Below are 184414 nucleotides of genomic sequence, written 5' to 3' on the forward strand. Positions count from 1 at the left end.
ATCAACGTCACCCGTGCGCCGGCACGCACCAGCGCTGCGGCGGTGGCTGCGCCAATTCCGCTGCCGCCGCCCGTGACGACGGCATGTTTTCCGGCCAGCGTGGAGGTCTCGGTATTCACACGGTTCCTTCTGCGCGTTGCGCGCGTTCTTGCGGCGACAGCCCCGCGTTTGCCGCGACCTGTGCGCGTTCGCGTTCCAGGTTGCGTTCCAGTTGCGATTTCGCCGCGGCGTATTGCTTTGGCCACATCACGTCGAAGTAGCCGATCTTCGCGGCTTCGTTAAGGGTCCATGAAGGATTGGCCAGATGTGGCCGCGCCACCGCGCAGAGATCCGCGCGGCCGGCGGCGATAATGCTGTTCACGTGATCGGCTTCGGAAATCGCGCCGACGGCAATTGTCGCGATACCAGCTTCGTTGCGGATGCGATCGGCGAACGGCGTCTGGAACATGCGGCCATACACCGGTTTTTCGGCCTTGATGACCTGGCCCGACGAGACGTCGATCATGTCGGCGCCGGCAGCTTTGAACGCCCGTGCAATTTCCACTGCGTCGTCCGGCGTGGTGCCGCCGTCTACCCAGTCGTGCGCGGAGATCCGCACCGAGATGGGCTTATCTTGCGGCCAGACCTTGCGGATCGCGGCGAAGACTTGCAGCGGATAGCGCAGCCGGTTTTGCAGCGAGCCGCCGTATTCGTCGCTGCGCTGATTGGTGAGCGGCGAGAGGAAGCTGGAGAGGAAATAGCCGTGGGCGCAGTGCAGTTCAAGCCAGTCGAAGCCGGCCTCGGCCGCCATCTCGGTTGAACGGACGAATTGCGCTTCGATTTCACGCAGATCGTCGAGGCTCGCCTCGCGCGACCATTGGCTGACGCCATGCAGATACTGCTGCGGCGAGGCCGATACGAGCGGCCAGTTGCCGTCAGGCAACGGCTGATCGATACCTTCCCAACTCACGCGCGTGGAGGCTTTGGCGCCTGCATGTCCGAGTTGCATGCCGATCTTCGCGTCCGATTGCGCGTGCACCAAATGGACGATGCGCTTCCATGCGGCGAGATGTGCCGGCGTGTACATGCCGGGGCAGCCCGGCGTGATACGGGCATCCGGCGACACGCAGGTCATCTCCGTCATCACCAGCCCGGCACCACCCATGGCGCGCGCGCCGAGATGCATCAGGTGGTAGTCGCCCGCGACACCGTCGACGGCGGAGTATTGCGCCATCGGCGAGACCACCACGCGATTCTTGAGCGTCACGCCGCGCAGACGGAACGGCGTGAACATCGGCGGCACGGAATGCTTTGCCGGCGCGCGTTCAATGCCGGAGCGTGTCGCGAGCCAGTCTTCGAATCCGGACAGGTACTGCGCGTCGCGCTCACGCAGGTTTTCGTGCGAGATGCGCTGCGAGCGTGTCAGCAGCGAATAGGCGAACTGTTCCGGCTCGAACGACGTATAGCGGTCGACATGCTCGAACCACTCCGTCGAATTGCGTGCCGCGTTTTGAATGCGCAACACGCCGACGCTGCGCACTTCGGTGTAATGCTTGAGCGCGGCGGCCAGATCGCCGGGATGTTCGCCGATACTGTTGGCGAGTTCGATCGAATCTTCAAGTGCGAGCTTGGTGCCCGAGCCGATCGAGAAGTGGGCCGTGTGTGCGGCGTCGCCCATCAGCACGATGGGTGTGGGCTGCGCGCCGTTGGCGTTGGTGCGCCAGTGCACCCATTCCTGGTTGACCACGCGCGGAAAGCGAATCCATTGCGACGAGCCGCGTAAATGCGCGGCGTTCGACAGCAAGGGGTTGCCGTCCAGATACTTCGCAAACAGCTTCTCGCAGAAGGCGATGCTGTCTTCCTTGCTCATTTCGTCGAGACCGGCCGCGCGCCACACGCGCTCCGGCGTTTCAACGATGAAGGTGGAGGTCTGATCGTCGAACCGGTAGGCGTGGGCCTGGAACCAGCCCCATTCGGTCTCTTCGAAGGCGAAGGTGAATGCGTCGAAGAGCTTTTTTGTACCGAGCCAGACGAAGCGGCAATCGCGCATGTCGATATCCGGCTGGTAAGTCGCCGCATACTTCTGACGAATCGCGCTATTGGCACCGTCGCAGGCGATGATCAGGTCGGCTTCGTAGGCGGCGTCGTCCGTCACCTGGGTTTCGAAGACCAGCTTGACGCCGAGATCTTCGCAACGCGCCTGCAGGATGTTCAGGAGGCGTTTGCGGCCGATGCCGCAGAAGCCGTGACCCGACGAGCGGACCTGCTGGCCACGGAAATTGATCTCGATGTCGTCCCAGTGGTTGAAGGCGTCGAGAATCGCGTCGGCACTTGGTGCGTCGGCCGCGCGCAGGTTGCCGAGCGTCTGGTCCGAGAACACCACGCCCCAGCCGAAGGTGTCGTAAGGCCGGTTGCGTTCGATGACCGTGACCTCGTTCTCCGGATTGCGGCCCTTCATCAACAGCCCAAAGTACAGGCCGGCGGGGCCTCCCCCGATACAGACGATACGCATGCTGGCACTCCGGTTGGAATCTTGAAAGTAATTTAGCCCTCGATAGTTTAGATGTCAAGTAAATGATGGAGTGTGCGGCGTCGCCCCGTCGCCGTCCTGATCCTGGAAATAAAAAGTGTCACTTGCGAATAAAAAGTGTTACGTCTCTCCACAATGTGAAATATCGAAGTGGTGAGAGCGTAGATCGCTCTGCAACCGACGGACGGTCCAATCACCATCGCACCGCTAAGGGGGGGCTCTCAGCCTCGGCTGGATGAGCTATCGAAATACTGATCCGAGAGAATAAAGTCCGTCATGAAAGAATAGAGTCCGTCATGGATTTTTCACCATGTGGACTCCGCCTGAGTTTGCCTCGTGGATTTTCTAATCGGAAATTGGGGTTGGAAGGAAGGCGGTATTGGCGGGCGTGGAGATTCCGCGGAATGTAGCGAAGTCTGTGAGGGTGGAATTGGAGTGCGCGGATCGGTGCGCCGTTGTTGTGAGACGTAAAAATATCGGCTTAGTCACCTCCGTCATATCGGCTTAGTGCACGTGGTTGAATGCGCTCAAAACCCGTGTGGGGTGGGCGCCTAAGCCGAATTAACTGCCATGCCAGGTCCGAGGCCTTAGACTGCCATGTTTAGTCTCAAAAAACAGTCTGTTTAGCTGCATCGTGGCAACGATTGAAACGTGCTTGTCGAGCGGTATTTGGCGAAGTCTGTGACGGTGGGGTAGCGAAGGTCAAATTGTTCGCACCAAATGAAAGCGTTCCGTGACCTCACATAAATGCGTTCCGTGGAGAGGGTCAAAATCGCCTCAAACCGTTGCTGGATGTGGCGCGGAACGCTTTCGCGGTGCTCTGTGTAATCGGCAAAAAATCTGTGCCCTCGACCTCCGGCTTTGAGAGCAATCGTGGGGCTGGAGCCTCCACGGAACGCTTCTTCTTCCCGGTATAAGCGTGCGTCAACTGCTGCAGCTGTTTTGCCCGAAAAAGCCGGGCGGCGAACCGGTAGACTGGAACCTCCACAACCTTCCCAGAACCTCGGCATGGCGCGCTTTCGGTTAGTCAGGGGCCTGATTCCGTGGCAACAACCAGGTGGGTATCGTCAGCGGTGCGACGGGCGTCGCTTTGCAGTTAATCAATTGCTGTCGCTCGCGAACCACCAATTCTTGTCGCGACGCGAGCGATGCCTACCCTTTTCTCCGCCCCAAACGACCTTCGTACCAGCCGTTAGTGCCGCGAAAGTATGCAGGCGCATAACTACAAAAATATGCCCCCATATATCTGTATATCTTCGAGGACAGGTATAGCGAAGAACCGCAGGTGCTCAGAGTGGAGTGCCGCGTTTCAGGGCGAATCTCATCGTCGGTGTAGGCAGTGAGGTGTCAACGTCTTCGACCGCTTCGTGGTAGACGAAGGCACAGAGGTCGGCGAACTCCTGACTCCGGACCGGGTGACTATCGAACGGTTTCTCTAGTTGCCCGGTACCATCGATTTTGGTCCGACTCGTGTGGCACTTGAGTTCAGTGCGAAAAACTGTCCCCTTCTAGTCGCCACAATTTCCGACAATGCGTTCAGCAAGGTCGTTGTGGCCTCGCACACTCAGGAGCAAAAACATGCTGAAATCAGTCAACATCGTCTGGGCCGCCGGGAACGAGGGCTATCACATCGACAGAGCGCTACGCGATTTCCCCGAGCCCGACGTGCTTGGGGCGGTGGCCGCGCAAGTGCTTCACGCCGGCATGGCCTCGACATACACCGATGCAATGAGACGCGCGGTGGAGATTGTGGAATACCATCGCCATGTGGCAAACGGCGCAACGATTTGTCGACAGGCCCATGTGCAGTTGCAGCAAGCTGCCATGAAAACTCCTATGAAATTGGCCTAAAAAACGGGGAGAAAGATATGGCCGGCGAGACGACTTCCGAGTATGGCGGGACTGTGCTGCCTCGAAAAATACGTTCCTCCTTGCGCGGTATTTTAGGCTGGGACGCTTACAAGCAATACTCCCGCGGCTTGCCTGGCTTGGAGCGCCGGTTACTATTCAATCAGTACAGTGGCGTGTGCGCTCATATGGCGCGCTGGTCCACTCAGTGGTCGACTCAACTAATGATTGAGTGGGACGGCACATGGGAAAAGAGCAACTATCTTGCAGCTTATGAACGGACGCAGGCTCCCGAGAAGGTTCGGGAATTGGCGGATTACCGGCTGCAGTATCTGGAACTGCTCTACAACCTTCTGCCAAAGCACGAGAGCGACGTATATGGCGAACTGCTGTCGCCTTGTTTTCTATCTGACGGCTGCATGCCCGACGTCAAGGCGGTATCTGTAATCTACAAGCTGCAGGACTTCTTGATGCTTTCATTTGCGGTTGGTGGGAGCAAGGAGGTCACGTCTGTAAGCCGAATTTTGGACGAAGCGCTAGGTACTGTCATGGACGCTCCTTCGTCGAACAAGGACTCCCTGTTCGCGCGGCTAATGCTCAACGCGGCGGTGAACCGTTGTCACTTGGAGCTGTCGGAGCAGTCCCGTCTCGATAGACAGGCAAAAGACGGGATGGTGCCGCTCGTGCTTCACTTACAGCGCCTGTTTTGGGGAGGCGTCTTACCCGAAGTAACAAGCATCGAAGAAGTGCGCGAGAAGGTCATCTCTGTTATGAACCTGCCGGCAGAGGGGTACGCCAACTGGCGAAGGTTTAAGGGCAATTCCCTTGATAAGGTGCTGGAGCGGGCGCATGCCTTGGCCGACACCGACCGTATGATTGCACAGTCCCCCGAATCCGAGCGGTACCGCTGGCGGTACGTGCTACTTACGTGCTTGGCTGTGGCGTGGAGTTACTGCACCGAAGAAGAGTTCGACACGCGTCTTGTGGGGGCCAACCGTCGTGACCGGCAGGTTATCGGCGGCCGGTCCAAAGAGGACGCACACACGTATCCTCCGAATTTGACGCTCTACCATCGTCGACAGTTCAAGCTCTTGTGGATATTCGCTCATATGCCGCGCCTAGACCCGGGGCGGGTCGTGAAGCGACACGCGGACGTACAAGCGGAAAGGGACTTGCATCAGGCGTATCTCGGCAGGTTCAAGCATTTGACACTGTGGCAATGGGGGAAGCTCGACGAGTCACTATCCTCGTTATTGCGAGGTACCCGGTGGGACGAACTCGCACCGCTGGTCGACAGCAATCATCTGGCGACGTTGCGCTGAGGCGGTCCGCGCGTTGCGCCAGTTGGCATCCCGAGACGGGCTCAGCGACGCACCATGTACGGCTCTCGTTGTACTAGAAATTTCCTTGGATTTAGTGCAACGGGAAACCAGAATGGAAAACGCGCCGTGCTAGAAGTTTCACGTGGGGCGTATCCCTTTATTTACTACACTCGGTCGCGTTAGGCGGATAATCAATCCCGGCGTCGGACGGCACGAAGTTACTTTTGTCTTCTACCGCGCCGCAAGCACAATATGGCGCTTTGCCCGTAAGAAGCGAAGTGAAATTGTTTATTACAATATTCCGGGGGCAGACTTGTTGGGGTGTGGCGAAACCATCGGGGATGGCGAAAGAACGCAAACTCGGTGCGCGAAATCTCGCGGGCCAGTCCCGTCGATGACGCGTGCGTTTATTGCGACGGTTACCGTGGACGAAGCGCCACAATCCTTTGTTGAAAGCAAGCCGCCAGCGGTTTCGGCTTCGCATATCCAACTCGTACTCCAAACTGGCGTTTTTCCAATCCGCCGTGCCGCACTAAAACTTTACTTTAGTATTTTTTTCAATGGACCGGATAAATGAGCCTAAAGCCGGCAAGTAAGGCCTTTACAGTCGAGGCGCGCATTAAGCGGCGCCTGCGTTCGCACCTATCAAAACTTGGGTTCAATCGAGCCGAGGATGGGTCGCTTGTGCTTCCAGACGCTGGTAAGGACACTGTCAGAACGCTACATCGACAGCAGCGGCTTGACCTACTCGCTGAGAATACGGGATTTATTGACGCGAATTTGCCGCGGATGCAAGATTACTTTGCTTCAGGTGGCGAGGTCGATGTAGGCAGAATTAAGCCAGTTCTTCAGAGAGTAAGCGGGGGTACTTGGGAGTCGAATCTCTTCCGACTCGCATCGCTCACATGGTCAGTGCCCGTTTCGGCAGGCTTTGGTCGGCGTATCCGATATCTTGTGTGGGATGAGTCCAATGGCAAGCTCATCGGAATAGTGGCAATCGGCGACCCTGTCTACAATCTAGCTGTCCGCGATGACTTGATTGGTTGGACTGTAGCGGACAGAGCCAACCGGCTCGTGTGCGTAATGGACGCATATGTGTTGGGTTCGGTCCCGCCGTACAACGCACTGCTTGGTGGAAAGTTGGTAGCGTCTCTTCTTCGGACGCGGGACGTCTACAACGATTTCACGCGAACGTACGGCGGAACGACGGGCATCATTTCTGGAGAGGAAAAACACGCTCGGCTGTTGGCGATAACTACATCGTCATCTATGGGGCGCTCATCGGTGTATAACCGGCTGAAGCTCAACGGGACGACGTATTTTCGGTCAATTGGATACACAGGCGGCTGGGGGCATTTCCATATCCCGGACGACTTATTCGAAGAAATGCGTGACTACCTGCGAGGTATCCAGCACGGCTATGCGGATTTGCATGCATTTGGTCAAGGTCCGAACTGGAGACTTCGTACCGTGAGAGCTGCACTCAATTCGCTGGGCTTCAAGCAGGATATGTTGAAACATGGGATACAGCGGGAAGTATTCCTGTGCGAAACAGCGGCAAATAGTTTGCGTATCCTTGCCGGTAAAGAAAAGCGACCGAACATAAAGTCTCTACTGACTGCCGAGGAAGTCGGAAGATTGGGCGTTGAGCGATGGATGGTGGGTCGGGCCGAACGCATGCCGGATTTTAGACAGTGGAATAAAGAGGGCTTGCTGGGACTGATTCAAGGAACTGGTCATAGGGGCCGGACAGGGGGAACGGCAGTCGAGACCACGAGCCGCGTGGGTTAAAAGGTACTTTCGTGGACCCAATCCTTGATAACTATCAGCGCGAGCTTGAGACTCACTTTAAGTCAGTTGCCGCGCAGCGTGACGCAGAAGGACTACCAGTCTTTGCCATAGAGCACGGCCTCGATGCTCAGGCGGTTTCAGCGCTGGGAGACCGGCTGAGGCAAAGCTTGGTGCGAGACGACCGACTGTCACCCCATTGGTTGCTTTGGGTCATCTACGCGACCGAACTCGGCTATGACTACGACGGCCAAGAGTATTGGCCTTCCTTTGAGCAACGGACACCACGGTGGCGATTACAAATTGACCGTCGCCAGTCGCTTAGGCAGTGGTTTCTTCGCTTCCATAAGTCATATCGTGGTGCTCGGCCCGCTGGTCCTTGGGCCACCCAGTTTTCAATCATTTCGTGGCCAATCACGCATGCAATCCTTCCAAAGGACCTACAAGGACAGTTGGCCAAAATTCTGTACGAGGAGCGCTATTCGATAGCGCAGTTCGCGAACGAGTCGCCGGAAGAAGTCGGGAATCTCATCGCTGCGTCCGCCTACGACGCCTCAGCCCGCCTTCGGAATTTCCTCGAGCAGCCTGAACTAGCCGGAAGAATCATTCTGGGTCTGCTTGCTCCGTCGGGCGAAACGTCGAATCGCTGGCTACAGGATGGAACTATCCGTAGAATCCTCGCAGACCTTGAGAAGCAACGCCAAGCAAAAGTGTGGTTGCAGGAGACGAGGTCGACGATAGACTCGGTCAAATTGAAGCTTGCTTCCCAAGCCAGATTTCCAGTCGATTCGCAGGCTATCAATCGATTCCAAGAGACGAAGAGCGACCGCGTTGCCGTGAAGAGCGTGACACCTCAGCTCTTGCTGTTTCGAGAAAGGCAAGATGATTGGGTACCCTTCGTCGAGATTCCATCCTTCGATTCAATAGCTAAACTAAACCCGCGCCTGGCGACCCTTTTACGCTCGAGTCGCGCGAAGGTCTTGGGGACAGCGGGGGCATGGAGCGCGCCGGGGTGGCTGCTGTACGGCCCATACCGAAAACGCCTGACGTCATGGCCTGAGCCGTCAAAATCTCTTATTCAGATTGACAAAGCCGACACCGGCCTACAGTACATCTTGGACGGCGAATGTCATATAACCGCTGGTCCTAGTTGGCTTTTCAGATTACGACCCGATGGAACCGCTGTACAAGTGCCGAACCGGGTCGTGCAACTTGATACCGAATATATTCTTCTGCGCAGTAACGCAAGCGAGACAGGCGAGTTTTTCCGAACATTGCGGACAGACTCCGCAGGAATTTCGCTAACTGAAATCAAGGTTACCTCTAGTACGCCCCCAGAAGCACTGCGTATTCTGGCCACCCTCGACGTGGGGATTGAAAGGTTCCTGAGAATCTGGCCTGTTGGTACGCCTCCTAGACGATGGGCAGTTGACGGTTCAGTTGAATGGTTGTCGCACGAGTCGCCAATCATAGGCGTATCACATGATGGCTCGTGTCAATCCTTGTCGATGCGCGTTGGTCAACAGGCAGCGATTCCTATTACCCCAAGGACTGATGGTCAGCCCGTTTTCGCAAGCATCGGACAATTGCCCATCGGCGTCCATTCTCTCAGTGTGACCGCGCAACACAAGATTGATGAACAAGGAGCGGTCGGCCGTATAGTTACAAGTCATGCGAAACTGAGCATACTCATTAGACGACCGCACGCATGGGTCCCGGGTAGTGTCTCTCATCGCGGCTTCATCGTTTCTTGCGAGCGTCTCGAACCGACCCTCGACGGGCTTCTTGCTGGGCAAGTGGCGATATCAGTTGCAGGTCCCACTGGGCGTAATGTCGATTGCAGACTTGAACTATTAGACGGGTCCGGTAAGGTTTTATCGTCCGACCACATCGGTTCCGTTCGTCTGCCAGCTAACCGTGCAACTTGCGCGGCATTGCTAACGCGACATCTTGAAAACCTCAAAGACCCTTACCACTATTCGACCGCAAGCGGCAGTCGCTTGGTAATTGACGGAGACGAGTTAGGAACCTTCAGGGTCGTCTTAAAACACACACTCTCTCCTCTCCGATGGTACGCGAGAGGAAGTAAGACGCTTGAAATTCAACTTATTGACGACGGTGACCGTGAAACACCGGCGACAGTCAGCTTTAGTTCATTTGAATGCGCGGGAGTCGCTCGTAAAGCAGAATTTGCTGCAGAAAGCAATTCGCTGGTGCCTGATGGACAGGGTGGGTTGTACGTTGCCGAATGTGGCGGCCTCCGCGCATGTATCGTAGCCAGCGCATGGATAAAGGCCGGACTCGATGGGCTGGCTGTTCATCCGTCATTGCAAATGGACCTCGGACAGAATGGTGCCCTCGCACGACTACTTGAGTCCATCAAAGATTGGTCCCGAGCCCGCGCATTCGGGCCGCTTGCCAATCAACGAAGGGAAATTGTCGTAGCCGATTTGCAAGCCTATCTTTTTGCCTATATGTGTGGCCGGCGTTGGGCCTCATACGAAAAGCGACTGCGTGCCGACGGCGTAAGCTCTGACCTGCAACGGTGCTTAGAAGAAGCCGTGTATAAAAACGTGTCGTTTGGCATCGCCCTGTCAAACAACAAAAATCAAATCGTCACCGATTCGTTCGTCGAAAGCTGCGAACGGTTTCATCGACAGGCTGCACGTTTTCAAGTGTGCGGTGACCCGGAGCTATCATCAACTGCCTTAGGGCTAGCCGCTCGACCTGCAACTATTGCGGAACTGCTGGGGCCGACCTCATCAGAGAAGATAACCGCTCTGCAAACGATGCCAGAACTAGTCAGGGCGGCAAGATTGCTCGTCGTCTTAAGTGATGGCATGAGTAAAGAAAAAATTGAAAAGTGGGCACCATGATTGTCCAATTGACCGCGTTGGAGGCTACGCTCGCAGCGAGAGAAAACCTAGGCATCGCGCCCAAGTCGGCGACGGACCTTCCTTTGGATGATGAGTTCATCGCTGCATCTTTGCGTCGAATAGCTGGATTTCATTGCCCTTGCTCTCCAGCGACGTTGCGGACGGTATTGCTTGAGAGCTTGGACAGCCTCGTTCCAGACCGCGTCGCGTTGCAGGGGCGAGTCGAGCACGTCCTGGAAGCTATGCACGTCGTCGGTGATTTACTTGAACTCTCTCAGGTAACCGTAGCCGACGATAGCACGCCCCGAACGTGGGCCTTTGCAGCGCCGCCGTCATTCGTAGCACGCACGGACACGATTTTCAACATCCTCGGATTGGCGGCCGAGGACTCATTGCCCCTACCGCAATCGCTGAAATCTCGAGTGCGCCTCAAAGGCGCAAGCCGTGTGCTGCAAGCTGAGGTGGACGAAGACATTCGGTCCCAACTTCTTGCTGCAGGATTTCAAGAGCAATCGTTGGAAACGTGGCTCCGGTTGCCTCGACTAACGACTCCGACTGAATATGTGCGACAAATCGAAGCTCAACTGGCCACTAAACAGCCTTCCGGCGAGATAGACGAACTTCGAATCATCGATACCAACCAGCACACGCTCTCGTACCGAAAGAGATGGACTGCTCCCACTCTGCAAAGTGGTCGTTACGTATGTCGACGCGCACAGGCTTATGGTGCCGACATCTGGGGTTACGTCGAACTAGCTGCTGGAAGACCAGAAAAGCTGCTGGACTTCCCGCTCGCGGGAAGCACTTATAGGGGTTGTGACGAAGCATGGCGGTTGCAGATGGCGTTGGACCAAGCTTCAGGTCATCCCCAAGACTTTCAAGCTAGCCAGCACGCAGACGGCATCTTGCTCACTTTTGACTCACCACTCCCGCTGTGGATGGTTCGACGGCTTGAGACCGTGGGGGACCAAGTGAGCTTTACCGGTGCCTTGCTAGCATTTTTGATTTCTAGACATCTTGTGGCTCCAGAAATCGAGTATCTGACGAGTAGATTGGGACTAAATCTAACAACTTAAAATTCCGAGGAAGAGAGACCGTGGCCGAATCCATCCAGCAAACAATAGAGCAACTTCACGCCTCGCTTCGAGACTACATCGAGGCGACATATCACATCAGTCATCCAGCGCTAATCGCTCAGCGACGTGATTTGCTGGAACGGCCGGGGGTCATTCATCAGATTCCGTACTTGGAATCTACACCTCGCTATCAAAGTGGAAAGCGGTTCGAGTCAATTCCCGGATTGTCGAAGGGCGCGGTGGAGGTGTTGACAGCGCTATCTGAAAATCAAGGCAGTCATCCACAAGTACTTCACAATCCCCCGTACATCCACCAGAGCGAAGCTTTGCGGCTGTCACAGGTAGAAGGCAAGAATCTCGTGATTATGACTGGCACGGGGTCGGGAAAGACAGAGTCGTTTCTCATGCCAATATTGGGTAAGTTTGCAAAGGAGGCAACGGAACGACCAGGCTCTTTTGGTGGCCAACCAGCCATGCGCGCGATGATTCTTTATCCGATGAACGCGCTGGTTAACGACCAATTGGGACGCTTACGGTCAATTTTCGGCGATGCTCGAGTCGTCAGCAGATTTAACGAATGGTGTGGACGCCCCCCAAGGTTTGCGCGCTACACGAGCAGGACTCCATACGCCGGCGTACGCACCGCAAAGAGAGACCAAACCAAGTTCAAATCCTTCGAAGCATTCTTCGTTGAAACTGAACGGCTGGCGAATGAAGAACCATCGCATGAGCAGGCGAGGGCCGCACAACTGCGTGCGGAGCTCAAGGCAAAGGGTAAGTGGCCGGCAAAGCCGGACCTGACGGAATGGTTCGGAGATAAGGGCTCGCGCTGGGCGGGGAAGGACGGGGAATTTAAGAGGGCTGTCACGTTGCCTGCGGATTCCGAGTTAATTACGCGACACGAAGTCCAAGCGGCGCCACCCGACCTGCTCGTAACAAACTACTCGATGCTCGAGTACATGTTGATGCGGCCGATTGAGCGGACCATCTTTGACAGAACTAGCGACTGGCTCAAAGCTAACCCGACAGAGAAGTTCCTCGTTGTCCTCGACGAAGCTCACTTATACAGAGGCGCCGCTGGCGCTGAAGTTGGCCTTCTCCTTAGGCGTTTGCGGGACCGATTCGATATCGACGCGGACCGATTCCAAGTAATCTGCGCGACCGCGAGCTTTTCCGATGAGAAATATGCGCCGAGTTTCGGTGCGCAGCTTTCCGGTGTTTCGGAAGAGACGTTTGTTCCTATCACCGGACACCTGAAGCTTGCCGAGGCATCAGAGGTTGGCACTAAAGCGGACGCTGCGGCCCTCGCAACGGTCAGCCTCGCCGACTACTATTCAAGTGATAGTGTGACCCGCATAAATTCGGTCAAGGAGTTTCTCTCGTATCGTGAAGTCGAGCCAACGGAGGACTTGGATTCTGACTTATACAGGGCGCTGAAGGATTTCAATCCGCTAGGTCGACTTATCAATACCACGATGCGTGAGGCGCATGCCGTTGCGGAGCTTGGAGAGCTGCTGTTCCCTGGCGTTCAGACTCAGCACACCGAGTCAGCGTTAACGGCATTGATGAGTTTGGGTAGCGTTGCCCGTGAGCATCATGACGGCAACGCGCTGCTGCCATGTCGAATACATAATTTTTACCGAGGTCTGCCAGGGTTGTGGGCCTGCATAAACCCGGCGTGTACCGAACTTACAAGCGAAACGCACCGCAGCGCGGTTTGTGGTCGGATTTATAGTCAACCGCGTCAACGTTGCGGATGTGGCTCTCAGGTATTGGAACTCTTCACGTGCCGAAATTGTGGCTCAGCGTACGGACGCGCATATTCCGACAGCGTAGAAGAGCCTGACGCGCTTTGGAATGACCCGGGTAAGCGGCTGCGCATGGAGAGCAGCGAAGTCTCGCCGCTAAATCCGCTTGATTTGCTGCTAGAAGAGCCTAAACAGTTCGACAAGGTCGAGCCTGCATCCTACGACCTGGACACGGGCAGGCTGAACTCGCACGTGCAGTCCGACCGTGTGCGTCAGGTATTTATAAGGAAGGACAGGCTTCAGCCTGCGTCGAATGAGGAAGGTGAGCAAGACGCCCGGCTTGAGGCACGAGGCCTTTTCGTTCCATGTGGTGTATGTGGAACAAGCGCTGCGTTCGCTCGTACAAGCGTTCAAGACCATCAAACAAAGGGTGACCAGCCGTTTCAATCGCTCGTATCGAAGCAGATTCAGATTCAGCCTCCGAGCACAAAACCAGCAACCTCTTTCGCACCTCTTCGTGGACGGAAGGTGCTGGTTTTCTCCGATTCGCGTCAAGTCGCCGCAAGGCTGGCGCCGAACCTGCAGATGTACTCAACGCGTGATTCGTTGCGCCCACTACTGATTTGGGGGTTTAGAAAGCTTCAGTCGTTCCCCGCAGTCCGAGCAAAGTTGAGCCTCGAAGACGCCTACCTTTCGGTCCTATTGGCAGCCAATGTTATGGGAGTCAGGCTCAGGCCCGAGTTGTCGGCCGGCGAATCGATGGCTGTACAAAGCCAAGTCGATAAGGCCATTCGCGAGCACGATGCCCTAAACGACGTAGTTGCTATGCAATCACTTTGGATTGACGTCAGAGTTGAGAGCCCACCGGTTGCGTTGCTTGACGACATCTACAAGTCAATCACTGATAGACACTTGGGCCTTGCGGCACTTGCACTCGCTTCAATCGCCGTTCGAGAGGACAGACGTACCGTAGCGAATTCGCTGCCTACGATTCCGGGTGTCGCCGAGAACGCTGAAGACAAGATAACGCTCATCGAGGCCTGGCTTCGGTGTTGGCATCGGCGTGGGTTTTGGCTAAATGCAATGCCAGCGGCGTGGTGGCTTCGCTCCCGCTCCAGCGGGACAAGTGTGCTCTCGCAGAAGTCGAAATTCAAGGCAATGGATAAAGTCTTGCCAGAACCGGCAAGCCGCAAATTATTTGAGACTAAATGGCTGCCTGTGCTTCAAAGCGAATTCACGTCTGACCAGGGGGGTGGCGCGAGGAGACTGGAAGGAAAGACTCTTACTTTGCGGCTCGACGGTGCGTGGGTGCGCTGCAACGCATGCAAGTCTGTACATCGACCAGTGACGACGCTTCACCATTGCCTCGATTGCGGAAGTACCGATGTCTTGCCGCTTCTCCCGGACAGCGACTTGGTATTCAATGCGCGCAAGGGATATTACCGCTCGCCCGTGCAGGCGGCGTTCGCTCAGCCGCCCGTTTATCCAACAGCCCTAATTGCGGCAGAGCACACGGCACAGCTTAACGCGCCACAAAGCGAGGACGTCTTCTCGAAGGCAGAAGAGAACGAATTGCTTTTCCAGGATGTTCAGTTGTCGCTTCCCGGTCAGGAAACAAGCAATACCGCAATTGACGTGCTTTCGAGTACAACGACGATGGAGGTCGGTATCGATATTGGTGCTCTATCGGGAGTTGCTCTCAGGAATATGCCTCCCGCCCGTTCGAACTATCAACAGCGCGCCGGCCGTGCCGGACGTCGAGGAAACGCGGTAGCGACTGTGATTGCCTTTGGCAGTGCCGACAGTCACGATGAGCATTATTTTTCGAATGCGAAGGAGATGATTCGTGGTCCGGTGATTGACCCGGTATTGACGCTGGACAATCCGGAACTAACGAGGCGTCATCTCCGCGCGTATCTGCTGCAAGCGTACCATCGCGACCGAATCCCTCAGTTCGACGACCAGAGTCCTTCGAACCTATTTTCGGTACTTGGTTCAGTGGCTGGGTTCAGGTCTGAGAACGGACGACTCAACCGGACCGACTTCGAAACATGGTTGGTGACGAACCAAGATGCTCTGAGAGCGCGGATAAAGAAATGGTTGCCGACCGAGTTAGCGCCGGACGATGCCGACAGTCTGCTGGACGGTATGATTAGCGACTGCCTCAGCGCGGTCGATGAAGCTTTAAGCACTGATGGGGACGAGAGCGTGCGGGCCGCAGACGTCGGTGGCGAGGAGGATGACCCAGCAACCGAGCCGGAAGTGGCACCTGAGGTGGATGAGGACTCGCCCCCTCGTATCGATGCTTCAGATAAGCTTCTCGACAGGCTCTTGTACTGTGGTGTTCTTCCAAGGTATGCGTTTCCTACCGACGTAGCCACATTCTCAGTGTTCGACCGCTCCAGGTCAACCAGCTTCAGGCATGTTATGAAGTTTGCACCCTCTCAGAGTCTGCCAATTGCGCTCTCTCAGTATGCACCCGACAAGCAGGTTTGGATTTCGGGAAAGTGCTACACGTCGGGAGCAATTTACTCTCCGATAATTTCGGAGCGCTTTGATGCGTTTCGGAAGCGAAAGCTTTATCGTGAGTGCAACCGGTGTGGTTTCGCGGACACCAAGCCAATCGGGGCAGGCGTAGAGCTAAAAGCAGTTGCTGACTGCCCTGCATGCGGGGGACACGACACATTTGGGCCAGCGCGATATTGGTTGAGACCTCCTGGTTTTGCGCACCCCAACTACGAACAGGAAGTTACTTCACCAGACGACATGCCGCAGACAAGCTACGCCACGCGAGCGAAGCTCACGATGGTGACGCCTGCGGATGGTGACGCCTGGGGGCGTGTGAACGGTCGAATAAGGGTGATGGCTTCTCGGCAGCACCTGCTCGTCTCCAATACTGGTCCCGAAAAGCAGGGTTACACACATTGCGTCGCCTGCGGATGCATTGAAGCGACAACAACACCCGAACCCAAGCTTTTCATGCCACATGTGAAGCCGTATCCCGACGACGACTCAACATGTCCGGGCGACTACGCATACAGAAATTTAGTGTTGGGGACAGATTTCATCTCGGACGTAGCATTATTTTCGCTGCGTGTGGACCATCCACTGATTCTGAAACCTGGAACATACCCAACCGGAGTTGCTCTGAGGACCGTCAGCGAAGCTCTTGCGAAAGCGGCATGCCAGCTACTGGACATCGAACCTGGTGAAGTCATGGCCGAGTTCCGGCCGGCGTTGACCATGGATTCCGCTGGTCGAGATGGTTTACAAGCGGAAATCTTCCTTTACGACACCTTGCCAGGAGGTGCTGGTTTCTCGACGCAAGCTGCACGGCTTGGAGACGCCTTGTTCAGGAAGGCTCTTTTGCTACTGAAAAGCTGTCCCGAGCAGTGCGATGCTTCGTGTTACCGCTGCTTGCGTAGCTTTAAGAATAAGGTGGAGCACCACCTGCTCGACCGGCACGTGGGCGTTGAGCTGATTGAGTATTTGCTGACTGGAATCTTGCCGGCGTTTGACGTTACGCGCGCCACTAGAGCGCAGGGTCTGCTGATATCTGACTTGGAACGACAATCGGCGGACGGGCAATCAATCGAGAGAGATGTCTGTATTCACTTGTCGGACGGTCGAGCGGTAGTCGTCCCGATTGTGTTGACTGTTTCTGAGGGTGCTGCGCTTGCCGTCTGCATTTCGGCGCCTTTGATGGACGACAATCTTAGCGACGAAAATGTGCAAGAGGAGCTCCAAGAGCAGTTCGATTACGGAGTCGTGGTCGTAAACGAGCTACTCATTCGCGAGAATCTTCCCGCGGCCTCTGCGATTGTTTGGTCGGCCGCGCAGCGATAGTCCGACGCGTTGCTCGTCGAGGTCATAAAGCAAGGTCGGGGCAATGTATGAGGAAGGGACTCCGACTCGTTTAGTCGGACTCTCCAGCCGAATTGACGAGAAGACTCCGATGTGGCTGTTGCGAGCGACCTTTGAGAATCGGCAGTATGCGTCATTTGCCGATGGGAGCTTTCGGAACCGATTGAAATCGGGTTGTTAGTGTACCGAGCGTGTTAAATACCGTTGGGGAAAACGAATGGAGAGGAAATGTTGAGCGATGACCTGCGAACGATAATCAATGATTCGTGGACCGCAGCAAAAGCCGTGAATGAAGCTGAGGAATCTAAACTTGCAGCTTGTTCTTTTAGGGTTTTGCTGTCACAGACGACCGTAGACTCTATTGCACAGTCACCTGCACAGGAACGAGCAAATAATGGACCAACCTAAATCCCCATCCGACTTCCCTGAATGGCATGCGCTCCGACGCGAATCCGCCCTCGTCTGTCACCTACTCGGGTCAGGTGCAACGGCGCTAGGACGGGCGAACTACGCAGACAAGACAGGCGAATACTATACGGCGTTCTTCGCCCTCTCTGTCGGTTTGGAGCGCCTAGCAAAGCTGGTGCTAGTTGCTGACTACGCGTTGTCGAACAGTGGAAACCTGCCGCGACAGAACGTCGTCAGTAAGTTCGGACATAAACTCGCTGACCTAATGGATGCAGCGAATGCAGTCCAAGTTAGACATAACATCGTCCTCAAGCATTCACGACCGCAAATCGACATCACAACAAAAATCGTCGACTGCCTAGATGCTTTCGCAGATGCTCGTCGAGGCCGATACGCCAATTTTGCAGCTCTTGGTGACCCAAATCTCGGACAGGAATTTGAGCCGATTTCGAAATGGTGGACGGAGGTCGCCGAACTGATTCTAGGAAAACACTATTATGGAAAGCCCCCCGAAAAACTGGTCAATCATCGCGCAACGATGCTTAGTGATAGATTGTCCAACCATACCTTTTCGTGGTTCGTGAATGAAAACGAAGAAACGATGGATGACCTGCTATCAACGTCAACTCGAATGGGCCAAACACATCTAGTCCAAACCTTCGGGCGGTATTACACGTTGACCATCGTACGCTGGCTGTCATACCTCTTTTCTGAGCTTTGTGACATGGTATGTCCAGGAAACAGCGTCGGTGTTTTTTCGGGACATGGTGAGCACCTGAATACGTGCATGGTTGATGATAGCTTCCTGAAGACCCGGAAGGTCTGGCCCCTAGGTTCATAGTTTGCATACTATCCTGATAAGTCAAAAATGGCTGGGATGACGCGAGCCATGTTCCGCGAACGACTGTTAGCATGTGCGACCTGAACTGCTGATTCTCTAAGCCCAAGATGCGAAACAACGCGCTTTATTTTCCATATATCTCGGTTCCCAACGAGCGTTGGACAATCAAGACCCTACTCTATTGGGACAAGTTGTCTTCTATCGTGCCAATGGAGTACATCGACCGCCCCGAAGCGTTGGACGACTTCATGCGCCGATTGGTGGAGGCAGGCATGGTCGAGCAGCTATTTCCGGCACAGTATCTGCAGCACATCAACGAGTTTGAAAAGCTCTTTGTGGAGCTTGTAGACCGGCAGATGGGGAGAACACATGTGTCACCTACGAAGCATGAGGTGCGACGCATACGCATACATGTCGAAAAGCTCGGGAACATCCCGGAGTATCTACTCGACCGAGGTCTAGCCACGCGAGTGAGTTACGCGTGGTACGACGTCGATGAACCTGTCGCCAATCTTTTTATGGCATACCTCGCATCGTGCCTGGGCAGCATCCCCGAAATTGATGCTGCGCCCGTGACAAATAAATTGGCGTTTGCGAATTTATTCGGCGGGGGCAGTCGACTACGAGTCGGGGAACGTATGCTGCACCAGCAGAAGGCTCGGGAGGTCGTACTGACTGCGCTTCTACCGTTTCCCGACGAATCAGTGACCTTGGACCAGTTGGTCGCGTTTAAGGAGCGTCATGGTCACTTGCTCCCGGCACTGCGTCAACTCGTGGAGGCACGATGCGCATTAATTGCGGAATTGGACGATGTGGAGCATCGACTCATTGCGACTCAGCAGCTAATCGACGAGTCACGACAACAGGTAGACGAGCTAGTCGATGCCATGAGGCCGAACTGGGCGAAGATAGCGTTTGGGTCATTAGTGCCGTTGCTTGCGACTGGTCTGGCAATTAAATCAGGAGATTTTGCGAGCGCTTCAGCGGCCACAACTGCGGGCCTGCAATACGCCGCGACGGCGTACCAGTCGCTGACCGCCGTCCACGGGTTGAGTGGCAGCCAACAACTACAGCCCTTGGCATTTATCGCACACGCTCGGACGGAACTGCATCTGCCGTCGCGGCAACAAAGCATTGAGTAATGCCCAGTCGTACCTACCGCTATCCGATAGCACTGCCGCAAGGCGCGATGCGGTCTGTGACGTCTAACGTCTAGCGAATGGCGAAGGCGGGTGCTCGCGACACGTCGACTTTCAATGCCGAGCCCTGCAAGATTTGCGGAGGTTATTGGCTCCGCCGCGGTTTAACAGGTCACCACTGAAATGGGATACGACGTTCACATCACGCGCAAAGAGAACTGGTTCGACGACGGACCGGAAATCGGTGTTTACGAGTGGAAGACCTTTATAGATACGGATGACGAAATGCGGCTCGATGGCTATGCCGAGGCAAAGCTGCCCGATGGACATGCGTTGCGTGTGGACAGTGACGGCCTGGTCATCTGGACGGCATATCGCGGCAGTACGGCCGGAGGAAACATGGCGTGGTTCGATTTCCGGTCCGGCAATGTTGTCGTCAAGAATCCCGATGTCAGCATTCTCAGCAAGATGTGGCAAATCGCTCAGAAGCTCGGCGCTCGCGTGCAAAGCGACGATTGCGAAATTTACGGTTCTGACGGAAGCATCGTCGCGTCATGAGCCTGTTTCTGCCGTGAGCATTACGAAACGTCTGCCGGTATTCCACGATAGGCGACTGTGGGCTGATACCTGTTTTATAGACACCGAGTAGAGGAAAGCAGTCACGCTCAGAAAGCAAAACGCCTTCCAAATAGTCGGGAAGGCGTCGTGAGAGATAGAGCAAAAAATCAGTTATCCCAGGTTTCTTACTCGATACTCCATCGTCTGACGGCTTACCTTGAACTGCTTCGCGAGCTCGCCCAATGGATTCTCGTCATCAATATCAAAGGTATGGTCAGCGATTGCTTTCAGAACAAGCGGCTCTGGCATCAGGAGCGCGGCAGCGAACTGATTCGCCTCCACCTCAACCCGCTGCGTACCAGTGCCTGCGTTACTGTCTCGCATCAAAACCTTGAATTGCTTGTCGACATGCACAGAGTTGGTAATCAGCTCTCTGTGAAGCATGTAGTGACCCAGTTCATGAGCGATTGTGAATCGCTGCCTGTTGGGATGATGCAGAGCGTTGACACCAATGATTGGTCGACCATCCTTGACGAATATCATTCCAGACAGCTCATCATCGAGTCGTGCGTACCTAATCTCCACTCCCAAGTATTTCGCAATTGAATCTACTGGGACGGGCGCACTGGTTATGTCACATTGCCGAAGTAGTTCTTTTGCTTTTGCGGCAGGACTTGGCCTTTTCATCAATTATCTCGTCTGGTCAATAGCGGCCAACTCTTCGGCCTGACTGCCTGAATCGGAAAAGACTCTCAACACCTGAAGTTTCTGTCGGTCATCCAAACCTGGAGGTAAAGGCACGTCTTGCTCCGTTGGAGCGGACACTTTTGGCATCTCGACAAGCAAGTCTTTGACGTCAAGTTGGAGTGCGTCTGCGATGTCATAGAGATGGTGAACCAAGACCTTCTGCCTACCGGCCTCTATGTTGGCCAGAGATGCCCTGGAGATTTGCAATGCAGCGGCCAGCTTGTCCTGAGTTAGGGACAAGTGCTTCCGGCGGCTCTTTATGGCTTCCCCAATCAGGGGATAGATATCTGCGGTTCCCATATGCGCGAGTGTAGCGCCGCGCGACGCGGGTGTCAATATTGCAAACATTTATGCTTGTGTAGCAAACAATTGAATTGTTTGCGTGGTTGTCGTAAGTGTGGGAAGATTGCTCCAACGCTGGCAGGGTGCCGGCAAGGAGAATCGATAATGGCTATGGAGATTCTGGTCGACGGAGAGGGCTTCGCGGACGTGGAGTTCATCCAAATCGAGGAAGATGCGCCGATGTTGCGCATCGTGGAAATCGTCGCAGCCCGCAAAGGCGGGGATGCGGCGCTGCTCGCCTTGTTCGTGGAGGATATGGAGGAGCCGTGCGACCCGACCCAGCCGGTGCCGCACCACCACCGCAAGCGTGTGCACCATGTGCACCGCCAAAAGCGCATCGCGGTCACGGTCGACTATGGCGGCGACACGATTGAGCACGCGTACCCGCCGTCGGCAACGGTTATGTCGGTGCTGAGATGGGCCGTCGGCCCGGAGGGCTTCAACATCGCCCCGACGTTCGCTGCGGAGATGCAACTCGCTCTCGTTGGTTCGCTCACGGAGCTTTCGGACGCGGCGCACATTGGTCGCTACGTACACGGGCACGAACACAAGCTTGAGCTCACCCTCATCCGCGGGGTGATTCCGAATGGCTGATGATGGCCGCTCCCCGGTAATGGTCGCCATCGACACTGACCTTGACTCTACCGAGTTCAAGGTTGGTGTCGCCAGAGGCTTTTGGCGTCTCGTGGAAGCGAGGTTTCCGTTCTACATTTTTGCGGTCACGCAGCAAGCGTCCAGCGGACCGGGCAAGGAATATTTCTTTCGCTTCGAGCTCAACGGTTATCCCGCAGTGGGGCCAAAAGCGTTGATTTGGGACCTCGAAAAGGCACAACCGCTTGAGACCCCGTTACGCCCAAACCACAACCAGGTGCAGCGCGAGGCGTTCAAGGATTGGGGCGACCATACGGTCTATCGTCCGTGGGAACGTTGCTCTGGCGCGCACAACAACTGGAACACGACATATTCCAAGCTCGCGTGGAACCCGACTCGCAACCTAACTTATCCACTCAATGACCTTTATCAAATCCTTAATCGCGGCGGCGGTTGATTGGTTTTGTGGCAGTTCACCTAAAGTCCTGTGCGGCGCACACGTCTGGCGCGAAGGTGTTGCCGAACTGAGGCGGCGTGCGAATGGAAGGCGGGAGAGCGGGGCATTCCTGCTCGGCAACATCGAAAAGGACGTTCGCGTTATCCGAAAATTCCTCTTCTATGACGACATCGACCCTCATTGCTTCGACAACGGCATCGTCGAGTTTAACGGCCGTCTCCTGCATGTGGTGCACACCGAATGCCGGAAGCTGGGTTTGCGCCTAGTCGCAGACGTGCACGTGCATCCCGGTGGGTATGGGCAAAGCAGCAGCGACCGCGAAAATCCAATGGACCCACGTAGCGGCCACATCGCGATGATTCTCCCGAATTTCGCGAAGGGCGAGTTTGTTCCCGGCGAGTTCGGCATCTATGAGTTCCAGGGGCGTGATAACTGGATTAACCATAGTCAAGAAGGCAAACGGTTCTTCAAGCTGACGAGGTGACGTATGGGTTTCACGAAGAGAAAGTCGCGCATCCAGTTGGCGCTCGTCGGGTCCGGCAAGTTCGACCTCAACCAGACGCAACATCAATTGGAGGACGTACATCTGCGCGTCCATCTGTCAGTCGCCGACCCCGAGTCTGCGACCGGTCAAACTGCGTTTTTGACCGCTGTCGCGCTCGGATGTCGTTGCTTCGGCCGCGTGTCCGTCGCTGGCGCCTCCGGCGTTCCGTACCGCGCAACACTTCCGCTCGACGCTGACACTCTTGATGAAGCCGCGGCGCTCGTCGGCGCCACTTCATCGGACACGCCGCCTACGCACTCGATTCTGGTTGGTCACTGCGCCGCTGCGGATGTCGCGTCGATGGCCGTCAGGGCGACCTGGAAGCATTGGATTGCGGCTACGGCTCCTGCCGGCGATGCCGCTGAACCCTGTGAAGGGTCGTTTTCGCTCGCTGCTGTAGCCGCCGTCGCGCTCGCCGTCGGCGAGGTGTTCCAGCAACGCCTTAGCAACCCTCGCGCGGGGCGTCGAGGCCAGCAAATCTCGCTTTGGAGCCCAGGCGCGACCGAGGTAGGACCCGTAAACCCAAATGCAGTGCGGCTCCCGCGAGATATCTGGCTCATCGGGCTTGGGAATCTCGGGCAGGCATATCTTTGGACGCTTGCATCCTTGAACTTCCAGTATCCAAAGGAAGTCTCGTTCGTGCTTCAAGACTTTGACCGCATCGACGACGAAAACTTTGCGACGTCGATTTTGACCGGCACCGATGACGAAGGTACGCTGAAGACCCTCATCGCGGAACAGTGGTGCCTTGAGCGCCAATTCCGGGTGAATCGTATCGACCGCGCCCTTGATGAGCGCACTGTCGTCGGTCCTCAGGAACCACGTCTCGCCTTTTCAGGGTTGGACAAAATCAGCGTGCGCAAGCTTCTTGGTGGCTGTGGTTTTCAGTACATTGTCGACGCAGGCCTCGGAGCTAATGCTGGCGACTTTGACCGCTTCCGCATCAACACGTTTGACGAGACCTTTCTGCCCAGTGCGCACTTCGAGGGCCAAGACGACGCTGACGAAAGTGAGCGAGCAAATGCATTTGTGGAAGCCTCGACCGCGTACAAGGAGGCAGTCGAGTCGGCTAGCCCTGAAGAAGCTTGCGGTCTGCTTGCAATTGCTGGCAAGAGCGTTGCGGTCCCTTACGTCAGTTCACTTGCAGCATGCCTCGTGGTCGCGCAGGCGATTCGCCTCGTCAGCGGCTACGCACCGTATAAGAGCATTGTGGGGCAAGTCAGAAATCTCGAGGGCGTCGGGGCTCATCTTGGAGTGCAGGCCGACCGGCTAACTGTTGGCGCCACGCCTCACGGCGGCGAACAGGGCTGAGGCAGCTAGCAACGCTCTCCACGGGGCTCATCGTCTCAGCTTGAGTTCGGTTCGCAAAAAATGATGCGCCCAAGGAACGCATCGGCACCAGAGTGAAAAGCGCATCCAACGGAAGCGCAGCGAGAAGGCATCGCGCTGGTGACGCTTCGAAACAAACGCCAGAAACATCAATTGACCCAGATGGGAATGTAGTCAATGCCGGTGGAGCGGAAGTGCCCAACTGGCATCGGGACTAGCTTCTCGGTTAAGAAAAGACCTGCTAGCGGTTAGAAGCGATACAACATCGAGAAGGGACGAACGTGCAGACGCTAGAAGAGCTGAGCGGCGAATTTCTTAAGAATGCCGACCAGATTGCGACCGAACTCATCGCTGGATTCGGCCTAAAACACACGCGGTCGGTGGAGGGCTTACACGCGCCGCTCTTGCGGTGGCTGGATTACCGCTTGCGAATAATCGACCCTCGCCCACGTCAAATCTACTGTTCTGACCGGTTTCCGAAGTCGCTTGACGAGTCGACCGCCCGAGCGCTTCGGACAATCGAGCGGGCCATCTTGAACGGCGACGACGTAAATCCCTTCCAAAGCAAGGGGTTGATGCGTACCGATTCCAGTGGAAAAAACCGGAATGAAAGGACCGACCTGCTTTGGGCGGACTGGGGAATTCACCATCTGCACATCGCTGAAAAACAGGAGGGTGGACAGGCCTATTTTTCCGGCCGTGGCGATTTTCTACTGTTCGCGATGTTTGGCCAAGATTTCGCATTGTTCGTCGATGTACAACCTCATTCTACCGACCCGAAGCACGGCGACCCCTTACGCTTCGTTCGAGACGACCTAATTCGTGTGGTGGCGCGAAATTGGCCCTCTGTCGTAGAGCCCTTCCAACTAAAAGGCGTATTTATTCCCGAGCGCCAGATTGGCGATGCGGACCGCAAGTTACTTCGAAAATCGGGCATCGACGCGCCGTTGGTAATAGACGGGAAGGCCTATTTCTCGCCCGGCCATGGCGTGACGTCCGCATCAACTCCAGGAAGGGTGACAGATGCGATAACGAAGTTGCGGCGCAATTTGCGCGCACTCGCGCACCTCGTGTTAGAGCCAAGTGGTCAGTTCCAGGCGGTCTTACCAGAGTCCTGTCGGGTTGCCAGCCATTTTTCGCTACTACTTCTCCCAGAGGGAGTTTTCGTCTATGAAAAGTCCGTTGACCGTGGCTGGGCGTTTCCCGACGCGAAATTCGACGGAACCGATAGCTTCTTCGGCGAAATATCGGATGCCCTTTCGCCGCCGTGGGTGAAGGACGCGATGCAGGCAGGGAAGAATTCAGCGGGTGGCGCCGACATCAAATGACTACGGCTGAACTGCCGACGGTACGCCACCGTGCGACACGCCGTAGGCTTCACTTGCCTCGTTTGCGATTTATGCTTCGGGACGCTTTAGCCGCCTTGGCGCGATTCCTTTTCGTCTGTTCTCGACGCTTCCGAGCGTGGCCAGCCCCGGCATCCTGTAAGTCATCATGACTCGGTGTCGCAAACGAGGGATATTCAGCCGCCCGCATGCGCCTCAATTCTGAGCTATCCGCAAGAATTCCGAGCTCTGCGCGGAAGTGCTCTAGCTCCGTACGGGTCTCATCATCGAGGTCGATGCACTCGTAGACAAACAGGTCTTCTGATGCACCGGGATAGTCTTTGTTCGGATGGTCAAACGCAATGCCGATGAAGAGTTTGCCGTCAGGGCACTTCAGTTTGGCGCACCTGCAGTAGGCGTGTAATACCGCCATGCGGTAGCGTCGATACTCCTCGTAGGTTTCGTGGCCTCGCTTGGGCACCGACAGAAATACATAGACACGGTCGGGGTTTTGCTCCGTCGTGAAAAGACGTGCGGCGCGCCCATCTGCTGCTCGCGCCTTGAGGAGTAGTCCTCGAAGGACGTCTATGAGGATGCGTCTCTGGAAACGGGACTCGCTCGCGATGACACGAAGGGCTTCTTCCGTTTCGTGATTTTCCTGTGCGTATCCCGGCGGCGCGACAAGCGCCGGGTCCCCGAGCTGAATGAACTGCTCGATTAATCTATCCCATTCGTAGCTGGGTCGGTCGAGTCGCTTCTTTGCGATGTACTCAGGTAGTCGAATGAGCCCGTCGAAGTGAGACTCATCGAAGATAGCTATATCCAGCGATTTGTCCTTCGCTGAGGGAGGTAGAAAGCTCCGCCCGAGTTCGTTTCCATTTCGCAGATATGAGGCGACCAGCTGCTCCTCTCCAGCAGCGACGACGCTGATATTCGAGGTAAGAAAGCTTTCTCGGTCGCAGAGGTATGAGATGAAATCAGATGCTGTATCCATCTCACGAAGTACGACCTCGAGCGCGAACTCGTCAAGTACATGAACGAATGCTTTCCCGGGTGCCACCAAGCCAACTGTGAATGGGTTATCGCCGTGCCCCTGACCATGAACATCCGTTCGAATTTGCAGCGTACCGCCACTTCCCTGGAAATATCGGCTGCAGGCATCGAAGCTACCACGGGTAACCGCTATTAGATGGAATCTTGCGTTTTCGATGCTGGGTATTGAGACCGGGAGCGGACGTTGACACTTGCTGTCGAGAAAAATTCTTTGTGGATAGCGCTTCAGCCAGTTCATTGCACCATAGAGCTGTCGAACAGACCCGTCCACCGCACGTCTATACCAGCGCTTCCAGGCGACATCGAGAGGCTTGTCGTCCTGAAATGCGACATGCTTATCGGAGAAGATAATGACATCGTTGCCGAATACCACCAGGACATCAGCGAATTCCTTCGCGCTGCCACGGCCGTCACGCATGTCCTCGTCGGTATGCAGATTGGCGAATGACCAAAGGCTGAGGAATGACCGTCGACAAAGCCGCATCAAGACGCGTTCGGAGGCATTCACTCCGTCCGCATCAGAGATGTCGAAAATGCCTGCGTTTGTAACTGCAGGCGCCGGTTCCGCAGCGGTGCCCGCCGTTGATGCTGCATCGCTTGCTTGGTTCATGACACACGGTCCCCCGTCGCTAGCCGCTCTTCAGGCCGCCTGCGCAATACATGTTGTTTCCGCCCAAATAGATGCAGCCTCGCAAGGAACGCTAACCTTCGGAATGACACTAATGGGCGTGCCGCCTTAAAGCATACCGCAGCCACTACTCTTTTACCGCCGACCCCTTACTGTTCCTCGCCTGGGCGAGTAATGGAATGCAAAACCTCACTGTAATCTAGGCTTCCGATGCTCACCTGTACGGCGACGGGACCGCTGGCAATCTGGAATATCATGTTCCGAGGAGGATGACACACATGTGCACAAGCTACGAGTCGAACAATCCGGCGGAACGCTTTGACGCCTTCAGCATTTTCCCCGTACCGAACTTTGCCTACAAGGGTGAGATATACAAAGACTACGGGGCTCCAATTTTCAGGGGCGGTGAAGATGGTTGGTCGACCGACGTAGCGTCGTTCGGCATGGTGCCACGGAAACGAATCGCGCCGCACGTGAAGCCCTACGACACAATGAACGCTCGCGTCGAGACAATCGGCGACAAGCGAAGCTTCAGCGCGGCATGGAAGCGACTACAGCTTTGCCTCATCCCATGCCGAACATTTTTCGAACCTAATTACGAAACAGGGAAGGCTGTGCGCTGGCGCATCCGGCTCGCCGGCAACGAGCCAACTGCGATAGCTGGGTTATGGCGTGCGTGGGAAGAGCCCGACGGCGGCGCTTCGCTATCCTTCACCATGCTCACGCTGAACGCGGACGAACACCCGCTCATGCGGCGCTTTCATAAGCCCGGCGACGAGAAGCGGTCTGTGGTCATTATCCGGCCGGACGCGTATGAGGACTGGCTGTCGTGCCGCAGCACCGACGAGGCGAGGTCATTTCTCCAACTGTACCCAGCGGACGAGATGTACGCAGAACTGTTTCCCTTGCCGCCGCGGGCGTCGAAGACGAAGCCCACAGATGAGGGGCAAGAGTCACTACTCGACTGACTCGCAACAAAGGGCCTTGGCGCCCCCGACGTTTAACTCGCGCGAGAGGTTTGGTCCTCTCGCCCGTGCCTCAAACCCTTTCTCATCGCCGTTTGCGTGGGCGCGCCCCTCTTCGGAGGGGTACAGGTCGTCGCTTTTGCGTCATCTCGGCGCAAAACCCCTTGTTTCAGGGCCTCGACCGTTGCAGTTTTAAATCCGAATTGCTACGCTAGCGCCAACCTGAGGATTTGGACCTTTGCGTATTGTCGATGACTACGCAAAGGCAAAGGTCTTGGGCAAACCTTTGGCCAATAACGAGGAATCTATGGCAACCACGAGTGCAACGAAAGCTGCAGCAAAGCCGGCTCCGAAGAAAGCTGTAACGCCGGTCGAGAAAAAGGCGAAGGCGCCGGCAGTGAAGAAGGCGGCGACTCCTGCCACGAAGAAGGCGGTCGCTGCCACGCCGCTGAAGCCTATCAAGGATTCGTTCACGAAGGCTTCGCTCGCCATCCACCTTGCCGGGCGCACAGGTCTCGAGCCGAAAGCCGCGAAGGCTTTGATGGCCGCGCTGGAAGAAACGGTGCTCGCGTCGGTCCACAAGAAAGGCGCGAAGGAGTTCACGCTGCCAGGTCTGCTGAAGGTTGTTGCTCAGGACGTGCCGGCAAAGAAGAAGCGCTTCGGCAAGGACCCGTTCACGGGTGAAGACAAGTGGTTTGCCGCGAAGCCTGCTTCGGTGCGTCTGAAAGTACGCCCGCTGAAGAAACTGAAGGACGCCGCTCTCTAAGCCGGACGGCTGGAAAGGAAGCCCCTCGCGACTGAAGTCTGAGGGGCTTTTTTGCTTCTATGCGTGAGGCACACGGGCCTTCATTTAATCTGGCTACCCAAGGTGCCGGGCGATACAGCCGGGCATTCAGCGTGCACTGCGATGAGCAACGCACGCGCGGACTATGTCACTTCAGCAACGATGGGAAATCGGGTGCATGTACTACCTTTGCAATCAGGTCCTGTACGGCCGGCATCAACGCCTGGGCAGTCTGGTTGCACGCAGTCTCACCGAAGTAGCTGGATGTGTACGAATACTTTTCCGCAACGCTCAGGCTACGACCGTTCGAGGACGACACCGTCAGGTCGAGATTCCACGCGCCACTAACCGACGAAAAGTCGATACTATCCAAACGGCCGGTGAGCTGAACTGGGGCGCCGGGTGCGTACACGCCGGCGATTTTGAGTTCTGACACAAGCCCGTGCTTTCCATCACGCGACGGTTCTGCGTGTGCTCACGCCGAACAGAACGGCAACTCGTATTACGGCATGTGGGAACAAGACTTAAGGGTATGTCGGTGCGGGAGAGGTGTCGAGTGTGTGCATGGGGTCGGTCTGCGCACGTGGCTTTCTTTCACCTGAATCTATCGCGGCCATTGCGAATGGTCTGCTCAAGCTCGTTGCCCGGCGCGCCTTACCTCGGCCGGCGACTGATTGAACGAGTGTGCCGTGACCGGCACAGCGTTCGCGGATGAGCGGCTCTTCTGGAAATCGGAGGCGCCGCCCGGCCGGCCAGTTTTGCTACTGATGCCCGCCGACTTCAGCGAGTCGGGTCTGCCACGGGATGGTTTTCGTTGTCCACCGTGTGCTGGGTGCGAGGTAAGTAGCCCGTGAGGGCTCATTGCCTGGAGAAGAAAAAGCCCGCCGTCAGGGGGCAAATCCACATCGTGGAGACGTGGATGAGACGTATTCGGTCCAGAAACCCTTGTCCAGCTACGGATTCGTATTGCAAAGGAACAACATCAATTTCTGACCACCTGAGCGTCGCAATTGCTGGGTCGCCGCGTCAACGTTCGCCGCATTGCGAACTCGACAGAAAGCATCGGCGAGCCCATCGTGAACCTTGATTCGGGCCCGCTCAGCACGTTGCATCACTCAAGATTTGCGTGCCGCTGAGCCATTTCTTCCTCACCTATGCCCTTCTTCATTTTCAGCCAACATATGATTGCCTCACATAGAAGGAAGAAGGCCTGTTCAAACAGAGTTCGCATCGGTTGAAGGTTCTGCGGATGTCCGTTATTCACCAAGCCGGTAGGCGCCGGAACTATCACAACTACGTCTGCCGCCATGGAGCGGACACCTGAGCGCCGCGCAGTGAAAAGCGCGACTCTAGCTCCCGCGGAGCGTCCCTGTTCAAGCACTGCGGAAACGCTGCGCGTTTCTCCTGAGCCGGAAGCCACGATGATTAGGTCGTCAGCCCCGACAGGGGGGCAGGGTAAGCCGCCCGCCATGTACGCTTCGAATCCCAAGTGATTCAACCTCATGCAGAACGCCTGGAGAAGGATTCCTGACCTGCCGGCGCCCAGGCAGAACACCCTCGGTGCACGCTCAATTTCTGCAACGAGTGCAGCAAGCTCAGCGGAACTCACCCCCTGCAGGGAGGCTTGGATTTGACCGAGGATGTCGCTCATCAGGCTCGGTATCTCCAGCTGTGTCAAATCGGTCATGGTCGCTCGCGTCAAGTTGATGGTGTCCGGCGGCCGGAAATCTGGTCCCCTCGTTTTGCCGCTTCACCTGTCGGACGGGAAAACGTCAAACTGTTGAGCTAACTATAACACCATCCTGAGCTTATGGTGAAGTTACACCATTTCATTTAGGACATACCCTAGTGTGGTGGACGCGAAATTTTCGAATCAATGCGCACGAAAACTCCCGTTCTGTCCGACGTTTCGTTCGCAAAGCGACATCACTCGCCCAGTCGTGGACGCCCAAAGGAACATTCACGTGAAATGGTAAAGATAGACCATAAATGTTGCATATCAAACTTTCTGAGTGTAGAGTGTGTTCATGGTTGAGCAAAGTCGCGATGCCAGCTGCGCCTGGCCCGACTTTCTGCCCAAATGCTCCTTGCCGAGTGGGCTTTTCAACCTTTCCTTGTACGCAGATATAAGGCGATGAAGATGGGAGACATACCAATTCTGGAGTTGCGCGGAATCGAGAAGCGATTTCCGGGCGTAATCGCGCTGAAAGACATGAGCTTCGCGGTTCGGAGGGGTTCGGTACACGTGATTTGCGGCGAAAACGGAGCCGGCAAGTCGACCCTGATGAAAATCGTCAGCGGCATTTACCAGCCGGACGGTGGGGAGATATTCGTCAATGGCGAGAAGGTCGTGGTTGACAGCCCGTCGACCGCGCGGCGACTGAAAATTTCGATGGTCACGCAGGAGCTCAACTACATCCCCGAAATCACCGTCGCGCAATCGCTGTTTCTTGGCGACGAGCCAAGAACGCGTTTCGGTTCGATTGATTGGAAAAAAATCTATGCGGATGCGAAGGCGCTGCTCGAGCGAGAGGGGCTGCACTACCGTCCCGACACGAAGCTCAAGGACCTGAGCGTGTCTGACCTCCAGATGCTCGAGATTATGAAGGCGGTTTCGCGCGAGGCGAACATCATCATTTTCGATGAGCCGACGTCCGCAATCACGTCGAAAGAGGTCGATGTCCTCTTCAAGAAAATCGATGAACTGAGAGCAAAGGGCGCGGGGATTGTTTATATCTCCCATCGCTTCGAGGAACTCTATCGTATTGCCGACGAAATCTCCGTCATCCGGGATGGCAGTCACGTCGCAACGCGACGCGCCAGCGAGATTGACATCGAAACAATCATTCAGATGATGGTCGGCCGGAAGCTCGATAACGTCTATCCACAAAAGCCGGAGCGCACGGTGGGCGCCACGGCGCTCGAAGTCAAGGGGCTTGGTGACGACGAACGGTTCTCGAACGTCAGCTTCAATGTCCGCAAGGGTGAAATCATCGGCCTCGCCGGCTTGATGGGCGCGGGACGCACTGAAGTGGTTCGTACGATATTCGGCCTTGACCCGTACACGACGGGAGAAATTCATGTGAACGGGGAGCAGGTTCGCATCCGGTCGGTTCAGGATGCGATTCGACTCAAAATCGCGATGCTATCCGAAGACCGGAAGCGCTACGGCATTGTGCCGATGCGGAGCATCACCGAGAACACCGGCCTCGTCTCGCTTGAGAAGTTTTTCAAGCGAGGCTATCGGGACGCGAAAACCGAGAAGCGGTTAATTGATGGAGCCAGCGAGCGGATGAAGGTCAAGGCACCGAGTTTCAATACGCAAATCGGGCTGCTCAGCGGCGGGAACCAGCAAAAGGTGATGCTCGCGAAGTGGATAATTTGCGAGCCGGATATCCTCATTCTCGACGAACCGACGCGCGGCATCGACGTCGGCGCGAAATTCGAAATCTACAAGATTATCTTTGAATTGGCCCAGGAAGGAAGGGCGGTCATTGTCATCTCGTCCGAACTGTCGGAATTGATTGCAATCTGCGACCGCATTTATGTGATGGCCAACGGACGAATCAGTGGAGAGCTGAAAGAACCTGAATTTAGTCAGGAAGGAGTCATGCGCCTCGCGACAATTGCTGGAGACGAAAATTGAGTACAACTACGCGTAATATGTCTGGTCGCTGGACGCTGCTGGCGAACGGCAGGTACAGCATCTACCTGATTCTGGTCGCGATGATTGTGGTGAGCTCGATTATCAGCCCCGTATTCCTTTCCACAACCAATTTCCTGAATATTTCTCGGCAGATTTCGATTACGACGATTCTGGCCTTCGGGCAGACGCTGTTAATCATCTGCGGCCTTATCGACCTCTCGGCAGGCTCCGTGCTCGCGCTTTCCGGGTTGCTATCGGTGATGTTCTTTAAGGCCACGGGTTCGTTCGTGCCGTCGATGCTGGTCGGAATCGCGATTGGCTCAGCGTGCGGGCTGGTGAACGGCTGGATTGTCACGCGCTTCAAAACGCCGGCCTTCATTGCGACGCTGGCGATGCAGACAGCGGCGCGAGGTGCGGCGCTGATGTTGACGAGTGGTCAGAATATTTATGAACTGGACAACTACGTCCGCTGGGGCCAGGGGTCGGTCTTAGGTGTTCCGTCGCCGGTCATCTTCCTCGTACTGATTGCGTTGCTGACCTGGTATGTATTGAACCATACGCGGCTCGGTCGCTACATCTACGCCATCGGGGGAAACCAGGAAGCCGCTCTAGCGTCGGGCATCCGAATCACCCGCATCAAAATGATGGCCTTCCTGTTGAACGGGGCACTCGTCGGGCTTGCCGGTGTGCTCTACATGTCGCGGGTCAATGCGGGGCTACCCAATGCGGGCATCGGCTTTGAATTCGATGCGATGACGGCTGCAATCATCGGCGGCACCAGCTTTTCAGGCGGTATCGGGACGGCGATTGGAACGCTGGCAGGCGCATTCATCATGGGCTTCCTCGGCAACATCATGAACCTTCTCGGTGTTCAGTCGTACCTGCAGCAAATCATCAAGGGCGGCATCATCGTGCTCGCTGTCGCGTACGACATATCTACAAAACATGGAAAGAAGAAGAAAAACGCCAAGACTGCGAAGCCGGAACAGGCGAAGGCAGCTGCTAATTGACGGTTTGGGCAGGGCAGTTCGAAAGGGTAGAAAACCTGACAGTGTTGGCTTCGACTAATTACGCGAAGCACACGTAACGTCGTAACCTTAAGGAGACAGCAGAATGAAGTTGAGAAAACTGATGGTATGCGCGTTGGCGCTGGGTGTGTTCGCTACGAGTGGCGCTGCAATCGCGCAGACCCCAAAGTATCGCGTCGCTTATCTCGCACGCGCACAAAGCGATTCATTCGCTGCATGGCTGGCCAATTCGATGGTCAAGGAAGCGAAGAAGTATCCGGATATTGCGTTGACGGTATTTGACGGCCAGAGCCAGAATTCAGTGATGCAGTCGAACATCGAGAACGCCGTTACGAACAAGTACGACCTGGTGATTATCCAGCCGTACGACCCGGCGGTCCAGGTGGGCCCGGTCAAGAACGCGATGAAAAATGGCATGAAGTTCGTCGCGACCAACCCGAAGTTCCTGGACAACTCGATTCCGTCCGTCGACTCCAGCCCGTACCTGCTGGGCCAGGTCAACGCAAAACTCGCGCTGACGCAGGTGCCGAAGAATGCGAAGGTTGTCGTCCTCCTCGGGCCGCCGGGGAACCCGCACTCTACGGGCCGTCGTGACGCGTGGCAGAAGGAATTCTTTGCCAAGCGTCCCGACGTCAAAATCGTCGCTGAGCAGACCGCGAACTGGAACAAGGACGAAGCGATGCAGCTGATGGAAGACTGGATTCAGGCGAACCCCAAGATTGATGCTGTGATTTCGATGAACGACAACATGGCGGCAGGGGCTGTGGAAGCGCTCAAGGGTTCGGGATTGACGCCCTTCCCGTTGGTATATGGCACCGACGGAACGGCTGAGGCATGCTTGCTAATCAAGGACGGGAAAATGACGTCGACTGCGCTGCAAAGCGCGGACGAGCTAGCCCAGAAGTCCATGGCAATGGCGCACGACATTCTCACCGGCAAGCAGACCAATCTGCACGAGGTCGAAGGGACGGAGCTGTACACGAAGCAGAACGTGGACAGCTGCATCGCGCTTCACAAGAAGCTTGGCGACATCTAGTAACGGATTCGCGTCAACCAGGTATATTCATCAACTGAAAGGGATTGACATGAAAGCCTTGGTCCTTGAAGAAAAAGATACGCTCCAGATTCGCGATATTGCAATCGAAGAGGAGCTTGGTCCCAACGACGTTCGCATCAAGATTGCCAACGTTGGCGTGTGTGGGAGCGACGTTCATTACTACAAGCATGGTCGCATCGGCGACTTCGTGGTCAACGAGCCGATGGTCCTCGGGCATGAAGCGAGCGGCGTCATCGCCGAAGTTGGCGGCGCGGTTAAACACCTGAATGTTGGCGACCGGGTAGCAATGGAGCCTGGCATCTTCGACCCGAACTCACAAGAAGCCATGCAAGGCATGTACCACCTCGACCCGAGCATCAAGTTCTGGGCAACTCCGCCGATTCACGGCGTGCTGCGCGAGTCGGTCGTTCACCCTGCAAGCCTCACATTCAAGCTGCCCGACAACGTCAGCCTGGAGGAAGCGGTTCTGGCCGAGCCGCTTACTTCTGGTGTGCACGTCGCCCGCAAGGTGGGGATTTCTCCAGGTGATACTGCGGTAGTTTCCGGAGCCGGTACCATTGGCGCGTGTATGGCGCTCGCCTTGCTGGCGTCCGGTTGCAGCCGTGTCATCATTTCCGACGTGAAGCAGGAGAAACTCGACTTCCTTGCGAAGCACTACGGTGACCGTCTCATTACCTTCAACGTGACAAAGGGTAACCTCAAGCAGTTTGTCCTGCAGCACTTCCGGAATGGCGCGGACCTGTTCGTCGACTGCAGCGGCAGCCCTGCGGCGATTGGTGCTGCACCGCACTGCCTGCGGCCGGCTGGAAAGATTGTGTTCGTCGGCATGCCGCAAGACCTGGTGCCGATGGACATCGTCGCGATGCAGGTTAAGGAAATTGAAACCGTCTCGATTTTCCGCTACGCGAACGATTACGAGCGTTCGATTGCCTTGATTGCGTCCGGGCAAATCGACGTCAAACCGCTGATTTCGCGTCGCTTCGCGTTCGAAGACAGCATCAAGGCGTTCGAGCTTGCGGCGTCCGCGCAGCCGGACGTTATCAAGGTTGTTATCGACTGTCAGTAACCCAACCAGACTGGTAAACAGAGGAACACAATGTATCTTGGCATCGACTGCGGTACACAAGGCACCAAGGTGGTTTTGCTAGACCCGGAAACCGGCTCGCTTGTGGCCCGTGGTCATGCCAGCCATCCAATCATCTCCGAAGCCAACGGCCGTCGCGAACAGAAGACCGAATGGTGGATTGATGCCCTGCGGCAAGCGTTGAAAGGGCTATTTGCGCAGACCACGCGCAGTCCGGCGGATGTTTCGGCGATAGCCGTATCGGGACAACAGCACGGGTTAGTGATGCTGGATGACAGCGGCACGGTAGTACGAAACGTGAAGCTGTGGAACGATACAGAGACGACAGCAGTTAACGAGACGCTCTTCAACGCGGCGGGAGGGGAAAAGCGGATTCGTAGTCTAATTGGCACAACAATTCCAGTGGGCTTCACGGCATCGAAGGTCGCATGGGTCAGGCAGCACGAGCCAGAAACCTACGAACGGGTGCGGCATGTGCTGCTGCCGCATGACTACGTGAACTACTGGCTGACAGGCGAATACGCGACGGATGCTGGCGAGGCATCTGGAACAGGTTACTTCGACGTCCTTTCCCGTACATGGTCACGGCAGATGGCGGACCTGATTGACCCGACGGGGCGCCTTGAACGCTCGCTGCCTCGAATCGCTACGCCTCTCGAGCCAATCGGCACCGTACGCCCCGAGGTCGCTGCAGAGTTCGGCTTTTTACCGGGCACGCTGGTGGCCTGCGGTTCGGGCGACAACGTGATGGGTGCCCTGGGAACTGGAAATGTGGCGGCCGGCCGAGCCACGCTCGGCCTCGGAACCTCGGGCGTTCTGAACATCCACGCTGATAAACTGGCGGAGTCCGTCGACCCCAGTATCTACGTGTTCTGTGGTCTCGATGGCGGGTGGTTGCCGACCATCGCGACCATGAATGCAACGTCGACGACTACGTTGCTGCAGCAGCTCTTCGAAGTTGAAATTGGCGAGGTTGAAAATCTCATTTCCTCGGCAAGCCCTGGTGCTGGCGGCGTCCGGATGTTCCCGTATTTCAGCGGGGAGCGTATTCCGGCACTCCCCCGTGCGCGCGGGGTCATGAAAGGTCTGTCGGCAGACAACATGACGCGCGCAAATCTGATGCGAGCAGGGGCCGAGTCCGTCGCTTTCGGATTGAAATGGGGCTACGGACTACTCTCGCAAAGTTTCGCTCATGCAGAGCAGTTCCGGCTGACGGGAGGAGGCGCGAACAGCGCCGCATGGCGGCAGATACTTGCCGACGTCTTCGATATCGACGTCATTCGCGTCAAGTGCGACGAGGGAGGAGCATTCGCCGCTGCTTTGCTCGCACTCACAGTGCATCAACGGGCGACAGGCGCTTCTGTGACGTTATACGACGTTTGCGAGCGTTACGTCGAGCTTGATGAGACGCGCGCGGCTCAGCCACGTGCAGACGTCGCGGCGCAGTACAAGGATTTGTTCGCCGCTTTCACTGACACCATAGCGAACGAAGACTTCGAGGCAAATTGAACGTGGACATTGCCTGGCAAAAATCCTGTCTGATTGTGCCATCTATTATCACCTTCGACCTAAGCAATCTTGAGCGTCAGGCACAGGTCATCGCCGAGTCCGGACTGGACGCCGTACACCTCGACGTCATCGACGGACATTTCAGCCCGAGCATGCCTTTGGGAATTGAGACCATTGCGCATCTGCGGCGTAAGACGGACCTTGCTTTCGACGTACACGTTATGGCAGCACGACATGACTACTTCATTGACGCACTGCTTGATATCGGCGTGCAGCAACTCACGTTTCAGATTGAGTCGGAGCCACATATCGACCGGATGCTCAACCGTATCAGAGCTGCAGGGGTGCGGGCAGGTGTAGCGTTAAAGCCTTCTACGCCCCTCAGTACCCTGGAGTATGTACTGGAGAGATGCGATACCGTGCTGCTCATGCTCACCAACCCCGGCTACGCCGGACTTCATGGCGAGACACAGGTTCCGTACGCGGAGCGAAAGATTTTCGCCTTGCGAGAAATGATTCGCCAGCAAGCGCTCGATACGGCAATCGAGATTGATGGGCGCGTCTCGAAGGAGACCATCAGCAAGTTCGCTCCGGCCACGGTCGATATGTTCGTCGCTGGAAGCATGTGCATTTCGAAAGAGGCACCCGCTTTCGGACTCGGCGAGCTTATCGAGCTCCGGCGTTCCTTGGTCTGCGCGGTACCATCCAGCATCGCTTCGTCAGAGTAAGAAGCTCGCCATCGCGATTGAGAAGCAGGTTCGCCCCTCCCGACCCAGAGCCGTCGCACGACAGCTCCACGAACCAGCCAATCAACCGCTACAAAGTACGATGCAATCTGCCGTGGGTGCGGGTCGACTCGCGCGTTTTGTCCGGCGTGACGAACAGGAAGCGGTCTCGAGATGGGTCGCGCTGATTCTTGACGAATGGTCCCGCTCAGATGCGGTACCGAAACCCTACGCCGCAGGTACATGGGACCTGCGGCCGCAAGCGCCGTGCTTGCGCGTGAAGGTACTTGCTGGTTTGAGGAAGAGAGCTGATATCCCAAGCATCGTTGGTACTTGAGGTGAGCGCTTCGCCGGTCAGGTTTGCTCTTGGCTCGTGAGGTATAAGCGGCGCGGTGTAAACGCATCGACCATCAGTCGGCGACGAGCACCTTAAGACCCTTTGCTTCGAGGTCGTACCGGTATTGCTCGGGTATGCCGGCGTCGGTTATCACGATGTTGAAATTTTCTACGCCGGCAAAACTACAGGTAGATACCTTGCCGAATTTTGATGAGTCGACCAGCAGGATTCTTTGGACACTGGATTGCATTGCTGCCTGCTTCCATGAGCAGTCTTCGACGTAGCTGCAGGTCAGTCCGTGCTTAAGTTCGTATCCGGTGGCACCGATGAACGCTTTATTCGCGCGATACCTCTGCATCGCCTGGACTGCATCAGGCCCGGAGAAAGTATACGACTTCGAGGAAAGGACACCGCCAAGCGAAATCACCGTTGTGTCGTCTCGTTTCGCGAGAACATTTATGGTGTTCAAGCTGTAGCAAATGAATGTGTACGCGCCCTCGGCTGGAAGGCACTCGGCGAGTTGTTGGACTGTGGTCCCGGAATCAAGAATAACCACGTCGCCAGGACTCAGCAGCTGGCTCGCTGCCAGTGCAATGCGGCGTTTTTCTTCGGCGTGCTGAGAGCGTTCAGTCTGTGCGTTGTAAGTCGCAATTGTGCTGCCGTTGTCCAGCGACGCTACACCGCCATAGACCGTGCGCACTTTGCCTGCGTCAGCCAGGTCACGCACGTCGCGTCGAATCGTCATTTCAGAAACGTCTAGCGCCTTGGCCAAATCGCCAATGCTCATGAAATGTCGGGAATCAACCATGTCGAGGATATGGTCGGTGCGTTGCTCTTTGCTAGCCATAGGAATGTCGTGTTTTGTGGAGAGTGACAAGCCGCCGTCGTCTCGAGCGCGTGGTGTTCAACATCGAACATTTTAACTCAATTACAAAGATAACAGACGCGGCCACCAGACGAATAGTTCAACTTCGAACACCTCTCTCCGTATGCGACTCGGTCGCCCTGGGGCATTGCACCGCCGGAGCAGTGCTGCTTGGGGACGGGGCAGGATGCGGACGCATGTCGCGAAGGGCGGGTGGCTATGTTGTCCGGGGTCGCCACCAAACTGTGCCTCAAATGCGAAGTCTGCAGCGCATCTGTGGTCAGTGCCGCAATCAGTGTCGCCGCATTCAGGGCTATCCAAGGCTACATCGACCAGCCCGCCACGACGTGCCCATAGGTGAGAAGTGGCCACTCGGTGCCGACCCATATAAAATGTTCACATCTCTACCATTAAGTTGAAACTATAACTTTATTCGGTTAGGATGTGATTGATGTAGAACATTTTGTTGGTCCGATATGGTCTTTGGTGGGGAAGGCTCAACCGCTCGCGACGTCGTCCCGATGTTCGAGTCAAGACGACGAGAAAAATGGAGACAATGCGCCGTGTCTGTTTGAGGCGGACGGCTCTCCTTTTTCCTTATGCAGGAGACAGTCGATAGCGCGGTCGGACGAACCCGACGCTTGCGGCGGTTGAGGACCATCGTCCCGGGGCCCGACAGGCCGGCCTCCCGCGAGGGCTTGATTGAACAATGGCAGCAGCGGCGGGAGTGAGAAAGTGGCGCCATAACTTTCTGGCAAAGCGTTGGCGCATCGGCTGTCGAAGCTTTGCCAAATTAGGAGACAAACATGAATAGTCTTGAATCACTCGGGACGAGAAAGCGTCAGTTTCGGTTGCCGAGCGAAGCAGGAATTGCAATCGTATTTCTTGTAGTCATGTTGGGCGGCTTCATCGCAACGCCGAATTTCCTCACTCTTTCGAACATGATGGTGCTGTTGCTGAATGGCGCTGTCATCGGCTTTCTTTGTCTTGGCCAGTCATTTGTCCTTCTAACTGGCGGGATTGACCTCTCCTGCGGGTCCATCGTTGCGATGACGTGTGTCGTGGCTGCGTTGCTCATGCAAAGTCTCGGCCTGCCATGGCAATTGGCGGTGCCCCTCGTTTTGGTGATTGGTGCCTTCGCGGGAATGGTCAACGGTTGGATTATCGAACGCACTGGCGTACCCCCTTTCATCGTGACGTTTGCAACGATGGGCGTCGCGGCATCTATCCCACAAATCATTACCGGCGCTGAGTCCATCCGGGTGACACAGATTGGCTACAGCCTGATTGGCCAATCGCGCCCGTTTGGGGTTCCGTTTCCGGTGCTTGCATTGCTTGTGGCAATTGTTCTCGCGGCATTGCTACTGAAGAGGACGGTTACGGGAACGCATATTTATGCCGTCGGCGGTAACGCTGATGCGGCTCGGTTATCGGGAATCAGCGTGCCGCGCGTCACTTTGTTTGTCTATTCGGTTTCCGGCCTCTGTGCCGCGTGCGGTGGTCTCATCTATGGCTCGCGCCTAATGACGGGATATCCGACCGCAGGTCGAGGCGATGAATTGTTCTTCTCAATTGCTGGGGCAGTTGTCGGCGGGGTAAGTCTCTTCGGCGGAAGCGGCAGCATCGTGGGCGCGATGATTGGAGCAATGCTCATAGCCGCAATCTCGAACCTGATGAACGTTCTGAACGTGAGTGCGTACTGGCAACCATTGGTCATCGGTCTGATTATTCTGATTGGCGTGACATTGGATACGTTACGGTCGTCCAAGCGGCTCCGCTTTCCTTGGCTCAAGTCTCTGAAAGACCGGAAGTTTGCCCAGCACAAAGACTCACTCAAGAGCACATCTTAACGAGGTAAATCACATGCGAAACAATCACGTAGTGGCAATTGGCCTCATCAGCTCCGTCCTTGCGTTGGGTCTTTCTGGTTGCAATCGGGATTCAGGCGACCATGCGTCGAGCGGAACAAAAACCCTTGGTGTTGTTCTTCCGAATCTTACCAACCCGTATTACGTTGCAATGAAAAAGAGCTTTGAGGAGAGCGGTGCAGCCAAGGGCATGCACGTAGAGGTATCAATCGCTGACAACGATGACGCTCGCGAGCTTTCAGAAGTGCAGAGCTTCATACAGAAGAAAGTAGATGCGGTCGCTGTTAATTGCGTCAGTTCGGGTCCATGCGTGTCGGTCATTTCTGAATTGAACCATGCGAATATCCCTGTTTTCGCCATCAATATCCTGCCGGACACCGACGGCATGAAGCAGCAAGGCGCTCACATCGTGCAAGGTGTGCAAACCGACCAAAAAGCGGGCGGCGTCTTTATCGGTCAGCAACTGGTGAAGGACTTGGGCGAGAAAGCAAATGCTGTCATAGGCATTGTTGGTGAGCCGACGTCTATAGCAGCCAACGCACGTGATGATGGGTTCAAGCAGGCCATTGCGTCCAATCCAAACCTTAAGGTTGTCGCTCTTGTTAATGGAAAGGTGGAAGAAACAACATCCCTGAAAGTGACCACCGAAATGCTTCAGGGAAACCCAAATATGACTGTCGTTTATTCCGATACTGAACCTTCGGCGTTGGGTGCGCTCGCCGCAATCAACCAGTTGGGCTTGAAGGAAAAGGTGAAGCTCTACGCTTTCGTGGATAAGGAAGGGGTAAAGCAGATTCAATCCGGTGACGTACTGCGGGCTGGCGCGATTCAGGAGCCAGTGAGACTCGCAGCGTTGCTGGTAGACAGCGTCAGCCAACAGTTCGTGGGCAAGGTGCCGTCGGTCATGGTTAACAGCCCTCCGTTGCTCGTGGATAAGGCGAATGCCGAACAGGTGGTCAGCCAGGCTTACTGAGTGCGCAGGGTCATGCGTCACGGTGACGAGCCACGCAACTCCCCAAATAGGCGACGCGAAAGGGAAATGAGCGATGAGTAACAGCAACCTACGCTATCGGGCGCGCGACATCAAGGTGTCCTTCGCGGGCGTGCCTGTGCTACATGGTGTCGACTTCGATGTGGTGCCTGGGAAAATCCACGGCCTGTTTGGTCACAACGGTGCCGGTAAGTCGACATTGCTCAAGATTCTTGCCGGGGTCAACAAGCAGGATTCCGGTGAGCTCTTCGTTGGTGACGAATCCATCTCCCTCACTTCACCGCGAGATGCCTTGCGGCAGGGAATCGCGTGTGTTTATCAGGAACTTCGGCTCATTCCCGGGATGACGGTTTGGCAAAATCTCTTTCTCGGGCGCGAGCTAAGGAAGAATGGAATGCTCGACGATGTCGCTATGAAAGAGCATACCTGTCAGGTTCTCCAAGACTATAAGTTGAAGGTGCAGCCTTCCAGCCTGGTGAAGGACCTCTCTCATCCTGAAAAGCAGATGCTCGAGGTAGTGGCGAATCTGGACAGAGATGCCCGGTATCTGTTTCTGGACGAACCGACCACTGCACTCGAGGGAGCGCAGGCTGAAGCGCTGCTGCAGTCGGTGCAGCAAATTGCCAAAGAGAAAAACATCGGGGTTGTGTTGGTGTCGCACAAGCTGGACGAGGTGCTCGGCGTGTGTGACGAAGCGACCGTCATGTGCGGCGGCAACGTGATTTACCACGCCAAGAGCAATATCGCGAAACAGGACATTATCGACGCCATCGTCGGGGACGCAGGTTCGACGCTCAATGAAAGCGAGCGTGCTATCCGCAAACAGCCGGACGTGGCATCAATGCCCTGTCTCGATGTGCGAAGCCTTAGCACGGAACGCCTGCGTGACGTGTCCTTGCAGGCATGGCCGGGAGAAGTCGTCGGCATATACGGACTTGCAGGAGCAGGTCGCACCCGGTTCTGTCGTACCTTATACGGCTTGGAAAAAGTGCTCGGCGGAGAGGTCCGCCTGGCAGGACAGTCTTATCGGGCGAGCAGTCCGGCAAACGCAATCAGTCAAGGTGTGGGTTACCTGACCGAAGAGCGCAAAAAGGACGGCATCGTACCCCTGATGTCAAGTTTCACAAATGCCTCCTTGCCCATCCTGCGTCGCTTTCGGAGGCGCGCGCTTGTGGACCACAAGAAGGCGGCGCAGAGCTCCAGCCAGATACTCGTGGAAATGAACACCCGGGGTGACCTTAACGGACCAATAAAATCGCTTTCCGGGGGCAATCAGCAAAAGGTTCTGCTAGCGCGAGTAATCGGCCAGAATGCCAAACTTGTTCTGCTTGATGAGCCGACGAAGGGCGTCGACATCGGGGCCAAAGCCGACATCTACGCAATTATCCGACGCATGGCAGCAGAGGGGCGATGTGTGGTGGTTGTTTCCAGTGAAGAAGAAGAGTTGCTCGAGATTGCGGACCGCGTCCTTGTATTTCATCAAGGGAGGTGCGACGGGTCTGCTGTTGCTGCCGAAGAACTTAGTATTGCCGGCCTACGGAAGGCGGCATGGAGTGGCAACACGAGCATGCTATGACGGAGTACGCGTCCGAGGTGTGCCAACCGTCCGAGAAAATTTCTGCCACATATAGCGGGACCGCTCCATTTCACAATCGATGGTCTTCACTTATTGCCTGCTCCGCTCCGACGTCTCGGCAGGTGGTTCGGGACGTCGCTGAAGGCCGGTCATAGGCCCTTTTGTTCGCCACAAATCATGTCTCTCGAGTTCCTCGTCATTTTCCAATATCACGAACCCGAGCCATTTCGGTTGTTCGGACAAGGGGAAATCGAAGAATATGAGTCGTCGACGGGCGTTTACATTGAGGCAGAGACGGCCGAGCAAGCGCACGAGTGGGGAGAGTTCGTCGCTGGAGAGCTGCTCAGGCACTGCAACGAAAATCGAGCGTTGGACTGGAAGCGATTCGGCTATCCGTGCTGGGTCGAAACCACTCCAGAAGAATCGCCGTGGAATCACTGCTTGGATTTTTTCCAGCGCATCCAATTGGGTCAGTTACCCCAGCTTGATGAGATGGACACTGCTGCATACAAAAGCTGGTCTGCTAAGCGCCATCTGAGCGATTGAGTCGGCCGAGATACTCTCGACTAAGGACGTGCCTTTGATTCAAAAGAGGCGCGCAACCACACAAGACGATGCATCCGAAGCGGTCCCTTTCCCGCTGGGCTCGCCGTCTGCGTGGCGTCGTTTTCCTCGCCGAGGGTGCCGTCCACATGGAGCCGACCAAGGCGGCGAGAAGCAGAACGCGTGCGCTGAGCAGCGCGAGGAGCGAGCCTGGGGCGGAAGTCGCGTCAGCGAGCCGTATCGAGTCTTGCGGCATTACGAGTTACTCCGAACGGTAGCGTGAATCCTTGCGCAAGAACTCGGCGAGTTGCGTCTCCTCGAAGTGATGCGTGTCGCGCGAATCTCCCGTTTCCGTCTCCATGCTAGTCCACCTCGCGGGTAGTCGACTCAATAGCAGGCGACCGCAGTAATGCATGGACTTTGATTCGGTAAACTGCGGATGTAGTCGTGTGTTGAAGCGAATCGATTCGGGCGGCGACGCGCGCCCGATGTCAGCCGTCGGCCCAGGATTACGCCATCAATGGAAATTGCGACTCACTGATGGCAGCTCGCCAAGGAGGTACGACATATCGATGAGGTGTTGCGCGACAAGGTGCCGTACTTCACCTTCGCACTGCCATACACCAAGTATGCCGAGTAACGATGCGCCAAGGACTTCCTTGCGCTGCTGCTCCAGCACCTTGGGCCAGATGATGACGTTGACGTTTCCGGTCTCGTCTTCGAGCGTAATAAAGATGACACCCTTCGCGGTCTCAGGCCGCTGACGCACGGTAACGATGCCACATCCGCGCGCGAGCCGGCCGTTCCGGTACCGTGCACCGCGAACGCAGCCAGCAAGCGGACTGCGCGCGCACCGAGGCGCTGTGCCTTTGACCCCGCAATGGCCAGTCGACTGCTGGGACGGCATCGCGCCAAAGTGCTCGCAACTGACGACACATGGCGCCGAGCGCTGGGGCCGGACATCTTGGCCCCGTGCAGAGATGAGCTCTCAAGTCGCGAGCTGACTCTTGTCGATGAAATCGCGCTGACCGACCTCCGAAACGGATGGCGCGGCGCATCAGCGTTACTGGAGAGAGAAGGCGTCGACTTTTCTGATACTCCGTTGCCAGCGATGCTGTCGTTCGTGGAACGCTACCTTCGCGAGGACCTCGAGCTCGTTCGCATTCGGATAGCTCGGTTGACCGGTGCTGACATCGCATCTTCAGAACCGCGCACCGACGCTCTGGACGACGACGAATGGGCCGTTAGGCTTACGCAATGCGGACTGCAAACGTCGAAACGACGCGTAGGCGTTGCCCTCGCGCCCGCTCATCGAGCCGGCGACGCTAGTTCTGACGCGTCGTACCGTGCGTCCGACTTTGCTCAGGCTGCAGCCTTGGCAGCAGCCAGGGCACGACCGAACATGCCGAGTGCATCGGAGACGTCCTGCTCTGAGACATTAAGGGGCGACAGGAAGCGAACAACGTTACGCTCGACGCCGCACTTAATAATCAGCAGGCCTTCTTCGCGCGCTGAATCGAGCACCCGCTGAACCAGGGCGCTGTCCGGTGTCTTGACCTGTGCATCGGAGACGAACTCGACCGCAACCATCGCGCCCATCTGGCGAATTTCGCCCATTTCGGAATGCTTTGCCTTCAGGTCCTCCAGCCCCGCACGCAGTTGCTCACCGATTTTCACGCTGCGCTCGAGCAGGTTCTCTTGCTCAAAGATGTCGAGCACAGCATTTGCCGCGGCGCACGCGAGCGGATTGCCCCCATACGTGCCGCCGAGTCCGCCGGGTTGAGGAGCATCGACAATTTCGGGCCGACCAATCACGCCCGAGATGGGAAGACCGCCTGCGAGGCTCTTTGCGACCGTCACCAGGTCGGGCAGGATACCTGAGTGCTGGAAGCCGAACATCTTGCCGGTGCGCCCAAAGCCGGTCTGGATTTCGTCGCAAATAAAGACGATTCCATGGTTTTTCGTGAGTTCGCGCAATGCCTGCATGAACTCTGCCGGCGCCGCGAGGAAGCCGCCATCGCCCTGGACGGGCTCGAGAATAATTGCAGCCACGCGGTCGGGCTGTATCTGCGTGCTGAAGATTGTCTGGAGCGCCTTCAGCGCATCGTCCGACGTGATGCCGTGATACGCATTCGGATACGGTGCATGGTAGACGTCAGGAGCGAACGGCCCGAAGTTCTGCTTGTAGGGACTGCTCATGCCCGTGAGCGACATGCCGAGGAGCGTGCGGCCATGGAAACCGCCGCGGAACGCAATCACTCCCGGGCGGTTCGTGTAACCGCGAGCAATTTTAATTGCGTTCTCGACAGCCTCGGCACCTGTGGTCAGGAAGACCGACTTGTAGCCTTGGCCGGGAGCCACCAGGTCCGACAGACGCGAAGCCAGCCGGATGTAGGGTTCGTAACCGACGACCTGAAAGCAGACATGCGAAAACGATTCAAGCTGCTTTTGCACTGCGGCGACTACGGCCGGGTGGTTATGGCCGACGTTCAGCACGCCAATACCTCCCACGAAATCGAGATACTTTCGGCCCGTTTCGTCCCACAAGTAAGCGCCCGCAGCACGACTAGCAATTACCGGATGCGCAGTAGCAACACCGCGGGCAACGAACGCACTACGCATGGCTGCAACGCTCTGCTTGTCGCTTAAATTTTGGTTCATCGGTCATCTCCGAGAGAGTGTGAACGCATACTAGGGGACCAGAACTCTCGCGGATACCTACTAGAAGTAGGAATTTTCATCACGCTCTTCGTTCACTTTGACGAATCAGCGTTTTTCTGGGTAAATTCCTTACTAACTAATGGATTCTGTCGCCGTGAAGTCTCGGCGGCCGGTCGCCTTCTCCTCTTGTCAGACATCGATGCGCAACGCGCCCATGCAATGAAGCTCGATACAGCAATCCGTGAAACTGTTTTACGCGAGGCCAAAGTTGTCGCTGGCGAGGAGAACCTGGACCGGGACATAGCATGGGTTCACATGGTCGACCATCCAGACATCGCCCAGTGGGTCAAGTCGGGAGAGCTTCTCCTCACAACCGGCTACAACTGGCCAACTGACGCGAATGCGTCACGCCATCTCGTCTGCGAACTGGCTAAGGCTGGTCTTGCCGGAGTAGTTTTAGCCATCCCAAAATTCCGAGACCATTTTCCGCCTGAAGCAGTCGAGGAAGCGCAAAGAGTGGGGCTTCCGATGTTCGAGCTGCCGTGGGCTGTTCCCTTCAGCCAAGTCACTCACGAAATCCTCGCCAAAATCATCAATTTTCAAGCAAGTATGATTGAGCGCTCTGAGCAGTTGCACCGTGCTCTCACGAATGCGGCAGTGTCTGCGAGCAGCCTATCCGACATTGCTCACACGCTGACCACTCTGCTCGGCAGGCAAGCCACGTTCACAGACACTTCTGGACGGGTTCTCGGAAGTTCGACGCATCAAGTTGAGACCCAGCAGCTCGAACAACAGTTTATACAGACCCTCGCCAAATCAGCAGTCGACATCACGGTGCTTCGTCGGCCGGTGCTAGTGCCTTTTCAGGTCCACTCCGAAGTGCTTTCCAAGCTAAGCATCGCCGTCTATCTGCAAGACAAGATAGTGGCGATTCTCTGGCTCGACCTTGAAGGACATGAGGCCGATGAGTTGGACATGCGTGCCTTGGAGCATGCCAGCATTGTGGCGGCTCTTCACCTCATGCATCAACAACAGCTCAGTCAGCAAGAGGACCGTTTAGGCTATGCACTTGTCGCCGGACTGCTGGACGGAGAATTTTCTCCAAGCGCCAGTGCACTCGAGCGAGCCAAGGTGCGCGGCTGGAACGAAACCACCAACTACAGGGTCTGCCTTGTTCTGCTCGATGAGCCCATTCCACTGACCACGCAAGGGTTGGAGCTCCGAGAGCGCTGGGTTGAGAAGCTTAAACGTCATCTCCGCGCCAGTGGAAACCCTGAACTGATAGCCATCTGGCTCAATCAAATCAAATTCATTCTGTCAGTCGACACGTCAGCGGACGTTTTATGGACCGCAATAGGAGACAAAAAATGCGCCATGGCGGTCAGTCGCGTACACACCGGTATCGATGGGATGGCACAAGGTTCTAAAGACGTCGATGCTCTCTTATCTTCGCTGCGGCCGGGACGCCTGCACGATTTTGACGAGATTCTTTTCCCGAGGGCATTGCTCGGCGATACTGACGCGCGCGGGATGCTGATTAACCGTCTTGTCACGCCGCTCATGTCTCGCCCTCGCGGTGAAGCACTGCTCGAGACTTTGGAGGTGCTTGCCAACGGGGGATTTCAGCTCGCCCACACAGCTCGCGCACTCGACATTCACATCAGCACGATGCGATATCGGCTTGAACAAATCGAAAAAGTTCTCGGGGTTACTTTCGAAGACTCTAAAGTTCGGTTTCAGGTTCAGGTGGCAATGACTCTGTACAGGCTACAGCAAGACTGAGCTCGAATTTCCTACGCAACGTAGGAAGACTTCGATTTTGTGTTACGTTCTAATGCGGAACGACTCCGAAGCACGTTCATGCAAGCGGAATGTGTCGAGCGTGCAGTTCAGTTGCCTATCCACAGTAGATGACGATGAACAAATCTGCCGCGCCTTCGCGTCCCGCCCTCAATCGACTGCTGCATCTGCCACGCCAACTAGCCGACACGTCGACCGCAGACGTACGTTTCGACGCCGGCTCGCGGGCGGCCTACGCATCCGAAGCGTCCAACTATCGGCAGGTAACTATCGGCGTCGTGCTTCCGCGCACGGTTGACGATGTCGTCGCCGTAATGGAAGCCTGCCGCGAGGCCGATGTTCCTGTTCTTACTCGCGGTGCGGGAACGTCCATGTGCGGCCAGTCGGTGAACGTCGCGGTTGTAATTGACACGTCGCGCCACCTGCCCGTCTGCATCTGTAACCCCTATCGCACGCGAGAAAACGACCGCATAGCGTCCGTCCCTATGGCGCGCCCGGTCTGGCAGATATTGTAGAGACACACAACATGGAACTGAGACTGCAAAGAGAAGAGTTACTCCGTAGACAGAACTTTGTCGGTGGGGTTTGGACCGATGCGGCCGACATGGCTCGCTATCCTGTGACTAACCCCGCAACGGGCAAAGTAATCGCGGAAGTTGCGAACAGTGGGAAGGCCGACGCACGTGCCGCTACTGACGCCGCAAGTGAAGCGGCGAGAGAATGGCGACAACGGTTGCCTCGGGAGCGCGCTGAAATCCTCCGGCGCTGGCATTCGCTTATCGTTGAGAACACGGAAGACCTTGCCACGCTCATGTCGATGGAGCAAGGCAAGCCAATGACTGAGAGCCGTGGCGAAGTTGCCTATGGTGCGTCGTACGTCGCATGGTTTGCAGACGAAGCTATACGCATCTACGGCGACCTCATTCCGCAACAACAACGCGGCAAACAGATGTGGGCAATCAAGGAGCCTGTGGGAGTCGTTGCCGCAATCACACCATGGAACTTCCCTTTGGCGATGATTGCTCGCAAAATCGCACCGGCGCTTGCTGCCGGTTGCACAGTCGTCAGCAAGCCGGCCGAAGATACTCCACTTACCGCGCTCGCGCTTGCGATGCTTGCGCAAGAAGCCGGCGTGCCCGCAGGTGTTCTCAACATGCTGAGTGCCTCGCGCGACCAAGGCATCGAAGCGGTGGGAGACTGGCTTGCCGATGACCGCGTGCGCAAGATTACGTTCACGGGCTCCACGGCAGTCGGGAAATATCTCGCCCGTGAGTCGGCTGGCACGCTGAAGAAGCTATCGTTGGAGTTAGGTGGCAACGCTCCCTTCATTGTCTTCGACGATGCCGACCTTGATGCGGCCGTTGTCGGGCTGATGGCTGCGAAATTCCGCAATGGCGGCCAGACGTGCGTCTGCCCGAATCGAATTTATGTACAAGCTGGCGTGTTTGACAAGTTCGCTGAGCTCCTCGTCGCGCGCGTGAGCGCGCTCAAGGTTGCGCCAGCGACTGACCCGCAGGCTCAAATCGGACCGATGATTAACCCCAAGGCCGTAGCGAAAATTGCGCGGCATGTGGACGACGCCGTCTCGAAAGGCGCATCGGTTCTCGTCGGCGGCACTCGCCTTGAGGATTTGGGCCAGAACTACTATGCCCCCACCGTTCTCACGAATGCAACGAACGATATGCTCATCACTTGCGAGGAGACGTTCGGCCCCGTGGCGCCGCTGTACCGATTCGAAACGGAGGAGCAAGCAATCACGCTTGCCAACGACACGCCGTTCGGCTTGGCCGCCTATTTCTATACACGGGACATGCGTCGCGCAGAACGCGTTTCGCGTCGACTGGAAGCCGGCGTTGTGGGACTGAATGAAGGGGGCGTTGCGAGTGAAGCGGCGCCGTTCGGTGGAGTCAAGGAGTCAGGTTACGGGCGCGAAGGGTCGAAATATGGCCTCGACGATTACCTGTCAATCAAATATGTCTGCCAAGGCAACCTCGATTAGCAAAACGTTCAATAGCTGTCTCAATCTCCGCGGTTGACACAGCTTGCTCGGGGCCAACCTTGGAGGGTGAACCGTCCGCTTCTCGGCGACTCCCTCTCGAGAACTCCTCCAGCCTTGCCATGATTGGCGGTGCTTTAACCCGCGAAGCATCTCACTATCACGACGTCAACCGACGAAAACCGCCCTCGATGAACCGCGTTGAGGCCGGTGCAGCAGCGCGTCCCACTGTAAACCAGCACGCAAATGTATCACCGCCCGGTCTTTGGCCGCGATTAGCCGCGCCCAGCGCGGACGTCAACAGGAGTAAGCCTTTCAAGACAATTCAATACATAACTGGGAGCTGATGCAAACGTGCAAACATAGGTATTGGAATGTGTTTTTGTCCGGCGACACTACCTCTAACGCCGCTTCAGATGGTCCTCCGAGACACAAACCAAGGAAAGATTCATGAACAGCTTCAGCGAGACTATCTTCCAGCCGCTTAGCGGAAATGAAATGCCCCGGTTCGGAGGCATTGCAACGATGATGCGTCTTCCCCACGTCGCGTCGACTGAGAATCTCGACGCATGCTTCGTGGGCGTTCCTTTTGATTTGGGAACCGGGAATCGCAATGGCGCTCGGTATGGTCCGCGGCAAATTCGAAGCGAAAGCGTGCTTCTGCGGCCTTACAACATGGCGACACGGGCTGCGCCCTTTGACTCACTGCGCATCGCGGACTTTGGTGACGTAGCAACCAACCCGTACAACATCTTCGATTCGATTACCCGCATTGAGAAGGCCTACGACCAAATTATCGCGAATGGCTGCCGGCCCGTCACGCTTGGCGGCGACCATACTATCGCCCTACCCATACTGCGCGCAATGCATCGCAAGTATGGAAAGGTCGCGGTAGTGCATGTTGACGCTCACGCGGACGTCAACGACACGATGTTCGGTGAAAAAATTGCGCATGGCACGCCGTTCCGACGTGCTGTTGAAGAGGGGCTTCTCGATTGTAAGCGTGTCACTCAAATCGGGCTGCGAGGTACTGGCTACGCGGCAGACGATTTTGACTGGTGTACGGACCAAGGGTTTCGTGTGGTGCAGGCGGAGGAGTGCTGGGGCAAGTCTCTCGTCCCGTTGATGGAAGAAGTTCGCGAGCGCATCGGGTCGGCACCACTGTATCTCAGCTTTGACGTGGACGGCTTGGACCCTTCGTTTGCTCCAGGCACCGGAACGCCAGAAATTGGTGGCCTCACTGTAATGCAGGGACTTGAAGTCATTCGCAGCTTGCGCGGGTTGAATCTAGTCGGTGCGGACATGGTCGAGGTGTCGCCCCCTTATGACCCGCAAGGCAACACTGCGCTCCTGGCGGCCAATCTTGCTTTTGAGATGTTGTGCGTAATGCCGGGAGTCAAGTACCGGAAGTAGTCGCTGACTCAAACGGCCGCCCGCACTCCTACGTTTCCAAAAAAGACTCGTTAGCTAACCTACTACTCGCCACAGGGAAAACCATGAAAATCAAAGCCATCATTGCCGCCTCGGCGCTTTTTTGCTCGGCGTCGTATGCCGCCTTACCCGAAACGGTCACAGTCGGAACCGATGGGTCGTATATGCCGTTCGCCCAAGTCAACGCTGACGGTTCTATCGGCGGCTTCGAGGTTGATGTTGTGAGAAACCTCTGTGGACGCGTCAAGATTAAATGCGTCTTTGTCAACCAGAGTTTTGACTCGCTTATCCCTTCTTTGCAAAGCCATAAGATTGACATCATCTCGGGGTGGCTGTTGAAGACGCCCCCTCGCGAGCGGGTTGTGGCATTCTCTGACACCTACGCGACAGTCTACAACCGCTTCATTGCAAAGAAGGGCTCGAACATCACAATTAGTCCGGAAGGCTTGAAAGGCAAGACAATCGCAATCGAGGGTGGCAGTGCGCAAGACAGCTTCCTGACAAAAACCTACGGAAGTACTGTAAATATCAAAAGGTACACCGGTCAGGGCGACCCGTTCCTCGATTTGAAAAACGGTCGTGCCGACCTGACTTTTGGGTACACGGTGCAAACCGACGAGGCGTTCCTGAAGCTCGGTGATAACAGCAAGAATTTTGAGTACATCGGCCCCTCCTTCACGGGCTCGAACGACCCGGCTCTCGGTGCTGGCGTTGGGCTCGCCTTCCGCAAGGACGATAGCGAGCTCAGAGAGGCTTTCAATCGCGCAATAGCCGCAGCCAAGGCCGATGGAACCTTCACCAAGGTGAGCATGAAGTACTTCGGGCACGACATCACCGCGGCTCAGTAGACCGCATCGAAGTCTTCACGCGTCAGGGAGTTGAGGTCCGATTCGGGCCTCCTACTGCATCAATCTGTCGAACCACGAAGCGAGGCAACTATGTTCTCAGACTACGTTGCGATGGTGCTAAACGGAGCTTGGTTGACACTAGGTCTTGCCGCGAGCGCTCTTGCCTGTTCCATTGCTTTCGGTCTGGTGGCAACAATATTCAAGGTGTCTAACTCTCGCGCTCTGCATCGGGTCGCGGACGGTTACACACAGGTCGTACGAGGCATCCCAGACTTGGTGCTGATGCTGATTGTGTTTTACGGCATACCAGACGTCTTCACCACGCTCGGCTCGCTGGTCGGGAAAAACTGGCAAGTGAACATTCCTCCCTTCGTCGCGGGTTCATTGACGCTTGGTTTCATCTTCGGTGCCTACATGGCCGAAACCTTTCGAGGCGCATTGCTCGCCATCCCGGTGGGGCAGATTGAGGCAGCCTACGCATTCGGAATGACCCCAACGCAAGTTTGGACTTTGGTTCGCCTGCCTCAGATGATTCGCTACGCGTTGCCCGGATTCACCAACAACTGGCTGACCCTCGTTAAAGGGACAGCAGTCGTATCAGTCATCGGCCTGCAGGATGTCATCTTTCGAGCGAAATATGCGGCCCAAGCTACACATCAAGACTTTGCCTTCTACATCGTCTCTCTGCTGGTGTACTTGGCGCTATCAGCCGTGTCACTCCTTGCGTTGAGGAGCGTCTCCACTAGGTACCGCACTGGCGCTGCCAGCGGTGCACGATAATCAGCGAGAGGCAACCATGAACTGGCAAATCGTCGCCGAAAATTGGCAGATGTTCGCCTCTGGCCTGGCTACCACAGTTCTTCTACTGTTGGGTTCTGTGCTGATTGGGCTTCTTGCTGCCATTCCCCTCGCGTTGATGCGAGTCTCAAAAAGTCGCTGGCTGTCGTGGCCCGTCGCATCCCTGACCTTCGTCATACGAGGAGCACCTGTTGTGGTGTTGCTCTATCTCGTCTATTTCGGTCTCGGCCAACTTGACCTCGTGCGAGAAAGCCTCCTGGGCCCCATTCTAGCGAATGCCACCTTTTGTGCAGTGATTGCGCTTGGCATCAGCACGGCCGGCTATACCACCGAAATCTTTTCCGGATGCATCCAGGACCTGCCTCATGGAGAGATTGAGGCGGCTGTGAGTTTCGGTATGCCTCGCATAAAGATTTATCGGTATGTTCTGATACCGGCAATGTTTCGTCGCGCGCTACCGCAATACGCGAATGAAATCATCTTGCTCCTCCACTCGACCTCGCTCGTCAGCCTTATCACTGTCATTGACCTCACCGGCGCCGCTCGAGCAGTGAGTTCGCTTTTCTACATATCCTTTGAACCATATCTCACGATTGGCGCGATTTATCTCGTACTTTCGATGGCCACGCAACGCGTTTTCAAGAGCCTTGAACGTCGATTCCTGCGCCATCTTCACCCGCGCGAAACACAGCAAGCAGCGGCGGTACCGTCGATTCCCACTAACGTAAGAGAGAATACCCATGAGCAAACTCTCGGTTGAAAACCTCCACAAGAAGTTCGGAACACACGAGGTCTTGAAGGGAATCTCTCTCGAAGCTAAGACGAGTGACGTCATCAGCATCATAGGCTCGAGTGGCTCAGGGAAAAGCACTCTTTTGCGGTGCATGAACTTGTTGGAGGCGCCGAATGAGGGGCGAATCTTCTCTAGCCGCGAAGAACTCAAGCTGAGCCGCGGTAGATGCGGAAACCTTGTTGCAGCGGACCTTCGACAACTCGAACGCATTCGGTCAAAGCTGGCAATGGTGTTTCAGAGCTTCAACCTGTGGGCTCATCTGACGGTTCTGCAGAACGTTATGTTGGCGCCTATGCATGTTCAACGAATGTCGAAGGAAGACGCTAAAGAACGTGCCGAGCAGTATCTCCAGCAAGTCGGCCTCTACGAACGTCGAGACTATTACCCAGCGCATCTCTCGGGGGGCCAGCAGCAACGTGCAGCGATTGCGAGGGCGCTTGCCGTTGAGCCAGACGTCATGCTTTTCGATGAGCCGACGTCTGCACTGGACCCAGAATTGGTCGGAGAAGTGCTGCGTGTGATGCAAAAGCTTGCGACCGAAGGCCGCACGATGATAGTCGTCACTCACGAGATGGCGTTCGCACGGAACGTCTCGAACCACACAATCTTCTTGCACCAAGGTCGAATCGAAGAGGAGGGAGACCCCACTGAAATTCTTGAGCGACCGACGAGCCCTCGTCTTCAACAATTTTTGGCCGGGTCGCTTTAGTAAGCGCCGTTCTCATTTTCACCGCACCAAACAAAAACGAATTTCCAAAGGAGATGTCATGTCCGCAGAGAAACATTTGTCTTTTGAAGTAGCTCGTCAGGGAGCGAGCGAGACTATCAATGTTCCCATCAATCGTCTGGTGGTCGCCGGATGGACCGGCCGAGACCAAGCAGCCGTCCGTCATCACATTGAGGAGCTTGCCGAACGTGGTGTGAAGGCCCCTGAGACCACACCGGTCTTTTACCGCGTTTCTGCGGCCAGGCTTACCCGCGCCGAAGTAATCGACGTACCTGGTGTCGGGAATTCTGGTGAGGTCGAATTCGTACTCTTCCAGTACGACGGCGAGCTCTATGTCTCCGTCGGCTCCGACCATACCGAGAACGACGTCGAGGCCTACGGGGTAACGGTCGCGAAGCAAATGTGCGATAAGCCAGTGGCGACCAAAGCGTGGCCGTTCGACGAGGTTGCGCCTCACTGGGACCAGATTTATCTCCGCGCATGGGTTGTCGAAAACGGTGAACGGACGCTGTATCAGGAAGGCCAAGTTTCGGCCATGCTCGACCCTGCCGCACTTCTCGACGGGCTGGCTGAATGTGAGGAAGCGTTTTGCGATGGGACTTTGATGTACAACGGTACCTTCAACGTCATCGGGTCGCTTCGATTTGCCCGGCGCCTGGAAGTCGAGATGTATGACCCCGTTCTTGAGCGTTCAATCGCGCATGGGTACAACATCGAAACCCTGCCGCTTAGAGGCTAGGCAATAGGAGCCTGAACTGCATCCATGCCGCAATGTCTTGCGCTTGTACGTGAGCTAAAAATGAAACCACACATCTATTTCAACAGCAATATTGATTCTCCAGAAGAGTGGAGGGCGGCGCTTTCGCAACACTTTCCGAATATGAAATATTCGGTGGGCGAGGTCTGCGAAGAACCAGAATCAGTGGATGTCGCGCTGGTTTGGAAACTTCCGAACCGAGGACTGTCCTCCTTCAAGAATCTGAAGGCTGTTCTCTCACTTGGAGCTGGAATCAATCAACTCGACCCCGATAAGTTGCCTAAGGATGTTCCACTGGCACGGCTCGTCGATGATTCGCTTACTCAGACCATGATTGAGTACGCTAAAGCAGCGACCTTCCGCTACCACCGCAAATTTCACCTGTTCGAAAGACAATCAAGGGAAGCACAGTGGACCTTTCTCCCGGCAACACTTGCGCAGGAGACGTCCGTCGGCATTCTAGGTCTGGGCGAGCTCGGCGGGGCGATTGCGAAGGCCCTTGCAGGAGAGGGATTTGAAGTGTCGGGTTGGAGTCGAACGCCAAAAGACGTCGATGATATTGCAACCTACTCTGGCAAAGGTGGTCTGTCCGATATGCTGGCAAGCTCGGACATCGTCATCAATGTGCTCCCGCTGACGGACGATACTCGTTCGATTCTCAGTCGAGAGTTCTTCGCTCAGTGTAAGCGAGGTGCTTGCCTCATAAATATGGGGCGCGGGCATCATCTCGTAGACGCGGACCTTCTCGCCGCAATTGACGCTGGGCAGATTCAAGCAGCAACCCTGGACGTCGCAATCGTAGAGCCGCTCCCACCTGCTCATCCGTTCTGGGGACATCCCGCTGTTTTGGTGACGCCTCACGTGGCAGGCATATCAACGCCGGAAACCGCCTCAATCGCAGTCGCGCAGAATATACGGCGTGCGCTCAATGGTGAGCGGCTCGCGCAGCAGGTCGACTTCTCGCGCGGCTACTGAACTGAAGCGTAGAAGGCGGCCTGACCTATCGAAATCAGCGTTTGGCAACGTGGAGGCGACATTGGGCAATCGACACCAATGTCGCCTCTGCTTCAGTACACTAAAGCGCCGACTTCCGTTTCGGCGAGATAAACAGCCCGCAAATCCTCCACAAATGCCTGTGCTACATCCGTACGGCGAGGCGCCTTGCGAGTCGCCATATGGAACGTCACATCGTGAGAAAGCAGTATCTTACTTGGAGGATGAAGCAAACCTTGCGTCACATAAGGTTCCGCGTAGTGATTCGGCAGGTAGCCAATGTATTTCCCTGACATGATTAGAAGTGCCGCCGCTTCCATATTTTCAGCCACAGGCCCAGCGACGACCCCGGTGTTGCCAAAGAAATAGTTCGCTTCTGGGACCGGGTATCTCCGATGTACCCAAATTAAATCGGTGAGCTCGGATTCTGTCGCACTACATCGTCCGAACAACGAATGACCGGTTCCACAATATGCCGTCTGCTTCTCGACGAAGAGCGGTACATAATCCAGCAACGGGGCTCGGTGCCAGAAGTATCCGACTGCCACGTCGATGGCTCCCGAAAACACCTCCTGTTCTATCTCACCGGGCGACCTGACAATCACCGAGAGATGGACGGCCTGGTCACGTCCAAGAAATCGTTGAATCGCTTGACTCAAACGTGCGTTCTGTTTCAGTTCGGCATGACCAATGATGCATATGGTCAGCTTACCAATCAGTTTTTTGTCGAGATTCCGCGACTCAGTCGAAAAGTTGTCGATTGCGTCAAGGAGTTTACGGGCCGACTCTGCGAAGCGCTCACCACGGCCAGTCAAGGAAAATCCACTGCGTCCACGCTCGCAGAGGCGAAACCCTAATCGAGTTTCCAGTGTGGCTAATTGAGAACTGATTGCTGGCTGACTAACATTCAACGTTACTTGTGCAGCGGTCACGCCGCGCGCGTCTACAACCGCCAAGAACGTTCGAATCAAGCGAAGGTCGAGGTCTGAGACGTTCGATATCATGGGTGTAACGTGGTTCTTACCGTCTAGTTCTACAGTCTTCGAAGTCGAGACCCGTGGCCATTTTTCAGGAGTAGGTCGTTTTGGCGATGGCTCTAATGTTAGCGCGGACGCCGCCAGATACGTTCTCGTAACCCGATAGTCATCTGAGAGAGAGCACTCGGTTCGTCGTGGACCCGGGGCACCCGACGCGAGCGAGTTAAAGGTTCTGCCAGATTGCTACCGAACGCGGCGTCACACGCGCGAAATGTCAGGTCGCGCTCTGAACAACGCGAAGTTTCAATGGCGTCGAGAAGCAAGGCCGTGATGGGCGAATATGACGGTAGACGACACATGAACCCTCCGAGAGAGAGCTTTGACTATTGAGCGCAGACTTCAAGAAGGCCCTTTCGGTGACCTTGGACCCCCAACGTCCGGTACCTTCATCTCCAATTTACCTCGCCAAAAAAAAAGTAACTTCGGCCTCACACATTATGTGCCCCCCGACTCGGGAGCAAGCCGCGGGACGCCCGCAGCCGCAACGCAAATCTCCTTATTGCGTTCGAGCCGTTGGCAGTGTTCGGGGAACACGTCAAGCGCCTTGATTACAAGCGTTTGGCAGGCCTCGCCATCCTCAAGCGTGCGAGCCGGCTCCGCGATTGTCAAGGCTAGCGAAGACTTCGTGGAGCGGGCACTGGACCTACATCTAGCCGAAGCCTTCGTCGATGGTTTCATACCGCGTCACGCCGCTTTGCGCATTTGCCTTCGACGCGAAAAGAAGGCCTCTACCGGCGGCGATTGTCGTCAGTCTCATGGAATTATCAGTCCCCTGATTTTGGATTGAATGCTTGTGTGTATATGTTCGTCTGCGCACTGACCACTCGATTGAAAAAGCCAGCCGTCAGCGTTGGCGCAAAACTCTGGTCATCCCGAGGGGCGCATCAGAGCTTGAGAGGATGGGTTCAATGCGCGAGCGCGCAACTGCCGTCAATCTTGGAACGGGCGGTTCCTACCGGTGAATGACGAACGCATCCGGAAGGCGACTTAAAACGGGTGATGCTGCAGCCAGTCCACGTAAGAATCGATGCCTTACGGCAACGAAGCGGAGGGCTCGTAGCCCTGTTCAGCGGGTGCACGCGACAGGTCGAACCTTCCCGCTCCCATCGAGAACCTCAATGGTTCCAGGACAGACTGCGATGTCCACTGCGGGAATGCACCCTCGCGGTCGGTCGGCTCAATAACAGGTGACCGTAGTAGTGCATTGACTGTGAGCCCGTGAACCGGGGATGTATCGCGTGTTGAAACGAATAGATTGAAATGGCAACGCGCGCCCGATGTCACTCTTGGGCCCGGGATTACGCCATCAATGGAATACGGCTCGTTGATGGCAGCTCGCCGAGGAGGTACGACATATCGATGAGGTGTTGTGCGGCGAGGTGCCGTACTTCACCTTCGCACTGCCATAGGCGCCGTGCGTGCATTGCATGATGTCATGCAGGGTGCCGCACTCGCCGAGTGATGTTCATATCGATACGTATCAAGACGGGTAGCGTGCCGGGGCGACTATAGCCTCCTAGCCGTGCAAGCGCGTCTGTCGCGAGGCTCGCGCCGACTGGGCATCCATCATTGTCTCGTTTGGCATGGGGGATTGGGCGCGGCGGCGACTCGGCTACCGTGACCTCTTCCGTCAGCTCTTGGAACACCGAGCGGTGCGGAACGGCTGCAGTCGTCGCATAGCCACAGGTCCCCACCCCCAATCAAGGTTGATGAACTGCGCCAGCCTTCGGCATATTCCGGCCAGGGGCGCAGGTTGACCAGGCGAGGCACGTGGCAGCTACCACCTATCCTTCGACGGCAGGACAGGTTCGGCGCATCGATGCGGGTCTCCGCGGGCGGTAAACATCGTTGAGTGCAGATGGTGACAGGCCGCCTGTCCTGGTAAGCAAAATCCGTCAGGCACGAATTGGCGTCTCCGCCGGAGGCAGAGTGGCGCCTCGCCGGGAGGAGCGAGCGAAGCGAGCTGAGTTGGCCCTTGAATAGTCTTAATTGAAACTCTTTTAAATATGTATTGGCCTCGCCATTCTCCCAAAAAGTCCGTGCATTTCAGCTGAGTCTTCCATCTCCACGGCGCTACAGGTCCCTCGCTCTTAGCCACAAGTCCCCGTCGCTCCAGCCACAGGTCCCTGGTCGTCACGGGCATGGTTCCTATCTCGCCGTATACTGTCTGCCGTCCGTCGGGCGGCCATGTAACCCTGACAGGAACGACAATGACCGCAGCACAGAACAACACGCAAGCAGCATGGCCGAAGCTGCCGCTTCCCCACGGCTTGGGGAAAAACTCCGTCACCGCGCACGCGCTCGCGCGAAGCGCCATCTTTAGCACGCAGTCTTACGGGCCGAAGGCCGAGCGTCCCCAGTATTTCGCGAAGACGGAGCTTGCGACGACCAAAACGAGCGACATAAAGGTGTTCCAGACCGCCGGTCGAGGGCTCGACCAGGGCGACGCTGACGTGTTCTACGAACTTCTCAGGCGTGTATTCAACAGTGGCCAGGAAATGCATCGCGAAGCACGGGTATGTTTCAATCGGGGCGAACTAATCAAGACACTCGGACCACCCTGGTCGCACAGTCCATAACGTACCTGTTTCAATTTGGTGGCAAAGACAACCTGCAGCATGTGTTCGAAGCCAAGGTCCTGAATTCAGAAGCTCCTGTCCCGCAAAACGAGATATTCGAGTGTAGGTGGTACAACACCGGGGAGCTGGAGCACCTCGCGACCAGCGTTGCAACGAGGGGAATCCTTGAGTGCCTGTACTTTCGCCGGTGAGCGCGGCCGGATAGCCGCAGGAAAAGGCCACCAGGTAACGCGCACGCTGCGACATAAGCCCATCGGATTGCCATTGTGCCCAACGCCTCAACGGACACTGCTCGTGTCAATGGTCGTGCCTCTCGTCGCCGTCTCCGTGGTCGCGGTGCCAGTCACCTTGCGGGCCTCCGCCGTCGTGGTCATGGCCCCAGTCGCCACGATGCCCATCATAATGGTCCCGGGCGTCGCGCCACTCCCGTTCATCGTGATGGCGCTGCTCCCACTCACGACGCTCCCAGTAGCGATGGCCATCGTAGTACCTGTCCCCATACCAGCCCGGACCAATGACAACGGCGGGGGGTGGTTCAACGTACACCGGCGGAGGCGGAGCGTAGACCGGCTCGGGCGCGTACACGACACCCGGGACACCAATATTGACACCGACATCAACGTGCGCGAATGCGGTAGCAGATACACCGACGCCGAGGCCGGCGGCCAGTGCCATTGCGAACCAGCGTGTGCGTGAGATGCTCATAATTTTCATAGTCCAGGATGCGTCAGTGAGAAAGTGAATGCGCAAGCAATTCAGTCGACGTCAATAGTGGTCGTGGTCGTGATAATGGTCGTGGTAGCCGCCTTCAGGGACAACGATGCAGCCGCTGAGTATGCTGCCGAGACACACGGCCATCAGCATCAGCGCAAAGATTCTTTTCATAACGTGCCTTACTTGTCAGTTGTGCACGCACTATATTTGGAGCGCAGACTGCCGGTGTGTTTGTGTGTAACGAGACGTGTAAATTTGAAACATCTACCGCGTCCCGGGCCCTCTTGGAAGTCCCGTCCGAAAGCGAAATATTCGGTTTGAGAACTCACAACTCATTGGTCAACATCGTGGTCGTCCGGGACGTTGAGGAGATGAACGGCTAGCAACCGTCCCTTCAACCCAATCGGAGACGAACATGCACAACATTGCCTACAAAATCGCCGCTGTCGCAGCACTTGCCTTGTCATTCGCCGGCACCGCGTCAGCGCAAACCAACTGGGATGCGATGCACCCACACCGCGTTGAGGTCAACCATCGCCTCGCGAATCAGCAACGACGAATTCATCAGCAAGTTCGGGAAGGCAAAATGTCGAACGCCGAGGCGGCGAGACTGCATCGCGATGACCATCAGATTCGCCGGGAGGAGCGCGATATGGCAAGCCAGAACGGCAGCCATATCACCCGGCGAGAAAACTACGCGTTGAATCAGCAGGAAAACCACGTAAGCCGACAAATCGGCCAATAGCGCCTATCGCCAACACCAGCGGTAAGCGAGGTGCGGAACTAGGGGCGGCAGTCTACGCTTTTCCTCGGCGTCGGTTGGCCCCAGAGTTGCATGAGGGGACCCCCGACGACCGTCACCGGCAATACTGCGAACATCGACTGGGTGCCTAACATGTGCAGTGGCTTGGTGCTTCTTGACCGGAGTATTATCAAATTGACCCGTACCCAGAGGAAGACGAATTGCTTTTGCACCCTAGGAGCATCAGATGCGCAGTCCTGCTATTTCTGCTTCTCTGCAGCCCAATCTCAAGGGCAACCGACATTCAATGTGAGAGCACGCAACAGCCGGCCCAGCGGGTCATATGCGACCACGCGATTTTGAACCACGAGTACGACGACATCTATGAGCAGCAGCAGAGGCTAGTTCAGCAAGGAAAGCTGACAGCGAACGACATCGCGGCCTGGAAGCGGAAACGCGATAGCTGTGCTGACGTGCATTGCATCGACGGTGTATTCGCTCAATGGAGTGCTACCGACAAGGGTCTTGAGCACAGTGCAGCGGTGCCTGTCATAACCGCGTCGGCACCGGTCATAACCGCATCGGAAGCACTCGGGCCTGCCCCCGGTGCGTCGCCAGCTTCGCCGGCCGCTGCTGAGGCAAGCCGGCAATCGTCGAGCGTCCCCGTCTCGCGCCAGGGAAGCGCATACGGCATCGCTCTGCCGCAGTCGGTTCCATCGACCGCTTCTGCCCCAGCCCCAATAAGTAGCGCATCCGCGACCACGCGCACATCAGGGGGAATGGTCGGTTCGTTGTTTTTCGTTCTTGGAACTTTGCTCGTTATCGCGGGACTAGGCGTTGGCGCGATATTGATTTACCAAAGAAGACGCTAAAGATAACTTCGAACGCGCATCACCCGACGAGATGCCGTACGTCTCCACGCATTTTGGCTCGTCGAAGCAGACCCAGCAAAGCCGGAGCGGTGAGATGCGGGCACGGCGTATATTCGCGACGTCGCCGCCCTTGGGAATCGATTTCCTGCCCTTAATCGGCGATGCCGCTCACGATTCTGGAGAGATTTGCTTCCAGATATCCGGTGTGATAGTCGCCCGCACGGAAGCCTTCGTCGTCGAGCAACGCAAGATGAAGTGGCTTCGTAGTCTTCAGGCCTTCGACGTCGAATTCGTCAAGTGCACGCTTCATGCGTTCGATTGCCTCAGGTCTGGCACAGTCCCAGACGACGACCTTGGCAAGAAGGGAGTCATAGTACGGGGGGACCGAGTAGCCTTCGTAAAGATGTGTCTCGACACGTACCCCTGGTCCTGCCGGTAACCGCAATTCACTAACTGTACCTGGCGCCGGCATGAAGTTTTTTTGTGGGTCTTCCGCATTAATGCGACATTCGATTGCGGCACCACGTAACACGATTTCCGCCTGGTTGTGCTGCAAGGGTTCTCCGGTGGCAAGCCGCAGAGACTCCCGCACAATGTCGATACCCGTAACCATCTCTGTAATTGGATGCTCCACCTGAACGCGGGTGTTCATCTCAATGAAAAAGAACTCCGAGGTCTTCGGGTCGTAAAGATACTCGACGGTGCCGACGCCGCGATAACCGACAGACTCTGCAAGTGCAACAGCGGACAGACACATCTTTTGACGGACCTCACTGTCCAGCGAGGGAGACGGAGCTTCTTCGACCAGCTTCTGTCTACGCCGCTGAAGCGAGCACTCGCGCTCGAAAAGATGTATCGCGCGCTCGCCGTCCGCCAGAATCTGGACTTCCACGTGACGCGCCAATCCGACGAATCGCTCGAGATAAAGTCCACCGTAGCCGAATGCGCTCTGGGCTTCACGAGTCGCGATGGGGTATTGAGCCTCCAGCTCTTTCGCGTCTGCTGCAACTCGAATGCCTCGTCCTCCCCCGCCGGCTGCGGCCTTAAGCATGACCGGGTAGCCAACCAGGTCAGCATTGACAATAGCGGCGGCGAGATTTTCGACCACGCCCTCGCTGCCGGGAACTGTCGGTACGCCTGCTTTCATCGCGCAAGCTCGCGCCTGTGCCTTGTCACCCATCAGCGTGATTGCTCGTGGCGACGGACCGACGAAAATCAGACCGGCGTCGACCACCGCTTGCGCGAATCCTGCGTTTTCTGACAGAAAGCCGTAGCCTGGGTGTACGGCGTCGGCGCCAGCTCCTTTCGCCGCAGCCACAACTGCCGCGATGTCGAGATAGCTCTTCGCTGCCGGGGCCGGTCCAACGGTAACTACTTCGTCGGCCATACGCGCAGCAAGACTGTCTACATCGGCCGCGCTGCAGCCAAGAACGGTCTGCATTCCGAGCTCGCGCGCCGCACGAATGATACGCACTGCAATCTCACCCCGGTTCGCGACAAACACCTTCCTGATGCGTTGTTGCATATCGTTCCTCAGCTCGTGGAAATGATAGCGAGCACAGCATCGGAATCTACGGCTTCGCCGTCCCCAACGACGAACGAGGTCACGATGCCCTCGACGCCCGCATACACCTCGTTAAACTGTTTCATCAGCTCAATGCTGCCAATCACTGTTTCCGAACTGACGGTTTGCCCTTCGCTGACAAACGGCGGCTCGCCGGGAGCGGGGCTTCGATAGAAGGTGCCTGGAATCGGGCTTTTGACATCGACATCTGACATGTGTTTTCCCTTTGTTAGGCCTTGACGCTGCCCACTTCAACAAGCGATTGGTTGCTGCAAAGCTTGTCCAGCCGGCGTCGTCCTTCATTTGCGTCGGCCATGGTGATGCGTCGAAAGCGCAATTTTGCGTGCGGCCTGGCCTGTCCGAGGCGCCACAGGTCGAAGCGCGGAACCGTAAAAGGAACGAAAAATCCGCCCGCACTCGGTGAGTCGTTAATGAAGACAATAGGCGTCTGCCCTGCAATGCTGATACCCCCAACCGGGTATCCATGGTCGAGGATGTTCGAGGGCTCGCTACCATGTTCAGCAGGCTTCGCATATGCCCGCGGAGAAAAGGTAAATTGCGGACCAGACAAACGCAGGCCCGTTCGATTGCTGTTTGTACTCACCGTCCATTCGCTATCGAAGAACATCATGATGGAATCATCTTCGAGCCAGGCGTTGTTCGGGCCGAGCATCGCCGCTATGCGCGAGTCTGAAGACTCTGCCGATGCGGACGGGTGAATGGGCGGCCGCGCGCTGTCGACGACGGTCAGCAGCTTGCGCATGGGGTTAGGTTCTCCGACGGGCACTTGCTCGCCGGTCTTGAGCGAACCACCGCTGATGCCGCCGATGCGAGCCATATGGAAAGTCGCCCGCGAGCCAAGCACACTCGCGGTTGCGATGCCTCCGGAAACCGCAATGTAACCTCTTGCACCGGTCTTCGCCGCTGCACATGCGAGCACCTGACCGGCACGCACGTGAATTGTCTGCCACAGCGGGATAACTCCGTCGTCCAGTTTTGCGACCACATCAGCTCCAGTCAGCGCGATGGCACAGTCGCAATGAAAACGCAGCGTCGGGCCAATGAACTGCCACTCTAGTGCGGCGGTGTCCCGGTGATTTCCAACCAGCAAATTGGCGAGTCGAAAGGACCATGCGTCCGCGGGACCGGACGGGGGGAAGCCCTGTTCCCAGTGCCCGATGCGGCCGGGCAACTCCTGTATCGTGGTCTCGAGCCCATGCTTGACTATTTCGAACATCGCCTCACTCCTTGACAAGGTCGCCCAGCCAGTCCTGATATCGGGCGACCGAGAAAATCTGATAGTCAATCATCGGATGCTGATACGTCCCGTCGCTCACCTTCGCCTCGATGAAGTCGTACTCCTCCCTTCCGATTGGGGTAAAGCGGACCCGGTCACCAGGCCGGAACAAGGCAAGACTGTCCTTAAACGCTGCAAGCCGCTGGTCCTTATCCCAGATTGGCATCGGCGTACGGGCAAATATCTGGTAGCCGCCCGGCGAGCGGTCTGGATAGATGCATGTCAGTCCGCCGCCCACCCCGATTGTTCCCTTCGGCGTCCAGCCGCGCGGCGGGTTGTACTTGGGCGCCGTTAGCCTGGCACGAGGGTCAAGCGGCATGAGCGAGCAGAGCCCAGGCCAGAAACCCAGCGCGGCCACCCAGTATTCCGTACCGGAGTGCATGCGTTGCAAAGCCGCCCGGTCGGTGAGCCCATTTGCCTGACAGAGCAATTCCGGGTCCGGTACTTTATCGGGGTAAGTCTTGCGGTAATCTGCCATACATTCTTCGGTCCACGGGTCGAAGTAGTAGAGCGGGACGTAGAAGAGCCGGCTTGGCATCTCCGTGATACCGTCTCCCGACTGTTGGGCAGAAATGCTCTGTATCTCCATCACAACGTCGTCATAGGAGATACGGTCGGGGTCGTACGAAACAAGCAGGGATGCCAGTTCAGGTACCAACTCGATGACACCTTCTATGTCCGCTTCGCGGATAGAGTAGGCGAGAGCCTGGACCTTGACGTTCAGGTCGAAGCTCATTTCGTCACCAAGTTCAACCTCGATAAATGAGTCACCCGCCGGACTGAATCGCGGCACTGGATGGTGCATGGTCGCCTCGAATGATGATTGGTCAGTTCTTGTCCATGCGGACGAAGAGCACCCAGAACAACGCCGCCAGCGACGGCAGCACAACTGCGAGCACAATCGTCTCGAGACAAAAGATTACCGGCACCTGTGACTGCTGCGACGACGCCATCATCCAGTTCCAGATGGGCATTGTCTCTGCTGTGCCGCGCAGGAAAATCGAGCGCTGCACCTCATTGAATGAAATCAGAAACCCGAACGTGCCCGCGCCAATAATGCCCGGTCGCAGAATGGGCATCTCGATGTCCCAGAAGGTGCGCCAGCCGGACGCGCCGAGGTCGGCCGCCGCCTCCACAAGTCGGCTGTCGAACCGGGTGGTAAGGACGAGCACAATCAGCAATGAGAACGGAAAGGCCCAGACCACATGCCCCAGGAAAATTGACCAGTAGCCGAGCGTCAGTCCCAGCATTGGGCGAAGGAAGATGAACTGGGCCGCGCCCATCGACATGCCTGGTATGAACAAAGGCAATACTGCAAGCAACACGAGCGTTCCCGCTCGCTTCGAATGCGGTAGCACGCGCCCGACAAGTGTGGCCGTGACTGCAGTGACGGCACCCACCCCGAGCGCAATCAGCACGCTGATGCCGAACGGAGCAAGCCAGTCCCCGGACTGAAACAGGGCGACGTAGTTCGCGCCTGAAAACGGCAGCGGAAGGCCGGAGAGTGGTTGCGCACTGATGGACATGAGCGCAAGCCACAGCAACGGGAAGTAAATGATTCCCAGAGCACCGAACACGACAAACTTCGCGACCCGGGGCCATCCCGCCCAGTAACTCCAGGCTCCGCCTTGAACCGGCCGGTCGAGCTTCGCGGTCGGCATATCAATGACTGACTGGTTCAACTTTGCAGACTCCGGAAAGACATGGAAAGGTCGGCGAAACGGCGGGTCACGAACATCAGAAATGCGAAGATGACGCCAATCATCAGAACGACGAAGCTCGAGAGTGCGGCCACAGTTGGATAGCGCAACGCACCGTACGCGCTGTCCACCGAATTACTCAGCATGTTGACGAATCCTCCGCCCAGCAGATTTGGCTCTACCCACGATGCCAGTGCAGGTCCAAGAGTAAAGACGACGCCTGCCAGCACGCCGGGCAGCGAAAGCGGAAGGATAATGTCGACGACGATGCGCGCCGGAGTTGCTCCAAGGTCTGCCGCGGCCGAAATCAATGTGTCGTCGATGACACTGATTGCCATGTAAATCGGCAGAATCATCATTGGGAAATACGACACCACCATGCCGAAGTGGACTGCGGTTTCGGTGTAAAGCATTCCCCTGATGGGAGACTGGATGACATGCAACGCCATGAGGACATGGTTAATCAGGCCGTTCTCGTCCAGGATTCCGCGCCACACGATAATTCGCGATGACTGGTCGAGGAAGAACGGGATGGTCAGCAGCGCCAGAACAATTGCACGTGTCGCCTTTGTGCAGTTACCCTTCGCCAGCCACAACGCAGAAGGAAACGCGAGCACCAGTTCGATTAGTGTGACCGTCAGAGCAATCCGGAGGGTTCGCACAGTCACCTCGAAACGGCCAGAGGTGAAAATGCTCTCCCACGTTTTGAGCGACGGTTTGTAAATCATCATGAAGTTGCTGCTGTCGAAAAAACTATACACAAGCAGCACAACCAAGGGAGCGATTACGACAAACAGCCACACGCAGAGGAAGCTGCGAAGCAGCCACGGTGAACGGTCAAGTGGTGTTCGCATTCCCGCTCCCCTGGATGATTTCTGAGTCAGTATGGCCATGGTGTCGTCCGACGCTCACGCATTAAGAAACCGTTGCCACTCTTCTTCGATTGCATCCGAATGCGAGGGAGTAGTGGTGCTGACAAACGGTTTGGAAAACTTTCTGTCAACCTTTTGCTGGGTTTCCTTGAGGCTCTGAATCTGGTCGGCAGACCAGTTATGTGCCGTTGCATACTGGACGGCGAGGTCCATGTTGGGACCGGCATAGCCGCGGTCTCGTGCCTGCAACGCGCGGTATTCTCCGTCGAGGAAATAATTCAGCATCTTGTAGACGGTGTCTTCGTTGCCCCGGCTCTTCACCTGAGAGGCTATATATGCCCCATGGCCCCACTTGTAATATCCCTCTTCGGTGTACGCATATCGCGTCTTGCCGTCGCCGAGCTTAAGGTTTGCTTCATGGACCGCCGGCTCCCAGCAGTTCAGCACGTCGACTTCGTGGTTCGTGAGTAGCTGAATCTGCTGCTCGTAGGAACTCACCAGCGTACGAAACTGTCCCGCCTTCTTGCGCGCCACCAGGAAATCCACGACCGTCTTTGCTTCCTCGGGAGTCAGGTCAGCCGGATTGTCGACCTTTGCCTTTCCTGTTGACTTGAGGTACAGCGCAGCGACACCAATTGAGTAATTCCACTCGTTGTCGTACCCGACGCGTCCCCGCGTGCGGTCGTCTTCAAAGACCGTTTTCCATGAAAGGTCCGATGTACCGTCGGGCTTTACTCCAAGCTTGTCCGGGAAGTAACCAAAGCTGTCAGCGTTGCCGATGACGGGAACACCGTACTGCTTTCCGTCCTTCCCGACCACGACCTGTGAGCGCTTCCAGACGTCGGGCGTACGTTGCCACAGCTTGAGATTCGGGTTCTTCTCATCTAAGACGAGGTAAGCACCCTGCGGCCCCAGAATGTTTTGCGTGCCTCCCTCGAAGATGAAAATATCGGCCTTATTGCCCATCTGCGAGGCCAGGATGTCGCGCAAGTACACGCCAACATCATTGTTGGAGCCAATGAACTCCATCTTTAGCCCCGTCGATTTCGTCAGTGCCGACCAGTCCTTCAACTGCGCCGTTGTCACGCCATATGCGCGAACGGTTTGCGAATCTGCGGCTGCAGCGACGCCGCTAAAGCCGAACGAACCTGTCAACGCGAAGGCACCGGTCGCGGCGAGGCTCTTCAACATGTCGCGCCGGGTCAGGGTGAGTTGCGAAGTGATGGAATGGCGGTCTTTCATGTTCAAACCTCTCTTTTGACGTCCGGATACGTTAGTTAGGAAGAAGCACACAGTCCTGCACGCGGCAGGTCACCGCATTGAATGCACCTGGCATTGCACTTTGGTCCCAACTGCGAATTTTCAGTCGCGTTGAGTCAGGGGCTTGGGCCGTCTGGTCGGTATACTTGCCGCGATAGACGTGCTCAGTGGGCGAGCACGCAATCACATTGGTGTCGCCGACAACACAAGCTTCCGTGACTGGCGTCAGGCGTTCCGCCCGAACTGCGAGCAATGCGGTGTCGCCCTGTTTGAAGCCTGCTCCGGATGCACATACACCGCGCAACTCTGTACCGTTGAAATTGACCGTCGCTTCACCGCTTTCTGCGACCGCCTGAACAGTACAGGGCAGAATATTGTCGAAGCCCATGAATTCCGCCGCAAAACGGCTCGCCGGACGGTCGAAAAGGTTCTCGGGAGTACCGCACTGTTCGATGCGCCCGCGGCGCATCAGAATGATGCGGTCGCTCATCGTCAATGCTTCTTCCTGGCTGTGGGTAATGTAGATGAAAGTCATGCCGAGTGCGCGATGTATGTCGACCAGTTCGGCCTGCATGTCGTATCGCAGCTTTTCATCCAATGCGCCCAGAGGTTCGTCAAGAAGCAGGATGGCCGGCCGCGTCACAATGGCTCTAGCCAGCGCGACACGCTGACGCTCGCCACCTGAAAGCTGGCCGATGCGCCGGGTACCCTTTCCAGCCAGACGAACCATAGACAGTGCGTCGTTCGCCTGACGCCTGCATTCATCCTTGCCCACGCCGCGCAGTTTCAAGCCGTAGCAGACGTTTTCCTCGACCGACATGTGTGGAAAGAGCGCATAGCTCTGGAACACGGTCGTACAGTTCCGCTTCGCGGCCGGCACGTCGCGCACATCAACGCCGTCAAGCGTCAGCTGCGCTGCGTGCGACACCTTCTCGAGGCCCGATATCACACGCAACATCGTTGTCTTTCCTGAGCCACTCTCCCCGAGAATCGTCAGAAATTCGCCGCGCCTGACATCGAGGGATACGTGGTCAAGTGCAGTTACCGGACCATACTGATGGACCAGGTCAACCGCCCGCAGGATGTAATCGTCTTGTCCTTTGGCACGCTCAGGTCCCTCGCGGGAATCCTGTTTCACGTCGGTTGACATACCCATAGACGAAACCAGAGTCTGAGCGTACCCGCCTACTTCGCTGCTCACTCTTAACATATCAAAACCTCGACAGTCAGCATGGTTGCAGCAACCGAAATCGCATGCTGCAGGATGGCAACGGTGGTCGACAGAGGGTCAACCGTCTGATACTTGAATTCAGATTCCATGGCGCTGCCGCCAGCATTACCGGCCAGTTGCGCAGCGACTGCACGACAGCCAACTGCAACACAGTCGAGTGCCGCTCGGCGCACGTCACCAGCGCTGTCCGCCTTCAACCTCATGATTGATGCGGCCACCGAGAGAAGCGCCTGCCCCCCTCCCTCAACAACACCCGAAGCTCTCGAAGCAGCCAGCGCTGCAAGCGCAGCACGAGCGCTTCCGACCCGTTGCTCCGCCTCCCAGTGCGTACGACCGCCTATTCGCAAAACGGCCCAGTTACCTGCGAGTCGCGCAGCACGTCTTTGAAGTTTTTCCCGGTCCAATGCCAGGTATCGCTGGGACGCAGCCTGCCCAAACAGTAATGAGCGTCGTGCATGAATCGCGTTCACGTCGCCGCTGGGCTCCGAAAATATGGCACGACCATGCTCCAGAATCAGCCGCGAAGTTCGACCCAACATTGATGGACGAACATTGGCCATCGACGTGCCAGTCTCTTCACTAATGACTGTGGCGCCGGTGGCCACGCAAAGGTCGTCGAGCAGATGCATGGCCTGCTCACCGACCTCGGCCGGAATCAATCCGAGGACATGCATCCGAAGCGCGGCGCGGTTAGCCGCCAGCGTGCTGCGTGCTGCACCTTCGAAACCTCGTGCAACAATGACGAGAGCCTTGGAGTGCAATGCAAACTGCTCAAGAATTCGGGCGAGTGGACCAAAGTCACTGAGTATTTCGTTGACGACCAGCACATGCGCCGAGTCCATCTCCATACGCAGGCCTTGTTCTTCTGTTGAAAGGCCCGCGGCTTCGGGAACTACATCGAGACAGTAACCGGAATAGCGCTCAAACTTGATGTCGAAGCCACTTCCTTGCTGGATATCGATGGCGCCTTTCTCCGATGATGTGGAATAGGCGTCGCTGAGGGTGCGCGCGATGTCTTCTTCGGCGCAGGCGCTACGAGCTACGTCGAACCCGTCAGCCGCCTCGCATCGCTGCACTTCGACGAGAGCGGGCATCTCACTCTGTAGCTGCTGGATTTCCTTGCAGAGCAGAGCTGGCGCGGTCCCATGTGAAATGTGTTTTGCCGCCTCCGCGTAGATGGCTACCGCAATACATGCGGTACGCGCGGTTCCGTCTTCGAGGTCGCGCTGAACCTCCCAAAGAGCATCCCTCAGGATACGGAGCGCGACTGTGCCGGCGCCTGACTCTTCCGTCACACGACGTGCTATATCAAGTCCCGATGAACTGTGGTGCGGACCACCTGAACCGCCGTCATACAGAAGGCCTCGGCCATGTGGGCCGAGCGACGAGCCGATTGCACGCGCCCCCATGGAGAGGGCACGCAGTACTAACACGCGCGCTTTCGCTCCTGTAACGATTGTCGATGTGCTCACGGCTTGCATGGTCGCGATTCCGTATCGGCTTAGAGACGGTCCACGACCGCTTCATAAACCGCCTTCGCGAGAGGCAAAGCACCTGGAGTGTCGCTATGAACGCATATCGAATCGATAGCTACGGGCACAGATACACCATTGACGGACCTGGCGGTCTTCTCGCGCAACGCTCGCATGACCTTGGCAACGGCGTCTTCTGGCGCAACCGCCTCGTGAATCATCGTGATGATTTGACGACCTTCGTCGTCGTATTCGAGGTCTGCATAGAACTCGCACGAGTACTCGACGCCACGCTGGTCGAATACGCGAGTCATTTCACTGTCGGTGCACGCGATAACGGGGAGTTTGAGCGCCAACGCGGCGTCAGCAATGCCCTCCGCCACGGCGTTGTACTTCATTGCCATGCCCATCAACGCGCCGTGGGGCTTGATATGCGAAAGCGTCATTTGCTCTGCATCGAGAAATGCTCTCAGCGCGCCGGTCTGGTACAAAACGAGCGCAGCCGTCTCGTTGCGCGAGAACTTCATTTCCCGACGCCCGAACCCCTCCCTGTCCGGCAGGCCCGGGTGCGAGCCGACCTTGACGTTATGTTGCTTCGCAGCGCGGACCGTCCGCCACATGACGTTTGGGTCAGATGCGTGAAAACCACATGCGACGTTCGCATGCGTGACGTAAGGCATCACCGCGGCGTCGTCACCCAGCTGGTAGATGCCAAACGCCTCGCCCATGTCACAGTTGATGGTAAGACCTTTCATCGAATGTCCTTTTGACGGGAGTCCGTCAGTACACACAATTCGTCGCGGCGCGACGTACACCATGGCGCAGGAGAGACCTGGCAGAGACCACACATTCGCCGCCCACCCGAGCCACCCAATCCACGGCAGTCTTGCGAGATATGATATATCGCATTAGCTGGAAAAAAAATAAAAAATCGTCGTCTTTTTTTGACGAGTTTTTTCCTCGAAAACCTCTGTGGTTCATGACGTGAAAGGCGCTCGCCACATCGTCAAATCAGCCACAGATAAGGGTTCGCTGGCCGATTGACCTGCCAACTCCTCGTTCCGCACATCGCGAGCACCCGAAAAAATCGCGCATCCACTTGTTGCATCATATATCATGTCTCGGCGATTTAAACCCGCACTTTATTGTGCCCGGAGATATCATGGTCGATGTACAAACCAATGCGGAAGCTCAGACAGACAAGCTTGGGGGCAGCATCCTGAGCGTTGCTGCTGAAGAGATTTCGCTTGCTGAGGCGGAGGAACTGGCATCACGCCATTTCGGAATTGACGGTACTGCGTCTCGCTTGACGAGCGAGCGTGACCAGAACTTCAGAATCGTCGCGGGAGATGGAAGGGAATACGCGCTCCGCATTAGCAACCATGCGGAAGACCCAGCTATAAACGACTTTCAGGTGTCGGCTCTGCTACACGTCGCGCAGGTCGACCCGTACATTCCCGTGCAACGGGTTTTTCGTGCGTTGAACGGGCAGCCACATCTTCGCCTGCCTTTTGAGCATGGACGGCTCCGGGCCGTGCGACTTCTGTCATATCTTCCCGGTGTGCCGCTCAATATGGTGAAGCGGACGTCGGCGCACCGGCGAGAGCTCGGAACGTATCTGGCAAAGCTGGACCTGGCGCTGAGGGACTTTTCCCATCCCGCTGCTGGTCACGAGCTCGCTTGGGACATCCAGCACGCGGCCGGTATACGCCCTTTGATTGCACACATTCCGGACATCGCCCGACGGCAGCTTGCGGACGATTTTCTGACTGCGTTTGAGACCAATGCGAAGCCAGTACTGTCCAAACTCCGCGCGCAGGTCATTCATAACGACCTGAACTTTTACAATGTGCTGGTTGACCCAATCGAGAATGACCGACTAGCGGGCATTCTCGATTTTGGCGACATGGTTCTCAGCCCGCTCGCCGTCGACGTAGCGGTCGGAGCGTCGTATCACATGAACACCACAGGCGACCCTTGGGACGCGGTAGCAGAGTTTGTGTCCGCATATCACGCTGTGCTGCCGTTGGAGCGCGACGAGGTAGACCTGCTCTATGACCTGATTGCCGCCCGCTTCGTGGTCACCGTGGCGATTACCGGCTGGCGCGCTGAACGCTATCCGCAAAACAGCGCTTACATCCTCAAGAACAACGCCAGCGCCTGGCAGGGGCTGGCGCACCTTTCAACCCTTAATCGTGACATAGCGCAGCGTAGGCTCCGGGTCGCGTGCAACATGGAGTAGTGAGTTATGGTTAAGCCATTGATGGTCAACGCTTTTAACCCTGCGAATGCTGAAAATCTGGATGCGGGGCTGCGCGCGCTTCTCGCGCGAAGACAAAAGGTCCTTGGCCCTTCGTACAAGCTCTTCTACGAGGAACCTGTCCATCTGGTTCGCGCAGAAGGCGTATACATGTTCGATGCGCAGGGGAATCGATATCTGGACGTCTATAACAACGTGCCGTCGGTGGGGCATTGCCATCCGCACGTGGTCGAGGCAATCACAAAGCAGGTCGCCACGCTCAACACGCACACGCGCTACCTCCATGAATTGATTCTGACATACGCGGAAAAGCTGGTTGGCACATTCCCGCCGGAACTGTCCAATGTGATGTTCACCTGCACCGGAAGCGAAACCTCGGACCTTGCGCTACGCGTCGCGCGCAATTTTACGGGTGGCACGGGCATTATTGTGACGGAGACGGCCTATCACGGCATTACCTCCGCCGTTTCGGAAATCTCCCCGTCTCTGGGCGAGCACGTACCGCTTGGGCAGCACGTACGCACCGTTCCCGCGCCGGACTCCCTGCGCGGCGAAGGCGCGGATGTCGGCGAGACCTTCGCAAGGAACGTGCAGGCCGCCATCGACGACCTGAAGCGGCATGGAGTGAAAGCAGCGGCGCTTATCGTCGACACGATTTTTTCCAGCGACGGCGTGTACGCCGACCCCGCAGGCTTTCTCGCTCCGGCGGTTGAGGCAATCCGTCGAGCGGGCGGGGTCTTCATTGCGGACGAAGTACAGCCAGGATTCGGTCGTACAGGTGATGCAATGTGGGGCTTCCAGCGGCACGGCGTCGTGCCGGACCTGGTCATCATGGGTAAGCCAATGGGCAACGGACTGCCTATCGCAGGCCTGATTGCGAAACCTGAGGTGCTGGAGGACTTTGCACTTCGCGCGCGCTACTTCAACACGTTCGGTGGCAACCCTGTGTGTTGTGCCGCAGGTCTTGCCGTGCTGGAAGTCATGGAGAACGAGCAGTTGATGCAGAACGCCAAATCCGTGGGCAGTTACATGAAGCAAGGTCTTGCGGAACTGGCGAGTCAGTACGCGTCTATTGGTCAGGTGCGTGGCGCCGGTTTCTTCATCGGAGTTGACCTGGTCAGGAACCAGGAAAGCCACGAGCCGGACCCGGATTTTGCCACCCGGCTTGTGAATGGCCTGCGCAAGCGCTTCATTCTGATTGGCGCATCCGGCCCCGAAGGGCATGTACTCAAGATTCGGCCGCCTCTGCCGTTTTCGCGTCAAAACGCCGAACATTTCCTGAGCGCAATGGAAGACGCGCTTCGGGAAGAGAGTGCACGGCAGTAAAACAGAACGGGGTAGCCTGATGCTACCCCTTACTCACCTATTGCTGAGCGGTAAGCGCGCGTATTTACTTGCGCGCCATCCTACGAGGCGCAACAGACTGTACAGGCTGTCTGGCTGACGCGACAGCACGCTTCCGGGCAGGTGCCTCCAGTTCATTTTCGCCTTGCAAAGGCAGGCGCGCCTCGACGCCCTCAGCAACAAGCGTCTGCAACCGGGGCATCAGCGCATCTTCCGCAGCGACCAGGTCTTCGACAAGCTTCTCTCTCACGACATCAGCGTCACCCGATTCGATTGCTTTAACCAGTTCGTGGTGGTGAACATTGGCGTGCTCTCCGCCATAGTCGGGGTCCTCAAGCAGACCGTAGAAGACCGGCCCAACCTGGCCCCACAAGCCTTGAATCATCTCAAGCAGACGCGGGGAGTTGGCCTTCTCATAGATAGCGAAGTGAAATTTCTCGTTGAGCTCACGGTATGCCGTTCTGTCGCCGCGCTCGATAGCCCCATCCATGGCAAGGAGCGTTTTTTTGAGGCGTGTGATATCCGAAACCTTGAAGAAATGCGTGGCCGTCTGCGCTGCCAAGCCCTCAAGCTCGTATCGGATTCGATAAATCTCGCCGAAAGCTGATGGCGAAAGGGTTGGAACGACGATGGAGCGGTTCGGCAGCATGACCAGCAGACGTTCAGCGACGAGACGCTGCAGCGCTTCGCGCACTGGCGTCGTCGAAATCCCATAGCGCTCAGCGAGCGAGCGAATAATGAACACCTGACCGGGATGGAAACTGCCTGATATCAAGCCACCCTTCAGGAGTGCATAGGTGCGGTCGTTCAGGTTCTGATGTTGGAGTTTATCTTGCAGCATGTCGACCATCTCTTTGGCCCTCGTTGGTAGTCTCGCTGCTATAGGGCGAAGACAGCGAAAGGGTTCGGCTTTTAGCGACTGCAAGGTAATGCCGACGCGACGCCAGGGCCTTTTAAATAACGTTTCCGTAGCCCATCCCACCGCTCGACCGATGATGACCTTCGGCCTTTCGGAAAGGGCGAAGAAACCGTTTTCGTGTTGTATCATATATCATCAACGGTCGAAATTCCATGCCAGTCAGTCCGCACGCAAGATGCGGCGCAAGCCATCGTCGCGGCAATTGTATCCGTCCTAAAAGAAGGACCGCGAACGAGGGACATCGCCGGCAATGCGAACACCGTCGAAGTAGGCAACGCAATCGCGGCACGCATCGGCCCAGCTAACAAGGAGTAAATACAATGACCTTCAGCCTTTCAAAAGGCGAGCTCATTCGCCAGAATAATTTTATCGGTGGCCTGTGGGTTCCGGCCACAAACGGTGCGCAGTTTGCGGTGACTAACCCTGCCACAGGCGAGGTCATTGCAAATGTCGCGAACAGTGGCCCGGCGGATGCGCGCGCGGCGACAAACGCTGCAGCCCGGGCGTTTCCCATGTGGCGCGACGCGTTGCCCAAGGAGCGCGCCGCCGTGCTGCATCGGTGGCATGCGTTGATTCTGGAGCACGCGAATTCGCTCGGCGAACTCATCTCGCGGGAACAGGGGAAACCTCTGGCCGAAGGCCGCGGTGAAGTCGCCTACGGCGCCTCTTACGTTGCCTGGTTTGCCGACGAGGCGACGCGTATCTACGGTGACATCATCCCGCAGCAGCACCGCGGAAAACGCATGACAGCAGTAAAGGAGCCGGTTGGCATCGTCGCAGCCATTACGCCCTGGAACTTCCCGCTGGCCATGATTGCCCGCAAGATTGCGCCCGCTCTCGCAGCTGGGTGCACCGTCGTGGCGAAGCCAGCTGAAGACACGCCGTTGACCGCGTTGGCGCTTGCGCTACTTGCGCACGAAGCAGGCGTGCCGCCGGGGGTGCTGAACATAATCAGCGCTTCGCGCGAGCACGCCGTGGCAACTGTCGCCGACTGGCTCGAAGACAGTCGCGTACGCAAGATTACTTTCACCGGGTCGACACCCGTTGGCAAATATCTCGCGCGCGAGTCAGCATCGACGCTCAAGAAGCTCTCGCTCGAGCTGGGCGGCAACGCGCCGTTCATCGTGTTCGACGACGCCGACCTCGACGCGGCTGTAACTGGGCTTCTCGCTGCGAAATTTCGAAATGGCGGCCAGACATGTGTCTGCCCGAATCGCGTGTATGTGCAAGATGGCGTCTACGAACGCTTCGCTAATCTGTTGAGCGAACGCGTAGCTGAGCTCAAGGTTGCTCCCGCCACTGACCCTGCTGCCCAGATTGGACCAATGATTAACGTGCGCGCGCTGGAGAAGATTGCCCGTCATGTCGACGACGCTGTGAGCCACGGCGCACGAGTGTTAACGGGCGGCAATCGTTTGTCTGAGCTTGGCCCGCATTACTTCGCGCCTACTGTACTGGCCGACGCGAACCCGGACATGGCGTTGTGCTGCGAAGAAACGTTCGGCCCGGTAGTACCGCTTTTCCGCTTTTCGGATGAAGCCGAAGCCGTGCAGGCAGCCAACGACACGCCGTTTGGTCTCGCAAGTTACTTCTACAGTCAGGACGTTAGGCGCATCAATCGAGTTGCCCGTCAGCTTGAGGCCGGCATCGTTGGCATCAACGAGGGCGCGCTCGCGAGCGAAGCCGCACCCTTTGGCGGTGTCAAGGAATCAGGCTACGGGCGTGAAGGCTCAAAGTATGGGCTGGACGACTACCTATCAATCAAATATCTTTGCCAAGGCGGCCTGGAGTGAACGAACATGCGAAAAGGCAAAGGTGACGGTCCTGGCTCGCGGTATCGAATTAGTACGCCTAGATACAGCAGGCAACGTCAACACTAGTCTGTTCATTATTGGCAACCACGATACGCCAGACCAATTCGAGGGACTACATGGTCGATAGCTCGGAAATAAGAGCTCTCCTGTTCGATGTATTCGGGACGGTTGTCGATTGGCGAAATGGCGTCGCTCGCGACGTGGGGCAGTTCCTCAGCCGTCACGCCTTAACGATTGACTCCTTTGAGCTGGCAGACGCGTGGCGACGTGAGTATGTGCCAGCAATGGAAGAGATACGAAGTGGGCGGCGACCGTTTGTCAGGCTCGACGTATTGCACAGGGAAAACCTGCTCAAGGTGATGTCCGACTATGGCGTCGACGCCAATTCAATATCCGCGGATGACCTCGACGAGTTGAACCACGCCTGGCATCGGCTCGACCCGTGGCCTGATTCCGTTGAAGGACTGCTGAGGCTCAAGCGCCGCTTCATGATTGCCCCCCTCTCGAACGGAAACATCAGGTTGATGGTGGATATGGCGAAACGGACCGCTCTTCCTTGGGACGCAATCCTTGGTGCAGAGGTCGTTCGGGCATACAAGCCATCGCCACAAGTTTATCTCGAGACGGTCGAAATCCTGTGTCTAAAGCCTGAGGAGGTTTGCATGGTTGCGGCACACAACGGTGACCTGGCAGCTGCGCGCCAGTGTGGATTAAAGACTGCGTTCGTTACGCGTCCGACCGAACACGGGCCTGCACAACGGACCGACCTGCATGCCGAGCAGGCGTGGGATTTCATAGCGGCGGATATGAACGAGCTAGCGACTAAGCTGGGCTGTCCCACATAGATAGTAAGCTTCGACGAGAGCTTTACGCACCCAGCCTGTAATTCCATTCACGCTGGCAGCCAGCCAGCCAGCCAGCCAGACCGCCCGCCCGCCCGCCCGCAGAAAAAACATCGTCTATTGGCCATGGACATTCCGACGGAAACCCATCTTGTCCGATTTCGGTCGTCGCCTGAGCCAGCGCATCGAGGCTCAACAATCCTAGTCCGCTTCGATGGTCTCATCGGTGAGCATCAGCTTGCTGGCCGGGTTCGCCACCTGTGCGCCGCCATAAGCGATTTATCGAAGCTGTCCAGAGTGATCGTTTCATGTCGTTTTCTGCGTTGCACGCGTAACGGAAGTCAATACGAAGTGTTTTAAAACGCGGTCCCCTCCGCGCCTGCGAGCCTCGCTTGGGTGAGTGATTATGATGCGCCGGGCCAGATCGATGCAGGTTCGTTGGGGCGAGGTGTTCCGAGCGCTTTGTCGATTGGGGAACAGATGCACTTTGATGCAAGCAGGATTGCGCAGCGCTAAGTATTCGGCCATGTTAGCGCGGCGCGCTTGACCGGTGTCGATTGGCGTTCCGACTAGGCGCGCCCACGCGCAAGCCAATCACGCAGTGGCAACTTTATGTCGTTTGAGCTTTTGAGTGGCTGAGACGGCGCGAATTTTTGGAATGCTTTGAAAGGCTTGAATTGCTTGAATGCCTTAAATGGTTCGAATTTCGTAAAGACGGGGCACGCGGTACTGGTGAAGCCAGCGCGGGAACCGGAAGGGTCCCACAGCACGCCATCCTGGAACCATCCCATGTGAACGCCGTTGAATCCGTAGATATGTTCGCCCCCCTCCAAGTATGCGAGGGGCTCACCCGAAAAGGCATAGATGGTGTCTTCGTCGGCGTGGTCAATGTACGCGACAGGTGTGCCAGCGGAATCGAAAAGAGTTGTTTCGCCCATCTTAGTCCACCGTCAATAATCGCTTCGTTTATGGTCAGAGTTTAAATCCGGAGGCGCGTAACACGTCGACGAGTTGCACGCATTCGACGCCTCTAGCAGCGCACACATTTGGGATCTTTGGCGCCGCGTCTTTTTTTGCGGTTGTTTCGTACGTTACTACGGTAAGACCATGAACTTCGGCAAACGCAACAACCATAGGATCAGCACCTGACTTTGTCGAGTTGACCTTCATAAAGCCCGGATGCGCGTTAACGATGTCCGTGAGGACCTCCATGACGGCACGATCAGGTTCGTGGAAGAGTCGGGCGACATCCTTGGCCCATTCAAAAAGGTCGTCTTTTTGTTTTTCCAACTCAAGGCGCACATCTGTCGGCGCAACAACCGATCCGGCGTTTGCGAGCTTGACCAGCATGTCCCATACGGACCCAAAGATATCGGGAGGATAGAGCCTGACCCAAGGCTCTATCAACGCGCTAGTATCGAAGCACCAATTCACGCGATGACCTCGCCCGCAAGTGCCTCGTTAATCCGCGGGAGGTGGTCTAGCTTAGCGTTAAGGATGCGAGAAAGCTCAGTTCCAGTGATGGTCTGCGATTTATACGCATTTACAGCGAGCTTGGTAAGAAGCTTACCGTTACTCAGCAGAACAAGGCGGTGGTAAGGGACCGGGCCGCCGCCTTGTGCTCGCTGCGCTGCGTACTCTTGTTGGAATCGCTCTCGCATTACCCTGTAGTAGTTGCGAGAAGTCTTGCCGCTGTCTAGTAGCCGCCGAAGAATCGCCTCGCGGCTAGCCCAAAACGCGCGGCTGATCGCCCGGAGATCATCGAGGCCCCACTCAGTGGCTGCGCTAGCTCGTTGAACGTCGGGCCGCGCTGCGAGCTCGGCCGCAGGGATCAATATTGCGCCGGCCACGCGATTGCAATAGACCTCCACGGCTTCATCTGCCTCGGCCCGTGGCGCGTCCTCAGCCAAGTCACATAAACTGCTCTCGGCCCTCGCGAGATGAGTGAGTTCGTGCAACAACGTGAAGACCCGGCCCAACGGACTATCTGCGCTGTTAAGAACAATCACTGGCAACGGGAACATGGCTAGCGCACAGCCTCGCATTTCTTCTAACGGTACGCGACTCAGTTGAACTACGATGACGCCGAGGGCCTCGACAGCTGCTCTCCAGCCGCTAAGCGCCTCATATTGAGAGGACCAAGCAGCGCGATCGCGCATCGTTATGCCAAGTTGCCCCAAAATGAATGCGGCCGCTTCGTCGGCCGGCGCGTTTTGCGGAATTTTCAGGTTCCATTCGGGCGGGGCCTCTTCGAGCTGCACATATATGTCGAGGGCGGCTTCCCGTTTCGCCTCGGCTTCTCTGATCCCGTTTGCGAGCGCTGGGGTCATGGTTGAGCGTGCGCTCACTTCTAACTGCCTGTAGTCGACCGGCCGCCGCGGCACCTTCGGACGTTCTCTCAGAAAGAACACCCCTATGGACCGTTTGTAGAGATTGGCCAAGTCGCGCAACTGATTCAATGTCGGCACGCGCGCACCGCTTTCCCACTCCGCCAATCGATCGACCGTTTGATTCAGCTTTTGGGCGGCAGTAACCCCGTCCATGCGCGATTCTTCTCGCGCCCAGACGAGCATGTCGGGATTTATTAGTCCGTTGAGTGATGGGCCAGCCATAGTCTGAACAGAATAGCAGATGGCCAATAAGGGATGTGGCGTCGATCGCTGGCAGCGTTGTCGCCTTGCCAGTCGCGTGTGCAAAAGACAGGGCGGACTATAGGGAAGAACTATGTTGCGAGCTAGCAGGCGCACCAGTGAATTCCGGGAGATCTCCGGAAAAAGGTAATCACCGTAACCGGGCAGAAAGAATCAATCTAACCCGATGATTTCAAAGATAAATTGCGGTTACCTTGGAAAGGTAATCTGGGGTGACCGAAAAGGTAACCAACTCGCAAGCCCTTGATTTTAAAGGAGCGGAGTTTTAGGAAAGGTTACCCATATAAAAGGTAACCGGTTACGCTTCAGTTACCCCTCGGTTACCTTTTTGTACCTCGTCGAGCGCCTTACTGGATAAGGCTTTGAGGCCGCCTCTCCATGCCCGGTTACTCCGGTTACCTTTTTCCGGAGGTCAAATACTTTGGCTACTGGAGCACATCCACAATGAGGTCGTGCGCGGTCGCGTCGGTCTATCCTAGTTACGCCAGCCGTGCCGAGCACGGAGAAAATATTAGACACTGTCTAATATCAAGGACGACCGGAAAGAAAAAAGGACCTAGCATCGCTGCTAAGTCCTTGAATTTCTTGGTGGGGCGTGAGTGACTCGAACACTCGACCTACGGATTAAGAGTCCGGTGGGCTGGAACGGTGATTCTGAACGACATTTAGGTAGATTCAGGGGCGAGGAAAACTCCCCTCCACAAATGCGCGCGCCCGCGCGAGATCGCTTTTCGCATACGCCGCCGTCGTCTGCACCGACGCGTGACCGAGCAACTGCTGCGCAACCGGCAACGGCACCGCGTGATCAACCACCAGTGTGTGCGCGTAGCCGTGGCGGAGCCAGTGCGTCGATGCTGCACGCAGTAACGCCAGCGTCACGCTGTCACCGGGCGCGACGCGTGCTTCTGCCGCGTGGAAGACCGCCTTGACCTCGTCGTACAGGCCGCTTGCCCCGAGCGCATCGCGCTTCTCGCTGTGAATGGGCGGCAGCCGTTCGAAGGCGCCCGGTTCGGGCGTGAGGCCCCGGAAGAGCCGGTAGGTACGTAGCGGCGGCAGACAGACGGCCGGCAGCGGAATCGCCCGCAGCCTGTTTCCCTTGCCGAGCACGTGCAGGGTCCAGTTGCCGCCGGCCTCGACATCGAGCCGCGGTAGGCCTGTCGATTCGGACCACACCAGTTCCGCGAGGCGCACGCCCCCGTAGCGGTACAGCGACCAGATCGCACAGCGGCGCGCCCATACTGGCGGGGCCACGCCTGCGGGCGCAGCACCGGCGATCACCGCGTCGCACAGGGCGATGACGCCTGCCGGCATGATGCGCTTCGGTGTCCAGGCCGCGCGGGCGGCCCCACCGCCGGAGAGGTCCGCGGCCGGATTCGCGATCAGGTATCCCGTTTTGAGCCAGTAGCGGAACAGGCTCGAGACCACCGCGAGCGCACGGGCCGGTACCGCCGCGGACCGCTCGCGCGGAGCAACCGGACGGCCGTGACGCGCAGGATGACAGGTGCCCGCGGACCTCAGTTCGCGAGTGGCTGGGGCCTGTTCGACCTCGCGGCGGTAGGCGAGCAGGTCGTGACGCGTGAGGTCCGATAGGGGCCCGAGCTTTTCGCGCTCGCACCAGGCGATCAGGCGTCGCAGGTCCGCGAGATACGCGCGCCGCGTGTGCGGTGAGCGGCCGGCGCGATCGCGCAGGAAGAGGATCACCGCCTGGGCATCGTCGGCCACGCCGAGAGTGTTCGTGACCATCGACGGATTGACGAAGCGACCCGCCCGCGCGAGCCAGCCGCTGGTGGCAGCAGAGGTGACGCTGTTGACACGTGTCGCATGAGCGTCATGGGCCGCGAGGGTAGCGGGAGGTTCGAGCGCCGCCAGCCAGACGGCCGTCGTGGCAGTTGCGGCGGGAGTCGCCGCGGTGCTCGCAGGAACCTGCGCGGTCCCGTCCGCGACCTCGTGGAAGCGACGCCGGTGCTGGTGCAGCGTGCGTTCGAGGATGGTTTCGGGGGGAGGCGCGTCCTCCGCCGCGACGATCTGCAGGCGCCCGCGGTCCCAGTATTCGACGGCGGCCTCGTGCTCCAGCAGCAGCGCGAACACGGCGGGGTGTTCGCGTTTCGCATCAGCGAGCGACGGACAGCCGCGTTTGAGTCGCGACAGGGTCCAGCGCGTGTAGACCGGATGGCCGGTTGCGCCGGCGAGGTAATCGAGCGCCGCCCCGAGGGAGTCCGGCAGCGGTTGCGGTGGCGAAGTTGCGGTATCGATCCAGCAGGACGGGTTCATCGTGCCTTCCTCCGCGCTGGAGCGCCGCCTGGATTGGGGGAGGGCGTTGCTGCCGGGGTCGAGGCGGCAGGGGTTTTGCGGTGCCGGCCTGGCGCAGGGGCAGCCCTGGCTGGCCGGCGCGTTCCTGCCTGAACGGTCTGGGCGGCATGCACCGTCTGCAGCAGCGCGCGCTGTTCGGCGATGACTGCCGTCAGGGCGGCTGCCTCGCCGGCGGCGCGCTGATGGGCGTCGCGCTCGCTGGCGAGTTCGGTCAGCAGCCGGTCACGGAGTCCCTCGAGTGCAGCCACCCGCTCCTGAGCCTGGGTGATCTGGCCGGACAGCCGCTCGCGCTCCACCTGTAGTGCGTGTCGCTGGTGTTCCGTTTCCTGCAGCAGTTGCCGGGACAGGCCTTCGTAACGGGCGTGGATCGCAGCGATCGCCGCCGCGTGTTCGTCCTTTGCTGTGCCGAGCTGGGCGTTCGCGGATGTCAGCGCGGCACGCACGTCCAAGGCCGTCCTTTCGGCGTCGGTCATTTTTTCGGAGGCGGCGCGAAATTCTGCCCGCACGGTGGCGAGCGCCGTGTCGCGCGCCGAGAGCTGGTCGCGCAGGTCCGCCAGTTCGACCCGCAGCAGTTCAACGCGCAGGTCGGCGTCCCGCTGCGCAACGTCGGCCGCCTCGGAGGCCTGGGTGGCGGCGGCCTTCATCTGCACCACCTCGTCGAGCTGGACGGTGACCGCCGCCTGCCAAAGGGCGCGCATCTGCTCCGCGATCGTGTCAGGCAGCCCCGGAATTGCAACCTGAGCGAGGCCGGCGCGCACCACCTCGACCTCAATGGTGTTCAGGGCGCGCGAGAGCATCGCCGGGTCGCCGGCCCCCAGGCGCGCGCGCAGTTTGCGCACCGACACCACCTTGCGGAAGCGCTCAGGCGTGGGTGGCGCGTGTTCCGGGTCCATCTCCGCCTCGGCAAGCATGGCGAGCACGGTGGTGCGGATCTGGTCGGGGGAGACGGCGGCGGGACGGGCCATGGCAGGACTCCAGCAGCGGCAGCGCACCCGGGGCGAAGGCGGGTTCGGGCGGGCGCAGGCGGGCAATTCCAGCATAGATTACGCACACGCCTGACGCCAGAAAACCGCTTTTCCGTCACGAATGAAAAGGGTGGCCGCGATAACTGCCCTTATCGCGGCAAACCGGCGGCGGCTGCCGGCAGGCCAAAGCGGCATGCATCCCGTCCCTGCATGCCAGGCCGTCACGAGATCGCAATTCCTGTGGGGTAGTGGGGTCGACCGGCCCTGTGCCCGGGCGCAGACGGTCATGCTGGTCCGGCCTGTGGGTGGTGGTACGTTGGCGAGTGGCGAGGGTGGCGCCGACTAACCGGCCCGTCGCCTGGCGGTGGTTTTGCCCGGGCCGCCATGCGTGCCAGACGTACCCGTTGCCGCCCCGGCCTGTTTTGTCCCGCGCTTTGCCGGCGGCACCGCTCGCGGCAGCCGTTTGCCCAGTGCCCGTTTTTCCTTGCGACGGGCGCTAGCCAGTCGTCGCTCGACCTCAAGCAGCAGGTCACTCGGTGCACAGTGAAGCGCTTTGGCGAGCGTGAACAGCATGTTCAGCGTCGGCTGGTGCTGACCCAGTTCAAGCATGCTGACGTAGGTGCGGCGGATGTCGGCCTCAAGCGCGAGCTGCTCCTGCGTCAAGGCCGCCTGCAAGCGGCGCTCACGCAATACTGCTCCGAAGAAATCGACCGCTTCCAAATTCCGCTCCCAGTGAAATGGGAGCACTGTCCTTTTAACGCTATAATTTGTCTTCCCAGTACACTGGGAATTTGAAGTTCGCTGTGGCTCGCTCTGCCGCAGCCTGCTTGAATCCGCGGCAAATTTGATACTGTTCCGCGTGGGTGTAGGAAATCGCGCACAAGGGAAGCGACAGTGCGGTCGGCGGTAGGCGATAGCCATGCTTCGCAGACTCGCGGCACGTTCGGCGGCGCGCCCGGTAAGAGCGTGCCACGGGTTCTCGCACGGACGCGACCTGCCTTGCGGGAAAGCAGGTCACGCCAGCACTGGAATTACATAAGGAACATAGATGCTAGTGACAGACACGAGCTGGGCCGAGTCCAACCCGGTCAGGCGAGCACTCGCCGGGCCCTATCAGGCGTGGCGGTGCGTTGCCTGGACAGACGAGGCGCTGAACTTTCTCGTGGTCGCATCCGGAGATCTGCGCGACCGCGAGCGGTTGCCGGACGGCTGGCTGCTCGTGGGCCCGGAGGCACTGCTGGAAGCTGCCGGACAGCTGGAACCGGGCACCTTCGCTGTCTACGTGCTGGAGCGCGCGCCGGATGCCGCAGAGGTGGATTTTTGTCAGGTGACGGGCATCTGGCGCGAGCGTGTCGGTGTCGTACCGACCTTCTGGTACGGAGCGACCGGGGGCGAGCTCAGGCCCTGCTCCGGCGCCCGGCGTCATCCGAAAGTCCCACCGGACCTGGTCATCGAACTGATCATTGACGCAGGCGCTGTCTCCCAGGCGGCGAACCAGTAATGGGCCCTGCCAGATCTGTTTATCGTCGCGCGGTCATGCAGTCGGGCGGCGCACGCTCCCCATGCTGCCCGCCACCGAGGCTATAGAATCAGCATGCGCATCCAGATCGCTTCAGACCTTCATCTTGAAATGCTTCACCGCAGCTTTCCGGACTACAACCCGGTCGAGCCGTCATCGTCCGCGGATGTGCTGGTTCTTGCTGGTGACATCGCTTCCCATGCCGACGCGGTCGAGGCGTTTGCCAACTGGCCTGTCCCGGTGATCTATGTGCATGGAAACCATGAGGCCTACGGACATGAGTACGGCCTGGTGGCTGACGCCATTCGTGCCCGCACCTCGGGCACGGTCATCCGATACCTCGAGCGGGACGCGTCTGTCATCGGGGACGTCCGGTTTCTCGGCTGCTGTCTGTGGACCGACTATGACCTGTATCGGGACCGCGCACGCAGTATGGAAATGGCCCGTCGGTACATGCACGACCATACGGTCATCAAGGCCAGCCCGGATGAGTGGTACTTGCCCACGCACGCGCTGGCCGAGCACGAAAGGTCGTTCGCGTGGCTGCAGGAGCAACTGGTCACGCCGTTCGATGGCCGGACGGTCGTCGTCACCCATCATGGTGTCGCGCCGCCATCGATCCACCCACGGTATGGCGTTGACCCTGTCAACGCGGCATTCGCGAGTGACCTGCGGCACGTGCTCGATCTTGCGGACGTATGGATCCATGGGCACGTCCATGATTCGTTTGATTACCACGTTGGCAAGGCGCGGGTCATTGCGAATCCGCGAGGCTATGCGAAGAACCGGACTATGGCCGGTGCGCCGCAGGATCTCAAATGGGAAAACCCGGCGTTCAATCCATCGCTGGTGATCGAGGTCTGATCCGGGCTGCAGCGGGGAGCGTGCAAACGGGTACGGCGTTCGGCTGACTGTCGCGCCGGATCTGAATCGCGCGGTGCGGTCGCAGGCGACGATTTTTTTCGCGGATCATTTTGAGCAGCGAGTTGTGAGGACGACTCGAGAGCGCGCAGGAGGAGTGATGGAAACTGACCAGCGGACGTGCACCATCCGCAAAATCATCGACGAGACTCAGTGGATAACCGCTGAGGCGCTTCTGGCGCGGCATCTGATGCCGCGCCCGGCTGTGGCCGATCCGGTTAGCGACTGGAAGCGAAGAGGGCTGATTTTCGGTGTCACAATTGACGGTACGGAGTGTTTCGCCAGATACCAGTTCGACGCGACGGGTTGTCCTTTGCCCGTGATACGCGAGATCCTCGAAGCGTTGGGGCCGGTCGGAGACCCCTGGAAGATCGCTGCGTGGTTCCACTTTCCAAAAGGCTGGCTCGTCGATACAAACAGCAATGAGGAAATTGCACGACCAATGGCACCGAAGGATGCACTTCAACGCCCTGCTGACGTCATCAAGGCGGCACGCAACTGGCAGGGAACTTACGTTGCATGATGCGCTGGCTTCGCCAAAGTGTTTTGATGTGCGTGCATCCACGGCTGTCCGACTCGGGATCCAGCCGTTTGCTGGATGGTATCGACGGGCTGGACAAGGTGCGAAACACATCAGGCCCGCGGTCCGTAGAAACGAAGCGTTGCATTTGGAGCTGTGTCACGGCTTCAGGGTGAGATGTTGGCCGCTCGTTCCACGACTCGACCACCGCCTGGCGAGGGCTTAAGCGATCCACGAATTTCTGCGGACCGTGTCCCAACGCATATCCATTGCGCTCACCCAGGTCGCGTACGAGCTTGATCAACTTGACGCACTTGCAATGTCGCAACAGCCGGATTAGGGGGCGGTGCGGAGGTTACGCAACGAGCCTGACTGGACGCATTCGAAGGCGCATCGGACGTTCAGACCGCCGCGTGCATGGCCTGCGGATGCCCCTTCTTGGCCGCACTGAGACGAACGACGAGCGATTCAAGTCGGAGCGGATCCGCCATCGGAGGCAAGGTCACGTCAATGGCCGCTTCCGGATTCCAACGGCCATCCGTGCGATTGCAGCGGAGGGCGGGTCATCGGCCATAGCCGTCATTCGATTATCAGCTCTTGGGGGACGGCAAGAAGTCACATTGCCGACGTTCGAAAACTATTGCCGCGCGGATCTCCGGCGGTCGTTCGGCTGCTTTCCGCCATCCGCATCGTCAGCGCTCCTGTACGCCTGCGCGACTGTGGCCACCGTAAGTCTTTGCGACCAAAGTGACCGTTCGCTAGGCAAACTCAGAGGGCTGGGCGCTGCTCCGCGGCTATGTGGGCAAGCGCACACAGGGACCAAATACTGATGTCCCTATTTAGCACCAGACCTACTATTGTCTTTCTAGGAAAAGCTTGGCGAGCCGTCTTGGAAAGCCAGCGATCACTTGGGACCCTGAGCACAGGCGCGTTCGATTTCGTTCAAGACGCAAATCACACGAAGGGGCAAGACCGGCAATGGACGCATTCCTGAAGGATCTGCTTTCGCCGTGCGGACTGCTATTGATAGTCGCCACGTTCACGGGCGTTGCGATCATGATGATGGGACCGGGTCGGTACCTTCGATACGGATGGGCCGCCAAGCGAAAGGACATTTTGGGCGGTCTGGATCGAAATGCCCGCAATGAATATTTCAAGCGTTTCGCCTATGACGAGAGCTTCGCGGTCGGGTCTGATATTTCCAGGCGCTTCGAGAACTTTTATGAATACTGGTATGGACGCCGATTCTTCGCCATACCTTTGATCATTCACCTGATCGTTACGCTTGTCTTTGTCTTCCTTGTCATGCTTTCCGTGCTCGATCAGCATGACGGCCTGCACAACCCGTTCTTTCAGTTGCCATTCCCGGCGGTAACCGCGGCGGCAGGCGCATACATGTGGGTCACGAACGACTTCATTTCGCGTGCGCGGCGTCTTGACTTTAGCCCTGCCGATGTGGCATGGGGCACGTTGCGACTCGTCATCGCGATACCCATGGGATATGCCTTCGCCTCACTCTTTACGGACAGGATCAGCCCGTTCATCACGTTCGCGCTGGGCGCGTTCCCACTATCAGTGCTGCTTTCCATCATGCAACGACGGATGGAAAAGCAACTGAATGTGGCATCCGAAACGCCTGAAACGGCGGACTCGGTGTCGAAACTGGAGGGCGTCGATAGAGACATTCGGGAACGCTTGGAGAAGGAGGACATCTACACTGTTACTCAGATCGCCTATTGTGATCCAGTACGCCTCGCGATGCGCTCGAACCTGAACTTCATCTTCATTTCCGACATCGCGGGACAGGCTATTGCATGGCTTTATCTTCGGGAGAAGCTGGCGTTGATCAAGCCATTCGGGCTCAGAGGCGCCTGTGAAATCCGGTGGTACCTCAAGCACTACGATTTGCAAGGTTCGGACCTGTCGGTTGTGCAGAAGCGCGATCATGAGCGCGCGGTTGCAGCGATGCCAGGCATCGCTACCGCTCTGAATCAAGATCCGTCGACTGTACTGAATTGCTTCAAACAGATCGCCTATGATCCGTTTACTGCCTTCTACGTCGCAACATGGATCGACCCTCAGCATCCACGTATTGGTCTTCTGAAATATGGCACGCTCGCCGATCCTTCCGACCTCGACTTTCAGGATTTTGTGGAGGATACCGTAACGGAGGATGTCAAGACTCCATTTCGTGTGGAGTTGGTTCGTTGCTGCCACGCGCGCGCCGGTGGCCCCGTGTTGGCGCCAGTCGAAAAAGGTGGGGCGAAGATTCCCGCTACGATTGTGCTGTTAAAACGCGGCATCGACGCAGGGCAAGTGATGAAGATGCTCTACCAGCACGAGACTCGTGTACTGCACGATCACCCGCCGGTGGGTATCCTGTCCGTCAAGGACATCAACGTGCGAGAGTTGGCGAACTTCCACGGATTGCCGCTGGTGTTTTACGTAGCGTTCGAAGCGATTGAACAGCTAAATGCAGAGCAGTTGGCCGAACGGGCAATCGAGAGCGCGAAACACCTAAAGACAGGGGACCGCGACGGCATCAGTTATTTGATAGAACTCACGAAGACGGGCATCAAGACTCCACTTATTAGCAGCTACCGAAACGCAATCTTGAAGAGGACAGGCTGCCGGACTCTGGATGAAGCGCTCACGTTTGCCCGGAACGGCGGGTAAAAGCCAGATGTGCTGCGTGCCGAGAAGCACTCTGTAAAGCTGGTCCGGCTGGAACCCGGCGCAAAATTTCTTATCATCGTCAGAGACGATCGAGCGTACCCTTACGTTTCACCCGCCCGCAAGGCGCTTCATTAGTTTCATCGACAATAGACCGCGTGACATCCCTTGCCAGCTGGATTGCCATTTTCGCGGTTAGCCTGATTTCCGCAGCATACGACAGCACACTGTGCACCAGCACGGTCAGATCATTAACATTATGACTGACTCATCTAGCAATCAACGTACGCGGTGAATTGTTGCCGAAGTGTTTCCGCCCACCTGGGTATAGTCGTTTGCACACGAACGACTTTACATAAGCAAGTGAGCGAACGTTCGGCTATGGACCAGATTCAGATAGGAGCCGGCGCCGCCGGCACGCTAAGCGCCAGTGCTTGCGCTGGGGGACCCTCAGCTACGCGGCCGATTTTTGGATCAAGTCCCGGAGGCTCGGAATCCGTGACTGAACGGCTTGGTCAATCTGGTCGAAAAGGGGTTTTACCCCGTCCTTCGCCCCCATTGCGACGTTGAAAAAACTCTCAAAACGATCGTCGTACTGTGACTTGTGAATCGGGTACTGGACCATGCGCCACCGATTTCCAGTACTCGAGTCGAAGTACACGCCTCCTGCGTTGTAGGCCGCGCCGACGACCGGTGGATCGAAACCAGTGAGCCGTGCTTGACGCCACATATATGTCGCGCCCGCTTCGATAGATAAAGCGGGATCGCGAAGGTCGTCGATGTGAAGGTTATCGCGTTGGAGCACCTCGCGTGCCGTGCTGAGCAACGTTTGCATGAGGCCGACCGAAACCTTCGATGGTGTGAGTTCGGGGTCGATGAGATTGCACCCCGGTTCGTGACGGATCGCGGTGGGGTCATTGCTGCTTTCGACGCAGATGCATGCGACGATCAATTCGATCGGCACCTGGACCTTCGTCGCCGTCGCATAAATGATCGACGCGTACTTGCCCATGACCCGCTCGACGCCTTGTTCGTCGCCCGCGGAAATGACCGGCGCCGCGGCGTCGTCCACGATTAGCCCATTATCTTTGAGGCACCATAGTGCGCCGCCGGTACCGGTCGCGAAATGTCGATGCTTCTGCTTCAACGCGCCGATCTGCGCGGGGATCAGAATGTCTGTTGCAAACCGGTCGGGCTGGGTCAATGGTTCATTGAACAGCGCTCCCCACGTCATGCGGCCTACGACGCCGTCGGCGGAAAGCTGGCGCTTGCTCTGAAAGTCCTTCACCGCGTTGGCGGTTCCGAGGCCGAAAAGGCCATCTGTCCCGAGCTGAAAACCCTTGGCGTACAGTTGCCGCTGAACCTCGACCACATCGCCGCCACGCATCATGGGTGAAGTGAGCCAGAGGTTGCGAGTGAAGGTGGACATGTGTTTGGCTCCGATGCTTGGGTCAACTCGCTGTACGGGAATCCGGATGGTCGCGACCTGACATCTTCACGGCTGCGCGCCGTTCATATGGGCGGGGTTGTCGGACGCAGCGGCCACCGGCGTCGTCAGCGCTGCGCTGAGCGCGCTGGCTGCAACCGATGCAATCTGATCTGGATGCATCGGCAGCCTGCCGAGGGCTTCGGCGAGGTAGACCAGCCGCTCCAGTTCAGCGCTGGCTTGCGGGTCGGGTAGCACCAAGCGCGCAGCGTTGGCCAGCGTCGACAGATCGATCGTGGCGCCCTGCGGAATGCCAGCCACGGAAGGAAGTGGCAGTGTCGCGTTGATGCGCGCGCTCGCGGACTGGAAAACGATAGCGGCGATGTACTCATCGAAGGCTGTCGTGGTGTCCGCTAGCGATGTAAAGTTAGGATCCGGCGGAGGTAGCGGCGGCCCGTCGGCGGCTTGGTGGGCCGGCCCTGCCACTCCCCATGCCTTGGCCGCCAGATCCGCCGGGCTGAGGGTAGTGCCCTGGACTTTCTGCATCGTGAAGGCGAGCAAGGCGCTTGCTGCGGGGGCGCTGGGCGGGGTGTAATGCGCGAGCATCAGGGGCGCGTTAGAAAGCGCGGATTTCGCGAGCGTATCGTCGGGCGCCGCAGGCATCGAAGCCGGATCGAAGGGCTGGTTCAGCATTGCGGTCTTGTACGGTGCGTAGCGCTGCCGATCTGTCACCAGCTGGATTCCAGCCGTGATGACGCCAGCGATCAAACCGACGGGTCCACCGGGGAGCCCCGCGACGATCGTCGCCGCCGGACCGCTGAGCTGCTTAAACACGGCGAGCGCCGAACCGAGTGCGCCCGGCAGTCCCGCCGATTGAAGGGCCGGAAGCTGCTTCGTGACTGTGGAGACTGCATCCTGAACGCTCGCGGGGTCGGCGTTGCCCTTCAAGAGCGGTTGTACTTTCGTTGCAAGGTCGTTCAACGTCGTAAGGGTCGAGGCAGCGTTCGGCAAGAGATCGGCGGCGCCCGTTCCTAGCGCGGTCGCGGCTCGCGCTATGGTCTGCATCGAGGTGAGCTGGTCGGAGAGGTTTTGGAGATCAGTTGTGGACTGGGCGGGCGCGCCGCCTGTACCAGGAGAAGGTGGCGTTTGCGGATTCACGGCCTTCAATGCGACTTGCGTGGCGTCCGCGGCGTTCTTGACCGCCGTCCCGGACGTGTCACTGACCTTCTGAGCGGTGGCGTGTTGCGCGTCGGTTGCCGCAGTCGTTGCGCTCTTGATCGCACCGGCAACAGTGGTTGTCGTATCGGTAGATGCATCGTGGGCGAGTTCCGCGGCTTTTTGAGCCGCGTCGCCGCTGCGCGACGCAAAATAAAACGCGATGACAGTTCCGACGAAGCCGGCTATGGCGTTGGCGTTGTTAATCCCGAGGTCATTTTGCAACGCCAGCACGACGAAGCCGAACACGACGATGAACAGAGTAATCAGCGCGCGCACACTACCCTCAGGCGCACCCAGCGGTAGCCGCATCAGATATTTTCGCCACCGGTCCGAATTTTCCTTCGCGGCCTCGATCCAGAAAATGGCTCTTATCAGATATGCGAGCCAAATAATAATTGCAATGCTAATTATTGCGAATGCAACGGATCCCACAACTATCAGCGTGACGACGGTCTTGTGAGTGTCGGCGAGCTGCGCAGAAGCTGCTGAAGCGGCGGCCGCAGCAGCAGCACCTGCAGATGCCGACGCCGCTGACGCGGACTCAGCCGCAGAAGCCGCCGCGGCGCTGGCAGTAGCATCGTCCTGGGCATAGCCGTTGCCGCACACACAGAGCACGGCGAGAGCCATCAGAACCAGGGATACGAGACTCAAACTCCGGCATCGGGTCATGAAGTCGATCTCCACAGAGTGGTCCTCAGGAGCACAACGAATGACTCACCAGAACACTCAAACATCTATGCGAACGGTTTTCTGTCAAGTCATATGTCGTGGGGTGAAAGGTAGGACATTCATCCACGGAGAACAGAGACATTGCTCATATTTATGTGCGGTAGCGCACGAAATTTGATCGGTCGCGGCGCGACACGCAGTAGCAATACGCATTTCTGCGATAAGCGCGGGTCCTGATAAGTGTGCCGAAATTTTTGAAATATGTTTTCGACGATTCTATCCACCGCTATTTAGTCGACCCTGAACAATTCGTTTCTCGTTGCGCCGGCGTCACGCCGTCACGTCGATGGCAATGTTGAGGTTGAGCAAAGCAGCGAGAACGAAGACACAAAGAAGCCGCAGCTTCCTCAGGATCATGCGGAGGTTGTGACCGGCGCCACACAGCACCGCGTGCATCGCATCGCCGAGCGCGCCTTTGAGCCAGTTCCTGCCGAGTTTCCCGTCTGTCTTCATGTGACCGATGGCTGGCTCGATTGCGCTGCGTCGCCTGATCATCGCGCGTAGGCCGCGTGTGATGCCCCGCCGCAAGCCCGGGTGGTAGATCTTCACGCCGTCGACCGCGACACCCTTGTATCCACGGTCGACGATGGCGACCTCCGGTGTGGCGTCGCACAGGATTGCCGCCTGCTCCAGCGCTTCAGCCAGTGTATGACCGTCGTACGGATTGCCCGGCATCGAGCGCATGCCAACGACCAGTCCTTCCTTGTGAGTCGTCGTGATCGACACTTTCACGCCGAATTCGTACGGCTTGCGCGCCTTGCCTTTGGCCAGACACTCGACTTCCGGCGCGTGCAGCGCATAGAGCTTGTTCTTGTCCTTCGGCTTTTGCGACAGGATGCGCTTCGTGCGGCCAATCAGCTCCACTAATGGAGCGCGCCCTGGGTCTGCCACCTGGGCGACCTGTCGCTCCACATCGCGCATCACCCGTCCGACGCGTGAACGCAGCGTGCGCAGTGCTTTTCTCATGCGTTTGTACTGCTTCGCGTGAGCGTAGCGGCCAATCTGCAGCCCCAGACGCGGCGCCTCGCGGTTGTAGTTCTGCCTCAGCTTCAGGCCGTGCCGCTCTGCGGCCTTCACCAGATGTTCGCGACACCGCTCGAGCAGGCGTGAATCGGTTGGATGGGCAATTGCTTTTTCCATCACCGTTGTGTCGACGATCACCCGTTTCACGCTCGCGGCCTTGATCACACCGGCACGTTTCGCTGCTTCGATCGTCTCGGCCAGCAACTCTTCAACACCGGCTTCGCCCAGACGCTTCCTCCAGCGCGTCAGGCTCGACGGGTCGATCGGCGGCTCGGTCTGCAAATAGGTCTCACCGGTGAACACCTGCCAGTACGGGTTCTCGACCCATTGCCAGACGACTTCCTCATCGGAAAGGTCAAATGCGTGCTGCAAATACAGCAGCCCTGCGATCAGGCGCGGCGACGTTGCTGGTCGACCCTTGCGTGATACGAAGCTCTCACTCATCGATGTACCCAATCGCTCCCAGTTGATCAGGTCGGCTAAACCGACCAGCGGGTGCTTCAGGTTGATCTGTTCGCGCAGCGGTTGCCGGAAGAAATCTCCCTCCGTCACAGGCGTCTTCGGACCCATCTGCACCTCGTCGAAAAATGCAGGATTCTCACGTTAATGTGCCAGGTTCCTGCAATTCCCACAACCGTATTTCAGACTCAAAGCCTCACCCCGCAAGGCTTTGAAGATTGTTCAGGTCCGACTATTTAAGAGCGAATCCGAAAAGGAAGACGCTCAGGCTCCGCTGCAGCGAAATTTTGCTATTTAGAAGCCGTGCAAGAATTCTCTGGTTGGAAATACATTATGTTTTCGCTTCATTGGCAAGGCTTATCAGAACCTCCTTCGTGGAAGTGCCGCGTTTAAGAAAACCTTGGACTGGTCAGCGAACTTCCAGGAACGATGACCGGATCATGCGAAGATAGTAAATCGTGCGTTCCAGGTAGCCTCGTCAGTCAGGTTCGCTCGTATAACGAGAGTTGGCAACAATTGCGCAAAAGCGGGAAATGAAAGGCCCATGTCCTGGATGAGGACGCCTATCGCGATATTCACTAAGCGTGTCGTGAGGATCAAGGGCTGCTCCATCAGCGTCGGCTGGCTATCGGCTAGTCTGACTCAGATACCCAGTCGATCAACATATCCGTGCGGATGTCCGCATCGTCCCTTGTAAGCTGTCGCGAGTCGGAGATCATTCGAACGGCGGCAGTGGGTCGATAGTGTGCGTTCGCTAATGCAGGAAGCTGCCTTCGAGTTGCTTGATGCCGCCATCGTCGGCTGTCCGCCGAATTGCCGACGTAGAACCCGGCCCGTCCCAATGGCAGCTAAGGCCGAACTTAAGTCGTTGTGCGCGCAACTGCCACTGCCCGCTCGTCGGCCTGAGCCGTCATTGGGATGGGCTGGGTTCTACGTCAGCAATGTGGCTGATTGCTGCCAATGGCGGTATCGAGCAACCCGATGGCAGCTCCTGCATCAGTGAACTCACACTCCCCGACCCATTGCAGCCAGACGGCCTTCAGATCAACGATCAAGAGCGGACGATCTGCAGGCGCCGTCTCGGTGGACGTGGCGACACCGGTGTTAGTTACCTCGGCTGATGTGTTGGTCTGCTTTTTACAACTTGAGTCGCCTATTTCCCAAGCCACGATGTTGGCTGAAAGCCAATCTCATATGCGGTCAATATGGCGGCGACCGACAATCGCTGGAGATGTGTTTGTCGTATCGAAGCGAACGTCGACGGTCACCCAGTACCCTTCGATGCTAATCTGTACTCCTGCAAGTCGAAGCAAAGAACCGGCGCCAGACGCTGTGCCTGCCGTGACACGGGGCGCACCGACTAGTGTCAAACCACCGCGCATATTTCATTGACGAACGAGTCAATTTCAACTCATCGCGGAAGGGGCGGTGTTTCCCCTCGGTCTAAAGGTTTCAGTGGCGTACCCTTACTACAATTGTCGAACCTCTGAAATGACCGCACCCGCGCTTGAGGCAATACCGCCAAGATCACCGGTGGCAGCTGCCGCTGCGAGAGATAGCAATGATCCAGCGAAAGTAATCATTGCGTTCGCAGTTTGCAAGTTAGCTACCGCCTGTTTCGTTTGAACAATGGCGTCATTGATATCAGCCAGTGGGGCGTTCGCGGACTCGAGGGAAGCCGCAACGCCTGCCGTTCTCATCTGATCTGCTTCATCGCGCAGGCTGGAGGTAAGATGATCAAGGGTTGCACCTTCGCCAGCCGTCTCCAAGTAGCCCTTCGCGTTACGTGTTTGCGTAATTGCATTGGCGAGTGCATCGCATGCCGCAGCCAAGTTGTAAGAGGTGTCAGCTAATGCCATCGCGCGTCTCCAGTCAAGTGTGACGAGTTAAGGTTGTGCGATCAACGTTCTGATGAGCCTGCGATTTCACTACGTAGGTCCTGATAAGTCTTGTAAGATTCTTGAGCAAGGGGTTTGATTTGATCAAACATCGATTTGCTCAAAACATCGTTTCTACCTTCATATAGTTTGGTATGAGCCTCCTTTATCGCGGTAAGACTTTTGATATATGCATTGGCGGTAGCAATTTGATTTTTTGCCGAAGTGTTGTCATGATTGAAATCGCGCCCAAGTAAATAGCGAACGCCCGGGCTTTGCCGATTAATCGCAGATTTTTTATCGTTTATCACTTGACCAACTTCTTCCATTGATGGAATAATTCCGTTCCGTACAATTTCTATTTGTATATCGATCAGCTCCTGAAATGGCTGCTGAGATTTACCTATGATTTCCGAGAGTTTCGTGTCACGGTACCCATTCTCGGCGAGATCGGCTACTGTCTGCACGACTTCAGTGACCAGCGTTATTTGGCTGGTCGTTATTCCCAGTTCGGGTTTCGCCTTCTGCCACGCAGACAATCCGCTCGTCAAATCCTTGACGTGAGTGGTAGATTGCACGACTCCATCTGCAGCAAGCGAACCGAGAGCCTGCATATATTCACGGATCGCCGTGTCTGTCGACTCAAACCCCTTTGCTTGATCCGAACGAATCGCGAGCAGTTGGGAAAGGGCAGGTTGTGGCGGATCGTTTGTTAAAATCTTGGTATTTTCTCGCCAGACCGGTTCGGTAACGTAGGCAGTTGTGAGGGTTTGTGCCGTTTGCTCAGGAGGTGCCATAGCCGCGAAGCTCTGAACTGCTTTAGGGTCAGCACACGCAGTGCACAGCAGAAGTGTAGCTGCTCCTGCAATTGTGCGCGGGGCTCTATTTGATGAAACTTTCGGATTAGAGGGCATCTGCACACCTTTTCCATTTAATTTTGACGGATAAATTTCCAATAAAAATCAATGTATTTAATGAATTTGACAGTTAAGTTGGTCCGGTTTCTTGTTTTGCTTTATGTAATGCAATAGCAATACATAAAGCATTATTGCCATGAATAAAATGACCGTGGCGCAACGGCCCCAGGTGACCCACGTCCAAATTAATTTTTCTCGTTCACCAGTGCCAGCCATACTGTTGACTTGACACCAGAAGATGACTCCAATGTAAAAAACTGAAGAAATAACGCTGGCACACAACGTGGTGAGATGATCCTTGCCGCTACGTAGTGAGCGTGCAAGCTCACCTTTCCCCATTACTATCGTCATAGTAACTGATTGTGCAGCCGCGAATCCCGTTATTATATTTGACAGATCCCAAAGTTTTTCCGACATATCCATGGTGCAAAGTTCCTCGCAATATATTGCCGCCGAGTGTGAGCCGTCTCCAGGTATTCTGCAATGCACGATGGGTGATACCGAACACCTTATGGCTGTTATTTCGTGAAAAATTATTCGCTTTCGTCATAAAATGGAAAGCTGCTTTTCAAACGCAATCCCCAACTTTGCGTAGCCTTGTGGTGAGGGGTGAATTTCATTTTCCCAGTCACCGGATGGTCCGGTGGAGTCCGCTGGCGCCGGGTTTAATGTGCCGATCAGATAGACAGGCCTCACATTCGGCTTTGGGATCCCTCTGGCAGTGAGCTTCGCGTTGAGTGAAGACAGAAACTGAGCCCATTGTTGAATCATGTAAGAAGTCAGTGGCAGCCAGTCGTTAGAAGGGATCTTGTATGTCGTGAAGGCACGCGATAACCAAGGGCCAAGTCCGGGTCCGGCTGGAGCCGGACGTGGCCTTGGACAATCGTAGGTGTGCACGAAGACAGGTACTTCCTTTGACTGGCTTCCAGCTTCGTCACGCTTGGAGAGTAACGCGACGAAGCAATCGGTGATCATCGAGAAAAATGTGTCCCACCCATCAGGTCGAAGATAGCGTGTCACTGACGTTCCGACAGGGACAAGTTCAGGATTCTGCAGCAGTCTCAATCGAGCTTTTACGGGATCTGTCTCGCCTGGTGTCGTCAGGACTGCGTCGAATAAGTCATTACCTCCAGCCGACAATAGAATGGCATCCCAGTGGTAAGCCAACGTGCCACCAGCAAGATACGTCGCAAACTTGATCTCACGTTCCCAGTTGATCATCTGGACGAAAGTCTTTCCGGGCGAAGCGAGGGATACCGTGGCCGCACTACTTGCAAGCCGGATGTTAAAGAGGATGTTAGTTGTGGCCCAAGGCGGTATTTGGCCAATAGAGAACCATGAGTCTCCCTGTGTGAGTAGTCGCCAGGTAGAAGTTGTCAAAACGCTGCCACGGTCTGTATTGAGATCGGACGGCTGCAGGACGGCGAGCGGATATTCGAAGGCCATTTGAGCCTCATCGTCGGTCGAAGAACCTTAGAGTGCCGGGTCCAGGGGGGTTATCAGAGCCAGCATCAGCGTGTATTCCTCAGCGGCAATTTGCCTGAACTTCATCTTGACCACCGCCAGTCGCTGGTCTTTGTCGTCCGCAGGAAACAGACGAGCTGCTGCGTCCTGGAGTACGGCTTCGACATTTTCCACCGCGGGTAGCTGTGGCGACGTTGTGCCGTCGGCTGCCTTGACGAGCAGGTAGATGGAAACAACGTCACAGAGGCCGATTGGTATCAATGCCGCTGCGTTCTCGCCGAAATGCCTTCTTACAATGGCCTGTGAGCCTAGGCGTAAGGTGAAGCGAAACGGGAACCCGGTTCGGATTGACAGTAAAACTGGATCCGCCGCTGCGACCTGTTCGACAGAATTGATTCCCTCGGCCTCGAACGTCGCAACGACCGGAAGCGTTACTCCTTCTAACGTGAGAAGCTTGTCCGGTTGATTTTCCTCCTTGTCTACCTCGGTAAATTGAGGAAATCCCATGCGCCGGACTATTTTCAATAGCGCGTCTACTGGAAAGGTGCCAAGCGAGAAAGCAAGAGCTGTGTGTGGACCGTCAGTCCCAGTGAGAACGTTAGCGACGAGCGCAAGGGGAACAGCGAGGAAAAGACGTAGCGAGTACCAGTAGACATCTGAGACGTTTAGCGATTTGCGTCGGATGCTCAGCACGGAATCGCTTACGACGAACATGAACGCACCGGCCAGTGAGGCAACCAAGAGTTGCTGACTCAATCCGTATACGCAGGTTGCCTGCGAAAACGTCGGGCAATTCGCAGATGCAGAATTCCACCCAATCAGCCCGGCAGCCGCGTAGGACATCAGCAAAAGGATCGCGAAGGGCGGGACGAACGGACTAAGGCCGTATTGCTCATGGTATATACGGGCAAACAGACGGTCGCAGAGGTCGAGGTTCTTGTCGGCGACGATGCGCCATGTTTCGCTGGAAGGCGGCTGCTCGAGCAGCTGCGGCGGAAGCTTGCCTGCGTCCTCCAGCGCGTGGATGAGTCGTTGTGACCAAAAGCGTTGCAGATAGGCAGAAAGCGCTTTCTCTTTCAGACTGTTCTGAAACTCTTGATATCGCGTGAACCAACCTACACTTAAAAACGTAATTAAAGGCGTTCCCGACAAAACCGTAGCAAAGGCGCCTAGCATGCAGACAAGCTTCAGTGGTTCTTTCAGGGAGCTTAGATATTGCGCCCGCGATGGTACAACGAATGCGACAAATAAGCCGCCGCCGACGTTCGCGGCTACGAGCATAACCGTAAGCCAAAAGGCCCGGCCGAATGTCATGAAATGAGATTCGCCGAGCGGAGCGGGTTTGCGTCTGTTCTGTCCAACAAGTTGGGTCTGCGCTGTCACAGCTCGCCCCCTAACAGAACGTAGTTGTTAACTTCTCGACTTTAAGGAAACTATCATTTGATGTTTTTCAAAGGCACAAGGACGCCAGCCGCCTGAAAGGGAGCAGATATTGCGAAATCCATAAGACCTGCAGCCAGACACCAAGGCGACCCAGATCCGAACCGGAATTCGCAGACAAAGGCAGTGGACCCAGTCGCCGGATTAGAGACGATGCTTCGCAGAACAGAAAACTATCTCAGGGGCCCGTTAGCGCCGCTTTTCCTGTTTCGCGAGTCGTAAAGAATACTAGGCGAAGTGCACGAAAACACGAGATAGGGTAAACGCCTGAGAGCCAGAATTCCGGCCAGGAGGCCTTTGCGGTTCGGCAATCGACATGAGTCAGGGCCGTCTGCTTACGAAGGCAGCAGGTGCGACCTTTAAATTAATAAACGCAGTCGCGCGAGCCGCAGATGAATTTGGAATATAACTGGCTCGTAAAAAAATTGCCCGTTAGTGCGAATCGCCGCTGGCCCGTACCGAGTACTTGAGTGAGTGCCTTCCCAGCAACCAGTAACGAATTCAACGCGCCGCGTCCTCGTCACGAAGCGATCGTTGAAGCGCTCGAAAAAGGGAAAGCGTCATTGGCTCGGCACCTTGTTCGTGTAAGGAGAATCGAAAATACCGGCGGACAACCGCACGTTGGCGCCTTGGCTTTGCGGTGTTTTGCCTAGAGCGTGTTAGGCACTTTCGGTCAAACCTGGTAACCTGGCGGAATGCCAGAACGCAAGCCCTACCCCACGGATGTCTCGGACGAGGAATGGAGCTTCGCCGCTCCCTACCTGATCTTGATGAACGAAGACGCGCCGCAGCGCCGATACGAATTGCGCGAAATGTTCAACGCGCTGCGCTGGATGGCGCGCGCCGGTGCATCGTGGCGCATGCTGCCGACTAACTTTCCGCCGTGGGAGATGGTCTACCAGCAAACGCAACGCTGGCTCAACGCGGGTTGCTTCGAGGCGATGGTCAACGATTTGCGCTCGGTGCTGCGCGTGGCGCAGGAGCGCCAGGGCCAGCCCAGTGCGGTGATTCTGGATGGCCGCACTTTGCAGTCCACGTGTGAGAGCGGTCCGCGCGCGGGCTATGACGGTCACAAACGCAAGCGGGGCAGCAAAGTGCATATGGCCGTCGACACGCTGGGCCTGCTTCTCGCGGTACACATTACGCCAGCCAACGAGCAGGAGCGTGCGCAGGTGGGCGAGTTGGCGCGTCAGGTTCAGCATGTCACTGGCCAGACGGTGAAGCTCGCCTTTGCAGACCAGGGCTATACGGGTGACGCGGCTGCACAGGCCGCACGTGACGAAGGCATGGAGTTGCAGGTCATCAAGTTGCCCGAGGCGAAAAAGGGTTTCGTGCTGCTGCCGCGTCGCTGGGTGGTCGAGCGCAGATTCGGATGGCTCAACCGCTTCCGGCGACTGGCACGCGACTACGAGCGCCTGCCTGAAACCCTGGCGGGCCTGCACTTCGTCGTCTTTGCCATGCTCATGCTCGTCCATGCTGTACCCATTATCCAAAGTGCCTAACACGCTCTAGCTGCGAATCATCCCGCGACGGCTCAGCTCGGGATCGATCCACTGGTCAGTTCCATCACTGATGACGGCGTCATATTGGCTCGCGTTCCCGCCTCAAATGGCGCTAATCGGTTTCATTGGCAAAATGCCATACTAAGTCACTGATGCAAAGTAAGCTCAAGAACTTGGCTAAATTCAACTCGGTCTATGACTGCGCCTGATGACGGACGCGCGGGTACTGCGGGGCTGCGGCGGCGTCCGCGTGTCTATTGCATAGCACACCGATTGCCGCCTCGGTAAATAACCCAAAGACCTGCAGCCTGTTTTTGTACTACCGTTAGATGAATTGACGGCCAATTGACGACCCGGCCGCGAGGTCGCGGTCTCTTCTTGCACGTCGCAGGCTTTCATTGCGCGCCGCGCGGGGCCGCTCAGGACCACGCAGCGTCTGGTTGATGCTCGTAGTGCTAGCGGAGAACCGAAATGGTAGCGCTCAACACCAACCCGTCTTCTTCGGTCGCCGGGCCCGAGTCGCCCAAAATGGCATCCGCCGACTCATTGGCCACTCGCCGAGAAAAGGCATGGCCGGCGGTAGTCTGCGCGATGCTTGCCGTCGCAAGCATCCTTCTGAGCACGTTGTACGCGCTTTTCTGGCAGAGCAGCGAAAAATTGACGGCAGCTGCGGCAGTGCCCGAGAGCATCGCAAGTTGGCGATGGTGGGCGACTCCGCAGGAGCGCAATGCGTTTCTTCACGCTTCAAACGTCCTCCGTGACGTGAACGACGTCTATTTCGTCTCCGCCACGCGCGGCTGGGTGGCTGGAAGCCACGGGACCCTAATCTCGACGAGCGACGCTGGCCAGACCTGGACGCCAGCGGAATATACCGGAACGGCGGATTTGCGCTCCATCGATTTCCTCGACGCGTTGACAGGGTGGGTCGCAGGCGCCAACGGCACGCTGTTGCACACGTCTGATGGAGGAACGCACTGGATTTTGAAGCCAACGCGCCTTGGGCCGAAAGACTTCTCGCAAGTCCTTTTTGCCTCGGCGCAGCACGGCTGGCTGGTGACGTCCGGTGGTGAATTGTTCGTTACAAATGATGGCGGCGCAAGCTGGGCTCCGACCATCGTCGGATCACCTGGCACGCTAACATCGCCTAATGGGAGTCCGGTACCGCGGTCCTTGAACCCGGCAACCAAATTCAATAATAAGTTGCCAGAACCTGCTAACCAAGGCTCGCCAGCGGTCGAAAAAACGCAAGCCGTTTCAATATCTGCTAAAGCCATTGCGTTCACGGACGACAAAAACGGCTGGTTGCTCAGCGCCAGCGGCGCCATGTTGCAGACCCACAACGGTGGTGAAAGCTGGGAGAACGTTTCCCGCCTCGCGTCATCAGGATTGGTCGACTTTGCGCTACCCGTTGCAAACGGTGGATGGGCCGTCGGCAAAGACGGCACCGTGATGGGATTCGGCGTATGGAGCAACATCCGGCCGCAATTACCTTACTGCAGCTGTACCCTGCGCCGTGTTCGATTCAGCGATTCTGAGAATGGATGGATCGTCGGTGACGACGGCACGATGCTCGTCACGAACAATGGAGGCCGGACTTGGACCAAGGCATCGGGGGACGCGATAACTGGCGCGAACCTCTACGGCATCGCGTCGTCCGGCAATACTCTCGTCGCAATCGGCGCGGCGGGGACGGTGCTCGCTTCGCTCGATGGCGGAACGACCTGGGCACGCCGCACCCAAGGACTGCAGACGCACTTCAGGAAGGTCTTTGTGGACGAACGGACGAACGTCATTTGGGTCGCGGGTGGGGACGGCACACTCGTCAAGTCGAAAGATCTGGGTGAGACATGGACGATCGTTTCAGTCGGCGTCACCGCCAAATTGCGTGACGTCTTAATGATCGACCGAGGTTATGGTTGGGCCGTTGGCGACGTCGTTGCCCGAGCGACTCACAACGGCGGAGTGACATGGACGGCAATGGAAGGTATCGCGCCGGAAATATTAACTCGCGTGCAGGCAAACGATTCTGGTGGCGTGTCGGTTGTTTCTAGCGAGGCAAAAACCCGCTATCTAAGCAGCGATTTCGGTCAGCACTGGGAAAACGTCCCATGGGATGTGAACTTTTACGCGACCGACGCCCTATTCCTTTCTGACATGAAACAGGGGTGCGTGGCCGGAAATTCGTCCGAGATACGATGCACGACCGACGGGGGCGTGTCATGGCTGGCGGCGCCCGTCCCAGTGCCGGCGATGGCCCGCAGACTCTTCGTCGACACAATGCAGCATTGGTGGGCGGTCGGGGACGGCGGCATGGTTGTATCGTTCGATCCAAATGCGCCGGAAAAAACGTTGCGACACGTCACGCCATCAATGAACGACCTGATGGGTGTCGATTTCGATGGCCCACGCGGCGTAATCTCGGGGACAAACGGTACCCTCTTGCTGACCACCGACTCCGGTGAAACATGGAAGACCATCGACAGTGGCACGACCTACACTCTCCAAGACATCAAGCTCTTCGGGATGAAGGGCGTCGCGGTTGGCGACGGCACGATTCTCACGACCGGCGATGGCGGCCGCTCGTGGCGACCCGTGGTTTATTCCCGTTTGCCTGCGCCGTGGCTCTACGTCGCGTGGGTCACGATTCTCGGCGTGTGCCTCCTGTTGTATCGCCATCTACGCGGCGTTCCTGGAGCGCTCAATGACGCGGAAATCCCCACGATCGCCAATCATCTGTCGTCTGACGCACCGCTGGCGCCAGACGACTACGACGCACTGAACCTTAAGGAAATTGCGCTTAGCCTGTCTGCTTTTTTGCGCAATGAAGAGACCGCGCCAGGTATCACGATTGCCATCACCGGTGAGTGGGGAATGGGAAAGAGTTCGGTCATGAATCTGCTACGGGCCGAATTGCAGAAGCGCAAAGTATGCACCGCGTGGTTCAACGCCTGGCACCACCAGAAGGAAGCGTCGATGCTTGCGGTCCTACTCGAAACGATTCGGGATCAAGGCACGCCCCGGCTCTGGACGCCGCTTTTGATGTTCACGTTCCATCTGCGACTAATCGTGCGCCGCTGGTATCAGCATCCAGTAAGCAGTGCCGTACTGCTCTGTACGCTGGTTCTGGCCGCTTCGATATGGCTCTCCGATGGCATGACTGTTCTTGATAAAGTTCGTGAACTTCCGGAAACTTTTTCCAAAGTATTTGAGGGGCAAGGCCGTTTGCTCGAGAATCTTGTCAGCCTTGATCCGCAAATCGGGTTGCTCGGTGCCGCCCTTCTTGCGCTGCTATTTCTATTTAACGCCTTACGCGTCGTACCACAATTTCTGATCGCCTTTCCATTTTCGCCGGCGCGCTTACTGGCGACCATGGTGGGTGATTTCAAACCTCGGGACGTTGAAAAACAAACCACGTTTCGCAACGAATTTGCGCGCCAGTTCGACAGCGTCACCGATGCGCTTTCGCCGCGCTGGATGGTGATTTTTGTCGACGACCTGGATCGCTGCGTTCCCGAGAAGGCCCTCGAGGTACTGGAATCGATCAACTACCTGGTGACGAGCGGAAAGTGTTTTGTTGTGATCGGCATGGCACGCACGCAGATCGAGCGATTGATTGGCCTGGCTAGTGAGAAGCTGGCCAACGAAGCGTCCGATCTGATGGCGCACCCGAAGCCGTCCGAGGACCATGACGTTGATCAGGAAGAACGCGCCAAACGCAGAGCATATGCGCGTCAATACCTCGAGAAACTGATCAACGTCGAGATTCCGGTCCCTCGCTTCGATATCCAGGCGTGGCGCCGAATGGTCGAGCCCGAAATACCCGCGCCAGCGATCAAGATCAATTATTTTGATCGACTAGTGTATGGCATCGTCCGTCGGCGCAACGGCATCGTCGCACTCGTTGTTGCTTCGATCCTGATTGCCGGCACCCTTCGCTTTCTCGCGCCGATGGCTATATCGGAGGCACCCCGGCCCACGACGTCCGCATTGATCAAGCCCACGATCCCAACAACTCCTGCCAGTAGTGTGCCCGAGATTCCAAGAGCGACGTCGACTACCCAGATCCCCACTCCCATATCCGTACCCGCTCGCGATACCGACGAACCGGGCCCCAGCTTCATGTTGCCTGGAGAGAAAAGAGTCATTTGGCCGTGGCTGCTAGCGACGATCGTCGTTTGCGCGCCTATTGCACTTGCCGTGCGGCGACTCAGAGCGAACGTCCGCGTCCGTGGCTTTGCCTACACCTTACGTGATTCAGATGCCTTCACTGCATCGCTGCTTGCATGGCAACCAGTTATTGTCGCACTGTGCATGAGCCCGAGAGGCTGGAAGCGCTTTGTGAATCGAACCCGCTATCTGGCAATGCGCGCACGCGTGCATCGTGACGACAGGCTCTTACCAACCGACGGCCTGCGGGCGCTGCTCGGGCTAAAGCCTCGAACCGCTTCCGCCACAATGGAGATCGATAACACGCAAGACGAGCAGGCGCGCTGGACAGTTGCCATCGCGGCATTGCAGACGATATCTAGATACTTGCCTGCGGTGCCTGACCTAGTCAACTGTGTGCTCGGCGCTTCGATAAATTCGACCGATACTGAAGAATCGGCGTTAAATCGCATGCTCACCTTTCTTCCGCCGGATATGCGCAGTGGCCCTACCGTCGAAGTACGCGAATTTATCGATAGACATGACAATCCACTCGAAGCTGCGCTTAAGGCGCCGGAGCTCAATGTAAGCGTGGAATGGGTAGCGGTATTGGCGCTCCTTAAGATAGCCGTCGCCCAGGCTCAGTGGCAATACTGGCCACCTCAGCACGCCTTCGCGCAGCGACTAACGCAGTGGATCACCGATCTGGAAGGCACGCCTCGTGCCTGAAAGCTTCACACTGGTCCGAATGCAACGGGAGTTATGCTTTGGGAGCGAGGACAACTCGGGGTCAACTAACACCTGGGAAATACTACCTGACCAAGCGCTTTGGAATTCGGCAGCTCGAGCGGCCAGTCCGGGGTCGACTACGATCCCAAGCCTCGCCCTGAGGCGACCGTCCGCGGCAAGCGGGAAACTGCGAGCCGCGGATGACCGGGACGCCGAGGATCTGCAGGACGAACAAGAAGCGGCCGTTGTACCTCGCAAACGGCTTTGAAGGACGCGGAGACGACCGACCGTTGTGGGTCGACAGGACGCGTTCGGTGGATCTTCTTCAGTTCGACTTGAGATCTCATCGGGATGCCATCCCGCGATCCGCGTGCTATCGGCCAGCTTGGGACATTCGACATAGACGTCTGTATCGCTGACAATGGGCGAGCATTCTGTCGACTGAGCGTCGTTGCAGACTGTCCATGCAATCTCGTGCTGTCGCCGGACTTGATTGACTTCCTTTCGAATAATTTCGGTTGGTGCCGATAAAAAAATGGAGTTGGTGATGTTGATTGCCGATGTACAGTCTTCCGACGAGCTAACGGTAGAACAGTTGATGATCCATGTGATCAACACGAGTGTGCGAGCCGACGATGCCGAAAAGACGGCTTTTATCGCGAACGTTCAAAAGAATTTGCGGATGGCGATCAATAGCCCGTCGGAATGCGCGCACTTAAAATGTGTCATCAACCAAACCATCGTCGGCGTCGTGCTCGTCAAAAAGTTCTGGAACTTGTGCAGTCTGTTCGTTGACCCGAAGTTTCACGGAATGGGGATTGGTCGCGCTCTGATGGATGAGGTGATCAAGCGATGCGCAGAGAAGAGTGACGTGCCGTACATCCGGGTCAATGCCGCAGCCAACGCTGTTGGTTTCTACGAGGTGATGGGTTTCAAAGCGCTGGAAAATCAGCATGGTCGAGACTCGAGCATGGCGATGGATTTGACCATTCAGCCCGTGACGAAGATAGTCGCAAGCTAGCACGGAAGTAGTGAGATCCGCGATCCGAGTGTCCGCTTTCGAATGGCTGCGATCGTCCCTTGTGGGTCGTGTGCTGAAGGTCGCAACGTGAGCGAGATGCATTGCGCATCAACTGGCGTGGACTTCTGGGTCCGGCCACAAGCAGTCAATGGACACGGCGGCCTAGCGCTGCTTGATGATGACTGGCTGTCCTTGCGATGATGCCCACGCTCTAAGTGCCGCCTGCGGATTGTCATCGGTGCGATACGCCCTCACGCGTGCGATTCGCCGAGCATCGTTCGTCGATACCGACTCCGCAATCCACCAACTGTTGTCGGAGCGGATGAAAGCTGTGAATTCCTTTCCGCCTGCCGTCACCAGCCAGTAGCCGGTCATTGCATCGCGCGCGAGGCGAAGTGCCTCCGACACGGCATTCGCCGCTTGCGCCATGGCCACGAACCTAGTGCCGGGCGCATCTTCGCGGGTCGTGCCGTTGATCGTGAGGGTCACCCGCAACTCGTCCAGATCTTCGATCCAGCCGATCCTAAGCCCATCAAGGCCCCCGCAGTCCATCGGTTTCCAGTGCGGGTCGGCAAGAGCCGGCAGCAGCGCGTACAGTTCCACAGCCGAGACCATCTGTCCGTCGCGCAGGGTGTCCAGCGTCGCCGACGGGCGATCGGGGTCCGCGAGGCAGAGCACAAGCGAGGCAGACATACCCGGAATTGCTAGATAGAAAGAGTCCCCGCTGGGACTGGTTTGTACGGGGCCAAAAGCAGTGAGTGTCATGGGCTGGGACAAGTGGCGTAGAGGTTTCATTATCCGTCACACGAACGGCCGCTCTAGGCAAATCTGAAGGTCCCCTATGGGTCGCACATCGTTCGTCGGCGATTGGCACAGACTGGTTCTCCTTCCGTTGAAAGGAGAACAGTCATGGAATCGATTGATGTTGGCCTCGCTCGGCGTGTTCCGTGGAATAAGGGAAAACTGACAGGCCAGAAGCCGCCACTGAAACTAAGGGAAATCTGGGCGATTCGCATCCGCCTGCAGCTTGCAGCAAAGACCCGGGAGCTCGCGATGTTCAATCTGGCAATCGACAGCAAATTACGAGCGTGTGATCTCACCAGATTACGGGTATCCGATATCTGTCTGGGCTCACGTGTGGCGACACGGGCGACCGTAATGCAACAGAAGACCCATCGGCCGGTGCAGTTCGAAATCACCGAGCAGACCCGCGCGAGCTCCGAAGCGTGGATCAAGGCGGCAGGACTTTCGTCGGGTGACTATCTGTTTCCGAGCAGGATTCACGACTCGCCGCATCTCTCGACACGTCAGTATGCTCGACTGGTCCATCGGTGGATCGGATCAATCGGGCTTGACGACACGGCTTATGGAACGCATACGATGCGGCGAACGAAGGCGTCGCTGATATACCGTCGCACCAAAAATCTGCGGGCGGTGCAGCTTCTGCTAGGCCACACGAAGCTGGAAAGCACCGTACGGTATCTCGGCATCGAGGTCGACGATGCACTTGAGATGGCGGAACAAACCGACGTGTGAGGGGGAAGCGCCGGGCGGCCCTCGGACGCTGTCCGGCCAATTTGGGACACTCGACGGTGCGGCCGGAATTGGTGACAATCTCCTCACTTCCGCAAGCCTCGGGCAGAAAAATCCGCGATGAATTTCCACGAAAGGTTGGTCGAAATAGCGAGACACTCATCTTGGTGTATGTCTGCGCTATTGGCGGTACGCGACATGCGGCTGGAATCCTGGTGTATCGGCGCGGGAGCGATTCGCGATTTAGTCTGGGACTCGCTGCACGGATATGAGATCCCAACGCACATAGCCGACGTCGATGTCGCCTACTTCGACGCATCCGATCTGTCTTCAACTCGCGACGCCGAAATTCAGAGCCGCCTAGCGGCGCAATGTCCGGGTATTCCATGGGAAGTCACCAATCAGGCTGCTGTTCATCTCTGGTTCGAAAACGTGTTCGGCCACGCGGTGCCGCCTTTGACCTCACTGGGCGAAGCAATAGCGTCGTGGCCCGAGTACACGACAGCAGTAGGATTGACTCTTCTTGATGACGGGACAATCGATGTCTGGGCCCCTTACGGGCTCGACGATCTCTTCTCTATGGTTGTGCGACGCAACCCGACACGCGTCAGCATCGATACCTACCGCCGGCGGGTCGAGCAGAAACGATATCTGGAACGGTGGCCCCGAGCTACGGTCATCGTTTAGGAAAGCCGTGCGCCGTCATCGGGATCGGCACCGACTGAGGTCGTTAAGGGTTATTCGATGCCTGCCGTCGGCCACAGGAACGTGACGGTACCTCTGCGCGTGCCGGCAGGCGTCGAATAAGCCCGATGGAGGAAACCGCGGAGTGCCCCAATGCGGTTGGAGCTTTCGCGGCTATGGTGATTGATAGCCCGGGATGCTCAGTGATGTCGGGTGCGACACAGTCTGGCGGGAAGCCGGTCGGGCACTAACGCCATAGCGACGCGGTGCAGTTGTGTATTCGGGATGATGAAGCGGGCGCGCGAAGCACATCGCGAAGCGACGCGCGCATGCGTGCGTTCGCGGGCCGCGTTGCCGCAAAGCCAACGTTAGACAGGCAGTTCGAGGAGCCGTGGGTTTCATGTCTGATCCCGGCGCATGGGCGGTGCGCGGATCGGGGCGCTGCGCGCGAGGATGTCGATGACGATCATCGGTGCGCCGCAGTGCCGGCAGATAAAGACGGGCCGGGTTTCGATGATGGCGTGGTCCGGTGATGGGCTGGTCGCGGGTGCGATGTGCAGCAGATCGCGCACCCTCGCGAGTCTGGCGCGGCGCACCGGGTTGGCGAGCAGTCCGTAGTGGCGGATCCGATGGAAGCCAGCGGGTAACACATGGAGCAGGAAGCGGCGTATGAATTCGCCGGTTTCGAGGGTCATGGTCTTGTAGCGGGTGTGTCCCTTCGCGCGGTAGTCCTTCCAGCGGAATGTCACGCCGCGCTCATCGAAGGCGACCAGGCGCTGGTTGGAGATGGCGACGCGGTGTGTGTAGCGTGAGAGATACTCGAGCACCGCCTTCGGTCCGGCGAACGGTCGCTTGGCGTAGACGACCCATTCGCAGGTGCGCAGCGGCGCAAGCCAGCGGGCAAAGATGGCGGGGGCAGCGAGCCCGGTATCCTCGCCGAAGAACTGCAGGTCGCCACGGTGGTGAGCCGACTGGAGTGCCTCGAGGAAGCAGCGCCGGAACAGGCGCGACAGGACACGCACGGGCAGGAAGAAGCCGGGGCGGCAGGCGATCCAGCGCTCACCGTCAGGCGACAGCCCGCCACCTGGGACGATGCCGTGCACATGCGGGTGATGCGTGAGCGCCGAGCCCCAGGTGTGCAGTACGAGCGTGGCGCCAATCTGGGCGCCGAGATGCCTGGGATTGCGAACATCAGCCCGTAGTAGCCAAAGTTGAGCGACAGTCCGATCGCCGAACTCACACTCACAGCTGGTATCAGGAATAGGGAGAGTGGCAGCATTGGTTCCTTTTGCCACGCCTCCACCAGCACGAACAGCGCGCCGAATACGACGAAACAAACGATACCCATCATCACAGCTGGACTCCCCCAGCCCCGCCTGCCGCTTTCTACGACGGCGAACATCAGCGCCACGAGTGAAATCACCGCCAGCATCTGCCCTGCCAGATCGATACGACGCGTCGCGTTACGGACTGTACGGGATCCATACGGTGCGATCGTCGCCTTCGAGCCTAAATTCGCTCAGCGTTGACATTCGGAATTTTGGTGATCTAGTATCGGTCATCATCCCGGATGGCCTGACAACGATGTCCGCCTAGGGATCCGGCATCGAAGCCCCCCGACGAACCAGTGGTTCGTCGGGGGGCTTTTTTTGTCTTTTTTTCTTGTTGCTTCGAGTTCACTTTTGGAGAAGACGAATGTTGTCCAACACGTGCCGCTGGCTGCGTATCGCTGTTTCCGTAGGACTTGCCTGCTCGTCGGTCGCCGCGGTAGCGGCAGACCCTGTGAAAATCGGCTTGCTCGAGGATGCTTCCGGCAACTTCGCGTTGGCGACGATCCCCAAGATTCACGCCACTGAGCTGGCGGTCGATGAAATCAACGCGAAAGGCGGCATCCTGGGCCGGCCAATCAGCCTGATTGCGTACGACACCCAGTCGGACAACACGAAATTTCAGGAGCTATCGCGCCGCCTGATTCAGACGGACAAGGCGGATGTCATCTTCGGTGGGTTCTCCAGTGCTTCCCGTGAGGCCATCCGGCCGATCATGGACCGTGCACATCAGCTCTACTGGTACAACAACCAGTACGAAGGTGGTGTTTGCGACTCAAATACTTTCGTCACGGGCGCGGTTCCCGAGCAGCAGTTCTCGACACTCCTGCCGTGGATGATGCAGAAGTTTGGCAAGAAGGTTTACACGATTGCGGCCGACTACAACTTTGGCCAGATCTCGGCGCAGTGGGTGCGTAATATCGTCAAGGAGAATGGCGGCACGATGGTCGGCGAGGAGTTTATTCCGCTCAGCGTGTCGCAATTCGGTCAAACGATCCAGAATATCCAGAAGGCAAAACCGGACTTCGTCGTGACACTTCTGGTGGGCGCGAATCAGTCCTCGTACTACGAGCAGCAGGCGTCCGCGCACCTGAACTTGCCGATGGCCAGTTCCGTCAACGTGGGTCAAGCGTACGAGCACAAGCGCTTCAAACCGCCAGCACTCAAGGACATGTACGTGACGGCGAACTACGTGGAGGAGGTCGATACGCCGGCTAGTAACGACTTCAAGAAGCGCTTCCACGCCAAGTTCCCGAATGAGCCGTACATCAACCAGGAGGCCGCGAATGCATACGACGCGGTCTACCTGTACAAGGCTGCCGTAGAGAAAGCGGGGTCCACCAATCAGGACGCGGTTCGCAAGGCGCTCGAGGGCGGTGGGATCTGCACGGACGGCCCATCGGGAAAAGTGTGTATGGACCCAAAAAGCCACCATCTGAGCCACACCATTTACCTGGTGCACGTGAAGGCCGATCACTCAGTGGAGATTCCGAAAGTCTGGAGCGATGTCCAGCCGTACTGGTTGGACAAGGTTGGTTGCGATCTGCCCGGCAAACCTGACCATCACCAGTACACGCCAAGCGATTTGCCGAAGAAGTCGTGAAGGGTCGATCCATCCCGCGTTCTGGTTAGTTGATTCCGGCGTGGTTGCGCAACTGTATACGGCGACCACGCCGGCACCTGGGTGAGGCTCTTATGACCACGTTGTCTTTGCTCTATTCGCTGATCTATCAGTTCGGCGATAACTTCGCGTACCTTGTGCTTGCCGCACTTGGGCTCGCGGTGATTTTTGGAATGATGGGGGTGATCAACCTCGCGCATGGCGAGTTCATCATGTGTGGCGCGTATGTGACCATCATTGCGGCCAAGCACGGCGTGCCGCTGCCGCTAGCCATGCTTCTTGGCGCCATCGCCGCTGCAATCGCCGGTGTCATCATCGAACGTCTTGTGATCAGGCACCTGTACGATCGCTTGTTCGACTCGGTTGTAGCGACGTGGGCAATCAGCCTCATTGTTCAGCAGACCATGCTGCTCGTCGCCGGTCCGTCGCTCGAAGGAATTGGCACGCCGTTCGGCTCGTTCTCATTGGGCGAATACTCGTTCTCAACCTATCGTGCTGTTTTGCCCGGGATCGCACTTGGCATCCTGTTCGCGCTGTACTGGCTATTCTTCAAGACGAATTATGGTGTCTGCGCCCGGGCGACAATTCAGAACGCAAAGATCGCCCAGTGCCTGGGTTTGCGTACTGACAGGCTATACACGTTGACCTTCGCGCTTGGTGCCGGCCTCGCCGGGCTGACCGGCGCGCTGTACGCACCGACGATGACGGCTGTGCCGACCATGGGCAGCAACTTCATCGTGCAGGCGTTCGTTTCCGTCGTGGTAGGCGGCGCCAATGTCATTGCCGGTACCACGCCCGCTGCAGGAATTCTGGCACTCATCCAGACCGGACTCACCGCTTCTTATGGCCAATTGTTTGGCCAGATTGGCTTGCTGGTGACCGTAATCGTCGTGATTCGCCTGATGCCGCAAGGTCTGGGCAATCTGTTCACTCGCTCGCGTTAGGAGCCTGCTGTGAATCAACTGAAATCAGCCTCCCAGGCTACGCCTCGCGCGGGAGCCGTTTCGCTTGCGATCAAACTCGCGCCATGGCTGGTCGCGTTCTGTTTGCCGCTAGTCGTCGACAGCAATACAAGCGGCAATTTCGCCTACTGCCTGGTGTGGGCGTTCTGCGCGGTTGGACTTGCCGCAATGTGGGGCTACGGCGGCATTCTTTCGTTTGGTCAGACTGCGTTCTTTGGAATGTCCGGATATACATACGGCATCGTTACGCTCAATCTGGGCGAGAGCTGGATCTCGTCGTGGACCGGGCTGGTAGTCGGACTGCTAGTGAGCGTGGTCGCAGCGGCCCTGATCGGCTACATGATTTTTTATGGCCGGATCAAGGGCGTATTCATAGGGATCGTGACCTTGTCGGTCACGCTCGTGCTCGAGACGTTCATGGCACAGACAGCTGGCCCGCAGTGGGCCATCGGCGCGGCGCGGCTGAACGGCTACAACGGCATGGGAGACATGCCGCAGCTCACGATGCCGTGGCCTGGCGGTCCGCTCACGCTTGAGAATGCAAGCTTCTATTACCTCGTGCTGGCGCTGCTATTCGTCGTGTACTGGGTTACTCGCAAGATGCTCGATGGCACCTTTGGGCTTGCGCTCGTGGCGATCCGGGAGAATCCGCAGCGCGCGGAGATGCTCGGTATCGACATCCGCAGGCATCAGCTTCTGATCTTCGTATTCGGCTGCACCTTAGGCGGCCTGTCTGGCGCGCTATACACCATCTGGGGATCCTACATTACGCCTTCCACGATGGGTCTCACGTCCGCTGCGATGCCTGTCATCTGGGTTGCGACCGCGGGTCGAAAAAGCATCGGCGGGGCGATTCTCGGTACGGCGTTGCTTGTCTGGCTTTCCCAGTACCTGGCGATTTATGGTAGCCAGTACGCGCTCATCCTCATGGGGGCGATTCTTCTCATCGTGGTGCTGTTTGCGCCGGAGGGGTTGCTGCCATTCGCGCTCAAGCTTATGCGGAGCCTTGCGGCGCGTCCACAGACGCCTCGGCGGCATCGGCCTCGCGATGCGTTCGAGGCCCAAAAAGGGGAGTAAATCGTGACCACACTACTTGAAACGCGCGCGCTCACGAAACGCTTCGGTGGCGCTCAGGTGATTAATGGCATCGACTTTCAGGTGACTGCCGGTGAGATCCGGTGCGTCATCGGTCCGAACGGCGCGGGAAAGAGCACATTCTTCAAGCTCATCACGGGCGAGCATCGGCCGTCCGAAGGCAGCGTCCACTTTCTCGGACGCGACATGAGCCATGTCTTGCCCCATGAACGCATTCGCATGGGAATGAGCATCAAGTTTCAGATTCCGGGCGTCTTTCCGGAATTGACGGTGCGTCAACACCTGCAACTTGGGTTGCACCGCGCGAGGGATGACCGTCCCGAGAGTCTGGACGCGCTGCTGCAGCGGTTCATGCTCGAGGGGGAAGAGTCGGTGCTGGCCGGCAATCTCTCGCACGGGAAAAAGCAATGGCTCGAAATAGCAATGGCAGTCTCGCTCGGGCCGAAGCTGCTGTTTCTTGACGAGCCGGTGGCGGGCATGTCGGTCGAGGAGACGCACGCAACAGGCGAGTTGATTATGCGGCTACGCGAAGCGGGGTTGACCATCATGGTCGTCGAGCACGACATGACGTTCGTCAAGCAGATTGCGTCGCGCGTCACCGTGCTGCATGGCGGACGGCTTTTCGCAGATGGCCCGCTCGACGAGATTCTCGCTCGAGATGATGTCGCCGAGATCTACCTCGGGAGGAAGAAATGACAACGTTGCTTGAAGTGTCCGGGGTTGAGAGCGGCTACGGCGGCGGTCGGGTGCTGAACGGCGTCTCGCTGCGGATAGATCGAGGCGAGATTCTCGCGTTGATCGGCCGCAATGGTGTCGGCAAGACAACGCTCATGCGTACGTTGATCGGGCTTGTGCCGTTGGGCACGGGCAGCATCAAGTTAGATGGCGGCGATGTTGGCCACGATAAGCCTTACGCACGCGCACAGAAGGGAATCGGATACGTGCCGCAAGGGCGCGAGATATTCGGCGCCCTGACTGTTGCAGAGAATCTTCAGGTCGGTGCGCAGGCGAATCGCGCCCGTGCTGCGGAGATGCGCGACAGGGTTGTCAGCTATTTCCCGGTACTGAAAGCGAAATTCCAGCAAAAGGCCGGTACGATGAGCGGAGGCGAGCAGCAGCAACTGGCCATTGCAAGAGCCCTGGTCAGTGCTCCGAAGATCCTGCTGCTTGATGAGCCATCCGAGGGCATTCAACCGTCGATTGTCGAGCTGATTGGACAGACGCTCCTGAAGATCGCGAAGGAGACCGGTATCGGTGTCCTTCTGGTCGAACAGGATATGGGTATGGTCGAAAGTATTGCGACGCGCTGCTGCGTGATGGACAAGGGTCGCATCGTCGACACGTTGACGCGCGAGCAGCTCGCGGATGAAGAACTGATTCGCCAGTATCTGGCACTGTGACGGAGACAGGAAGATGAAGTGGCTTGAAAATTCGATCATGATGAAGCGCGGCGTCGGGGCTGACCGCGATCCGGTGGAGCACCACCTCACCGAGGAGTTGCAACAGACGTTTCACTACACCATTGGGCCTTATTCGCAACCGGTCATGCATATCAAGCCGGGCGACCGTGTGGTGGTAGAGACGCGAGACGCGTTCGAAGGGAAGATTACCTCGGAAACGGACAAGCCGTCCGAGCTGCTGACCGTGCCGTTCCTGAATCCGCAAAATGGTCCCATCATGATCGAGGGCGCGGAGAAGGGCGACGTGATTGCGGTGCACATCGAAAAGATGGCCCCGCGGGGCGATGACCCGCACGGGTTCTGCTGCATGATTCCCAATTTCGGTGGCCTGACGGGCACCGACTACACGGCGCTGCTGAACGAGCCGCTGCCCGAGATAGTCCGCAAGATCAAGATTGACGAAGAGAACGTGTACTGGAGCCGGCGCAACACGTTGCCATACCGGCCTCACATTGGCACGTTGAGCCTCTCGCCGGAGATTGACTCGATCAACTCACTCACGCCGGATTCTCACGGCGGCAACATGGACGTACCGGATATGGGGCCGGGCAGTATTACCTATCTGCCTGTCCGTTCGCCCGGCGGCCGGCTCTTCATCGGCGACGCTCATGCCTGCCAGGGCGACGGCGAAGTGTGCGGCACTGCGGTCGAGTACGCGAGTACGACGACAGTTCGCGTCGACCTGATCAAAAATTGGCAGATCGCCTGGCCTCGTCTCGAGAACGAAGATGCCCTGATGAGCATTGGTAGCGCGCGGCCACTCGAAGATGCGACACGTATCGCGTACCGTGAACTGGTGCTTTGGATGGCCGCTGAATATGGCTTCGACAAGTGGGATGCATATATGATGCTGAGTCAGGTAGGTAAGGTCCGGCTTGGGAATTTTGTGGATCCCAAGTACACGGTCGGCGCGATGGTCGCCAAGCATTACCTGAAATAGGCAGATCGCCGAAGGGCGGGGCACTGTTGATATTTTTGACTGTCCCGCTCCGGCCTACTCAAGTTGAGCATTGAACGAATGGCTTTGTCTGATCCCATCAAAGTAGGCCTCCTGTGTTCCGGCAGCGGTTCGACGTCACTATTGGAGATGTCCCAGTGGCGGGGTTCCGTCCTGGCCATGGAAGAAATCAACGAACGAGGCGGTATCGCGGGCCGGGAACTGGTCGCCATCCACTACGATCCGGGTTCTGATCCCGCAGCGTTCCGCGAGCTCGCGGAACGCCTGATCCTGAAGGACAGTGTCAATGTCATCTTTGGTGGCTATACGTCAACGAGCCGCAAGGCAATGCTGCCGGTAGTGGAAAAATACAACCGCCTGCTGGTGTACTCCCAGCAATATGAAGGTTTCGAGTACTCCGACAACATCATCTACAGCGGCGCTTCACCGAATCAGAATGGCGTGCAGCTTGCTGACTTCATGACGGAAACGTTCGGCGCGCGTGTCTACATGGTCGGATCGCGCTATGTGTACCCGTACGAATGCAACCGCACCATGCAGGAACTGCTACTGCAGCATCCGGAAGGCGCCATCCTTGGAGAGCGCTATCTCGAACTCGATGCGCGGCCAGAACAGTTTGCCGATGTCGTCGCGGATATCAGGAGGAAGGCGCCCGACTGGATCTTCTGCACGGTGATTGGCAAAACGGTGCCCTATCTGTACGAAGCCTTTGCGGAAGCCGGGTTCGATCCGGCCACGATGCCAATAGCGAGCCTCAACACCTCCGAGACCGAAATATCCGCAATGAAGAAGGGCATCGCTGCCGGTCATTTCACGGCTGCGCCTTACTTTCAGAGTCTCGATACCCCTGAGAATCACGCGGCTCTACGTCGCCATCAGGCGCGTTTCGGTCTGGACAAGCCAACCGACATGAACTGGGAAGCGGCCTACTACCAGATGCATATGTTCGCCAGAGCGTATGAGCTTGCGGGTTCCGATGAAATCGGCACGATCATGCCGCACCTGCTTGGCGCTGAATTCCCGGCACCGCAAGGACGAGTACGGATCGACCCTGTCAATCACCATATGGCACTGTATCCACGCGTCGGCCGTGCGAATGCCGATGGTCAGTTCAGTATTCTGCGTGAGTCCAAGTTTGCGGTTCCGCCCGATCCATACATGACCCGGCAAACGCTCGGGGATTGGGTGACGAAACTCAGCACGAGGGAGTACTGAGGTGAGCTCGCGCGGCGATGCTGGACAGCGAAGTCTGACCGGTTCAATCCTGAATCGCGGTCTGCGCGTGGCCGTCTTTCATCCAAAAGACGAGGATGGACTGACACTGACAAGCCACCTCCGGCGCATCGGTTTCATGGTCGAACAGATCTGGCCACCCTCCGACGTGTTGCCGGATAACGTGGACCTTGTCTTCCGGGCACTCCGCCCCGAGGAGCGCGCACCGAAAGACGAGTGGCTCGGTCCCGACGCCCCGCCTCTCATTTCAGTGGTCGCGTTCGAGAATCCCACCTTCATCGACCAGGCAATCAAGATGGGTTCGGATGCGATCGTCACCACGCCGATTCGCGCGTCGGGACTGCTGTCGGCGGTTGTGATGGCGTTGCAGCACGCCAAGCGAGCACGTCGGGACGCGCAGAGAATCGCAACGCTCGAACAAAAGCTTCTGGATAGCCGGCATCTGGGCGAGGCGAAAGCGATCCTGATGCTGATGCACCAACTCACCGAAGCCGAGGCTTACGACATGCTGAGGGCCCAAGCGATGGAAAAGCGCGTGACTATTGATGATATCTGTCACTCGGTCATCCAGGCGGGTGAGGTTCTTCGGCTGAAGCGCAGCGTCAAATCTGGCGACCGCGACGAAGCCAACTGATTTCACCGCACCGTCCAGTTGGGATGAAGGTTCTCAGCCAATCAGGCAATGAGTACGCCCATGGGGCGCGGATTTCAAGTTGTCGTCAAATTGACAAAACATATTGGATTTCGAAATGAACAATGACGCTTCAAAATTTCAGGCTTTTTCAGGCGCTGGAGTGGGCATCGATCTATCGAACCTTACTGTTCAAGCGGTACAGGACGGTTTCGCAAGCGAACGCTTTACCGCCGAATCGCTTGCGAAGGCGTGCTTCGAACAGATCGAGACATATAACGGGAAATACAACGCGCTCATTTTTCTGAACCCGGCCGCTCTCGACGATGCGCGTGACATCGACCGGCGGCGCGCGGCGGGCGAAGCGCTGGGACCATTGGCAGGCGTGCCGGTCGTCATCAAGGACCCGATGGACATGGTCGGTTTTCCGACGACGGCCGGTTGGTCGCTGCTCTACAGCAAGACCGGCGGCGTCGATCTGATGCCGGCGACAGACGCACCGGTCGTTGCGCGCATGCGTGCCGCGGGTGCGATCATGCTCGGCAAGACGAACGTGCCGATATTGAGCCACTCAGGCACGCACGCGAACGACAGTTGGGCCGGTCCGACATTGAACGTCGTGATGCCGGACCGCGTGCCGGGCGCAAGCAGTGCAGGCACGGCGGCTGCAGTTGCATCGGCGATGGCGGTGTTGGGACTCGCCGAAGAAACGGGTGGATCCATCCAGAACCCTGCGTCGTCGCAGGACCTCGTTGGCATCAAGCCGACCATCGGACTGGTGCCTAATGCGGGCGTGATGCCGCTGTCCGGTAATCGCGATGTGGTCGGCCCGATTGCGCGCACCGTGCTCGACGCGGCGCTGTGCCTCGACGTGCTTGCTGGCTATTCGTCGGAAGATCCAAAGACGCTGGCTTCGGTTGGACGCCTGCCAGAGGGCGGATATGCCGCGTCGCTGAGCGTCGATGCGTTGACGGGCAAACGGATTGGCCTGTATGGACCGGGTTGGCGTGCGCAGCCGCTATCGGATGAGGCGGCGCGACTCTATGAACGCGCGAAGCACGAGTTGCAGTCGGCCGGGGCGATTCTTGTTGAGGATCCGTTTGCCGGATCGGCATTCGCGGCACTTCGCAGGCCTACGCCGCCGCTCGCCAATTTTGACGCTCGCGGCATGGAGTCAATTCCGTACGACGTTCATCAATACCTCCGGCGCCTGGGTCCTGATTCCTCGCTGAAGACGTTTGACGACTTCGCGAAAGCAACTGCGTCGCAAGATGTGTTCGGTAAGACGGGCGTGTTGAGCTTTGTGCACAACCTGCCGCAATTCGCTGCGGCACTGGCCGACCCATCGAGTCCACCGGACATTTCGGAATTCATCGCACTCAAGGCGCGGTACCTGCGCATCTTCGACACCGTGATGGCCGACAGGAAACTCGACGCGCTGGTGTTTCCACAAATGCGCGGCGAATTGCCGCCGCTTCTTGGGAAGGAGACGATCCAGGAAACCACCGTTGGCGAAATCAATATCGCGGGATTGCCGGGTGTCACGGTGCCTGCAGGTTACTACGCCTCGGGCTCGCCATTCGGGATCATCTTCGTTGGCCGCCAGTGGGATGAAGCCGCGCTGATCGCAATGGCATACGCTTACGAACAGGCAACCCACCATCGCCAGGCCCCGAAACTCGGTTGACCTGGTCGACGCGACCGTCCGCTCAAGCCGAGGACGTGCCGCCCGCGTCAGACTTGCGGAAGACCGCTGGACCCCGGAAGCGGCGACGAGGGGTGGCCCGGCCGGCCAGCTTTATCGGGGAGAATTGCTGACTCACGCCCGCGTGGCCGCCAGGGGCGCACAGCCAGCGATTGCCGCGATAAGCGGACTTATCACGGTGTGCCGGCCCCAAGGGGACGCGTCGCGTGCGGGCCGCCCATGCTCCCGGACACCCGGTAAGCGGAAGCGGCGGGCAGGGCGTCGAGCCGGACCGGGACACCGGTACGTTTTTCGAAAAGGACGCGGGTTATCATCGCGATCGCGGTATTCCTAGCGGATCGGCATCTGGCTCGCGCACTTCGGCAGATTCCGGGTGGCCGCGATCGTGCGGCCAAAGCTCACACACCAAAAGAAACATCAATGGGGACGATTCCTTTGACTATATGGCGGAATCTCCCGCTGCCTCAAACTTCGGATTAACTTTTGGGAAGGGGATTCGTGTAGGGGTGCCAACAGCCTATGTGCTGTTGCATGAGCCCACGCAACGCCAATCAAAGCGCTTTGAAGTTCAATCTTAGTGATCCGCAAACTGGACGGGGTTCGAGGATCCAGCAGCCGCTGGCGCATCCGAAACACGCGAAAGAGGGCGTCCGCGATGGTGCTAGGCGGCGAAAAATCCAGCACGTTAAGGTTGCGCGCTTCAGCCGCAGACCGAAACGTTTCGCATATGCTTACATCCCAAGGCTTTTCGATGTGGATGCCCTGCATAGGCGTTTTGCTATTTAGTTCAGCCTCGTCACGAAAGATCATGTCCGAGGTGCACTGCGGGCAGTTCCTGTTCCAGATGAGGTGCCCGGTGCACTCGCGAACCACGTAAAGATATTCGATCGCCGCCCATGCTGCCTGCCTGCAACAGCTTTGTGAGCCGGGATTGCGTTGAAGCGCCGAGAAGGCCACATCAACGTCGGAACGCAGTTCGTCAAGTGTGGACCGGATGTGGCGGTCGGTGACTTGGCTCAATTTATTGTCAGGCATTTGCTGGCCCTCACGCATACTGGATACGTTCACGAATGCGGCGGGTCTTAGTGTAACTCCTTACGGAGCGGACTGGGCAGAGTGCCTTCAGCGAGCTGGCTCGGGTCTGGCTGCTCGTCGGCCGTACTCGACGTTCAGGGATCGGTATCCGTCAGACGACTACGAGTCGCTTCGCCGATATTCATACTTCGACGGCGGCGAACGTTAGCTCACAGTGCAGGCGAATGCGTCCCTTACCCCGAGCGGCCGGCCGCCGATTTTCATTTTGATTTCGGTCTCCTGATCCTTTTGTTGAAGGAGTGAATCCGCCTGGTAGCTTATTAGGTCGTCATCGCCTAAGTGTCGTCTCGGAATGCAGTACGGAGTGAGTGCGATCAAGGTAGGCGAGCCTCTTGCGGCCTTTTCTGGCGGGGCCTGACTGGCATAGCGCGCTGGCTTTCGGCCAAAAGGGAGCACCCTTGCACGTGGAACGTTACGGCGACGAAGGGGCGGGAGTCGGCTTTCATTGAAACTGATTTTATCGTCCCTGGACCATGTCGATAAGAGTCAGGCAATGCGGCAGTATTCTGACGCTGGGTCACGTCGAGCCGCATCATCGGACTCAGGCGTACTGTTTCGTCACGAGATCGGTCATGCGAAAAGATGATCTGACGATTGCGACTGCTGACGTTCGCCTTTGTCGCATATGTCTGAACAACTTCACCGATTGATCCTATAACTTAGGAATCCGCTAGATGATTGAAGGAACGCACCGAGAGACAGTGGGAGTGGCAAATGATCCATGTCGTACCGATGCCAGACGAACTTGCGGCGGGGCACCAAGTCCGCATTCAGTTGATCAACGGGTGCCAGAATAAACTCGACCTGAAGAGATTCATTGAGGACGCTGTCGTCGAACGCGGCCTGGATCCCAGCGGCATGCCGAGATTGGATCAATTGGCGGTGATTTCAGGTATGGCAGTCAGTGACTATGCCCAAAAACACTCCATGCGGCCTAGCTTCCAAGTAGCAGCAATGATCGGAAATGACGGGGTTCTCGACACTCACGAAAGGACCCGCAATGGGCAACGCCCTGGAATGTCATTTAAAGCAGGACGCGCGTACTGCTGTGAACAATGTATTGCGGAAGATCTACAGCAGTCTGCCTTTTCGTGGTACCGGCGATGCCATCAATTGGTCGGTGTCGATTGGTGTGTCGTTCACGGCTCCAGATTATCGGTGGTTGACGCTCCGAGCCCATTTGAGTGCCTGCCGCACACGTGGTTGTTGAAAGAGAGACTAAAGTCGGTACAGTCCGTTGTTGAACAATTGCCGAAAAGCGGATTCTTACGACGGTTTGCCAGCATCTCCACGATGCTACTGCAACGTGAGCGCCCCTTTTTGTTGAATTGTATCCACGGGACCTTCGCTAAACGGGCATGGGACCTGGGGTTACGTCCCGGACGCTATGGTAATAGACCCAACATCAGCGATCATTTATCTGCGCAGGTTGAACGGGCGTGGCTCGAAGCGCATGTGCAGGGCTGGGTCAAAAAAAAGCCGTTTTCGTTTTTCAATCGGATCGACTCTGTGGTTGATGTGACGAAACGTCCCGCCGCGGGGGAAGCTTACGTGATGGCGATGGCAGCCCTATATGAGACAGCAACGGCGGCGATATTTGACGTGTCCTCATCTGAAGCACTATACAAATACCAGGAGTCCGATAGAGCTTCACGGTGGCCCCACTACTGGACCAGTCAGTTCGAAAAGCAATACCCGCGCTACAACGGCCAGCTGGAGGCGCTCGCGAAAGGGCTTGGTCTTCACCCGAGCACTTTGCGTGACGTCTTTTCGGTGTTTGGTTTACCCAACATACAGGAGCGTGAGCCGTCAAAAACATGGGCGGCATTAATTCGCTTTTCCTTTGGGGAGCGTTTCAGTTCTGCATGCGTTCGAGAGCAGGTGGGTCAGGACGAAGTCAAGGAGCTGTTACAGAGATGCAGCGGGCACGTCATGTTGACCATACGAATGCTAAGAAAAGAATATCTCACACGAGGCAACCCTCCACGAGGAAAGGAAATTTTTTTGGTGTTTCCACCGCCAGTGGTTTGAATCGAATCAATATCTCCTAAGGCGTCGCCTTTGTGACGGCGCATGGCGGTGGCTGCAGCAGCCGGATCGGATTCCGTATTCGTCATGCCGACTGGTCAGGCACCCGCGAAAGTAGCGTGCCGTGAACGTAAGATAGTGCGTCACGCCTGCAAACAGGAAAGGAGGCAGACGCTCTTGAAAAGACGTTGGCGGTACTTGCAGGCACTCTGAACCAGTGACCTAGGTGGACACCACGACACCACAGGTGCTCAGTCCTTCCCACCAACGCTCGACGTACGGTTTTCGACACCGTACTTATGATGTAAGTGATTAAGGTGGCTGACGGCACTATTGTATTGACAGAAGATCCAAAGCGCCGACCGGGTATTGAGCAACGCCAGAAGGAGGTGTTTTATATCTGAAGACCTAACCTTACGTTGAGATCCACAAACAAAGGCGCCAACTTGCAAGTTGGCGCTTTATCAGATTTCTGGCAAGAGGTAATGCTACTGCGGCGTGGTAACTACAGTCTGTGACGCCGATTGCCATAAGACAAGGTTTCCGTCGCCCTGAAAACGGGGCGCGTCTCGAATGACGACGACTATGGCCTATCCGCACAAGACCGAAGCACGACTTCGGACGTTACGTGATCGTCAATGGAAAGACCGTTGGGGCCAAGACTATGTGGCTTCGACCTGGGCGACGCCTCAGGAGGCGCCGGGTTGGAGCTTGGCCTCCATATTGCGCCCGCAGAAACTGGGCGGCCGCGAATTTCACACCTTGAGCAAACCAGAAAGATTCGCCGCATTGCTCGCCTTGCACAACGACCGTCTCTGGGACCTGCACGAACAGCGGGTACTGTTTCCAGAGCCTCGCGGTCACTTCCTCTTTGGTCACCCACGCGCGGCTGGCATCAGCCTGAGCCCGATCGCCGGCACAGTGGATGTTGCGTCGCGGATGGGGCTTTTGTCTTTACACCCGAGGATATATGTCAAATCGGGCGATGAGATGGGCTCCCGGATGGTCGTACCGTTTCCGTTCATTGGTGATCTGCTGCTCTATCTCGACGACGACGCTGGCGCCTATCCGCTTAACTGGAAGATAACGGACAAACTGAACGACTTTCGTCGCCGGGGGCGGCGTCCGGCTCGCAAATCCCGTGAGGACACAGAGGACATTTCTCAAAGTGACAGGCTGCTCATTGAGAAGACCTATTACCTTGACGCGGGTATCCGAACCCAGGAAGTCACTGGCGCGGACATTGACTTCGATTTGAGGTGCAATCTCTGGGATCTGTTTCTGGAGCAAAGGCAGACCGTTGACGTACCCGTCGATCTGAAAGTCGAAATTTCGGCCATGTTGCGCGCGGGCGTAGGAAGCGGTGTTGTGGCCTACGAGATCGCGCGGGATGCCGCGGCCAGGTTCGGCATTGCGGATCGCGTAGCCGTCACGATCCTGAAACAAGGTATCTGGAACCGGGAGATACGGGTTGATCTGTTTCGACCGGTCCTGATGGATAAGCCACTACATCCCGAGGTTTGTGATGTTTTCGACCGATATCGCGAATGGTTCAGGAGATGACCATGCATATCGGAACGCAATTACGGGCTCCAGATGGATTCCGTTCCTTGTCGAAATCGAATCGTTACTATTTCGCAGGAAGGGGCGATGATGGCCGGGCATTGCTGGTCTGGTTTGAGAAGACTGGAAAGCAGCGACGCGTCCGGCTTATTCGACTTGGTGGAGACGAGTTCGAACGCGCACTCTTGGAAGACCCGCCGGCTTTAGTGCTGGAAGATACGCAATACACTCTTCCTGAATGGCTGAATGATTGTGAAGGGATATCCCTCGAAGAGGTCGAAGACTTGCGCTACAAGGAATGTAAAGAGACCTACAGACAACAGGTTGAGAGAACTTACTCGCACATAGCTCACGCGGTGGAACACAAGGCCGAGATTCTTTCGGCTTCCGATCCATTAAAGGAACTCTCCGGGTACGCCCGCTTTGGAGAAAAGGTCATGCACCCGCACCGGATCCAGGTGTGGTTTTTCTCGTATGTTCTGTATGGAACCATATGGGCGCTGAAACGGTCCTCGCGTCAGACAGGCAGATGGAGTCGAACTGACGATAAGCATGCCGATAAAAAATTTGGTCGCCCTTCGCTGGTTAACGGGTCCATGTATGGGTGGTCGTCGGCGAAGCTTGCAGCAAAAATCGAAGCGAGTTATCTGAAACATTGCGGGCCAGGCGTTTCGATGGCTGAGATTCACCGGATAGCGCTTAAGGAGGACTTTGGGTGCAAGGTGGAGAAACTGGAATCTGGAAAATATCGGCTCTATCATCCGCAGAACGAACCATTCCCAAGCTATGGACAATTCCGGTACGTCGTCGTCCGGAAGTTCGGTATCGCGTATGTGCAAACGAAGGTTTGGGGTGCTCCGCGGGTACGTTTGCAGGCCAAGCAGAACGAGGGAAATTTTACGCGACCGTATGCGAACCTGCTGGAAAGTCTCGTGGTCGATGCCTATCATGTTGCCGATCGCGCCAGATCATTTCGTTCGGCTGATGCGATGCCTTCGCTCGTCGCGGCGCGTGGGGTGTGCGAAACTACCGGCGCCATTGTCGGAGTTGGTTTTTCCTTGGGAGCGGAAACGGGAGAAGCATACCGGTCGATGCTTTTTTGCATGGCTGTACCGAAGAGGTATTTTGCGCGGTTGGTCGGTATTCCACCAGACGACCTGGACTGGATTATGGAAGGTCTTCCAGCGAGTTTTACTTCCGATAGGGGGCCTTGTGGGAGCAAAGATCTGGTGACCGACCTGGCGGCGGCGTTTCCCATCAAGACGATTATTCCGTCGTATTCTGGTCAGTCAAACGCTGTCGCTGAAGCAAGCCATCCACGGTCGGTCAATCTGGAAGGTGCCCCAAGTTTCAAACAAAGTGATCTGAATGTGGTGGAGATGATCAAGCGTGAAGTTTATCGAGCATGCCGGGACAACCACAGTAAAGATATTTCGGACCGGCTCACAGCTGATGCAGTCATTGAATTCCGGCAACGGGGTTGGCTGGCGACGCCTCACTACTACTGGAAATATCTGCAGGAGCGTCTTCGGACATCTGGCCATTCCATGTCCGTAGAGCAAGCTGTTCGTGCATTTTGCGCACCGACTGAATTCGCGGTGGATTGCAATGGAGTGGTGTACAAAAGTACCCGGTACAGTTCAGAAGAGTTCAAAAGGACAGGTATCCAGACTGAGGTAGCGAATCTGACAAATTTCAGGTTGCCTGGGTTTGAGCTATCGATGGTAACGCGCTATGTCTGGGTAGAGGTCAAAGGGCAACTAATAGAGGTTGAGGCGAGTCCGCGTGTGCGAATGGACGGGGAAGATCTATATGTTCCACTTTCCCAGCTTGAACACGTAGCCGAGGAGCGTAGGATCTTGAAGGCGGCTACCCGGGAGAACGCGGACGCTGCCGATGTTGATGCCCGTTTGAAGTTCGAAACCGCGACCGGCCGGTCGTGGGATGCGGGGGATCGACGTGCTGGGTCTCCAAAAAAGCCAACTGGGACTACCGGTCAAGAGGTAAAAGTTCTTGATGGAACATCGCGAAAGCGGAGGGGCAAGTGATCTTCAATCCCTGGACGACGAGGTTCGAGAACCAATGGACGGATGAAGCGATCGATGCCGTTGTCGAGGTGCCGGCGCTTCCACTCCATCTGGAAGCGTTGTCTGCGGACGTAGGCGCCGAGGTCTTACGCTGCGGGCTTGAGCGAATATTTGTTTCAGGGGGGCAGGCACGCTGGATACTCCGGCAACTGATTGACATCCTATATAGCCATGCCCAGTCGCATTTCGTCTCCGAAGAAGCCTACATGCGTGGTCTTTATGACTCGGATCCTTGGGGACAGGCTGTTCCGCCCGCCATATGCTTGACGGGCTTGGCTGGCGTGGGAAAGTCGGAACTCATCTGGGCTCTCCAGAAACTGATCGGAGCACCGACGCTTATAGACGTTCCAGGACACACCGGCATATCACTGGTACCCGGCTGGTTCCTGACCCTTAAAAATGGCGTAGAGCTGAGCCAGTTGTTGCGACCGTGGGTGATGTCGGATCAAATACAGAACACGTTTGAAGATGGTGAGTCGGAGAAAGGGAGAATTAAGAATGCTCAATTGATGAAATCAGCTCGGCGTCGCTCATGGCGAGACGGCGTATGCTTTCTGGTGGTCGATGAATTTCAGTTCATAACACTGGGTAGCGAAGCAAACGCGCGGGCGACGTTAGTGCTCCTGAAGCTCCAGGGGCTGGGGCCGCGATTGATCTACGTCGCCAATTACAGCCTCGTGCACAGGTTGAAGAAAAGAGGGCACGAGGATCGGGATCGGCTTCTGCAAAAGCCGATCATCGTGCAACCGGAAGTCCGGTCCTCAACAGACTGGATCCGATTGCTTCACGAGCTCAAGAAGGTTTCTCCTGAAGTGTTGACCTTCGACGTGGATGCTTCGCAAGAACAGGTTCACCAGTACACGTTCGGCTTGAAACGAGCCGTTGTCAGGCTCATCGTGATTGCTTTCCGGGTGTGGCGTAGCAAAGGTGGCCGACATGGTATTGGTGCAGACGAACTTTCCCACGCATACCGCTCCGTCGAATACAGCACGTGCCGGGAGGACGTTGAGGCTCTATGGCAGCAGCAAATCCAGGGAAAGCTGTTACGGCCGGATCTATGGTGCCCATTTTCGGACTTCGACAACACCGAAAACGTCTCGCTGGCAAATCAGGCAATCGAGAGCTTCCGGAAAAGAGTTGATGGGGACTATCTGAAGTCGTCGTTATCGCCGAGCGAAGCCGCGGCACTAAGGTCAATTGAAGAGGAATCCACTGAAAAGAAGGCGCGCGGGCAAGTGGTTTGCATCCCGCGGCAAAAGGTAACAAAACAGTCGCTGCTTGAAGGAAGTGAGCGATTTGACAAGCTCCGTCGCTAACTTAAGCGGTTGGGCAACAAAATCCCATTTGGGTATGGGAAGATCCCATCCAGTCGGAGGGATCAACTGATTCCGGATAGCTGAGAAATCATGAGTCTCTTCACCTGTCCGTCCCGGGGTGATGTGACCATTACGTCCTGGTTGCCGGGCGAGACGCTCTTCAGTCTCGCGAGCCGGCACCATCTCGTGTCGTGCAACTATCATGCCTCTGATACGTGTCACCAGCTTTTCGGACATGGACGTTTGCGGTCTTGCCATGACTTTCCGTCAGGCATTGACTTCTTCGTAGCAAGCACTCGCGGCAGGTTTGGCAGAGCCGAGGAGGTGATTTTCGAGCGCACGCCATTGCCGTTCTATCTACCCTTCAACACGAAGGAACAAGCTGTCCGGGCGATTCGTTCCATGCGAGGGGATCGTATAGGATCTTTGAGATATGGATTGGGAATGCTTTTAAATCATTTCCAAGGCCGCCACGCGCTGAAAGCGTGCGAACTGTGCATGAAGGAAGACATCGAGCGATTTTGTGTCGCGTACTGGCACCGTATCCATCAAATTCCAGGAGTTTGGCGCTGTCCGCTCCATCAACGCATGCTTATGGTATTGTCCGGGACCGACAAATCGGCGAGTCACTACAGCTGGTGCCTTCCACGGAGGGACGAACTCATCGCTCTCGCGTCGCCTTCGTCGAGTTCCGAAGATGCTGATCGCATTGGATTCCTCGGACAACTCGCATCTGCTGCAGTAGCCCTTACCGCGCTGGCGTCAGATGTCTCTCTCGACAGCGAGCGGCTTGCGCGAGTCTATTCGGCCAGGCTTGTATCTGTGGGGTTAAGTGAAACGAATGGCAAGCTACGATTGCCGGACTGCATTGCATCGGTTTTGAAAAGTTCGACTCCACTTCGCGCAATTCCGGAACTGTCAGCGCTGCCCGCGACCGGGGACGAAGCACGCGCGTATGTCTCGCGGTTATGTTCAAGGCGCGTCGTGCGAATGCATGCATTGCAACACCTATTCACGATCGTCTGGCTATTTGGCATCTGGGACGCTTTCTGGGCCGCGTACGAAACAGACTCTGGCGACCTTGTCGGCAAACCCGGTACAAATCTAGCCGATACGTCCTGTCTCGATCAGGGCGCGGCTTATCGCCATGAGCTTGCCAAGGTTATGGCGGAGGAGGCTCAAGGGCTCGCGGATCCGCCGAGTGTTTGACGCTTTTTGTTTTTTATTCAGCAAACGAAGCGGGGCCAATTCGACGTTTTGACACTTTCGCGGCATTCTCAAAATTCAATGCTGGAAAGGGCACTACGCGACACCTTTTATTTCTGCCATCAGTCCGTGATCGTAAAAAATGTCGCTGAGCGGAAAGAAATGATAGACCGCACGCACGTGTTGCCGGTGAGCCGGCAGGCGAAGCTGCCTGGCATCAGCCGGTTGAGCGTCGACTCTGGCCTTGCGTGTTACACCTTCCTGGTGCGCACGACGGGGAAGTCGATCACAGTACCGGCGACCGCGTTGACGTAGTTCGTCCAGGTATTGAACGCGACGTTCATCACGATCTCAATCACAGCAGCTTCGCTATAGCCCGCAGCCTTGACCGCGCTGAGATCGGCGTCCGATACGCGACCACGCGCTTCGGCCACCTTCCTGGCAAACAGCACGGCGGCGGCGGCCGTCGGATCGTTCGAGCCACCGTTTCGGTTTGCGGTGATTTCGGTATCGTCGAGCTTCGCAACGTTCCTTGCGAAGTAAATGTGAGCGGACAAGCTGTAGTCGCAGCCATTGACTTCGGCAACGGCGAGCGCGATGCGCTCACGCGTCTGCGCCGATAGCTCGCCCTTGCCGAGCGCGTTCTTCAGGTTCAGACAGCCCTCGAGGGCCGCCGGGCTGTTGCCGACCATGCGGAACTGGTTGGGCACGGCACCCAGTTGCCTGTTGACAGTTTCGAGCAGGGGTTGGGATGCGGCCGGGGCTTCCGCGACGGTGGCTGGGGTAGCAATACGGGTCATGAGTCTCCCCTTGGAGATTGAGTTGCACTGGTGCAATTGAGGCACATACTATCTACTCCCGAATCGGGAGAGAATCCGTTAACATCGAAAATCCTTCCTCCTGTTATCGAGAGGATCATGGACCGTCTCGAAGCGATGTCCATCCTGGTCGCGGTCGTCGACGCAGGCAGTCTCTCGGCGGCGTCCCGGCAGCTCGCCGTCCCGCTGGCAACCGTCAGCCGCAAGGTCGGCGAGCTCGAAGCACACCTGAAGACTCGCCTGCTCCAACGCACCACGCGCCAACTTTCGCTGACCGAGGCGGGCGAATCCTATGTCGCATCCTGCCGGCGCCTCCTCGAGGAAGTCGAGGAGGTGGAGCGGGCGGCGACCGGCGAATACGCGGCCCCGAAAGGCTATCTGGTGGCCACGGCACCTGTGGTCCTCGGGCGGTTGCATATCGTCCCAGTCATGGCGTCCTTCCTTGAGCATTACCCGGACATCAACGCGCGCCTCTTTCTGATCGATCGCAACGTCCATTTTCTCGAGGAACATGTAGACGTCGCGGTACGCATCGGTGAGTTGCCGGACAGCGCACTCGTTGCCATACGCGTCGGCGAAACGCGTTCCATCGTGTGCGCAAGCCCCGCGTATCTGGCCGCTCACGGCACACCCGGAACGCCCGCTGAACTCGCAAACCATGCATGCATCAGCTTCAATGGACTCACCTCGTCGCGGGCGTGGACCTTCTCCGACGGGAAATCGGAACAGACCGTGCCGATCCACTCCCGGTTGGTGACGAACACCGCGGATTCGGCCATGGATGCCGCGACGCACGGCGCCGGGCTCACACGCCTTCTGTCTTATCACGTGGCCGACGCCTTACGCGAAGGCCGGTTGCAACTGGTACTGGAGCAATTCGAGTTGACGCCTTTACCGATCCATCTCGTCCATGCCGGGCAAGCGCCGCTGCCGCTCAAGTTGCGAGCCTTTCTCGACTTCATGTCACCACGCCTCAAGGCTCGCATCTCCACCGCTTGATCAGGATCGTTACGGATGCCTGATTTACCGCGTGTTTCAACGGCTTGCCAGGTCATCTTTAGTCCAGCCACCACCAACCGCGCGGATCAGGTCAACATTCGCATCCAGCTGCTGCGTTCGAAGCGCAATGACGCTGCGTTCCGATTCAAGCGCGGCGGACTGCGCCTCGACCACGTCCAGATAGCTGACCGCACCGCGCCGATAACGTGAGAGCGAAAGGTTGACCGACGTATCCGCTGCAGTTGCTGCGTCTTGCTGCTGATTCGTTGCGGTACGCAGATCGTCGAGCAAGGTGAGGTCGTCTTCCACCTGCCTGAATGAGGCCAGTACCACGCTTCGGTAGCGGTCACCTTCCTCTGAGGTTGCCGCCTTCGCGGAGTTGAGCTGCGCCCGCCGCTTACCGCCGTCCAGCAGGTACACCCCAAGCGTTGGCCCGATCGTCCAGAAGGAACTGGGTGCGCTGAGCAGATCCGCGAGGACCGAGCTTTGGGCGCCGCCCGCCGCACTGAGCGTCAGTGACGGGAAGTACGCGGCACGTGCAACGCCGATTCGCTTGTTTGCCTCCGCTACGCGGCGCTCGGCTGCGGCGATATCCGGCCGCCGTTGCAGCAACGCCGATGGCACACCAACGGGGATGACGGGCAATGGGATGGGCTGGGTACTCGCCGCAATCCGGAAGTCCGATGGCGACGCGCCAACCAGCACAGCTATCGCGTGTTCCAGTAGTGCCCGCCTGGCTCTGACCTGGGTGAGGTCGGACTCGGCCGCCGACAACTGGGTAGTGGCACGCGCCACGTCAAGACCTGACACGATTCCCGCGGCATGCCGGCTGCTAGTCAGATCGAGCGCCTTCTGATATGCCTCGTTAGTGCCCTCGATAAGCTGGATTTGCTGATCGAGGCCGCGCAGATCGATGTAGCTTCGCGCCAGCTCGATTTCGAGGCTCAACTGCGTCGACGCCAGATCGGCTTTCGATGCCTCGCCCTCGTCCTTGCTTGCAGCAACCGAATCGCGCACGCGTCCCCAAAGGTCGACTTCGTAGTCAACCTGGACGCCCAGCGTGGCCGAGTTGTAGTCGGTCGGCCCAGTGGGGCTGCGCAACGGCCTCGTGTCCGACTCGCGGTCACGCTGGATATTGCCGGAGGTGGATACCTGGGGATACAGCTCCGATTTGACCTGTTTGATGTACTCGTCAGCCTGCACATAGTGAAAATACGCGGCGCGCAGGTCAGGGTTAGTCGCAATCAGGCGTTGCTCGAGGTCGTCGAGCTCGGGCTCCTGGTAGAGCTTCCACCATCCGGCGCGGTCAAGCTGGTCAGCCGGACTGGCCGCGGTCCACAGTCCCTGGGACTGATACTGCGCAGCGACCGGTACATCCGGCACCTGGTAGTGCGGTGCGAGCGAGCACGCGGCCAGCACCACCGCGCTCGCGATTGAGGTCAACGTCCGATACTTAGCCATGATTTGCCACCTTCCTGGCGCCTGGGCCGCTCACCTGAACCCGGTCGCCGTCGACAAGACCATCGGGCGGCGTGTCGATCACACGGTCACTGTCGGCGAGTCCCGAGCCGATATCTACAGCGTTGCCGAGGTCCTGCAGGATCGCCACGGACCTGAATCTGACGGTGTCCTGATCATCGACGGTCGCGAGTCGCAGCCCCTTGTTGTCGAAGATCAGCGCGCTCGCCGGCACGCGCAACGCGCCGGCACGTGCGGGCAGGGCAAAGTGCAGATTCACGAAGTCGCCCGGCAACAGGAGATGACCGGGATTGTCGACCAGCAACTGGACCAGCGTCGTTCCTGACGCCGCGTTGACCGAATCGGCCAGACCGACAACCGTGGCCGTAAAGCTCTTGCCGGCATACTCGGGGACGGTGAAGGTAGCGGTCCCACCGGGTTTGATCACAGGTGCATATTCTTGCGGCACGTGCACGTAGAGACGCAGCTTATCCACGCTCGATACCGAAAAGAGCTGCGGCCCGGTACCGCCGCCGGCATTGATCAATGCGCCGACGTCGGTGTCGCGCGAGGTGATCACACCATCGAACGGTGCGACGATCCTGGCGAACGTCTTGGTCGCGACCAGCCTGTCGAGGTTTGCCTGAGCCGCCTCGACCTGGGCCTGCTTCGCCACATAGCCTTGGGTGCGGTCATCGACCTCCTGACGTGACACGGAATCGGAGGCGAGAAGGCTCTGCCAGCGATCGGCAGTCGTCTTGGCGAGAGCAGCATCGGCTTTCGCGCTTGCCAGGTCGGCCTTCGCCTGATTCAACTGCTGGTCGAGTTCAGGTGTGTCGATCACGGCGAGCTCTTCACCGGCCTTCACCTGGCTGCCGATATCGACACGCCATGATTTCAGGTAGCCGCTGACACGCGCATAGATGGGCGCGCTCGTGAAGGCCTCTAGCCTGCCAGGCAGGTCCAGCGAGGCGCCCGGTGCTTCCTTGATTGGCACAACGACATTCACGGACGGTATAGCCTGAGTTTCAGTCCAGGCTACGAGCTGATGCTCATGTTTGACGCGAAGTGTGATGCCACCAACGACGATGATGACGGCGAGCGCACCACCAACAATTCCTGCAAACGAAAGCTGGCGTTGCGGCAGCGCCTCACGGGGGGTAGGTTCAAATGACATGGATGGAATCTCCGGAAATCGGCGCGGGCGAAGTACGGCCACGACGCGAATGGAACATGCAAAAGACGGCCGGCACGAGGAACAGCGTGGCGGTGGTCGCGAACAGCAATCCGCCAATCACCGCGCGGCCCAGCGGCGCGTTCTGCTCGCCGCCCTCGCCGAGGGCGAGCGCCATCGGCGCCATGCCGATGATCATTGACATTGCCGTCATCAGGACCGGACGAAACCGGGTCGATCCGGCTTCCAGCGCTGCCTTGAACGCGTCGCCGTGTTCGGCCAGACGTTCGCGGCAGAAGCTCACCACCAGAATGGCGTTGGCAGTGGCCACGCCCATACACATGATGGCGCCCGTCAGGGCCGGGACCGACAGCGTGGTGTCCGTCGCGAATAGCATCCACACGATGCCGGCCAGCGCACCGGGCAACGCAGAGACAATCACCAGCGGATCGGTCCACGACTGGAAATTGATCACGATCAGCAGGTAGATCAGCACGATCGCGCCGAGCAGCCCGAAGATCAGGCCACTGAAGGCGTTGTTCATGGTTTGCACCTGGCCGAGCAGGACAACCTTCGCACCCTTCGGCACACCCTTGGCATTCGCGGAAACGATGCGCCGGATGTCAGCGGAAACCCCGCCGAGGTCGCGCCCCTGCGTTGTTGCGAAGATCTCCACCATGGGCTGGACGTTGTAGTCGCTGACGACTTCGTTGGCGGCGGTGCGATGGATACTGGCCACGCCAGCGAGGATCTGTCCATCGTTTGCCGCTGAGCTGCCGGTCAGGGGCAGATTCATCAGGGACGGCAGCGAATCGAGCGCGTATTGCGGCGTCTGCACGACAATCGGATATTCCACGCCATTGGCCGGGTTGAGCCAGTACGTCGGGGCGATCTGACCGGATCCCGCCAGGTGCACGACGAGGCTGTTGGTGACATCGCGTTCGGTGACGCCCTGAAGCTGCGCATGGGCACGGTCGACGTCGACGTTGAACTGGGGACTCGCCTGCGATTGCTCGATGCGGGCGTCGACCACGCCGGGAATGTGCTTGATCTGACGCAGCATCAGGTTTGCGTAGGCAAAGTCGGCCGGCAGATTCCTGCCGCGAATCTGCAGGTCAATCGGGGCGGGCGAGCCGAAGTTCAGGATCTGACCGACGATGTCCGCAGGCGGGAACGAGAACGTGACGCCAGGAAACTCGCGCGGCAACTCTTCGCGTAACTTGCGAACATACCCAGCCGTCGGGTGATGACCTTCGTTTAGCGCGATCTGTATGTCCCCGTCTTGCGGGCCAATCGTTCCGGTGTTGTTGTAGGCAGTGTTGATGGAGCTGGTTGAAAGTCCCATGTTGTCGACAACGGTGCCGAGCTCGAATGGCGGAATCGTCGCCCGCACGCGGTCTTCCACTTGCGCGAAGATCTCAGCCGTTGTTTCAATACGCGTACCGACCGGCGCACGCACGTGCAACAGGATCTGGCCGGCGTCGACATCCGGGAAGAAATTACGCCCGAGAAACGGCACCAGCGCGAACGAGAGCACCACGAAGCCGAAGAACCCGATGACAAAACCACGGCGATGCTTCAACAGCAGTTCGAGCATTCCGCTGTAGTTCGAACGAATTCGCTCGAAACCGTGCTCGAAGCCGCGCTGAAAGCGAACCAGTGGGTTGGAAGAACGGCCGTGTGCCTGTTCCTCGCCTTGTGCGTGGGGCTTGAGCAGGTATTTCGCCATCGTGGGCACGAGGGTCCGCGACAGGATGAACGACGAGATCATTGCGAAGATCACCGCTTCCGCCATCGGTACGAACAGGAATCCCGCCACGCCACCGAGGAAAAACATCGGCACAAACACGATGCAGATGCAAAGCAGTGAAACGAACGCCGGCGTAACGATCTGCGCGGCGCCATCGAGAATGGCAGGCTCGACCTCCTTGCCTTGCTCCAGGTGCCAGTTGATGTTCTCGATGGTCACGGTGGCATCGTCGACGAGAATCCCCACCGCGAGCGCGAGCCCCCCGAGCGTCATGATGTTCAGCGTCTCTCCCAGCGCGGTCAGGATTGAAATCGACCCAAGAATGGCGAGCGGAATGGACGTTGCGATGATGACGGTTGAGCGCCAGCTACCCAGAAACAGCAGGATCATGACGCTCGTGAGCAGGGCGGCGATCACGCCCTCGCGGGCGACGCCGGTAATGGCCGAGCGAACGAATAGCGATTGGTCGCCAATCGGATCGATCTTGAGGTTATCCGGCAAAGAGGCTTTTGCCTCGGCCGCCTTTTCCCGAATTCCGGAGATGATGGACAATGTGGAGGCCGAGCCGTTCTTGAATACGGTAAGTAGTACCGAGCGTTTTCCGCCTACGTGAACAATGTTTGGTTGTGGCGGAGCCCCGTCGGTCACATCGGCGACGTCGCGCATATACACGGTGGTGCCGTTGGCCGATTTGACGGGCAAGCCGCCAATCGCGGCAATCGTCGTGGGGGCGTCATTCAGCTGCACCGTGTACTCGTAGTTGCCGATCTTTTCGGTGCCTACCGGTGTGATGAGGTTCTGTGCCGCTAACGCGTTTTCAACGTCCTCGGCAGACAGTCCACGAGCTTGCAGTTCAGACGGTTTGACGTTGATCTGAACCTGCCGCGTCTTGCCGCCGAACGGAAACGGGATCGCCGCGCCGTTCACCGACGTCAACATCGGCCGCAACTGGTTCAGGCCCAGATCCGCCAGATTTTGCTCGGAGAGGCCCTTTCCAGACAGGGCGAGCTGGATGACAGGAACCGTCGAAGCGTTGTAATTGAGGACGAACGGCGGCGTCTCGCCAGGCGGCAATTGCTTCAGGATTTCCTGCGAGATCGACGTGGCCTGCGCATTCGCCGTCGCGATGTTGGTGTCCGGCTGGAAGAAAATCTTGACGACACCGTAGCCGTTAAGCGAGGTGCCTTCAATGTGTTCGACGCCGTTGACCGTCGTGGTTAATACCCGCTGGAACGGCGCCATAATGCGCCCCTCCATCTGGTCCGGGGAGAGTCCCGTGTACTGCCACACGACACTGACGACCGGGATATTGATCGCGGGAAAGATATCCGTAGGAGCACGAAGCGCGGATAGACAGCCGACGATCAGAATAAAGATGGCCATTACAACGAATGTATAAGGCCTTTTTAGCGCAATGCGCACGATGCCAATCATATAAGTCCCACTATTCAAAGCCGGCGGCAACCCAACCCACAGCGCCCTCCGGCTACCAGATTCCCTATGGCTTACCTCAATCTGGGTTCGAAGAGATCCGGCCCGCCTTGATCGGCGCGTCGGGATGCGGAGTGTGCGATGCCGCGGTCTTGCCGGGAGCGGCGATCCAGTGGATTGCCGCAGCGACCAGCCCGAGCGCGATACCAAACGCGACGATGCCTGTCCAGCCGAAGCGGCTCATCAGCCAGCCACTGACCACCGTGCCGACGGCGCCGCCGAAGAACGTAGCGGTCATATAGAGGCTATTGATACGGCCTTGTGCTTTCGGATCGACTGCGAAGGCCCGCGTCTGGTTGGATACGAGGCCAGCCTGCACGCCGATATCGAGCACGATCACGCCGATCACCAGCAACGCCAGCGACGAGTTCGCGCCGGAGAGAAGCAGGTACGCAAGCGTCACGGTGCCGATACTGAGCCCCACGACATGGCGGGCTCCGCGACGGTCGGAGATATGGCCGCCGAGTGAAGCGGCAAACGCGCCGGCCGCGCCGATGATGCCGAAGCCGCCCGCCCACGCGCTGCCGAGGTGCCAGGGTCCGGTGGTCAGCAGCGCCGCCAGATTGACCCAAAAGGCGTTGAAACAGGCCCACAACAGCGCTTGCACCATCATCGATTCACGAATCGGACGATGGTCCCGCGCCAGTGGCCAGAGCGAAGCGAGGAGGCGTCCGTAGGAAAGATTCGTGGAGGGCACACCCCGCGGCAGGAGCGTTGCGGCGGCGATAAAGACCGGCACCATGAACGCCGCTTCCAGCCCGTAGACCGCGCGCCAGCCATATGTAGCGCCGACCACGCCGGCGACCGTGCGTCCGAGCAGAATGCCGACCATGATGCCGCTGACGACCGTGCCGACCGAACGCCCTCGCTGGTGCGGATGCGACATGACGGCTGCAAAAGGCACGAGCTGCTGGGGTACGCAACTGACGATACCAAGACCAAAGGAAGCCGCGATCAGCGTCCAGATGCTCGGCGAGACCGCCGCCGCGATGCCAAAAACGAACGCGAGTGCGATCTGACCGAGCACCAGTTTGCGCCGGTCGAAACGGTCGCCAAGCGGCAACAGCAATGCAAGCCCGGTCGAGAAGCCGAGCAGCGCCGCAGCCGCGACGAGATCGACCGTCGTCAGGTCGACCCCGAAGCCCGCTTTGATCAGCGGCAGGATCGGCTGGGTGCAATAGATGTTGGTGATCACCGCGCCGGCGATGATCGCCATCATGACGATCTTGGCGCGCGATGCTACAGCGGGCGTAGGTGGACTAACGGGTGTGGTGGACTGGCCGCTCACGGCGTTCTCCTTCGGTGTTCGATCTGTGGGCTGTCTGCGGCGCCATGCCGCAATTCAGGATTCAGGAGCGAACGTTACGCGCTTGCATTTCCAAAGAGAATCCCTCACGATCAAGAATCATCCTTCCAATATTTGATAGGCTCCATGAATCGTCTTGAATCCATGTCCATCCTCGTCGCCGTCGTTGACTCGGGCAGTCTGTCGGCGGCCGCGCGGCGCCTCGACATGCCGCTGGCGACGGTCAGTCGCAAGGTTGGGGAACTGGAATCTCATCTGAAGACGCGTCTGCTTCACCGCACCACACGCCAACTTTCGTTGACGGAAGCGGGGAGCTCATACGTGGCGGCCTGCCGGCGCATCCTCGAAGAAATTGGCGAGGCGGAGCGCGCCGCGACGGGGGAATACGCCGCGCCTAGAGGCGAGCTGGTGGTCACCGCGCCCGTCGTGTTCGGCCGCTTGCACGTCGTGCCGGTGGTTGCGGATTTTCTCGCGCACTATCCGGAGATCGACGTGAACCTCGTGTTGACGGACCGCGTCGTGCACCTGATGGACGAGCACGCCGACGTCGCGCTCCGGATTGGTGAATTGCCCGATAGCTCGCTGATGGCGACGCGAGTCGGAACGGTCCGCCGGGTCATATGTGCCAGTCCCGCCTATCTGGAAAAGCATGGCGTACCGGCCGGCCCACACGATCTGTCCGGGCATCAGTGCATTACTTTCGAAGTTCTTGCGTCCATGCGCGCCTGGGTTTTCGGGTCCGGCAAGTCAGAGTTGTCGGTGCCCGTTCATTCGCGGCTTGCCGTGAATACGGCGGAGGCAGCGATCGAAGCCGCGATTCTCGGAGTCGGACTGACACGTGTGCTGTCCTACCAGGTGGCAGACGCGATACGTGACAACGCACTTTGCGTCGTGCTCAACGCTTTTGAGTCAGCGCCGTTGCCCGTCAATCTCGTGCACAAAGGACAAGCGCCACTGCCGTTGAAGTTGCGTGCTTTCCTCGATTTCGTGACGCCGCGGCTACGCACGCGCACATCGCGCGAGCTTACCGATATCACGACGGCTTGATTGCAGGAGGGCGAAATTAGCATGGGCTATGATGTTGGGGACAACCTGAAGGCCTGAGAGTTTGACGAAATTGCCGAATCCAGCCGTCGCACGCGTGCTCAAACCCCTGCACTATCCGCTTGATGTCACGTTGATGTACGCCTACGGTTCCTTGGCCGAGTGTTAGATTGTGTGTGCCCCGGATTTCCAATAATCTGGGTTCTCTTTTGTCCAACTGGAGTCAGGAATGCGCCGCTTCGCAACGATATTGGCCACCTTGCTGGCCGCTGGTTTTACCTTGTCCGCAAGTGCCCAGGTCGTGGTCACTATCGGTCATTCGGCACCTCTCACGGGACCTCAGGCACCAAATGGCAAAGACAACGAGAACGGGGCGCGCCTCGCCGTTGATGAACTGAACAAGGACGGCGTCACAGTTGCGGGACAGAAGGCCACCTTCAAACTGGACTCGGAAGACGACCAGGCGGACCCGAAAATTGGTGTGCAGGTCGCACAGAAGCTCGTTGACAGCGGCGTCGTCGCCGTCGTCGGACCATACAACTCAGGTGTGGCCATTCCCGCATCGCGAGTCTTCAATGCTGGCGGTGTGCCGATGTTGCCGGTCGCTTCTAACCCGGCTCTGACGAAGCAAGGCTTCAAGAACATTTTCCGTATTGGCGCGAGCGACGAACAACTCGGCGGCACGATGGGACAGTTTGCTGCGAAGACGTTGAAGGCCAAAACTGCAGCGGTCATTGATGACCGCACCGCTTACGGTCAGGGCGTCGCGGAACAGTTCATCAAGACGGCGAAGGCCAACGGTATCCAGATTGTCGACCAGGAGTTCACCAACTCGACAGCCACCGACTTTCTTGGGATCTTGACTACCATCAAGGCCAAGAACCCGGACGTGATTTTCTTTGGTGGCTATGCAGCGCAGGGGGCCCCGATGGCAAAGCAGATGCGCCAACGTGGACTGCGTGCGAAGCTGCTCGGCGGCGATGGTATTTGCTCTGCTGATATGGGCAAAGTCGCGGGCGATGCCGCGTCTATCGTCTACTGTGCCCAAGGCGGTGTCGCACTTGAGAAGACCGCGGCAGGTCGCGAGTTCCTGCAGAAATACAAGGCTGCCTATAACATTGATACGCAGGTCTACGCCGTCAGCTACTACGACGGGGTGAAGTTGCTCGCTGACGCTATGGTGAAGGCAGGGACGACGACCGACAAGGCTAAGCTGACCGCTCAGCTTGCGAAGGAAAACTACAAGGGCGTTGCCGGGACGTACTCGTTCGACGAGTATGGCGACCTCAAGGGCGCGCCTACAACTGTGTACATCATCAAAAATGGTTTACCGGTTCCGTACGGCGAATAGCGGTAACACAACACTCACCGGCTTCATGAAGCAAACATGAAAATCACTCGCACCATCTCGACCGTTGAAGTTCACACTGGTGGTGAAGCATTCCGCATCGTTACCAGTGGTCTGCCGCGCCTTCCTGGCGATACCATCGTCAAGCGGCGGGCGTGGCTGAAGGAAAACGCCGACGACATTCGCCGTGCCCTGATGTTCGAACCTCGCGGCCACGCGGACATGTACGGCGGTTATCTGACCGAACCCGTCAGTCCAAACGCTGATTTCGGCATCATCTTCCTTCACAACGAAGGTTACAGCGACCACTGCGGGCATGGTGTCATTGCGCTGTCGACGGCAGCGGTCGAGCTGGGCTGGGTGCAACGTCAGATACCCGAAACACGTATTGGCATTGATGCACCGTGTGGGTTCATTGAAGCGTTTGTGCAATGGGATGGTGAGCATGCGGGAAATGTTCGCTTCGTCAACGTGCCGTCCTTTATCTGGAAAGAGGACGTCACGGTCGAGACGCCGTCGTTCGGTCCGGTGACTGGTGACATTGCGTTTGGCGGAGCGTTCTATTTTTACGCCGATGGACAACCGCACGGACTCGAAGTGCGTGAGGCATCGGTGGAAGAGCTCATCCGTTTCGGTGCCGAAGTGAAAGCGGCCGCCAACAAGGCGTTTCCGGTTGAACACCCTGAGATTCCTGAAATCAACCACATATACGGAACAATCATCGCCAACGCCCCGCGGCACGCCGGTTCCACGCAGGCCAACTGTTGCGTCTTCGCGGACCGCGAGGTCGACCGGTCCCCGACGGGCTCAGGCACAGGTGGTCGGGTTGCACAGCTGTATCTGCGCGGGAAACTGGGAAAGGACGAGACGCTCGTCAACGAGTCCATCATCGGCACCGTGTTCAAGGGACGAGTACTGAGCGAAACGACCGTGGGTGACTTCAAGGCTGTCATCCCTGAGGTCGAGGGGAACGCTTTCGTCTGCGGCTTCGCCACCTGGTTAGTGGATGAGCGGGACCCGCTGACATATGGGTTCCTCGTTCGATAGGGCCTTCAATAGCGCGCGGATTGTGCCTGAGCCGGCGACGCTGTAGACTCGTTGAGCGCCCGTCGTTCCGGCTCCTGCGAGGTACCGCTATATGACGAAACTCCGGCAGTTGCGTTACTTCGTGACAATCGTCGACGCTGGCAGCTTCTCGCGCGCGGCACAGGTTGCCCATGTGGCCCAGCCTGCGTTGAGCCAGCAGATCGCCGATCTCGAAGATCAGCTCGGCGTCACGCTACTGCAACGGAGCGCGCGCGGCGTGAACGCCACGGCTGCAGGCGTGCGGCTTTACGTTGAGGCGAGTGCGATTCTGCGGCGCGTCGAACGCTTGCCCGATGTCGTACGCGGACAAGGCGAAGAAGTGGCGGGTAGCGTTTCCGTCGGCATGGCTTTTCCCCTGGCGTCGCAGCTCGCGGGGCCGATCATGGCGGCATGCCGCACTGCGCTGCCAAAAGTGCGCCTGCAGCTTTCGTCCGCGGGTAGCATTCAATTGGCCGGACGCATTCGCGAACATGCCCTCGACCTGGCTGTGCTCTTCGAAGGCGAGCCCTATGCCGGTTGTGTCCGTGTGCCGCTATTCGAGCGACGGCTCTTTCTTTTGCGGCGTGCAAACGGGTCGGTTAGGCCTGGATCGATCAAATTTCAGGACCTCGCAGACCTTCCACTCGTGCTGCCGCATCAGCCGAATATCGTGCGACTTGTACTCGACCGACTGTTCGCAGAGGCTGGAATTGAGCCGCATGTCGCTGCCGAAGCCGACGTGAGTACCGACATGCTCGCCGCCGTGCAGGCTGGTGTCGGGGATACCATCCTGCCGATTGGCGGCACGGACGATCTGCCCGGTACTATTTGTGCGCAAGCCATCGAACCCGCAGTTTTTCTGACAGCCAGCATCGTTTCGTCTGCGGAGACGCCGCTCGCTGCCGCCGGGGAGGCGGTGCGCGATTTCATTGCTGGCTTTGTGAAACAGCATGTGTCTGAGCGCCCGATACCTGGCGACGCATCGGAAGAGGAATGACCCGTCGCAAGCTATAGTTACCGCTTATACCCGCATCGCAAGACAGTATTTTTCCCATTCTGAAAAAGCGTGCAGACTTTGCCCGCGGCATCCTGAAGACGGCATGTCGTCGTCCGATGCCTGGCGGGAGAGTTGGCATGGCGAGATTGATCTATCGCGTGGTCTCCACGTGTGGCGCATTGGGCTACGGATTCCCGCGGGAATCGCTGCAAAAGGCGCTGGTTGGCCGTATCGACGCTGTGATCTCAGATGCCGGTTCGATGAGCGCGGGCCCGTATTACCTTGGCAGTGGCGGCCAATACTTCGAGCGTGATGCCGTCAAGAGCGATTTTCGCAAGATGGTCGAGGCGGCAGAAGGTATCGAGGCGCCGGTGATTCTCGGTAGCTGTGGGATGGCTGGCGGCGATCGCAATCTCGACTGGATGCTCGAGGTCGCGAGAGAGGTATTCGAAGAACTCGACGTGCACGATACGAAGGTGGCCGTGATCCGATCAGAACTCGATCCGGCTATCGTGATCGACGAACTGCGCGCCGGCGCATTGCACCCACTCGGCGCGGGACCGTTACTCGATGAAGTGTCGCTGCGCGAAAGTACGATCGTCGGCCAGATGGGCATTCATCCGCTACTTGCTGCGCTGCATAGCGGCGCGAAGTATGTCTTCGCGGGCCGTTCTTGTGACGTGGCGCTATTCGCAGCCGACATGATCCGACGCGGCATCGCGCCGGGGCTTGCGTATCACGTTGCACACGTGCTCGAGTGCGGCGCGCTCGCCTGCGATCCCGGGGCGCTATCTGATTGTCTCGTGGCGGAGATTTATGACGACGGCAGCGCGGTTTTTATCGCACCCGACGAGAACCGCCGCTGCACGCCGTATTCCATCGCCGCGCATTCGCTCTATGGGCAAGCTCATCCGCAGTTGCAGTTCTATCCTGAAGGCGTGCTCGCGATGGCCAAAACGGAGTTCTTTGCCGTCGACACGCGCACCGCAGGCATTCGCAAGAGTCGCTTTTACCGCACCGGCAGGCCGTGGCCGTTGAGCATCAAACTCGAGGGCGCGCGATGCGTCGGTTTGCGTAGGATCTCGCTGGTCCAACTGGATCCCAGGGATCTGCGCGCGATACCCGACGATATTCTCGTCTACGGGCGCAATGGCGTGCAGGAGAGGCACCTCGTATCGTCAGAACGGGAACTTGGGATCATTGTTCGAACGCGTGCGCCCACGGCCGCCGCGGCTGACAAGCTCGCAAGCCTGCTGACGCATTACCTGAACCACTATGACTACCCGGGGCGCGAATCGACAGCCGGTAATATCGCCTATCCGCTGTCGCCGAATCTGGTGAGTATTCGCTATGCCGATGGTGCTTACGGCGCAATCGTGCCGAGCGGGACGCGCGATCCCGTGTTTCTTGCACAGTACGCGTCGATCCGGCAGGGCGTCGTCGATCTCGTGCGGCGCGAGTTTCCCGAGGCACTCTCCGAGGCCGAATACGCGTTCATCGAGGCGGATACTGAGCGTCCAGTTGCATTGCTTCGCACCGTGGACCGCGACGCGGATGCGCTTGCGAGGCGGCATCGCGCGGAAATCGAACGTGTTGCCTCCGTCGCGTCGGTAGGCCAAGGATCGCTGCTGGATGTCAATGCGGCCGATGCTTATGAATGGACGCTTTATCACCTTCTTCAAAACGAGGAAGTCATTCGCGACCGGCTGTTTCCGATCCATTACTACCATGCAAGCGGCCGCGAATGGAGCAGGGCGGGCGACGCGCGGGCGGACTATTTCGACGTGGGTGAACCGGTCGGCGCACAGAATCTCGACGACAGGACGCTCTCCGTGATCGAGGACGTGCCACCACACGGCACACCATCTGGAAGCCAGCGTCTGCGCGACATGGCCCGCGTGATCCGAAGCAAGGACGCAGGGATCAACCGGCTGACATTCGACGTGCTGTTCGTATCGAAGGATGCGTATGAAGCGGCCCTGCGCTCGAACTTCTTCTGCGCGCGCAATGTGGCCGACGAGCTCGGGTTCGAGCTGGCCTCCGTGGTGGGCGCGTATTTCGTCGACAACTGCAACGCGATCAAGATCACCGTGGAAAGGCCGATCATTTCGGCGTCGCTGGATGAACGCGATGTATTCGGTGCACAACAGCATTCCATGCTGGAGCGGATGGTTGTTCCGATGTATTCCGACGGCCTGCCGAGTGCGGAATGACACGACGGAGTATCGACATGTCAAAGGCTTACACCGTAGTCGACTATCTCGGCGTGTAATCGCGTCTTCGTCAGGACCGCGACCGGCTGGTGCGTGTCAGCTGATAGCCGGCAATCAGACCCATGTCGTATGCGCTTTCCAGCGCGCGGGCGATATCGATCGGTCGCACCGTAACGCGTAGATCAGGCATCTCGGGATTCAAAAAGAACGTATCGACATCGAAGCAGTCCGTCGCAATCTCGCTCAAGGTGTTCAGACGTTCGTCGGTTAGCGCACTCATGGTTCTCTCCTCTCTGGCTTTTCGCACATCGAGATGCCGCGCTATTGGCGCGGATATCGATCGTACTTCGGGCCGAAAATTTACTGATGCTTGCTTCGGAACAGAGAGTAGGCGGGAAAAGTTAGCCCAGACTTAAGCGTTCAGCATTCCATCATGCAGCCGGACGACGCACCACCTAATTTTCCCCTAAGAGACGCATCGGATACTCAATCCCAGAAGCACGCTTTCGATCCAAAAGAGAATGCGTTGTTTCTAATTCCTAACTGTCTATTAGCAACAGGAGTCAATCATGTCTACTTCCACCAAGCCGGATACCTCCACGACCCAAAGCATCAACGCCCTCATTGGCAAGCACAAAGAAGGCTTCAAGGTGCCCGATGGCATCGTCGTCGACGGCGCGGATCTCGTGCCGACCGTTCAGTACCTGCTGTAACGGCAAGCGGGGAGGCGCGGAATGGCTTTTCGTGTCTTCGAGGTAATAGACGCGTCTCCCCTCTCCAGTCGTAGAACTGTCGATCGCTATGAAAACCATTGCTGAAACGTTGCACGAACATTCCGAGTGGCGAGAGCTGGCCCTTCCGCGCGCGGGAGTGAGCAAAGCACTGCGAACGGAATTGCAGACACGCCTGAAGGATTCGCTTTTCAAGGTGTTGCAAGAAATTGCGCGTGTCATTCCGGAACCGTTCACGCAAGAACGCGTCATGATCGCGGCACTTGATCCGTCCCGGAGATATGCCCCGAATCTGTACTTCGCGTATTTCAGCGTGCTGGAAAGCATGGCTCGTTCAGACTCGATGGCTGTCGTGCAGCGTTGCGCTGCATTGCGTGAGTGTCTGTACGCACCCTATTGCGACGAGTTTGAAATTCGTCAGGGTGTCGATGACATCACCCTCTCTTTCACTCGAGCGCGTGACACCGCTGCTCAGTCCGATGCAAGTCGTCCTGACTTCTCTACGGGCACGATGGAGCGCCAGGAGCAGGCGGCCGACGAGTGCATCGCGGTCCATCCATCCGTTGCGCATACAGCAAGACGCCACTGTGCCGCAACGAAAACCTTCATTGCGGCCCGCGATCCCGATCTCGCAGACGAACTCGACAGCATAATGTCGGTTGTCCAGTTGATGCCTGCTTCGTTTACGGCAGAAGCCGCATCGAGCTTGTCAAGTTTCGGGATGATCGTCGTTCGACCACTGGAAAATGTCAGCGAGCGACAGCAGCAATTTTTCTATTTCGACCGGCTGGTACATGAGGCGTCGCATCTTTACTTGAATCTGTTGATGACGTTTGATCCGCTGGTGACGAATGGCTCCACGCTGGCACCGTCGCCAGCGCGACAAACCTTGCGACCGCTCAAAGGCGTTCTGCACGCGCATTTTGTGTTCTTTCGCCTGCTGCATGCTTACCGAAGTGCATCGGATATGGCAGGCAACGCGGACGAGCCGGACCTGTCGGCCGAGGCTGCGGCGCATCTGCCCATTGGCGCGCTGCCGCTCTCCTTCCGTATGCGACAAGCCGTCTACGCCGCAAGGTTCATGCAGGGCGACGCGATTCTTCGATCGCATGCCCAATTCACCGAGCGTGGCCGCATGATCCTTGATTCAATGAGGGAGGCCGTTCGTCATGTCTGATTCACATTTAAGTGCAGGCGACCGGCGATTGGTAGATCGCTTGTCACGAATGGAGCCACTTCCCGCATCTGTGCTGGAGATGGGGTGTGGTGAAGGGCACAAACTGGTGGCGCTCAAACGCAGCCATAACGTCGACGCATATGGTGTCGATAGCCATGAGCCTTCGGTGTCTTCGCTAAACAAAGCGGGAATAGGGGCGATGGTTGGCGACATGCGAAATCTGCCATTCGACGATCATCACTTTGATTGGGTGCTGATTGCCAATTCGCTTCATCACATTCCAAATCCACAGGATGCCTTACGAGAAGGTGCACGAGTGGCGCGTCACGGAGTCGTGATCTGTGAGCCGTGGTGCGATCAGACCATAGAGTCACAGCGGACCACTTATGCGCTCTGCCAGTGGTCGAATGCGTTGGTGCAGAGCCTCGGATACTTTCACCGCGAAGGTCTTTCTGCCGGCGAAATTCTCGATCTGGTTGACTTCGAAGCGGCGTCCGCCGAAGTTTTTTACGAGCTGGGAATTGCGCGATGGGACGTCAACGAATGGCTGAAACACTTCAGCCCTTACATGGATCAGTTAGCAGAGACGCACTTTCTTCGATGGCGTCTCAAGCATCTCCTCGGGACCTTGCCAACCGATACCGCGACCGAACCGGGTCAGGTCGTGGTTGTCATCCGGAAGTGCGCGGCTTGAGCGCAAAACCCTTACTGCATTCCAACCAGATTCTGGTGGGTACGTAACATGAAACAGCAAAGACAAGCAGTGGTTATCGTTGGCGCAGATTCCAACGGTTATTATATCGCCCCGACCCTGCAGGGGCGTGGCTACCAATGCGTTCACGTCGATGTAGGCAACCTGTCTCGCACAAAACCCGGCACGTCCACCTGCTTTAAGACGGAGTTCAGGATTCCTTCCGATGACGACTGGGCCATCGCCGATCTCGTCATCAATTTGAACCGATACAGTGTGAAAGCGGTGCTCGCGGTAGGTGATACGGGCGTCGTGGCTGCGAACAAGATAGCGCAATATTTCAACGTGCCGAGAAATCCAGCGGGAAGCTGGAGAATTCATCGACACAAGTACCACATGATCGAAGCCCTCAGACACGAGGGCGTTCCCTGCTCCGAACAATTCGTGTCCAACAGGATAGATAAAATCGTCTCGTGGTATCGCAGCAGTGAGTTTGCACGCGTAGTGATGAAGCCAAGCCTTGGCGGCTATTCTGACGGTGTGGGAGTCTGCGGGAACGAGAAAGAAATTGTTGGTATCTTCGAAAAGAATATCAACAAGATCAACTGTACGGGGCAAACGAACGACGAATACGTGATCCAGGAATTTCTTGAGGGGCAACACTATGTTGTCAACACGGTCTCAGTAGAGGGAAGGCATTTCGTGACCGACGTCTGGCATGAGGTGAACCACGACGAAGATACCTTCCTGATTGACGAGTATGCGGATTCGGTGAGTCGCGCGTCACCGGAATTTGCCACGGTATCGAACTACATTGAGAAAGTGCTCGACGCGTTGCAGATACGGAACGGTCCAGCCCATTCCGAAGTGATGTTGACCCCTCGTGGCCCGCGTCTGATCGAAACGCATGCGAGGCTGGCCGGTGGCATCGACTTCGCGGTGGTCGAAGAGTGCAACGGATACAGTCAAGTCTCTGTTCTTGCAGACAGTGTGATTGCCCCCCAGCTTTTCGCAAGCCGGACAGCACTCTACTCAGCCGCTCCCTCCAGATTTGCGCGTTTCGTCTACATGTCCGCTGACGTCACCGGTTCGATCAAATCGGATATCGATGTGGATGGATTCTTCGAAATTCCGAGTTTGATGAGTATCAAACTGACTATCCAGGCTGGCGGAAAACTCGAGAGGACTAAGCATTCGCTTGGTCACCCAGGGTATGCAATGTTCCTGGCAGAAAGTCGCGAGGAGCTTTGCCGGGACTATTTCAGGTTCCGCGAGTTTGAAAGACGCTTCTTTGCGGACCTGACTGAAGAGCCTGTCCGGGAAGAATCCACGATGTCAGGACGTTAGGCATGCTGATCGAGGAAGGTCATCGTTACTCTCTGGAGCGCAGATATGGAAACCCTGTGGCTACGTGCTGAAACCAAGTTGAACGAACGGCGAACTCCATTGATCCCGGTTCACGCAGGGATACTCGTCAGAAATGGCTACCGTGTGTGCGTAGAGGCGTCGGAGGACCGCATTTTCAGCGACTCGGCATATCGCGAGCAAGGCTGCATTCTGGTCGAGAAGGGAAGCTGGAGATTCGCCAATCGCGACACTCTGATTCTGGGGCTAAAGGAGCTTCCGGACGGATCCTTTCCGCTGCGACACCGGCACTTCTACTTCGCGCATGCCTACGAGGGCCAAGGGGGTTCGGTCGAACTGCTCGAACGATTCGAGAGAGGTGGCGGCTTTCTTTATGACCTTGAACAGATCAAGGATTCGTCCGGCGCACAGCTAGTTACCGGCGGCGCCGGATACCTGGCCGGAATGTGTGCCGCGACGGCATGTCTGGACATCTGGAAGCAGAGACATTGTGAACGCACCGGGTTATATCGCGTTCCGAATCAGTTTGCCAGTTGTGCGGAACTCAGCGCATATGCGAGATCACTTCTCGCTGCGCATATTCCGATCCCCAGGATCCTGGTCATTGGTCATCGGGGAAAGTCGGGCAGCGGGGTGACACATCTGCTCGATGAACTCGGGCTGGGATACGATCGATCACTGAAGATTACCCGCGAAAAGATCGGTCGAAGAGAACTGCTGCACGGGTACGACATCGTGTTTAATTGCATTAAGCTAACGAAGGATACGCCGATATTTCTATCGAAGGACATGATCGATGCGCGAACTCGAATCAAGCTGATTGGAGATGTGAGTTGCGAGGCTACGCATCCGGGCAATCCGATCCCGATTTATTCGGCGCCGACTGACTTTGAGAAACCGGTGTTTCGAACGCCAGATGGCATCGACATCATGGCGATAGATAACATCACGGCGATGTTGCCGGTGGAGTGCAGTCAAATTCTCAGTGAGCAGATTTTTCCGTATCTTTGTTATTTTCTCCTCGCTGGAGGCGTGCATGATGCGTCGCCGTTTGAGCGGGTTGTCGATTCGTTCAATCTGGCATGCCGTGCGGCGCCGGGAAGTGGTCAGTCACGTCGTGGACTTCAGGGTCTGCGCAAGAACGCACCCGGCTCGCTATGAGGCAAGCCGTCCTGGCGTCCAAACTGACGTAATTCTGAGCTAATTCCACGCCTTCACAATAGACATGCATGACGGCCGTTGCGCGCGTCGCGGATTTACTTAAACGAGGACAACGAATGAGTGATACTTCCCACAGTCTCATTATCTGGATATTGGCCGGCGCGATTGCCGGCGGAATTGCCAGCTTTGCTTGGCGAGGAAGACCCTATGGCATCCTCAAGGACATCTTTCTGGGCATTCTAGGCGCTTGTATGGCGTCTGGAATCGCGCATGGGTTAGATCTTACGATTCCGAACAGTATTTTCCTCGATATCGTGGTGTCTACTGCAGGTGCATTAGTCGTATTAGTCGTGATCCGCTTGTACAGATCAAATTGAAGGGTTTTTATCAAGTCGACATCGACGGCCAGCGTGCCCCCAGCGCGGCTTCCGTAAGGTTCAATCTAAAGGGTCAAATGGACGGGGGCGCGTTTTTGGCGCCACCCTTGACCCGGCCTGCCGAATAAGGGGCGGAATCCCCAGCAGACGGCTGATATTGTCGTGTGCGTAAAGAATCACGGCGTACGAGAACGTCGCATGCCGCGTCCGGCCACGATCGGACCGATCAGGAAGTCCCCCTCTCCTCGCCGGGTGCAACGCCTTTAGGACGGGAATTGCCGTGTCGCTCATGCGAGCTATACGTGCTGCTTATACCCGCATCGCGAGCCAGTATTTTCGCCATTCCAAAAAATCCTGCACACTGCGTCCCGCAGCATCAATACGACCACTTATCGTGATTCGATCCAGGGCAAAACCATGCGCGGGAGTGCGCAAGACTCTTCACAAACGTGAATTCCAGGTGATTTAAGCCCAACACAATACGTTATGCGAATCAACAGGGTGATTTTATATTCAATAGCGTGCGACTGAAGTGGAGCGAACGCTATCCAAAAACGTTGGGACATCATGCGAGTTTTACTGGTTGAAGAGGATTTGCAGATTGGCGAGAGCCTGCTTCGCGCATTGAAGGTTGCGGATTGCAGTGTCGACTGGGTGCGCGACGGCAAGGCCGGCAGCGTGGCCATCAACACGGCCTATTACGCTGTCGTATTGCTCGATCCCGGGCTGTCGGGCGCAGGCGGTATCGATCTGCTACGCGCGCTACGTGCCGCGGGCAATGACGTCCCCGTGCTGATTCTCACTGCACTGGACGATCTGGAGACGCGTGTGCACAGCCTTGACGTCGGTGCCGACGATTGCGTACTCAAGCCGATCGAAGTCCGCGAACTTCTTGCGCGTATCCGGGCGGTATTGCGGCGCAAGGCGGGCTACGCGACCTCGCGTATCGGCGGCGAGTCGCTCAGCCTCGATCTCGACAAACGCATGTTGCGCTGCAACGGGGTGGCGTCGTCGCTCTCTGCGCGCGAGTTCGCGCTGATGCACGCGTTTCTGGAAAGGCCCGGCATGATCCTGTCGCGCGGCCAGCTTGAGGACAGGCTATACGGATGGGGTAAAGAGGTGGAAAGCAATGCGGTTGACGTGCTGATCCATGCAATGCGCAAAAAGTTCGGGCAATCCCTGATCCGCAACGTGCGCGGGGTCGGCTGGACGGTGGCCCATTGAGACTCTTCTATCGGAATGCGCAAAATCGCGCGTGGGTTGACGGCGGAAGGGCTGCCGGCACTGATCCAGTGCAGCAGCCTGATGCCTGCTACGTTGACTAATGAATCCGATTAATTCCACCGGCGGCCCCGTCGAAATAGAGGTGTGAATCGACGATTCAGGCGGCAGGACAGCTACTTGACGGGCTGGTTATTGGTGAAGAAATCAACCAGGCTATGAGGCGCGTTGGGGCCGAGGCACACGTTGAGGATTCCTTTGGATTCCTCTGCTTCCAACTCACTACGGGGAAAGAGCTCCTTTTCATACGCGATCAGCGCGGCTTCAACGTTACCGGGGTTGGCGGCGATGGCCTTCCCGAGTTCAGCGCCGTCGAACATTGCGAGGTTGGCCCCTTCACCAGACGGTGACATCAGGTGCGCCGCGTCGCCGAGCAGCGTCACCCCCGGCACGCGAGCCCATCGATGCTCGACCGGGAGCGCATGAATAGGACGAGGCACAGGGGCAGTCTCACCGTCGGTGATGAGCGCTAGCAACTCCGGAGCCCAGCCGTCGAACTCCTCCGCAACGCGGGCCAAGGCAGTCACCGGGTCGGAGAAGTCGATACTGTCAATCCATTCCTTTGGTTTGTTCAGCTCCACGTACGTATGCAGCACGCCATTGGGTTCACGGTGCGCCGCGATGCCTTTCCCCGGCGCCAGCGCAAACAGCGCGCCGCCACCAACCGCTCCCGCACTCGCCTTGTGACGAGTGTCGCTGTCAAACAGGTGTGTCTCGATGAATGACGTGCCGACGTACGTCGGCTTCGCCTCGGAAAGAAGTGGACGAACTCTCGACCAGGCTCCGTCGGCCCCCACGAGGAGGTCGGTAGTTACCGTTGCGCCGTTGGCAAAGGTCAACACGTGCCGTCCGCCGCCGAGCGGAGATACTTCTGCGACTTTGTGTCCCCAGCGGACCGTGCCGGTAGGAAGCGAGTCAAGCAGAATCCTGCGAAGCTCTCCTCGGGGTACCTCAGGTCGACCGCCTGCGCCGTCGTCGGGATGTTCAAACAGGACATTGCCGTCCTTGTCGAGCACTCGCGTTGCCTCGCCGCCGGCGTGGATGATTTCAAGGAATTGATCGAAGAGTCCCGCTGCCTTGAGTGCGAGCTGCCCGTTGGTTTCGTGGATATCGAGCATGCCTCCTTGCACTCTCGCATTTGCCGAGGCTTCCGCTTCGTAGATCGTCGCAGCAATGCCGTGGACGTGGAGGACCCGGGCAAGAGTAAGGCCACCGAGCCCCGCACCGATGATCGCAACTGATGTATTCATCCTGATTCCCTGTTTGTCGGAGGTCGCCGTGAGATCTGCCACAAGCGGTTTATGGAACGACATTCCATGCTAATATTGGAACGGCATTCCATAAGTGTCAAGATGAGACATGGCAAAAAAGCCGCGTAGCACGCAACGACGGGAGGACTCGCTCTCGCCGGATCGAATCATTGAGGCGTCGATTGAGCTCCTGGACAGCAGCGGAGAGAGGGGGCTGACGTTCCGTGCCTTATCCGAGCGGCTCGCCACCGGTCCTGGCGCAATTTATTGGCACATCGCCAGCAAGAGTGATCTGTTGACCGCCGCGTGCGACACCATCGTCGCGCGCACGATGAACGCGCCCGTGGACGGCACGACGCCGCAAGAAACCATTCGCGCGCTCGCGCTAGCCATGTTCGACGCGATCGACGCGCATCCGTGGGTCGGCTCAGCGCTGACACGTGCCCCCGGGCAGTTGCCGATGGTGCGCGTTCTCGAACGCGTAGGCCAGCAGGTACGCGCTCTTGGCGTGCCGGACGGAAACCAGTGGGCAACGGTTTCCGCTTTGCTGAGCTACATCCTTGGCGTCGGTGGGCAGAACGCGGCGAACACGCATTTCGCTCTGGAGCAAGGCCTCGATAGATCCAACTTTCTAGACGAGGTGTCGACCGTGTGGTCCGAGCTCGATCCGGACGAGTATCCGTTCACCCGCAGCGTAGCCAGACAGTTGCGCATTCACGACGACCGTGTCGATTTTCTCGCCGGGATCGATCTTATGCTTCGGGGGATCGAGTCAGCGCGCGGTCGTTGATCTGATCAGGGCATCTTGTGATCGACTTCCTGTCATTGAAAAGGTTGCTTCGGAAATTTAGCCAGATAATCCGGAGCACGTGAATTTTTCTGGAAAATGAAAATGGAATTTTTCAAAAACTGACACGCACGGTCAAGCCTGCCAATTTCGATCGATTAAAGTGCGACGACTCCACGTGGATAAACCGTGGAAAGGACCAACCAACAAAAACTAAAGATCGTATGCTTGAGAACGTTTTCACCGCAGAGCAGCGCGACGCCTTGCAGGAGATTGCCAATCTGGCAATGGGCCAGGCCGCTACGCGTCTTGCTCGCCTGTTCGATACCTTCATCCAGCTGTCGGTCCCGCATGTGTGCGTCGTCGGTGTCGACGAGGCCACGCAGACCCTGCGCGAGATGACCGGCATCGACGAAAGCGTGACTGCCGTGCGCCAGGGCTTTCGCTCTGACATCAACGGCGAGGCGCTCGTGATTTGCCGCAGCAGCGGCGTCGGGTACCTGAGTGCGCTCGTCAACGAGTCATACATGGATTCGGCATGCGAGACGGTCAGCCAGACGGAACTGATTTTCGATGTTGCAAACGTGCTGACGGGTGCGTGCGTCTCGTGCGTTCTGGACCAGTTCGATCGCACGCCGATCTTTTCCCCACCGACGCTGCTCGGGGAAAAAATTGCGCTCGACGATGTCTTTCAGTCGAACGTTGTCGCATGGCGGACCGCACTTTTGCTCGAGGTCAATTTCGCGCTCGAAGATCAGACGTTCCGCGCGCACCTGGTCATCCTGATGGACGAGGACTCGATTCGCCGCCTGTACGACGCGCTCAATGCGCTGTTGTGCAGCCTATGAACGACGCGATAGAACAGTCGCTCGGCGATTTTCGATGTGCCGCGCGTTAGCCGAACGCAGCGTAAAGGCGAAGAGGTCGTTGCAAAAATTCAGGGCTATGGGAATGGCGATGTCACCAGCCCGTTTTGACGGCGACGGTACATCAATCGAAAGGGAAGCATTTAAAGATGAAGGCAAGAATACCCTCGCCCGGCTACGCCGACGGTCAATCGGCGTCGAACAGCGAAGTGCCGACACCGGAATGCGTCTACCTCGGGCGACAGCCGATTCTCGACCGGAGCGGAACATTGACGGCGTTCGAACTGCTGTTCCGCTCCGGAGGCGCCAATCTCGCCCAAATCACGGATGATGCCGATGCCACCGCGCACGTCATCGCGAGACTCGTCGGCGATATGGGGCTCCGCACCGCGCTGGGCGATCACACCGGCTATGTGAACGTCGACCGGACGGTACTGATGTCCGAGATGGTACGGCTGTTGCCGTTTCCGCCTGAACGCCTCGTGCTCGAAATTCTTGAGACGGTAACGTTCGACGAGGCACTCTTCAGACGTTGCAACGACCTGCGGCGTGCGGGCTTCCGGCTCGCACTGGATGATGTTTCACAGGTGTCCCCGCGGCTGCTCCAGTTTCTGCCGTGCGTCGATATCGTCAAGATCGACTTTATAGAATGCCCGCGTGAGCATCTTGCCGAACTGATCGGCGTCGTCAGGCAGCAAGGGAAGGTGTCGATCGCCGAAAAAGTCGAAACACGTGAAGACCATAGCACCGCTATGCGGGCCGGCTTCGACCTGTTTCAGGGCTACTACTTTGCGAAGCCGCAGGTGCTGACATCGCGGCGAATCACTCCGTCGCGCGACGCGCTGCTGCGCCTGATGGTGCTGCTGGGTAACGATCCCGGGATCGACGAGCTCGAAGCGGAACTCAAGCAGATTCCGAACGTCGTGATTCAACTGTTGCGGTTGCTCCATTCCGGCGCGTTTGGGCATGCCCGGGCGGTCTCGTCAATGCGCGAAGCGATCATGGTCGTGGGCACGCGGCAAATCACACGGTGGACCCAGTTGCTCCTGTTCGCAGATGGTCATCCGGACGCGTTGCGCTTTAATCCCTTGGCGCAGTTGTGCGGCACGCGCGCGAGATTCATGGAACTTGCCGCTGGCTGGCTGCGTCCAGATGACAACCGGTTCGCCTCTACGGCCTTCATGACGGGCGTGTTCTCGCTGGTTCATGTGCTGTTCGGCGGTGCGATTGAGGATATCGTGTCCACGTTGCCGATTCATGCCGATATCCGGCGCTCACTTCTCGAACGGCAAGGCGAGTTGGCGTTGCTCTTGAATGCCGCCGAGGCGACCGAATCGGGAGAGCTCATGGCAATTCGCGCCGCGTGCGATGCGCTGCCCGTCTTTACCCCCGACGACTTGATTGCGGTTGGACTCGTCGCCGCTGCGCAGTAGTTTCCCCGAACCGGTCATTCAATTCGCTGGAATCAGCCGCGAATCGCTTCACGCTCTATCGCGGCCCGGCAGGCGATCAGTGCCTTTTGCACCGATGGCAGGCTCTCTTCAAATCGGTTCGATGGCATTGCCACCGAAACTGCATGCGTCCGCAGGCCCCTGACGACAATAGGCACCGCGATCGCACAGACACCCGGCGCATGTTCTTCGCGGTCATAGGCTAAACCGGTACGACGAATTTCTTCGACTTCGGCGACGAGCGCCGGCATCGATTGAAGTGTGCGAGCCGTGAGAGCGGGCATGCGCCCAGACATCATTCTCTCGATCTCATCATTGCTGAGGGTCGAGAGAATGGCCTTCCCATTTGCCATGGCGTGCATGGGCCTCGGCCGGTTATTGATCGGCACGACCCGCAATTCGCGGTCGGAATCGATCCGGTCGAGAAAAGACACCTCGGCCCCATGCCCAACGGCGAGATCTACGGTTTCATGCGTTGCTGCAAAAAGCGCCTCCAGCGCGCTGCGTGCGCGGGCGGACATCTCGGTCTGCGCCGACTGCGCGAGCTGGAGCATGCCCCAGCCCAGACGAACTCCCGCCGCTCCCGCCTCGACCAGATTCTCGGCAGCTAATGCGTCGACGATGCGCTGTACGGTCGATCGCGGAAGCCCCGTCGCTTTTGCGATTGCGCCAAGGCTGCTGCCTGAATTGCTGCTCAGCATCCGAAGAATTGCCGCTGCGCGGGAAACCACCTGCATCCCACCATCTCGAGTGTCTTCTGTTGTCATATCCAATTTAGCTCTTGTGATGTACCGACAGACGGTACTATACTGTACCAACAGACGGTTCAGTTGAATCAGGGTTTACGTGAATCGCCTTCGCTAACCTGCTGACGAGGATCATGGACCTCCTCCGACGGGCAGGTTGAAACGGTTGCGGCATTTGGAAGCCGCCGAGCACTGATCGAGGTATTTGTGATGAAACTGAAAACCACTGGCGCGGCGTTCGCGATCCTTCTGGGCGCGCTGGCCGCGCTTCCGCCTATATCGATTGATATGGCGCTCCCCGCGCTGACACAGATTGGCTCTGATTTAGGCGCCAGTGGGGGACTCGCCGGTCTGACCTTGAGCCTGTTCATGGCGGGCTTCGCGATAAGCCCGTTTTTCTATGGTCCGTTTGCGGACCGTCATGGCCGCCGGCCGCTACTGCTGATTGGACTCGTGCTGTTCAGTATCGGTGGATTGTGCTCGACCGTCGCGCCGTCCATTGGCGTGCTGCTGGCGGCAAGGCTCGTCCAGGGCGCCGGAGCCGGGGCTGGCATGACGCTGGCCATGGCGATGGTGCGGGATCTGTTCGAGGGGCGGATCGCACAGGCCCGCCTCGCCGTTGTTACCGTAGTGTCCCAGGTTGCTCCCATCGTTGCGCCGGTACTTGGCGCTGCGCTGCTGGGCTGCGTAGGCTGGCGGGGCATCTACGGCGTGACTGCAGCCTGCGGCCTGTTGCTGCTTTTGATCGTGCGCTTGTCTGTCGACGAAACCGCGACTAGCCCGCCTGGCCCGAAGCCGCCACTGCTCGGAAAGCTTGTTCGCGACTATCGGAAGGTCCTGAGCCATGGCAGCACGATGTCCCATATCCTCGTCAATGCGCTGGGCTTCGGCTGGCTCTTCTCATACGTATCAGGATCGCCGTTGGTGCTGATCGATTCGCTTCATGCCAGCCCGGCGCTTTACTCGATGCTGTTTGCCTGCACCGGTGGGGGCATCGTCGCGGGTGCGACGTTGAGCGGCCGGTTAGTACAGCGCGGTGTTTCGCCGCGCCGTCTGCTCTTCTTTGCGGTGGTGATCGGGGTGACCGCAACGGGAAGCCTCGCTGCCCTGTCTCTTGGGAACCTGGTCTCGATTGTTACGATCATGCCGCTGTTGGTCCTCTCTACGGCGGCCTTCGGCCTCGCCGCGCCGTGTGCGGCTCACGGCGCACTCGAGTCGCTTCCCAGGCTGGCCGGAATCACTGGCGGCTTGCTGACATCGATTCAGATGCTTGCGGGTGCGATCGCCAGTCTGGTCGTCGCCATGTTATTTCCGCATTTGGGAACGCTTGCCATGACGGGCACGATGGCCTGCTTTGCCATCGCCGCACTGCCGATTGCGATTGGTATCGCGCAAGGGGCGCCTAATCCGTCGCGTGAGCCGGGCGCAGCGTCGCTATAGAATCCGGCCGCCCGTTGCTGCGTTGACCTGCGTTCCGTTAGCTATCCGAAAGGATTTCTGACTTCCGGAGAATGCAGCCTTCCGCTGACCAAATGGCGGCGGGCGCGCTATGCCGGCTTGATGTTCTGGTTCACGCGGAATAGGTTGTCGGGGTCAAACTCTCGCTTGGCTGCGGACAGACGCGAGTAATTGTCGCGGAAGCAGTCCCTTACCCGGTCCTCTCCCTCTTCCATCATGAAGTTCACATACGCCCCTCCGGACGAGTAGGGATGCAATGCGGTCTGATAATCGCGAGCCCAGGCGCTGATCCGGTCCGCATTCGCTGCATCGGGATCGACTCCGACGAACACTCCCGCCCAACGGGCATCGCGGTAACTGAACGCGGTCTCGTTGCGGCCCACCCGGTGCGCAGCGCCGTCGACTGGGTAGAGGTGCATCGTAGAGTGCATCGTTGGCAGCTGGCGGGCGTGCTCCATGTGCAGCGCAATCGCTTCGTCGGACAAGTCGTTGAAGAAGTCAGCGCGCCAATACCACTGCAGCCCGGGCGAATAGAGGCCGTCGAACGCGCTTTGCAGGACTGGGAACGGGAGCGCCTGAACGCCGTGCAGCGCGGGGCCGGTCGCCAGCACCGGCGCGAAGGCCGCATCGGCCATCGCCGGGTCGCCGGTCCAGCACCAGACAACCGCGCACACCTTTTGCAAGTGCAGCGTCTCGGGAAACGGCGCCACGGGAGGCACGGTCATAAACGCGAAAAAGCCGTTGAGTTCGTCCGGCGCCTCGGCGATGAATGCGCGGTACCACTGCATGATTTCCGCCCCGCGCTCCAACGGCCATATCGTCGGACCGGCGAGGACATCCGACACCGGATGCAGTCTGAATTCGAACGAGGTGACCACGCCGAAATTTCCGCCGCCGCCACGCAACGCCCAGAACAGATCGCTGTTGTTGGTCTCGCTCGCGGTGACGAGCCGTCCGTCGGCGAGCACCACGTCGGCCGACAGCAGATTGTCAATCGAGAGCCCGTAGCGGCGCGTCAGGTGGCCGATGCCGCCACCGAGCGTCAAGCCGCCGACGCCGGTCGTGCTGATGATTCCGCTCGGCGTGGCAAGCCCGAACGCGTGCGTCGCGTGGTCCACGTCGCGCCATTGGCAGCCTCCCTCCACCCGGACGGTGCGCGCGGCAGGGTCGACGCGGACGCTACGCATCCCCGAGAGGTCGATCACCAGGCCATCGTCGCAGATGCCGAGGCCGCCGCCGTTGTGTCCGCCGCCTCGCACGGCCAGCAGTAGCCCATGGTCGCGCGCGAAGTTTACGGATGCGATCACGTCCGCCACGTCCGCACATCGCGCGATCAGCCGCGGACGCTTCGAAATCATCGCGTTGAAGACTTTGCGGGCATCGTCGTAGCCCGCGTCGGCCGGCTGGATGATGCTTCCGCGAAGGCATGCGCGATAAGCCATCAGATCGTTGTCGCTGAACATGTCGTTCTCCTCGGTGCGTTCCTGATCTTCACTGTAAGCGTGCGGCCCACGACGGACTATCCGCAGGATTGATCAAATTGCGTCGCGATCGTCGCCGGGCCCCGTAGTTGATTCTGACTACGGCGGCACAAGCGCGGGCTTGACGCCTCGCAGGGACGTCACTACAACGTAAACACGGCTTGTCCTAAGCATTCAGTCAGACGGGAGAACGCAGTGCCGCTATTTCTCATCGAACGCCAGTTCGCCGACGAACTGAAGCTGGACGCCGCCGGTGCTGCGGCGCTCAAGGAAATCAACGACGCGAGCAGCGTCAACTGGCTGTTCTCGTTCCTGTCTGCGGACCGACGGAAGACCTACTGCCTCTACGAGGCGCCGAGCGCCCAGGCGATTCGGGAAGCTGCCACGCTCGCTGGCCTGCCGGCTGATGTGGTGGTAGAAGTGAGCGAGTTGCGGCCGGAGATGTTCAACTAGGCATCGGAGGCCGACTCGATGCAGTGCGCCCTCTGTGGCCGGGACAATCGTGCCGACGCCCGCTTTTGCGACGCGTGCGGTACTTGCCTCACAGTGCAAGTGACGGATGAGGACGACGCGGGGTCGATGGTTGGCCGCGAAACCGAACTCGCCGCGCTCGCCGAATTGCTCGGACGAATGATGGGCGGCCATGGCGCAATCGTCGCGCTCGCCGGCGAGCCCGGCATCGGCAAGTCGCACACTGCGCAGATGCTGGCCCGTCGAACTTCCGGCGTGCGCACGCTTTGGGGGCGCTGCAACGAGGAGCCGGGTGCGCCACCCTACTGGCCGTGGCTGCAAATCATGCGAGTCTGGCTCGGGAGCCATGACGACGATGCGCTGCGCGCCACGCTGGGCACCGTGGCAGGGCTCATCGCGGAGCTTCTCCCTGAGATCAGGCAGCGGTTCGCCGATCTGGCGCCGTTACTGCCAACGTCCGATCCGCAGCAGCAACGCTTCCGGCTGTTCGATGCAATGGTCAGCTTCTGGAAGCTCGCAGCCGCGCGCGAGCCGCTGTTGCTGATTATTGACAACCTCCATTGGGCCGACGCATCGTCGCTCCGGTTACTCGAGTTTCTCGCGCCGGAGATCGGGGATAGCCGCATCCTGCTGCTCACCACTTACCGCGACATCGAATTGAACCGTCAGCATCCGCTGTCGGTCACACTCGGCGACCTCGCCCGGTACAGTCATTTCCACCGGTTTCGCCTTACGGGACTTAACCGTCGGGAGACGACGGCGCTGATCACGCAGGCGGGCGGCAACGGCTTCATGCCGGCGCTCCTCGACGCGATCTACAGCCAAACCGAAGGCAACCCCCTGTTCATCGGCGAGATGACTCGTCTGCTGATTCAGGAGGGCGTGCTGCGAGGCCGAACGGAGGAGCGGCCGGTAGGGCCGTGCTCGGTTCCGTCCATCCGCATTCCCGAAGGGGTGAAGGAAGTCATCGGTCGACGCCTGAACCACCTGTCGCCACAGACCAACCGCGTACTCGAACGCGCCGCGCTGATTGGCCGGACGTTCGATCTCCAGTTGCTGCGACGCGTGCTGGACGAGCCGCTTACGAACCGTTTCCAGAACACGATCGAGGAAGCTCTGCAGTCCCACATACTCGAAGCGGCCGAGCAGCCGGGCTGGTTCCAGTTCTCGCACGCACTGATTCGCGAGACGTTGTACGAAGAAATTCCGATACCCACCCGCGGCAGCCTGCATTTGCGGGTAGCACAGGCAATCGAAGATCTTTATGGGGACGATGCGGACCCTCATTTACCGGCACTCGCGCATCATTACACCAGCGCGCTGCCTGGTGCGGATGCCACGCGTGCGGCCGACATTGCGCGCCGCGCTGCCGAACGCGCGACCCGGCTCCTCGCCCATGAGGAAGCGGCCCGCTATTACCGCCTCGCGCTTCAGGCAACGGGTATGGTGAGCGCTGGCGATCCGGCATCGAAGAGCAGGCTGCTTAACGCACTCGGTGAATCGCTCACGTTCGCGGGCGAATATCTGCAAGCGCGCGAAGCGTTCGAGCAGGCGATGTCGCTCGCGAGTGCCGCGAGAGCGATCGACGAGATGACGAGTGCCGCGCTCGGCTTCGAGATGGCCACCTGGGCACCGGGCCTTCCGGGGCAGGCGGCGGCACGGCTGCTGCGAGAAGCGCTCACCGCGCAGAGCAGCAGCGACAGCATCGCAAGTGCACGGTTGCTCAGTTCGCTTGCGCGCGCGCTGATTTTCAGCGGCGAAGATGCTCAGGCCGCGATCGTGCGCGAGCAGGCGGTGGCCATGGCGCGGCGCAGCGGCGACACACGCACGCTGGTCTCGACGCTGGTTTCGACACTGTCTGCACGCTGGCAGCCCGAGCGCAGTGCAGAGCGGCTGCGGGACATCGAGGAAGCGCTGCATCTGGCCGAACGCACGGGCGACGTCCTGTGCGCGCTCGACGCGCAAGCGTGGCAGCTGTTCGAGCTGATGGAGCTAGGTGATCTCCAGACCTGGCTCGTGCGGCTGGAACAATATGAGTACCGGGCAGCGGAACTGCAGCAGCCGTTTGTGCGCTACGTGGCGGCTACGTCGCGCGCAACCTTCGCACTGTTGGTGGGCCGGTTCGACGACGCCGAGCGGCTGATCGAGCAGGCATTGCAAATCGGCCGCCGCATGCCGGGGCTGGATGCGCCGGGCGTCTACGGCATGCAGATGTTCACTTTGCGCTGCGAGCAGGGCCGGCTGCGCGAGCTCGCGCCGCTTGTTCGCGCCTTCGTGAACGCGATGCCCAAGACAGGCATATGGCGCCCCGGTCTGGCGTTGATCTATGCGGAGATCGGCCTGCTCGACGCGGCGCGCGGCGAGTTCGAGGCACTCGCGGTGGACGACTTTGCGGTTGTCCGCCACGACGCGTTGCGCGCGGCGGATCTGGCCTATCTGGCGCAAGTGTGTGCGCGGCTGGATGACACGAAACGCGCAAATGTCCTTTACGCGATGCTGCTCCCCTACGACGGCCGCAATCTTCTGATCGGGACGACGGTGGGATGCTTTGGGGCGTCGTCGTCGCTGCTCGGCTTGCTCGCGACGACCCGGCGCGAATGGCACGACGCCCAGCGTCACTTCGAGTCCGCGTTGGCGATGAATCTACGGCAGGGCGCCGAACCTGCCCTGGCGCGTACGCGCTTGCGCTATGCCTCGATGCGGCTTGCTCGCAACGCCGACGGTGACGCCGATGCCGCGCGCGTGCTGCTCGAGGATGCACGGGCCGCGGCGGAGCGCATGGGCATGCGCGCGCTGACTGAGCAGATCGACAACGTGCGACACTCGATCGATCATGCGTCATCCCCGTCATCCCCGTCCTATCCGGCCGGGTTGAGTGCGCGCGAAGCTCAAGTGTTGCGACTGGTCGCAAGCGGGCTCGGCAATCGCGAAATCGCCGAGCGGCTGTTCGTAAGCCCGAACACCGTTGCCAACCACATTCGCGCGATCCTGGCGAAGACTGATTCCGCGAACCGCACGGAGGCTGCAGCGTTCGCAATCCGTAACGGTATGACAGCGTGACGAAAAAGGTTCGATCCATGGGGCATGGCGCGAACTCTGCGCCACGTTGCTGGTTGGAATTTCATCAGCGGCGGTGTAGACGTTGCAACTGGGTGGGCAGGCAGCGGACCATCAAGTGCAATGCCAGCGGGACTAGCACGCCATCGTCCACAATCCCGACGAATGGAACAGCGATATTGAAAGGATCGATCGCGTACAACGTCACCAAAGCGATCGCGGGCACCAGCCATCCGGGACGGTCGGGGTGGCGCAGAGCATACGAGAGCACGCGCAGATCGCCCTTGACAACCTTCCATAGCAAAGCGAATTTTTTCATTCTGGCAGACCCCACTACTTAAGAGGCGACGTCATCACCAATTCTGTCCTTGTGTCGGCTACGCTGCCTTCAGTTTCTCGATGTGCGATGGCCGTTTCTCACAGATCAAATCCTACTCCTGAATTCGGGGGCGGCAGATCGGCCACTTCAGTCACCCGGGCCGCTCGCACTGGGTGATTTCTGAATGGCCGGTCTTGGAGAAATCGAATAGACGCTGTCGACCCACATCAGCCCTTCGACACGACGCGGTTGCTACGGCAGCTTCCGGAGTGGAACAGCCGTTCGAATAGCCGTCTCGACCGGTAAGTTCTCGGCCAAAGCCGCCGTCCGAGAGCGTGTGACCAAACGTCGCCGCGAATGGCCGCTATGGAGAAAGTCGTATGTGAAAGCGCTATACCTCTCCTCGAACCCACTTTCGTCATTCGAAGCGATGCTACCTCGAAGTGGCACTTGTCGCCGATTCAGGAACCACAGGCGTATCGAACCGTCTGTAACATCTCGTTATCCTTTTCAATTCAGGCTAGACGCGATGGTGAAACCTCCCGAACCTATCCGACTTTGGCATCTTCAAGATAGTTCTGATCGACGATCATCGTAAGCGATTCGCCGTGCAGTATCCCCACGAGTGCGGCCACCATCGTTTTAAGGGGCATAAGCGTTGAATCGAAAAGCACGGAGAGAGACGATATCTGAAGCGAACATCTAAACCGAGTCGATGTTCACCTTGGCGAAGTCGGATATCTTTGTCCTAAGTTGTTATTGGGGTTTAGGGAATTGCTACTCCAGGTTGCGCGCCGATATTGCTGGCTGTGTTCTTGCCATATCGGCACCTAGTTGCCTGAACTTGCCCCGTCCGAACCTCTTTTCCGGCATTCCGCTCACAGGCGTTACCCGTGCGAGCAGAACGTTGCTGATATCCTTAATCTCCGAGCTTTGCTGCCGCGGTCTTCAGTTGTGACGTATCGATCCCCTGAGCGCTCGCAAAGCTGATGATGTGCCCGGTATCGCCGCTGAACGAGGAGATCAGCGTTGGCGCTTCCTTTGCCACGTAAAGCAGGCTCCCTAGCTTGAACAGCACTGTCGGATCCATCGTGTGCATAAGCGACTGCCCGGCATTCGCCGCTTTTTTCGCGGCTGCGACCATACCAACGGAGCCTAGACCATACGGCACCAGTGATTTTGCGAAGATCGCCTTGCTATCGCTGCTCAATGCTCCGCCTTGGGCAATCTTGTCTGCGATTTCTTTGTCAACCGAAACGCTGCTCTCTACAACCTTCTCCATCTGGTCCTTGCCGGTGAGGTCTCCAGCGGCAAGGCTATCCCCATTGCTCTGCGCGATAGCTGCGGCATCCTTCAGATCAAGTGCATTGGCCATCGCGACCTGTGCATTCGAAAGATTGCGAAGCGACGCCGAGACTGTCACCAGCAGATCTGCCTGCTGCTTGGTGAGCGAGTCGACGTCGACGCCTGCCCCCGAGCTGGCACTGCCGCTAATCCCAGGGATCGACGGAAACCCAAACGCCATCGAAGGCGAAGCATAGATTGCAGCCGAAACAAGTACCAGCGCTGCGGGAATAACATGTAGTTTCATAAGTTGCCCTCTGTAAAAATCGTTTTAGTGAATCTGCTTTGCATTTAACTGGTCTACCAAGGTCTTGGCAGCCGCCCTGCTTGCGAGGTTCAAGGCATTGCGTGTTGCGACGGTATCGTCTGGCCCCAAACCTGCAAACTGCACCGGCCCAACCGACGCCACCATTCGGGGCAATGGTTGTCTGATATCCCACACCTGCCCTCGAACTGAGACATACACGCGCTTGTTGCCGGACACGGGATCCGTGTCCTGAACGCCCACGTCAATGGTGCCTGTCGCGAACAGTGAGGCGCCACACTGCCTCGAAGCTGCAATGACAGAGCGTCGAGTTTGCCCGCTCATATCGTCGCTGGCACTAAACTCGTTCATGACACTCGACCGGTCGACACCGCCGCAGTTGGCGACCACATCGTCATAAGCGGCGACCTCAAATCCCGAGGTATCAAGCACATCGCTCATCGCAGCCGTGACGTCCTCCGGACTTGTCACTTCATACGTCACCTGGGACCGCTTTCGCTCCACGGAGCCGCCGGTGGTCGTTTCTTCGGTATCCGAACTTCGACTACCGGTCGCCTCGGTATCGTCTTCGTCGACGGCTTTCTCCGTCGACACCTTCGAGGAGTCGGTTTTCGTGACCTGAGCGACCCGCGCATCAAAAGCCTTTGCCTTAGTCGCTTCCCGAGCCAGAAAGAGGAACACCAGCGTACTCCCGGAGCCTGTGCCCTGCCGCGACGCTATCGAGGTCGAATCCAGAATCGAATCGACCGCCGTTTCGTTGACGTCAGCCCGGACCACCACATTCAGCATATGGGTTGCGGCGTCGGCCTGCTGATCGACAACCGTCAGATTCTTTACGAACTCGTCGATATTCCCGGTGAATTTCTGCTTGTTCGCCAGGTATATCTTCATCTTTGCGTCATTGAACCTGGCGGTGTACAAATCCCATGCGGCCAGCTTCGCCGCATGTAGCGCCGCCGCGTTGGACGACGCGTCAGGTGCGCTGGAAAAGAGACCCGTCGAATAGGGGATGACGACCTTACCCCTGATCTGCGCCACACCGGCAAACGCGATGTGCGATGCCGTCATCAGCGACAACACGAGCGTTGCAATGAGGGCGCGCTTGTTCGTTTTGTTTACATGCATTTTCTAACAACCTCCTTGAACCCCAGCAACTGCGTGTTGATGTCGGGCGCCCTCGTCATTTCTACGAGTACTTTCGCGTCGCGGCTGGAAATCTGCTCCGCGAGCACATTGAACAGGTTACGCAGACTGGTTTGATAGCTCTGCCACGGATCCGGTGAGATCGCCGCTGACTTGTCCAGCACAACGAAATTCAGATTCTTGAAATCTGCGTTGACGTATGTTTTTTGCAGATCGGGTTGCTCCACTGACAAAGTAACGAAGGATCCAAAGACGTACTGGTCGGCCGAATTCGTCTCAACCTTGGTACTCCTGAAGGCTCGGACGCGGAGATCGATCACAAAGTCGGGCCTGGGCAAGCTCAGGTCATAGCTGTTGCCATTTGCGAAGCGGGCCACCATCTTTCCTGCGATCGCCTGTCCCGGTGTGTAGGGGATCAGTCCAACATTCTGTTTCGACGCCAGGCTGTATTCGAAAGTCTGCGCTACCTGGGTTGCGTAAGCGTCATTCTGCTTGAGCGTATCAGGGACCACTGCTTCAGCTTCGGGTGCGATAGTCACGCTGCGTACGCCCAGATGTGCCGAGTAGCTCTTGCTGATCCTCGCAACCGACAGTCTTCTGACCCACTCCGCGAAAATGTTGGCACCAAAGCCCGGTTCAAGGTAAATCCTTCGGAAAACAGCCCGATTATCAGCGTCGCTGCGCCCGGGTGCGCCGATATCCTGGTACTGCACCATGGCCGGGAAATCGGCCACGACCGTCTTGGTCTCGAAGTCAAAGACAAGGACATTTGCGATGACGCGATAGATATAGAGATCCTGCGATCCCATCCTGTCATCTTCAACGCTTTCCTGATCGAGCGCGAAGGCGAGTGCGGTGGTATCGCCAGAGGCCTCGTTGCCTAGCGCGTACTTCAGGTTGATGTCGCTTCGGTTAAGGGCCTTGAGCTGATTTCGGAGCGCGGCATCGAGGACATTGACACCGTTCGGATCTTTTTCATTCTGCAGCGCCTCAGCCACCGGATAACGCTGCTGATTCTGGTCGTGGTTACCCGCAAAGGAGAACCCGGCGAAATACAGGTCTTGCGCTCCAGCGGCCGCGGAGAAAAAACAGATGGCCAACGGAAAAGAAAGCCTGAGCAAAAGGCGTTGAGTTTTGGATTGCATGTGTCGAACCGTTGAAACAATATCAGTTGGTGTCCTGGCTATTTGCTTTCTGCAACAGCCGCCGTGCCATTGCCTCGGTGTCGTCCGAGGGCGAACTCCCGGCAGACTCTGGCTCGGTCGCATCCGTGCCGTTCGACAGGTCCGCTGCGCGTCTCGTCTGCTGCGCTGACCCGTCGACGTTCGGTGTGATCGTCTGCCCAACGCTGAGCCTTACCTGCTCAAGCGCTTCGCTCGGCGTCCGGGTGCCCTCAAAGAGCGACTTGATCGGACGGAACCCCACCACCAGAACAAAAACGACCACCGCGAAACCAATCAGCCTGAACATGCGCGCTCCATTCGTATCTCAGACGTGGGTCAGTCAATGACGCCGTTGTCTCTCAGAAAATTTTTTATTGGTGGCAACATCTCCGGTCCGTCTTCTTCAGATCCGGTACGCCACGTCAGTCCCGACAGCGGAACCCGAAAGTCGAAGGTGTTTTCCCCGTCGCATAGGGTGACTGTGCTTTGAAGCCCGTGAAACTCTAGTGGCGCTGCCGCCGTAGGGGGGCGAACGATCCGCGCATACGCGCTATAGATTGCGTCCCGCGCCGCTTGCCTTGCGATGGCAGCTTCCGTCGATGCCGTTTCGGGCGCGTATCCATCCCGCAGCGCGCGGGTACCGGTGCGGAACTCGATCCATTCGCCCGTCGATTCCTTGTTGACGCGTATCTGTCCGGCGGGAACTCTCGCAAAGCCCCTTTCATCGCAAATGTCCGCCGCCCTTGAATGCGCCGTTCCTGCGATGAAAAGGACCGATGTCAGCGCGACCGATTTAAAAATTGTCGGCATCAGGTGTGCTTTGCTTAAAGCTGGACAACTGGCCCGGCGGCGTACGGTATGCTTCGGCGCCACCGTCTCCGCGTCCGGCACCCGGTGCATTCGCGCCCGCGCTCGACGGAGCAGCCGAGCGTACAGAGCCTGCCTGCGACTGCGCAGCAGCGGCTTGGCTCCTGCAGCTCACGCCGACCTTCACGGTCACCGTTTGCTGTGCCGGATCGACCTCGCGCGAGAGCACCTGTACCCCTGACAGGACTTCCTCGGCACTCGTGCTGCTGACTGCTGCCATCATTCGTGTCGCGGAGGAAACGGTGCTCTTGCCGCCATCAGACGTGCTTTTCTGCGCGTCCTGCCGAACCGTTGCAAGCGATTCCTGAGCCTTCTGTTTGCTGCTGTAGAACTTGGCTAGCTCGTTTCGCGCTCCCATTGAGCCTTCCTGCGTCGCCGCCTGGAGGTCCGTACCCGTGTTGCCGTAGAGCGTTCCCACACCGGTGCAGACGATACGCGCATCGCACGAATCCTTCGGTGCAGCGAGATAACATCCCGGGAATCCGCCAAGCGGCACGTCGCTGGCGGAGGCTGCCGCACCGTTGGCCTGCTGCGCCATTGCATGTCCCGCGAAGAGAAGGCTGATGAGGACAGTTGTAGTTCTAGTGATTGTCATAGCGGGTTCTGTTACGAAACGTTGTTGAAAGGAATATTTCAGTAGTCGGAATTACTCTGTTCGATGGGCGCTTTGGTCTCTTTGGGGCTGGCATCGATTCCCATCTCCGCCGACATCGACTTGAAGAGATCATCAGCAGAGGCTGCGGTTCGCCAGATCTGGTATTTGCGCGCCGCGACCTTGCGCGGGTCGAGTGGCTGCTGGGAATTCAGCGTCGCCTGCGAGATGCGCGGGTCCACGTAAGTAATCGTAGCCGTGCCGACTTCAGTGCTTTTAGAGCCAAGCGGTTCTTTGGTGTAAGGATCGATCAAAGCGCCATCGACTTCTCTAATCGAGCACTTATCGCCAACGTTAAAATAGTTAGAACCTTGAGCAATGGTGAGCACACCGCCATCGTCGCCGACGATCAATGGTGGGTAAATGGCTTGCAACAGATCGCGCGAAAGCGTTTTAGACATGGACGCGAGCCGCTTGGCGATCGGGAACGTGTCCGAGTTCTTCACAGCGAACGATTTCTGCTCGGCAAACTTGATCTGTCTGCTCGAGTAATCGATGACCTGCACCTCTCCCTGCACCTGTGCGGCGCCCCCTTGCATCGGTGGCGAATCCGTCGTCACGATGACAAGGTAATCCGGCGCGACTCCGGTCGAGACGCGGGCGAGGTCCTGGATCTCGCTGCTGGACCGAATGCTCGCCAATTGACGTGCGATTGCTTCGTTCTGCCGCCGATCCAGGATGGCGAACTTGCGGCTTTCAACGAGATTTGCGGCAATGCCGTCGACCAGCGCGTCGGTCGTATCGTCCGCAGGGCTATGTGAAGGAACCACGGCGAGCTTGATTCGCTTCAATTGCGCGGATTGCCTCAACACGACGACATTAACCTTAACGGTCGATTGAAAACCACCGTCCACTGAAACCGTTGAGATTGGTTGCCACGACTTCACGACGCCGTGCGTGGTCCGCTGTATGTCGTCGTCGATCGTTCTTGATTTTTGCGTTTGCTGGTCTGTCGAAGAAGTCTCTGTGGTTTTTAGCTGCTCGGACGACGCGATGCTTTCGCCGTTGACCGAAGCGACGCTGTTCCTTACGGCGTCCACTGTGGCGGCCGACGCGTTCGCGCCAAAGCCGGTCGAAGTCACCGATACGACGTCAAGTTCTCCTGCGCGCGCACGCAAGCACCCCGACAGGCAATACATTAAGACCGTTGCTAGGACGATAAACCGCAAATTTCTCAGCATTGTTCAAGCTTTTTTTGTTGTCGTGTTTGTCCATTGCCCTACCGCTATAACATGTATAACGATCATGACGGACTTCTCAGGTTCCAGATTCGTTAACGACTGGCGGGAGCAAAGCTTTAGCTTTTTTTATCTTTTTTCACGCCGACCGAGAACCGTCAACGTAGGGCACCGTTGATTGGGATTTGAAACAGGCAATCAGCTCAATCTGCCTTGTAGCTAACTCGATATTTGATTCTGGTGATTTGAAGGGGCGTGCAGACGTTTTGGCTCATAGGAGCCTTTGTACGTGGATAGGTGATGAAGGAATTCGCGGCGGCAGCGCTTGCGCTTAAGCTGCTCAATCGACCGTTCTTCAGGGGGGCTACGTGTTCTTCGCGGCCTTCACGAGGCATTCGGACAACTTGTCGAAATGACGAAGTGCCGCTTGCGTGAGTTCAATCTGTTTGCGCCGCGCGTCCTCCGTGTCGCTGAGCATGATCCAGCCTTTATCACGCATGGAGGTGATACGCGCGTGCAGTGTGGCTGGCGAACCTAGTTCGCTCTTGGCCATCATGTCCCTGACGGACAGCCGTTCTTTTGTTTGACCTGAGCGAGCTACTAACTCCAGAATGCGTTCTTCCAGCGGATCAAGCGACGGCAAAGATGGTAGTCCGCGCAACGCTTCCGTCAGTTGCAAGAAGCGCAGGTAGATGTCGGCAGGACGCGTCACGTCTGACGCTCCTTGCACAAGCGCTTTTCACGCATAAGATTTAATGGGCGCGGTAGCATGGTCGCCTCGTCAAAACGCACGCCTCCAATTTTACGCCAATGTCAAACTTACGGTTGCATTTCTGTTCGGTGATTGGCACAGCTGTCGTCTTCACTTTCTCTCTCTGGGTCAACGAGGAGCTGTTCACGCACTCGGAATTTGTGCGAGGCGTCAACTGGATTTATCTACCGGCTGGCATCAGATTGCTCAGCACCCTGCTACTGGGAGGAGATGGAGCAATAGGGTTGCTTTTGGCGAGCTGGCTCGTAAATTTCTTCTACTTTTTCCCAAACGACCCCGTGCGCTCCATCGTCGGCGGCATCATTGCAACTGTCGCGCCGTATGCGGCGTACCGCCTGGCGCAGGAAATTTTCGGTCTTCGTGCATCTCTGCTTAATCTAACGTCGAGGCGACTCTTACTGCTGGTGCTCGCATACTCCATCGCCAGTCCACTCTTGCATCACATCTGGTTTTTCCTGCGTGGAGATACACAGAATATCGCAGAGAGATTTCTCGCCATGTTTGTCGGAGATCTAGCCGGCACGCTGATTGTGATTTACACGATGAAGGCATTGCTGTCACTACTTCCTGTCAGGCGCACTCATATACAGCAGGATTGAGCACAAGGAGGCGGTGTGCAGAGGTATGTTGATTCGGAAAGGAGCGGCGCTTATACCCTACGTTTGTTGCCTCGGATCAAGATGCGCAACGCAGGGGTGACCCGTTGTAACTGGAGTTCAGTGAGCAAAGACGCTGAAAGAATTCCGGCCAGTCTATAGCGAGTAGTGGGATCGTCGAATCGCCACGCGCGTAATATGAAAAAAAACGCATCCAGCCATCGAGAAAGACGCCTTCGCTGGGCCGAAGCACGCAAGGCGGTCTCGCAACAAGTGGATAGTTTGTCGTCGGAATTTGTGAGGCGAGGTTATCAAGCAATCTGGTGCCAGAGCCAATCTGCGCGTCTCCACTTTCCGCCTGCGTTGCGAGATAACGTCCTACGGCCTCTGCCAGACGAGGTGTGGAAAGTTCAACAAAAGACGTTCCGACGTCATCCAGAACTGTCGAAGCGACAACTTGATCTGCTGCAATCATGGTAGTCCGGTTAAGCGCCACCAGCTTAGCGTGCCTCGGGAGTGCTCGAAACGATGTTTCGCCCTGTTGCAGCGCATCTTGGAACATCGGATAGCACGCAAGCCACCGGGCCGGAATGCGCCCGACCGGGCGGGAGGCTTTAACAGTCTCGCCAACCGAAACGGCGCGCTCCGGTGTCATAGTTTCTCTCAGGTTCATTGTTATAAAAAGTATATCGGTTTGGGCGTTGGCTTACAAGGCCTAATCAAAGCTGGCTATCTGAGCGCTATAGGTCACGGTAGAACGAACTTTGCAGGCGCGGCGAACTCTATCAGCCGTCTTTCAAACAGGTACTGTGGGGCAGACACAGAGGTTCAAGACACCCGTGCTGCACGCTCGCCACGGGCATCTTCACTTGTTGGGATGCGCGTCCTGATGTCGCTTGCCGGACATCGAAATCCGGTCATTCGAAATGACCGCTTCCGGAGATGCGTCGATGACAGCTATGGCCGATGATGCGACGCCGGGCCCGGGGATCGAGTGACCGCTTGCGGAGCGGAGCCGTCGTCTAAATGTCTTGGCACCGCATCGATGAAGGTCTCTTCCTGGCCGCACTGAGTCCGACCGCGATTGGCTCGGGTCGACCCTGTATAGCGGGCAGTCGAAATCGCCCGGTGTCACTCGCGGCTTTAGCGCTAGTTGTCGACATTGAACTACTGCTCGACGATTGTCTGCGGCCAAACCGTGCCGAGCGGCGACATTTGATCGTACGTTGGAGCTCTTTGCCTTTTGGTCAGCTTGTCCTTGCTGGATTCGGCAATGCGCTTAACGCAGAAACCATCTGTTCACGCATCCAATGGTGCGCGGGCGACCCGGAATGTCGCGTATAAAAGAACACCTTGAGTATGTAGCGAGGGATATCGAACGGCGCAGGGTAAATTGTTAGCGGGATCGCGTCCGCCAGTTGTAGCGCCACCCGTCGAGGTAACGTGATCAGGAGCTGAGAATTGGCAACGATGAACGGGGCGGCCATCACGCTCGGCAATTGCACGGCTACGTCGCGAACAAGCCCCGACTTTAGCAGCGTCCCGTCGACAACGCTGCCCTCTGCGTTCCATGGGGTGACAACGACGTGTCGCTCCGCGAGGTACTGAGCTAGCGATAGCTTTTTTTTGATTCGGGGGTGCCCCTTCCGGACCGCGACCACGTAATCGTCCGCAAGGCAATCGAGCGACTCGAGTCCGGATTTGTTCGGCTCTTGCGGTCGGCTGCATACCGTTCCCGAAGCGCACGAAAAGCTCGTCCCCCAATGCGCTACGTAGGCGCGAGAGCGCGTGACTGCACGCCGACGAGCTTAGGCAAAGCTCCTCGGCTGCCGAGACTACGCTTCGATGCCGGAATAGCGCGTCGAAGACCAACAACAGGTTCAGATCAATACGGCGAAGACTATCGTGCATGACGTGCAGTATCGGATGAAGAAAATGCAGCGCATGCATTTTGGTTCCTTTTTATCATCTTGTCTTTTCCACCTCAATGGGCCGGTCCCCGGTCGAATGTTACAGATGACAACTCCGAGCTTCCGACAAGCGATTCCGTCAGATACTGACCGCTGCTTTGAAATCGAGACTTTGGCCTATGAGGGCGACGAAGCTGCCACGCGGAATAAGATTGCCACTCGCATCTTCCAATACCCGCAAGGGTTCCTTGTGATGGAACTCAACGGGAAAGTGATCGGCTTTATCAACAGCGGGTGTGCGTTCGAAGTGGTCATGTCCGACGAAGCGTTTAAGGAACTTGTCGGGCACGACCCTGCCGCGCCGAACGTCGTAATCATGTCGGTGGTGATCGACCCGGCGCACCAGGGTAAAGGTTACTCGTCGTTGCTGATGCGGACCTTCGTCTCGCAGATGTCTGAGATGGGCAAGAAAACCATTCACCTCATGTGCAAGGAGCGTCACGTCGGGCTGTATGAACGCCTTGGCTATAGCTATCTCAAGCCGTCCAGTTCCGATCATGGCGGCATCTCATGGCATGAGATGGTAATGGCCATTTGAGATCGCGCATCGACTCACCGGAGGTTGGCCTGGATACGCCATAGCCCAGGAGAACGCCACACCCCGCAGACGACCGCTTCCCGCTAGCTATCCGCCATTGGACGTACTGTATTGCCCACATGTCGAGTGTCCCTTCATGGTCGCTGCCTGCTGGCGATCGGCAAAGCCGCCTGCGTGCAGACTCGTGGAATCGTGGAGCTTTTCCACACATCGGCGCTCTGGTGGCTGTTGACTTATAGCGGACTCAATCACGCAGCGGACCAGCGTCAACGCTGACACAGCAATGCGTTAGCGGCAGGACAAGGCGCCGACGCATCGCTGTGCAACCGCGGACCGCTACTGTTTCAGAAGCTTCACGATGGTCAGCGTGCCATCCACATTTTCAACGCGAACCTTGACCTTTTCGCCCTCCTTCGCCTGTTTTACCATCGACGCATCCTTGGCCTTGTAGGCCATTGTCATCGCCGACATCCCGATGTTCTTCAGCTCGCCGTGCTGAAGCGTCACCATGCCGGTCGACGGGTCCACCTTCCTCACGACCGCATCGGTGAGCGCCGCGTTGTTCGGCGTCTCGGCATCCGTTGCGCTGCTGTTCATCTTCATGCCGGCCATATCGTCCGCCGCCAGCGCCGCACCGGCGAGCGTGAGACCAGTACAGAACGCAGCCGTCAGGGTGATCAACTTCTTCATTGGTTTTCTCCAGAGTGAGTTTGCGGCACGAACGTGCCAGTGGGTACTACGTGAGGTTGAAGCGATTCTTGCGTGTTTGCTTTCGTACGCGCGACGCGGCGGCGTTGCAGCAACAGCCAGGCGGCCGGAATGATGAGCATCGACAGGAGCGGCGCGGTCACCATACCGCCAACCATCGGCGCGGCGATGCGCTGCATGACTTCGGAGCCGGAACCATGACCGAGCATGATTGGAATAAGGCCCGCCAGCACGACCGCGACGGTCATCGCCTTAGGTCTCACACGCAGAACCGCGCCTTCGCGAATAGCGTCGACCAGGGTCGCTTCGGTAAAGGGCTGGCCTTCGTCGAGCCGGCGGTTAAGTGCCTCCTTCAGATACAGCAGCATCACGACACCGAATTCGGCCGCCACGCCCGATAACGCGATGAATCCCACCGCTGTGGCGACTGATACCGCGTGCCCGAGGATCCAGATCAGCCAGAACCCTCCAACCAGCGCAAAGGGCACCGTCGACATTAGCAATAGTGCGTCGGCCGCCGAGTTGAACGTCAGGAACAGCAGCACAAAGATGACGACGAGCGTCACAGGAATCACAGTTCGCAGCTTCGCAGCGGCCCGCTCCAGATACTCGAACTGACCCGACCACGCAATCGAATATCCCGGTGGCAATACAACGTGCTGCGCAACAGCGATCTGCATTGCCTTCACCGCCGATTGCAAGTCAGTATCGCGAATGTCGACATAGACGTAGCCTGATAGCCGGGCGTTCTCGCTACGGATCATCGGCGGCCCATCGGAGATCCTGATCGTGGCAACGTCTCCCAGCGTGATCTTTGCGCCGCGGTCCGTTACAACTGGCAACTGACGTATGTTGTCGACCGAGTCGCGGATCTCCCGTGGATAGCGGATGTTGATCGGAAAGCGCTCGCGACCCGCGATAACCTCGCCAACGTTATCGCCACCCACAGCAGTCGACACGACGGACTGGATGTCGGTCACCGACAGGCCATAGCGGGCGGCTGCGAGGCGGTCAATGTCGACGTCGATGTAGTGACCGCCGTTCAGGCGTTCCGCCAGTGCCGATGTGACGCCCGGAACGTTCTTCAGGACGGACTCGACCTGCGTGGCGATCTTGTCGATCTGCCCGAGGTCCGCGCCGGAGATTTTCACTCCGACTGGCGTCTTGATCCCGGTCGACAGCATGTCCAGACGATTGCGAATCGGGGGCACCCAGACGTTCGACAGGCCCGGAATCTTCACCCGCGCATCGAGTTCATCCACCAGCTTCTCCGGTGTCATGCCCGGCCGCCATTCGCTGCGCGGCTTGAACTGGATGGTGGTCTCGAACATCTCGAACGGCGCGGGATCGGTCGCGGTGTCGGCACGTCCCGACTTGCCGAACACAGTTTTCACTTCGGGAACCGTCTTGATGAGGCGATCCGTCTGCTGCAGCAGTTCGGCGGCTTTGTCTGCCGAGATGCCAGGTAAGGCGGTCGGCATGTAGAGCAGGTCGCCTTCGTCGAGCGGCGGCATGAATTCACCGCCGAGCCGTGACACGGGAATCATCGTGACGGCGAGCGCAACGACCGCCAGCCCAATAGCAACCCACGGCCGGCGCAGGGTCGCTTCGAGCAATGGACGGTACAGGCGGATCAGCACGCGGTTGATCGGATTGGCGTTCTCATGCGGAATCCGGCCCCGGATCAGGTAGCCCATCAGTACCGGCACGAGCGTGACAGACAACCCGGCGGCGGCGGCGATCGTGTAGGTCTTGGTGAAAGCGAGTGGCGCAAACAGTTTCCCTTCCTGACCTTCGAGCGAGAACACCGGAATGAACGATAGCGTAATGATCAGCAGCGAAAAGAACAGCGCTGGACCGACCTCGGCCGCAGATTGCGCAATCAGTTCCCATCGCTGGGCGCTCGTGATCGGCGTATCGGGATGCTTGTGGTCGTACGCTTCCAGATGCTTATGCGCATTCTCGATCATCACGATGGCGGCATCGATCATCGCGCCGATGGCAATGGCAATCCCGCCCAACGACATCAGGTTTGCGTTGACGCCCTGATAACGCATCACGATGAACGCGGCCAGCACCCCGAGCGGCAGCGACAGGATCGCGACGAACGCGCTGCGCAGATGGAACAGGAACACCGCGCAGACCAGGCCGACGATGATGAACTCCTCGATGAGCTTGTCCTTGAGGTTGTCGACTGCTCGTTCGATGAGCTGCGAGCGGTCATAGGTCGTCACGACCTCGACGCCCGGAGGCAGGGACTTCTTCAGATCGGCGAGCTTCGCCTTGACCCCTTCGATGGTCGTCAGCGCGTTCTTTCCCGAGCGCATGACGATCACACCGCCCGCCACTTCGCCTTCACCATTCAGTTCGGCAATGCCGCGGCGCATTTCCGGGCCGATCTGGATGCGGGCGACGTCGCCGAGCAACACGGGGGTGCCCGTGTCGTTCGTCCGCAGCACGATGTGGCGAAAATCGTCGAGCGAGTGCAGATAGCCCGATGACCGGACCATATACTCGGATTCGGCCAGTTCGACCACTGAACCGCCCGATTCCTGGTTCGCCTTACCGATGGCATCCGCGACGGTAGCCTGTGTGATGCCGTAGGCGCGCAGCTTGTCCGGATCCAGAACGACCTGGTATTGCTGCACCATGCCGCCGATGCTGGCCACCTCCGATACGTCCGGCACGGCTTTCAGCTCGAACTTCAGAAACCAGTCGTTCAGGGCCCGAAGCTGCCCAAGGTCATGTTTGCCTGTGCGGTCAACCAGTGCGTATTCATAGACCCAACCCACGCCCGTCGCGTCAGGTCCAAGAGAGACAGTTGCGCCCGGCGGCAAACGGCTCTGCACCTGGTTCAGGTATTCGAGTACGCGCGACCGCGCCCAATACTGATCAGTCTTGTCGTCGAACAGCACGTACACGAACGCATCGCCGAACGACGAATAGGCGCGGATAGTGGTGGCGCCTGGCACACCCAGCAGCGTCGTCGTGAGCGGATACGTCACCTGGTCCTCGACCACCTGCGGCGCCTTGCCCGGATACGAGGCCTTGATGATGACCTGTGTGTCGGACAGATCCGGCAGCGCGTCGAGGGGCGTCTGGGTCAACGAATAGACGCCCCACGCGGTGACGAGCACGGTCGCGAGCAGCACGAGGAACCGGTTGTAAATCGACCAGCGAATGATGCGTGCAATCATTTCGTGCCTCCGACCGGTTCGACCTGCGTCAACTGGTAGCCGTCATCGGACTGCCTGAAGACGAAATGCACGGACTCGCCCACCTTGACGTCCGGGAAGGCGGTTGGCGATGGTTTGCCGAAGGTCATCGTCATCGCACCCCAGCCCAGCGCCGGCACGGGCTGGTGCGAGAATGTGATGTCGCTAGCGGTGACTTTTTCGACCTTGCCAGTCGTTGCGTAGGTTTGCGCGGCAGCAGGCGCAGAGGTGGAAGCAGGCGCCGAGGCAGACGCTCCGGGTGCCGCGCTTCCTTCGAGTTTCGGCAGCACGGATGTGAGACTCGCTTCCGAGTCGATCAGGAACTGGCCCGATGCGACGACCTGCTGGCCTTCAGTCAACCCGCTCGTCACCTCGGTGCTGTCTCCGCTATCCTTGCCGACTGTAATCTCGACAGGCTGCAGCCGGCCGTCGCCATTCCTGACGATGACGATCGACCGTTTGCCAGTCGTGATAACCGCTTCGGACGGCACAAGCAGCCGCGAGACCGGTTTCGCCCCACTGACACGCGCGCGCATCAGCATCCCAGGCGTCAGCTTCAGCCCGGCGTTGTCGATTTCGAGGCGCGCCTGCAGCGTCCGGCTGTCCGGACTGATGCCCGGCAGGATTTCACGGATGTGACCGCTAAAGTGCTGCGAAGCGTCGGCGGCGAACGCCGCGTCGACCGTCATGCCAGGCTGCACCTGCAAGGCGAGCGACTCGGGTATCTCAACGATCAACCACAGCTTCGAAAGACCCGCGATCTTGGCGAGCGTTTGCCCCGGCGACACCATCGCACCATCGCGAACATTGAGTTCCGTCAGGACGCCGGCTTGCTGGGCGAATAGCGTGACGTGGGTCTGCGCCTTACCTGTTTGGTCGAGGCTCGCAATGAGCCCGTCCGGAATCGAGAGCGCCTGCATGCGCGCACGTGCTGCGGCAAGCAGGCTGGCATCCATGCCCCCGCGCTTGAGCGCCAGGTATTCTTCCTGCGGCGCCAGCCAGTCGGGAACGAAAAGCGACGCAATCGGCGCTCCCTTCGCGACACGTTGCATCGGGGCGTTTGCGTACAGGTGGTCGATATAACCCGTCACCCGCGACTGGACGACATCGGCCATCGACTCGTCGAACTGGGTGGTTCCGATCGCGTCGAAACCTTCGGCGGTCTCCTGACGGACCACGGTCGCGTATCGGATGCCAAGATTCTGTTGAAGTGTGGAGTCGACCTTGATTCCGCTTGAACCGCCTTCGTCCGCGAAGACGGGCTGAAGCTGCATATCCATAAAGGGCGATTTGCCGGGCTTGTCGAAGTGCTGGTTCGGCACCATCGGATCGTGCCAATAGAGCACTTTGCGACCTGTCTTGGGATCGACCTTATCTCCAGCTACTCCGGCTACGGATGGAGTCTCGGCCGCGGCTGACACCATGGGTGCATCTGTTGCGGCACGACGGGTTCCAATCACATAGCCGGCACCTAACAGCACAGCTGCAGTGAATACTGCCGCAACGGCGCGTACGATCAGTTTCTGGTTCATGTTTTTCTCTTTACTGGCCGGAGGTCATGTCGGGCGGCAGAACCTGGTATTCCAGTTGCGCCCAGACGAGGGAAACTTCCCGTTCAAGGTTCAACACCTGAAGATCCGCTTCGAGCTGTGTATGTCTCGCATCCAACGCGTCGGAGAGCGTGCCGGCACCCGACTGGTATGCGGCATTGGCTAGTTGCACTTTCTGTTCAGCAGCGGGAAGAACGGTTTGCCTTGCATTGGCCAGCCGTTCCCGGCCACTGGCGAGCTTTGCCGTCAGACTCTGGATATCCGCGACGACCTGCCGTGCGGTGTCCTCGTAAGTGAGCCGCGCCTGTGTACCCATCTCGGATTTTTGCTCGACGTCGCGGTCTTCGACGTTCCCGCGGTGGATCGGCAAAGGGATGGATACCCCTACCGACACGTAATCCGGGAACCTTCCGCCGCTCTTGAAGTAGGTCAGCCCCCAGGTCCAGTTCGGACTCCTGTTACTTCGGGTAACGTCCGTGTCGGCGTCCGCGAGGGAGACGGCGGCGCGGGCTGCGATCAATGAAGGCTGAACCTGAGCAAGTTGCTCGGGGCTTAAACTGGAAACTTGTGACTCAGGTTCCGGCGGGGTACCGGCGACTTCCAGCACATTGCCTGCTCCCGTCCAGCGCGATAGCGTAATCAACGCGGTCTTCTCGTCCTGCTGGGCACTGATCAGTTCGTCACGCGCATTCCCGAGCGTCAGGTTGGCTTGCGCGACATCGACCGCCGTCCCTTTTGCGCCACGGTAGGACGCCTGCCTTGCCGCAAGTTCCTGGCTCAGATGGTCCACCAGCGCCTGACTCAGGGCGACCGCCTTCTTTGCATAGATGGCGTTCAGCCAGGCCATGGCCGCTTGCTGACGGACTTCGGCCACCTTTTCGAGGTACGTCGATGTGTCGCGCTCGACGGCACGATCGGCGAGCGTTGTCTGCAGTCGGCGCTTTTCCGGAGACACCCATTCCTGCTGGATGCCGATGCCGCGCATCGTGAAGTTGTCCTGCCCTATGGTGAAGGCATTGGGTCCATTGACGGGCAGGTCCTGGACACTGAGATTCAGCGTGGGATTGGGCAGTTGCCCGGCTTTTACGACCACGTCTGAACTTCCCCGGACCGAGGCTTGCGCAGCCTGGATCGAGGACGAGCGGCTGGTCGCAATTTGCAGCGCCTCGTCGAGCGTCAAGCCCGTGTCCTGGGCGTACGCCGCGCGGCCACCCAACAGGCCGAATGCGAAAAGGACGGCACATGAGCGAGCCCAGGCGCGCCGGGATGCCGGCGTGCCGATGATGGAAAGCATGTTCTAACCTCGAATGGTCGAGCCGCGTATAGCCGCGAGAGCGGACACACGAACTCACGTCCCGAAACGGGACGACATCACCGCGCAAAAGCGGCGAACCAGAACGATGGAGTTAGAGGGACTGCGGTGGACGCCAGAGGCCATCCGGCTCGCGGATGGAGAGCGACTGTGTGTAGTGGAAGCTGACGGGAACAAACGACCCGGCGGGTCGAGTCACGGTGGGAGAAGAAACGGGGTGATAGAGGCTACCCATCTGACACTGGGCACTCACCTTGCACAGCGATACCTTCGACTTGCCGTGTTCGCTGGACGTTGGGCTCATAGAATCGCAGCCGGGCATATCAGCCGACATGACGGCGCTGTCGCCGGCCATGGAGGATTCCATCGCGCACGCTCCAGTCGCGCCACTGGCTGCCAGCCCACTGAGGGGCAGCATCACACACAGCAGCAAGACGAAGAGTGTCCGCAGAATTTTCATCGCAACAAGTATAGCGTAGCCGTTTCAATCTGATTGGCGGTTTTTAAACCGACAAGTTGATCGACCGTGCGTGCGTTAGATGAAACGACGTAGACGACGTTGCGGCCGAACTCGCAGCGCGGTCTACGCCGTTCGGGTTGATTACAGATGGTTCGTCCTGCGTTGCCCCGAGGACAACACCTGGTTAGCGGGTGGCAGGACACTGCTGGTCGACTTATCCGGGCGTTGCATGAACCACACCATCATTACCATCGACAGCGGACATAGCACCACCACAGAAAGAGGCGTCAAAGCCAGGATCTCAGCGTGATATGCAGGCAGCGCCCAATATGCGACCGCAAGAACCGCCGCCAGCGCGCCGGCGATTTTTAGCAGGAATTTCACATTGCATTTCATGAAAGGCTCCGGCCTCGGGATCAAGACGATCCCAAGGCATCGGTAAAGCGTGGATTAATAAGGCTATGAGCCAGCTTTATTCGAAAGCGTTACGAGGCCGACCGACGCCCGCCTTATTTCGGCGGGCGTTGCGTGTCAGCACTTGCCGCCAGGATGCTGCTGGCTCGTCATCGGACAATTGCCGTTGCTCATCATCGGGCAAGCGTCCATGTTCATACGGCCGTTCTCAGCAGATCCCATCATCGGGGCTGAGGCCGGGGCGGCAAGAGAATCGTTTGGATACGCCCCGCCACGTGGTCCGCCGCCGGCCATGGCGACGCCGGTGAAACCAGTGATAGACATCAGCAGGAGGGACATCGTCAGTCGTTTGATATTCATTTTGAACTCCGGAAATAGGAGGTACTAAGCCGAAACAAAGTAAGCGGACATGATCACGCCGCGTAGCGAACTGACGGATGTTGAAACATGGATCGGACCAGGGCCGGAATTTTCTGCAGCGAGCGCAGAACGGCTCGAATACGCTGCTTAAGATGTCCAGGACCTTTGATGGCAAGCTTGCCGATCTTGTGGTGCTTGAGATAGCCCCATACCAGTTCGTCGGGGTTCAGGTCCGGCGAGTAAGCAGGCAAAAAGAACAGGCAAAG

At 57.7% G+C, this 184414-nt stretch carries 151 protein-coding genes and 4 pseudogenes (1 of these 155 running past the window's edge); 87 read left to right on the forward strand and 68 right to left on the reverse strand.

From position 1 onward, the window contains the following. Together P3T40_RS13985 and P3T40_RS13990 are read right to left on the reverse strand one after the other, a co-directional pair. Window positions 1-119, reverse strand: partial view of an SDR family NAD(P)-dependent oxidoreductase gene (locus P3T40_RS13985; protein ID WP_429268300.1) — the beginning only. 676 nt of this gene lie to the left of the window's left edge; the window shows 119 of its 795 coding nt (coding positions 1-119); its start codon is at window positions 117-119; its stop codon lies off the left edge, out of view. Then, a complete protein-coding gene (locus P3T40_RS13990; protein WP_429268301.1) occupies window positions 116-2491 on the reverse strand; it encodes a bifunctional salicylyl-CoA 5-hydroxylase/oxidoreductase in 2376 nt (791 codons plus the stop codon). Before P3T40_RS13990 ends, P3T40_RS13985 begins: the two co-directional genes overlap by 4 nt. Window positions 2492-4087: 1596 nt before the next feature. On the opposite strand from P3T40_RS13990, the gene P3T40_RS13995 reads away from it, so the two are divergent. The 9 genes from P3T40_RS13995 (at window position 4088) to P3T40_RS14035 (ending at window position 19977) form a co-directional block, all read left to right on the forward strand. Then, window positions 4088-4360, forward strand: a complete 273-nt coding sequence (locus P3T40_RS13995; RefSeq protein WP_429268302.1) for a hypothetical protein — start codon at window positions 4088-4090, stop codon at window positions 4358-4360. 17 nt (window positions 4361-4377) lie between these two features. After that, window positions 4378-5679, forward strand: a complete 1302-nt coding sequence (locus P3T40_RS14000) for a hypothetical protein (RefSeq protein WP_429268303.1) — start codon at window positions 4378-4380, stop codon at window positions 5677-5679. 573 nt (window positions 5680-6252) lie between these two features. Then, on the forward strand, window positions 6253-7470 hold the full coding sequence (locus P3T40_RS14005) for a Druantia anti-phage system protein DruA (protein ID WP_429268304.1): 1218 nt from the start codon (window positions 6253-6255) through the stop codon (window positions 7468-7470). A gap of 11 nt (window positions 7471-7481) precedes the next feature. Further along, complete coding sequence (locus P3T40_RS14010; RefSeq protein ID WP_429268305.1) at window positions 7482-10343, forward strand: hypothetical protein; 2862 nt, start codon at window positions 7482-7484, stop codon at window positions 10341-10343. An 83-nt stretch (window positions 10344-10426) separates the two neighbouring features. Next, on the forward strand, window positions 10427-11419 hold the full coding sequence (locus P3T40_RS14015; protein ID WP_429268306.1) for a hypothetical protein: 993 nt from the start codon (window positions 10427-10429) through the stop codon (window positions 11417-11419). A gap of 20 nt (window positions 11420-11439) precedes the next feature. Next, window positions 11440-17013 carry a DEAD/DEAH box helicase gene (locus P3T40_RS14020; protein ID WP_429268307.1) on the forward strand — a complete coding sequence of 1858 codons (5574 nt, stop codon included), beginning with the start codon at window positions 11440-11442 and terminating at the stop codon, window positions 17011-17013. 412 nt (window positions 17014-17425) lie between these two features. Further along, window positions 17426-18280: a hypothetical protein gene (locus P3T40_RS14025; RefSeq protein ID WP_429268308.1), complete on the forward strand. Its 855-nt coding sequence runs from the start codon at window positions 17426-17428 to the stop codon at window positions 18278-18280. Between the two features lie 107 nt (window positions 18281-18387). Next, window positions 18388-19422 carry a DUF6236 family protein gene (locus tag P3T40_RS14030; protein ID WP_429268309.1) on the forward strand — a complete coding sequence of 345 codons (1035 nt, stop codon included), beginning with the start codon at window positions 18388-18390 and terminating at the stop codon, window positions 19420-19422. A gap of 180 nt (window positions 19423-19602) precedes the next feature. Then, entirely contained in the window at window positions 19603-19977 is a 375-nt protein-coding gene (locus tag P3T40_RS14035; RefSeq protein ID WP_429268310.1) for a hypothetical protein, read from the forward strand. A gap of 171 nt (window positions 19978-20148) precedes the next feature. Here the strand turns inward: P3T40_RS14035 and P3T40_RS14040 are convergent, their stop codons facing one another. Together P3T40_RS14040 and P3T40_RS14045 are read right to left on the reverse strand one after the other, a co-directional pair. Further along, window positions 20149-20664 carry an ImmA/IrrE family metallo-endopeptidase gene (locus P3T40_RS14040; protein WP_429268311.1) on the reverse strand — a complete coding sequence of 172 codons (516 nt, stop codon included), beginning with the start codon at window positions 20662-20664 and terminating at the stop codon, window positions 20149-20151. A gap of 3 nt (window positions 20665-20667) precedes the next feature. Beyond that, window positions 20668-21072: a helix-turn-helix domain-containing protein gene (locus P3T40_RS14045; RefSeq protein WP_429268312.1), complete on the reverse strand. Its 405-nt coding sequence runs from the start codon at window positions 21070-21072 to the stop codon at window positions 20668-20670. A 99-nt stretch (window positions 21073-21171) separates the two neighbouring features. Here P3T40_RS14045 and P3T40_RS14050 point away from each other — a divergent pair, with 99 nt between their 5' ends. The 5 genes from P3T40_RS14050 to P3T40_RS14070 all read left to right on the forward strand — a co-directional run bounded on the left by P3T40_RS14050 (window position 21172) and on the right by P3T40_RS14070 (window position 25315). Then, window positions 21172-21660 carry a hypothetical protein gene (locus tag P3T40_RS14050; RefSeq protein ID WP_429268313.1) on the forward strand — a complete coding sequence of 163 codons (489 nt, stop codon included), beginning with the start codon at window positions 21172-21174 and terminating at the stop codon, window positions 21658-21660. Further along, window positions 21653-22114 carry a DUF7665 family protein gene (locus P3T40_RS14055; protein ID WP_429268314.1) on the forward strand — a complete coding sequence of 154 codons (462 nt, stop codon included), beginning with the start codon at window positions 21653-21655 and terminating at the stop codon, window positions 22112-22114. The genes P3T40_RS14050 and P3T40_RS14055 overlap by 8 nt, the downstream gene beginning before the upstream one ends. After that, window positions 22077-22598: a hypothetical protein gene (locus P3T40_RS14060; RefSeq protein WP_429268315.1), complete on the forward strand. Its 522-nt coding sequence runs from the start codon at window positions 22077-22079 to the stop codon at window positions 22596-22598. The genes P3T40_RS14055 and P3T40_RS14060 overlap by 38 nt, the downstream gene beginning before the upstream one ends. 666 nt (window positions 22599-23264) lie before the next feature. Beyond that, complete coding sequence (locus P3T40_RS14065) at window positions 23265-23969, forward strand: hypothetical protein (protein WP_429268316.1); 705 nt, start codon at window positions 23265-23267, stop codon at window positions 23967-23969. 299 nt (window positions 23970-24268) lie between these two features. After that, window positions 24269-25315: a hypothetical protein gene (locus tag P3T40_RS14070; RefSeq protein ID WP_429268317.1), complete on the forward strand. Its 1047-nt coding sequence runs from the start codon at window positions 24269-24271 to the stop codon at window positions 25313-25315. A gap of 49 nt (window positions 25316-25364) precedes the next feature. Here P3T40_RS14070 and P3T40_RS14075 read toward each other — a convergent pair whose 3' ends face one another. Then, on the reverse strand, window positions 25365-26975 hold the full coding sequence (locus P3T40_RS14075; RefSeq protein WP_429268318.1) for a hypothetical protein: 1611 nt from the start codon (window positions 26973-26975) through the stop codon (window positions 25365-25367). A 296-nt stretch (window positions 26976-27271) separates the two neighbouring features. Here P3T40_RS14075 and P3T40_RS14080 point away from each other — a divergent pair, with 296 nt between their 5' ends. Both P3T40_RS14080 and P3T40_RS14085 read left to right on the forward strand, forming a co-directional pair. After that, on the forward strand, window positions 27272-27961 hold the full coding sequence (locus P3T40_RS14080; protein ID WP_429268319.1) for an SOS response-associated peptidase: 690 nt from the start codon (window positions 27272-27274) through the stop codon (window positions 27959-27961). Between the two features lie 304 nt (window positions 27962-28265). Then, window positions 28266-28724, forward strand: a complete 459-nt coding sequence (locus P3T40_RS14085; protein ID WP_429268320.1) for an HU family DNA-binding protein — start codon at window positions 28266-28268, stop codon at window positions 28722-28724. A 166-nt stretch (window positions 28725-28890) separates the two neighbouring features. On the opposite strand, the gene P3T40_RS14090 is transcribed toward P3T40_RS14085, so the two are convergent. Then, window positions 28891-29178 (reverse strand): hypothetical protein, encoded by a 288-nt coding sequence (locus tag P3T40_RS14090; RefSeq protein ID WP_429268321.1) that lies wholly within the window; start codon window positions 29176-29178, stop codon window positions 28891-28893. A 675-nt stretch (window positions 29179-29853) separates the two neighbouring features. Next, window positions 29854-30429 (reverse strand): 6-phospho-3-hexuloisomerase, encoded by a 576-nt coding sequence (hxlB, locus tag P3T40_RS14095; RefSeq protein WP_429268322.1) that lies wholly within the window; start codon window positions 30427-30429, stop codon window positions 29854-29856. 447 nt (window positions 30430-30876) lie between these two features. On the opposite strand from hxlB, the gene P3T40_RS14100 reads away from it, so the two are divergent. The 6 genes from P3T40_RS14100 to P3T40_RS14125 all read left to right on the forward strand — a co-directional run bounded on the left by P3T40_RS14100 (window position 30877) and on the right by P3T40_RS14125 (window position 37794). Further along, window positions 30877-32388, forward strand: a complete 1512-nt coding sequence (locus tag P3T40_RS14100; RefSeq protein WP_429268323.1) for a sugar ABC transporter ATP-binding protein — start codon at window positions 30877-30879, stop codon at window positions 32386-32388. Beyond that, window positions 32385-33398 carry an ABC transporter permease gene (locus P3T40_RS14105; protein WP_429268324.1) on the forward strand — a complete coding sequence of 338 codons (1014 nt, stop codon included), beginning with the start codon at window positions 32385-32387 and terminating at the stop codon, window positions 33396-33398. Before P3T40_RS14100 ends, P3T40_RS14105 begins: the two co-directional genes overlap by 4 nt. Window positions 33399-33501: 103 nt before the next feature. Next, window positions 33502-34452, forward strand: coding sequence for a sugar ABC transporter substrate-binding protein (locus P3T40_RS14110; protein ID WP_429268325.1), 951 nt, complete (start codon window positions 33502-33504; stop codon window positions 34450-34452). 49 nt (window positions 34453-34501) lie between these two features. Beyond that, window positions 34502-35539 (forward strand): NAD(P)-dependent alcohol dehydrogenase, encoded by a 1038-nt coding sequence (locus tag P3T40_RS14115; RefSeq protein ID WP_429268326.1) that lies wholly within the window; start codon window positions 34502-34504, stop codon window positions 35537-35539. Between the two features lie 30 nt (window positions 35540-35569). Further along, on the forward strand, window positions 35570-37066 hold the full coding sequence (gene xylB, locus P3T40_RS14120) for a xylulokinase (RefSeq protein WP_429268327.1): 1497 nt from the start codon (window positions 35570-35572) through the stop codon (window positions 37064-37066). Window positions 37067-37068: 2 nt separating this feature from the next. Further along, window positions 37069-37794, forward strand: a complete 726-nt coding sequence (locus P3T40_RS14125; protein ID WP_429268328.1) for a ribulose-phosphate 3-epimerase — start codon at window positions 37069-37071, stop codon at window positions 37792-37794. 407 nt (window positions 37795-38201) lie between these two features. Here P3T40_RS14125 and P3T40_RS14130 read toward each other — a convergent pair whose 3' ends face one another. After that, window positions 38202-38975, reverse strand: a complete 774-nt coding sequence (locus P3T40_RS14130; RefSeq protein ID WP_429268329.1) for a DeoR/GlpR family DNA-binding transcription regulator — start codon at window positions 38973-38975, stop codon at window positions 38202-38204. An 824-nt stretch (window positions 38976-39799) separates the two neighbouring features. Here P3T40_RS14130 and P3T40_RS14135 point away from each other — a divergent pair. The 4 genes from P3T40_RS14135 to P3T40_RS14150 all read left to right on the forward strand — a co-directional run bounded on the left by P3T40_RS14135 (window position 39800) and on the right by P3T40_RS14150 (window position 43974). After that, the gene (locus P3T40_RS14135; protein WP_429268330.1) at window positions 39800-40843 is read left to right on the forward strand and encodes an ABC transporter permease; all 1044 of its coding nucleotides are present in this window, start codon (window positions 39800-39802) and stop codon (window positions 40841-40843) included. A gap of 13 nt (window positions 40844-40856) precedes the next feature. Further along, on the forward strand, window positions 40857-41834 hold the full coding sequence (locus P3T40_RS14140; RefSeq protein WP_429268331.1) for a substrate-binding domain-containing protein: 978 nt from the start codon (window positions 40857-40859) through the stop codon (window positions 41832-41834). Between the two features lie 73 nt (window positions 41835-41907). Further along, window positions 41908-43428, forward strand: coding sequence for a sugar ABC transporter ATP-binding protein (locus tag P3T40_RS14145; RefSeq protein ID WP_429268332.1), 1521 nt, complete (start codon window positions 41908-41910; stop codon window positions 43426-43428). Window positions 43429-43605: 177 nt separating this feature from the next. Next, window positions 43606-43974, forward strand: coding sequence for a hypothetical protein (locus tag P3T40_RS14150; protein ID WP_429268333.1), 369 nt, complete (start codon window positions 43606-43608; stop codon window positions 43972-43974). Window positions 43975-44488: 514 nt separating this feature from the next. Here the strand turns inward: P3T40_RS14150 and P3T40_RS14155 are convergent. Continuing rightward, a pseudogene (locus tag P3T40_RS14155) lies at window positions 44489-44782 on the reverse strand (OB-fold nucleic acid binding domain-containing protein); the annotation flags it as partial. A gap of 551 nt (window positions 44783-45333) precedes the next feature. Further along, window positions 45334-46632 (reverse strand): 4-aminobutyrate--2-oxoglutarate transaminase, encoded by a 1299-nt coding sequence (gene gabT, locus P3T40_RS14160; RefSeq protein WP_429268334.1) that lies wholly within the window; start codon window positions 46630-46632, stop codon window positions 45334-45336. Between the two features lie 219 nt (window positions 46633-46851). Here gabT and P3T40_RS14165 point away from each other — a divergent pair, with 219 nt between their 5' ends. The 10 genes from P3T40_RS14165 (at window position 46852) to P3T40_RS14210 (ending at window position 56757) form a co-directional block, all read left to right on the forward strand. Continuing rightward, window positions 46852-48414, forward strand: coding sequence for a PucR family transcriptional regulator (locus tag P3T40_RS14165; RefSeq protein WP_429268335.1), 1563 nt, complete (start codon window positions 46852-46854; stop codon window positions 48412-48414). A gap of 134 nt (window positions 48415-48548) precedes the next feature. Continuing rightward, window positions 48549-48947 (forward strand): FAD-binding oxidoreductase, encoded by a 399-nt coding sequence (locus tag P3T40_RS14170; protein WP_429268336.1) that lies wholly within the window; start codon window positions 48549-48551, stop codon window positions 48945-48947. 11 nt (window positions 48948-48958) lie between these two features. Continuing rightward, window positions 48959-50431, forward strand: coding sequence for an NAD-dependent succinate-semialdehyde dehydrogenase (locus P3T40_RS14175; protein WP_429268337.1), 1473 nt, complete (start codon window positions 48959-48961; stop codon window positions 50429-50431). Window positions 50432-50878: 447 nt separating this feature from the next. Next, window positions 50879-51841 (forward strand): agmatinase, encoded by a 963-nt coding sequence (gene speB, locus P3T40_RS14180; RefSeq protein WP_429268338.1) that lies wholly within the window; start codon window positions 50879-50881, stop codon window positions 51839-51841. A gap of 83 nt (window positions 51842-51924) precedes the next feature. Next, entirely contained in the window at window positions 51925-52707 is a 783-nt protein-coding gene (locus tag P3T40_RS14185) for a transporter substrate-binding domain-containing protein (RefSeq protein ID WP_429268339.1), read from the forward strand. Window positions 52708-52797: 90 nt separating this feature from the next. Then, entirely contained in the window at window positions 52798-53487 is a 690-nt protein-coding gene (locus P3T40_RS14190) for an ABC transporter permease (RefSeq protein WP_429268340.1), read from the forward strand. Window positions 53488-53503: 16 nt separating this feature from the next. Beyond that, window positions 53504-54265, forward strand: coding sequence for an ABC transporter permease (locus tag P3T40_RS14195; protein ID WP_429268341.1), 762 nt, complete (start codon window positions 53504-53506; stop codon window positions 54263-54265). Next, window positions 54246-55007 (forward strand): ABC transporter ATP-binding protein, encoded by a 762-nt coding sequence (locus P3T40_RS14200; RefSeq protein ID WP_429268342.1) that lies wholly within the window; start codon window positions 54246-54248, stop codon window positions 55005-55007. Before P3T40_RS14195 ends, P3T40_RS14200 begins: the two co-directional genes overlap by 20 nt. A gap of 58 nt (window positions 55008-55065) precedes the next feature. Then, a complete protein-coding gene (locus P3T40_RS14205; RefSeq protein WP_429268343.1) occupies window positions 55066-55764 on the forward strand; it encodes a DUF2848 domain-containing protein in 699 nt (232 codons plus the stop codon). 60 nt (window positions 55765-55824) lie between these two features. Continuing rightward, window positions 55825-56757 carry a 2-hydroxyacid dehydrogenase gene (locus P3T40_RS14210; RefSeq protein ID WP_429268344.1) on the forward strand — a complete coding sequence of 311 codons (933 nt, stop codon included), beginning with the start codon at window positions 55825-55827 and terminating at the stop codon, window positions 56755-56757. A 92-nt stretch (window positions 56758-56849) separates the two neighbouring features. Here the strand turns inward: P3T40_RS14210 and P3T40_RS14215 are convergent, their stop codons facing one another. Further along, window positions 56850-57779, reverse strand: coding sequence for a LysR family transcriptional regulator (locus tag P3T40_RS14215; RefSeq protein WP_429268345.1), 930 nt, complete (start codon window positions 57777-57779; stop codon window positions 56850-56852). 2243 nt (window positions 57780-60022) lie between these two features. Between P3T40_RS14215 and P3T40_RS14220 the strand changes: the two genes are divergently transcribed. After that, the gene (locus P3T40_RS14220) at window positions 60023-60391 is read left to right on the forward strand and encodes a hypothetical protein (protein ID WP_429268346.1); all 369 of its coding nucleotides are present in this window, start codon (window positions 60023-60025) and stop codon (window positions 60389-60391) included. Window positions 60392-60688: 297 nt separating this feature from the next. Here the strand turns inward: P3T40_RS14220 and P3T40_RS14225 are convergent, their stop codons facing one another. After that, complete coding sequence (locus P3T40_RS14225; protein WP_429268347.1) at window positions 60689-61096, reverse strand: hypothetical protein; 408 nt, start codon at window positions 61094-61096, stop codon at window positions 60689-60691. 424 nt (window positions 61097-61520) lie between these two features. Here P3T40_RS14225 and P3T40_RS14230 point away from each other — a divergent pair, with 424 nt between their 5' ends. Then, window positions 61521-61850, forward strand: coding sequence for a hypothetical protein (locus tag P3T40_RS14230; RefSeq protein WP_429268348.1), 330 nt, complete (start codon window positions 61521-61523; stop codon window positions 61848-61850). 1020 nt (window positions 61851-62870) lie between these two features. Here the strand turns inward: P3T40_RS14230 and P3T40_RS14235 are convergent. From P3T40_RS14235 to pxpA, 10 genes are read right to left on the reverse strand one after another with little or no spacing between them, the layout of a single operon-like run. Continuing rightward, window positions 62871-64244 (reverse strand): acetyl-CoA carboxylase biotin carboxylase subunit, encoded by a 1374-nt coding sequence (locus P3T40_RS14235; RefSeq protein ID WP_429268349.1) that lies wholly within the window; start codon window positions 64242-64244, stop codon window positions 62871-62873. A gap of 8 nt (window positions 64245-64252) precedes the next feature. Beyond that, a complete protein-coding gene (locus tag P3T40_RS14240; RefSeq protein ID WP_429268350.1) occupies window positions 64253-64498 on the reverse strand; it encodes an acetyl-CoA carboxylase in 246 nt (81 codons plus the stop codon). Window positions 64499-64512: 14 nt separating this feature from the next. Then, on the reverse strand, window positions 64513-65520 hold the full coding sequence (locus P3T40_RS14245; protein WP_429268351.1) for a biotin-dependent carboxyltransferase family protein: 1008 nt from the start codon (window positions 65518-65520) through the stop codon (window positions 64513-64515). Between the two features lie 4 nt (window positions 65521-65524). Beyond that, complete coding sequence (locus tag P3T40_RS14250) at window positions 65525-66385, reverse strand: 5-oxoprolinase subunit B family protein (RefSeq protein ID WP_429268352.1); 861 nt, start codon at window positions 66383-66385, stop codon at window positions 65525-65527. 22 nt (window positions 66386-66407) lie between these two features. After that, a complete protein-coding gene (locus P3T40_RS14255) occupies window positions 66408-67262 on the reverse strand; it encodes an ABC transporter permease (protein ID WP_429268353.1) in 855 nt (284 codons plus the stop codon). Next, window positions 67259-68134 carry an ABC transporter permease gene (locus P3T40_RS14260; protein WP_429268354.1) on the reverse strand — a complete coding sequence of 292 codons (876 nt, stop codon included), beginning with the start codon at window positions 68132-68134 and terminating at the stop codon, window positions 67259-67261. The genes P3T40_RS14255 and P3T40_RS14260 overlap by 4 nt, the downstream gene beginning before the upstream one ends. Before the next feature lie 54 nt (window positions 68135-68188). Next, complete coding sequence (locus P3T40_RS14265; protein ID WP_429268355.1) at window positions 68189-69394, reverse strand: ABC transporter substrate-binding protein; 1206 nt, start codon at window positions 69392-69394, stop codon at window positions 68189-68191. 31 nt (window positions 69395-69425) lie between these two features. Then, entirely contained in the window at window positions 69426-70568 is a 1143-nt protein-coding gene (locus P3T40_RS14270; RefSeq protein WP_429268356.1) for an ABC transporter ATP-binding protein, read from the reverse strand. A 47-nt stretch (window positions 70569-70615) separates the two neighbouring features. Next, window positions 70616-72124, reverse strand: a complete 1509-nt coding sequence (locus P3T40_RS14275) for a hypothetical protein (RefSeq protein WP_429268357.1) — start codon at window positions 72122-72124, stop codon at window positions 70616-70618. Between the two features lie 20 nt (window positions 72125-72144). Then, entirely contained in the window at window positions 72145-72870 is a 726-nt protein-coding gene (pxpA, locus tag P3T40_RS14280) for a 5-oxoprolinase subunit PxpA (RefSeq protein ID WP_429268358.1), read from the reverse strand. Between the two features lie 407 nt (window positions 72871-73277). Here pxpA and P3T40_RS14285 point away from each other — a divergent pair, with 407 nt between their 5' ends. Both P3T40_RS14285 and P3T40_RS14290 read left to right on the forward strand, forming a co-directional pair. After that, entirely contained in the window at window positions 73278-74357 is a 1080-nt protein-coding gene (locus P3T40_RS14285; protein WP_429268359.1) for a phosphotransferase, read from the forward strand. 6 nt (window positions 74358-74363) lie between these two features. Then, a complete protein-coding gene (locus tag P3T40_RS14290) occupies window positions 74364-75701 on the forward strand; it encodes an aspartate aminotransferase family protein (RefSeq protein WP_429268360.1) in 1338 nt (445 codons plus the stop codon). Window positions 75702-75765: 64 nt separating this feature from the next. Here the strand turns inward: P3T40_RS14290 and P3T40_RS14295 are convergent, their stop codons facing one another. Beyond that, the gene (locus P3T40_RS14295) at window positions 75766-76569 is read right to left on the reverse strand and encodes a GntR family transcriptional regulator (RefSeq protein ID WP_429268361.1); all 804 of its coding nucleotides are present in this window, start codon (window positions 76567-76569) and stop codon (window positions 75766-75768) included. A gap of 389 nt (window positions 76570-76958) precedes the next feature. On the opposite strand from P3T40_RS14295, the gene P3T40_RS14300 reads away from it, so the two are divergent. Both P3T40_RS14300 and P3T40_RS14305 read left to right on the forward strand, forming a co-directional pair. Continuing rightward, entirely contained in the window at window positions 76959-78431 is a 1473-nt protein-coding gene (locus P3T40_RS14300; RefSeq protein ID WP_429268362.1) for an NAD-dependent succinate-semialdehyde dehydrogenase, read from the forward strand. Between the two features lie 137 nt (window positions 78432-78568). Continuing rightward, window positions 78569-79297: a haloacid dehalogenase type II gene (locus P3T40_RS14305; protein ID WP_429268363.1), complete on the forward strand. Its 729-nt coding sequence runs from the start codon at window positions 78569-78571 to the stop codon at window positions 79295-79297. Between the two features lie 566 nt (window positions 79298-79863). On the opposite strand, the gene P3T40_RS14310 is transcribed toward P3T40_RS14305, so the two are convergent. The 6 genes from P3T40_RS14310 to P3T40_RS14335 form a co-directional block, all read right to left on the reverse strand. After that, window positions 79864-80232, reverse strand: a complete 369-nt coding sequence (locus P3T40_RS14310; protein ID WP_429268364.1) for a 4-fold beta flower protein — start codon at window positions 80230-80232, stop codon at window positions 79864-79866. 34 nt (window positions 80233-80266) lie between these two features. Next, a complete protein-coding gene (locus P3T40_RS14315; protein WP_429268365.1) occupies window positions 80267-80728 on the reverse strand; it encodes a DUF4411 family protein in 462 nt (153 codons plus the stop codon). Beyond that, entirely contained in the window at window positions 80725-81837 is a 1113-nt protein-coding gene (locus P3T40_RS14320; protein WP_429268366.1) for an ImmA/IrrE family metallo-endopeptidase, read from the reverse strand. Before P3T40_RS14320 ends, P3T40_RS14315 begins: the two co-directional genes overlap by 4 nt. A gap of 783 nt (window positions 81838-82620) precedes the next feature. Further along, entirely contained in the window at window positions 82621-84216 is a 1596-nt protein-coding gene (locus P3T40_RS14325; protein ID WP_429268367.1) for a tyrosine-type recombinase/integrase, read from the reverse strand. Beyond that, entirely contained in the window at window positions 84213-85220 is a 1008-nt protein-coding gene (locus P3T40_RS14330; RefSeq protein WP_429268368.1) for a DNA-binding protein, read from the reverse strand. Before P3T40_RS14330 ends, P3T40_RS14325 begins: the two co-directional genes overlap by 4 nt. A gap of 342 nt (window positions 85221-85562) precedes the next feature. Then, complete coding sequence (locus P3T40_RS14335) at window positions 85563-85940, reverse strand: helix-turn-helix domain-containing protein (protein WP_429268369.1); 378 nt, start codon at window positions 85938-85940, stop codon at window positions 85563-85565. Between the two features lie 328 nt (window positions 85941-86268). Between P3T40_RS14335 and P3T40_RS14340 the strand changes: the two genes are divergently transcribed. The 4 genes from P3T40_RS14340 to P3T40_RS14355 all read left to right on the forward strand — a co-directional run bounded on the left by P3T40_RS14340 (window position 86269) and on the right by P3T40_RS14355 (window position 90856). Next, window positions 86269-86721 carry a hypothetical protein gene (locus P3T40_RS14340; protein WP_429268370.1) on the forward strand — a complete coding sequence of 151 codons (453 nt, stop codon included), beginning with the start codon at window positions 86269-86271 and terminating at the stop codon, window positions 86719-86721. Between the two features lie 93 nt (window positions 86722-86814). Further along, the gene (locus tag P3T40_RS14345; RefSeq protein WP_429268371.1) at window positions 86815-87603 is read left to right on the forward strand and encodes a metallophosphoesterase; all 789 of its coding nucleotides are present in this window, start codon (window positions 86815-86817) and stop codon (window positions 87601-87603) included. 157 nt (window positions 87604-87760) lie between these two features. Further along, window positions 87761-88183, forward strand: a complete 423-nt coding sequence (locus tag P3T40_RS14350) for a hypothetical protein (RefSeq protein WP_429268372.1) — start codon at window positions 87761-87763, stop codon at window positions 88181-88183. Between the two features lie 975 nt (window positions 88184-89158). Continuing rightward, entirely contained in the window at window positions 89159-90856 is a 1698-nt protein-coding gene (locus tag P3T40_RS14355; RefSeq protein WP_429268373.1) for a hypothetical protein, read from the forward strand. 451 nt (window positions 90857-91307) lie between these two features. Here the strand turns inward: P3T40_RS14355 and P3T40_RS14360 are convergent, their stop codons facing one another. From P3T40_RS14360 to P3T40_RS14395, 8 genes are all read right to left on the reverse strand, one after another. After that, entirely contained in the window at window positions 91308-92282 is a 975-nt protein-coding gene (locus P3T40_RS14360) for a transglycosylase SLT domain-containing protein (RefSeq protein WP_429268374.1), read from the reverse strand. Window positions 92283-92348: 66 nt separating this feature from the next. Continuing rightward, window positions 92349-93806: a hypothetical protein gene (locus P3T40_RS14365; protein ID WP_429268375.1), complete on the reverse strand. Its 1458-nt coding sequence runs from the start codon at window positions 93804-93806 to the stop codon at window positions 92349-92351. 690 nt (window positions 93807-94496) lie between these two features. Beyond that, a complete protein-coding gene (locus tag P3T40_RS14370; RefSeq protein ID WP_429268376.1) occupies window positions 94497-95819 on the reverse strand; it encodes an IS5 family transposase in 1323 nt (440 codons plus the stop codon). Between the two features lie 1358 nt (window positions 95820-97177). Next, a complete protein-coding gene (locus tag P3T40_RS14375; protein WP_429268377.1) occupies window positions 97178-97567 on the reverse strand; it encodes a hypothetical protein in 390 nt (129 codons plus the stop codon). Between the two features lie 41 nt (window positions 97568-97608). After that, on the reverse strand, window positions 97609-98541 hold the full coding sequence (locus P3T40_RS14380; protein ID WP_429268378.1) for a hypothetical protein: 933 nt from the start codon (window positions 98539-98541) through the stop codon (window positions 97609-97611). 15 nt (window positions 98542-98556) lie between these two features. Next, complete coding sequence (locus tag P3T40_RS14385; protein WP_429268379.1) at window positions 98557-98925, reverse strand: hypothetical protein; 369 nt, start codon at window positions 98923-98925, stop codon at window positions 98557-98559. A 123-nt stretch (window positions 98926-99048) separates the two neighbouring features. After that, the gene (locus P3T40_RS14390) at window positions 99049-99948 is read right to left on the reverse strand and encodes a hypothetical protein (protein WP_429268380.1); all 900 of its coding nucleotides are present in this window, start codon (window positions 99946-99948) and stop codon (window positions 99049-99051) included. Window positions 99949-99975: 27 nt separating this feature from the next. Beyond that, window positions 99976-101349 carry a hypothetical protein gene (locus tag P3T40_RS14395; protein ID WP_429268381.1) on the reverse strand — a complete coding sequence of 458 codons (1374 nt, stop codon included), beginning with the start codon at window positions 101347-101349 and terminating at the stop codon, window positions 99976-99978. Window positions 101350-102101: 752 nt separating this feature from the next. On the opposite strand from P3T40_RS14395, the gene P3T40_RS14400 reads away from it, so the two are divergent. The 3 genes from P3T40_RS14400 (at window position 102102) to P3T40_RS14410 (ending at window position 108804) form a co-directional block, all read left to right on the forward strand. Next, window positions 102102-102908 (forward strand): IS5 family transposase, encoded by an 807-nt coding sequence (locus P3T40_RS14400; RefSeq protein WP_429268382.1) that lies wholly within the window; start codon window positions 102102-102104, stop codon window positions 102906-102908. A 471-nt stretch (window positions 102909-103379) separates the two neighbouring features. Continuing rightward, window positions 103380-107783: a YCF48-related protein gene (locus P3T40_RS14405; RefSeq protein WP_429268383.1), complete on the forward strand. Its 4404-nt coding sequence runs from the start codon at window positions 103380-103382 to the stop codon at window positions 107781-107783. 547 nt (window positions 107784-108330) lie between these two features. Next, complete coding sequence (locus P3T40_RS14410) at window positions 108331-108804, forward strand: GNAT family N-acetyltransferase (RefSeq protein ID WP_429268384.1); 474 nt, start codon at window positions 108331-108333, stop codon at window positions 108802-108804. Between the two features lie 162 nt (window positions 108805-108966). On the opposite strand, the gene P3T40_RS14415 is transcribed toward P3T40_RS14410, so the two are convergent. Continuing rightward, window positions 108967-109497 (reverse strand): hypothetical protein, encoded by a 531-nt coding sequence (locus tag P3T40_RS14415; protein WP_429268385.1) that lies wholly within the window; start codon window positions 109495-109497, stop codon window positions 108967-108969. Window positions 109498-109713: 216 nt separating this feature from the next. Here P3T40_RS14415 and P3T40_RS14420 point away from each other — a divergent pair, with 216 nt between their 5' ends. Together P3T40_RS14420 and P3T40_RS14425 are read left to right on the forward strand one after the other, a co-directional pair. Next, window positions 109714-110340, forward strand: coding sequence for a tyrosine-type recombinase/integrase (locus P3T40_RS14420; RefSeq protein ID WP_429268386.1), 627 nt, complete (start codon window positions 109714-109716; stop codon window positions 110338-110340). Between the two features lie 117 nt (window positions 110341-110457). After that, window positions 110458-111024: a nucleotidyltransferase family protein gene (locus P3T40_RS14425; protein WP_429268387.1), complete on the forward strand. Its 567-nt coding sequence runs from the start codon at window positions 110458-110460 to the stop codon at window positions 111022-111024. Between the two features lie 395 nt (window positions 111025-111419). Here the strand turns inward: P3T40_RS14425 and P3T40_RS14430 are convergent. Further along, window positions 111420-112247, reverse strand: a pseudogene (locus tag P3T40_RS14430) (IS91 family transposase); the annotation flags it as partial. Window positions 112248-112716: 469 nt separating this feature from the next. Between P3T40_RS14430 and P3T40_RS14435 the strand changes: the two are divergent. The 9 genes from P3T40_RS14435 (at window position 112717) to P3T40_RS14475 (ending at window position 121996) form a co-directional block, all read left to right on the forward strand. Further along, complete coding sequence (locus tag P3T40_RS14435; protein ID WP_429268388.1) at window positions 112717-113952, forward strand: urea ABC transporter substrate-binding protein; 1236 nt, start codon at window positions 112717-112719, stop codon at window positions 113950-113952. Between the two features lie 92 nt (window positions 113953-114044). Further along, window positions 114045-114914 carry an ABC transporter permease subunit gene (locus P3T40_RS14440; protein ID WP_429268389.1) on the forward strand — a complete coding sequence of 290 codons (870 nt, stop codon included), beginning with the start codon at window positions 114045-114047 and terminating at the stop codon, window positions 114912-114914. A 9-nt stretch (window positions 114915-114923) separates the two neighbouring features. Beyond that, window positions 114924-116009, forward strand: coding sequence for an ABC transporter permease subunit (locus P3T40_RS14445; RefSeq protein ID WP_429268390.1), 1086 nt, complete (start codon window positions 114924-114926; stop codon window positions 116007-116009). Between the two features lie 3 nt (window positions 116010-116012). Continuing rightward, window positions 116013-116723 (forward strand): ATP-binding cassette domain-containing protein, encoded by a 711-nt coding sequence (locus P3T40_RS14450; protein ID WP_429268391.1) that lies wholly within the window; start codon window positions 116013-116015, stop codon window positions 116721-116723. Next, complete coding sequence (locus tag P3T40_RS14455) at window positions 116720-117427, forward strand: ABC transporter ATP-binding protein (protein WP_429268392.1); 708 nt, start codon at window positions 116720-116722, stop codon at window positions 117425-117427. The genes P3T40_RS14450 and P3T40_RS14455 overlap by 4 nt, the downstream gene beginning before the upstream one ends. A gap of 13 nt (window positions 117428-117440) precedes the next feature. Then, a complete protein-coding gene (locus P3T40_RS14460) occupies window positions 117441-118427 on the forward strand; it encodes an acetamidase/formamidase family protein (RefSeq protein WP_429268393.1) in 987 nt (328 codons plus the stop codon). Window positions 118428-118505: 78 nt separating this feature from the next. Then, window positions 118506-119660, forward strand: a complete 1155-nt coding sequence (locus P3T40_RS14465; RefSeq protein ID WP_429268394.1) for a transporter substrate-binding domain-containing protein — start codon at window positions 118506-118508, stop codon at window positions 119658-119660. 1 nt (window position 119661) lies between these two features. Beyond that, on the forward strand, window positions 119662-120312 hold the full coding sequence (locus P3T40_RS14470; protein ID WP_429268395.1) for an ANTAR domain-containing response regulator: 651 nt from the start codon (window positions 119662-119664) through the stop codon (window positions 120310-120312). 115 nt (window positions 120313-120427) lie between these two features. After that, entirely contained in the window at window positions 120428-121996 is a 1569-nt protein-coding gene (locus P3T40_RS14475) for an amidase (protein WP_429268396.1), read from the forward strand. 435 nt (window positions 121997-122431) lie between these two features. On the opposite strand, the gene P3T40_RS14480 is transcribed toward P3T40_RS14475, so the two are convergent. Further along, the gene (locus P3T40_RS14480) at window positions 122432-123049 is read right to left on the reverse strand and encodes a hypothetical protein (RefSeq protein WP_429268397.1); all 618 of its coding nucleotides are present in this window, start codon (window positions 123047-123049) and stop codon (window positions 122432-122434) included. 774 nt (window positions 123050-123823) lie between these two features. Between P3T40_RS14480 and P3T40_RS14485 the strand changes: the two genes are divergently transcribed. From P3T40_RS14485 to P3T40_RS14505, 5 genes are all read left to right on the forward strand, one after another. Continuing rightward, the gene (locus P3T40_RS14485) at window positions 123824-125140 is read left to right on the forward strand and encodes a TniQ family protein (protein ID WP_429268398.1); all 1317 of its coding nucleotides are present in this window, start codon (window positions 123824-123826) and stop codon (window positions 125138-125140) included. 570 nt (window positions 125141-125710) lie between these two features. Then, on the forward strand, window positions 125711-126700 hold the full coding sequence (locus tag P3T40_RS14490) for a hypothetical protein (RefSeq protein ID WP_429268399.1): 990 nt from the start codon (window positions 125711-125713) through the stop codon (window positions 126698-126700). 2 nt (window positions 126701-126702) lie between these two features. Then, on the forward strand, window positions 126703-128748 hold the full coding sequence (locus tag P3T40_RS14495) for a hypothetical protein (RefSeq protein WP_429268400.1): 2046 nt from the start codon (window positions 126703-126705) through the stop codon (window positions 128746-128748). Continuing rightward, on the forward strand, window positions 128745-130103 hold the full coding sequence (locus P3T40_RS14500) for a hypothetical protein (protein WP_429268401.1): 1359 nt from the start codon (window positions 128745-128747) through the stop codon (window positions 130101-130103). Before P3T40_RS14495 ends, P3T40_RS14500 begins: the two co-directional genes overlap by 4 nt. A 90-nt stretch (window positions 130104-130193) precedes the next feature. Further along, window positions 130194-131312: a TniQ family protein gene (locus P3T40_RS14505; protein ID WP_429268402.1), complete on the forward strand. Its 1119-nt coding sequence runs from the start codon at window positions 130194-130196 to the stop codon at window positions 131310-131312. A 248-nt stretch (window positions 131313-131560) separates the two neighbouring features. Here the strand turns inward: P3T40_RS14505 and P3T40_RS14510 are convergent, their stop codons facing one another. After that, window positions 131561-132109: a carboxymuconolactone decarboxylase family protein gene (locus tag P3T40_RS14510; protein WP_429268403.1), complete on the reverse strand. Its 549-nt coding sequence runs from the start codon at window positions 132107-132109 to the stop codon at window positions 131561-131563. Window positions 132110-132226: 117 nt separating this feature from the next. Here P3T40_RS14510 and P3T40_RS14515 point away from each other — a divergent pair, with 117 nt between their 5' ends. Next, window positions 132227-133126 carry a LysR family transcriptional regulator gene (locus tag P3T40_RS14515; RefSeq protein ID WP_429268404.1) on the forward strand — a complete coding sequence of 300 codons (900 nt, stop codon included), beginning with the start codon at window positions 132227-132229 and terminating at the stop codon, window positions 133124-133126. A 36-nt stretch (window positions 133127-133162) separates the two neighbouring features. Here the strand turns inward: P3T40_RS14515 and P3T40_RS14520 are convergent, their stop codons facing one another. The 4 genes from P3T40_RS14520 to P3T40_RS14535 form a co-directional block, all read right to left on the reverse strand. Further along, the gene (locus P3T40_RS14520) at window positions 133163-134587 is read right to left on the reverse strand and encodes an efflux transporter outer membrane subunit (RefSeq protein ID WP_429268405.1); all 1425 of its coding nucleotides are present in this window, start codon (window positions 134585-134587) and stop codon (window positions 133163-133165) included. Continuing rightward, window positions 134580-135761, reverse strand: coding sequence for an efflux RND transporter periplasmic adaptor subunit (locus P3T40_RS14525; RefSeq protein ID WP_429268406.1), 1182 nt, complete (start codon window positions 135759-135761; stop codon window positions 134580-134582). Before P3T40_RS14525 ends, P3T40_RS14520 begins: the two co-directional genes overlap by 8 nt. Further along, entirely contained in the window at window positions 135751-138942 is a 3192-nt protein-coding gene (locus tag P3T40_RS14530; protein ID WP_429268407.1) for an efflux RND transporter permease subunit, read from the reverse strand. Before P3T40_RS14530 ends, P3T40_RS14525 begins: the two co-directional genes overlap by 11 nt. Before the next feature lie 76 nt (window positions 138943-139018). Beyond that, the gene (locus P3T40_RS14535; protein ID WP_429268408.1) at window positions 139019-140287 is read right to left on the reverse strand and encodes an MFS transporter; all 1269 of its coding nucleotides are present in this window, start codon (window positions 140285-140287) and stop codon (window positions 139019-139021) included. Window positions 140288-140431: 144 nt separating this feature from the next. Here P3T40_RS14535 and P3T40_RS14540 point away from each other — a divergent pair, with 144 nt between their 5' ends. The 6 genes and pseudogenes from P3T40_RS14540 (at window position 140432) to P3T40_RS14565 (ending at window position 146972) form a co-directional block, all read left to right on the forward strand. Then, entirely contained in the window at window positions 140432-141352 is a 921-nt protein-coding gene (locus P3T40_RS14540; RefSeq protein WP_429268409.1) for a LysR family transcriptional regulator, read from the forward strand. Between the two features lie 61 nt (window positions 141353-141413). Continuing rightward, window positions 141414-141488, forward strand: a pseudogene (locus P3T40_RS14545) (IS6 family transposase); the annotation flags it as partial. A gap of 90 nt (window positions 141489-141578) precedes the next feature. Continuing rightward, window positions 141579-142700, forward strand: coding sequence for a branched-chain amino acid ABC transporter substrate-binding protein (locus P3T40_RS14550; protein ID WP_429268410.1), 1122 nt, complete (start codon window positions 141579-141581; stop codon window positions 142698-142700). 36 nt (window positions 142701-142736) lie between these two features. Then, a complete protein-coding gene (gene lhpH / locus P3T40_RS14555) occupies window positions 142737-143744 on the forward strand; it encodes a trans-3-hydroxy-L-proline dehydratase (protein ID WP_429268411.1) in 1008 nt (335 codons plus the stop codon). Between the two features lie 91 nt (window positions 143745-143835). Continuing rightward, entirely contained in the window at window positions 143836-144759 is a 924-nt protein-coding gene (locus P3T40_RS14560) for a LysR substrate-binding domain-containing protein (RefSeq protein WP_429268412.1), read from the forward strand. A gap of 137 nt (window positions 144760-144896) precedes the next feature. After that, window positions 144897-146972: a DUF4387 family protein gene (locus P3T40_RS14565; RefSeq protein WP_429268413.1), complete on the forward strand. Its 2076-nt coding sequence runs from the start codon at window positions 144897-144899 to the stop codon at window positions 146970-146972. Between the two features lie 70 nt (window positions 146973-147042). On the opposite strand, the gene P3T40_RS14570 is transcribed toward P3T40_RS14565, so the two are convergent. Beyond that, on the reverse strand, window positions 147043-147252 hold the full coding sequence (locus P3T40_RS14570) for a hypothetical protein (protein ID WP_429268414.1): 210 nt from the start codon (window positions 147250-147252) through the stop codon (window positions 147043-147045). Between the two features lie 289 nt (window positions 147253-147541). Here P3T40_RS14570 and P3T40_RS14575 point away from each other — a divergent pair, with 289 nt between their 5' ends. From P3T40_RS14575 to P3T40_RS14605, 7 genes are all read left to right on the forward strand, one after another. Next, window positions 147542-147685, forward strand: coding sequence for a hypothetical protein (locus P3T40_RS14575; RefSeq protein ID WP_429268415.1), 144 nt, complete (start codon window positions 147542-147544; stop codon window positions 147683-147685). 88 nt (window positions 147686-147773) lie between these two features. Then, entirely contained in the window at window positions 147774-148880 is a 1107-nt protein-coding gene (locus P3T40_RS14580) for an aKG-HExxH-type peptide beta-hydroxylase (protein ID WP_429268416.1), read from the forward strand. Beyond that, window positions 148873-149574: a methyltransferase domain-containing protein gene (locus tag P3T40_RS14585; RefSeq protein ID WP_429268417.1), complete on the forward strand. Its 702-nt coding sequence runs from the start codon at window positions 148873-148875 to the stop codon at window positions 149572-149574. The genes P3T40_RS14580 and P3T40_RS14585 overlap by 8 nt, the downstream gene beginning before the upstream one ends. Window positions 149575-149622: 48 nt before the next feature. Next, complete coding sequence (locus P3T40_RS14590) at window positions 149623-150918, forward strand: ATP-grasp domain-containing protein (protein WP_429268418.1); 1296 nt, start codon at window positions 149623-149625, stop codon at window positions 150916-150918. 45 nt (window positions 150919-150963) lie between these two features. Further along, a complete protein-coding gene (locus P3T40_RS14595) occupies window positions 150964-152097 on the forward strand; it encodes a saccharopine dehydrogenase (RefSeq protein ID WP_429268419.1) in 1134 nt (377 codons plus the stop codon). 116 nt (window positions 152098-152213) lie between these two features. Beyond that, complete coding sequence (locus tag P3T40_RS14600; protein WP_429268420.1) at window positions 152214-152474, forward strand: GlsB/YeaQ/YmgE family stress response membrane protein; 261 nt, start codon at window positions 152214-152216, stop codon at window positions 152472-152474. A gap of 567 nt (window positions 152475-153041) precedes the next feature. Beyond that, the gene (locus P3T40_RS14605; RefSeq protein WP_429268421.1) at window positions 153042-153698 is read left to right on the forward strand and encodes a response regulator transcription factor; all 657 of its coding nucleotides are present in this window, start codon (window positions 153042-153044) and stop codon (window positions 153696-153698) included. A 173-nt stretch (window positions 153699-153871) separates the two neighbouring features. Here P3T40_RS14605 and P3T40_RS14610 read toward each other — a convergent pair whose 3' ends face one another. Continuing rightward, window positions 153872-155068, reverse strand: a complete 1197-nt coding sequence (locus tag P3T40_RS14610; protein WP_429268422.1) for an FAD-dependent oxidoreductase — start codon at window positions 155066-155068, stop codon at window positions 153872-153874. A 46-nt stretch (window positions 155069-155114) separates the two neighbouring features. Here P3T40_RS14610 and P3T40_RS14615 point away from each other — a divergent pair, with 46 nt between their 5' ends. From P3T40_RS14615 to P3T40_RS14625, 3 genes are all read left to right on the forward strand, one after another. Then, window positions 155115-155795 carry a TetR/AcrR family transcriptional regulator gene (locus P3T40_RS14615; protein WP_429268423.1) on the forward strand — a complete coding sequence of 227 codons (681 nt, stop codon included), beginning with the start codon at window positions 155115-155117 and terminating at the stop codon, window positions 155793-155795. A gap of 221 nt (window positions 155796-156016) precedes the next feature. Then, complete coding sequence (locus tag P3T40_RS14620) at window positions 156017-156640, forward strand: chemotaxis protein CheC (protein WP_429268424.1); 624 nt, start codon at window positions 156017-156019, stop codon at window positions 156638-156640. Between the two features lie 167 nt (window positions 156641-156807). Next, window positions 156808-158091, forward strand: coding sequence for an EAL and HDOD domain-containing protein (locus tag P3T40_RS14625; protein ID WP_429268425.1), 1284 nt, complete (start codon window positions 156808-156810; stop codon window positions 158089-158091). A gap of 32 nt (window positions 158092-158123) precedes the next feature. Here P3T40_RS14625 and P3T40_RS14630 read toward each other — a convergent pair whose 3' ends face one another. Beyond that, window positions 158124-158876: an IclR family transcriptional regulator gene (locus tag P3T40_RS14630; RefSeq protein WP_429268426.1), complete on the reverse strand. Its 753-nt coding sequence runs from the start codon at window positions 158874-158876 to the stop codon at window positions 158124-158126. A 189-nt stretch (window positions 158877-159065) separates the two neighbouring features. Between P3T40_RS14630 and P3T40_RS14635 the strand changes: the two genes are divergently transcribed. Then, window positions 159066-160295 (forward strand): Bcr/CflA family efflux MFS transporter, encoded by a 1230-nt coding sequence (locus P3T40_RS14635; RefSeq protein WP_429268427.1) that lies wholly within the window; start codon window positions 159066-159068, stop codon window positions 160293-160295. Between the two features lie 107 nt (window positions 160296-160402). Here P3T40_RS14635 and P3T40_RS14640 read toward each other — a convergent pair whose 3' ends face one another. Further along, entirely contained in the window at window positions 160403-161776 is a 1374-nt protein-coding gene (locus P3T40_RS14640) for an FAD-binding oxidoreductase (RefSeq protein WP_429268428.1), read from the reverse strand. A gap of 213 nt (window positions 161777-161989) precedes the next feature. Between P3T40_RS14640 and P3T40_RS14645 the strand changes: the two genes are divergently transcribed. Together P3T40_RS14645 and P3T40_RS14650 are read left to right on the forward strand one after the other, a co-directional pair. Further along, window positions 161990-162247 (forward strand): DUF4242 domain-containing protein, encoded by a 258-nt coding sequence (locus P3T40_RS14645; protein WP_429268429.1) that lies wholly within the window; start codon window positions 161990-161992, stop codon window positions 162245-162247. Between the two features lie 18 nt (window positions 162248-162265). Further along, window positions 162266-165325, forward strand: a complete 3060-nt coding sequence (locus tag P3T40_RS14650; RefSeq protein WP_429268430.1) for an AAA family ATPase — start codon at window positions 162266-162268, stop codon at window positions 165323-165325. Window positions 165326-165389: 64 nt separating this feature from the next. Here the strand turns inward: P3T40_RS14650 and P3T40_RS14655 are convergent, their stop codons facing one another. From P3T40_RS14655 to P3T40_RS14695, 9 genes are all read right to left on the reverse strand, one after another. Next, a complete protein-coding gene (locus P3T40_RS14655; RefSeq protein ID WP_429268431.1) occupies window positions 165390-165641 on the reverse strand; it encodes a YkvA family protein in 252 nt (83 codons plus the stop codon). A gap of 919 nt (window positions 165642-166560) precedes the next feature. Then, window positions 166561-167232 (reverse strand): hypothetical protein, encoded by a 672-nt coding sequence (locus tag P3T40_RS14660; RefSeq protein WP_429268432.1) that lies wholly within the window; start codon window positions 167230-167232, stop codon window positions 166561-166563. Between the two features lie 24 nt (window positions 167233-167256). Next, window positions 167257-168375, reverse strand: coding sequence for a hypothetical protein (locus P3T40_RS14665; RefSeq protein ID WP_429268433.1), 1119 nt, complete (start codon window positions 168373-168375; stop codon window positions 167257-167259). Then, window positions 168366-169538, reverse strand: coding sequence for a hypothetical protein (locus tag P3T40_RS14670; RefSeq protein WP_429268434.1), 1173 nt, complete (start codon window positions 169536-169538; stop codon window positions 168366-168368). Before P3T40_RS14670 ends, P3T40_RS14665 begins: the two co-directional genes overlap by 10 nt. A 22-nt stretch (window positions 169539-169560) precedes the next feature. Continuing rightward, window positions 169561-169863, reverse strand: a complete 303-nt coding sequence (locus P3T40_RS14675; RefSeq protein WP_429268435.1) for a hypothetical protein — start codon at window positions 169861-169863, stop codon at window positions 169561-169563. 29 nt (window positions 169864-169892) lie between these two features. Continuing rightward, window positions 169893-170366 carry a hypothetical protein gene (locus P3T40_RS14680; protein ID WP_429268436.1) on the reverse strand — a complete coding sequence of 158 codons (474 nt, stop codon included), beginning with the start codon at window positions 170364-170366 and terminating at the stop codon, window positions 169893-169895. Beyond that, complete coding sequence (locus P3T40_RS14685; RefSeq protein WP_429268437.1) at window positions 170350-171018, reverse strand: hypothetical protein; 669 nt, start codon at window positions 171016-171018, stop codon at window positions 170350-170352. The genes P3T40_RS14680 and P3T40_RS14685 overlap by 17 nt, the downstream gene beginning before the upstream one ends. 38 nt (window positions 171019-171056) lie before the next feature. Beyond that, window positions 171057-172214, reverse strand: a complete 1158-nt coding sequence (locus P3T40_RS14690; protein ID WP_429268438.1) for a hypothetical protein — start codon at window positions 172212-172214, stop codon at window positions 171057-171059. A 403-nt stretch (window positions 172215-172617) separates the two neighbouring features. Beyond that, window positions 172618-172965: a winged helix-turn-helix domain-containing protein gene (locus P3T40_RS14695; RefSeq protein WP_429268439.1), complete on the reverse strand. Its 348-nt coding sequence runs from the start codon at window positions 172963-172965 to the stop codon at window positions 172618-172620. A 98-nt stretch (window positions 172966-173063) separates the two neighbouring features. Between P3T40_RS14695 and P3T40_RS14700 the strand changes: the two genes are divergently transcribed. Beyond that, window positions 173064-173624 (forward strand): hypothetical protein, encoded by a 561-nt coding sequence (locus P3T40_RS14700; RefSeq protein WP_429268440.1) that lies wholly within the window; start codon window positions 173064-173066, stop codon window positions 173622-173624. A 76-nt stretch (window positions 173625-173700) separates the two neighbouring features. Here P3T40_RS14700 and P3T40_RS14705 read toward each other — a convergent pair whose 3' ends face one another. Together P3T40_RS14705 and P3T40_RS14710 are read right to left on the reverse strand one after the other, a co-directional pair. Next, window positions 173701-174276, reverse strand: a complete 576-nt coding sequence (locus tag P3T40_RS14705; protein WP_429268441.1) for a hypothetical protein — start codon at window positions 174274-174276, stop codon at window positions 173701-173703. Window positions 174277-174868: 592 nt separating this feature from the next. Then, window positions 174869-175571: pseudogene (locus tag P3T40_RS14710) on the reverse strand (LysR family transcriptional regulator). Window positions 175572-175637: 66 nt separating this feature from the next. On the opposite strand from P3T40_RS14710, the gene P3T40_RS14715 reads away from it, so the two are divergent. Continuing rightward, window positions 175638-176129 (forward strand): GNAT family N-acetyltransferase, encoded by a 492-nt coding sequence (locus tag P3T40_RS14715; RefSeq protein WP_429268455.1) that lies wholly within the window; start codon window positions 175638-175640, stop codon window positions 176127-176129. Between the two features lie 336 nt (window positions 176130-176465). Here P3T40_RS14715 and P3T40_RS14720 read toward each other — a convergent pair whose 3' ends face one another. The 8 genes from P3T40_RS14720 to P3T40_RS14755 form a co-directional block, all read right to left on the reverse strand. Continuing rightward, the gene (locus P3T40_RS14720; protein ID WP_429268442.1) at window positions 176466-176819 is read right to left on the reverse strand and encodes a copper-binding protein; all 354 of its coding nucleotides are present in this window, start codon (window positions 176817-176819) and stop codon (window positions 176466-176468) included. Continuing rightward, the gene (locus P3T40_RS14725) at window positions 176816-180034 is read right to left on the reverse strand and encodes an efflux RND transporter permease subunit (protein ID WP_429268443.1); all 3219 of its coding nucleotides are present in this window, start codon (window positions 180032-180034) and stop codon (window positions 176816-176818) included. The genes P3T40_RS14720 and P3T40_RS14725 overlap by 4 nt, the downstream gene beginning before the upstream one ends. Beyond that, window positions 180031-181584 carry an efflux RND transporter periplasmic adaptor subunit gene (locus P3T40_RS14730; protein WP_429268444.1) on the reverse strand — a complete coding sequence of 518 codons (1554 nt, stop codon included), beginning with the start codon at window positions 181582-181584 and terminating at the stop codon, window positions 180031-180033. Before P3T40_RS14730 ends, P3T40_RS14725 begins: the two co-directional genes overlap by 4 nt. Before the next feature lie 10 nt (window positions 181585-181594). Next, window positions 181595-182896, reverse strand: coding sequence for a TolC family protein (locus tag P3T40_RS14735; protein ID WP_429268445.1), 1302 nt, complete (start codon window positions 182894-182896; stop codon window positions 181595-181597). Window positions 182897-183008: 112 nt separating this feature from the next. Continuing rightward, entirely contained in the window at window positions 183009-183374 is a 366-nt protein-coding gene (locus P3T40_RS14740) for a hypothetical protein (RefSeq protein WP_429268446.1), read from the reverse strand. Window positions 183375-183515: 141 nt separating this feature from the next. Further along, on the reverse strand, window positions 183516-183770 hold the full coding sequence (locus P3T40_RS14745; RefSeq protein WP_429268447.1) for a DUF2933 domain-containing protein: 255 nt from the start codon (window positions 183768-183770) through the stop codon (window positions 183516-183518). 135 nt (window positions 183771-183905) lie between these two features. Further along, window positions 183906-184148: a hypothetical protein gene (locus P3T40_RS14750; protein ID WP_429268448.1), complete on the reverse strand. Its 243-nt coding sequence runs from the start codon at window positions 184146-184148 to the stop codon at window positions 183906-183908. 53 nt (window positions 184149-184201) lie between these two features. Then, on the reverse strand, window positions 184202-184414 hold a 213-nt coding region (locus P3T40_RS14755), incomplete at its 5' end, for a transposase (RefSeq protein ID WP_429268449.1).

This window comes from Paraburkholderia sp. EB58, assembly GCF_050436665.1.
GTDB lineage: Bacteria > Pseudomonadota > Gammaproteobacteria > Burkholderiales > Burkholderiaceae > Paraburkholderia.

What these genes read in the sequence shown, in the direction of transcription:
- P3T40_RS13990 (WP_429268301.1), bottom strand. Translation starts at nt 2,491, where the DNA reads ATGCGTATCGTCTGTATCGGGGGAGGCCCCGCCGGCCTGTACTTTGGG.
- P3T40_RS13995 (WP_429268302.1), top strand. Translation starts at nt 4,088, where the DNA reads ATGCTGAAATCAGTCAACATCGTCTGGGCCGCCGGGAACGAGGGCTAT.
- P3T40_RS14000 (WP_429268303.1), top strand. Translation starts at nt 4,378, where the DNA reads ATGGCCGGCGAGACGACTTCCGAGTATGGCGGGACTGTGCTGCCTCGA.
- P3T40_RS14005 (WP_429268304.1), top strand. Translation starts at nt 6,253, where the DNA reads ATGAGCCTAAAGCCGGCAAGTAAGGCCTTTACAGTCGAGGCGCGCATT.
- P3T40_RS14025 (WP_429268308.1), top strand. Translation starts at nt 17,426, where the DNA reads ATGGACCAACCTAAATCCCCATCCGACTTCCCTGAATGGCATGCGCTC.
- P3T40_RS14030 (WP_429268309.1), top strand. Translation starts at nt 18,388, where the DNA reads ATGCGAAACAACGCGCTTTATTTTCCATATATCTCGGTTCCCAACGAG.
- P3T40_RS14035 (WP_429268310.1), top strand. Translation starts at nt 19,603, where the DNA reads ATGGGATACGACGTTCACATCACGCGCAAAGAGAACTGGTTCGACGAC.
- P3T40_RS14040 (WP_429268311.1), bottom strand. Translation starts at nt 20,664, where the DNA reads ATGAAAAGGCCAAGTCCTGCCGCAAAAGCAAAAGAACTACTTCGGCAA.
- P3T40_RS14045 (WP_429268312.1), bottom strand. Translation starts at nt 21,072, where the DNA reads ATGTTTGCAATATTGACACCCGCGTCGCGCGGCGCTACACTCGCGCAT.
- P3T40_RS14050 (WP_429268313.1), top strand. Translation starts at nt 21,172, where the DNA reads ATGGCTATGGAGATTCTGGTCGACGGAGAGGGCTTCGCGGACGTGGAG.
- P3T40_RS14055 (WP_429268314.1), top strand. Translation starts at nt 21,653, where the DNA reads ATGGCTGATGATGGCCGCTCCCCGGTAATGGTCGCCATCGACACTGAC.
- P3T40_RS14060 (WP_429268315.1), top strand. Translation starts at nt 22,077, where the DNA reads ATGACCTTTATCAAATCCTTAATCGCGGCGGCGGTTGATTGGTTTTGT.
- P3T40_RS14075 (WP_429268318.1), bottom strand. Translation starts at nt 26,975, where the DNA reads ATGAACCAAGCAAGCGATGCAGCATCAACGGCGGGCACCGCTGCGGAA.
- P3T40_RS14080 (WP_429268319.1), top strand. Translation starts at nt 27,272, where the DNA reads ATGTGCACAAGCTACGAGTCGAACAATCCGGCGGAACGCTTTGACGCC.
- P3T40_RS14085 (WP_429268320.1), top strand. Translation starts at nt 28,266, where the DNA reads ATGGCAACCACGAGTGCAACGAAAGCTGCAGCAAAGCCGGCTCCGAAG.
- hxlB (WP_429268322.1), bottom strand. Translation starts at nt 30,429, where the DNA reads ATGACCGATTTGACACAGCTGGAGATACCGAGCCTGATGAGCGACATC.
- P3T40_RS14100 (WP_429268323.1), top strand. Translation starts at nt 30,877, where the DNA reads ATGAAGATGGGAGACATACCAATTCTGGAGTTGCGCGGAATCGAGAAG.
- P3T40_RS14110 (WP_429268325.1), top strand. Translation starts at nt 33,502, where the DNA reads ATGAAGTTGAGAAAACTGATGGTATGCGCGTTGGCGCTGGGTGTGTTC.
- P3T40_RS14115 (WP_429268326.1), top strand. Translation starts at nt 34,502, where the DNA reads ATGAAAGCCTTGGTCCTTGAAGAAAAAGATACGCTCCAGATTCGCGAT.
- xylB (WP_429268327.1), top strand. Translation starts at nt 35,570, where the DNA reads ATGTATCTTGGCATCGACTGCGGTACACAAGGCACCAAGGTGGTTTTG.
- P3T40_RS14130 (WP_429268329.1), bottom strand. Translation starts at nt 38,975, where the DNA reads ATGGCTAGCAAAGAGCAACGCACCGACCATATCCTCGACATGGTTGAT.
- P3T40_RS14135 (WP_429268330.1), top strand. Translation starts at nt 39,800, where the DNA reads ATGAATAGTCTTGAATCACTCGGGACGAGAAAGCGTCAGTTTCGGTTG.
- P3T40_RS14140 (WP_429268331.1), top strand. Translation starts at nt 40,857, where the DNA reads ATGCGAAACAATCACGTAGTGGCAATTGGCCTCATCAGCTCCGTCCTT.
- P3T40_RS14145 (WP_429268332.1), top strand. Translation starts at nt 41,908, where the DNA reads ATGAGTAACAGCAACCTACGCTATCGGGCGCGCGACATCAAGGTGTCC.
- P3T40_RS14150 (WP_429268333.1), top strand. Translation starts at nt 43,606, where the DNA reads ATGTCTCTCGAGTTCCTCGTCATTTTCCAATATCACGAACCCGAGCCA.
- gabT (WP_429268334.1), bottom strand. Translation starts at nt 46,632, where the DNA reads ATGAACCAAAATTTAAGCGACAAGCAGAGCGTTGCAGCCATGCGTAGT.
- P3T40_RS14165 (WP_429268335.1), top strand. Translation starts at nt 46,852, where the DNA reads ATGAAGCTCGATACAGCAATCCGTGAAACTGTTTTACGCGAGGCCAAA.
- P3T40_RS14170 (WP_429268336.1), top strand. Translation starts at nt 48,549, where the DNA reads ATGAACAAATCTGCCGCGCCTTCGCGTCCCGCCCTCAATCGACTGCTG.
- P3T40_RS14175 (WP_429268337.1), top strand. Translation starts at nt 48,959, where the DNA reads ATGGAACTGAGACTGCAAAGAGAAGAGTTACTCCGTAGACAGAACTTT.
- speB (WP_429268338.1), top strand. Translation starts at nt 50,879, where the DNA reads ATGAACAGCTTCAGCGAGACTATCTTCCAGCCGCTTAGCGGAAATGAA.
- P3T40_RS14185 (WP_429268339.1), top strand. Translation starts at nt 51,925, where the DNA reads ATGAAAATCAAAGCCATCATTGCCGCCTCGGCGCTTTTTTGCTCGGCG.
- P3T40_RS14190 (WP_429268340.1), top strand. Translation starts at nt 52,798, where the DNA reads ATGTTCTCAGACTACGTTGCGATGGTGCTAAACGGAGCTTGGTTGACA.
- P3T40_RS14195 (WP_429268341.1), top strand. Translation starts at nt 53,504, where the DNA reads ATGAACTGGCAAATCGTCGCCGAAAATTGGCAGATGTTCGCCTCTGGC.
- P3T40_RS14200 (WP_429268342.1), top strand. Translation starts at nt 54,246, where the DNA reads ATGAGCAAACTCTCGGTTGAAAACCTCCACAAGAAGTTCGGAACACAC.
- P3T40_RS14205 (WP_429268343.1), top strand. Translation starts at nt 55,066, where the DNA reads ATGTCCGCAGAGAAACATTTGTCTTTTGAAGTAGCTCGTCAGGGAGCG.
- P3T40_RS14210 (WP_429268344.1), top strand. Translation starts at nt 55,825, where the DNA reads ATGAAACCACACATCTATTTCAACAGCAATATTGATTCTCCAGAAGAG.
- P3T40_RS14215 (WP_429268345.1), bottom strand. Translation starts at nt 57,779, where the DNA reads ATGATATCGAACGTCTCAGACCTCGACCTTCGCTTGATTCGAACGTTC.
- P3T40_RS14220 (WP_429268346.1), top strand. Translation starts at nt 60,023, where the DNA reads ATGACCGCAGCACAGAACAACACGCAAGCAGCATGGCCGAAGCTGCCG.
- P3T40_RS14225 (WP_429268347.1), bottom strand. Translation starts at nt 61,096, where the DNA reads ATGAGCATCTCACGCACACGCTGGTTCGCAATGGCACTGGCCGCCGGC.
- P3T40_RS14230 (WP_429268348.1), top strand. Translation starts at nt 61,521, where the DNA reads ATGCACAACATTGCCTACAAAATCGCCGCTGTCGCAGCACTTGCCTTG.
- P3T40_RS14235 (WP_429268349.1), bottom strand. Translation starts at nt 64,244, where the DNA reads ATGCAACAACGCATCAGGAAGGTGTTTGTCGCGAACCGGGGTGAGATT.
- P3T40_RS14240 (WP_429268350.1), bottom strand. Translation starts at nt 64,498, where the DNA reads ATGTCAGATGTCGATGTCAAAAGCCCGATTCCAGGCACCTTCTATCGA.
- P3T40_RS14245 (WP_429268351.1), bottom strand. Translation starts at nt 65,520, where the DNA reads ATGTTCGAAATAGTCAAGCATGGGCTCGAGACCACGATACAGGAGTTG.
- P3T40_RS14250 (WP_429268352.1), bottom strand. Translation starts at nt 66,385, where the DNA reads ATGCACCATCCAGTGCCGCGATTCAGTCCGGCGGGTGACTCATTTATC.
- P3T40_RS14260 (WP_429268354.1), bottom strand. Translation starts at nt 68,134, where the DNA reads ATGCGAACACCACTTGACCGTTCACCGTGGCTGCTTCGCAGCTTCCTC.
- P3T40_RS14265 (WP_429268355.1), bottom strand. Translation starts at nt 69,394, where the DNA reads ATGAAAGACCGCCATTCCATCACTTCGCAACTCACCCTGACCCGGCGC.
- P3T40_RS14270 (WP_429268356.1), bottom strand. Translation starts at nt 70,568, where the DNA reads ATGGGTATGTCAACCGACGTGAAACAGGATTCCCGCGAGGGACCTGAG.
- P3T40_RS14275 (WP_429268357.1), bottom strand. Translation starts at nt 72,124, where the DNA reads ATGCAAGCCGTGAGCACATCGACAATCGTTACAGGAGCGAAAGCGCGC.
- pxpA (WP_429268358.1), bottom strand. Translation starts at nt 72,870, where the DNA reads ATGAAAGGTCTTACCATCAACTGTGACATGGGCGAGGCGTTTGGCATC.
- P3T40_RS14285 (WP_429268359.1), top strand. Translation starts at nt 73,278, where the DNA reads ATGGTCGATGTACAAACCAATGCGGAAGCTCAGACAGACAAGCTTGGG.
- P3T40_RS14290 (WP_429268360.1), top strand. Translation starts at nt 74,364, where the DNA reads ATGGTTAAGCCATTGATGGTCAACGCTTTTAACCCTGCGAATGCTGAA.
- P3T40_RS14295 (WP_429268361.1), bottom strand. Translation starts at nt 76,569, where the DNA reads ATGGTCGACATGCTGCAAGATAAACTCCAACATCAGAACCTGAACGAC.
- P3T40_RS14300 (WP_429268362.1), top strand. Translation starts at nt 76,959, where the DNA reads ATGACCTTCAGCCTTTCAAAAGGCGAGCTCATTCGCCAGAATAATTTT.
- P3T40_RS14305 (WP_429268363.1), top strand. Translation starts at nt 78,569, where the DNA reads ATGGTCGATAGCTCGGAAATAAGAGCTCTCCTGTTCGATGTATTCGGG.
- P3T40_RS14310 (WP_429268364.1), bottom strand. Translation starts at nt 80,232, where the DNA reads ATGGGCGAAACAACTCTTTTCGATTCCGCTGGCACACCTGTCGCGTAC.
- P3T40_RS14320 (WP_429268366.1), bottom strand. Translation starts at nt 81,837, where the DNA reads ATGGACGGGGTTACTGCCGCCCAAAAGCTGAATCAAACGGTCGATCGA.
- P3T40_RS14325 (WP_429268367.1), bottom strand. Translation starts at nt 84,216, where the DNA reads ATGAACCCGTCCTGCTGGATCGATACCGCAACTTCGCCACCGCAACCG.
- P3T40_RS14330 (WP_429268368.1), bottom strand. Translation starts at nt 85,220, where the DNA reads ATGGCCCGTCCCGCCGCCGTCTCCCCCGACCAGATCCGCACCACCGTG.
- P3T40_RS14340 (WP_429268370.1), top strand. Translation starts at nt 86,269, where the DNA reads ATGCTAGTGACAGACACGAGCTGGGCCGAGTCCAACCCGGTCAGGCGA.
- P3T40_RS14345 (WP_429268371.1), top strand. Translation starts at nt 86,815, where the DNA reads ATGCGCATCCAGATCGCTTCAGACCTTCATCTTGAAATGCTTCACCGC.
- P3T40_RS14350 (WP_429268372.1), top strand. Translation starts at nt 87,761, where the DNA reads ATGGAAACTGACCAGCGGACGTGCACCATCCGCAAAATCATCGACGAG.
- P3T40_RS14355 (WP_429268373.1), top strand. Translation starts at nt 89,159, where the DNA reads ATGGACGCATTCCTGAAGGATCTGCTTTCGCCGTGCGGACTGCTATTG.
- P3T40_RS14360 (WP_429268374.1), bottom strand. Translation starts at nt 92,282, where the DNA reads ATGTCCACCTTCACTCGCAACCTCTGGCTCACTTCACCCATGATGCGT.
- P3T40_RS14365 (WP_429268375.1), bottom strand. Translation starts at nt 93,806, where the DNA reads ATGCGGCTACCGCTGGGTGCGCCTGAGGGTAGTGTGCGCGCGCTGATT.
- P3T40_RS14370 (WP_429268376.1), bottom strand. Translation starts at nt 95,819, where the DNA reads ATGGGTCCGAAGACGCCTGTGACGGAGGGAGATTTCTTCCGGCAACCG.
- P3T40_RS14375 (WP_429268377.1), bottom strand. Translation starts at nt 97,567, where the DNA reads ATGGCATTAGCTGACACCTCTTACAACTTGGCTGCGGCATGCGATGCA.
- P3T40_RS14385 (WP_429268379.1), bottom strand. Translation starts at nt 98,925, where the DNA reads ATGGATATGTCGGAAAAACTTTGGGATCTGTCAAATATAATAACGGGA.
- P3T40_RS14390 (WP_429268380.1), bottom strand. Translation starts at nt 99,948, where the DNA reads ATGGCCTTCGAATATCCGCTCGCCGTCCTGCAGCCGTCCGATCTCAAT.
- P3T40_RS14400 (WP_429268382.1), top strand. Translation starts at nt 102,102, where the DNA reads ATGCCAGAACGCAAGCCCTACCCCACGGATGTCTCGGACGAGGAATGG.
- P3T40_RS14405 (WP_429268383.1), top strand. Translation starts at nt 103,380, where the DNA reads ATGGTAGCGCTCAACACCAACCCGTCTTCTTCGGTCGCCGGGCCCGAG.
- P3T40_RS14410 (WP_429268384.1), top strand. Translation starts at nt 108,331, where the DNA reads ATGTTGATTGCCGATGTACAGTCTTCCGACGAGCTAACGGTAGAACAG.
- P3T40_RS14415 (WP_429268385.1), bottom strand. Translation starts at nt 109,497, where the DNA reads ATGTCTGCCTCGCTTGTGCTCTGCCTCGCGGACCCCGATCGCCCGTCG.
- P3T40_RS14420 (WP_429268386.1), top strand. Translation starts at nt 109,714, where the DNA reads ATGGAATCGATTGATGTTGGCCTCGCTCGGCGTGTTCCGTGGAATAAG.
- P3T40_RS14425 (WP_429268387.1), top strand. Translation starts at nt 110,458, where the DNA reads ATGAATTTCCACGAAAGGTTGGTCGAAATAGCGAGACACTCATCTTGG.
- P3T40_RS14435 (WP_429268388.1), top strand. Translation starts at nt 112,717, where the DNA reads ATGTTGTCCAACACGTGCCGCTGGCTGCGTATCGCTGTTTCCGTAGGA.
- P3T40_RS14440 (WP_429268389.1), top strand. Translation starts at nt 114,045, where the DNA reads ATGACCACGTTGTCTTTGCTCTATTCGCTGATCTATCAGTTCGGCGAT.
- P3T40_RS14455 (WP_429268392.1), top strand. Translation starts at nt 116,720, where the DNA reads ATGACAACGTTGCTTGAAGTGTCCGGGGTTGAGAGCGGCTACGGCGGC.
- P3T40_RS14460 (WP_429268393.1), top strand. Translation starts at nt 117,441, where the DNA reads ATGAAGTGGCTTGAAAATTCGATCATGATGAAGCGCGGCGTCGGGGCT.
- P3T40_RS14465 (WP_429268394.1), top strand. Translation starts at nt 118,506, where the DNA reads ATGGCTTTGTCTGATCCCATCAAAGTAGGCCTCCTGTGTTCCGGCAGC.
- P3T40_RS14475 (WP_429268396.1), top strand. Translation starts at nt 120,428, where the DNA reads ATGAACAATGACGCTTCAAAATTTCAGGCTTTTTCAGGCGCTGGAGTG.
- P3T40_RS14480 (WP_429268397.1), bottom strand. Translation starts at nt 123,049, where the DNA reads ATGCCTGACAATAAATTGAGCCAAGTCACCGACCGCCACATCCGGTCC.
- P3T40_RS14485 (WP_429268398.1), top strand. Translation starts at nt 123,824, where the DNA reads ATGATCCATGTCGTACCGATGCCAGACGAACTTGCGGCGGGGCACCAA.
- P3T40_RS14490 (WP_429268399.1), top strand. Translation starts at nt 125,711, where the DNA reads ATGACGACGACTATGGCCTATCCGCACAAGACCGAAGCACGACTTCGG.
- P3T40_RS14495 (WP_429268400.1), top strand. Translation starts at nt 126,703, where the DNA reads ATGCATATCGGAACGCAATTACGGGCTCCAGATGGATTCCGTTCCTTG.
- P3T40_RS14505 (WP_429268402.1), top strand. Translation starts at nt 130,194, where the DNA reads ATGAGTCTCTTCACCTGTCCGTCCCGGGGTGATGTGACCATTACGTCC.
- P3T40_RS14510 (WP_429268403.1), bottom strand. Translation starts at nt 132,109, where the DNA reads ATGACCCGTATTGCTACCCCAGCCACCGTCGCGGAAGCCCCGGCCGCA.
- P3T40_RS14515 (WP_429268404.1), top strand. Translation starts at nt 132,227, where the DNA reads ATGGACCGTCTCGAAGCGATGTCCATCCTGGTCGCGGTCGTCGACGCA.
- P3T40_RS14520 (WP_429268405.1), bottom strand. Translation starts at nt 134,587, where the DNA reads ATGGCTAAGTATCGGACGTTGACCTCAATCGCGAGCGCGGTGGTGCTG.
- P3T40_RS14525 (WP_429268406.1), bottom strand. Translation starts at nt 135,761, where the DNA reads ATGTCATTTGAACCTACCCCCCGTGAGGCGCTGCCGCAACGCCAGCTT.
- P3T40_RS14530 (WP_429268407.1), bottom strand. Translation starts at nt 138,942, where the DNA reads ATGATTGGCATCGTGCGCATTGCGCTAAAAAGGCCTTATACATTCGTT.
- P3T40_RS14540 (WP_429268409.1), top strand. Translation starts at nt 140,432, where the DNA reads ATGAATCGTCTTGAATCCATGTCCATCCTCGTCGCCGTCGTTGACTCG.
- P3T40_RS14550 (WP_429268410.1), top strand. Translation starts at nt 141,579, where the DNA reads ATGCGCCGCTTCGCAACGATATTGGCCACCTTGCTGGCCGCTGGTTTT.
- lhpH (WP_429268411.1), top strand. Translation starts at nt 142,737, where the DNA reads ATGAAAATCACTCGCACCATCTCGACCGTTGAAGTTCACACTGGTGGT.
- P3T40_RS14560 (WP_429268412.1), top strand. Translation starts at nt 143,836, where the DNA reads ATGACGAAACTCCGGCAGTTGCGTTACTTCGTGACAATCGTCGACGCT.
- P3T40_RS14565 (WP_429268413.1), top strand. Translation starts at nt 144,897, where the DNA reads ATGGCGAGATTGATCTATCGCGTGGTCTCCACGTGTGGCGCATTGGGC.
- P3T40_RS14570 (WP_429268414.1), bottom strand. Translation starts at nt 147,252, where the DNA reads ATGAGTGCGCTAACCGACGAACGTCTGAACACCTTGAGCGAGATTGCG.
- P3T40_RS14575 (WP_429268415.1), top strand. Translation starts at nt 147,542, where the DNA reads ATGTCTACTTCCACCAAGCCGGATACCTCCACGACCCAAAGCATCAAC.
- P3T40_RS14580 (WP_429268416.1), top strand. Translation starts at nt 147,774, where the DNA reads ATGAAAACCATTGCTGAAACGTTGCACGAACATTCCGAGTGGCGAGAG.
- P3T40_RS14585 (WP_429268417.1), top strand. Translation starts at nt 148,873, where the DNA reads ATGTCTGATTCACATTTAAGTGCAGGCGACCGGCGATTGGTAGATCGC.
- P3T40_RS14590 (WP_429268418.1), top strand. Translation starts at nt 149,623, where the DNA reads ATGAAACAGCAAAGACAAGCAGTGGTTATCGTTGGCGCAGATTCCAAC.
- P3T40_RS14595 (WP_429268419.1), top strand. Translation starts at nt 150,964, where the DNA reads ATGGAAACCCTGTGGCTACGTGCTGAAACCAAGTTGAACGAACGGCGA.
- P3T40_RS14600 (WP_429268420.1), top strand. Translation starts at nt 152,214, where the DNA reads ATGAGTGATACTTCCCACAGTCTCATTATCTGGATATTGGCCGGCGCG.
- P3T40_RS14605 (WP_429268421.1), top strand. Translation starts at nt 153,042, where the DNA reads ATGCGAGTTTTACTGGTTGAAGAGGATTTGCAGATTGGCGAGAGCCTG.
- P3T40_RS14610 (WP_429268422.1), bottom strand. Translation starts at nt 155,068, where the DNA reads ATGTCGTTCCATAAACCGCTTGTGGCAGATCTCACGGCGACCTCCGAC.
- P3T40_RS14615 (WP_429268423.1), top strand. Translation starts at nt 155,115, where the DNA reads ATGGCAAAAAAGCCGCGTAGCACGCAACGACGGGAGGACTCGCTCTCG.
- P3T40_RS14620 (WP_429268424.1), top strand. Translation starts at nt 156,017, where the DNA reads ATGCTTGAGAACGTTTTCACCGCAGAGCAGCGCGACGCCTTGCAGGAG.
- P3T40_RS14625 (WP_429268425.1), top strand. Translation starts at nt 156,808, where the DNA reads ATGAAGGCAAGAATACCCTCGCCCGGCTACGCCGACGGTCAATCGGCG.
- P3T40_RS14630 (WP_429268426.1), bottom strand. Translation starts at nt 158,876, where the DNA reads ATGACAACAGAAGACACTCGAGATGGTGGGATGCAGGTGGTTTCCCGC.
- P3T40_RS14635 (WP_429268427.1), top strand. Translation starts at nt 159,066, where the DNA reads ATGAAACTGAAAACCACTGGCGCGGCGTTCGCGATCCTTCTGGGCGCG.
- P3T40_RS14640 (WP_429268428.1), bottom strand. Translation starts at nt 161,776, where the DNA reads ATGTTCAGCGACAACGATCTGATGGCTTATCGCGCATGCCTTCGCGGA.
- P3T40_RS14650 (WP_429268430.1), top strand. Translation starts at nt 162,266, where the DNA reads ATGCAGTGCGCCCTCTGTGGCCGGGACAATCGTGCCGACGCCCGCTTT.
- P3T40_RS14655 (WP_429268431.1), bottom strand. Translation starts at nt 165,641, where the DNA reads ATGAAAAAATTCGCTTTGCTATGGAAGGTTGTCAAGGGCGATCTGCGC.
- P3T40_RS14660 (WP_429268432.1), bottom strand. Translation starts at nt 167,232, where the DNA reads ATGAAACTACATGTTATTCCCGCAGCGCTGGTACTTGTTTCGGCTGCA.
- P3T40_RS14665 (WP_429268433.1), bottom strand. Translation starts at nt 168,375, where the DNA reads ATGCATGTAAACAAAACGAACAAGCGCGCCCTCATTGCAACGCTCGTG.
- P3T40_RS14670 (WP_429268434.1), bottom strand. Translation starts at nt 169,538, where the DNA reads ATGCAATCCAAAACTCAACGCCTTTTGCTCAGGCTTTCTTTTCCGTTG.
- P3T40_RS14675 (WP_429268435.1), bottom strand. Translation starts at nt 169,863, where the DNA reads ATGTTCAGGCTGATTGGTTTCGCGGTGGTCGTTTTTGTTCTGGTGGTG.
- P3T40_RS14680 (WP_429268436.1), bottom strand. Translation starts at nt 170,366, where the DNA reads ATGCCGACAATTTTTAAATCGGTCGCGCTGACATCGGTCCTTTTCATC.
- P3T40_RS14685 (WP_429268437.1), bottom strand. Translation starts at nt 171,018, where the DNA reads ATGACAATCACTAGAACTACAACTGTCCTCATCAGCCTTCTCTTCGCG.
- P3T40_RS14690 (WP_429268438.1), bottom strand. Translation starts at nt 172,214, where the DNA reads ATGTATTGCCTGTCGGGGTGCTTGCGTGCGCGCGCAGGAGAACTTGAC.
- P3T40_RS14700 (WP_429268440.1), top strand. Translation starts at nt 173,064, where the DNA reads ATGTCAAACTTACGGTTGCATTTCTGTTCGGTGATTGGCACAGCTGTC.
- P3T40_RS14705 (WP_429268441.1), bottom strand. Translation starts at nt 174,276, where the DNA reads ATGACACCGGAGCGCGCCGTTTCGGTTGGCGAGACTGTTAAAGCCTCC.
- P3T40_RS14715 (WP_429268455.1), top strand. Translation starts at nt 175,638, where the DNA reads ATGACAACTCCGAGCTTCCGACAAGCGATTCCGTCAGATACTGACCGC.
- P3T40_RS14720 (WP_429268442.1), bottom strand. Translation starts at nt 176,819, where the DNA reads ATGAAGAAGTTGATCACCCTGACGGCTGCGTTCTGTACTGGTCTCACG.
- P3T40_RS14725 (WP_429268443.1), bottom strand. Translation starts at nt 180,034, where the DNA reads ATGATTGCACGCATCATTCGCTGGTCGATTTACAACCGGTTCCTCGTG.
- P3T40_RS14730 (WP_429268444.1), bottom strand. Translation starts at nt 181,584, where the DNA reads ATGAACCAGAAACTGATCGTACGCGCCGTTGCGGCAGTATTCACTGCA.
- P3T40_RS14735 (WP_429268445.1), bottom strand. Translation starts at nt 182,896, where the DNA reads ATGCTTTCCATCATCGGCACGCCGGCATCCCGGCGCGCCTGGGCTCGC.
- P3T40_RS14740 (WP_429268446.1), bottom strand. Translation starts at nt 183,374, where the DNA reads ATGAAAATTCTGCGGACACTCTTCGTCTTGCTGCTGTGTGTGATGCTG.
- P3T40_RS14745 (WP_429268447.1), bottom strand. Translation starts at nt 183,770, where the DNA reads ATGAAATGCAATGTGAAATTCCTGCTAAAAATCGCCGGCGCGCTGGCG.
- P3T40_RS14750 (WP_429268448.1), bottom strand. Translation starts at nt 184,148, where the DNA reads ATGAATATCAAACGACTGACGATGTCCCTCCTGCTGATGTCTATCACT.